Here is a 230686-nt window from a genome sequence, read left to right as displayed (position 1 = left end):
AGCGAAGTAAGCTGGTGGATATCTGCTTCGTGTAGTTCTTCATATAAATCATACGACTTTTTCGTAATTCTCTCAGCGTCTTGCAGCGTTTTTTTCAAATGAATGGATTCTTCATACAAATTTGAAAGCACAACAAGCAGCTGATCATTTTTTTGAGAGATTTGCCGTTCTCTCAGCTGCCCTTCGTAAAGCTTGATCATGCTAAACAGACATAAAACAAAGAAACTTCGAAAGACGCCTACAATAAAAATTTGCATGAACTCCGGAAACACAATATGATGGTGAACCATCACATACATACAAAGCAGTTCCATGCCACCTGAAACCGTTTCGATGATGATGCTCCATATGCCAATAATCCACGGCTTTGAATGAAAATCGTTAATCTTAAACCAAGAAAAAGCAATGGCATAAACAAGATAATAAATCCCTGCTGAGCACCGGATCTGCAAAGAATGCAGAAAATCAAATGATTCGTAATTATACCAATCAAGGTACATTCGAAAGCCCACTATAGCACTCGCAACTAAAATACCTGGTATTACAGGAGATACCTTTCTTAAAAGCAGCAGTGAAAAGAAAAAAATGGGCACAGCAAAGCTGACTCTATACGTATCATGAAAAGGATAATATTTAAGCTCTCCTGCTAGCGGCACAACAACTATCATCACCAAAATGAGTAAAACATCTTTTTTTACTACCGTATCAACTTTCATCGTTCACGTCCTGCACTTTTTGAACATAAGTATATAGTTTAGCAATCTAAAAGACAATCGCTCTTCCTATATTTTTTACACTCCCACTTCCATTTATAAATATAGCCCATATATAAACGGTTATTTATTCTCTTTCATTATTCTTTGTAGTTTTTTAGATTTTCTTGTTTTATTTTGTAATTTTTGTTGTATAGTAGAAGTACCTTTTAAAATGTGAGGCTGTATCACAACTATTCAATTATTATTACATCACCTGATAGCTACACTAAAAAGGAAAACTATTATTTTACAGGGGGAGCTTATTTTACAATGTGGATCATTACCGTTTACTCGAAAAACCAAAGTCCGACTATGTTTGAATTTGAATCAGAGGTAGAGGCGAAAAAGACATTTCAGGAGATTAAAGGGTGTAAGATCCTATCGGAAGTTATTTACTATAACGACCGAGTTCCCGCTTTAGCGTAAATCAGTTGATGTAGGAAATTTTACAAATTATCGGTTAAAAGCCACGTAAAGAGCCAAAGGATGATCCTATTCCTTTGGCTCTTTGCTGTTTGATTAGAAAAAACAAGGCTGAGACATAATGAGATGAATCTAATCTAAAGACGAACAAACGGTAGACATGAGCTGAACCGCTTGTGACACCGCAGTTGATTTCCGTGCAAGACGTCGCTTTCCGCGGGCGGCCGTTGAGCCTCCTCGTCGCTTGCGCTCCTGTGGGGTCTCACCTGTTCCGCTTTTCCCGCAGGAGTCTTCGTCTTGCCCTCCAATCAACTGCTAGAAGGGTCTACCGTTGACCCTAACAAAAAAACGAACCACTAATCAAACGTGTTGATCAATGGTTCGTTTTTCACTTCGTCTAATATACTTTTGTCTCAGCTTCGTTTTGCTTTGTGAGCATACTGACTGCCCACATTACGATAAAGTTGATAAGCAGCGCAATAAATCCGACGTTGATATCTTTCATTTGCTGAGGCAGTGACGGGAACAATGTACCAATAGTAGATCCGCTGATTGTAATATAGGCTACTACAATAATTCCGGCAACAATCCCCCACGCTGCTCCTTGTTTCGTTACAAAGTTATTTTTCTTCAAGCTGAAAAGCAGAGATGGAAACAGCTGTGTCATTAGACTATAGCCCATCAAAATAATTGTTGATAGCGTCGTTCCCCCGTTTAGCGTAAAGTAAACGGAAATGAGTGCCACAACCGGTACAAAGCTTTTCGCTAAACGAGCAATACGCGCTTCGCTTGCTTGAGGCGCAAACGGTTTGTATATGTTTTTCGCCAGCAGCGTTGACGCACTCATTAACAGCATCGATCCCGGCACAAGCGCTGTCAGCAAACCCGCTCCTCCTATAATTCCAATAAACCAAGGATCAAACGTTTGGATTGAGATCCTTAATAGCGCAAGATCCACGTCTCCTCCGCTTAAACCAGGAACTTTTAAGATAGCTGCAAATCCAACAAAAAATACAAAAAGCAGCATCAGCGTATAAAGAGGACTAATGATTGCATTTTTACGAAATACCTTTGCATTTTTCGCTGTATAGCTTGAGCTAAACACCTGCGGCCACATATAAAAACCAAGTACTAGTAAAATAACGGTCGAAATAAACCACGAGACGCTTAATCCTTGCTCAGGAAACTTTAAAAACCCGGGCTTCGCTGTATTCACAGCTTCAAACATTGGACCGTATCCTCCGTAATAATGAAAAGGTAAATAAATACCTAAAAACCCAATCACAGCAAGCATCATAATGTCTTTAATAACAGCCGTCCATGCAGAACCGTGGATACCGGATATCATCACATATAGCGTTAAACTGATAGCTCCCATCCAAATAGCTGCCGGCATTGAAATGGCGCCGTATGATGCTTGTGATACAATAATTCCCAATCCTTTTAACTGCACAACAATAACAGGAATGACCGCAATCACTCCTACAGCAGCTACAAGCACACCAAGGTAAGGGCTTTTATATTTGCTTACAAAAAAATCAGGCTGCGAGACGAGCTTATGATCTCTTGCATACTTCCAAATAACAGGAAGAAGCCAGTATGATAAGACATATGATAAGCTAATATAAATTAAGACATAAAGTGCAGGAGCTCCTTTTCCATAAGCCCATCCGCTTCCGCCTAGAAACGAAAACGTTGTATAGATTTCTCCGGCCATCAGCACAAACACTAAAATAGCCCCGAAACCGCGTCCGCCTACCGTCCACTGCTCCAAGTTCATATCCTTGCCTTTGGTTGATCGTATGCCAAGAAAAATAGCTGCCACTAAAAATAGTAAAATAATAATAAGTGCACTATTCATTCTTCTTCCCCTTCCCGATTTCTGGGATCAAGCTTATACATAACCCCTAAAATAATGGACGTAAGCACCACCCATATCACCATCCAAAACATATTGAACGGCATACCGAGAACAAACGGAGTCACTCGATTAACAAAAGGGAGAAAACCTAATATGCCTACGAACGGAAGGACAGACAAAATATAGATAAATTTCATGACTAAACTCCTCCGACTTTCTAAAACTAACTTCTTTATATTACCACATATTCTGTGTATTCAATGAAGGAATGCTTGCATATAAGCTGAAATAATCTCCAAAAGATAAAATATTCTGTACTATTTTACAAAAATACTGTTTTCATTTTTCTGAATAAATAGTATAATTTCTTCTTATAGTTCGCAGGAGGTATCGTACAGATGAAAACAATAGAGAAAATCAGTACATTTGCAGGAAAAACATTTACGCTTTGGGTTATTTTAATTTCCGTTATTGCCTATTCATTCCCGGAGCACTTTGTATGGATTGGAAAGTATATCGTTCCGCTTTTAGGAATTGTCATGTTTGGAATGGGATTAACGCTGTCAGCGTCTGATTTCAGCGAAGTATTTCGAAGACCGAAAGAAGTAGCACTAGGCGTGGTAGGACATTTTATCATTATGCCGCTTCTCGCATTCGGTTTGGCAATTGGCTTAGATTTACCAAAAGAAATAGCAGTGGGCGTTATTTTAGTAGGCTGCTGTCCAAGCGGCACATCATCAAACGTAATGGTCTTTTTGGCTCGAGGAAACGTTGCGCTTGCAGTTGCTATCGCTTCTGTTTCAACCATTTTAGCACCGATTGTTACACCGCTTCTTATTTTATTATTTGCAAGCAAGTGGGTCGATATTGATATCATGTCTCTTATTATTTCCATTATACAAGTTGTCATCATTCCGCTTGCTCTTGGATTTACGATCAAAAAGTTTTTTGGAAAAGCTGCAGAAGCGAGTTCCAAAGCTCTTCCCCTTGTTTCAGTAGTCGCAATTGTTTTGATTGTATCTGCTGTTGTGGCAGGAAGCCAAGCGCAGCTTGCTAAAACGGGTGGTATCATTTTTGCCGTAGTCGTGCTTCACAACATTCTTGGTTTCACAATCGGCTTCTTCTTTGCCCGCTTATGTGGAATGGATTTAGCCAAACAAAAAGCGGTCGCAATGGAAGTTGGCATGCAAAACTCAGGGCTCGGTGTCACTATCGCTTCCACTCACTTTTCGCCGCTAGCCGCTGTCCCAAGCGCCATCTTCAGCGTCTGGCACAACATCTCAGGCTCAGTGCTAGCCTTTATCTTCAGCAAACTAAAAGACAAAAACCAGCCATCGTCTAACAAAAAAATGGCTGGCTAATACAATAAACTTATAAGGGAAGCACAAAAAGCTCCCTTGAACCTTCCCAAAAAGGTTTTAAAAAGTTCTTAAAAGCTTTTACCTAGGAGAATTTCACCAACCCCTCAAGGGGGGTGAAGTTCTCTTAGGTATAGAAAAAAAAAGACATGGCGCTTTTTGCCATGTCTCTTTTTTCTACATCGATTCTAAACTATATTAGCCTCTTCCTGCTTGGAAAGAAGGATATTTCGTCATACCACCATCAGCAAATAATGTAATACCTGTTACATAGCTGGCTTGTGATGATGCTAAGAATGCTGCAACTGATGCTACTTCTTCTGGTTTACCGATGTAACCCATTGGAATCATGCTTTCTACGTCTGCACGTTGTACAGGATCTGCGAATTTTTCAGCGTTGATTGGTGTGTTCATCGCACCTGGTCCAATGTTATTTACGCGGATACCTTTTGGCGCATATTCAAGAGCCAATGTTTCCGTCATTAGTTTCATACCGCCTTTACTTGCTGCGTAGTGAACAAATAATGGCCAAGGAATCATTTCGTGAACGCTAGACATGTTAATAACGTTTCCTTTAATGTCGTTTTCAACGAAATATTTAATTGCTTCACGGCTTCCTAAGAATGCACCTGTTAAGTTTGTATCAATAACTTTGTTCCAGTTGTCTAAAGATAGCTCATGAGAAGGAACTGGGTTTTCAACACCAGCGTTGTTAATCATAACGTCTAACGTACCGAATTCTTTAATAGCTGTTTGAACAAGATTTACAACGTCTTCTTCTTTTGTTACGTCGCCTTGAACGATGATTGCTTGTCCGCCTGCTTCTTCTACTTCTTTTTTCGCATCTAAAGCTTCTTCTTCATTGTTGTAATAGTTAATAACAACTTTTGCTTCTTCTTGACCGAAACGAACAGCCATTGCGCGACCTAAACCTGTTGATCCACCTGTAATTACAACTACTTTATCTTTTAAATCTGTATACATAATAAAATCCTCCTAGTGTTTTCATTTATTCATACATACTATCATTAACTTTTACGTAAACGTTAACTTTTAGCCATTCCGAGGAATACGCCACCTAAAATGATGAGCACAATACCAATCGTAATTGAAATAAGCTGACGCTTTGTTTTCTTTTCTCCAAGTAAGAAGATACCGCCAAGCGTTGAAATAACGATTCCCATTTGTGATAATGAGAAGCTTGTTGCAACCCCTACTTTAGGTTGAGAGATAAATAAGAACATGTTACCAGCTGCCCAAATAAGGCCTGGAATAATGTTGCGAATTGCATATTTATTAAACGGTTTGTGTTTATAAGTAAGTATAAGTCCACCAATTAACATACCAATAGCTTGTGGGAATAGTGCCGACCAGCCGTCTACATTAAATAAACGAGCGACAACTACATACACTAAGTATCCAATTGTTGAAACAATAAGGGTAATAATCCCTTTTTTGAATTGTCCAGATTGCTCTGGGTTTTTTTCGCTTTCTAGTGATGTTAGCACGATACCAATAACAATAAAAATAAGAGCTAACACGCCTAAAATAACGGTTGTTGTTGTTGACCACTCGTGAAACACGATAACACCAAACAGTGATGTCGTCACAAGCTGCATACCAGTTGAAATTGGCATGGTTTTTGAAACACCAATATAATCAATCGTTTTCAACTGATTACTTTGCCCAACTGCCCAAAATAATCCTGAAACGATTCCGACAATAAAAATAAGCGGCGTCAACACTGGATGAACTACGAAATAAATAACGGCTGAAAAGATCAGCGCACCAATTGTAGTCCCAAGCGTTTGACTGTAAGGACCTCCGCCCAATTTAACGTTGAACAGGACAATACTTCCCCAGAAAATCGCAGGAAGAATAGCCAAAAGGATATCCATTTGATACTAACCTTCTTTCTCAAACTCTTGATGTAATTGTAAATTTAAAGTACCTTTTATTTAACTAGGTAACTTTATGTAACCAATCTTAGACCTTTTTTCTTGATACGTCAATAATAATATGTCGATTCTGTGACTTTTTTTTAAAACTTTACAATACAGCGTTTCCAAACTACTGAAAGTTTTGAAAATAAAAAAAGATAGCCTTTTCATTATCCAAATGCTAGTATATAATAACATTATAAGGGTTACTTTTAATATCCTATATACAATAAAGTAGGTGGCATGAATGAATGAATTTGATGAGTTATGTCCAAAAGTGTGGAAAACGTTTGATATAATAGGAAAAAGATGGAATGGATTAATTATTTATGTCCTGATGAGCGGTCCTAAACGCTTTAGTGAAATTCACAGCAGCATTCCCTCTTTAAGTAAACGAATGTTAACCGAACGAATGAAAGAGTTAGAAGAAGAAGGAATTGTAATCCGGCACGTTATTCCCGAACGTCCGGTTCGTATTGAATATATCTTAACTAAAAAAGGATCAGAGCTTGGTATGATCTTAGGACCCGTCAGCAAGTGGGCAAAAACATGGATAAAATAAAAAAGCCTCTTTGGAGGCTTTTTTTACGTTTGATAGAGGATATAATTATTTTTCCCTTCTCTTTTTCCTTTATATAACGCATCATCTGCATTTTTTAATAATGAAGCAGCCGATTCCCCGTCTTCTGGATAAATAGAGACGCCGATGGTAGTTGTGGTGCGCAAACAATAGCCCCGTACATTCCAGCTTTGCTGAAGAGATACGTGAATTCGCCTAGCAATTTGTTCAATTTCTCGTCCATTTGTTACGTTTAAAATAATGATAAACTCGTCTCCGCCCAAACGATAAATGCGATCACCTTTCCGTACACAGCTTTTTAATCTCTTCGTGTATGCTTTTAGAAATTCGTCGCCTATATGATGGCCATATTCATCGTTAATCTGCTTAAAATTATCACAGTCAAGAAACAAAAGCGCAAAAAACTCGTCGCTTTTTTGCTGCCCTTTTTCAATTACTTTGTTTAACTCTTTTAATAACATCGCCCGGTTGGGAAGACCTGTTAAACTATCGTGAGTGGCTTCAAAATGAAGTTTATTTTCTAGCGCTTTTTGTTCAGTAATATCATTATGAATGGATACATAATGATTAATATTTCCGTCTATATCTTTTAACGGCACAATTGTTTTCGATACCCAGTATGACTGATGATGCTTCGTCCCCATTTCAAGCTGTCCTCGCCATACTTTTCCGCTTTTTATTGTTTCAAGCAGCTCATGATGGTCATGATTAAGCCCTGCATCTCGATAATACTTCCCTACTAAATCTTCTTTTTCATAACCTGAATACTGTACATACATATCATTTACATAGGTAATAGTTCCACTTGCATTTATAATCATAACGCTAGCTGATTCATCAAGCGCATATTTTATATTTTCAAGTTCTTTCAGCGTATACGCCAGCTGTTCTTCTGCTTCTTTTTGAGGCGTAATATCGTGTAAGATTGCATAGGCGCCAACCGTTTGATTATTTACTTTAACAGGAATCGTTGTAATATACACATGTTGTATAGAATGTTGGCTTCTTCGGAATGTTATCTCTGTACTATAACTAATTTCTTCATATACATTCCAACGTTTGTAATTACAGGCTCCCAGTCTTTTAGCAATGTCTCGGTAATTTTTATGCAGCACATCGCTTGCACAAAGCTGCAGCGTTTCTAAGAATGCGCTGTTGATATTTAAAATCGTGCCTTCCAAATTCAGCATACAAACTGCGTGGTGGTGGTTTGTAAATAGCGATTTGTACCACTGTTTGCTTTTTATGAGCTCTAATTCTAATTTTTTAATAGCTGTGATATCTCGGTAAATCACTGAATAGGCGACCAGTTGATTTTGATAGTCATAAATCGGTGAACAGCTGACAGATACACACACGCCTTCGCCGCTTTTTGTGTACCTGACTGTTTCATAAGGAGACAGCGTCTTACCATTTTTTAATTCTTCGATTAATTTAAGGTTTTCTTGTTCCTCTTTCTTTGACACGATGTTCATCTCTTGACGGCTTTTTCCGATAACTTCTTCTTTTCTCCACTGAAATAGCTTTTCGAATGCTCCATTGACTGTTAAGACCTTCTCATCACAATCAGCAATTAGAATGGCGTCTACCGTATTTTCTAGAAACGCATCGAGTAAACGCGTGCTCTCTTCCTGTGTTTTTTTATAATGAATTTCTTGAGCCATGACAAGGACATGTGAAGGGGCTGTCGCTTGATTAAAAAGAGGAGTAAAAGTTACTTCATATGCATGCCGGTCGGGCTGAAAAAGCTGTATGTATTGATATTGAATCGGTTCTTTCGTGGCAATGGCTTTTTCACAAAGTGTGTAAAAAAGCAGATTTTCTTCTTTATTGATTATCTTGTCTTCCATTTTGTCAAAGAATTGCTGAGCTGCTTTGTTACATTCTTTATAATACAGCTGATGTTTTTCTTGCTGAATTAAAATAACAGGCTGCGGCATATTCATAAAATAAAATTGGAATACCCCTTCACTATACATACTAAATATCCTCCATCTGCCTTTGGAATTTCACTAAACGTCTTGTTTTGATATGCAATTCACTCATTCTCCCAAACCAACACGTCTTCTTTACCCTTTAAAATATTTTAACAATCGCACAAAATCACATAATTTTATAAAAATTCAAGGCATCTATGTTTCATATAGGTCTAATTACTCGCTTTTATATTACGATAAATTATCTATTTAGTGAAGTGTATGGTTTAAGAGTTCAGCAGCCTTTCTCGTCTGAATAAACTGCGGTACTTATTATAAGTTAAGTAGGAAGAGATCGACTGCGGCATGCCCAGCAAATAGCCTTGAGCAGCATGTAGGTTTAACGAAATCGCTGCGGCTAAATCTTTATCTCGTTCAACGCCTTCTAAAATGAGATTCGTATGCGGATAATAGTTAACAAGCAAATCAATCAGATCTTTCTTTTGCTTGCAGTCGGCTAGTCCTTCCGCATAGCTTCGATCCAGCTTCATATAGTGAGGCTCATACATGCTTACCTGTCTCATCGCCGCGGCTCCTGCTCCAAAATCATCAATCGCAATTTTGAAACCGGCCTCTTTCAAACTCATTACTCGGGCAAAAAGAGCAGGCGATTCCCATAAAATCTTTTCATGAAGCGTTTCATTTAACTCCCATACAATACGATGTTTCGCATTTTCATAGGTGTTCAACAGAAATGTTAAAAACCGTTGGAAATGCGGGTGGAGAAGAGTAGAGGGAAACACATTGATAAATAAATCCTCAGATTTCAATACCTCAAACGGAAAGTTCTTTATAGCCCCTTCAATTGCCATCGTATCAAGCTTGTACAAATAATTATGGCGTCTTGCCAGTGAAAACAACTCTTCAATTTGCCCTTTTGCGAAAGCTGTGCGCAGCAAAGCCTCAAAACCTAGCGTCTCCCACGAATCCAGCGCATAAATAGGCTGATATACAAACTGAAAGTCTTCATACGTCAGTTCCTTTAAAACATGAGCATCCATTCTTTCGTTTAATCACCTTTCGTTTTCAATATACTATTTCTTCCATAACCTAAACTTATAAAAATATATCCTAAAAACAGATAATTGTCCATTAAAAGTAAGATATTCCATTAGGCGATTTAGTATTTTGGGACTTGCTGGAGGCTTATGATAGCAACAAAGAAGTGTTTTAGAGACTTTTATGCTTTTGATAGATAGGCTGTAAAGGATGTTTCAAACAAGAGATTGAGACATAAGCAACTCAACCCCATCTAAAGATGAGCAAATTAAATAAAGGGACTAGTATAGATTGCTTGGGACACCGCGTTTGATTTCCGTGCATGGCTTCGCTTTCCGCGGGCAGCCGCTGAGCCTCCTCGTCGCTTACGCTCCTGCGGGGTCTCACCTGTTCCGCTTTTCCCGCAGGAGTCTTCGCCTTGCCCTCCAATCAACCGCTAGAAACACCTAATATGTGAAATTTACGTTTACTATATACTTAGCGCAATAACCTGTTATCGTTGGCTTGTAATCATAGACAAATTGCTCGTACTGATAAATAGACGCTCGTTGGAAAATTAACGATAATAGCCCCTATAAAGCATTACAAAAAAACATTATACCTACAGCTAATATACTAACAGCTAAGGCAAATGTTATAACTTTCTTTATTTAACTCGCTATCTCTTCTTCTCTATAAATCCCCTACTATTTCCCCTCATTAAAACGAATGTTTTTTAGCATTTTTAAAAACCATTTCTTTCTATCCATTTGATTTGTTTCTGTATTTTCCCCTACACTATCATATATTAATTTGATTACCTTATCAGAGCTTTTATCTGCTACATATGCGACATAAAGGTTGGGCGGATTTTCTTTACTGTCATGCACTATATGTTGGTTAGTACCACGAAAATATGTATAGGCATAATCATAATAAATTCTTGTATGAGAGGTTTCTAACTGTTTAGGTTTTTTACCGTCTAATTGTTCTTTAAATAAACTCTCTACATAAATTAATTCTGATTTCGTGTCATTCTCGGAAAATTCAGCCTTGATAGCGTACGTTTGTTGATCATTTTCGTAGGGTTTAATATAAGAGGCTGACCAATTTTCATATGATTCGCCATTTCTAGTGTAATCCTCGCGGTATTTATGTAAAACTTGATACTCTTCTGGAAACCACATCGTATACTGACCTGTCTTTGACTCAAACTCATAAAATCCGTCATCTACTTTTTTATCTTTGTTCAAAAACTTACGTGTAAAGTGATCATCAAAAGCTTGAACGTTGGGGTAGCGGCTTTCGTTTATTAGCCATACGGCTCCTATTAAAATAGCTGTTCCTACAATAACTGCAATAATGGTCTTGGTACGTTTTTTCATTGTTACACACTCCCTTCATTGCTTGAAATAAACCACATTTAATATTATTTGAATAGTTTTATTTAAATCTACTGCTCTGCTATGTATGCTACATACTGCTTACTCATCTATTTGTAGTTATTAAACATTTAAAAATCGCTCAAATCATTGTCTGAGCAATAGCTTCATCTCTTATGTTCATTCACTTTCATCCCTATAATCCACTGTACTCAAGCAGAGTTATTTTGTTTCTTATATCGTTACTTAATAAAGGTTTTCACTCACGACTTTTATCCTGGCTAAAATTAATACTTTTTAATATTGTCAAAAACCATAACTTCCTTTTTTCTTGGCTAGTTTCTGTACCTTCACCTATACTGTCGTATGAGAATTCTATAACCTTATTAGAATTTTTATCTGCTACATAAGCTGTATAGGTATTAGGTAAATGAACTTTACTGTTATGTACTACATGCCTTTCAGTTCCCTCGAAATATGCGTAAGCATAGTCATAATATATGCGAGTACGTGAAGTTTCTATTTCTTTAGGATTACTATCTTTTAATTGCTCTTCAAATAATCCCTTCACATAAATAGGCTCAGATTTCTTATCATTCTTTGAAAATTCAACTTTAAAATAGTAGATTGATTTATTTTCCCCATCGACCTTGCTACATGAAGCAGACCAATTTTCATATAATTTTCCATTTACAGAGTAATACTCTGAAGCATCATGCAACATTTGATACTCCTCTGGAAACCACATCGTATACTGACCTGTCTTTGACTTAAACTCATAAAAACCATCGTCCACTTTTTTATCTTTGTTCAAGAACTTACGTGTAAAGTGGTCATCAAAAGCTGGGGCATTTGGGTAGCGGCTTTCGTTTATTAGCCATATGGATCCTAGTAAAATAGCTGTTCCTGCAATAACTGCAGTAATGAGTTTTATACGCTTTTTCATCGTTATACCCTCCCTTCATTCTTTTGAAATAAACGGGACTTATTATAAATTGGATAGTATATATTTTTTTGATTCGCTCTTATTCCACAAAAAAAGATTTTAATTTCTAGTATCTTTAAAATCATTAAATTGAACACTTTTTAAGATTTTCATAATCCTCTTATCTTGCTCTCTTCCTTGCCTCTCATTTAATTCTGCTTTTACGTTATCAAAATAAAATTTAATAACTGAATTAGAATGTTTATCCGCTATATAGGCTACATATTCATTAGGTACGTAGCCCTCTTTTTCTCTATTTACTTGCTTATGAGTACCTTTAAAATAAGTATAGGCCTTATCATAATAAATACTTACATTTCTAGTTTCTATTTTATAAGGTTTATTTGAATTAAATTGCTCTTGAAACAGTCTTTCAACGTAAATAGATTCATTTTTTTTATTTTGTTTGAAAATTCAACTGTCATATATTCTAATTCATTGCTATTAGATACAGCTCTATAACGCTCATATAACTTTCCTTCTTTAACATACTGCTGTTCATTTTCATGCAACAGCTGGTACTCCTCTGGAAACCAAATTGTATACTGCCCGGTCTTCGACTTAAACTCATAAAACCCGCCGTCCACTTTTTTATCTTTATTCAAGAACTTACGCGTAAAATGGTCATCAAAAGCTGGGGCGTTGGGGTAGCGTTCTTCGTTTATCAGCCATATTCCACCTATTAGAGTAGATGACCCTACAATTGCTGCAATAACAGTCTTTTTACGTTTTTTCATCACTCCACACATCCTTTATTGCCATTGCTAGTACAAACTTTAAAATTAAGAAATTTTCTTCAGCTATTGTTTAAAACAGAATGAGTAGACCTTGTTTTTATTCTGTTTTAAAGGTAATACTCTTTAATATCTTTATAATCCATTCCTCACGTTTTTCTGCTGATTTTTCAGAAAGGTGTTCTGTACTATCAAAATAAAATTCAATTACCCGCTCAGAGTTTTTGTCCGCAATATAGCCAGCATATGTACTTGGCGTACGTTTATTAAAATCCATAATTACTCTTTTATCTGTGCCTTTAAAATAGATATACGCGCTATCGTAATAAATTCTTGTTGTATCTGTCTGTAATTTTTGAGGATCATTAATATAAAAACGTTTTTTAAATAAGCCCTCTACATATATCTTTTCTTTATTAGTTTTTTTCTCAGACAGCTCAATATCAATATATCCTTTATATCCATCGTGGCTATTGTTAGAAGCTTTCAAGAATTCATAGTATGTACCGCCTTTAACATAATCCGAAGCATCCTTATGTATAATTTGATACTCTTCTGGAAACCACATCGTATACTGACCTGTCTTCGACTTAAACTCATAAAACCCATCGTCCACTTTTTTATCTTTGTTCAAGAACTTACGGGTGAAGTGATCATTAAAAGCTGGGACATTTGGATAGCGGCTTTCGTTTATCATCCATACCCCGCCTATTAAAATAGTTATTCCTATAATGACTGCAATAATAGTTTTCGTATGCTTTTTCATCTTCTGGCATCTCCATTATTTTCTGCTTTAAAATGGATACTCTTTAACATATTTAAAACCCACGTATTCTTTTCCAAGCTACTATCTTCTATAAAATCTCCAACCTGATCCATTGATAATTGAATGACCTTTGTCGATTCCTTATCAGCCACATAGGCTACGTATGTATTTGGGACATGTTCTTTACTGTCATTTATCACATGCTTCTCGGGTCCTTTAAAATAAATGTAAGCAGATTGATAGTAAATTCTAGTATTAGAAGTTTCTATTACCTTTGGTTCACTTACATTAAAACGATTTTTCATAAGACTTTCTACGCTAAAAGATTCATCTTCTGGATCTCTTCCTTCTGAAAACTTTAAACTGATAGAATTAATTTGATGTTCCTTTTTATGCTCTTTGGTATAAGCTGCTACCCATCTTTCGTACATTTTTCCACTTACAACATAATCTTCATCATTTTCATGTATTAATTGATACTCCTCTGGAAACCACATCGCATACTGCCCAGTTTTTGACTTAAACTCATAAAAACCATCGTCTACTTTTTTATCTTTGTTCAAGAACTTACGCGTGAAGTGATCTTTAAAAGCTGGGACATTTGGATAGCGGCTTTCGTTTATTAGCCATATTGCTCCTGTTAAAATAACCGTTCCTGCAATAGTTGCAATAATAATCTTCGTACGTTTCTTCATCCTCTGACATCTCCGTTGTTTTCTGGTCTAAAATGAATACTTTTTAATATTTTTAAAAATTGCTTATTTGTTTTGTTACCTTCATTTCTTGATAAGTTATTACCTATAGAGTCATAAGATATTTCAATTGTCTTATTTGAATGTTCATCAACTACGTAGGCAACATACGTATTGGGTATGTAACTACTTTTATCTTCAATTACTTTCTCCTCCGTACCCTTGAAGTAAGTATAGGCATTATCATAGTAGATTTTTTTATCTTTCATTTCTATTACCTTTGGTTTATTAGCATGAAATCTTCTTTTAAAAGTAGCCTCTACAAACACAGCTTCATCTTTGGTGCCCCGCTCAAAAAATTTCAAGTTCAGTTGACCAATCAGATTCTCCCCTTTGTATTTTTTAGTCGATAAGGCTCTCCAATCTTCATAATTTTGTCCGTTCTTTGAATAGCCTTGACCATCGTTATTCGCTATTATAAATTCTTCCGGAAACCACATCGTATACTGTCCTGTCTTCGACTTAAACTCATAAAACCCGCCGTCCACTTTTTTATCTTTGTTCAAGAACTTACGCGTGAAGTGATCATCAAAAGCTGGCACGTTGGGGTAGCGTGTTTCGTTTATCAGCCATATTGTTCCTATTAAAATAGCGACTCCTACAATTACTCCAATAACAGTCTTCATGCGATTCTTCATAGTCGCTCATCCTTTTTTATCGTTTAGAACAAACTTCACTTTGTATATATTGAATAGTTTAGAATTGTTATATCTGTTCTTATTTCTTCGACATACCTTTTTTAAAAGTTATTGAGACTCACAAATCTCTCTGACTTCTTTTTCTTTACCAAATAAGCCTTTGTATTCAAGTTGAGCTATTTTCTTGATTAAAACGAATACTATTTAATATTTCTACAAACCACTCTCTTTTCTCAAGCCCCTTATTAGTTTGATGATTTAAACTGTCATCAAACCATAATTCAATTACCTTATTAGAATACTTATCTGCTACGTATCCTATGTATGTATTTGGAGCATATTTATTCTTATCATGGATGACATGTTGTTCTGTTCCTTTAAAATAAAGATAAGCTGCATCAAAATATATACGGGTATTAGCTGTTTCCCACTTTTCAGGATCATTTGCGCCAAACTCACCTTTAAATAGACTCTCTACATAAATAGATTCATCATCAGGATTACTCTCTGATAGTTCGACTTGTAAATAATTTAGTTGATCTCCTTTTTTATGCTTCTTGACTGATGAAGCTTTCCACCTTTCGTAAAAATCGTCACTTTTAACATATTGTTGTTCATTTTCATGTAACAACTGATACTCCTCCGGAAACTACATCGTATACTGTCCTGTCCTTGATTTAAACTCATAAAACCCATCGTCTACTTTTTTATCTTTATTCAAAAACTCACGAGTGAAATGATCTTTAAAAGCTGGAACATTTGGGTAGAGGCTTTCATTTATGATCCATATTCCGCCTATTAAAATAGTTGCCCCTGTAATTACTACGATAATAGTCTTTGTACGCTGTTTCATAGCTGCACACCCTTCTTCATTATTTGAAACAAACTTCTTTTCCTATTTGTTAAATAGTTTTTACCGAATACTATTACCCGAAATTGCTTCGTGATGTATAGCTAACTTAACCGTAAAATTGAACACTTCTTAAGATTTTCATTAACCATTTTCTCTGTTTCTCTTCCTCAAATTGTTTATTTTTAAATCCGCTCGTTTCAAAAGAAAATTCAATTACTTTGTTAGAAGCTTTATCTATAATATATGCATAAAAGCTATTGGGTTTTTGCTTAATATCTTCTACTACTTGATTCTTTTCATTTATCTCAAAATGAGCACTTGAAAAATAAATTTCAGTTTTACCTGTTTTAATAAGCTTTGGCTGTTCAGAAATTAAATGATCTTTAAAAAAGCTTTCAAGATAATCTTGGTGATTTCTCTTGCTATCTTTAGCCATCCTGACATATATAGCTCCTCTATACGCCTTGGTTTTACTTGAGGGAACAGCTTCCCATTGTTCAAAATCTTTATTATCTTTAGCGTAATCACCATTTTCACTCAGTAATGTATACTCCTCCGGAAACCACATCGTATACTGCCCTGTCTTGGACTCAAACTCATAAAACCCATCATCCACTTTTTTATCTTTGTTTAAGAATTCACACGTAAAGTGATCATCAAAAGCAGGGACGTTTGGGTAGCGGCTTTCGTTTATCATCCATATTCCTCCTATTAAAATAGCAACTCCTGTAATGATTGCGGAAAGGGTCTTCGTACGTTTTTTCATTGTCCTACACTCCCTCTATTACTCTTTTGAAATAAATAGGACTTAATGTAAATTGTTCAACATATAAAAATCCCTCAGACCACTGTCTGAGGAATAGCAGTATCCCTTATGTTAATTCACTTTCATCCATTGATTCTTTATATCGAATTTCGTACTCTCTCTTATGCATATCTTTAATAGAATGCATAAAACTCATAATATGCTGAAATGCTCCAGTATCATACTGCTGAGCCCTTAGCGTATATCCCCGCTCAGCTGCTTCTAATTTACTTTTAACCGCATCCGCAAATTCACCCGTTTGGTTTTCTAAATAGCTTTTAGCATGCCAAAGCTTTTCATTTACTTCTTGATCCTTTTTGATTAACTCTTTAATCCTTTTTGCCTGCTCGTCTTTGAAGTCATCACTATCAAATTCAAACGTGTATTTACCGCTCGTTGTTCCTGTGTGTGTAAAATCAAAATCAAACAATTAAATCCCCCCTACTACTTCTTTCATGCTTTTAATATCTGAAGCTACCGATTCGTCAGCTTCCATCATCTTCTCGAAATTTTGGAAGAACGCTTCAAGAAACTTTTGATAGTATGTAACTTCCTCTTGAATAGAAGAAATAATCTCTTCAACAGGAGTAAATACACTATCATCTAGCGGGTCAAACGTTTTGTCAAACGTCACTTTTTCAGCCACACGCTTTTGTCCAAACCATGCGAGGGTAGCGCCGTCTTTATCTGCCTTTTCCATAAATGACTGGGGAGAAGCTTCTTCTCTGGATATTTTCATTTTTAACTTTTTCTTCTTAGCTTCGAAGACTTCGTTAATTTCACTATGTAAATACTGCTTTAGTGCATTTAAGTTTGCTTCTTTGTCTTTGATGGCATTAGCACAGTAATAAACAAACTTCTTCATTTGTTCATAATCTAGCAAGATTTCTTCCTGAGATCCTGAATCAAAAACCTGATAATACGTCTTCATAGCATTAGCTTCTGTGTATTTGACAACGTAATTAATTCCGTGGAGTTTTGCTTGATTTCTTTGAGATATTCCTTTAATCCCTTGTACTAAAACTCCAGGACTTTTTATCGCCTGTTTCGTCAAGAAAAATGCACCTTCTGTTCCTAGCACAATCCCAGGAAGATGCTTAAGCGGCTTTTCCTTAACATCATCAACATATGATGGAATATTGAGAAGAACACTGTCGTCTACATGGGCGTTTGCCAAAGATAATCCTCCAATTATATTGGATACTCCAGAGTTATATCTGACTTCGTCAAGTTTTAAAAACAAGTTCCATTTGGCTAACCTTTTCAGAGGGTATTCTCCAATATTAATCATTTCTTCTGTATTCATATTTCCAAGCATGGTTACTTTATTACCTGCATACCAACTGCCAGGGAAAGATTGCGCATGCATAGGTTCACCTTTTACCCAGGTATGACTGATGGTAGCTTTCTGCTTTTTATAATAGGAGTTGGCTAAAACTACTAATTTTTTTGAAGACACTCCATTTCTTTTACCAGTTTGTTGTTCTACATAATTCGCAAACTTCCTATCTAACCTTTGCAACTGCTTGACATTAACTGGAGCATCATTTAAGCCTCTTATGTTTACAAAATTCTTAGTTATAAGTCCAAGGGTCACTATCAGATGTCCCCCTAAAGAATGACCATCCCCATACCTTTTTATTTTTGAATTTGAGCTTTTAATTTTTTTCTCAACTTCCTCATACATAACTTTTGCATCTTGAACTTGATTATTTCTCTCTCCGCTTCCAATTCCTAATGCGTCATACACCACATCTCCAAAATCTTTAGAGGGTTCCGTTCCTCTAAAGATATAATATACTTCGTTAATGTGATTTTTTTTGTCATAAAAGTGGACAGCGGCACCATCGAACCCTGAATTTTCTCCAATACCCATTTCTTTACTACTATAAATCTCAAAATTTGGAGGTTCTTTCCCTGTAGTTTCCTTGTATATTTCCTTAATTTCTTTTTCCTTACCGGCTAACCCCGTATACTCAAGTTGAGTAATCTTATTTCTTAAATTATTGTCCAACACGGGTTTTTTACTCATTTTCATTGCCCTCACGGAATCTGATATTTTTTAATATTGTTAGCAACCATTTTTTTTCTGTTACTTTATTATTTTTTTGGCCCCCTTTACTTTTATCAAACCATAATTCGATTGCATTATTGGATTTTTTATCAACTATATATGCTATATATGTGTTTGGAGCATGTTCTTTGCTGTTATGCTTTACTACTTCTTGTGTTCCTTTAAAGTATGTATAAGCTGCATCATAGTAGATCCTGGTACTAGCAGTTTCAAAATTATTAGGTTTAGTGGTATTTAGCTGTTCTTTAAACATATTTTCTACAGTAAATGATTCATTTTCAGCCTTTCTTGCATTTGAAAATGTTACTTCGATATAATCTCCCCCAGTATCTCCAGCTTTGTCATTAACATCTTTCGCTATCCACCTTTCATAAGAATTATCATTTATTACATAATCTTCCTCGTTCTCCTTTATAAGCTGATACTCCTCCGGAAACCACATCGTATACTGCCCTGTCTTCGACTTAAACTCATAAAACCCGTCATCCACTTTTTTATCTTTGTTTAAGAATTCACGCGTAAAGTGATCATCAAAAGCAGGGACGTTTGGGTATCGGCTTTCGTTTATCATCCATATTCCTCCTATTAAAATAGCAGCTCCTGCAATGACTGCAATAATGGTCTTCGTACGTTTTTTCATTGTCGCACACCCTTTTAGTTATGTTATAACCTATGTTTTATACATGTTCGATACTATCATACTTATAATGGGAGAGTCATAAGCAGAACGAATTAAAGAACCATAATTAGGAAGTGGTTATTTTTTACTATCACTTACCCTTTCTATTAAAAAAATAATCACTTCTTTTTTTATCATTGTTACCTTTATTAATGATTTCTCTCAATAAAGAAAACCCCACTTTCAACAAAGTGAGGTTGATTACATAATATAGGACGTTTACTGAATGTTTCACTCTCCTTGTGCCAGCACATCAATTTCAGCGTCAATTTTCACGCTGTGGGTTTTCCCATCAAGTCCAAGAATCACAATTTCATATTGCTTGTTAGTGAGAACAATCGATTCGATAATACCTTTATGCTGTCTTAACGCGTATGCTTTTGCACGGCTTTTCGTTAAAGGAATCGTTTTTTCTTTCAAAACACTGCCGGTTTGGGCATTAATTTTTACTTTGTGCTCTTCTCCGTTTAACGTAAGGATGTCTACTGTATAAATAGGAAGAGTGAGTATTTTACTCAGCGATATGGATTTGACAATGCCTTTATATTCTTTTAATGCGAGAAGCTTTGCTTGTTCTTTCAACAAAAGTGATTGTTTTTCAGAAATCATTTGACGCCATCCTTTCTAGTTTATAAAACGGACTGCTGTTTCAATTTCTTAACGTACCATATCCTATGTATACGTCTACTAACTAGTATAGCGGGCTTGTCTTAAATTTCTCTTAATATTACATGAAAGATAGCTGAAGAAAGCTGTTATTCACTGAAAAAACTAGACCTGGTTAGATCTAGCTTCTTATTGGTGAATGTGAATTCTACATTTTTTTCGTTTCGAATCGTTCTACGGCTCTCATTTGTTTGATTGATGGGGATTTGTGGACGCACATGCCTAGATGGACTTTTTGAAGCAAATAGGGATCAATGTAAAAACCATTTTGAAAGATGTTTTCTTTTTCCTGTTCGTCATGAAATTTGGAGCATCTTACACAGTAATACATATCATAACCTCCTTGCGTGCTATTTTATAAACCGGGATAGTTGTGAGTGGTATATTTACCTATAGCATATGGAAAAGAATAAAAGTCGTGCTTGTTTAGCGAAAATGTCCAAAAAGAAGAAGGCTTGTTCGTGGGCTAAAACACTGGATTTTAAAAATGATTATTTAGAACATAAATCAACTTAATCGTAACAAAAAAGCCTCTTTCAAAGAAAAAAGAGGCCTTTTTGTTAATTTGTTACTTTTGCGCTGTTTTGATGCCATTTCCAAGCAGATGCGATGATTTTTTCTAATGAAATTTGCGCTTTCCAGCCTAATTCTGCGTGAATTTTATCAGAAGATGCGACCAAGCGTGCCGGATCTCCAGCGCGGCGGTCTGCCATTACAACATTCGCTTTTTTACCCGTTACTTTTTCACACGTTTCGATCACTTCTTTTACAGAGTAGCCAAGGCCGTTTCCAAGATTGTACGTTGCTGTTTTCTTCGTGCCGTCTAACAGTGCCTGAAGCGCTGAAATGTGAGCATTCGCTAGGTCCGTTACGTGAATGTAGTCACGGATGCACGTTCCGTCTGCAGTATCGTAGTCTGAGCCGAATACAGAGATGTTTTCACGTTCACCAAGAAGGTGCTGAAGAATGATTGGAATTAAGTGCGTTTCAGGATCATGGCACTCACCAATTTCCGCTGTTTCGTAAGCACCCGCTGCGTTGAAGTAACGAAGCACAACATATTCCATATCGTAAGCACTTGCAAAGTCAGCTAAAATCTGTTCAATCATTAACTTTGAACGTCCGTACGGATTAATTGGGTTTGTTGCCGTATCTTCTGTAATGATATCTACAGAAGGAATCCCATATGTAGCAGCAGTAGATGAAAAAATAAACTTTTTCACATTGTGCTTCATCATCGTTTGTAAAAGGGTTAACGTCGCAGCTACGTTGTTTTGATAATATTTAAGAGGATCTGTTACTGACTCCCCTACTAAACTATTAGCAGCAAAATGCATGACAGCATCAATTTTATGATTTGTGAATACGCTTTCTAAATCTTTCTCATTACCTAGATTTCCTTCTACGAATACCGCTTTCTCATCGATTGCCCAGCGATGACCCGTTGATAGATTATCAAGTACCACAACTTCATTTGTTTTCACTAATTCTTTTACTAGGTGGCTTCCGATATAGCCTGCTCCTCCGATGACTAAAATCATACTGTCAGTCAGCTCCTTTTTATTAAGTGTCGCTACAGATATCGTACCCGTTTCTTTTCCATTTGTAAATATTTCATTTTTCAGTATATGATAACGCAGCTGTCTCTTTTAATTAGTATATCTACTAATTGTGAACTGAGTGTGAAGATATTCGTTTCTGCTCAAAAACCCGTGCGTGTAGGCAACGGGTTTTTTTCTTAGATTTGCTGAGGCACTTTCTTCATGTCTTTCACTTTATTTTTTAATGGAAGCATGCCTTCAATATGGCATTCAATACAGTCCCCGTCTTCAATAACAGCGGGTCCCGGCGTTCCGGTTAGAATGATATCACCCGGGTGCAGCGTCATGACTTTTGAGAAAAATGAAACGCAGTATGCGATGTCGTAAATCATATTAGACACGGTATTTTCATGCTGCATGTCTCCGTTTAGCAATGTGCGCACTTGAAGTGATTTCACGTTTGATATGCTTTTTTTTGTGATAAACTCTGAGCCTATACTGCAAAATGTATCAAAGCTTTTTGCTCGCATTAAGTAGCGATGATTCGCCGCATGAATATCAGCTGCGGTTACGTCAATGGCTGACGTATAGCCAGCAATTACGCTCATGGCTTCATCTGGCTCTATATCCTTACACGTTTCGCCAATTACCACCGCTAGTTCCGCTTCAGCCGTTGTTTTGTAGGACTGCTTTGGAATACGAATGCTGTCATCTGGTCCAATAATGGCGGTTGCGGGTTTTAAAAAACTAACTGGATCAATGGCACGGTCGTAGTCTTTTAGTTTTTCTTCAGAAGCTGCATAATTAAATCCAATGCCTAACAATTTTGACGGATTACTAATGATAGGAGCTGTTTTTCTGCCCTGCAAGTGCAGTGCGGGAAAAGAGCTGTTCATACCAAATTTATTATGGGCGTACCATGTTTCAAGGTGGCGAAGTTCTTTATATTGAATAAGATCCCAAATTGTTGTAGACCAGTTTGTTAAATATTTAGCATTAATATCTTCTATAAGTAGAATGCTGTCATTGTCTAAAATAGCTGCTTGTTCTTTCCCTTGCTCTATTATATTTACTAACTTCATGATACGCTCCTTACCGATGCTTGAATGATATGATCGCTGTTTTCTTTTACCCAATTTAATAATTTTTCATCTTGGTTGTATCCTGCAATAAAAGATAAGCCGATTGGCAAACCGTCTAGTTCTCCTGCAGGTATCGTAACTTGCGGAAGTCCGCTTAGTCCGGCAATACACGTCATTTGAAGCGTTCGCAATCTTCTGTTTTCTAACTCCGGTCCTTTTGCATCTTTTACAGGCGCGGGTCCTGGAGCTGTAGGAAGCACTAATATTCCGTCTTCTCCAAGCTGTGAGTACATAAAATAGCGAAGTTCACGACGCTTTTCTTCTATATAATTCATATTTAATAAGGTAAGAGTGCTCGCCCATTGAAAGCGGCTTCCGATATCGTCTCCAAACGTTGGGTTTTCTTTTTGAATCCATTCTCCGTGCGTTTGCCAAATTTCTTTTCCTTGCAGCAAACGAAAAGTTTCCATATATGTAGAAAAACCCTGGGGGGCAATTACTATTTCTTCTGTAGTAGAAAAAGACTTCATTACGTGCTTAATAGGTGGTGCAAGAGCTTGCATGCTTTGTTCATCCACAAGTTCCATAACGTCTGTTGCTACATAAAGTCTTGTAAAACCGCTAGCACGCGACGTTGAGTTCAATAAAACCGCTCCTACTTTTTGCAGAGTGTGGCCGTCTCTAGCCATTACACCAACTGTATCAAAGCTTGGAGCAAGTGGAATTAGACCGTTTGTAGAAATGCGTCCGTGAGAAGGACGATACCCAAAAATACCGCAGTAGCTTGACGGAATTCGAACCGATCCTCCCGTATCTGTTCCAATCGCAAAATCAGTTATTCCCGCTGCGACAGCAACCGCTGATCCGCTCGAAGAACCTCCCGGAATTCGATCTGCGCCTTTTGGGTTTACCGGTGTTCCATAATGCGCGTTTTCTCCATTTAGTCCGTACATAAGCTCGTCCGTGTGCGTAACTCCCTTCAGTGCAGCTCCTTCTTTTAAAAGAGCAGCTACTACATCTGCATGTTCGCTTGCAGGCTGATGCGTAGCGAGCCAATCCGGATTTCCTGCACTTGATATATGTCCTTGTACATCAAATACGTCTTTTAACGCAAAACTCAAGTTATTTAACATCCCCGTTCCCGTTGGAGGTACGTAAAGATCACTGTCTACAAATGCGTTCCACGTATCTTTCATTCAACCATCTCCTCATTTCTTATATCTGTTTAGAATATAAAATTTGGAATAAGTTGGTCAATGAATGTGTCAGGTCTGTTTACACTAATATTATGTAAGTCTCCCAACTTCTCTTTTCCTAGAGAAACTAGCCGTTTCATTTCCCTTTTAGCACGTTTGCGAGTAAAGTAGAAACATATCATTTTACGAAAAGGACTATCGCGATGGAACAATCTACTACGCTTTTCTTATTTATTTTATTAGCTTTTGTGCTAACAAGAGGCATTCCATTTATAGGTTCATTTGCTCCTAGCATTAATCAGCTGCTTCGGCATATTGGACGTTATTTTTCAAATTTAAATACGATGTTTCATGAAGATGGCCATGCGTTAATGGGGCTTATTGTCGGAAAAGGCGTCAATCGCATTGAGCTTTACACCAATAATGAAGGTGTAGCTGTGACTGCCACCTACGCGGGATCCCGTGGATGGCTGCCGCGCGTCATTATTGCCTTAGCCGGCTACCCGTTCAGCTCAGCAATGGCTTATTTGTTTTTCTACCTGCTCATTCACCATCACTACGACTGGCTTTTTTACGGGTTAGGAAGTGTTGTTGTTATTAATTTACTGCTTTGGGTACGTAACGGATACGGGATTGTTTGGCTTTTTTCTATCGGTTTGATCCTCGGTGGTATTTATTATTTACAAGACCCACAGCTTATGCGTTACAGCATGATGTTTGTTGGTGCACTGTTACTTGTAGAATCTCTATTTTCCGCCTTTATTATTTTTGTGTTAAGCATCAAATACCCAAACGATGCGGGTGACGCTACAAGTTTAAAGCAGCTTACCCATCTTTCAGCACGCTTTTGGGGCTTTTTATTTTTCGCACAGGCCGTTTATGTGGCTTATTTGATTTTTCACCTGATTTATTAAAGACAAAATTCTGTAATCCCCCGAGAAAACTTTGGGAATTTTATAATTTAAAGGAATAATTTACTTTTATACACTAAATAATGGTTTACGAGTTCCCTAAATGAGGTATATATTGGGTACTATGAAGTCGTAAAGAGGTGTGGGATACTTGTCATTATTTTTAAAGTGGAAGCAAAAGAAGCAGGAAAAAGAAGTAGAGCGTGTTCTTGAGGAATCAATCTCAAAAAGAAAAGACTACTGGAACACAATTGGACATGTAGACGGAGACGTATTAACTCATTTGTTAAATCCCATGTTTTTTGGCGGTCCTGCTTGGCCGTCTGGACGTCAAACTTTTATTCGTGTTCAAAAAACAGAGACGGTTATTTTAGCAAGCGACGGCTTGTCCGATCCGTTTCAACTACCTGAAGAAAAGAGCCAAAGACAAGGAAAGGGATTAGAATTCTATATCGAATGCGATGATGAATCTCTTCGCGGACCTTTATCGGATATCCAGGATCACTGGGCATTTGACCTTCTTTATCAAATGAGTCAAAATGCTGCCGCTCACCCTAATATGCTAGAACTATTCATGAAACATGATGTTCTTTCAATTGAATTTACGGATTTGGACGTACCGCCTCATTTTGTAAATAAAAATGGAGATATTGGTGTATTGCTAGGAGTTCAGTCTCCTTCTGTTTCAGCTAGCCTCTCTTTACCTTACGAATCTATTAAACTGATTAGCATGAAGCTTCTTACACCAAACGAATTAGACTATGTGCGCGAACAAGGAGCGCAAGGACGCAGGCAGCTCGCTGAAACATTTCAGCTGTCAAAAAGTTATCATATTACCATGACTAAAAGAGAGTCTCTTATTTAAAAGAGGTTCTTTTTTTATTTCTGCTATTGAAATAGAGCCATATAGAATATACTCCTTATTTACGTGTAACTCAAGTTCACATACTTTTTTAAAGCTGCTTTTCATATGAGCGTACTATTTTTGATTCGTGGTATATTTTGCTATAGTAAAAAAGAAGATATAAAAAAGGAGATGGACGTTAGACATGGCAGAAAAAGTGCAGATTGGAAAATCCGAATTATATGTTAATCCTATTGGACTTGGAACAAACGCTGTAGGAGGACATAACTTATATCCTAACCTAAACGAAGAAGTCGGCAAAGACCTTGTTCATAAGGCGCTAGATAATGGCATAAATTTACTTGATACAGCGTTCATTTATGGTCCTAAACGTTCTGAAGAATTAATTGGCGAAGTGCTAAAAGAACGCGGGAATCGTGAAGAAGCGGTGATCGCTACAAAAGGAGCTCATAAAATTGTTGGAGATGAAGTACTGCTAGACAATTCTCCTGCATTTTTAAAACAGTCGGTTGAAGATAGCTTAAAACGCCTTCAAACAGATTATATCGATTTATATTATATTCACTTTCCAGATAAAAACACACCTAAAGACGAAGCGGTCGGTGCGTTAAAAGAATTAAAAGATGAAGGTAAGATCCGTTCTATTGGCGTATCAAACTTCTCGTTAGATCAGTTAAAAGAAGCAAATAAAGATGGTTATGTAGACGTGGTACAAGGCCAATATAACTTAATTCAGCGAGAAGCAGAAAACGATATTTTACCTTATACGGCTGCAAATCATATTTCATTTATTCCATACTTCCCTCTAGCTGCTGGTTTACTTGCTGGGAAATATGATAAAAATACAAAGTTTAATGACCTGCGCGAAGATATGCCTCATTTTATCGGCGAAGCATTTCAGCAAAACTTAGAAAAAGTAGAGCGTCTTCGTCAAATCTCTAGCGCAAAAGGCGTAGAAGTAGCTCACCTTGTTCTGGCTTGGTACTTAACGCGCGATTCAATTGATGTATTAATTCCAGGAGCAAAACGCGCTGATCAAGTACTTGATAACTTAAAAACATTAGATGTTCAGCTCACTTCTTCTGAAATTAAAGACATTGATCATATTTTTAAATAATACAAAAAGAGCTTTGCCATAGGTAAAGCTCTTTTTTCTATACAATTCCGCTGACTAATAGAACAAAAGCCGTAAAGAAGAATCCCATCTGTACAAAGCTTGTTACGTATTCTTTTGTTTCTTGTTTATATTTCCATTCATCTATGCTTTTCAGCAAAATATTCACGACTAAAAATAGGAAAGATACGATATAAGGCTCCACAAACATAAAGACCATATCGAGTAACAGACAAAGAACAAAAGCTATCGTCACATATTTATCCCATCGTCCTAAAGCTAGACTTTCATACTCATATTTTCCCCAAAATTTGCTGCGAGGGATATCAAGGACTTTTCTTAAAATAAAGTCTGCTAAGACCGCTGCTGCTACAAGTATTATTAATATATACATTGCCATCCCCCCTTCCTTTTTATGGTATCATTTCAACTCGTTTCTGTTAAGGTCTCAGCTACAAAGTGCTTAAACTGCTTTGTTTCTTCCGTTTCACCTTTTGTTACGATATATGTATGTGAAGAAGGTCGGATAATTTTCTGCTGTGAAATGACGCTTAACGTTTGATTTTCAACTTCCTTTTTCACCATAGAAAATGGCAAATAAGATACGCCTAAACCTTCTTCAATAAAGCGCTTTGTAATTTCTACTTGCGTCACAGGAAGCAGCTGAATGCGAGGATAACAAGCCTTGATTTGAAGGAGTAAATCTTCCCAATAAACAGGATGATTATTCGTAAGCAGCCGGTAGGAAGATAACAGCTCCTGTTCCGTACGTGCCTCTGCAGAAAACGGGGCAACTAAGACTGCTTTTTCTTTATGTATTAACTCATAAAAAACGTCTGCCTGACCCGGAAGCATCCTTGTTAATCCAATATCTGACCTTCTGTCGCTGATGTCTTTTCCCACTTGAAACGAATTTGTGATATTAACCGTGACTTCAATATGGGGATATCTCTCTACAAATTGTTTGATTAGACTCGGCAAAACAGATGCTGCTATTTGAGGAGCAGCGGATATAGTCAGTTTTCGGTTATATCCTTGCTTCCATAACTCAAAATTTCCTACTCCTTCTTCATATGCCCTCACCATTTTTTGTGCATGAGGCAAAAAAAAGCGTCCTGCCTCAGTCAGCGTGATATATTTACCTTTTTTTTCAAAAAGCTCAGCACCTAGCTCTTGCTGCAGTCGCTGAATATGCTTTGATACAGCAGGCTGTGTTAAAAATAAATCTTCAGACGCTTGCCTGAAATTTTCATAAGAAGCCGCTATGATGAATGTTTTTAACCATTTGATCTCCATTTTCTTCTCTCCATCTCTTTCTATTCATAACAAACTGGAATCAATACTGCCTATTTTTGTTTATTTTCTTTTCTACCAAACTTCTATACGATATATGTATCTCAATATTACCAAATAAAGGAGCTGTAAAAATGAAAAATAACGTTAAAGAAAAATTTAATGCCCATGCTTCTCAGTATGACGAGCAGCGCCGCAAACTTATTCCTTGTTTTTTTGATTTTTATTCCATTCCCGTTTCTCTTCTTCACTTTTCAAACAAGCCGCTTCGCGTACTTGATATCGGAGCAGGTACAGGATTGTTTTCTTCTTTTGTAAAAGAAAAATACCCAAATGCTCATTTCACGTTGATTGACGTGTCAGATCAAATGCTTGAAAAAGCTAAGGAGCGCTTTAAAAACGAACAGCATATGGAATTTCTTGTATCAGATATAACAAGCTACGAATTTGAGCATTCATTCGACATTGTGATTTCTTCACTTGCTATTCATCATTTAGAAGACGAACAAAAGCAAAAGCTGTATGGGCAAATTTATAATTTGCTGCATACAGGAGGAATATTTATTAATGCCGATCAAGTATTAGGCCATTCTTCTATTATTGAAGAGTTATATAAAAAAGACTGGAGTGAAAGAATTGCCTCAAGCGGATTAACTCATGAGCAAATTGAGGCTGCTCATGAACGTACGAAGTTAGATAAAATGGCAACTTTACATGATCAGTTAAATTGGTTAACAGCAAGCGGGTTCAGCACAGTGGATTGCATCTATAAATTTTTTAATTTTGTTGTAATGTATGCTCAAAAATAACGGTTTAAAAACTACTTGTCTCTTTGCAAGTAGTTTTTTTACTCTGTCCCTCCCTATATTCGAATGAGAATATTTATCTATTTCCACAAAACCACGCATACTTCTTTTCCAGTTTCGTATATCTAATAATAGCTTCGTTCTCCTGAACTTTTAAATTTTTTGTACATAAAACCCATATAAAGTATTTTTATACTATTTTATGTCTTTTTATGGTATAAAAAATACAAATATGTTACAATATGATTACAAAACAATCCATATAGCGCTTTCATTTCTTTACACGAAAATGAAGAACTGGAAAGGATGTGCTGCTTATGTAAATATAAATCCGCTAGATTAGTAAACTTATATTCTTAAAGTTGTACAAAGCATCAAGAAAAACTCAGTTATTCTTATTATTATAAATTCCCGCTAGTAAAGTCTTTCTACTTAATGATTTCCTTATTAAGCGCGTACATACAGGTATAGAAAATGCAGCTATTCGTCTTTTATTTTATTAGTGAAGAATTTATAGCACTGCCGCACCATACGTTTTTCATTAATGCAGCCTAAGGAGGCGCAGCACATGGCAAATAGAATATCACGAACAACAATCGTACTCATAGCGGCTATTCTAGCTCTAGCCTGCTTATTTGTAGGCGTTCCAAAAACAGAAGCTGCTTCAACACCATCTCATTTAATTATCATTAACAAAGCAACAAATAAACTGGCTTATTACCAAAATGGTTCACTTGTCCGAACGTTTTCAGTCGCAACAGGACGCACGCAGTCTCTTACACCAGAAGGGCATTTCAAAGTAGTGAATAAAATTGTCAATCGCCCTTATTACTCAGGGAACATTCCTGGTGGAGACCCTAGAAATCCTCTTGGCAACCGCTGGCTGGGTCTAAATGCAAGAGGTACATACGGCACAACGTATGCTATTCATGGAAATAATAATCCTGCTTCCATTGGCAAATATGTAAGCAGCGGATGCGTTCGTATGTACGATGAAGAAGTGGCATGGTTATTTAGTAAAGTGACCGTCGGTACACCGGTTGTGATTACAACTTCTTCTAAATCATTTAATGACATTGCAGCAGCAAAGGGGTACAACGTTTCTGGAAACTCAGGTTCTACTCCAGCTCCTTCTACAGGAACTGTTTTAAAGAAAGGCAGTAAAGGAAATGCAGTTAAGGAACTTCAGAAGAAGCTAACTTCACTTGGCTATAACACAAAAGGTACGGACGGTGTGTTCGGTGCCAATACAGATTCAGCTGTGCGTAAGTTCCAAAAAGACCACGGCTTAACGGCTGACGGTATTGTCGGGCCAGCGACGTATAAAGCTTTAGGAAACCCTGGAACCAACCCGACACCAACAAATCCAACAAATCCGACAAATCCACCAGCAGATACAACAATTAACACAAAACAAACGCTTAAAAAAGGAAGCAAAGGCAGCAATGTTCAAGCTCTTCAAAAGAAATTAACGGCGCTTGGCTATGATACAAAAGGCACGGACGGTATTTTCGGCGCCAATACTGAAGCTGCTGTGCGTAAGTTTCAAAAAGACAATAAGCTAGCAGTGGACGGCATTGCCGGACCTAATACGTTAACTGCTATTTCTAAACGCTAATAGAGCCTGAAATCAGGCTCTGTTTTTTTATTTATAAACCTCTTTTTACAGGGACTCCTTAATGAACCATTACCCCGTCTTTCTTTTCTACCACATACTTAATCAATTGATAAACGGTTCTCATAAGAATTTGCTGCTGATAGATATCGTTTTTGGCAGGAATTACACTTTCTATTACCCTGCTATATTTATAAGGCTGATCGTCTTCTTTTTCTTTATAAAGAGCTAGCCAGTCCTTACGGGGATTTTTAAGCAGCTGTTCGTTAAAATAGGAATAAACGACGGTTGCGAACTCACCTGCCAACTCTTGAATAACCTGCTGTCGGTCGGTGACCGAATGATAAGTACTTGACCATCCGGACGGCTGACTTAAAAAATGCTCATACACAGATGAAATAACGGCGGACGCAATAGCTGGTACCGGTCCTTCATTCTCTCCTAAGGAAATGTTTAAACACGTTTCTCTGTCCATATAAGGAATGTTCAGCGACTCCATTGCTTCATAAAAAGCCTGCGAGACAGTCAAGTTTAAATAAATAGGATGCAGCTCTTGCTGCTTTTTTCTCGTTTCTGATACTAAAGCTGTCTTTAAGTCTTTATACAGAAAGTGACTCTCTTCGGATTCTTCGTGTACACATTCTAAAATAGACGTATTCCCTACTGTTAAATAGTAATGAAGCTGCTTTCTCATAAGAGGTGAAACGCTTTTAAGCGCACCATCTATAATTTTAGCCATGGCATGTTTTTTAGCATAACCCGTACGGCAGCTTGGAGAGGTAAGCAAATCTCCGTGTGTAACACAAACGTTTACCTTAGCACCGTGCCCATGTACGATGAGCTGCTGAAGAAATTGAATATCTAATTCTTTAAGCCCATGATGTACGTATAAAATAGAAGCTGCTTGTTTAAAAGAATCGTGGATGGTGCCCGTATATTCAACAGATGGATGCTCGCAAATCGCTACCCCTTTTTTAAAAGAAAAAGGGCCGAAAACTTCAATTCTACGAAACAATGGATAAATAAGGCGTCCGTTATTTTCTTCTTCTTCATTTGTTAGCGGATCAAAGAAAGACAGCTCTTTTGCTGTGAGACGGCAGGATATTGGCCAGTCGTCTTCTCCTATTTTCCACGTTCCTTCCTTGTATTCTCTCAACCGAGATTCAATTGCCAGAAGCATTTGCTCAGTGATCTTCCTACATTCAAGCCGCTTATGCCATACCTCTGCAAAATCTCTTCCTTCTTGATCAACAGCGTCTTTTACTATTTCACTTTCTCGTTTAATTGCATCTACAAATTGTTTGAATGAACTATTTTCGTCGCTCATTCTTAAAGGAACATCATCATTAAAATAACGGGCTTTGTATGGGATATCTCCCAAAAGAGCGCGCAGATTAAAAGAGGAATCTCCGTGTAATAATTCAAAGACCAAGTCATAATCCGTGCCTCCTTCAGCATACACTTCAGCGCTTCTTAGTAGGATTTTCTCCAATTGCCTTTGCACTTCACTTCGCGTAAAAAAAGAGACGGCAGCTTCATAGTGTTGAGAATCCTTCACCTTATACGTAGCAGAATAAGCTCCTTTACTGCCTATTCCTAGAAAGCCGCACTCCTTTTTTATACCAAGAAGCTGGCGGATTAAAGATGTTTTGCCGCTTCCTTGTTCTCCTATTACATGAATGTACTCATACTCGCTGTCAATTTGTTCGCTTGTCTTTTTTTCAATATCGTTATAAAAAGCATTCACTACTCGTTCATCATACCTTGCTTTTGCTCTTCCTTTTGCAGTACTTGTCCAAAAATCCTGGACTCTCAGCAGCTCATTCATCTCTTCAACCAACATGTCAATTTCATCGTGTTGCTCTGTATACATAAACCGTTTAACAAACGGGTGCGATCTTCCTCTTTCATCTTTTTTAAACGGATGCTGAAACATAATTGACCAGCCTTTTCGCGTAGGAGACTGACAGGCTTTTGCACGAAAAACTTTCATTCATTTCCCCTTCTTTCCCTAACATTGTCCTATTTGAAATGTATGGATTTTAAAGGGGGGATATGTCTATCATTTTCCTCTTTTTAGAAGGATTTTTCCTGCATTTATCGAAGTAATTAATTGAGGTGATGGGAGAATGTTGACAAAAATTGTGAAATGCAGCATACCGACTGATAAAAAAGCATCTTTTTCATATACGCAACAGCATTGGGCTGCTCTTGCACACGTGAATGGTTTCATTGGCCAATTAGGGGGTTGGAACGTGGAAGATGAAACAGATGCTTGTATTCTAGCTCTGTGGGAAGATGGAACAACTTATCAAGAATTCATGAAGCATACTCATGATTCTATTTTTTATAAAAGCAAGCAGGATCAAACATATACGAATTTGGACGTTTCAACATCAGATCCGTCCTACTTCATCGGAGCACGCTACAATTATTATAGAAGCAGCGCCATTGAAAGCCGTTATTTAGTAAAGACGGAAATTGAAGTCGATTTTTACGACAAAGAAGATATTCATGAGATGGTAAAAAGCTTGATAAATCCTTCTTATCGCTGTTTATCTCACGTTGTATCACCAATCGAGCATAGCAAGCTTGTCATTTTTTCATTATACGGATCTGCTTGTCCACAAAAAACAATTGATACCTTCGTTCATCCAAATGTACTGAACGCGTCTCAATACATATACCAATTAGAGAAAAATTGGAACGTTCTTTCCAATTAAAAAATAGAAGCCTAGGCCCGACGCCAAAGCTTCTATTTTTTTATGATATGAACCTCTTGATTCTGTACGGTAATGACTTCCTCCGTCATTCCTACAAACAAACCGCTTTCTACTACGCCTGGAATCATTGTAAGCTGTTTTTCCAGCAAAGCAGGATTTTCAATTTCTGAAAAATGGCAGTCTAGAATATAATTTCCGTTATCGGTGATAAACGGCGTATGATCATCTAAAAGCCTAAGCTGCGGTACACAACCTGCACTGCGAATATGCTTCGCCGTCATTTCCCAGCCAAAACGTATAACTTCAACAGGAAGAGGAAAAGCTCCTAGCGTCTTCACTATTTTCTTAGAATCCGCAATCACGATAAATCGCTTCGCTGCGTACGCAATCATTTTTTCTCGAAGCAGCGCGCCTCCTCCTCCTTTAATTAAAGAAAGCTCGCTATCCACTTCATCCGCTCCGTCAATTGCTATATCAATATATTCAACATCCGCTAAGGTAACAATAGGAATACCTAGTTTCCTTGCCAGTTCTTCTGTTTTTTGAGAAGTAGGAACCGCTTTGATGTTTAATCCATTTTTTACTCGTTCACCTAGTTTGACAATTGTATAATAAGCTGTTGAACCTGTTCCTAGCCCTACAATCATTCCATCTTCAACAAATTGTGCTGCTTTTTCACCAACTGCTTGTTTTTCAATCATACGAAGGCCTCCTTACTCATATTGTACCCGTTTACATAAAAAAGCAAAAGCATTATGAATCCTTACGAAAAAACTCAGCTGACTATTCAGCTGAGTTTTTTTGAAACTGTGTATTTAGAAGAATTTTTTCTACCCAATACTGCTGTTTTGTACTGTTTGTCTGTTCGCTGCTTTTTAGTTCAAACGTATAGTAAATATACCTGCTTGAATAATCATCATTCACATAAGCATGATAAATGCTATGCTTTCCATCTCTTGTTTGTTTTTTCACATAAATCGTTGCATTTTTACCTTTTAACATGTAATCAGGCTGAAACGCATCCATTTTTTTTTGAGCTGCTTTGCTTTTTTTCTTAGAAAATAAAGCCGTTATTTTCCCAGCATTGTATGAATCATTTTCCTTCGTTGATGCTGTCCATACTTCACTTTCATCTTCACTGCTTTTATAAGAAGATTTATGAATAACATACTGAAGCGGAAACCACATGCTATATTGATTGGTATCCGAAGTAAATAATTCAAATCCATTGTCTGTTTGTTCATGATCGACCAAAAACGTACTCGTAAACTTATCTGCCTGGGCTTCACTTTTAAATTTCCCGCTTTGAAACAGCCAAATTCCTACGGCAATGACCAATGCTCCAGCTACTGATGCGGCTTTTTTTCGATCCATTGTTTCCACACACCTTTTAATACCCCTTTAACTTTCGATAATACCATATTCATGTTTACATCGTCATAAGGAGAAATAACCAAAGGATTATCAAAGCGCACATGCTAATTTAACTAGAGAAAATAAACTTTTTTACAATAGTAAATTTGATAACAGACGCTGAGCTAACAGCCGGTTTGCTTTGCCCGGCTCTATCGTATACGTTATTAATTCCTGCTCGCAAAATGATTAGACCGAATTCACCCACATACATTGTGCAAAAAATGTACTCAACAAAAAAAGAAGTGCTGTATGCACTTCTTTTAGGGGTTAATCTTTAGTCGACTGTTCCTTTGCTTCTGCAATGGCTTTTTTTAAATGTCCGTCATGTTTAGCAAGCAACCGGTGCACTTCATCACCTTCTATAGAAGTAAGAAGCGCAAGGATAGCGGCTTTTGGCGTTTTGTATGTTTGTAAACTTTCGGCTGCCTCTTCTGATGAGACGCCTGTTAGTTCTGCAATAATATTTTTAGCACGCTGGACGAGTTTATCATTAGTCGGCTGTACGTCTACCATTAGATTGCTGTAGACTTTACCAATTTGAATCATAGAAGCCGTCGTCAGCATATTAAGAACAAGCTTTTGAGCAGTTCCGGCTTTCATTCTGGTAGAACCTGTTACAACTTCCGGGCCTGATTCTGCTACTATTGCATAGTTTGCTTCTTGTTCCATAGCTGATTGAGGAGAATTTACAACGCAGCCCGTTACTGCCCCCAGGCTGTTTGCATACGCAAGCGCTGAGAGTGTATAAGGCGTTCTTCCACTTGCAGCTATCCCTACAAGAATATCTTTATTTGATAAATTAATCGCTTTCAAATCTTCTATCGCTTGTTTCTTATTATCTTCTGCTCCTTCTAACGCGTGCCGGAGCGCCTTGTCTCCCCCGGCTATGATCCCAACTACTTGTTCGGCAGGTGTACCGAATGTTGGTACACATTCAGATGCATCTAACACGCCTAGCCGCCCGCTTGTACCTGCTCCGATATAAATCAAACGTCCGCCTTGTTTAAAAGCACTGACAATTTCATCTACTAACAAAGCAATAACAGGCAGTACCTTATTGATTGCCTGAGGCACTTGGTGATCTTCTTCATTAATTTTTTTTACAATTTCCAGGCTTGATAATTCATCAATGTTTAACGTTTGCGGATTGCGTTTTTCTGTTAAGATATGATTTAAGTTCACTGTGATCCCCTGCCTTTTCCACGATCATTTTTTCTCTATTGATACTCTTTCATGAACAGCTGATAAGCTCCTTTAGCAGATGATACTCGCTGTGTTGCCCACTGGATATGCTTTATTTCTTTTTCACATGTTTTTTTATAAACATCAAACACTTCTGGAACTTCCATTAAAATGCTGCCTTTGCATGCCAGCAAGCAGCTCCCTTCAAACCGCTGTTTCTTATACAAATGAAGAGTCATGTTTGCAAGGTTCTTTCCAGCCCGTTGAAGAATGTCACTTGCTTCTTGTTTATAATTTCTCGCTTGATTTACAACAAGCGGAGTGAGTGAAGCAACTTCTGATTTAGGAGATGAATAGACAAACTTTTTTATGTCGTGTATGGTGTCTGCTTTTACATGTTGCAAGATTGTCTGACTAAGGCTGCTGTACGGACGGTTTTGATCATGCTCTTTCGTCAGCAATATCAGTGCTTGAAGACCAATCCAATATCCGCTTCCTTCATCTCCAAGAAGGTGTCCCCACCCTCCACCGTATTCATACACTCCATCTTTTTTACCAATGCTGACAGCTCCAGTTCCTGCAATGGTTAAAATCCCTTCTTTTCCATGCAGTAGTGCTTCATGTGCAATCATGGCGTCATCATATAAATCTACTTCTACTTGATAACGATTATAAAAATATCTTTTTATTTCTTCTTTGGATAATGCTTTACTTCCAGCAAGTCCTAGTGAAATGCCTTTACATGTATGACCAGCAAGCTCAGTTTTGCACGCCATAATACATTCATCAATATGAGTAATAGCCGTGTTGTAATTAATGAGTAAATTGCCGTAACCGCTTTTTGAAGCAGCGAGCTGTTGGCCGTCTAAGCTGTACGCAACGGCTTCTGTTTTTGTTCCCCCGCCGTCAATACCAATAATATAGTCCATTTCATCACCGCTCACAAAAAGCAAATTTATCCCATGGCTGCAGTTCATTTAATAAGAAAATTTCCTCTTCCGCAATGCGGCCTACTACGTTTGTTTTACCTGAGTTCTCCATGTCTAACAGCGCAATTTGCAGCTCTCCTTTGTACTGACCGTAGAGTTCATTTTCTATTAAAATATCGCCTCTTCGAATGGAAGGAGTATGCGTAGGCTTGAATTCTTCTTTTTTATATTTTACTCGGCTTTGCGTAGAGCGAATTAAATAATCCGATACGTCTCCACGGTAAAAATGAAACTCTTCTAGCACAATTTTTTTCTCAAGCTCGGTAATCGTATCATACAGGTTCACATTAAAGGTAAAGCGCTCTTGCTGAACAACATCACGCAGCGCCTTCATTTCTTCTTCCGATGCATAAGCATTCGCAATGATTGCACAATCAATTAATCCCGTTTTAAAAAGATGCTTAGCCTGCACGTCGATCGGAAGCGTGCGATGCATTTCAAGCGTACAAAGCCCTTCAGTAACAGGCCACGGTCCAAAAGTAGCGCTTGGTGAATTAATAAACGCTGCTGTTTCAAGGTTATGTTCTTTAAACAACGCTGAACACTTCATAAAGTGATCATACGACAATCCCGCATATCGATGAGGATAGAAGTTGTGCGACCCCAATAGCTGTTTTCGATTCGGCTGGTAACTTAAAATATTATCAACATACTTTGTTGCATTACTCATATTAATTTCAATTTTTAAGCCGTATGGATTAAAGGTCATAATGGACTCTTCATTTCCCGTATAGCCTAGATCAAGACGAATAGCATAAGCCCCTAATTCGTGAAAAAAAGATAGATCATCATAAGAAATGCCGAGCGCTCCAAATACGCGAGGAGCGATATCCACTACTACTTCCATCTCTAGCTCATTGGCAAACTCAATGATTTCTTTAAAATTTGCCATTACTTTTTTCTGATCGCCTTCAACAGAAAGCAAGCACGTAAAAATGCGGGTAAATCCGTATTGATGCGCAAGTGCTATATACGCTTTATCTTTTTCCACAGTCGAATGTTCCGGATAAATCGCAATACCTAGCTTTTTCATTGATTTTCGCCTTCTTTTTTAAATTTTTTAATAAGCTTAATCATATGTTCAATTAATTTTTGCTCTGAAATAGCCGTCATTAAATGATCTTGTGCGTGAATTAAAAGCAGCGACTTTTCAATTGTTTTTCCGTTCAATTCACGTTGAATAAGCGCAGTTTGCGTTTTATGAGCATGACTGAGCTCTTCTTGAGACTGCTTTAAAAGTTCGTCAGCTTTATTAAAATCATAATCTTCAGCTGCTTCTAACGCTTCATATGCCAGTGACCTAGCATTTCCTCCGTATGCAATAAGTTCAAAAATTTCATTTTCCATATTTGCTGCTTCTGTCATTTCTTCCATCCCCTTTTTTATAGTGGTGCAGGCGTAATGTTTCCTAATATTACAGGAGACAAAGCACCGGTTGCACTTGGTACATTGCTTGGATAACCTGCAAGTGTTTCATTTGCGAGCACCGCAAAAGCTACGGCTTCTTTTGCTTCTGAAGACATCCCTATTTCTTCTTGTGTATACACACTGCAGCGCTTCCCTAGCTTGGCTTTAATCATATTCATCAGCGTATTGTTATAACTTCCGCCTCCTCCAATAATCACTTCGTCAATAGAATAGGCAGGAAAAATAAATGTTTCATAGTGATGTACAATGGATGATGCCGTGAACATGGTAATCGTAGCTAGCAAATCTTCTTTTTTATGGTTGCTATATTTCTCTAGCAGTCTCCTTGTGTACTGTGTACCGAACAGCTCTCTTCCCGTCGATTTAGGAGGAGAAAGATTCATGTAATCATGGTTCATACAGTCTTCTAAAAGCTCTGAAATAATAGTTCCTCCAGCTGCTAAACACCCATTTTCATCAAATGAAACATGAAAAAGCTGCTGACACGCTTCATCTATCATCATATTTCCCGGCCCCGTATCAAAAGCTACTACGGGTATAGGAGAGTGTTTTGGCGGAATCAACGTTACATTCCCAATACCTCCAATGTTTTGAAGCAGCCTTGTACGGTCAGCGTGGCTGTACAAAATTCGTTCGGTGTGAGGAACTAACGGAGCACCTTGCCCGCCCGCTGCCATGTCCATCACTCTGAAGTTTGCCACTACCTTCGTTTTAGTTTCATAGGCAATAACAGCGGGCTCTCCAATTTGGAGTGTAGACATCGCTGTATTTCCTGAAGCATACGGCTGATGGTAAATGGTTTGACCATGCGATCCGATGACATCTACTTGTTCAAGAGAAAACCCGGCTTTTTGGCACACTCTTTTCACTGCATCTGCAAACGCGTAGCCAAGTTTAAAATTCAAGCTGCAGATCAGCTGTACATTTGAATGTTCGAGAGAAAGCGCCTGTTCAATTTCTTTTTTTAACGGCGGTGAAAACGGCATGGTAATGAACTGAAGAAGCTTAACTTTACTTCCATAGCCGCTTCCTTCAATCTCCACAAGAGCTGCATCAATTCCGTCCAGTGACGTTCCTGACATAAGTCCAACAGCATACATACTACGCATTCACTTCCTTAAAAAAAGCGGGTAAATAGTTGCGATGAGCTTGAAGCAGTTCGTCTAACACTGACTTAGCCAGTTCGTCACTTGGAACAAGCGGATTAATGGTCAGGGCAACCAGCGCTTTTTCGTAAGATCCTGTAACCGCGGCTTCTGCTCCTACTCGTTCAAACGATTTAATTTGCTGCACAAGTCCATTCACTTCTACCGGAAGTTCACCGACAGCGAGCGGTACTGGCCCTTGCTTTTTTACTACACAGTTTACTTCAACCGCAGATTCGTTTGGGAGTGAGGAAATAGCTCCATTGTTTTTTACATTTAATGTTTGAATATCACCTTTATCGTTATAAATGGATGAAATTAAATTACATGCGGCATCGCTGTAGTAAGCACCCCCTCGTTTTTCCAACTGCGGAGGCTTCATTTCTAGATTTGGATTTTTATAGAGTTCAAAAAGCTCGGCTTCTAATACTTTGACCACTTCAGCGCGTGTGGTACCTGACTGAAAGGCCAGAAGCTCTTCTGCTAATATTTCTTTTGTTTTATAGTAGTAGCGGTGATAAGGACATAAAATCACGCCAAGAGCTTCCAAAAAGTCCGGTTGCCACGGAATAGGAGCTATGTTTTTCATTGTTACTTGAGAGTTTGGATCACTTAAACGCCGAATGACTTCTTTTGTTACTTCCTTTCCTTTTGCATACACATGCAGTCCATATACCAAGTGATTTAACCCTGCAAATTCAATGTGAACATCTTCTTTTTCTACTTGAAGCAAGCCCGCGATGGAGTTTTTCATATGTACAGGCAGGTTACAAACTCCTACTACTTTAGAATGCTTTCCGTAGCGAAGCAGCGCCTCCGTTACCATACCTGCAGGATTTGTAAAATTAATAAGCCAGGCGTTTGGACAAACTTCGTGTATTTCCTCGGCAATTTTCAACAAAACCGGTATCGTTCGTAAGCCCTTAAATAATCCTCCCGCCCCGTTTGTCTCTTGACCAATCATTCCGTACTTAAGAGGGATGCGTTCATCTTGAATACGCGCATCAAGCTGACCTACTCTAAGCTGTGTCGTTACAAAATCAGCATTTATCAACGCTTTTTGTCGATCAAGCGTTAAATGAATTTTCATATCAACACCTGCTTTTTTGACCATTCTTCTCGCAAGTGCTCCTACAATTTCAAGTTTCTCTTTTCCTTCTTCAACATCTACAAGCCATAGCTCTCGAATTGGAAGCTCATCATATCGTTTAATAAACCCTTCGACCAATTCCGGTGTATAGCTTGATCCTCCCCCAATTGTCACTACTTTCATTTTTTGCCCCTCCTTGTTAAAACACGGCTAAATATGTAACGGCTGTGCACCCTATTCCAAGCAAAACAAAGCGTATACAAACGGCGGTTTTAGATAAAGCTGCGTTTGAAAGCCGAATGGAAATAAATGTTGTAAGCAACGCCGCTGATAGGCTTGTAATGGCAAATAAACTATGCTGCGCCGATAAACCAGCATACTGCAGCAGAGGTGTAAAAATAACGTTGCAAAGAACCATGGTTAGCAGAAATAAAAACACAGTTTTATATCGAAACCGTACAAACATTGACCCTCAACTCCTACTAAAGAGATAGAAGCCAAACAAGTTGGCTTCTCTTTCTTTACATTTGAACTGAACTATCGGATGGTGCAACCGTTGCTTCATCGCTTTTTTCCATTTCGACCATCTTTCGGTCGTACATTTTAAAGAACGGAAGATAAATGACAACAGAAATAGCAATATTGATAACGACTAGCACAACCGCCCGCCAGTCTCCTCCGGTTGATAGATACGCTCCGATCGGTGCCGGTAGCGTCCAAGGAACCATTACGTAGGTTGGCGTAATAAGACCTGTCGCCGTTGCTGCGTATGAAATGATCGTTGTAATAATCGGGATGATAATAAAAGGAATAATTAAAATAGGATTTAAGACAATTGGCAAACCGAAAATAATTGGTTCGTTAATATTAAAAACCGCTGGAATAAAAGATGTCCTAGAAAGCGCTTTCGAATATTTAGATTTTGAGAAAAACAGCATTGCTAAAGCAAGGCCTAGCGTTGCTCCAGATCCTCCGATCCAAACAAACCATTGAAAGAACGTTTCGGGTGCAATATACGGGAGCGTTGAAGCTCCGTCTGCTACCGCTTCAGCATTTTTCGCTAAATATACTTCCCATACAGGCCGTGCCACTGTCCCAACAACAGAGACGCCGTGAATTCCAAATGACCAGAAAAACGTAATTAAGAAAACCGGTATTAATACTCCTGCTAAACTATCTCCTGCCTCTACAAGCGGAGCAACTAGTTTATCAACTAAATGATGAAGATCGATACCTAAAACAATTGTAATAATGGTCATAAGTACAACAACAATCGCAACTGGAATTAGCGCTTCAAAAGACCTCGATACCGAAGGTGGCACTTGCTCCGGCATTTTAATGGTGACATTTTTTGCTTTACAAAACCTGAGAATCTCGACTGATAAAATCGATACAATCATCGTCACAAATAAACCATGTCCTCCAAGGTTGGTCATTGGAAGCATAAACCCTTCTTCTTCAATCAGCTTTGGAGTCACCGTAAGAAGTAGTGCAGCAACTGCAATTTGTGCTCCTGACAGCGGATCGAGATTATAGCTTTTGGACAAGTTATACCCTATCCCAAAGGCTATATATAAAGACATAATAAACATCGTTACGCGATACGGTATTAAAATGTTGGCGCTGTTATCAGCTGCCCATTTCGCAATTGTGCTATCTTGCGGCACAGGCGGAAATGCTAAAATTAAGAAAAAACTTCCGATAATGATAAACGGCAAAGCGGAAATAACACCATCACGAATGGCTTGAAGATGCCGCTGTTCTGATAACCTGGCCATGGGTCCCGATAAATTGTTCTCTAAAAACGACACAAATTTGCTCATATACCCTTTCCCCCTCTATATTCTCCCCTTGTGTAATAAACCCCTTATTTATTTAAAAAGCAGGAAGAAACCTGCTTTCCTTAGCTAACGAGCTGTTGAACCGTTTTATAAAGCGTCGGACCTCCAAGCGGCGTATAAGCCTGCGGCGGAATGGGCCCGCATGGAACAGAAGCTTTATCCGCTTCCGCTTTCACTGCGTTAAACCGGTGACGAATCTGCGGTGCAACCATTACAACGTCCCAGCCCTTTTGAATTTCCTCTGCCACTTCATTTGTCCCAATTGCCAGCACTTCCATATCCGTTCCGTGCTTTTGTGCTTCTGTTTTTAATGCTTTCACTACAATCGCACTTGACATTCCTCCAGAACATACAAACAATACCTTCATTTTCTCGTTTCCCCCTACCTCTTAATTTTTTGAATTACATTATGTGTATCGATTATGCGCTCAAACACTTGATTGCCTTTTTGAATACATAACCGTATAAACATCGCATCTACAATGGCTAGCTGAGCAATACGAGCGCTCATCGTTCCAATTCGAATATGCTGCTCTTCTACTGAAATAGTCAGCAGAATATCAGCTAATCTAGAAGCTGGAGATGATCCGTGCTGCGTTAGCAAAATAACCGCTGCCCCTTTATCTTTGGCTATTTGCATCAGCTCCACCACTTCTTTTGTTTGACCGGAAGTCGATACTACAAACAGCACATCATCTTTTGTCATATTCGTAGCCATCACCATTTGAACGTGACTGTCTAATGAAAACAGCGCTGAAATATCGATTCGAAGCAGTTTATACTGCGCATCTAGCGCAACCACTGATGACCCTCCTGCTCCGTATAAAAACACTCGTTTCGCTCCATGAATAGCTTCCGCAGCTGCATCAATTGCAGAAGAGCTCACTAAACGACTCGTGTTCATAAGTGCGCTCATACTTTTGCTCATGACTTTTTCAAGCACAGCTTCGGTCTCGTCTTCAAAATTAACCGGAAGATTCGGCAGCTGCTCGTTATTCACCTTATGGGCATCTTTTGCTAATTCAATCTTTAATTCTTTAAAACTATTAATCCCTACACGCTGACAAAAGCGGATAATCGTAGCTTCGCTGCACTGACACTGCTTAGCTAGCTGTTTGGTCGTTAAGTTCAACGTGGTCGTAGGATTTTCTAACACGTAATCAGCTACTCTTCCTTCAGCAGGACTGTAATGATTCATTTGTGCATCGATTAAAGTAAGTACGGAAAATTGGCGCATGAATTCCTCCATCGTTAAGTAACGTATTTCTAAAATATTCTTTAAATTACCATTATTATATTTTTTCTGAAGTTTAATTTCAATATTTTTCTGATATTTTTAAAACTTTATTTTATTTTTCAGAATATTTTATTAAAATCTATTGTGAATATAACGACCGCATGCTATATTATGAAAGAAATTTTATCTCAACCAAAAAAAGAAGGAGGAACGAACATGCATATAAAAAAATGGATTGGAGGCATCTTGTTTTTGCTGCTGTTTTGTTCGAGCACATTACCTGCTAAAGCAGACGTACCTACTACGTATCAAAAACGGGAGCTTCGAGCGGCTTGGATTGCAAGCGTATACAATATTGACTGGCCTTCTCAGCCTGGTCTTCCGGTTGAGCAGCAAAAAAAAGAGTTTACCTATTTGCTAGATGAAGTACAAAAGATGGGAATGAATGCTGTGGTCGTTCAAATTAAACCTACCGCTGATTCCTTTTATCCGTCGAAATATGGCCCGTGGTCAGAATATTTAACGGGTACACAAGGTAAAGATCCCGGCTACGATCCTCTAGCTTTTATGGTGGAGGAAGCACATAAGCGCAACTTAGAATTCCACGCATGGTTTAACCCTTACCGCATTACCATGAATCATACTGATTTAAACAAACTTGCCGATAATCATCCTGCCAAACAACATCCTGATTGGGTCGTCTCCTATGGAAAACAACTCTACTACAACCCAGGTATTCCCGAAGTAAAAAACTTTATTATTGAAGAAGTGCTCGAAGTCGTAAGAAACTATGATATTGATGCTGTTCATATGGATGACTATTTTTATCCTTACAAAATTGCAGGTCAAATGTTTCCAGATCAAAAAACATATGAAACCTACGGTGCTCAAACGTTTTCGAATATTGAAGACTGGCGCCGAGACAATGTTAATCAGCTTGTTCGAGATTTAAATACGGCTATTAAAAAAACAAAATCATACGTGAAGTTTGGCATCAGTCCGTTCGGCGTGTGGAGAAACATCGCTAATGATCCAACTGGCTCTGAGACGACTGCTGGACAAACAAACTACGATGATTTGTATGCTGATACGCGTACGTGGATTCAAAATGGATATATTGATTACATCACTCCGCAAATTTATTGGAATATTGGATTTGAACCCGCTGCTTACGATACGCTGCTCAACTGGTGGAGAGATGAAGTTCGCGGAAAGCCAGTTCACCTTTATATTGGACAAGCTGCTTATAAAATTAATAACAACGCGGTGGAAGCATGGTCTGATCCCGATGAGTATCCAAGGCAAATTGCTCTGAATCATCAATTTCCAGAAGTACACGGGAGCATGCATTTTAGCCTGAAAGATTTGAACCGAAACCCGCTAGGAATAAAAGATAAGCTGCAAAACGATATTTATAAACATCCTGCTCTTATTCCGGCAATGCCTTGGCTTGATGATACGGCTCCAAAAGCACCAAAATTAAAAAACGCGGGCCCTCATACAAAAGAAGCGGCGTTTGAAATTCGAGATCATCAGCAGAATGATTCCGCCTATTATGCCATTTATCGCTTCCAAGGCAATAAACGAGGTGACATCAACAACGCAGAAAACTTACTGACAACCGTTCGGAAAACAGGAGAAACACAATTATTTGTAGATCAAAGCGCACTCAAAAATCAAACATACACATATGTTGTAACCTCTGTTGACCGTTTGCATAACGAAAGTGATGTTTCCCGTACGCTTACTGTAAAAGCACCTCATTAAAAAAGGTTCTATAACAAAATGTATGGTAGGATAAAGAAATCAAATGATGCTTTATCAAGCCATTCTGTTATAGAAAGTAGTGAAAAAAGATGGAACCAAACTATGATCGTGCCTTTGGCGTATATGGAATTTGTATGCGAGATGACAAGCTGCTTGTTATTCGAAAAAATAGAGGGCCGTATATTCATCGCTTTGATTTGCCAGGCGGACAGCTAGAGCACGGCGAAACATTAACAGATGCGATGAAAAGAGAATTTAGTGAAGAAACTGGCTTTGAAATTACTATTATTTCTCAAGCCGGTACAACGGATTTTCAGTATCCCTGTAAGTGGAAAGAATTTACCCATGTACATCACATTGCTGTTTTTTATTACGTAGACATTGCCGGCGGTGAGCTTCTTTCCAACCCCGTCCAGTTTGAAGGACAAGATTCTTTGGAAGCATTGTGGATCGCACCGCAAGATCTTAACATCGATAATGCTTCTCCTCTTGTTCTAAAAGCAGTGGAATCTTTAAGCTTATTATCATGGCCTTATGAATCTCAGATTTATGATGAGTGGGAACTTAAAACCTCCGAATGATGATAGTGACTAAACAGTACTTCTAAATATCGCAGGCTTAGCTTCTGTTTAGGCCAAAATCAGAAAATATGTTTAATTTCTTTCTAACGGTGGAATAGACAAGTAACACTACTTAATCACTAATAGAAAGGAAGATTAAAATGAGTAAAGGTTTAGGAGATAAAGTTAAAGGAAATGTATCAAAAGCTAAAGGTGAAGTAAAAGATCAAGTCGGAAATGCAACGAATAACCGCGATCTTCAGCGTGAAGGAAAAGCTGAGAAAGCAAAAGGAAATGCTCAAAAAGCAGTAGGCGAAACAAAAGATACATTTAGCAATAAATAAAAAAGGACGAGCTTAATGCTCGTTCTTTTTTTATTTAATAAGCTGATTTAAGCTTTTAATGATTACGTTTGGCTGCAACTCTTTATGCTCAGCTACATTTCCTTTTCGGTTAACCCAAGCCGTTGCGAACCCGTAGTTTTTAGCACCGGCAATATCCCATGTATTCGATGACAGAAACAATACTTCTTCTCTTTTTGCATTCATTTTATTTTTTGCATAATGATAGCTTGCCATTGTAGGCTTGTACTGTTTGATTTCGTCTATGGAAATAACGTCTTCAAATAAATGATTCATATTGTGATAAGAAACAAGCGGATCAATCATATGCTTAGGACCATTCGTAAAAATAGCCAGGCGATATCCTTTTTCTTTTAAATAGGCGAGCACCTCTTTGACCTCATCGTAGACATTCAGCTTCATGTAAGCACTCATCAGCATTTTTTCTTCATGTTCCGTTAAATCAATATCATTTGCTTCTGCTGCATATTTCAGGGATTGATTTGTTAATGTATAAAAGTCAACGTATCGTCCCATCAGCTGATATTGCATTGCATATTCAATTTGCTTCAAACGCCATAAATGGCTAATACTTTCTCCTCGTTCCGGATACAGCTTATCACACGTTTCAATAACGGTATGTACATCAAACAGTGTTCCATATGCATCAAATAAAATCGTTTTAAATTTCATCTGTGTTCGCCTCCTTCTTTCATTTTACCCACTCGTAAAAAAACATAACGTTTTTTCTGTTAAAAAAGAGGCATATTACCAGCTGAAGTATGCTCATTTCTTATGAAGATAAAAAAACAGCAGGCTCTCCTACTGTTTATAATCCCACACGACTTTCCATTCTCCTTTTTCACGAACAGCATACACTTTCTGCACCAAATCAAAGTTTCCATATTTCCCTTTATACGTTTGGATAACGGTCATTTCGTAAACAACAGGAAACGCTTTACGATCATTTTCCATCTTCCAGCTCTTTCTTTTTTCAACATCTTCAATGGAATACGTAAAAGTGTCTACTCCGAAATGATTGAGAAATACGTGTGCTCGATCTTGTATGTATGCACCTTTTGTCCACTTCTTTTTCATGGACGAATGAAAAAGGTTCCATGATTCCGAAAAGTTCCCTTCCTGTTCTAGCGTATAAAATTCTTTTACAGCAGATTTGGCTTGATGACTCGGAGAAAAGAATGTAAATTGAAACATCCAAATTCCCAGCGCAATCAAAGCAAGAAACACAGCTACTCCTAAACTTCGCTTCAAAAGCAGTGTTTTTTTTCGATACAAGTAAAAAGCCCCTTTATCAAAAATGCAGTATACAACAGCTTATTCGATATCAGGGCTTTTTAGTATTGCCGAACTAAACTTATCGGACATATCCTCAAAAAAGAGATTGAGACATAACTACACACATGAAATCTACGTTCACCTTAACCATAAAAGATCCGAACAATTCACCGTTCAGATCTTCCTTCAACTAAACTACGTTTGTCCCAGCCTCTTTCTGCGCTATACAATGTGAAAAGCCATTTGCATGGCTGCTAAAAAGCCCACGAACACAAGGCCCGTCACGAGACCCTCTTTCCAATCTGGCCGGTCTCCTCGAACAAATTTAGCAATATCATACGATAGCATGGCTGCTAAAAAAATCGTTAAAACAATATACAGCGGCTCCATCTTCTATCACCCACTATTTCTTTTCTTCAGTGTAACAACTTTTTCATAAGTATGCATGTAAAAAAAGCAGCTTAAAATTCTTGACGAATGTGTGAAATTTCTCTTTTTTATGCATAAACTACTTAAAAGCGTGAAAGGAAGATGCCCTTTGTCTGCTTTTAATCCTCAGCAATTTAGCGTCACATACCGGCAAGGAAGCACGCCCACCTTTCCTTTTATTGGGCGTCGCTATACGCTCACCCATTCTGAACAAACAGACGATTTATTTCTTTGGATCGACGAAAAGTTTGCTGTTGATCAATTAAATGAGCAGCGAAATGAGCTTTTTGCCGAATGGCTCCACAAAGACGGTGTTGATACGCTGTATGTATACGTATTTATTGGAAATGAACACACGGAAAAGTCTGTTCAAGCCATACGGTATGCTATTTTCAAACAAGAAATGCCTTACTTACTAAAAGCATTGCGCTACGGTGATGCCACGTTTTTCAACGCTCACCCTGCTTTAGATCGTTCCCCCATTTACGTACATTTTCATTCCAGTGACAAAGAATTTCATTCCATTCGATATTTTCAAACGCCTTCTCACTATGCCTAAGCATATGAGAAGGGATCTTTACTTCGTTAATCTCCTGTTTTCCAAACTCCATTTCTTCTAGGGTCTCCCGCCCCTTCCATTTGTTTATCTTGAAAATTAATGGTTAACGCTTGGATACCTCCATAAAAGACGTCGCTTTCCTTTGTTTCTATCCGAAACGCAGAAGGGATATTTTTTGTATCTAAATCAGGCTCTATATAAATAGTCGAATCGTCAAAAATAAATCGCGGTTCATTTACAGCTTCTTGAAGCGGTTCATTTCCTTCAAGATTTTTAGAAAGTACCTGAGTTAAAATTTGAGGAATCCGCGTTCCGCCAGGAGAACCTATTCCCATCGCCCACTCGCCTTTTTCTCTTATAATAGTTGGAGCTGTAAAGGTTCTTGCTCTTTTTCCTGGCTCACGATTATTCGGTTCTTTGCTTCCAAACGTATCAGCATTGTTATTAAGAAAAAAACCGTCAACTTGTTCGCCTGTACCAAAGAAGTTACTTAACGTATTGGTTGTTGATACGACGGTTCCTTCTGAATCAATAACTACAAAATGTGTTGTACTTTCGTGTTCTTCATCCCCTTCACCTGAAGAACTTGTCGGGTGATTGACCAGGTTTGTTATATAATCATCACTAACTAACTCACTTGAGTTTTGATTATGAAAGTCAGGATCGCCGATTTGTTTTAACCGGTCGGAGTAAGCTGCTTTTTTAATTCTGTTCATCGTTTCGTAATAGTCTTTGTCAGGCATTGTTTCAAGATTTTCTTTCTCTGCCATTTTTAACATTTGAATCAGTGTAATCCCGGAAAAAGGCGGAGGCGCTGAAATCACTTCCGTTCCATTGTAAGCAGAAACGACAGGCTTGGTTTCTGTCACTTGATAGGAAGATAGGTCTTTTTTAGAAATAGGCGTTGCATCAGCAAGATCTTGTGCCAAATCTCCTTTATAAAATGCAGATGCACCTTCTCGCTGAATCTTAATTAACGTTTTAGCCAACACTGGCTGGGACAGCGTTTCTCCTTCTTCGATTGCTTCTCCCTTCGGATAAAAAGCAGATAGATCATCCACATCCATCCTTCCTCTAGAATAATACAATCGCGAAGATAAAAGAGAGTCTACTTCAAACCCTTTTTCAGCGTATTCAACGGCCGGCTGAATTAAATCACTCATTGATTTTGTGCCATACTTCTGCTGAATATATTCCATGCCAGCCACAAATCCCGGCACGCCGTTTTTACCGCTCATAGAAGTTGGAGCGGTTTCCCGGTAATCGATAAAGGTAGCAGGCTGATCTTTTTTGGCAATCAGCATACCTCCACCTCCGCCAATTCCGGATCCAAAAGGTTCGACTACATTGAGGGCATACGAAATAGCAATGGCCGCATCTACTGCATTCCCGCCTTCTTTTAATACGTCCATCCCTACATTTGCTGCCAGAGAATTCGATGAACTCACACCATAAGAATGATCATTATTTTTTTTAAGCAGCTTTTTAGGACTAAGATCTGTAGATTGAGTCATAAAAAAAGCGGCTATAACCCCGATTAACAACAAAACAGCAACAATATTAAATAACAGTAATTTTTTATTCACACATTCCCCTCCATTTTTACTCATATGTATATTTTGTGAAGCGCTTTCATTTTTATCCATAAATTAAATTGCACACAAAAAAGACATCGCCCCGGACGATGCCTTTTTATTACTATATATGTTTTATTTCCCAGAAGCTGCTGCAGCATCATTTACTGCATCTGTAGCAGCAGATTTTGTTTGTTCAATCATTTTTACGTTATTTTCGATTTTTTGCTGTTCATCTGTTGAAAGAGTTGCCGGATGTTTTAAAGCTCCAAGTCCTGCTACTACTCCTGCTACAATAGCAATTGGTCCTACAATCCCTACGATACGTTTTGCGATCATTTTCTATTCCTCCAATTAAATTAGTCTGTACTTTTTTCCCATAAACCGTGGCGGCGCGGATCAGCGTCACCTTGAATTTTATTTTTCTTTAAGTCTTTCACAAGAGCTTGAACGCCTCCGTAAAACATCGCGTTATCATTGTTTTTTAAGTCATAGCCGTACGTTTTTAAACCATCTTTAGTTGACTGTTTAAGCTTAGCTTCTGAATAAAACTTATGAGAATCAAAAATCACACGCTTGTTTTCTACTGCCTTTTTAATGGAATCTTTGTCCTCAAAATAATCCCCAATTACTTGCGTTAACACTTGCGGAATACGATTTCCTCCCGGTGTGCCAATCGACATTACCCATTCATCACCTTCACGAATAATGGTAGGGGCTGTAAATGTTCTTGGACGCTTACCAGGTTCACGCTTGTTAATTCCTTGTCCAAACGTATTGAGCGTATTATTCAAAAAGAATCCATCTACATATTCACCGCTGCCGAAGAAATTACTCAGCGTATTCGTTGTCGATACAACGGTTCCGTCACCGTCCATCACAACAAAATGAGTGGTACTTTCATGTTCTTCGACGTCGCTTACTTTGGTGTGATCTGTTTCAGTATTATTTAATTTATTACGAAGTAAATGCACGTAGTGATCGTCGATCCAATCATTTGGCGTTTCTTTTATAAAAGCCGGATCGGCAATTTTCTTCAAGCGGTCTTGATAAGCTACTTTTGAAATTTGACCAAGAAAATGATAATAAAGACTAGGATGCGATTCCTTCAGCTTCCAAATATCTTCTTGATCCGTCATTTTTAACATTTGAATGAGCGTAGCACCAGCAAAAGGAGGAGGTGCTGAAATAATTTGATGACCTTTATAATTAGTTGATAGAGGTTTGCGCTCAACAGGCGCATACTTTCGCAAGTCTTTGTGACTTACTTTCGTTTCTTCTGTAATATCGTCTGCAATTTTCCCTCTATAAAAAGCATTTGGCCCTTCTTCCTTAATCTTTTGCAGCGTGTTCGCTAATTCATGCTGTTTGACAATTTCACCTGTGTTAATGGCGTCTTTATCTGGGTAAAAGCTAGGAATTTCATCTTCATTCACATTACCTTTGTATGAAACCAGCCTATCGTGCAAATCTTTGTCCACTTTGTACCCCTTCTCGGCATAGTTAATGGCCGGGTCGATTAGTTTGCTCATCGACAGAGATCCGTAGTGGTGCTGAATATAATCCATACCAGCGACGAACCCTGGTACGCCAATCTCATCTTCTTTATCATTCTTAGGTGCAATTTCTCGGTAGTCAATAAATGTTGGAGAGGCATCTGCTGGATCAATCAGCATTCCGCCGCCTCCCCCAAGTCCTGATCCGTACGGTTCCACAACACCAAGCGTGTAGGAAATGGCAATAGCTGCATCAACTGCTGTACCGCCTTGTTTAAGAATTTCCATACCTACTTTTGTGGCGCGAGGATCTGAAGTACTTACTGCATATTCTTGTTTTGGAAACATAAATTGATAAACACATACACCTACTATGAGTGAAAAGATGACAATGGAAACAATAATCGTATTACGTTTATTTATCATCTTTTACCTCCTCTGTGTATGACGGGCTATTAGTTAGCTTGTGCTTCTTTCTTTTTGCGCTCCTCTGCATGTTTTATAATGCGAGAATGATCTAAGTTTAATTCAAACTTGTTTCGTTCTTTTTCTAACAGTTCAGGGTTTGAAGAAAACTTGTTTAAATCGTTATAAATACGCTTCATGCGCCAAGGGTTATCCGTTGGAGTTGGTGTACCTGCTTTAATAACCATTGGAATAACATCAATTTTAGCTTGGCCCTGCTTGTTTAAATGATACTGAACCATCGCTGTATTTTTCGTACTTGACCACCCTTGGTCAAAGATAAAGTTTCCTAGGCTATAGAAAATAACCGAACCTTTATATACGTCATATGACTGTAGAACGTGCGGATGGTGACCGATGATAATGTCCGCACCAGCGTCTACCATCGCTTTTGCTAGTCCTTCTTGACGAGGACTTGGCTGTGCATCGTATTCTTCACCCCAGTGGGCATTTACTACAACTAAATCAGCATTTGCTTTCGCTTGCTGGATCGTGCTGAAAATAAGATCCGGATCTGCTTTTAAAATACCTGGGTTGTTTTTTCCAGCGGACATTCCGTCTGAATGTACATCCGTAAACCCTACGGTTGCAATGCGGATGCCGTCAGCATCTTTATATGAAATATGCTTTGCTTCTTCAGAGTTACGGCCAGCACCAACAAAATCTAATTTGTTTGCTTCAAAAGTCGAGATCGTATCTTCTAACCCTTTTGCACTGTAGTCCATTGAATGGTTGTTCGCTAAGTTTAATACGTCGAAACCTGCATTTTTAACGGTCGCTAGATCAGCAGGCTTACTATATAAATGAATACCTTTTTCCATTGCTTTATATGAATCTACGTCGTTTGTTAAAATCGGCGTTTCGTAGTTCCCGCTTACGTAATCCGAATTTTTAAAGAACGGCTCCACGTTGCGGAATACAAAATCTTCTCCGTAGCGTTCAGTTACTTCTCTTACATGGCGACCCATCATAATGTCTCCGACCATAGTCATCGTTAAATCATTATTGGCCTCTGGATTAGCCGTCTCAGGGTTTTCAAGAGCGTCCGAACGCTCCATCCATCCTGAAAGAGCTAAAATTACGATTAAAATTGGCGTTAAGATAAGAGCTTGCTTGCCCGTTGTAGGCTTTGTTTTCTTTATAAACATCAATACTTTTTCTTGAAAGTTTAATTTTTTCTCTTTCAACGCTTTCACCTTCCTTTACCAGCTGCGGTTTGTTTGTGTATTAAAATAAATAATAAACTTGCATAATTCCAAATGTTACACCACTTAATAAAACCGTTGTTCCAACTGTTAAAGGAAGACCTTGCTTTTGCATTGTATTTGCAATTAAGCCCGGTACAATGATACCAATTCCGCGTAATTCAAACACTTCAAACGGCAAGATCGGGAAGAAATAATCAAATGCAACTTTAATCACAATACCCGTAATTAACATCGCTGTAAATTTGCGACGTCCATATAAAATAACTACTTTTGAGATTCCGTACACGACGATAACATAAGTTAAAATACTAATTAAGAAAATCATTAAAATGGTAATTGGCTGATCAAATACAAGAGCTAAATACCCCGGTACGATAAGACCGGCTGGCAATACGCCCGTTTTTTCTGTAAAAATTAAGCTTAGTGTAACCCCTAACACAAGGGCAATATATAAATCTGATCCGAACATGAAATGGCCTCCTAGATTAAACTGCTTTTCTCATCTTTTTCATTTCAATAATAGCTTCAACAAGCGGCTCGGCTGAACCGTGGATATTTCCGACACCGTATACGATACGATCTTTTAAATAAGGCTTCATGCGCTCTAAAATTTCTTCTGTAGAAGCGCCTTCCATATCCCAGAATTCTTTTGTTGGTAATTCGCCTCTTTGGTGTGCAGCAGCGATTGGTGAGGTCGTCTGACCAATTGCAATCATTACATCCGCTTCAATGTATGGCATTACATCTTCAGCAAATTGCTCGGTGCGATCTACACGGTCCGGACGGCAGTTCATAATGACAATAGGAAGCTTTTCACTATAGTTCATTGAATCTACACGTTCCCAAATACGAAGCGTGGAAGAAGCGTCGTTGGCAGCAAATCCATTCACTAAAAATGCTGGATTTTTTTCATCGCCAAACGTTGTAATTCTCATAGCTCCTGGGTCAGGCTGGGCATTTAACATTCCTCTCATCGCTGTTTCAGCATCGATGCCAAGTGCTTCTGCTACTGCTAAACCGATGGAAGCATTATCAGGGAAAACCATATAATCAAATTCACGTAAATACGCTTCAGATACTTTATCATTGTCAGCTACAATAACCTTTGTGTTGCGCTCTGCGGCTATTTTTTTATAATATTCCAAATATGGACCTTCAATTGTAACAAGGTGACCATCATAAGGAATAGTAGCAGTGAACGCTTGAGCAACTTCATCTAGAGTTGGACCCATTACATCCATGTGATCTTCTAGTACGTTTACAATAACGCCTACCTTGGCTTGAATCAGCTGATTTTGGAATGTGATTTGATAATCAGGCTGTACCGCCATACATTCACAAATAAGAGCTTCCGCGCCAATATCGGCAACTTCATTTACCACTCGTCGCTGTTCTCCAATGTTCGGACCTTCTTTACGACGAATAATTGGTTCTTCTTCACTTGTATGCCAGTAGATCATACGTGCTTGTGTTCCTGTCGTTTTCCCTACTGTTTTGTAACCTGCTTCTTTTACAATACCTGTAATCAATCGTGTAACGGTGGATTTTCCGCGAATACCATTAACATTCACTCGTACAGGAATTGAATGCAGCTTGCGTAAATGTCTGCGATACTCCCAAACGCCATACCCTACTAAAAATAGGCAGCAGAGGATAATTAAGATCATGTTTCATTCTTCTCCTTCCAAACTTCTCCTGTTGGATACGTTATGAATGCTTTTGATTCATAATGATAGATATACGATTTCATAGTTTCACTCCCTTTATATATGTATGGGAGCTAATCAATTAACAGCGCTAGCATGCTGCTAAAACACCTGCTTTGAAAAATGGACTCGAGTACCAATTTCAACAGCTCTAAAACTATCATCTGCGCTCATTAGTGGTCAATAGCTCAAATGTTATATATTCTTACAATTCCGATTGTCTATTTACAGAATTAAAAACTCATCGTTTTATTTAAAATTTACAGAATAGGTCTAAAGTTTAATTACCTAGAAAAATCCCATCGATACCTTTTTTTACCATAACAACAGGAATATTTTATACATCACTCTTACAATTAACACACGGAAATATTACGTAATTAAAAATTTCTTAACTTTAGAAAACGTTTTGTAATATAAAGGTGGAATAAAAAATAGTTTATCCCATTAATTCCTTTTTATGGATATACCAATTGAATTTGTCTAACAACCGTACTTGTGAGGATGATAGATAGATATAAAAGTAAGAAAAATACATTTATTTATCATTTTCTGCTTACATTTAACTTACTTAAATAGAAAGGACATTAAATATTTTTTTCTAATTTTATAAGCATTTAGACTCCATATGTACCTAGTTCTTTTGTTGTTATTTTATAGATTCCCTTTATTTAATAATCAATTCAGTAAATCTAAATCTCTTGACTATGGCCTCTTTTCCTATTTTTATTTCAATATTTTCTGAATCTTTCTACCGATAAAGGCATCTTTTGTCCGTTAAGATTGCCTAGAAAAATGCATGATTTCTCACTTTTTTGGCATATGATGTTATCATAAAAAGAAGAAGTATCATCAAAAGGAGGAAAACAATGGTTGATACAATCCTTTATTTTCTATTTTCTTTTTGCTACATTGTCCTGTTTTTCTTTAGCATATATGTAGTACGAAAAAACACTTCGCCGTTTTACATGCTATTTCTTCCTTTAGTAATAGCTGGACTAATTTACGATAATGTAATGATTGGGATTGGTTCATTTATCGGTGAAGGCGATACTTTACGTTCACTCAGCATGCTTCGCTTTTGGTTTCACGCTTTATTTACCCCTACTTTGGTGCTCTTTGCGTATGGCGTAGCGAAATATTCGACGATCACATGGGCTAAAAAACCTGTTGCCAGCATTGTTTTTTTGCTGACTACGTTTGCCTTAATTAGCTATGAAATAATCGAGACGATTAGTCAGCGTATGGAAGTTGTACGTGAATATGGCATTGTTCGCTATACATTAGTGGGATCATCCGGTCCTCCTCTTATGGTTCTTATTGTGGCGATTATTTTGCTTTTTGTTGGAATTTCTTTATTTCGCAAGACCAGGTGGAGCAGCATGATGATTGGAGTAGCCGTGATGATTGTAGGAAGTGCCGTGTCAATTCCTATACCAAGCACAGCCGTAACAAATACGTTTGAGCTTATTTTTATCTTTTCTTTATTTTTAACTCAGCGTCATTTAGTAAAAATACATTAAAAAGAAGCGATTCCCTTGCTTCTTTTTTTTATATTTGATATCTTTTACCTAACGACCGTTAGTTAGATTGAGGAGGAGCTTTTTTGAGTGAATTATCAACTGTAGAAAAAATTAGAGCTGCCGCAATGGAGCTCTTTGGAGAAAAAGGCTATACAGAAACATCGCTTGCTGATATCTCATCAAAAGTAGGCATAAAAAAACCTTCCCTGTACGCTCATTTTAAGAACAAAGACGACTTATTTTTACTAACCGTGCATGATTTAATGAATTTATTTTTAACAAAGTTATCTGTTATATACGAACAGCATAAAACAAAGTCTGCTAAAGAACAGCTTCACTGCTTTGTTGTAGATTTCTGCACGATGATTGAAAAAGATTCTTTTGGCCAGATGTACCGTCGTCTTATTTTGTTTCCACCTGAGCATTTGCAGTCGGAAGTAAAAGCTATTTTCTTAAGAAGCGAACGATTGTCTGATCAAATTCTGCATGCTATTTTTACACAGGGAATGGCTGAAGGCGAAATAATTGAACGTCCGATTGATTTGTATATCAATAGCTTTTATTGTTTAACCGACGGACTGTTCATTCAGCGCTTTTACTATGAACCAGAGTATTATGATCAAAAAATCCACGATGCTTGGACAATATTTTGGGAAGGCATACGCGCTAAATAGGCCCTGTAAAAAGGGCTTATTATTATGTAAGGAGGAATTAAAATGGCTTGGATTTACCTTATTATCGCTGGTTTGCTCGAGATTGTATGGGCAATCGGCTTAAAATATTCACACGGATTTACTGAATTAACTCCAACAATCATTACGATCGTCACAATTGTCATCAGCTTTTATTTCTTTTCAAATGCCTTAAAAAAAATTGCTGTGGGAACAGCTTATGCAGTGTTCACTGGTATAGGAGCTGCTGGTACAGCGATACTCGGTATGACTGTTTTAGACGAAGGCGTAAATATTGGAAAGATTTTATTTTTAGGATTAATGATTTTTGGAATTATCGGTTTAAAGTTAATTTCTACTGAAGAAACAGAAAGAGAGGAATCGTAACATGGCCTGGATTGCATTAATAGCTGCTGGTTTCTGCGAAGTGGGATTTGTGATTTTCTTAAAACTTTCGGATGGATTTAAGCGATTGCTTCCTTCAATTGGATTTATCCTTTTCGGTGCAGGAAGTTTTTATCTTCTCTCCTTAGCGTTAAAAGAAATACCTCTTGGAACAGCTTACGGTATATGGACGGGAGTAGGCGCTGCCGGAAGTGTACTTCTTGGCATGCTTTTCTTTCGCGAAGCAAAAGATATGCGTCAAATTCTATTTATTTTTTGTATTGTAGCAGGTGTAATCGGCCTTAAAATCACTGGATAAGGGTGTACTACTTCCCCTCTTTTCGTGCTATACTAAACTTGTAAACACTTTCAAAAAATAGGAGACGATGACAATGAACCTTGGGTTTGGAGAAATTGCCTTAATTGTATTTGTCGCTCTATTGCTTTTTGGTCCAAAGAAACTGCCGGAATTAGGAAAAGCTGCTGGAAAAACGTTAAAAGAGTTTAAAAACGCTACAAAAGGAATTATGGAAGAAGACGAAAAAGAAAAAGCCCCTCCTAAATAAGAGGCTTATATCTCTTTTAAAAGCTGACTCAAACGTTTGAGTCAGCTTCTTTGTGGTGAGAATATACTGAAATTCGATTTCGACCCGTACGCTTTGCTTCATATAAAGCCAGATCTGCTTGATGAACAATTGAAATGGGCTGTATGTTTTCGGATGGAACGACTGTCATTATTCCAACGCTGATAGTGACGCACTTAAACACTTCAGAAGCTTGATGGACAATTCCACGGCCCTCCACTTGCTGTCTAATAGCTTCTGCCATTTTTATCGCTTCATATTGATTAGCTCGAGGAAGCAATATACCAAACTCTTCTCCTCCGTATCTTGCGACAAAAACCGATTCGTCAAAGACAACGCTTTTAGCGATATTCGCTACTTCTTTTAAGCATTCGTCTCCTTGAATATGGCCATAGGTATCGTTATACGCTTTAAAATAATCAATATCAAATAAAAGAAAAGAAAGCGGCTCTTTTTCTTTCCGTGCGTATTCCCACTCGATTTCCAGCTGTTTATCAAGAGATCGGCGGTTGTTCAGACCCGTTAAGCCATCTTTCATGGACAGCATTTCAAGCTTTTTATTAGCTTTGAGAAGATCACACTCAGCCTTCTTTTTCTCCGTAATATCTCGATATTCCCAATAGTGGCCAATATACACGTGACCTTCATAGATTGGAATGTAGTCACGCGCATAAATTTTACCGTTAATAAACGTAATTTCTTCATCTACTATTGACTCTTTTGAATAAACGGTGCTTTCTACCGTTTTTAAAAACCTAGCAGAATCTTTCAACATAGGAGCGTGAGATAAAAACAGCTGATTACTTTCCAGTCCAACATATTGATTAGGAGGCCCGGGTATATCAAACATGTCACAAAAAGTTTGATTAATAACGGCTACTTCGCGCTCCGGCGTTTCAATCATGGTACCTGTCTTTGCATTTTGAACCATAACCGAAAACATTTTAGACAGTTTTTTATGCTGACTTGTCGTTACGCGAGATACATATATATATCTACCTGCTAGATACACTAAACACCCCCCTATAAAGGAAGCAGGGAGTAAATAGACGATAGTCGCAGCGGCGTGCTTCATATCTTTAAAAAGAAAGGACAATGAGAAAAATACGCAAAGCAAGCTAATAGAATTCATTAATTGAAAACGAATAAATGGACGATAAGGTAAGCGAACCGTCCACCCAGACAGTAAAGCCATTACGATAATTGTAGCAGCGCCTATTATTCCGCTTTCCGTAATTCCAAATAAAAGCAAACGCATTACTCCTATAATACAAGCTGCAATGATAGCCGGTATCATTCCTGCATAAAGACAAACAATTGTCACCGCTAAAAAGCGAAGGTCAAGAATAATAGTAGAATCTATTTTAATTGTATATATCATTAAAATGCTGCCTAATAGTCCATAAGAACATCCGTAATAAATTAAGCGATACATTTTATACCGTTTTATTCCTTCTACTCTATAAATGATTTGCTCTCGAACTATACTCGCAGCAAACAAGAAAGAAATAATTAACGTGATATTAAAGAGAAGTTGACTCACTCTATTCTTCACCTCTTTCCAAAAGCTAAAACAAAAACAATAGGCTTCTTAGCTTACATATTGTTTACAGCTGCTTTTTTATAACTAGTACTGTTTGATTTATCGAACAGTACTATCATTTTTTTTCTTCATTAAATAAAACGCTTCTATACTATATTCGTTGCAGACAATCCTCTATACGGAAGAAACGACTTCCCTCTTTTTACATAAGAAATTCTACTTGTTAGTATACTACTAAACTCTATGTGTACACATCACCTTTTACCTTTTTTAAAATATTTATCCATTTTCTGTTTTTTGAGTGTTCCACTGAAATGTAAGTAGTCGAACTGCGACAAAAATAAAAAAAGAGCGTCGATAAAACGAGCGCTCTTTTTTATTTTTGATGTAAAAATTCCCAAAGACCTGGCGTTTGAGAAAAATCGAAGGTCTTAACAGCGGAAAGAATTTTAACCTTTAAATCTTGCTTTACGTCGTCTCTATCATGCAGTGAAAAGCTTTGAACAGCTTTATTTATTTTGGGTTCCAGCTTTTTTAATAAACGCCTTGACGCTTCTTCATCTCCGGCTTTCACTTTATTTACAAGCTCATATAGAGTTTCCATTTCTTCACTTCTTTCTTAAGTCAGTTGTTAATTCTTCCACTTTTTCTTCGAGTCGCTTTATATTGTTTTCTACACGCAGTAATAAATAAAAAGAAAGGACAGCGGGAAATCCTACGTTTCCAACAAGTTGAAGCCATTGAGGATCAAACATATCTATCACTCACCTTCATAATTTTTTTCAACTTGCTTAGCGCACGTTGGTAATGGTTAGAAACCGCTTGCTGAGAAATAGAAAAATAAGCAGCGATTTCTTTATGAGTCCAGCGTTCGACAATAATCAAGTGCAACATACACTGCTGCTTGGCCGTTAATTGGCGAAATGCATGATGAAGAATACGATTTTCAAGTTGATTTCCTAAAAATTCATGCTCCCATACAGCTCCGTCCTGTACTCCTAGCATATCTTCAACTGTTCGATTTCCATCTAGCGCAGCCGGCTGCTGCAGGCGAAGAGGAATATATGAACGCTCTTTTTCTTTTACACGCATAACATCTCTGGAATAATGTCTGCAAAGCTTGTTAATATAATGAAGCAATCTAACTTCACTATAAAACTGATGAAATTCTTTGTTTAGAAGTCTTTGTTCTTTTGTATCATTTTTAACAACCGCTTTTTGTAATCGCTCATAGCGTTCTGGTGTCAAAAATGTATTCATTATATGAGTCTGAAGAGTTGCGCTGTGGTTTGTAAGAAATGTATGAAAGGTACATTCTTTGTCGTGCCGCTTTTCTTGCTGCGAATAGAGCTGAGTCATTGTGCAAATCTCCTCCTTTTTTTCTTATACTTATTAAAAAGGGAGAAAAGAGTAAAATAACAACACCAAAAACGAACGTTTGTTCTTATATAAATTTAACTATATTAGGTTTTTTATGTCAATATGATGAAATGCTCATTAATAATCAAAACGACTCAGTAAAAATAAAAAAAAGAGATTGAGACATAACGAAATGGATCCAATCTAAAGACGAACAAATAGGATACATGAGCTGGACTGCTTATTACACCGCAGTTGATTTCCGTGCAAGACTTCGCTTTCCGCGGGCGGCCGCTGAGCCTCCTCGTCGCTGGCGCTCCTGCGGGGTCTCACCTGTTCCGCTTTTCCCGCAGGAGTCTTCGCCTTGCCCTCTAATCAACTGCTAGAAGGAACGAAACAGATGAAATCTACGTTCTGCATATCAAAAAAAACGAAACACTAATCAAACATGTTGATCAGTGTTTCGTTTTTCACTTCGGCTAAAATATTTTTATCCCGGCCCTTTTTATTTCTTCTTCATGTATAGATTATTCTTCTCCTAAAACGCGATTGATACGTTTGCGAAGCATTGGCATTCCATTTCCACCCGCTTGGAAATGACGAAGCTGACCTTCTTTATCAAATACATAATATGCTGGTACATATTTATTTTCAAAAGCGTCTGTTAACTTATGCTCACTGTCTACATAAATTGGCTGAGTAATATCGTGTCCCATTGCCATTGCCTCAATAACACCCATATCTAAGTCATCTTCCGAACGAGGCATATGAACCGCTACAACATTCAATTGATCATCATACTCATCACGAAGATCATTAACTTCAGGCATTGCTTCTTTACATAAATGGCAGCTTACTGACCAAAAGTGGATAAGCGTTGCTTTATCACCTACTAAATCTTCCTTTGTTACTTCGTCGTTAATCCAAGATGTTGCTCCAGTTAATTCAGGCATTTGTTCACGTAATTTCATGTTAAAATCCTCCTCATAAATAAAACTGAATATTCTGTCTTTTATAATTAGAAAACTATCTTTTCTATCTTAATGGCAGCAGTAGAGGAAGTTCTCCTCTACGCCACCGTTATTTATTAAAGTGTTTTTTGACCTGGTTTCCAGTTAGCTGGGCAAAGTCCGCCAGTTTGAAGTGCTTGAAGTACACGTAATGTTTCTTCTACGCTGCGGCCGATGTTGTTATGGTTTACAACTGCATATTGTAATTCACCTTCTGGATTAATAATGAATAATCCGCGAAGCGCTACGCCTTCTTCTTCAATTAATACGCCGTAATCACGTGCTACTGCATGAGTTGGATCTGCAGCTAATGGATAATTTAAATCTCCAAGCCCATTATCTTTACGATCTGTGTTAATCCAAGCTAAGTGAGTATGAATTGTATCTGTAGAAACACCTACCACTTCAGCATCTAGATCCTCAAACTCTTCGTAGTGATCTGATAGAGCTGTAATTTCTGTTGGACATACGAATGTAAAGTCCATTGGATAGAAGAACAATACTGTCCATTTACCGTTTTTCATATTTTCTTCTAAACTTACTTTTCCAAATTCCTTATTTGCAAGTACAGCTTCCATTTCGAAGCGTGGTGCTTGTTTTCCTACCATACGTTCTGCCATGTCAAAACCTCTCCTTGTACAATGTATTTAACAAGCCTATGCTTGTATGTATTATTTTTAATGCAATCAGCACTATTTACTATTTGATAACGATTATTAGTATCATTATAAACTAGTAATAACTATTGATTACATTCTTTATTATACACGAGCTATTATTATAGTCAATACTTTTTTATAATCATTTTAATCTAGGATTGATTATCGAATATTTCTCACTCTTTTTATTCTTTCCCTTGATCAATCCTATGTATGCAGGGGTGAATGAACATAGAAGATACTAAAAAACTTCCCTTGTTTCAACATATTTGCTTTTACAGTGTGCTGCAACAAGATTTCGAATCTCAATTATGTTCTTTATAACTACAATAAAAGAGAATGAGACATAACGATCTAAATCCAATTTAGAGACGAACATATGGTATAAATCTTCTAATAAGGGTCACTACTTGTTACTTAAAACCTGCTTTTATCCTACCCATAAAAAAATCCGAACGAGTTTGATTCTCCATCAAGAATCAAACTCGTTCGGATCTTCCTTCAACTAAACTACTTTTGTCCAGCCTCTTTTATTTATTTCTTATCATTTGGATATACAAGACCGATTTGCTCTCGCACTTTATCCATCACATGCATTGTTAGATACGAATTTTCATAAGAATTTGTGTCCGATTCCATCTTTCCTTGCTTTAACAGCTCTACGAATTCATTTATTTCATAGTACATAGCAGGGTAAGGCTGATCGACTGTTAACTCTTCTACCCGTCCGTCATTGTATCGAATTTCTACCTTTTCAGCGGTATGTATTTTGTCAATAATCATACTGCCTTTTTCTCCTTGAATTTCACTTGGTAAATGCGAATTTGTAATCTTAGAATACATGATGACCGCGTCGCGATCTTCGTACTCTAAAGCAACTGATCCTTCTCCATCTACTCCAGATTCTAGCATAAACGCCGTTGCCTTTATTTTATGAGGCCCTCCAAACAACGTAATCAGAGGATACAGACAATATACACCTAAATCCATCAGTGAACCGTTGGCAAGCTCTGGCTTAAAGGCATTAAGCACGATACCTTCTTTGTATTTATCGTAACGAGAAGAATACTGACAGTAAGATGCCACGTATTTCCGAATTGGACCAATTTTATGTAAGTTCTCTTGAATCACGTTGAAGTTAGGAAGAAGGGTTGATTTCATCGCTTCCATTAGTAACACCTTGTGATTCTTGGCTGCTTGAATCATGCGAGTTACTTCTGCTGCATTGGCTGCGAGCGGTTTTTCACACAGTACATGCTTGTTATTTTTCAAAAATAAGATAGCCTGTTCTGCATGATAAGCATTTGGAGTAGCAATATACACTGCATCAATTTCAGCACTTGCTGCCATTTCCTCTAAATCAGTAAATATATGAGGAATATCATATTTACCTGCAAATTCTTCTGCTTTTTCAATGGTTCGAGAATAAACAGCTGCAAGCTGAAAGTCGTCTACATACTGAGCTGATTCTAATAGTCGATCTGTTATCCAGTTTGTTCCTATTACACCAAAACGAATCATCTTTTCATCTCCTTTTTATCATCTATGTTGTATTGTATCGTTTTTAAAAAGAAAAACGAAGAAATAATACAAAATCTATACCATTTTCCATTGCTTTATATCTATTTTGTTCTATATAAAAAAAACAGCTCACAACAAATGTAAGCTGTTTTTTTATATGACTCAAACGTAAGCTTATGCTTTCTCACCCACTACAGCAAAACGTTCGTTTACATAGTTTTTATTCTCTAACTCATCTATTAAAGCAATCGCATAATCAGCATAGCTAATATAGCTTTCATTTTGACTATTTGTGATCACGTGATCTTTTCCTAATTGATAGGCTCCAGTGCGAACACCTTCTGGGTCAAAAAAAGCGGCTGGGCTTAAATAAGTCCAATCTATAGTTGATTTTTCTAGTTCTTTTAAACCTTTGCCCATATTTGAAGCCGTTGGATAATAAGCTGCTGGAAAACCTTCTGTGCTCATTAAAGGCATTGTTTTTTCTTCATCTACAAATAAACTTCCTGCTCCGCCCACTACTGCGAGTCGCGTTTGAACACCTTGAAATGCTTTAATAAGTGATTGTATAGACTCAACGTGCATCTGTTCACTTCCGGGAGGTGCATTAAATGCGTCTACCACAGCATCGAACTGTTCAATGTCTTTTGAAGTAATGGAAAAAATATCTTTTTCAATTACGTTTGTTTGATTTTTTAGTTTAGAAGCATTTCGAACAATGGCTGTTACTTCATGTCCTCTCTGTTTTGCTTCTTCCATAATTAATTGACCTGCTTTTCCTGTTGCTCCAATAACGCCAATTTTCATTTTTATTCTCTCCTTTTATTTTCGTTGTAACCACAATAGTTACACATTACACAAAAAATTTGAGCTTTTATAACACTGCTTTTTCTTTTCAGCTCGTTGTAACCATTATAGTTACACGTCATTCAATTTGTCAACCTCACTATTCATTTTTTTACGAGATAAAAGATTTTAGGGATCGCTAAAAAATCCACAAAACAATAGCTTATTTACTATTTCAAAATATATCCATATTTTCAACTTATTTTTATCTCAGAGTACTTTTTTATGAAAAAAGGTTTCTTTTTTATAAAAAAGTGTTATACTAGGTATATTATTTCTTGTTCGGTGTTAACAAATAGAAAGACTTTCTTTAAAGTGATTCTTATTGAAATTGAGCAGAGATAGTAATATATTCGTGGATTTTCCACACAGGAGGTACTACAATGGTACAAGGTAAAGTAAAATGGTTTAATGCAGAAAAAGGTTTTGGATTCATCGAAGTAGAAGGACAAGACGACGTATTCGTACACTTCTCAGCTATCCAAGGCGAAGGTTTCAAATCACTTGAAGAAGGTCAAGAAGTTACATTTGAAATCGAAGATGGAGCTCGTGGACCACAAGCTGCTAACGTTCAAAAGTAATTGATTAAGAAGCTGTCACTTTAGTGACAGCTTCTTTTTATGTCTATTTAACCAATTAAAATTTGATTTTCCTGCCAAAGATTAGTCAAGTTCGTATCCGCGAGCCGCTGATGCGTCTCTTTTACGCTAAGCCAGCGATGCTTGTTGAAAACAAAGCGAGTTTCAGGAAGTTCAGTCCATATTTCCTGTACAGACTGGACATTTAACAGAACAAAGTTTGCTTCGTTTCCTTCTTCCACTCCATACTTTTCTTTTCCAATCAGCCGGGCTGGTATACTTGTAATCATTCGGAGCAACTGCCGCTGATCATCTGGACTTCCCATATGTGCAGCATAGGCAGTTAGTAACCCTACTTGCAGCAAGTCTGCTTTTCCAAACGGATGAAAGGGGTCGTTCACGTTATCAGATGCAGTAGCAATTGGAATCGCTGCTTTTTGTATGTCTCGAATACGCGTTACGCCTCGTCTTATAATTCCTTTATCTTCTCTTCCCTGTAAATATAAATTAGAAGCAGGTAATGTGACAACTCCAATTTTTGCCTCTTTCAAAAGATTTAAGATTTCTTTCACTTTTGCATCAGTCATTCCTGCAAGCGAGCAAAGATGCCCCACTACCACTTTTCCTTCCATATTCAGTTCAATCGTTCTATGAGCAATATTAATTATTGTATCAACAGACGGATCATCGCTTTCATCCACATGTAAATCAAGAGGTTTATTGTAGGCTTGAGCCAGCGAAAATAGAGCATCAATCTCTTTTTCTGGATTTCTAGCTAAATGAGGACAGCCTCCAATCGCATCAATTTCAAGATTCAATGCTCGTTCAATTTTATTCATCTTATGCATATCATCAATGTCTAGGTTAGAGAATAGCGGAACAACCTGCACGTCCATATATGGGCTTAATTCATCTCTCACTTCGACAGCCGCTTGTAAACTTCGAAATAAACTATCTTCTTCCATGCTGCAGTCAAAATCAATATGCGTTCGAATCGTAGTCGTACCGTTAGCTAATGCCTGCAAAGCAGTTTTAAACATTCGCTGCTTAATTTCTTCTTCTGGAAATGTCGGCAGGCTGCTGCTGTAATTTTTAATGGCTTCTTGAAGAGTTCCAGATAAATTGGGCACTTGAGGAAGCGAATGAGCTTTGTCTAAATGCATATGCATATCTACAAATCCTGGTAATAGCACACGACCCTGTGCATCAAGTGACGTTTCTTTTCCTAACACGGCTGCGTGTAGCGGAAAAAACTCGTCACCTTCAAGATAACCGTTTTGTAAAACGATAGAAGTATACATTCCATTTGAAATTTTCACTTCAAAAAGAGCGTGATCGTGCATAATTGGCAAGCGAACATTAATTAAGTGAAGCAATATAATTCCCTCCTCAATTTTTCAACTTCTTCATTTTTCATAGACCGCTTTATCTTCTCTATTATTTATTGTTTAAAGCATTAATTCGCCAAATTTCGCAAATCACCTTCTCTTTAAAGGCCTTTATTTACAGAGAAAAAAGCGAGAACAAAAAAAGGAGCAGCGTCCCCACGCTGCTCATCAAAGAAAAAATGCTAGAAAATAGATAGAATGTACTTCCCATGGTTAAATGAGGGCTTACAGATAAAGCTTCAGTGAGTGATTTCATGCTTTACATCGCTATTCTCCCCAGAAAGCAATGCAGATACAAACAAGAAATTTTCATTACTCGCTTATACTGTAATAGACACATAAGAAAAAGCCCAAACAAAGGCAGGTCTCTCAAATACAATGAGCAAAAACCTACCCGCCTGGGCTTTTATCCCTTCGGTGTCATATCCACTTCCTTTCAAAAGTGAATATGTGAATCGCTTGGACCAAACTTTCTACTAACGTAAAAATGGGAACCTAGATTCACTTTTTACTCATAGTCCTATCATTTACGGTGATAAGGTAGAAACGTCTGAGCCATATTCTCAAACATATATGAGTGAACCGTATTTAGCTTTTTCTTGTCTACAAATATACTATAGGTCTCTCTATAAGTCAACTATAAACGAATAATATTTTAATTAAATTATATATAGTTCGTCTTTTACAAAAGTTTACTTTTTTAAAAAGTTTGTTAAACTATCTAACACAGTAGTTGCATCTTCCTATAATCCTGCTTATACTTCGAACTACTTACATTATCTATAAAGGTCTTCGCTCTGTTGAAGACAAAAAGCGATCTAGGGTTCCGTTTAACACATGTTAAAGGCTGGTCCGAGAGAGAGCGTACGGAACGGTCCGTATACACGGAAGGATAAAAGCCTGGGAGAATGACATCATTCTCCCAGGCTTTTCTTTTTTACTAGTATAAAATAGAGGAAAGAAGGGATTTATATGAACAACCAACCAGCGTTAAGTAAATCGCTAAAGGTATATCAAATTGTATTTTTGGGTCTTGCCTGGATGACTCCGATGATTTTCTTTACAGTTTACGGAGTAGCCTACGATGCGGCTGGAGGGCAAATGGTCCTTGCTTATTTAATTGCTTTTTTAGCTATCTTTTTTACCGCATATAGCTATAGCCGAATGGTAAAAGCATATCCAATAGCGGGATCTGCTTATACGTATACGAAAAAAGCTATACATCCTCGCCTTGGCTTTTTAGTAGGCTGGGCACTTCTTTTAGACTATATTTTCTCCCCTATTATCGCTATTTTAACATTTGGTATTTTTATGCATACGGAATTTCCTTCTATTCCTGTATACGTATGGGTCATTGTCATGAACATTATCTTAGCTTTAGTCAATATTGTTGGTATTAAATCTGTAGCTCGTATAAGCGGCATCTCTGTTGTAGTTCAGATTCTATTTATAAGTTTGTTTTGTTTATTTATCATCAAAGATATTGCAACAGGTCAAGCTAGTTCTTCTACTCTTTTTTCACTTCATCCTTTTTGGGCTTCAGATGTACCGTTTACGACTATCTTTTCTGGAGCTGCGCTCATTTGCTTTTGCTTTTTAGGATTTGATGCAGTTACAACAATGGCGGAAGAAACGATTCAACCGGAAAGGACAATTCCAAAAGCTATTTTTCTTATTGTTTGTATTGCAGCTGTTATGTACATCGCTATTTCGTATTTTACACAGATTGCCTATCCGAAATTCATATTTACTAATCCTGATAATGCTGCCTACACCCTTGTAAAATTAGTGGGCGGAAATCTTTTAAGCAGTCTATTTATTACGGTCTTAATTATCGCAACCTTTACTCAAGGAGTTTCTTCAGTCACAAGCGTGACTCGCTTTTTATATGCTTTAGGCCGTGAATCCGTGCTGCCTCAGAAGGTATTTTCATATATTCATCCAACGTTTAAAACGCCCGTGGTGAATATCTTGCTTGTTACCGCTTTTTCGTTTTTGGGAATGTTTATTGATTTAAACACAGCCGTTACTTTTGTCAGTTTCGGTGCCTTAACCGCTTTTACATTTGTTAATCTATCAGTCATTGCCCATTTTTATATTAAGTTAAAGAAACGATCGTTTACTGAAACAATACTTTATTTAATCTTCCCTTTGATAGGAGCGGCATTTATCGGATGGCTGCTCACACTGTTAAACAAAGACACTCTTTTGATTGGTGTCGCCTGGCTTACGGTTGGGTTTCTCTATTTTTTTGTAAAATCTCGACTACCGGCTCCTTTTGTAAAGAGAGATCATTCAAAAGTGACGGTCCCTGAAAAATAAACTGAAAAATCAGTTTTTGTGTCAGGTATTCTAACAAACTGCTTGTCAACTTATTTTCAAACATACTATACTACGATTAATCGAAAGCCACAAATGGATAAAGGTTCTTACAGATGTTAAGAACAAAAAAGCTGTCTAGGGTTCCGTTTAACATACGTTAAAGACTGGTCCGAGAGAGAGCGATATGGCGCTATGCTGTATAACACGGAAGGATAAAAGCCTGGGAGACTACTCTCCCAAGCTTTTATCCTTTTTTTATTCTAAGGAGGTTATTTTATGAGTTATATCTGGAAGCAAACCATCCCAGCGGGCGGAAAATGGTCAGGACGAATTGGGAGAGGAAAATCAGTGACGTTTACCGCACAAGAATCCGGTGCAAACGCATCCCTACTATTGTACAACGCTTATGATTTAACGGAACGATACAACATGCCTGATACCTTAAAAGCTCAGCATACTGCTCATTTAACAAAAGGACACGTTCTGATGAGTGACAACGGCAGAGCATTTGCAAGCATTACTGCTGACACCACCGGCTGGCATGATACCATTTCAGGCTACACTACGCGCAGCTTAACTCAGCAAAAATACGGTGTATCTACTTATCAAGAATCTCGAAACGAATGGAGAAGAAATGGAGAAGAAAACTTCTCAATGGAGCTTCTGCGCAACGGTTTAACAACACGGGATTTAGTCCCTAATCTTAACTTATTTTCAAAAGTATACTGCGACGAAGAAGGCAATATGAATTTTGTTTCTTCTCATTGTAAAAAAGGAGATTTTATTACGCTTAGAACAGAAATGGATTTACTTTTTCTACTGTCTAATACCCCTAACCCTTTAGACCCAAGTAAAACGTATCCTTCTGTTCCGATTGAAATAACCGTAGATGAAGCAGCTCCTGTAAGCTCAGATGACTACTGTTTAAATTTCAGACCTGAAAATAAACGAGCGTTTGAAAACACATGGTCTTATGACCTATTGCTTGGAAATAAAACATTATCAACGATTTAAAAATGAAGGAGGCTTCTATAATGGCTGTATTTAATCGAGTGGAAAGCAACAGAAACATAGAGAACTCAATTTATGATGAAACGGTACTGGCTGGGGACGGCTGGATGCACGAACTTAAAGCAGGCCAAACTCTTAGAATAATAGATGTAGAAGGCAATCAAGCAGCGGATACGTTATTCTTTGATGCAGAAAATCCAGAAGATCATTACAGTGCAGTATCGACGATTGCTAATCAAGGAAATATTTATTTATCCACCGGCACAGTGCTGCTTTCTCAATCTGGCAAAGAACTAGTCAAAATTGTAGCTGACACGTGCGGACGCCACGATACCCTAGGTGGAGCTTGTTCCGCACAAAGCAACACCGTACGTTATGCACATGACACGCTTCCGATGCATAACTGCCGAGATACATTTATGCTGCAGCTATCAAAATATGATAGCCGCTACACTAAAAGAGATTTAGCACCGAACGTAAACTTTTTTATGAATGTACCTGTGACGCCAAGCGGCGGATTAACGTTTAATGACGGAGTGTCTGCACCTGGATACTATGTAGAAATGGAAGCGATCAATCCTACACTTGTATTGATCAGCAACTGCCCTCAGCTTAATAATCCGTGCAACGATTATAACCCTACCCCTATTCGCTTAGTTATTTGGGATTCATTATAAAAAGGAGTGTTCATCTATGTTTACAAAAGTATTAATTGCGAACCGAGGAGCAATTGCCGTTAGAATTGAGCGAACATTACGACATTTTGGAGTGAAATCTGTGGCTGTTTATACAGAAGCTGATCAAGACAGCCTGCACATTGATGAAGCAGATGAAGCCATTTTAATTGGCAGCGGCCCGGTCAAAGAAAGTTATTTAAACGAAGACCTTATTCTAGATATCGCAAAGAAAACAGGAGCAGAAGCTATTCATCCAGGCTACGGTTTTTTAAGCGAAAACGCGGAATTTGCTCGTCGCTGTCGAGCTGAAGGAATTGTATTTATTGGTCCTACACCTCAGCAAATGGAAATATTCGGATTGAAACATTCAGCTCGGGAAATTGCGCAAAAAGCGGACGTGCCTTTGCTTCCTGGTACACCTCTTATTACAGATGTATCAGAAGCTGTACGTGCTGCTGAAGAGATTGGCTATCCCGTTATGTTAAAAAGTACAGCTGGCGGCGGCGGAATTGGAATGCGTGTTTGCCAGGATGAAAAAGCGCTTCAAACCGCTTTTGACTCAGTTTGCCATTTAGCACAAACAAACTTTAAAAACAGCGGTGTTTTTTTAGAGAAATACATTCAAAAAGCTCGCCATGTGGAAGTTCAAATCTTCGGGAATTCTTTTGGAGAAGTAGTGGCTTTAGGAGAACGCGACTGCTCTATTCAGCGAAGAAATCAAAAAGTAATTGAAGAAAGTCCAGCTCCAAACTTCCCTTCATATATACGGGAAAATATGCTGCAAGCAGCTACTCGACTAGCTAAAGAAGTGGGATACCGAAGTGCAGGAACAGTAGAATTTTTATATGACGCCGAAGCGGAGAAGTTTTATTTTTTAGAAGTAAATACTCGTCTTCAAGTAGAACACGGCGTTACAGAAGAAGTGTTAAACATCGATTTAGTAGAATGGATGCTTAAAGAAGCATGCGATGAGCTGGTAAACCTTCCTTCTTTGCTTCCTGTTCCTTCAGGTCACAGTATCCAAGCGCGTATTTATGCCGAAGATTGCTTAAATGATTTTCGTCCAAGCGGCGGGCAAATCGACCAAGCCATTTTCTCTAAAAGTGCTCGAGTTGAAACATGGGTGCGAGACGGCATTACTGTAACATCACTTTATGATCCTATGCTCGCTAAAATTATCGTTCATGGAAAAACACGAGAAGAAGCTCTTCTAAAATTGAGCGCTGCTTTAAAAGAGACAAGATTATACGGCGTTACTACTAATCTTCAATACTTGCAGGGACTGTTAGAAGAAAAAGCGTGTAAAACAGGCGATGTGTATACTCAAATGCTTAACTCATATACTCCGAGCGAACAAGCAATTGAAGTATTAGACGGCGGCGTTCAGTCTACTGTTCAAGATTACCCGGGACGCACCGGGCACTGGAATGTAGGAGTTCCTCCCTGCGGCCCAATGGATCCTTTTGCTTTTCGCATAGGAAACAAACTTCTCGGAAATTCACCGGATGCCCCGGGAATTGAAATGACTCTCCGAGGCGGCTCTTATAAATTTAGAGACGATGTATCTTTTTGTATTACCGGTGCTAACATGCATGCTACATTAGACGGCGCTGAAATTCCCATGTATAAAACCATTCAAGCAAAGCCGGAACAAATTCTTTCATTTGGTGAAGCAACCGAAGGAATGCGCACGTATTTACTGATTGGCGGCGGACTTGATATGCCTAAAATATTAGGCAGTTCTTCTACTTTTACACTAGGAAGTTTCGGAGGACACGGCGGAAGAGCACTTCGCACGGGAGATGTACTGCGTGTTTCTGACTACGCTCACGTTGAAAATGAACTTGCTCTTTCCTACCAGCCGACCATGTCTAAAGAATGGACAATCGGAGTGATTCCCGGCCCTCATTGTACAGAAGAGTTTTTGCAGCCAGAGTACTTGCAGCAGCTAACAGATACAAAATGGGAAGTTCATTTTAACAGCTCTAGAACAGGCGTTAGGTTAATAGGTCCCGCTCCTTTTTGGACGCGTGAAGATGGAGGAGAAGCCGGTTTGCACCCATCAAATATTCATGACAACGCCTATGCCATCGGCACCTTAGACTTAACCGGAGATATGCCTATTTTACTTGGCCCAGACGGTCCGAGCCTCGGCGGCTTTGTTTGCCCTGTTACGACTGCTTCAGCAGAGTTTTGGAAAATAGGACAGCTTCATCCCGGAGATAAAATTTCGTTTAAATTAATTGACCTTGAACAAGCTGAAAAACTCAAATGTACGCAGGAAGACTTTTTACAGCGTATCGGAACATCTGCATCACTTCCTATGCTTACAAATTCAGTAGCACAGCCGCTAAAAAGCGATTATCCGCTGCTGATTAACGAAACGGAAAATAGACGCTTCCCATTTTCCGTCCGCTGCTCAGGCGATGCAAATATACTTGTGGAGTACGGAGAAATGGAGCTGGATCTGCTGCTTCGCTTCCAAGTGCATGCTTTAATGGAAGCTATTCAAAAGCGTAAGGATTTACCAGTTCTAGATTTAACGCCTGGTATCCGTTCTCTTCAAATTCATATTGATGCAACAAAGATGTCTATTCTTGAACTTTGCCAGCACATTTCAGCTATAGATCGCGCACTTCCTCCTCTTGAAGAAATGGAAGTTCCCTCTCGTATTGTAAAACTTCCACTTTCATGGGATGATCCTGCGACTCAATTAGCTATTGAACGCTATCAGCAAAACGTTCGTCCAGATGCACCCTGGTGTCCAAGCAACCTAGAGTTTATTCGTCGAGTAAACGGTCTGGATCACCTTGAAGATGTAAAACAAATTGTATTTGACGCTAATTATCTTGTAAGGGGGCTTGGAGATGTATATTTAGGTGCGCCTGTTGCTACGCCTCTAGACCCTCGTCACCGTTTAGTGACAACGAAATATAATCCCGCTCGTACATGGACACCTGAAAATGCAGTTGGTATTGGCGGTGCGTATATGTGCGTATACGGAATGGAAGGTCCTGGGGGCTATCAATTTGTGGGACGCACGATTCAAATGTGGAACCGACTTCGTCAAACGGAAAGTTTTGAAGCAGGAAAACCGTGGCTTCTTCGTTTCTTTGATCAAATTCAATTTTACCCAGTAGAAGCAGATGAGCTTTTAAAACTGCGCGAAGATTTTCTTCGCGGGAGATTTGAAGCAGATATTACGGAGACAACGTTTAAACTTGGAGAATATTTAGATTTTCTTTCATCTATTGAAGAAAGCACGGCTGCTTTTCGTCAAACCCAGCAGGCTGCTTTTCAAACAGAACGAGAAGATTGGAAAGCACTCGGCTTAGCTGAGTACGTCTCTGAACATGAAACAGCTGAAATTACGGAACAAAAACTGCCTGAAGGTACGGAGGCCGCCCGCTGTACAATGCCGGGAAGCGTATGGAAAGTTCTTGTTGAAGAAGGACAAAAAGTTAAAAAAGGCGATACGTTAATTATCGAAGAAAGCATGAAAATGGAGTTTCCACAGCTAGCACCTATGGATGGATATATCAGTTCTATTCATGTAAAACCCGGCGATGAAGTACAGGCTGGACAGCTGATTGCCGGTATAAAAGCCTTTTCTCCAATTACTCATTAAGGACGGTGGATACAATGAAAACAGTTAGTTTGCCTAAAACATTTTCGGTTCAATGGTTACGTGATATGTATATCAAAAAAGAATTAACTCCGGAAGATGTAGTACATCAAATTCTTACGCGTGTAGAAGCTGATAAAGACATGAATATTTGGATTACCCCTCCTACACTCGGTGAGTTAAAACCTTATCTCGATCGCTTAGCTACCCTAAGCCCTGAAGCGTTACCTTTATGGGGAATTCCATTCGCCGTTAAAGATAATATCGATGTAGCCCATGTACCGACGACAGCCGGATGTAAAGAATATACGTATATACCTTCTGCACATGCTACGGTTGTTCAACGTCTTATTGATGCAGGTGCTATTCCTCTTGGAAAGACCAACTTGGACCAATTTGCTACAGGGCTGGTCGGTACACGAAGCCCTTACGGCGAAACGCACAATGCGTTAAAGTCCGAGCTCATTAGCGGCGGATCGAGCTCAGGGTCAGCTGTATCCGTAGCTCGCGGGCACGCTGCTTTTTCTTTAGGTACCGATACAGCAGGTTCAGGGCGCGTTCCAGCCGGTTTAAACCGTTTAATTGGCTATAAACCTTCTCTCGGAGCGTGGCCATCTGCAGGTGTAGTTCCGGCGTGTAAAAGCTTAGACTGCGTCACTGCTTTTGCTCATGAATGGAGTGACGTACTGCTTGTAGATTCTATTATTAGAGGGGTAGACGATCAAGATCCATGGTCACGCTCTGTTGTTCGGGCTTCTTCGGCTCTCCCTGAAAAAATTTGTATGGTAAAAGAACCGCTCTCATTTTACGGACCGTTTGCTGAGCAGTACGAGGAAGCTTGGAAGCAAGCAGTGAAAAAGATTGAAGGTTTATCTATTCCCATTGAATACATTGACGGCTCGTATTTAAGCGAAGCAGCTGCTTTATTGTATGACGGCCCATACGTAGCGGAGCGCTGGGCTGACTTAGGAGAATTTATTACTTCTCATGAAGAAACAGCATTTCCTGTAACCGAGCAAGTCCTTCGTTCAGGAGCTAAATCAGAATATGATGCTGCTGCTTTATTTCAAGCTTCACATAAGCTTCAATCCTTTAAACATAAAGCATATCATCAGCTTAAAAATGCTGTTCTTGTTATGCCGACAGCAGGCGGAACGTGGACGCGGGAACAAGTAAGAGAAAATCCAATTGAAACAAACAGTGACATGGGGCGTTTTACAAACCATTGTAACTTGCTCGACTTATGCGCTGTCTCTCTTCCATCTCAAGATGCAGATCTTGATTTACCGTTTGGCATTTCATTTTTCTCTACATTTGACGGCGAACAATTCATTTGCGGGCTTAGCGAAGTGTTTTTAAATGGTGAACGAACGGTTGATTCAAGAAAAGATACAACCTTAGTAGCTGTTTGCGGTTTGCATATGCGCGGGTTTCCACTTGAATTTCAAATGCGTGAACACGGAGCTTCATTCGTACGAAAAGACCAAACCGCTCCTTATTACCAGCTTTTTAAACTGCCTACTTCTCCAGCAAAACCGGGGCTGCTGCGAACGCATCAACAAGGAGAAAAAATTGAAGTTGAACTTTGGGAAATGCCCTTATCACTACTCGGCTCTTTTGCCGATTCTATCCCTTCTCCTCTTGGACTAGGCAAAATCACTCTCGAAGACGGCAGTGAAGTAGCGGGTTTTCTTTGTGAAGCTCATGCGACAGAAGATGCGGAGGATATTACGTCTTATAGAAGCTGGCGGGCTGTTTATAGTTGAATAAAAGAGCTGCCTCTAAGTCAGGGTTTCGACTTAGAGGCGGCTCTTTTGAGTTATAAAAACCTTACTATAAAAGCGCTCTTATTTTAAGGAATCACTTATTTGGTCCGGTCTTTTTTATGTACTTTTTCTCTTTTTCATCCACCAGCCTGCACCAACTATCACTCCGATTATAAGAATAACAAATATTAAACGGTCTACATCATGCAAATATTTTTGGATTTTTTCAATATCTCCAAGTCCTCCTACATAGAGCAAAAAAACAAACCATGGAAAAATACCTAATGTGCTGTATAAAACAAAGTCCTTAGATTTAATTTTACTAAGGCCTGCCAAATAGGTTATATAGTTTGCGATACTGATGGGCCGAGAAATCGTAATACTCCATTTTCCATACTTATGAAACCACTTTTGGGCACGCTTTATATTTTTTTCACCAAACCAGCGCTTGGTAATAGATTCAAACCTGTATCCCATCACGAACGGAATATAGTTGAATGCGATATAAATAACGGTATTGACAGCTGAAACCATAAGGATTTTCCATATTGAGAGCTGCAGAACCGAGCCAATGAGCAAAATCGATAACGTACACGGAAAAGGAATTGCCGCAGCTTCGATTGCTGTAGCAATAAAGATGCCCACTATGCCTAAGTTTTGTACAAAATCAATAAACCCTTGCACCTTTTTTCTCCTTTCAATCATACAAATTTCACGTTCTTTCATCATAACTCAAACTATTCAAAATTTCACGATTTCAAAGCAATTTTACTAGTAAAAAAAGCTTATACGCACCCGTTTGCTATATTTGATTATCTTCTATCATATGCAGTTCATAAGTGAAGTAACGCAAAAAAAGAAAATAGCAGAAAAAAAACTCTTTTATTAGTTGTAATAAAAGAGTCTTTTCTGTCCTGCTATTTATTTAACTTTAGCAATAATTTTCCCTTTCACATGGCGTTTTGAAAGCTCTTCTAATGCACTTGGCACTTCTTTTAACGAGATGATGCGCTCAATCATCGGAGCTACTTTCTTCTCTGCTACTAATGCTAAAAGCTCATCTCCCATTTTTGCTAAATCCGCTTGCGCCATCATGTCATCAATGTGGTGTGCAGCATTTAAAGCTACTTCATGATAAGAAATCACCTTTGTAAAAGGCTTTACTTTTGTATAATCAGGTGCACCAGCAATATGTGCTAAATGTCCTCTATAGGCAATCATATCTAAAGAATCCGTTGCGTTCTTTGCGCTCACCGTATCAAGCACAGCATCTACGCCGCGACCATTTGTCAGCTCCAATACTTTTTCTACGACGTTTTCCTCGCGATAATCCATTACATAATCAGCTCCTAACGACTTCACATACTCATGATTATGTGCTGAAGCTGTTGAGAAAACGGTTTTTCCAGCGTTTTTAGCAAGCTGCACGCCAAAGCCCCCTACGCCTCCAGCTCCTCCGTGAATTAAGATGGTTTGAATATGGTTCATTGGAAGTTTACGAAATAGTGCTTCATACGCCGTGTAACCTGCCGTAGGCAATGCAGCAGCTTCTTCAAATGTAACAGCATCAGGAATGCGCGAAATTGAATGAGCAGTTGTGACCGCATACTCAGCATATCCGCCTTTTTTCATAAAGTCCCCGTGATAGACAACGCGGTCTCCTTTTTTCCAGTCAACTACTCCTTCTCCAACTTCATCAATTGTCCCAGCTACATCCAAACCTAGAATGTGAGGATATGTCCAATGAGGATTTCCATTAGTAGCCGTTTTATAATCCACTGGATTAAGTCCCACTGCGTGAACTTCAACTACTACTTCTCCTTTATTTGGAAGAGGTTTTTCTATTTCTTCTACTTTCATTTCTGTCCATTTATTTTTATCTTGCAATAATAATGCTTTCACAGTCTAACTCTCCTTTTTAAATCATTTGCTTAGCGTTACTTTTATTATTTTATCTAAAAATGATTTGCTTACTATTTTTATTTTAAAGAGAGCTTGTCTATAATACAAATTAGAAAATAAATAGATATCCATAAATAAATTTATAAGAAAGGATAGCATAAATGATTGATTTTGAATGGTATCGCAGCTTTATTAGCATTTACAAATATCGATCCGTTTCTGAAGCAGCCAGAGCGAGGATCTTAACGCAGCCGGCCATGAGTCAGCACTTAGCTGCTTTAGAAGCTGAAATAGGCGAAGGTTTATTTATCCGTGCACCAAGAAAGATGATTCCAACAGAAAAAGGTAAAGAACTGTACACGCGTATTGTCCCGTTAATTGAAAGTCTAGAAGCTGCTTCAATTGAATTAAAAATGACCGCTTCATCTCCCGACGCGCTGCCGGTCGTAAAAATTGGTTCTCCCGTAGAGTATTTTACCGAACAAGCTTTAGAAAGAATAAAAGATGCAGGTATCCGCTGCTACAGCCAGTTTGGTATTGCTTCTGTTTTACTTGAAAAGATACAAAGCGACGAAATTGATATTGCGATTACAACCCAAAGATTGCAAATACCAGGAGTCGAATATACGGTCATTGAAGAAGAAGAGTTTGTCTTAACCGTCCCTCCTTCTTTTGAAATGACACCCAATGAAGACATAGAGGATTTTTTATACAATCAGCGGTGGATTAGCTATGGCCTTGAACTTCCTATTATCAGGCGTTTTTGGCGACAGCATTTTAAAAAACGGCCTGAAATTCAGCCTCATCATGTGATTCCAAATCTTCAAACGGTGTTAAAAGCCATTCAGCATCACATGGGAATCAGCCTGCTTCCCCGCTATTTGATTCAAGAAGCGCTCCAAGAAAAAAAGGTGAAAATCGAACTTGAACATTTAGCGGTAAAAAATCAGATCTTTCTTGCTTATAAACTTAAGCATCGAGATCATCCAGTCATTCAAAAAACGATACGCTCGTTAAAAAAAGAAACGAACCACTAATCAAACATCTTGATTAATGGTTCGTTTTTCACCTCGTCTAAAATCATTTTGTCCCAGTCTCTTCTTTTTTTGACAGCTGCTGTGCTGAATCTACTCCTACGAGATCTAAAAAGAAAATAAAAATAGGAATACCAAGAATCAGCCCCCATACGCCCAAGAAATGTTCACCAAATACTAAAATGATAAACGTAATGAACGTTGGCAAGTTTGTTTTAGATGACATAAGCTTTGGATTTAATACATAGCTTTCAAGTGCGTGAAGTACTACCACCATAATTAACACAGATAGTACTTTTACACCGCCTCCTAAACTGTAAGCGATTGTACAAAGCGGAATGAGTGAAACAAATACCCCAAGAACCGGCACTAGCCCTAGTAGAAAGACCATAACGCCAAGCGCAAGCAAATTAGGAAACCCTAACACCCACAGGGCAATAACGGATAAAATGCTGTTCACAAAAGCGATAATAAACTGAACTTCTATTACCTTGCCGAAGGAATTAACAAATTTTCTCCCTAAATAGCCAGCTTCTTTGAAAAACCAGCCCAGCCTAGATTGTTCCAGTTGGACAAATAATCGGTGAATCCGCGACTTTTCAAGTAAAAAGAATAGGCTTAACAAAAGTGCTAAGAAAACTTGTGCACTTACTTTTCCAATATTAGATAAATAGCTGTATACTAAATCAATATTCTGCTGAATATTTTCTGGTGATTTAAATCTCTTTAGATTATCGATAATATAGGTGACGAATGTATTATCAGGGGGGTGCTTGTAAAAATACATCAGCTTCTGTACAAGCTCAGTAACTTGCGTCATAATAACCGGGATATATACATATCCTACAATACCGAGAGCACCAATCAGTGCGATATAGATGACGATGAGTATAAGCGTTGAATTAAGCGGAAGCTTTCTTCTTAACGTTTGTTGAAGACGACCAATTAAAAAGGTAAAAATAAACGTAAATAACAGCAGCTGAAGCATACTTCTAATGCTGACAAGTAAAACTGTAATAATAATAAGCGTAATGATGCGAACAGTAAGTTTGTTGTGAAGCCAACTTCTTGCAATATTCATGAAACCTTCAATTCTCCTATCTCTCTTTTTCCCAAGTCATTTGTATACATATAAATAAAACGGATACGCTAGACGCTCATATCCGCTTTCGCTATATATAGTGTATCATTTAATATTCAAATTTTACTATATTTCGGCGCTTTTTAGTATGTCTTTATTTTCTCTCCGCTATTCTTTTTCATTTTCCCATACATTATGATAAATTAGCTTGTCTAAATCCCTTCTTTTTTCCCAGTTAGCTTGTTCTAAGATTGGTTTCTCAGGGTATTTATCTGTATAGCCAATTGACATGAGCGCTACAGGATCAATATGAGGAGGAATATGTAAAATGTCACGTACATCATTTTTTTTATAAAAACTTACCCATCCCATTGCCAGTCCTTCTGCATATGAAGCAAGCCACATATTTTGAATCGCACACGCAGTTGACATCATATCAGTTTCTGGAATTGAGTTTCTTCCGAGAACATGAGAGCCCCCTCTTGTTGGATCACACGTTACGCAAATAGTTAACGGCGCTTCTTTTAATCCTTGAATCTTTAGCTCTAAAAAATCTTCTTTCTTTTCACCTTCATAATGAATAGCCAGTGCTCTTCTCTCTTTATCTGCTGCCCAGGCAAGTTTATTTTTCACTTCTGTATCAGATACTAATATAAAATTCCAAGGCTGCATAAACCCGACGGAAGGTCCGCTGTGAGCAGCCTGTAGAATGTTATAAACCGTTTCATTCGGAATCTCATCAGACAAAAATGTGCGTACATCTCTTCTTCCGTAAATCGCTTTGTATACCGCTTGCTTTTCGTCGTTTGTAAACGAATTCATCTTTTTTAACCTCCATTAAACTCTTTTTTTAACTATTTTTCTAAAAAAACATTAAAAAAATGTGATCCAAACTTTATGTTTTCTCGTATTACTATATGAATCTATCATAAAGGAGGTTGCAAACATGTTCAACGACGTTTTAATGAACTTATTTAACGCGGTAAGCAGCATCATTAACACAATTGGATAATTTGATTGTACATATTGAGTAAGAGAGGAGGCATATTACATGCTAAACGAGGTACTTATGAACTTTTTTAACGCAGTAAGCAGCATCATCAACACAATCGGATAAAAAAAGCACAAAGAAAAGGGTAACTGCCATTACCACCGTCTTTATGCTTGACTAGTTCAAAATCATATATTTTACAATAAAAAGAACTCTTTGATTAGGAGTTCTTTTTACTTATCCTAACATGTTCCTTTTTATTTGTATATATGCCTTGCTATTTCAACAGATTCACTTATATGTTGCAAGCATACACGTAGGTCTGCAGCTCGTAGTGCAGTTCTTTTAAGTCTTCAGCTGCTTGAGTCAATAACTTCTTTCGCTGAGCTGTATACACATCTAGAATCGCTCTTTCTACTTTTACCTTTTCTTCATATAAAATATCTAACTTATCTTCATTTCCTTCAAGGGAAATAGGCTTTAACATAGCAAATTGATAAATGGGTTGTCCATAATCCAATTTTGTTAAAATAGAACCTACTAATACATCCTGCGAGCATTCATATACGAAGTTTAACAGCGTACTTAATTCTTCTAGACGAGAAATATCCAGCTCTGCATTTTCATTGATCACAGTCCCTATATATTGAAAGCACTCTTCTTCTAACTCATTGTAAATAGTTGTGATGCGGTGCAGTACTTCATTCAACTTCATAAAGTTCCCCCTTCACACACGCTTCTTGATACAACCATATGACAAAACTTGGTGTTTTATACTAACGAAAAAGCGAGGAATATAAACCTCGCTTTTCCTTTTTATCGATACATACTGGCAATGTCTTCAATAAACATAAGCGGTTCTTCTTCTGTTAGTTGTTTAATTGGAGAATAATCCTCTCCACCAAAACTTTGATCTATGTCTTCAATAAACGAAGAAACTTCTTCTGAATCTTCACGATTAGCCGGCACTTCGTATTTCTGTAATTCTGTACGGTGCACGACGGATAAAATATGGCGAGGAAATTGCTGCTTCGTTTTTCCAAAACAGTATACCGGCTTGTGTTTCAAAAAGCGCTCTACTTCCTCTTGCCGGTTATAAATGCTTCCATGATCACCCCAAGCTACCACAACTAGTTCAGCATCTTCCACAGCCTTTTGAATATATTCACCTGTTCTTGTTCCAACAGCTTCTTCTTTTGAAAGCATGCGTAAAAACGAAACATGATCGGTTTGATAGCTGAATAAATAAACGATTTCTAAAACTCCAAATCCCCACTTTTGCGCCAGTTCTATGCATTTGGATACAGCTGTATCATCGCTGTATTCATACGTATTTTCTGGAAAGGACAAGATAAACGTAAGTTTACGTTCGTTTACTTCACTCCATTTGCATAATAGAGAATATTTGTATGTGCCTGTTTCATCAAAAATAACTTCTTTTTTCACTGCTTCCATCCCCCTGCCTTCTTACAATCTTGTTACTTATCTATTGCAAATGAGCTAAGCAGTAATCGTAACCTTGACTGTTAAAAGTTTTATTTTATATGTATTTCAAAATCATGCCTTCATGACAACTTTTCTGCCATTTTTTCAAAAAGCATTTTTTTCTTCTATACATGCTTTTTACAGCTAGTGAATATTCACATATATATCTTTCCTCTTTTCGGACCTCCAGTCAAAATAGATAAAATCAAAAGAATGGTCTATAATAAAGAAATAACCAATGAACTTTTCACTCATGTTTTTGACCGTTACGGATTTTTTCTCAGCAGGTATGTTCAAAACTGATCCTCTGAGAAAATAGAAGATAAATTTGTGTAAAGAAAGGATTTTGTAAATGGCTACTACACACACATTTACAAGAGGAGAAGAAATTGCAAATGCGATTACACACGGCGTTGGAGCCGTACTCAGCATTGTGGGATTAACGCTTTTAATCGTACTTTCTTCGTTAGAAGGAACGCCTTGGCATGTTATCAGTTTTACTATTTACGGAGTAACCATGCTGCTTCTCTATGTCTCCTCTACGCTTGTCCATAGCTTTCCGGAAGGTAAGGTAAAAGATCTTTTTGAGATATTTGACCACTCTTCTATTTATTTGTTTATTGCCGGTACGTACACTCCATTTTTATTTATCGCAGTAAAAGGAACCACCGGCTGGACACTTTTTGGAATTGTATGGGGCATCGCTCTTGCAGGAATTGTATTCAAAGCTTTTTTTGTGAAGAAATTCCTTTTTATTTCCACCATTCTTTACGTATTTATGGGATGGATGATTGTGTTTGCGTGGGATTCGTTAACTCAAAACATTGCCCATCAAGGAATTGTCCTTCTTGTAGTTGGAGGGGTGTTGTATACAATCGGAGCCGTTTTTTACGTATGGCGAGGATTTCGTTTTCACCATATGATTTGGCATATGTTTGTTCTTGGCGGAACCGTACTTCACTTTTTAGCAATCATTTTATATGTATTGCCTATAACCAATTAAAAAAGGGCCAGAAGGCCCTTTTTTAATTGGTTATAGAATTTCTTACCACAGTTTTGCCATTTGAGTCACAAGCGTATAGACTCCTAGCACAGCCATAATAACGACCACAAAACTGCCAAAAACGGTAAGCCAAGTCGGATGCTTGTAATCCCCTACTATCTTCTTTTTATACGCCGCTATAAGCATTGTACCGAGTGTAATAGGTAAGATTAACCCATTTAATGCTCCAGCTAAAATGAGCAGCGTGACCGGCTGACCAATAGTTAAGAAAACCAGGGTTGAAATCGTAATAAATGCAATGATAATCCAGTTTTCATATTTCTCAATCTTTTTGCTGAAGGATTTAATAAAGGAAACCGATGTATATGCCGAACCAATAACTGAAGTGATAGCCGCTGCTGCCATGACGACACCGAATAATTTATAGCCAATATCTCCTGCGGCTAACTGAAAAACAGAGGCTGGTGGATTATCGGGATTCAGTTTTAACCCTTGACTCAACACACCTAATGTCGCCAAAAATAGAAAAATTCGAATGATCGAAGCGATCGTAATGCCGGATACTGCTCCTCTTGTTACTTCCGGAATCGCGGCTTTTCCTTTGATTCCTGCATCTAATAAACGGTGACCTCCTGCAAATGTAATATATCCTCCTACCGTTCCTCCTACAAGAGTAACAATCGCCATTACGTCAATGTGATCCGGCCAAAATGTTTTAGATACCGCTTCTCCTACTGGCGGAGCGGAAGAAACCGCAACATACACCATTAAAATAATTAATATTCCGCCCATTAATTGAGCAAAACGATCCATTAATTTTCCGGCTTCTTTGACTAAAAAGATGGCAATAGAAACAATGGCTGTAATGACTGCACCAACTTTAGGAGAAATACCAAATAGCGCATTGAAGCCAAGACCCGCTCCTCCTACATTTCCAATATTAAATGCTAAGCCTCCGATTACAATTAAAATAGCAATAAATAAACCGAGACCTGGGAAAACACTGTTAGCAATATCCTGTGCTCTTTTTTCTGAGACGGCAATAATACGCCATACGTTTAGCTGAACGCCAATGTCTAATAAAATCGACAGTAAAATGACAAAACCAAAACTTGCGGCGAGAGCTTGTGTAAAGACCGTTGTTTGAGTTAAAAAACCTGGACCCACTGCTGAAGTAGCCATTAAAAATGCTGCTCCGAGGAGCACGCTCCAGTTGCGTTCTTGTTTCATGATGTCACCTCATTGTGGTTGAATAATGATTTGTTCTTCTTTTAGCTTGTCACAAATAGCTTTGGCAAATTCAATAGCATGTGCACCGTCTCCATGAATACAGACGGTATCTGCCTGAATCGGAATCTCTTCATTTTGCACAGTGAATACTTTCTTTTCTTTGACCATTTTAATTACTTGAGAAATAGCTGCTTTCTCATCTTGAATCACGGCGTTTTCAACGTTTCTCGGCGTCAGCATGCCGTTCTGTTGATAGGTTCGATCTGCAAATACTTCCTGAGACGTACGCAAGCCGATTTCGTTTCCAGCTTTAATCGATTCACTTCCAGCAAGACCATATAGAATAGCTTCCTCACTAACATTATAAACAGCTTCAGCAATAGCTTTAGCTATGTCTCGATCCCCTGCAGCCATATTATATAAAGCACCATGAGGTTTCACATGATGAAGGGCCCCTCCTTCTGCACGTATAAAAGCTGAAAGAGCCCCCATTTGATACACCATCAAATCATAAGCTTCTCGAGGCGTAATTTTCATATATCTACGTCCAAATCCAGCTAAATCTTGCAATCCGGGGTGCGCGCCGATCGCCACATTTTCACTCAAAGCCAGCTTTACTGTTTCTCTCATAACCGAAGGATCTCCGGCATGAAAGCCACAAGCAATGTTTGCTGACGTTACATAGCGTAAAATTTCTTTATCATTTCCTAATCTATAGTTCCCAAAGCTCTCCCCTAAGTCACAGTTCAAATCAACGGTAGCCATTTTCTTCCCCCTTATATTTTCATTCGAAGTGCTCTTTTAATATGATTGATTTTCTTTTCCTGCTCCATATATAAATGCTGCGCTTCATCCAGTGAAACGAATTGAAAAGAAACCTTTTGCCCTGGAGAAACTTGTGCCAGCGCCGAAAAATCGGCAGTTGCTACCTGCCCAATTCTAGGGTATCCTCCTGTCGTTTGATGATCTGCTAATAAAACAATGGGCTGTCCTTCTTTTGGTACTTGAATTGTACCAAACGTCACAGCGCTAGAAAGCAGCTCCTTTTCCTGCTGAAGGACTAGTTTCTTCCCTTTTAGTCTATAGCCCATTCGGTCAGATTGCGGCGTAACGTCAAATTCTTGATTAAAGAAATGCTGTTGACTTTCTTTCATAAACCAATCAAATTCCGCACCTTTCATCGTGCGGATAATAGGCGTCTCGTATGAAGGAAGAAGTTTAGGATGAATGGTCCAAAAAGCCTGCTGAAAAGAGCGGTCCGTTTGCTTTTTCACCAGTTTCTTTATAATTGCTTCCCCTATTTCTGTAGGAGGATGGCTTAATACTTCGTCTCCTGACTGTAATGCTTTACCGTGCAGCCCTCCTATCCGAGCGCGAAGCGAAGTAGATGTACTTCCCATAACTGCAGGAACGTTAAAGGCACCGGAAACCGATAAATAAGAACGGCAACCTAAAGTCGGAACACCAAACTGCAGCACGCTCCCTTTTTTCACATATAAAGGCCGCCACATCTTTACGGCTTCATCATTAACAGTTGGCGATAAATCCCCTCCTGTCAGGGCAATTAAAGCATCTTGCTGAAATTCAATTTTTGGTCCCATTAACGTAATTTCAATAACCGGCTGATTTTCTTGATTTCCTACTAATAAGTTGGCAATCCTTAAAGCAACTTTGTCCATTGCCCCGCTGACAATCATGCCGTCCTTTTGATATCCATGTCTGCCGATATCTTGAATCGTTGTTAATAAACCAGGACGCATCACTTTAATACTCATCTTCATCCACCTCCTTTTGTGCTTCATATTCCGTTTCAGAAATGGAAACAAATCGGATACGATCACCTGCTTGAAGTAAGCTTGGCGAGTCTTTTTCTGGGTTAAATAGTGTAAGAGGAGTACGCCCGATTAACTGCCATCCTCCAGGTGTTTCAATTGGGTACACGCCGGTTTGCATTCCTGCGATGCCAACTGACCCTTTTGGGATGCTGTTTCTCGGTGATTCTTTCCTTGGAGTCGCAATTTTTTCACTCATCCCTCCTAAGTAAGGAAAACCAGGAGCAAAGCCTATCATATACACCAAATATTCTCCGTTTGTATGAATGGAGATAACTTCATCAGGCGTTAATGAATGAAAAGCAGCTACTCTCTCTAAGTCCGGGCCGTACTTTCCTCCGTAACACACCGGAATGTCAATTTGTCTAGCGACCGCTTCAGATTTTTCTTCCTGGTGGAAAAGCAGTTCTTCAATATATGTAGATATTGCTGTGTAAGGATTTATTCTTCCTTTTTCACTCATTATCCAAGGATCATAATAGATTGTAACCGTCGTAAAAGCCGGCACATATTCAATCATTCCCTTACATAATGATTGCTCTAGCACCTCAGTAAATTGCTGAATACGTTTATGTATACCGAAATTAATTTCGTCTCCAAATGAAACGACAATGCCGCTATCACCAAGAGGATAAAGTCGATAATCGTTACTCATTCCGTCTCCTCCTTTTTACTTAGTATTGTTTGAGCAGCTCCCTTTAATGCTGTAGTTAGACAGATTCATTAGAATTACTAATGAAGTTATCATTTTCAAATAACATTTTCTTATATATCTAATAAAAAAAAGATCAATAAATCTGTATACCGTATGAATAACATTATACAAATATAAAATAATCTTATGTTCTACTAAAACAAACTCTAAATAAAAATTCAACCTTTTTAGAATTTTATCGTCAAAAGGATCACGTTTTTTCAGTTTTCCTCATAAGAAAACTGCTTTGTTTTTTATACCAAAGCAGTTTTTTGTAAACATCTACAAAAAGGAAAAACTCATGGGCAGTGAACCATTATATACCTCTGCGAGCAAAATCCACAAAACGAAACTTATCAAGACGATGACGTGATTCCGTATACTGAAAAAGGCTTGCATCTTCTAGATACACATAGTTTCTTACTACCACAATATGTTCATAGTCTTTCAAATCTAAGTAACATTTATCTTCGTCCGTCAGCTCGTCAACAGAAATTTCTTTTTTAGCAAAGCTGATTTTCAGCCCAAGATCTTTTTCTAAGTATTCATAAATAGAGCCTTTGCATATGTCTTTTGTGAGGTGAGGAACATATTTTTTATGAAAAAAATCTTTATCTAAAATAATTTTTTCTCCATCGATTTCACGTGCTCGAACTACTTTCCATATGAGATCTTTTTTCGTTGCGCCAAGCTGTGTGCACAAATCTTGATCAGCCTTGATTAATTCAAACTCTTTTACAATAGTAGTCGACGTATGTCCTAGCTTTTCCGCGACTTCTTTGAAGCTAACAAGTCCTGATACTGGAAAATCAAAGCGTGATACGTCTAATACAAAAGAACCTTTTCCTTTCATTTTTTGAATGTACCCATTTTGTGAGAGTAAATTTAACGCTTTCCGTATCGTTTCACGAGACGTTTGATACTGTTCAACAAGCTCATTTTCGGAAGGAAGTTTTGTATTAGGACGCCAGTCACCGCGTTTAATTTTATCGACTAACTGTTCGTAAATGCTGATAAATTTATTTTCTTTCAATTGCCATCACCTATTTTACTTTCTATATATACCCAATTGTATAAAAAGAACGATAGATTGTCACCCATCGTTCTTTTCACTTTTTCTCTATTTTTTTAAATGATACACGATTGATTCATACGGCCGAAGTAAGACTCGCTTGAATTCCTTTGGTGAATCTTCGTAGTTAGACAGCAATATTTCACTATGATATCCTTCAAAAGTTAGATTTTCTGGCAGTTCAAAGGCTGTTTCGCTGCCGTAGAAATTGTTTATCACGAGCAGCTTTTCATCTGCTCCATTTCGGATATAAGCGAAAATCTGCTCGTCTTCTCCAAGAATCAATTCATAGTTTCCATAGGTGATAATCTCGTACTGCTTGCGCAGTGCAATAAGCTTTTGATAAAAATAAAAGATTGAATCTTTATCCTCTAACGCTTTTTCTACATTAATTTTACGGTAGTTATCGGCCGGATTAATCCATGGCTTTCCTTTTGTAAAACCTGCATTCGGCTTATCGTTCCATTGCACCGGTGTACGGGAATTATCTCTTGATTTATGTTTTAAAATTTCCAAAATTTCATTTTCGTCCATTCCTTGTGCACGTTTTATTTCATACACATTTAATGACTCCACATCTCTATATTCATCAATAGAGGAAAACTTCGGGTTTGTCATACCTATTTCTTCGCCTTGATAGATATAAGGCGTTCCCTGCATCAAATGAATCGTTGTAGCGAGCATTTTAGCAGACTTATTATGATAGAGTTCGTCGTCTCCATAGCGTGAAACAACGCGAGGCTGATCATGGTTGCACCAAAATAATGCATTCCATCCCCCACCTTTATTCATTTCCGTTTGCCAAGTTGATAGAATCTCTTTTAATTTAATAAAATCAAAATCTGCTAGGGCCCACTTTTCTCCATTCGGGTAATCGACTTTCAAATGATGAAAATTAAACGTCATACTAAGCTCGCGTCGGTCCGGATGAGAGTACTGAATACAGTGGTCAACGGTTGTGGACGACATTTCTCCAACGGTCATACTATCATATTTTGAAAAAACTTCTTGATTCATTTCCCGCATATATTCGTGCACGCGAGGACCGTCGGTGTAGAATTTCCGGCCATCTCCTGGTGCAATGGAACCATCATCATCTAAAAAACGCTGATCTTTTGAAATTAAATTAATAACATCCAGACGAAATCCATCTACTCCTTTTTCAAACCAAAACGTCATCATATCATACACGCTGCGGCGCACACGCTCGTTTTCCCAGTTCAAATCCGCTTGCGTAACATCAAACAAATGCAGATACGATTGTTCTGTGAGGTTATCATGCTCCCACGCGGATCCCCCAAATTTTGAAACCCAATTCGTCGGAGCACTTCCATCTTCTTTTTGATCTTTCCAAATATAAAAATCTCTGTACGGGTTATCTTTCGATTTTTTAGCTTCTTGAAACCATTCATGTTCAGTTGATGTATGATTAACGACAATATCCATGATGACTTTAAGACCCCGCTTATGCGCTTCTGTTACTAAAAGATCAAAATCCTCCATTGTTCCGTATTCTTCTTGAATAACAAAATAATCACTTATATCATATCCATTATCCCGCTGTGGTGATTTATAAATTGGCGTTAGCCACAGAACATCTACCCCGAGCTTTTTCAAATAATCTAACTTTTCAATAATGCCAGCTATATCACCCACGCCGTTTCCAGTCGTGTCATAAAAACTTTTTGGATAAATTTGATAAACAACCGATTTTTTCCACCAAGGTTCTTGCATCTTTAACACCACCATTTAATTCTTAGAATTATGTTGAAATGAGTCTGTACCCACAACCGTTGATGTAACGGTTGATTTTTTCTGAAGCTTTCCGAGCGTTAACGTTAAAAGAAACGGCACAACGATTACGATAACCATTCCAATAATAAAAGGCGGCCAGCTCTGTGGAACAATTGATAACGGAGCTGGTATACCCCCAATTCCTACCGACGCTGCTTTCACTCCGGCTACAGATATGACAACACCGGCAATAGCTGAACCAATCACTGCAGAAATAAAAGCAAATCTAAAACGCAAATTCACACCAAACATTGCAGGTTCCGTAATGCCAAGCCACGCTGAAACCCCTGACGTTAAAGATAATCCTTTTAATTTCTCATCATCTTTTGAAAGAACCATTACCGCGAAAGCCGCAGAGCCCTGTGCAATATTCGATAATGCTACCATTGGCCATAAGAACGTACTCCCTACGCTTCCAATCAGCTGTAAATCTACGGCCAAAAATGTATGGTGCATCCCTGTAATAACAAGAGGAGCGTATAAACCTCCATATACAAGCCCTCCAATAAATGGAGCCGTTTTAAACAGCCATACAACTGCATCTGTAATAACATTTCCTATTGCAAATGTAATTGGACCAATTACAATAAAAGCGAGAAACCCTGTTACTAAAAGAGCTACAGGTGCTACAATCAAAAGTTGAAATCCATCCGGTATGCGTTTTCGTAAGAATAATTCGATTTTTGCCAAGACGAATGAAGCAACTAACACGGGTAAAACCTGTCCTTGATAGCCTACTTTCTCAACATGCAGGCCAAATAAATTCCACGTATCAATACTTCCTTTTTTTAATGCTTCTCCGTAAGACCAAGCATTTAGCAAGTCAGGATGTACAAGCATGAGCCCGAGGACAATTCCAAATAAAGGACTTCCTCCAAAACGCGTAACAGCTGACCACCCAATAAGAGCTGGCAAAAAGGCAAAAGCCGTATTCGCAATTAAACTAATCATGCTTGCGAAGTCTTTCCACTGTGTATGAACATCTACGATTGATTTATCATCGTAAAAAATTCCGGCTCCTGTTAGTACATTATTGATTCCCATCAATAAACCCGCGGTTACGATGGCCGGTAAAATAGGAATAAAAATGTCAGCTAATGTTTTTATTGCGCGCTGCAGCGGATTTAAGTTTTTAGCCGCTTCGTTTTTCACTTCTTCTTTTGATAGCTCGCCTATACCTGTAAGCGCCACCATTTCTTTATATACTTTATCCACCGTGCCTTGACCAATGACAACTTGAAACTGGCCGTTTGTAGAAAAAGATCCTTTTACTAATTCGTGCTCATCTAGCATACGTTGATTGACTTTACCTTCATCTTTTAAAACAAGTCGAAGGCGCGTTACACAGTGCGTTGCAGCAGAGATATTTTCTTTTCCGCCAACGGCTTCTACAATGCGTTCAACAGATTCTCGATTCATGTCTTTTCCCCCTTGTTTCCGCTTTCATTTCACTCCTGTATCTCCCATCCCCCATATAAATCTCACCACAAACCTGTATATACAAGTTTTATGTTTTTATTCTAACCTGTATATACAAGTTCGTCAACAAAAATAAAATTACTTCTTTTTCATTTCATGATATAGTCAAAAAGCAAAGTGTATGGAAGGAGACATTACAATGCTGCAAGTAAGATTAATGGGAACACAAGAAGAAATTAATGAAGTAATCAAACAATTTGAACAGAACTACCATATAGAACATCAGTCAAAAGAATATACGCGAAGCGCTAATCCAAAATATGAGCACAAAAAAGATACTCGGGTGTATCTTTCTATGCATCCTAAAAAATAATTTCTGCTTTATTTCAGAGAAGAATAGTAGCTTTTACAAACTAAAGGATTTATATTATAATTTCAGTATTTACTATAACATCCGATTTGTATTTAAAAATCAGAAAGAGGCTTAAAAATGGCATATAACGACATATCTCTTAGAGAGAAAAGTATTGTGTTTATCGGCTTTATGGGGGTAGGAAAAACAACTATTGGAGAAATGGTTGCCAAAAAATTGTATAGAGATTTTGTTGATATAGATCAAGAAATCGAAAAAGAATTTAATATGCCTACTTCTCAGATTTTTAAAGAGCACGGTGAAACTTTCTTCAGACAAAAAGAAAAAGAAGTAATAAGTCGACTTTCACAGCAGCGCTTAAAAATCATTTCTTTAGGGGGAGGCGCTTTTTTACAAGAAGAAATTCAAGAGATTTGTTTATCCAACTGCATCGTATTCTTTTTAGATTTGTCTTGGGATTCTTGGAAAGAACGCATTAGTTTGATCATTGATAGCCGTCCTGTTTTACAAGGAAGAAGCTTAGAAGATATTGAAAAGCTATTTTACGACCGTCAAGCTATCTACTCAAACCACCATTCAAAAGTTGAAACTGATAATTTGGATATCGAAGAAGTAGCTAACTATATCGTTGATTCATTAAAAACAGCTTGGGATATTTATCAACCTTAATGAAATAAAGGTTTGTTCCCTTAACAAGCCTTTACAAAAAAAGACGTAGCTTAATGCTACGTCTTTTTTCATTCCTAATGGGAACTCATATAAAAATTGATAAAAAAGGCAATGGTGATTACATACATCATCCAATGAATTTCGCGATGGCGTCCTGTAAACAGTTTAATCGCTGTGTATGAAATGAAGCCGAATGCTAACCCTTCTGCAATGCTGTAGGTTAACGGCATCATGACAATTGTTAAGAAAGCGGGAACAACTTCAGTGAAATCGTCGAAGTTAACGTTTCGAATGTCACTTAGCATAAGCGAACCAATAATAATGAGTGCTGGAGCAGTAGCAACGCTTGGGATAAATTGAATAAGCGGTGCAAAAAACAAGGTAAATATAAATAAGATGGCAACCGTTAATGCCTTTAAGCCGGTACGCCCTCCTTCTGCAATACCTGTTGCATTTTCAATATACGTATTTAACGCAGTGCTTCCAAAAATAGCACTCGCCATTGTACCAATTGAATCTGCTGCAAGCGCGCGATTTAAACCTGGAATTTTACCGTTTTTATCTACTAAGTTTGCTTTTTTAGATAGTCCAATCAATGTCGCTAGCGTATCAAATAATTCTACGATGGTGAAAGAAAATACAACTGAAAAAATGCCGTAGGCAACTGCACCCTTTAAATCCATTTGAAAGAATGTTTCTCCAACGCTTGGCGGCGTAGCTGAAAAGACGTCTTTCAGAGAATGAGGAACTGCTTGTACTCCTACAATCATTGCTAATATTGTCGTAGCAAAAATACTTATAATAAGAGCACCTTTTACATTTTTAGCCATCAGTACAGCTGCTAATATCAGCCCAAAAATAGCAAGTAACGGGCCTTTATCCATGACATTTCCGAGCCCTACAAAAGTAGACTCGTTTGCCACAACTAATCCAGCGTTTTTCAAACCGATAAACGCAACAAAAAGACCAATTCCAACTGCTATTGAAGACTTTAATACGTTCGGAATGGCATCAATAATCTTTCCGCGTATTCCTGTTACCGTTAAAACAAAAAATAAGACCCCGGATATAAAAACTGCTCCAAGTGCCGTTTGCCATGACAATCCTTGTCCTAATACTACTGAATACGTAAAAAACGCATTTAAACCCATCCCTGGACCGGTTACAATCGGGAAGTTTGCCCATAGAGCCATCAGTAACGTACTAAATACAATGGCATAAATGGTAGCTGCAAGAGCCGCTTCTCGAGGGATACCCGCGTCAGACATGATAATGGGATTGACGATTACCATATAACTGACCGTCATAAAAGTTGTAAGTCCTGCTAGTATTTCTTGTTTTGGTGTTGTGTTGCGCTCTGATAGTTTAAACAAGCGCTCTAATATTCCGTTACGCTCCAACACGCGCGCCTCCCTACTTCTAAAAAAAATAAAAAATCCTACCTATTCAAATGTCCTAAAAAGGACACGATTTAGGAGGATTTTACGTTTCAAAGTAAAATCTTTTGTCCTATTATAGTCTTAATTTGTAGATATGCAAAGGTGGAAAACGCTATCATTATAAAAATTTTTATCTTCCGTTAGTTTGGAATTTTGAAAATTTATTTCTCTTATCTTTTTAGTCTGTTGCAAGAGTACTCTTTTTACTCATTTATACAAAAAAGAGATTGAGACATAACTAAATAAATCCATTCTAAAGACAAATAAATGGAATAATCGCAGGAATCTACGCCTTGTCCTTCAATCAACAGCTAGAAGCAACTAAACAGATGAAACCTACGTTCACCTTGACAACAAAAAACTCAAATTATTAATCAATAACTCCGATTAATAATTCGAGTTTTACTTTTGTTAAAATACTTTTATCCCAGCCTCTTCTTCGTTTTACATCTTACGAAATTAAAAGTGGAATTCTTTTTAAAAGACGATCTATCGAATGATTTGCCTCTTTCAGCACAATTCCTTGGTCAATGGTTTTTAACTGGCGATTCTCCATCACAATTTCACCGTCAACCATTGTTAGTTCTACATCTCCTCGCGTTGCTGAATACACAACTCTGGAAATAGGGTCTACGCCGTAAGATGGAAAAGTATGAAACTGATTTAAATTTAAAATGGCAAGATCCGCTTTTTTCCCAACCTCTAAACTTCCAATTTCTTTTTCAAGCCCAACTGCTTTCGCTCCTCCGATTGTAGCCATTTCGAGCACGTGTTTTGCATTCATGGCTGTTGGTCCGTAAGAGGGTTTATGAATCGTAGCGGCCAGCCTCATTTCGTTGAACATATCCAAATTATTATTACAAGGAGCACCATCAGCGCCAAGGCTTAAAAATACACCTTGCTCTAATAAACTGGGCACATCTGCGATTCCCGATGCAAGTTTTAAGTTTGAGCCTGGGCAATGACTGACTTTTACTCCTTGATTCTTAATAATTTGCTTTTCTTGATCGTTTAGCCACACACAGTGCGCTAAAATAAGGCGCTCATTGGCTAATCCTAAATGGTCTAAGTACATGATATTTCTCATACCCGTTTCAGCTTCTACAATGCGAATTTCTTCTTGATTCTCAGAAGCATGAGTATGGACATGAACATTATAGGCAGCTGATAAGTGGCTCACTTCACGCAGCAAATCTTCCGTACACGACAGCACAAATCTTGGGGAGAATGCGTATCGAATACGACCGTTATTTGAATTATGCCATTTTTCAAGCAGCTCTACGCTTTCTTTAATCGAGTCAGCCGTTGTCTCCTGCAGAGCTTTTGGCAGATCGTCGCCTTTTTTATCCATCATTACTTTTCCTGCAAGAGCTCGGATTCCACTCTTAGATATAGCTTGAAAAGCAGAGTCCGTATGATGAACAGTTTCCATATCGACAATTGTTGTAGTCCCGCTTTGAATGAGTTCACCGATCCCTAACAGTGCTGAATAATAGATAGATTCTTCATCATGCGAAGCTTCAAGCGGCCATATTTTCTTCTTTAGCCAGTCTAGCAGCTCTAAATCATCTGCTTGCCCTCTAAAAAGCGTTTGACATAAATGAATATGAGTATGTATAAAGCCCGGCACAATCGTTTTATTTGCTGCGTCAATGACTTTATCTACCTTTTCCGGATGCAGATTTTTCCCGATGGCTGCAATACGATTTCCAACAATATAAAGGTCACCGTAAATAATATCATTCTTCTCATTCATCGTAATAATCTCTGCATTTTTAATTAATGTGTGCGTCATACCTTCTTTCCCCTCTTTCGTAACATCTATCTATTTCTAGCTCAAACCGAACACTAACATCTTCAAGCAATCTTTCTTACACTGGTCTTAAATATATATGGTGCATGCTCTGAGTTGAATAAGTGCAGGTAACCTCATGGGCGATAGAGACTTTGGGTAAAAAAAATTCCTAGCTGATTATACAGCTAGGAGGTTGGATTTATGATAAAATCCCAAGTCCCTTTTTCAAGAGGTTATACGAAATCGCAGGAGAATAATGTGATCTTGTATTTATAATATGGTGTTTTCAGTCTATATACCAGCTTTTTGTCAGAAGTTCTAACATTGTTTTTTTATTCTTTTTCACTATGTGACTTTTCTTGACACCCTTAATTTTCATGTTATGCAATTTATTCTCGTTTCTTCTATGTAATATTTACTAAAAATAAAGAATCTATCTTCTGTTTCTATACAAAACAGAAAAGTTATTTTATGATTTGTATGATTAAAAAACTACAAATCTATATTTTAGGGGTGATTAACTTGGAAAAAATAAATGTTGGCTGTCGTTTTACGCTTTCCGTTATGAGCGATAACTTCATCGATATTATTTTAAGCGCACTAAACGAAGTGGATATGTCTAAAGTTCAGCGAAAAACGGACCGTGTTAGTACGTTTATTGAAGGAACTGCCAAAGACGTATTTGAAGTTGTACAGGCCATTTATAAAAGTGCTGGAAAATCAGAAAAGCATATTGTGCTGAATGCCACGTTTTCAACAGGGCGTCACGAAGAATATTTCGAAGAAAGAAAAATAAACTCAAAAGAAAACATGCCTTTAAACCAACAGCTTTGTGCTTCGTTCCCTGTATCCACTCAATTTTCTTTGTATCCATTAGATACGCCGCATTATGTAGACATCATCAAAAGCGGAATTGGCGCAGTTAAACAACAGGGAGTATTTGCCGAAACCGTGCCTTTTGCAACAGCTTTAGAAGGAGATGTGGACAAAGTATTCGCTTCTCTATACGAATGCTTTATGAAATCTGTACAGCAAGCTCGTGTCGTGATGACAGTTAATATGTCAGCACACAGCCCTTCTTCAAAACGATAAATTACTTCTTATCTATTTATAAAGATAGAGTACTAGAAAGGATTTATATGAATATGGCTACAAAAAAAACGTTTTTTTCTTTTTCCCTGATAGGTGCATTATTATGTCTATTAGTCGTACCAAACTCTGTTCAGGCTAGTGAAAAACCTGCTCATTTAACGGTTGCTTCTTACACGCAGTTCTTGAAAGGGCAAGGTGATAAAAGTTCACTGTATGAATTTTCAAAACTGTCGCGTCAACAAAAACAAAAAGTTGTACAATCACTAAGGGATCCATCTCTGTTCAAAATGGATATTGAAGAGAGCAGCGGCACGGTCGAAGCTGCAAGTACAGCAGCATACGGAGCAAAAACGGCTTCACCTTTATTCAAAACAGCAGCTTATACGGCTTCTTATAAAGCGGCTGGATTTACAACAACAAAACTAACGGTGTATGTAGATTATTACACAAAAAGCTCCTCAGTAACTTCAGTCAAAAGTGTACGAGGTGTGGTCACAAAAAACGTAAACCCCCTTGTGTCTATTTCAAAAAAGAGCTCAAAATCTTGGGTACAAAATAATCGAGCCTACGGACGAATTGACTGGCAGTGGAAAGTTGCAGCTAAAAATGCTGGAATCAAAAGACAAACCGCTTATGGTACGGCTTCCGGCGCTTCTGGCGGATCTACAGCTACAGTCAATTGATAATGAGGAATAAACGATGAAAAAAATGATGTGGTGGATTATTGGTATTACGGCCGGGGTGCTTTTACTAGGAATTCTGGTAGGTTATTTATCATTTTACAGCATATAAAAACAGCAGGTAATTTCACCTGCTGTTTTTTATCTAAATGTCATATTCTTGTCATAAAATTAAAACCTCCACTTACAGTGTCTAAGTGCCTGTAAGAAGAGGTTGGGATCACAATTGTTAGTAAGCCTGGTCTCTTCTCATCTTTCAAGCACTGCTTGTGGGAGTTGGCACGGTTCTATAAAGTCCGTTGCCGAGGTTTCACAGGGCCTATCCCTCCGCCTCTCTTGATAAGAAGTTTGTCGAATTTTGTTGATAATTGTTGATAAGATAAATATTATGTTACATGCTGCACAAACAGATGTCAACTACTTTTCAGAAAATTGTTTTCCCTCTAAAACTATGATATCGCTACCATTACTATGACAACTAGGTTACAAATATATAAATTTTTTATATTTTTTTATTACGCTTTTACAGCTGACTTTTTCTCAAAAGAAGTAATAGCCTCATCTAGCATACGAATGCCGTCATCTATCTGTTCTTTTGTCACAGTAAGCGGAGGTACCATGCGAATAACTTCACTTGCATTTCCGCAAAAATAAAATAACACGCCTTTTTCTAAAGCTAAGTCCAAAATCTCGAATAAAGCGTCTCCATCTCCTTCTCCCGTATGCGGATTAACAATTTCAATTCCAACCATAAGTCCTAAACCACGGATATCTCCAATAACTGAATGTTTTTCCTTTAAAAGATGCAGCTTTTCTAATGCATAAGCGCCCATTTTTTTCGTGTTATCCAGCAGCTGTTCTTCTTTCATCACTTCAAGAGTTGCAAGAGCTGCTGAACATCCGATAGGATTCCCTCCAAATGTTGTACTATGTGTGCCAAGAGGCCACTGCTTCATTAATTCTTGAGAAGCGACCGTTGCGCTAAGCGGAATTCCAGAAGCAATTCCTTTTGCTATAGCCATAATATCTGGTACAACATCAAACGTTTGGCCAGCAAACCATTCACCGGTACGGCCAAACCCTGTTTGCACTTCATCGAAAATAAGTAATATTCCGTGACGATCACAAATCTCTCTTAACTTCTTCATCCAACTTTTCGGAGGGATAATATAGCCGCCTTCGCCTAATACTGGTTCCAAAATAACGGCCGCCACTTCTTCAGGCGTGACTTGGTGCTTAAACAGTATTTCAAAATCTTTTTCAAGCTTTTCAGTAAAGTATACATCGCTGTCTAGCTCCGCAGGGCACTCTTTTGGATTGGCATATGGAATTTGATATGTCAGTCCCGAAGGCTGCTGAAATTGTCTATATTTGCTTTTCGATGTTGTAACACTTAAAGCTCCCATCGAGCGGCCATGAAAACACCCTAAAAAAGAAATAACATACGGACGCTTTGTAACATGCCTCGCTAATTTCAAGGCTCCTTCAATTGCTTCGGTGCCACTATTTCCAAAGAAAAAGCAGTCTAAATTGCCCGGCGTTACTTTTCCTAACTCATCGGCTAACTTTAATATCGATTCGTACATAATGACACCTGAGGGACCGTGCAATAATTGATCTGCTCCGTCTTTGATTGCTTTTACTACTTTCGGATGTCTGTGTCCTACATTTGTCGTAGCGATTCCGGAAGTAAAATCGAGATATTCTTTACCATCCAATCCATAATAATAGCATCCTTCTTCTTTCACAACGGGCAAATTCGGATGATCTTTAGCCATTGTGGGTGCTAGCAATTCAGGCATTCTTTCAAATAAGTGACTCCAATCTTTAGACATACTACATCCTCCTTGAAATTATACAAATCAATTAATCTTATTCCGAAATATAGTTACTTATTAAACAATATTAGGAAATCCAGTTATACTAAACGCTTTAATAGAATAGTAATAAAACTTATTTTACTATGCATTTTTATTAAAATCAATTGTATAAATATTTATATATATAATTAATATGCGGAGTCTCATCCCTTCCGCTTTTCCCATAGGAGTCTTCGCCTTTCCCTCCAATCAACAGCCAGAAGTACTTACATATATGAAACCTGCGTTCACCATAACCATAAAAAAATCCGAACGATTAATCGTTCGGATCCTTCCTCAACTAAAATACTACTGTCACAGCCTCTTTAAGTATATTTATTCAAGATGTTTGGCATCATTGATTGTTTCAAGACGCCATTTTCCACTTTCATAAGCAAAAGTTGTAATCGATGTATTTTGTAAAATAGTAGTCCCTGTTCCTTGTTCTCCGCTTGTTACATGATGAATGAATGTATTAATTGCCGCCCCGTGACTAACAACTGCTACTTTCTTTCCAATAGACTCCTTCATGATTTCCGTTAAACGCCGAACCATCCGTTCTTGAGCGGCTTCGAGTGTTTCAATATTATATAAAGGTTCTTCTCCCCAATTTGTCGCATAGTTTGGCACAAGATCATGCAGAACTTCTACGTTCTTTGATTCTAATTCTCCAAAAGAGCGCTCGCGCAGCTGCTCACAAACCTCGACTTTCTCTACTTTAGCGACTGCGGCAATTTTCCTAGCCGTCTCCTGCGCACGAAGCAAATCGCTTGTGTAGACTACATCAATATGGATATCTTTAAAACGTTCCGCTACGCGTTTGGCTTGTTGCTTTCCTGTTTCGTTGAGCGGAATATCAGCATGCCCTTGAATAAGTTTGTTTTTATTCCAATCTGTTTGGCCGTGTCTAATTAAGTAAAGCATCGTAATCCCCCTTTAATCTCGTTTTAAAAATTGATAAACAGCTTTATCAACCTCTGAGCTTTCATGTAAATCCGAATGTGCTTCATGAAACGTTTGGAGATGAATGTGTTCGGTAAACTCTTGCAGTCCGTATGCACTTTCTACTGTTACCACTCCATCTGTCTTATCTCCCACATCTCCTGCTCCTGAAAAAACGTCGATCTCTTTTGAGAAATCTTGACGACTTTCGTATAGCTTGTTTAACGCTATAGAGTGAAAAGCTAAATCACGAGCCCCCATAGATTCAATATGATTACGTGCATGAGGATACATCTCCATTAATTCCTGATAATCTAATCCTTGAATTGGCGATCCTAACGTAACTAACTTTTGAATATATTGAGGGTTAGCCAAACTAACTGCTGCTGCTGTTACTCCTCCCATACTATGTCCAACTAAATCAACAGAAGATGCTTTATATGTATCACGTACATCTTGCATAATAGCTTCAATCCATTTTTGCTGCTGTGCAATACTGGCATCTGGCTTTTTAAAGACGATATGAATAAGCGGGAGTTTTCCCTCTTTTGCTTTCATAATGTGCTTCCACTGAATAGCTCCATCTTTTTGAACGACGCAGTAACCTACTTTAGTTCCCCATCCGTTTTGTTCAAATCGTTTAATCATTTTCCCTAAGCTTTTTTGACTGCCTAAATAGCCATGAATAAATAAAACCGGCACATTTTTCGATTGGGCGCCTCGTTTTATTTGTGGGGCAAAAATATAAAAACAAAGCGAAATAAATAATATGATACTAATCAATAAAATTAACAGCCGCAAGTTCTCACCCTCCGATCGTCTCGTCTATTACACTCATTAATAAAAAAATTTGGAGTAAATTTTATTCTGATACGTCCTGTAAGCTGCAGAACTTGTCATCTTTTTCTTGTCAACGAGCTGCTCAAAGCGCAAACGCTTTTCCGTAAGCATCTCTGTTAGCCTTTGTTCTTCATTAGCATCCGTGCATATAGAAATCAATTCTTCTATTGTAGCCATATCTCGTTTTAGCTCTTGTTCATCACTTATCATATTTGCATTTTTCAACATCCTATACACTTGGCGCAGTTCTTCAGGTATATGTGATAAATCTTCTAACTTTAATGGTTTTCCTTCCCCAGGCAGCTTATCAAAGTCACCGTCTTTTATTGCTTGTCTAATTCTTTCTTCAGCAATTATATACGCAATATCCAAGGAAAGACCTCCTTTAAGAAAATATAAAATTCAATCTTACCTTCTATATAAAAGATGTATAAAAAACACAGCTTTTATAACCGTATTTTTTATTATACTATGATTATAAAAATTGAACTACCTTCACTTCTTGGAGAGACTATCCTCCCTTTGTGAAATCGTTTCTAGAGCTTCACTCCTTTCACTATCAAACTTTCTTGAGCAGTTTGTTAACGAGCTGAAAGTCAATAAACGATTCTGCATGAGGTTTTGTTATCTTATCTTACTATATTTATACAAAAAAGCCTCCTTACGCATGTAAGGAGGTGGAAAAAGGTAATTCTAAGGTCATCATGTTATGCCTACTTTCTATAAAACCACATTTTGATAGCGTTTTCAATGTTTTTTTATTACTTTACTAATTTTCTTTTCGTTTAATGAGACTCCGTACATATAACGAAGCCTCACCAAATTTCTACTCTTCTTTATCTGATGGAATCATAATTTCTCCTTCATGCTCTTGTTTTTTCAAAAGCAGCTGGAGAATGGTTTTAGATAATTTACTAGGCTGATAGGGTTTAATCAGAAACTCACACACTCCAAGCTCTAATCCTTTGCTTCTTTCGTCTAAAGCAGATGAGATTAAGATAGGAATTTTTTCTGTCTCTGTATTTTCTTTGAGATGTCTTAAAACATCCCATCCGTCTAACTTATTTTCTCCTAGCATAATATCTAGAACAACCACTTCAGGCTTTTGCTGATGAATAGAATTTAATGCGTCTTCTCCGTTGTTAAAATACCGAACGTGAAAACCGCTTTCTTTTAATTCTACCTGTAAAAGCGTCGCTAAACTTTTATCATCTTCTACAATCACTACGCTTTTACGGTTATCATTCGTACTTATCATCTCTTCATCGTACTGAACTTCATATAGAAGCGGGAGAACAACCGTGAATGTTGTTCCTTTTTTCCATTCCGATTGTACAGTAATGTCTCCACCATGAGCTTTTACAATTTCTTTTACAATTGCTAATCCTAGACCCGTTCCGCCAATTTTGCGCATATCGGAGTTATCTACTCTGTAGAATTTGGTAAACAATTGACCTAGCGCTTCACTTGGTATACCAATTCCTTCATCTTGAATATCAATATAAACAGCGTGTTCCTTTTGATACACTTTAACTGTAACGTTCCCTCCATCGGGCGAATATTTTACTGCATTGCTAATTACATTATTAAACAATTGCAGAAGCTTATCTTTATCTCCCATTACTGTAAAATGCTCTTGATCGGAAATCATATCAAATTCATGCTTACTTGTTTGTATGTTCTGGACCTCAATCACCTGCTTAATAAGTGGCAGAATGTCTTGATACTTTTTATCGTAGGTTTGTTTCCCCGCTTCCATTCTTTGGACATCCAAAAAATCGTTGATTAAAGAAGTTAACCGCTGTGCTTCCTGATAAATAGTAGTTAAATACTTCTTCTGTCTTTCTTCTTTTAATGTTTTGTTTAGCATAAGCTCAGTGAACCCTAATACACTTGCTAAAGGTGTGCGCAGCTCGTGACTCACAGTGCTTACAAATTCCGACTTCATCTGATCAACTTCAAATTCTTTCGTAATATCACGATGAACGAACAATACGCCAAACATCTGACGGTTTCGATATACGTATTCGCTATAAACTTTTATAACTTTTCGCTTACCTTCCGTGTGCAGATAATAAACAAAAGACTTTTCTACTTGCTCTCCCTTACAAATGGCTTTAACGTATTGTCTTAGCTCCTCTATATTTTCGACTTTTTGAGAGAGAGCATCTAGCCATTGATCGCGAGAAAGCTGAAGAAGCCCGCTTTGATGCTCATATTGAAACAATTCGCTAGTCTTCGTATTCACTTGTAGAATCGTACCGCTTGTATCTACAAGCTGCATTCCTTCTTGAATCGAATTTAAAATATCTTGAGATAGCAGTCTGTCATGCTCAGACTCTTCGTAAATATAAATTTTTTCAAGAGCAATCGTAATTTGTTTGGCCAATATTTCAAATGTCTGTAATTCATGTTCTGTGTATTCATCCGCGTAGCGGCTGTAAAACATATAGGCTAGCATATCTCCCTGTGAAGACAGCACCGGTACGATAACATCATACAAATAAAACGTTTGCCGATGATATAGGCGCTCATGTTCTATACACTCTCTTTTTACTACCATACATTTTTTCGTCTTTTGCACATGATCAATGTAATTATTATGAAGGTTTTCCATCATCTGTTTAACACTTGATGAAGATAGACCAAATGAAGCATGTGTCTTTTCATCGGTTAGCATAATAAAACCGTGATCAGCTTTCATCACCCGGCTCATGTTTGTGACAGCACTCGTGAGAACTTCTTGCTTGTGAAGAGAATTTGTTAGTCCATGCACAAATAAATTGCGCAATTCTAACTCGCCTTCTCGTTCCTTTGTCAATTCCAATGCGTGCTGAAGTTCATCTTGCTGACTGTGCAACTCATCTTGCTGTGCAATCAGCTCTTCATTTTGAGCCGTTAACTCCTGTTCGTTATTTTGCAAAGTCGATACCATTTTGTAAAAGGCCTGAGATAGCATACCGATTTCATCTCTTCTATGTTCATCGAATGTCATAGGCATTTCTTTTCCCGCAGCAATTTCGCTTGCCGTATATGCTAGCTGACTCAGCGGCTTTACAAACTTATTTAGCAATACCCGTGTAAGCAATAATAAAATGACCACTGTAAACGCTAAAAATAAAATAAAGAACGTTTGACTTTTCTGCATGTCACTCGACGTGTCATCGTACTGTGTATTTAAGTCTTTAGTTAATTCATTTTGGTAGTCATCAAGTTCTTTTTGCATTTGTTCTATTGATTTAGAAGCAGCCTTCCGCTCAGGACTAGAGCGGACTCCTTCAATGCCTTTTTTGTCGTAAATATCTTTAAAATAAGGAAGCGTTTGATTAAAATACGTGTTTAGCATCACCGTCGCTTCATTTACAAACGTACGTTCACGTCTATCTGCCGCTAGACCTGAAAGTCGATCAAGATTTTCTTCGATACTTTTTTGCTGACTTGCAGCCTCGTTATACATATCCTCTGAATCAAATGCAATAAACCCACGAGCCTGCAAAAAAGCTCTGTTCATTGATTTATCAATTGTAGATAGCAGCTGTGCCTTTTCCCGTACTTGTGCCCTGTACTGGGCATAATCAGCTGTAATTTCTTTTTGCCGTACAACAAGTACAGTTGAACCCGCCGCAAAAGCAAGTAAAAGGATACTTGCTAAGAAGATGAACTGGGTTGAGATACTTTTTCGTTTTAGTTTATTGTTCATCTAAAATTTCCTCAACACGTTCGGCTAGCAATAGGGGACTAAACGGTTTAGACATAAAATACGCAGCCCCTGCTTCTAACACCCGGCTTTGATCAGCAGCTTGATTCTTAGCTGAAAGCATCAATACTTTTGTATGGCGCTTATCTTTCATTTCTTTCAGCTGCTGAATGACTTCAAGCCCGGTGAACACGGGCATCATATAATCCAAAATAATTAAGTCAAAATCACGTTCTTTAATAAATGCCAACGCTTCTTCGCCGTTTTCTGCTTCCGTCACTTCATGTCCTTCATCTTCAAGCGTATCTACCACTAACATACGAAGCACTTCTTCATCTTCCGCTAATAAAATTTTTGCCATTGTTATTCCTCCGCTTGTAGTCGTCCATACGTTTTTTGCAATATGAAGTAGGACGGCTTTATTCGTTCGTGAAAAGTTGGATACTCCCAATTTTTCCACTTGTATAAGTAAAAATCTTTTAATAAAAGTTCTCCTTTTTTCTGAGTCGGAAACGTATCTTCCACGTCATTGCTCTTCTTATTAACAGCTACGACTCCCACTTGAATTCCTTTCATTTTCTCGCTGGATTCTAATCCTTTTTTGGACCAAATATCTCCCATTATTTCTTTTTGACTCGGGTCTTTTACATTTAAAAGCGCCCAAGGAATGCGAAGTTCAGCAATTCCATTTGATTCATTCACTTTAAAATCTGCTAGCGAATCAAATGAAGAAGAGTTAGGATCGCTGTTTCCTTCTTGGAGCTTCCCAGTTTCATAGGCGTCAAAAGGAATGGTTCTCTTGTTTTTCCCCTCTCCAATCGCTAACTCTTTGTTAAGGGCGAGCCTGATTGGATTAAACATGCCGTTATCTTTTGTATCGGTTCCTTTTACAGATGGAATCATTTGAAGCTGATGGGCATACGAAAAATAATACGTATCGTAATAGCTGTCTATCCACAAGTGACTGTCTTCTTTCCCGTTTAATTCTGCTACAAAATCAATTCCTTTTGTTTTTAAAGAAGGAATTTGAGGAATCTTTGACTGTCCCTGATTGTTAATTGTGTTAAACAAGAAATAAAGCTTTTGATCTTCCAGCTCTTTTGCACTCACGCGTAGATATAGATAACCTTCATCACTTGTAATGTTCAATGCTTTTAACTTCTTAGACGGCTTATATACCGACTTGCTGTTCAGCTTTTTCCAATCATCTGATTTGCCGTCTACTTTGACTTTCAGCTTTGTTCCTGGATCAAAACTCAACAGGCCAAAATGCTGTTCTCCCGTTTGCAAATTCGTCCAAAATGGCCTGCGGTTCGGATTGTCGTACTCCATCGTATTCCACGTTCGCTTAAACCATTCATCTTGCCATGTAAAGACCATACCGCCAGCCATTTTTTCTTCAACAATATCTTCGTACAAGCGTGACAGAATCTTTCCTTGTTCTTGTTCCGTATGAAAGCCTTGATCCCATCCGTATACGTTTCTATGGGTGAGTCCTCGCGAAGCTGGAATGCCAAATTCAGCAACAAGCACGGGCATATGATGAACTTCTTTCATATTTTGCAAATAACCTGCGTAGTTATTTTTCTCTCCTCGATGATCGCGATAAGCGAGATAACGAGGTTCATAGTTTAAGAAATCAGGATAGTAAGGATAAATATGATAAGAAGCAAATAATCCCGGCTCAAATTTTTTAGTTGTGTGAATTAAATTAGGATTAACAGACACTTTATCTTCGTCTTCAGAAGGCTCATATGGATGAGTCAATAAATCCGTCGTCACCCAGTTCGTAAAGCTCATAGGCCGCTGCCAATCATATTTATCCTGCTCATAGGAAATTGTTTTTTCCATAAGCTGCGCAAGCCAAATTTCAAAGGGATTGCCTTTTTCAGTATAGATGTACTTCCCTTTAAAATCTTTCATTCCTTTATGTTTTTCATTTGTCGAAAGGGCTACCGTGGGATCCCATTCAACTCCTATAATCCAGCCTAAAACATAAGGAGACACGTCTGCTGTATACGTTCCGCTTGCATGTCCCGTCCGTTTTGGCAGTGTTGCATTTCCATGAATAACGTTTACAATCCTTTTCATTTCAGCTTCAAATTCTTTTGTATTTTCCTTTGCAAAAGCATCTTGTGAATCATAGAAAACTTCTTCATTCACCCATACTCCATGAAAAAGATAAATGGGTTCTTTGGCTTTTTGGTTATACTCAGCAAGCGCTTCATAAAAGCCGGGAGGGTGAATGGTGTATACGCGGATTGAGTTTGCATTCATCTTGCCAATTTCTTTAAACCAGCGCAAATATTCTTCTTTCGAAATAGCGGTCTCACCAGGGAAATGGCCTGGCTTACTAATGCCCATATTTACTCCTTTAATCAGCAAATCTTTCCACTTGCCGTTTTGATAAACTTGCAAATAATCTTTTCCTACTTTCCCTGCTACTTTACGGTCAGCATCTTCATAGATTTCCATATTTTCATTAAAAGTAACAGAAGCAGGCTGCGATGCATTTTGCTGTTGATCTATAATCTTATTCATAAGAGGCAGATAAACAGTCCAGTAAAAAGAAGACTCATCTTCTTTTCCGATTTTCTCTGTCCATTTCTTCCACACCGGGTAAAAAGAGGTTTGATAAATGGAAGGTACTTCTCCTTGATCTGCAAAATCTCCTGCAAAGTAATAAGTATCATATCGCTCTTTATTATGATGAACGACTGCTGGTATGGACAAAGGAATACCATTTTCCTTTAGCTTGTTTTTTCCTTCAGAATCCAAGTGAAAGACAAACTGAGCCTGCACATCACTTTTTTGCTGGGGTGTAATTACGTCAAACCAATATTGATAAGCAGATTCATCCTGTAAATTCAATGTTTTTTTTCCTTGTTTTGTATATTGAAACCATACTGGATTTTCTTTTAATTCTTTTTCCGTTATAATAACGAGCTTATTGGATTCATTAACAAACAGTAAGCCTTTGCCCGTAAGGTTCCACTCTTTGTTGTACTGCTTTTTGTAAGCACTTTTCACCCAAGCAGGAACTTCTTCACTGCCGAATTCATCAAAATAGCGACCAATCCAGCCGGACCACGTAACATTGTACAATTCATACAGTTCTTTGCGAACGTCTAGAGAAGTAGGACTTCCAAATGTATTAAACTCTCCAATCAGCGTTTTTGTACGTCCATTCAGTGCTTTCTTAACGTAGCTCACATCTTCAGAAGTCATGCCGCCATACACCAGCTGAGAACGATCTCCTCTTTTAGCTTTTACGCCTAAATCTTCTTTGTATACGCCATACGTGTCCGTGATATAAATCATATCTGCAGAGTTTGTTTTTGGCAGAGATTTAATGCTGTATGTTTTATCTCCATTCGGATAAAACCCTGCATAATCTTTTGAGATTTCATAAGGCTTCCCGTCTTTGCGTACTTTCGCTTGATTCAGCATCCACATTAAGCCCTGATGCTCTCGAAACGTTTGATCTGGCACTGTTTTATCAATGACAAGCATATTCAAATCAGTTGGTTTCTTTAGCTGCCAAATAAGAAATGGCGAAGCCGTTACTGCCATAACCAAAATAATGCCGCCGATTAATAACCATTTTTTCATTGTGAAACTCCTTTTCGCTGCATGTCTCCCCAGCCTTTTTTATTGCGAATAACGTCCAACAATCCATGACAGCGCCATATAACAGTTAGAGGGCGATACCAAAAGGATTCAGTCAGGGAAAAGACAAACAGCTTAGCGATATCAGATACTTTTGGATATTTGCGAAGGCTCCACTCTTCTAGCAAAACAGCCGCCATCGAATAAAGAGAACCATATACAACCATTAAGAGAAAAAGCAAATACGCAAATTCCACATAAATCCCGCCTACAACTAGAGAAATAACAATAAACAAATAGCCTAACATTTCCATGACCGGCCCGATTAGTTCAATAAACACAAAATAAGGCATAGAAATCATTCCGATACTTCCGTATTTCGGATTAAACAGCATCTCTTTATGCTTCCAAAGACTATCAAATAAACCGCGGTGCCAGCGGTTTCGCTGTCTTCGCAAATATTTGATTTCATCAGGTGCCTCTGTCCAGCATACAGGATCTGGAATATAAACAATTTGATTGTTGGCTTTTTTCTGTTTAATCAGTCGGTGGAGGCGAACAACAAGCTCCATGTCTTCGCCGACTGTATGAGAATAACCCCCAGCTTCAATCACCCAGCGTTTAGAAAATACGCCAAATGCTCCTGACACAATAAGTAATAAATTATGGCGACTGAGACCAATGCGCCCCATAAGAAAGGCACGTAAATATTCAATAATCTGCATCACAACAAGCGGCTGCGTATCAAGTCCAATCGATACGACCGCACCGTTTTCGATTTTACATCCGTTTGCAATTCGAATACTTCCTCCTGAAGCAATTACTTCTCCGTCTGAATCAATAATTGGCTTCATAACTTTTAAAAAAGCGTCTCTTTCCAACACTGAATCACCATCGATCGAACAAAAATAAGGATAGTTGGATAAATTAATTCCTGCATTTAATGCATCTGACTTTCCTCCATTTTGTTTATCGACTACATATAAATAATCGTATAATTTAGAACGATATACAGCTTTTACTTCTTTCGTCTCCACTTGCTTTCTCACAACTCGATTCATTTTCACAAGAGAAAACTCTTCGATGAGCTTTTCTAACGTATCATCTGAAGATCCGTCATTTACTACAATTACTTCATATTCCGGATATTCAATTCCAAGCAGCGAACGCACGCTTCCAATAATCCCGACAGATTCGTTATAAGCGGGAACTAATATAGATAACGGCGTTGTATAGCTAACCGCAAGCAAATCTTCATAAGGTTCTTCATCATTTAATTGATATTGCTTTCGCAGTTGAAAAGCAGAAATGATAAACATCATAAAATAAAAACAAAGCACAAAAATCATATAAGCAAATACAGCCCATCCGCAAACGGACAAAAAAAGATGCCAAACACTATTCCACAACCGTAATTCCTCCCTTTTCAAGCCATTCTGCTGCCATATCTTTCGAAAACTTGTCATCAGTCGTTTCATATACATGAACTAAGTATTCTGTACCCGTTGGGATTTTCATCATTGACTGAGCAGCATTCGAACGCACAAGAAAATGAGAATCTTTCAGCGACTGCTCGAGAAGTAACAATCCCTTCTCATCTCTCGTTTTGCCTACTAGTTTGGTAGCCATCATTCTCTCTTGCCACATATCTGATTGAAGATGTTTCGTGAGCTCCTCTACTTTTAATGGAAAAGATAAAGCGTTAAGTGATTTCAACGAACGAATTCGCAGTTCTTCTGATGAACTTTTCATGTGCATTTTTAAGAAATCGATATACTCTAACTTATGATTGATACCGATCATATCGATAAGTGGCAGCTGAATTTCTTCTTGCAGGTCTTCAAATTTATTAATAAATTGCTGAAACTGCTCACTGTTCATATTTCCAAACAAAGAGCGGTACATAAATTCAGACAGCGGTTTAGAGGCATTCGTCATGTATATAACAAACTCAGGACGGTTTAGCTTAACTAAAATCTTTAAAATTTGATTTTTTTCAGCCGCTGTACTATTTTTTTTCTCATACATTTCTACTAATTGGTCTGTTAGCGTAGTAAGACCAAAATCTTCAATAGCATAAAGAGCATTCATTCTGACACTCCACCTAGAATGATGCAGCTCTTTTTTATATTTGGGTGTAAAAACCTTCTCCGCATAGAGCATGATGTTATTTCGAATGTCATCACCTTGCACAGCTGCAGAAAAACCGCTCAATAGTTCCTCTACACCCGCCAGCTCTATTTTATTTTTAGGCTCTATCCGATGTTCTTCATCTTTTCTGTATAAATAAATAAAAAGAGATTCTTTTATACTATCTTTATAGGATTCTACTTTTGCCCGGAAAGCGTTTAAACGCGCTTTTTGAATAAGTAAATAACTTAGAAAACAAACCAACAGCAATAGCAATCCGCCAAATAAGGCATATACCACTTGAATTGACATCCCCATTTATTTCACCTTCTTCATTAAATGACGTACGCGCGCTTCAAGCTCCATTAACTTAAATGGCTTTGTCATGTAATCGTCTGCCCCAAGTTCTAATGCTCTTTGAATATCTTGTTCGCTGTTTCGTGATGTAAGCATAATAACCGTGTACTGATCGTGACGTTTCTGCTGCCTTAATTTTTGCAGCACTTCCAAGCCATCCATCTTAGGCATCATTCCATCTAAAATAACAAAGTAGTGATCGCTAGAGTGAATCCATTGGGACTCAAAAAACTCGATGCCGTCTTTAAACACTTCTATTTTCACTTCATAACGATCTCCTACATCAATCTTACTTAAAAGCTCTTTCAGCATCGTTCGAATGATAGAATCATCATCAATAATAGCCATACGAAGCGTTCGCTTTTTAACCAGCTTGCTTTGAGAAGAAGCTACAATTTTTTGACGTCCTGATTCCTTCGCTATATATAATGCTTCATCAGCTTGATGAAGCGCTTTTTCTAACGGCCATTCATTGTTATGAACTTCTACAACTCCGCCGGAAAAGCTGCAATAAAACGAATTGCTTTGATGTGTGAACACTTTTTTCACAAAGGAATCCAACAGTCTATTTAATACTGTTTCTGCCTCTTTTATATTGGTTTTTGGCAGTAAAAGAATAAATTCTTCGCCTCCATATCTAAAAATGTGATCTGTTGGACGAATTTCATGCTTCATATACTCTACAAATGCTTGCAGCACGCGGTCTCCCATAAGATGTCCATACTGATCATTTATTCTTTTAAAGAAATCTAAATCTAAAATCGCTAAACAAAAAGGATCTTTTAAGCGGTCGTAGCTGGATAGCTGCTGACTGTAGATTTCTTTTAAATACGTTCGGTTATAGGCTCCTGTTAATTCATCAAACATTAAATAGGAGTTAAACATTTGCTTTCGTTCAATATGGTGACCAATTCGAAGTAGACTTTCTTCCAGATCGAAAGGTTTAACAAGGAAGTCATCGGCCCCTAATTTAAAAGCCTTCAAACGCGTCTCTCTTTGATTATCAACGCTCATCATGACAATCGGGACGAACAGTTGCTTTGTTTTATCACGTAAAAATGAAAGAATGTCAAAGCCTGTACAGTCTTTCATATGTACATCAACAACAAAACAATCCGGCTTTAATTCGTAAAAAGCCGTAATGGCTTTTTCTTTAGATGCAGTTGCTAATACGTACCATCCCTGCTTTTCAAACTGTTCTTTTAAATACATCAGCATTGAAAGATCGTCGTCCACAAGTAAAATGCTAGCTGTTTGTTCACTGATTTCTATCGGTTTATTTATATCTTCTGCGGATTGAATTTCATCTTGATAACAAATTTTAATAATATCTAATAAAAAAGTATTCAACTCCGCGTAATCCCAGATTTTTTTCTGTTTTTTTTCAACAGCTTCCATTAACGCGCGGGAACAATCTCCTAAATAATGCAGTCCAATAGTCGCAGACGTTCCAGAAATTGAATGCAAAAAGCGGTACACCTCTTCATGAGGTATTTCTTTATTTTGATCAGTCCACTCTTGCAGCTGCTTACGCACATTAGCTAATAATGCAATTTGATATTTATCCATCTTATACACCCTTTGTTCGATATAGTTAACACTTACCCCATATTACTCCATCCATTTTTCTATAATATTTTGTAAGTAAATGAAATATTTTCTTACTTTTATTTTAAGTATGTTTTTTCCAAATGAAAAGCAATTCCTTTTTAACCATACTTTTCCTCCAATGATTTTACTTTAAAATGATTCTTTTTTCACTCATTATTTTTCTTTCCAGATAAGTAAAATGTCCTGTTATCTTCTTTACAAATAGACCTGCAACCTTATTGACAAAATTAATGAGTCTTTGTTACCCTTATACACGTTGTAAAAAATTTAAAAGTGAATGTTAAGGAAAGCAGCCGTTTTGATGAACGATCAATCAAATCAGGTTCTTTCCTTTTTATATTTTTACTAAGGCAGATACTTTGCTAAATAAAGTTTCGCTTTATACACCGTGTCCTCTTTGTCATAGGCGCACTTAGACCGAAAACAGACGGAAAGGAGTATAAAATGTTTACTCAGCTTACAGAAAAAAACCAGAATGCAGAAGAACTAAAAGAAACACTTGATGATTTAGAGTTTCAGCTATTTCGCATGCAGGATAATTTAAAAGAAATTGCTAAAAAGTACGAAGTTATCGGTGTCGATCAGCCTGAAGATAATCAGTTAGTTATTGTATCGGCACAAAATGACGGAAACGCATGTAAAATTATGCTAAATGAATGCACAAAAGCCTATAGAGGGGCTTGGGATTTTGCCATCGATGGCGTATATGAAGATAATCACACGATTTTTATTGGTGATATTAAAGGTCCCGCTAATAAGGGATATGGCTCTGTATGTATGAATTATTTAAAAGAAGTAGCGGTTGATCAAAATGTTCATGTCATTAAAGGAGATATCGCTGAGCGCGACTGGGATCATCTCGAAAGATTAATTCATTTTTATGAAAAACATAACTTTGAAGTAAATATTGATTATACGAATAAGTGCGGAGAAATTGAATGGACTCCAGCTTATCAATAAAAAACGAACAGACAGCGTCTGTTCGTTTTTTTTATTTGATATATGCTAAGCTTTTTTTAATACTGCTAAGAGGACTTTCTATGCACTGATCTTGTTCAACGATCCACCATTTTACGCCTGCTTTATTGCCTTCTTTCATGACAGCCTTTACATCTACTCCTCCGGTACCAAGAGGAGCAAAGAATTGCTCGCCGTCTGTTGTCATATCTTTTAAATGGATAAAAGGCGTACGATTTCGATAGTGCTTCATCCACTCAACTGGATCTTCGCCTGCTTTAGTGAGCCAATAAATGTCCAGCTCTACATTTCCCCCAGTTTCTTCTAGAATCGTTTGAAGAGCTGACTTTCCAGTTGACAATTTTTTTAGCTCAAAATCATGATGGTGATAGCTAAATGACATGCCTTCTTTTTTACAATAAGCATCAATGTAATTTAAAGAATCAATAAGTTCGAAATATCCTTTTTCAGTTTGTCGTTCAGGCATTAAATAAGGACAAACAATATGTGAATTTCCAACTTGCTGCTCAAAGTGAATCACTTGCTCTAAATTTGCTTCTAATTGTTCAAGCGGCACGTGACTAGAAGCTGCCTTCAGCTGTAAATCCGTTAACCATGCTCTTACTTCTTGCGCTGTATATCCTTCGTACCCTGCAAACTCTACCCCTTGATATCCTAAAGCAGCTACTTTTTGAAGAGTTCCTTTAAAGTCTTTTTTCGTTTCTTCACGCAGCGTATAAAGCTGTACTCCTACAGGTATTTCTCCCATCTTCTCTCCCCCTGTTCATTAAGAAAGTGATTGAACTATGGCTAAATCAACCCAATCTAAAGACGAACAAATTGAACTAGTATGAATTACTTGTTACACAGCTGTTGATTTCCTTGCAAGACTTCGCTTTCCGCGGGCGGCCGGTGAGCCTCCTCGTCGCTTACGCTCCTGCGGGGTCTCACCTGTTCCGCTTTTCCCGCAGGAGTCTTCGTCTTGCCCTCCAATCAACACCTAGAAGCAATTAACTACAATTAAATCTACGTTCATCCTAGAAAGGAAAAAATCCGAACGAATTTGATTCTCGATCAACAATCAGATTCTTTCGGATCCTCCTTTAACTAACATACTTTTTTCTCAACATCTGCTGCTTTTTATTTTACTGCACTTCCAAGCATTCCTGAAATAAAATGACGCTGAAGCGCTAGGAAGAAGACAATGATTGGAATGGTTGCAATCGTTACCCCCATCATTACTTGACCGTAATCAATAATCGATAATCCAATTAAGCTTGAAAGAGCAACTGGCAATGTAGCCATTTCGTTTGATGTAGTCGCAACTAAAGGCCACATAAAGTTATTCCACTGTGTCATAAATAAGAAAATAGCTGCTGCAGCCATCGCAGGCTTCATAGAAGGAAGCACAATGGTTAAAAAGATTCTCATCTCTCCAGCACCGTCCAAACGTGCTGCTTCAATCAGTTCCGTTGGAAAAGCTAAAAAGTTCTGACGTAATAAAAAGATAGCGAACGGAAAGCACAGCTGCGGAACAATAAGAGCAAAATACGTATCAAGCAAATTAAAATTCGACATCAGCTGAAAAAGCGGAATGAGCGTTGCTTGATATGGAATCATCATGGACAATAAAAGCGTTGTAAAAATTGCGTTTCGTCCTTTAAATTCAAATTTAGATAGCGCATATGCAGCTGTAGAACAAACCATTAAAGCTACAATCACATACACTACTGAAACAAATACTGAGTTAAAAAAGACGCGCCCTAAATCAATTGAAGCATTTAAATTTTGTAGATTTGTCATAAATTGATCGCCAGGCTTCAGCGTTGGAGGGTTTGTAAACATTTTTCCTGATTCATTCGTAGCGCCGATAATCATCCAGTAAAACGGAAAAATAGAGATAATCGTGAACAGCCCAAGCATGCTGTATAATCCTATTTTACGCATGATGTTGCTTTTCTTTTTAACCTTAGGCACGGTAGCTACTGCGGTTGCTTCTACTCTCTCTAATACACTCATGATTTATCACCCGTAAACTTAAATTGGAAGAACGTTAAAATACCGACTAATAATACAACAACGTACGCAATGGCTGAAGCATATCCAAAATCAAAATATTTAAAGCCATTTTGATAAATATATAAGCCTAGCGTCATCGTGGAATCAGCAGGGCCGCCTTTTGTTAAGTTAAAAGGTTCGTCAAACAATTGAAGCGTGCCAATTGTTGATAAAATAGTAGCAAACAAGATAACGGGTTTTAATTGTGGAACGGTTACGTGGAAAAACTTTTGAATACGATTTGCCCCGTCTAAATCAGCTGCTTCGTAAACTTCATGAGATAAACTTTGAAGAGCTGCTAGAAAAATAACCATATTATAACCTGTCCATCTCCAAGTCATCGCAACGATGATTGAGACTTTAGCCCAGAAAGGATCTCCCAGCCACTGAATGGCGTTGATACCGAAAAACCCTAAAATAGTATTCATAATTCCTTCATCTTGAAGAATGATTGAAAACAAAATAGAATAGGCAACTAGCGACGTTACTGCGGGCAAGAAAAATGAAACTCGGAAAAAACCTTTTAGTCTTAAAAGCTGACTGTTTAACGCGTTAGCTAGTACAAGCGCTAATAAAATCATGACGGGTACTTGAACGATTAAAATAATCCCCGTATTTCCAAGCGCTTTCCAGAAAATATCATCTCCGAGCAAACGTGTATAGTTTGATAAACCGGTAAATACATACTTTCCGCCTTCCATACTCTGAAAGCTTAGAATAAACGATGAAAAAATAGGATAGATGGTAAACAGCGCGAACAGCAAAAGTGCTGGAGCAATAAATAAGTAAGGCAATGATTTATTTGTCTTCATGATGACCTCCTAGTACCGCAAGAAGAAGAGATAGAAGGCAATTTTCTAGAAATCACCTTCTATGCTTCTTGATTATTTTTGAATTCGGTTTTCTAAGCGTTTTTGAGCTGCTTCAAGCGAGTCTGTAACGCCCTTACCATTTGTTACCTCTGACACAGCTTTGACTGCTTCACTGTTTGCAACTGAGTAATTGCCTGTAAAATTAACCGGCTTAATATCTTTCATTTCATCTGCGAATGTTTTCCAAATCGTCTGATTGTTAAAGTACTCATCTTGTGCAGTGAATAATTTTGAAGAATATACGGTATTTAATGATGGGAATAATCCGCCCTTCATCGCTTCTTCTTGAACTTTATCTGTTGTTGAGAAATATTCCATAAATTTGTACGCTTCATCTGCTTTTTGGCTATTTGCTGAAATCACATAGTTGCTTCCGCCTAAGTTAGAAGCACGGTTGCCTCCTTCTTCAAACGAAGGTAATAAAAATACTCCCCATTTTCCTTTTAAATCTGGAGCCTGCTGCGTAATAGAACCAGATAGCCAAGCACCAGATGGTGAACTTGCTACTTTACCTTCTGCTAAAGCACTGATTGAAGCATCCCAGCCCACTGTATTTTTAACAATGCCTGCTTCTTTTAACTTCTTATTTAACTCCATCGCTTTTTTCGCTTCTTTAGAAGTTAAATTGAGCTTACCTTTGTTATTAAAATAGAACGTACCTTGCTGCGTTAGTGCCATTCGGAATAAGCCATCGTCATTATTAAAATCTAAACCTAGTAAATCAACGCCAACTTTTTCTTTAATTTTCTTACCAGCCGCAATATAATCATCCCATGTTTTGATACTGTTTGGATCTACGCCTGCTTTTTCAAAGTAATCTGTGCGGTAGAAAACGCCTGTCGGACCTGCATCAAACGGGAAGCCGTACATGTCCCCATCCTTTGATAAAAGAGCTTTCTTAAACTCTGGAAATTTATCTTCTTGCTTATCGAATCCTTTTTTAGATAGGTTTAAAAATGCATTTGGAAATGCATCCAAATATCCTTGGAAACGATCGTCTTCTACTAATACAATATCAGGAAGACCTTTTCCGCCAGCCTGCAATCCTGTTGTTAGTTTTGAATAAACGTCTTCACGTCCCATATCCACTACTTTTAATTTAAATCCTGGATTCTCTTTTTGATATTCTGCTGCTGCTTTCTTCAATACCGGTACGTTAATATTCCAAGCCCATGCAACAACTTCTTTTCCACCGCTACCACTTGTTTCATTAGCGGACTTTCCTCCGCATCCTGCAAGTACTAGGGTTAAAATGAGTGCAAAACTGATTAAACTAAACCAACGTTTCAATGAATACCCCTCCTATGATCTCGTCTCCTAGTGTGGCAAGTTTTTTTGTAAACGCTCACGTCTCTTTCTATACAGAATTATTGAAAAATAATTCTGTATATTGAAAGCGTATACAATTTACTTAATCTAAATTATATGAATGAATACCCTTTTCCTCAATGGTAAATATAAAAGGCAAAAACCTTACATTTTTGCCTTTTTGTAAATTGATTTTGTTATTATGGTTTCTATTAACTTTTTCGTTCATAAAAAAAAGCGAATGTACTGTTATTGTTGAAACAGAACACAATCGCTTATTTAAAAAAATCCAATGTATACTATTTTTTTGCTACATAAGTAACACTTTCTTGCTTATTTGGGACGTTCTAAGGAAAATAATTGCCCCAATTTACTATAGTTAGAACCCGCAAGTCGACTGACCGGCTTCACACGTTCTGCAGAAACGCGATCGTTTTCTATCACTTTTTCACTAATATGAAACATCACAACTTCACCGATAAACAAATCTGAGCTGTATGCCTCATCCGTTCCTAATGGAACAATTTGGTGAAGCTTACATTCCATCCGAATGCTGGCTTCTTGAATTCCGGGAACCTGCACTTTTTTGCTCGGTGCTAGTGTTAACCCTGTTTCTTCGACTTCACTCACGGAAGAAGGATAAGAAGATGCCGCTTGATTCACCTGTTCCACTAAGTTTTCGTCTACAAGATGAACTACAAATTCTTTAGATGCACTAATATTTTTGGCCGTATCTTTCGTCATTTGACCTTCACTTCTCGAAACCGAAACAGCAATCAGCGGAGGCTCTGCCGCAACTACATTAAAAAAACTAAACGGCGCGGCATTCACTACACCGTCATCATTTTGACTTGTAATAAACGCAATCGGCCGGGGAATGACGACACCTGTTAGCAAATGATAATTGTCTTTTGCACTTTGTACCGCTGGATCCACGATCTTCATTTTACCCACTCCTTTTCTTCCATTTACTTTATTGTATGGTAACGAAAAGAGCATAGATTAGCTAGCAACTTGCTCACCAAACATGCAAAGAAGAGGCTGAGACATAGCTGCATCCATCTCATCTGAAAACCAACAAAATGAAAAAATCCGAACGATAAATCGTTCGGATCTTCTCTTTAGTTTAGCACCGTTACTTTCACTGTACGACGTCCAAATGCTTTTGCAGCTGACTCAGAAGGTACTAATACGTCAATTCGATATCCTTTAATCGCACCGCCCGTATCACCTGCTGTTGCCACTCCGTATCCTTCTACATATACTTTCGAACCTAATGGAATAACGGATGGATCTACCGCAATAATTTTATGAGTGCCTGAACTTACATTTTGTCCAGTGGCTGTTACGCCGCTGCAGCCTGCACAATTAGCTGTATAAGCTGTTGCTTCTACATACATTTCTTTTCCAGAATGCTTTTGTGTGCTTTCTTCTTTTTTCGTTTCTTTTGCTTCTGAAGAAACGGCCGCTTTCTTCTCTGTAGCCGCAGCTGTTTTTACTTCTTGTTTCGGCTCTGTTTTTACTTCTTTTTTAGCTGTTGCTAATTCAGCTTGACGCTTTGCTTCTGCATCAGCCTCAGCCTTTTCAGCCGCCTGCTGTTTTGCCACTTGCTCAGCTTGCTTTTGAGCTGCTTCTTTTTCTTTTGCAATCTTATCTTGAATGCCTGTTAGTTCAGACTGAAGATTTGCTTTTTCTGAAGAAGCTGCATCAATTTCATTTACGACCGTACTGTATTTTTCTTGCATAGTTGTTAACGTTGCTGTTTGTTTCGCAACGTTTTTATCTAATTCAGCTTGTTTAGCCGCTAGGCTACTTTTTGCTGCTTCTAATACTTTTTCTTGCTTATCAATTTCTTTTTTATCTTTTTCAATTTGATCTAAGTCATTTTGATGCTGCTTTAAAATATCATTATCTGCTGACAATAAAGTTGTGACCGCACCCATACGTGCAACAAAATCTCCAAAGTTATCAGCATTCATTAATGTATCAATAACAACGCTTGTTTTATCGTCCTGCTGTAAAGCAACTAATCGATTTTCAATAATATCTTTACGACTTAACACTTTTTCCTGAAGCAAAACGATCTCTTTTTTCTTTTTCTCAATCATTTTGTTCGCTTCTGAAATCTGCTTTTCAGTCGATGCTAACTCTTTTTTATTGCTAGAGATTACTGTATGTAATGAATTTAATTGTGACTGTATGTTTTGAACATCTGAATTGATAGACTGTTTCTCTTTCTCTTTTTGTTGAACAGCCTTTTCTGTTTCTTTAATTTTATTTTCAGTAGTCTGGAGCGCTTCTTCATTCGATTGGGCGTGAGTCTCTGTAATGCCGGTCATGAAGAAAATTCCTGTGACTGCTGCAAGAGTCATACGCTTAAAAATTTTCATAAAGTAATAGTCCCCTTTCCTCATAGACATAGTTATACCATAAAAAACTAGCTGTTTATGTTACAATACAGTTAAAAGTTTCCCATAATCTGTATAACCAAGAATCTCTTTCTGGGAATTTACCACCAAAATCCCTTGATAGAGAGGTTTACTGTTTATTAAAAAAGATATATTTTTGTCACAAAGGGGGCAAAATTACTCTTTGAAAACCAAAATAAACGCTTATTATTACAGCTATATTACAAATTTTTCACAGAAAATTATGTGTTTTACCGCCTTTTTTCTGTGTTTTTTACTTTTTATTACATAAATTCCACCTACATAATTCCTACACTATTTATAAAGTTGTGACTTTTTCACTTCTTTTTTACACTTTATATATATAAAAAGACGCCCATAAATCAAATGAGCGTCTTTTTTCTTCACACGTATAAAGCCATTATTTTTCAGAGGTTACTAGTTTTAAAGGCACTGGAATTTGCTTATCTACTTTTTTGCCTTGAAGAACATTTTTAGCAGACTTTACAGCAAGTTTACCAATTAAAACAGGCTGCTGGGCTACAGTTGCTCCTAGTTTCCCTTCTTTTACTGATTTAATTGCATCGTCGTTTCCATCAAACCCTACTACTAATACATCTTTTCCTGAGCTGTTAATCGCTTGAATAGCTCCTAATGCCATTTCATCATTGTGAGCAAATACGGCTTTGATACCAGGGTTTCCTTGAAGAACGTTCTCCATAACGTTTAAGCCTTTTGTACGGTCAAAATCAGCTGACTGTTTAGCCGTAATATCTAGCTTTTGATCTGCAACGTTGTGGAACCCTTTTCCTCGTTCACGAGTTGCTGAAGCTCCGGGCACGCCTTCAAGTTCTGCTACCTGAGCTTTTTCACCTACTTTTTTTACAATGTAATCAGCAGCCATTTGACCACCTTTTACATTATCTGAAGCTACCAGTGTTTCCACTTTTCCTTTTTCTGCTGAACGATCTAGCGTAATAACTGGAATCCCTACATTATTAGCCGATTGTACAGCTGTTGAAATAGCGGCTGAATCCGTTGGGTTAATAAGCAGAATGTTAACACCTTGCTGCATTAAATCTTCTACATCGTTAATTTGTTTGGCTGAATCATTTTGAGCATCTACTACAACTACTTCCATGCCCAGTTTTTTTGCTTCTTTTTGTACTCCTTCTTTTAGGGAAACAAAGAACGGATTGTTTAATGTAGACACGGATAAACCAATTTTAATATCTTTTAAATTTTTACTTTCAGATGGTTTCGCCCACTCAGGAGGCTGAAGTGAACAAGCCCCTAACAGTAATAATGAAAATGATAATAGCACGAGCCAAATTTTCTTCATGTTTTTCCCTCCTAAGCTGACTTTTTGCGATCAATTAATACCGCAATTAAAATAACAATTCCTTTTACGACCATTTGGTAAAACGACGAAACGCCGAGTAAGTTCAAACCGTTGTTTAATGTTCCGATAATCAGCGCACCAATTAACGTTCCAACAATGCGTCCACGTCCTCCAGAAAGGCTTGTGCCACCCAGTACTACTGCGGCGATAGCATCTAACTCGTAAGACGTACCTGCCGTTGGCTGAGCAGAATTCAAGCGAGAAGTCAAAATCGCTCCTGATAGCGCTGCCAATAATCCTGCTAGTGAGTAAATCATAACCTTAACTTTCGGAACTTTGATTCCTGAAATAAATGCTGCTTTTTCATTTCCACCGATTGCATATGTTCTACGGCCAAACGGTGTTTTATGCAAAATCACCCATAGGACAGCAAACGCTAGTACCATCGTAATTGCTGGAACAGGAATACCTAGGAAATAGCCTCGGCCAAATAACTGGAAGTAATAGTTTTCACCTAAGCCCGTAATCGGATTTCCATCTGTATAAACAAGCGTTAACCCTCTAAAAATTGTCATAGTCGCTAGCGTCGCAATAAACGGCGCCATTTTTCCTTTTGTAATAAGTAAGCCGTTAACCATACCCATTACAGCTCCTAACACACATCCTATTAAAATAGCTAAAATAGGATCTACACCTGACACAATCATACCTGCCATTAACGCACTTGATAGAGCAAGTATAGAGCCCACGGATAAATCAATTCCCCCTGTTAAAATAACAAATGTCATACCGAATGCAATTAAAGCATTAATAGCCACTTGACGCAGCAAGTTTAAAATATTTAAAGGTTCTAAAAAGCTTGGATTTAAAATCGATACAATGACAATAAGAATAAATAAACCTAGTAACGGACCTAGCTTTTGCATCACGTTATCAACGCGATTTTCTTTTATCGCTGTGTTTGCTTTCATTTTACTGACCTCCTGTTGCAAATGTCATAATTTTTTCTTGAGTTGCTTCTTCACTTGTCAGTTCACCTGTTATCTTTCCTTCATGCACAACCAAAATGCGATCACTCATGCCGAGTACTTCCGGAAGCTCTGAAGACACCATGATAATAGCCACGCCTCTGTCTGTCAGTTCATTCATAAGCTGATAAATTTCACGCTTCGCCCCGACGTCAACTCCTCGAGTTGGTTCATCTAAAATTAGCACTTTTGGTCCAATGCCAATCCACTTGGCAATAACTACTTTTTGCTGATTTCCTCCCGATAAATTAGCCGCACTCGTCTCAGACGACTCGGTTTTGATCGTTAAACGTTTAATAAGCAAATCTACAAATTGCTGCTCGCTTTTTTGTTCAATAAAGCCTTTTGGCGAAAAGCTGAATAGACTTGGAAGTGCAATATTTTCTCGAATAGAAAAATCCAGAACGAGCCCTTCTGTTTTACGATCTTCTGTAATGAACCCGAGACCTAATTTAATGGCTTGGTCTGGCTTTGTGATACTGACCCGTTTGCCATTTAAGATAATTTCGCCTTTTTCTAACGGATCAAGCCCGAAGATAGCGCGCATAATTTCGGTTCTTCCAGCTCCCATTAGCCCCGCAACGCCGACAATTTCTCCTGATCGCACTGAAAAATGAACGTCTTGAAACACACCTTTTCTCTCCAAGCCTTTTGCTTCAAAAACAACGTCTCCCTTAGGAGATGTCCTAGCAGGAAATCGATCCGTTAGCTCTCTTCCTACCATTTTGCGAACAACATCATCGAAGCTGGTTTCTGGAATCGGCTTTTTGTCTACCGTCTGTCCGTCACGCATGACCGTAATGGAATCACAAATAGCGAAAATCTCTTCCATACGATGTGAAATATAGACAATCGATACACCTTGTTTTCGCAGCGCATTAATTACGTCAAATAACTTTTGAATTTCTCTTTCAGTAAGCGCTGCGGTCGGCTCATCCATGATAATCACTTTTGCATTCGTCATCAGCGCTTTGGCTATCTCAATCATTTGCTGCTGTCCGACAGAACAAAGTCCTGCTTCTTGATCAAGAGGAATGGTGACAGCTAATTTTTCAAACTGCTTCTTTGCTAACGCTTTCATTTCTTTTGTTTTTAAAAAACCTAAAGGTGTTTTTAATTCTTTGCCGATAAATAAGTTTTCAAGCACCGTCATTTCAGGCCAAACGTTCAGCTCTTGATGAATAAAGGTAATTCCGTTTTGTTCTGCTTCTTTTGGGTTTTGAAAATACGTCTCTTTGCCATCAATCAGAATCTGTCCTTCATCTTTTTTATGAAGGCCGGTTAAAATATTCATCAGCGTAGATTTCCCTGCTCCGTTTTCCCCCATTAGTGCGTGAACTTCACCTTCATGTAATTCAAAATCCACACCTCTTAGTACACGGTTTGCTCCAAAGGCTTTATGAATCCCTCTCATTGCGATGTGCATGTTGTTCACCTCTTTTAAAAAATAACTCCCGCTTGTAAAATGCAGTTTGCATAAGGAGTTGCTTCTCCTGTACGAATCACAACTTTTGCTTTGCTTGTTAGCATTTTTAATTGTTCATGAGATACTTCTTCTACTAAGATGTTTTGCTTCTCCATTAACTCATAAGCTTTTTGATTTCTTTCTTTCATTTCAGAAGCAATCACTATTTTTTCTGTAGCCATATCTTCTAACACAGCTACTACTACATCTTCAAAGCTAGGCACCCCTAGCTTTAAAGATAAATCAATTTTAGGCACGTCACTCGGAACAGGTAACCCTGCATCTGCAATGACAATAGTGTCTGTATGACCTAGATCTGTTAGTATTTTCGTAATATGACTGTTAATCATTCCGTGACGTTTCATTTACAGACTCTCCTCCACTTCTTTTCGAGTCGGCATGCCGCCTTGCGCACCAAATTTAGTGACGGATAGCGAAGCTGCGCGATTAGCAAACTGAATTCCTTTTTCAAAACCCATTCCTTCGGCAAGTGCCACAGCAAGCGCTGCGTTAAACGTATCTCCTGCTCCTGTCGTATCAATCGTTTCTACTTGATAAGAAGGAACCAATACTTCTTTCTCGCCGTTAAAATAGCGTACGCCTTGTTTTCCTTCTGTAATAAACAATTTATTTGGATACTGTTTTAATACTTCTTCTTTTTCTTTTCCTTCAAATAAAAGCGCTGCTTCATGTTCATTTGGAGTGATGTAAGAAACTTGTTCAATCACTTCTGCTTTTAATGGTCTTGCAGGCGCTGGATTTAATAAAAGCGGTACTTTAAGTTCCTGACAAAGCTGAGCAACATATTCAACCGTTTCTTCTGGAATTTCTTGCTGAATAAGTACGATATCCGCTTCTTTAATTTTTTCTTTTGCTTTTTCTACGTAGTCTGGAGTAATATAATCGTTTGCTCCTTTGACAACTACAATGCTGTTGTCTCCTTCAGCGAGTATAATGTGAGCTGTTCCGCTATCTGAACCTGTAACCGGTTTCACATTTTCCACAGATACACCGTTTGATTTGAAATTCTCCAGGATTGCTTTTCCGTAATGATCTTCGCCCACACATCCAATCATACTCACATCCGCTCCAAGCCGGGCTGCTGCAACAGCTTGGTTCGCTCCTTTTCCTCCCGGAACGGTTTTAAATGATTCTCCTAACACTGTTTCTCCAGCTCCAGGACGAATATTTGATGTTACTACTAAATCCATTGATGAACTTCCAATCACAGTTACTTTAGCCATGTTCCTCAACCTTTCGTGTCGTATTTCGTTCAATAAACGTAACGGGTAGTTGTACTTGCTTTTGAATTAAAGGTTCTTTCTTAATGCATTTCATTAACAGACCTGCTGCTTGCTTGCCCATTTCATAAGCAGGCTGACGAATTGTAGACAGGGCTGGAAACGAAAAGCGGCTTTGCGGAATATCATCAAAACCAATCACTTGAAGATCATCAGGCACGCTTTTCTCTAATCGAAACGCCTCATGTAAAACAGCTGTGGCTACAATGTCATTACTTGCGATAATCCCGTCTGTTTCAGGGTACTTTTGAAAGATTTCCTTTGCCCATTTCTGCGCATCGTCAAATGCTAGAGAATTTGTATTTAATACGTAAAAGTCTGCATCAGACTGACTCAAGACAGAAAGAGAGCCTTGAAAACGTTCCTGAGCAGGCTTTACATTTACTGGACCTTTGATAAGAGTAATTCTTTTACTTCCTCTTTTGATTATTTCTTCTGCAGCGATTTTCCCGCCTTCAAAACCATCAGCATAAACGGATGGATACTGATCAGAACTTCTATCTAAAAACACGACGGGAAATGTAAGACCTTCATATAGTTTCTGAGCTAAACTTGTTGTTGCCGTAATCATTCCTACTACATGATTTTGCGTAAACGTTTGGAGATATGTCAATTCTTTCTCTAACTGCTCATCACTATTGCCAAGAATTAAACGAAATCCATGGCTATGTACTTCATCTTCTATTCCTCGTGCGAGCTGAGGGAAAAAAGGGTTTGTGATGTCTGGAAGCAATAGACCAATCAAACGTGATTCACGTGTATAAAGCGAACGGGCTACTTCGTTAGGGCTGTAGTTTAATTTTTGAATTGTATTCATTACTCGCACACGCGTGTCTTCTTTTACATACCCTGTACTGTTTAAAACACGCGAAACGGTCGCAACGGACACGCCTGCTTCTTTTGCTACATCACGAATTGTTACCACTTTATTTCCCTCCCTCCATATATGTAACCGTTTACACAAATAATATCATGGAAAAGTGAAGTTGACAATCTTTTTATCAAAAAAAAATCACTCCATTAAGAAGTGATGTTTCTTTCATTAGATATTAGCGTCTAGTTTCTTAAATAATTTCAAAAATTGCTCTTGATCTTTCGGCTCATAGCAAGAAAAGAAATGAGCAATCATCTTTTGCACAATTTCATTTGCTTCTTCAATCACTTGTTCACCTTTAGCAGTTAACTCAATGTTTACCTTACGGCGATCCTCTTTAGAGTGATAGCGTGAAACTAACTCTAAGTCTATTAAACGAGTAATAACAGGAGTGATCGCACTAGGCTTTACACGCATCTCCTCTGCCAGCTTGGTTACTCCAATATGACTGCATTTACCGATAATTAATAAGATATGATATTGAAAAGGCGTAATCCCTTGTGAAAGTAACCTTTCTTTTATCTCTGTCATTACCTTTTTGTTAAGGGATATCGAAATTCTCTGGACCTCTTCAATAAATGTGAGCTGTTCCATGTTTTGACGTCCCCTTTCTTATAATCAGGGAGTCGATTCTAACATGTCAGCCCCCTGCTGCACTCCAAGCGAAACCTAACCTGGGGAGAGCGGCTGGTTTCGCGGAATGCTTATAACCTATTTTCTATCTGTTTTATTCCGTACTATTATAATAGAAGAAACTCATTCATTATCGTTTTTCTTAAACGATCTTAAAGCTTTACGAAAAGCGTCATCATTCATAACGTCACGTTCTTCTTTTGTAAAAACCGTGTCGTCTTTTTCGCCTTCTCTAAACTTTTGCAGCACTTGACGATACATATCATCGTTCATGACATCTTTTTCTCTCTTATGTCTAGATGTTCTTGTTTCCGTCTTCGCCTGCGGCTCTTTTGGCTCTTCTTTTGGTGTTTCTTTTGGTGCTGCAGGTTTTTCTTCTGCTACTTTTTTCTCTTCTACTTTTGGCTCTTTAGGAGCATTTGAAGCAGCCGCTTCTTTTTTAGGTGGAACTGTACGCTGGCGCTTAGAAGATGATGCTTTAGCATTCATTGTAATAATTAGGACAACCAGAATCACAGCTACAACGATCAGTAAAATACCTAACATACTGTCACCTACTGTCCTTGTGTCATTCGTTTAGTCACTTGAACAACACGTTCTCCTAACGCTTTACCTAGCGCTTGGTCGTTCTCTGTTAATAATTCGTCACCTTCGATTGGACAAGTAATTCCCACACCGTAATAAGTACCGTACAGCGCATTTTCTGGAATGTTACCTGGTAAGCCAGCGATAACCATTCCTTGGTGAAGCATTGGTGTAATTAAATTTAAAAGCGTTGCTTCTAAGCCACCGTGCGTTGTAGCTGTTGTACAGAACACCGCACCTACTTTATCAATTAATTTACCTTCTGCCCATAAATAACCTAATTTATCAATCCACGTTTTTAACCCTGAACTGATTGTTCCAAAATGCCCTGGGCAGCCCCAAATAATAGCATCCATTTCAGGCAGTTCACGTACATCTGCTTCTTCGACATGCTTTACATATACAGTTGCTTCTCCAGACAGCTCAGCGCCAGAAGCAATCGCTTTGGCTAATGCCTCTGTATGTCCGCCTTCACTATCATATACGATACAAATTTTCATCCTTTATCCCTCCGTTGCTTATGAGTTCATATCTTTTGGTGCCGGTAACATACGAATATCGTCTGTTGTTTCTTTTTCTGTCTCTTCTACTTCTACCACTGGATCTTTACGAACATCACGTAGGAAGAAACTTAAAATCAATCCAATAATGGCAATGATAACTGTCCAGTAAAACGCGTCGTTAATTCCTTGTACAGTTGCTTGCGCTTGAACTTTTCCAGCTAATGTTGTTAAAGCTTGTTTTTGCGCTTCTGTTTGAGAAAGGTGAAGCGTTTGAGCAATCTTTTGCACAAATACCTGGAAGTTATTCATAAAGAATGGATCAGATGTAGTCATTGAACTGCTCATTTCATTCACATGATATGTTGTGCGATTTGTAAAGATTGTAGTCATTAAACTGATACCGATTGAACCACTCACCTGACGAAGCGTGTTCGACATAGATGTACCGTGGCTGCTTAATTTTGCCGGCAGCTGATTTAAACCAGCTGTCATAATTGGCATCATTAATAATGACATACCGAATGCACGGATCATATAAATAATAACAATATGACTAAACGGTGTTTCAAGCGTTAATTTTGTAAATTCAAATGTTGTCACAACCGTAATCAACATCCCGACAATCCCTAGTGGACGCGGTCCTAATTTATCAAACAGCGTACCAGAAATCGGTGACATGACTAGCATAACAAGTGCACCAGGCAAGATTAATAAGCCTGAGTCAAACGCTGAATAGCCACGGATGTTTTGCAAATAAATCGGTAATAAGAACATACCAGCATACATGCTGATTGTAATGGCAATACTGATGATATTAGATAATGAGAAAATATTGTATTTAAATACTCTCACATCAAGTAATGGACTTTTAAGTCGAAGCTGCTGTACAACAAAGATGATTAATAAGACAATACCGCCGATCATCGTTGATAATACAACTGAATCCGTCCAGCCATCGTTTCCAGCTTCACTGAAGCCGTATAGAAGTAAAGCCATACCTGCAAGAGATGTAAACACAGAAATTAGATCTACTTTTACATTTTGAGGCGGTTTAATATCTTTTAATTTAAAAGCTGCAATAATAAGTACGAGTGCACCTAGTGGCACCATTCCCGTAAATAAAATGTGCCAGTCATAGTTTTGAATAACCCATCCTGAAAGCGTCGGTCCAATTGCCGGAGCGAACATCATGGCTAAACCAAAGATACCCATTCCTTTTCCGCGCATATGAGGAGGGAAAATAAATACGATAATGGTCATAACTAGAGGTGCTAGCACTCCGCCCCCGACTGCTTGAACCAGACGTCCAATTAGCATAATTGAGAAAGTCGGCGCGATTCCGCAGACAAGCGCTCCAATTGTAAAGCAGGCCATCGCAAATAAGAATAAGCGACGAACGCCAAAACGTTCAATTAAATAGGCTGATAATGGAATAAGTGCACCATTTACAAGCATATATCCTGTAAGCAACCACTGTGCGGTATTAGCCGTAACGCCAAACTCTGTAATCAGATGCGGAATCGCAACATTTAGCAGCGTTTGGTTTAAAATTGCTAAGAACAATCCAAGCATAAGTACGACTAGTAGCGGGATATGCTTTTTAACTGAGCTTTCCTCTGGTTGTATCGTGTTTGCTGACATCAGTTCCTTCCTCCTTTCTTCTCTTCTTAATCATGTACGTTCTTAGTTTTTAGAGATTTTAACTTCTGCGTTCATACCTGGTAGTACGTTTTCAGAGTAGTTAGAAATAGAGATTTTAACAGGAACTGTTTGTGATACTTTCGTATAGTTGCCGTCTGAATTAGAGCTTGGCATTAATGAGAAAATTGAGTTTGTTGCATAACCGATTTCTTCTACTTTTCCATCAATTGTTGTTTTAGTATCTCCGTCAACTGTTACATCAACGTCATCGCCAGCTTCAATATCTTTTAATTTGTCTTCTTTAATGTTTGCAATGATGAATAAGTTATTCATATCTACTTCGCTAGCAATTTGCTGACCAGCTTGAACCATTTGATTTTCTTTTACCTGTGTTTTGATGATTTTACCATCCTCTGGTACTGTAACTGTTTTTTCTCCATCTTCTGATTGGATTTTAGCTACCTCATCGTCTTTTGAAACATCTTTACCTTCTTCAATATTCCAGCTTGCTACTTTACCTGCCGCTGGCGCTACTACTGTATAAAGATCGCCCGACACTTTTGCATTGTCTGTGGATACATAATTAGATTTTTGAATATAATAGTATCCCCCACCAATAATTAAAGCTAATACTACAATAATTCCGATAAAGTTCATTAAAATTAAACGCCCTCTTGACATTTATTTTACCTCCTTAATATTTCATTCAGTTAAGTATTACGCTAGATAACTTTATCACAAAGATATTTAGTTGTAAATAACTTTGATTTTAATTTATTTTTAAAACTAAACATTTATGTTTCATAAAGTTTTCCCGACTGAATACTTTACTACATCTTTAACTGAAATACAACTTAAAAGTTTTGGTTTCTTTACAAGTACTTTACTTTACTTTAAAGTTAGATATATAAGCATAGGGTTATACACAAAAACAGCTCCTTTTTTCGGAACAAACTCCCTATATACATAAACCACAATAGGTAACTAGCAGCAATTGTTTAACACCTATAATGATAAAGAAAAGGTGATTATGATGGATCAGCAGTTAATAGATAAACTAGAAAAACTTGACCAAGTTAAAACCTCATTATTTGAACTCAAGCGAAAGCTCTTGGAAGATAAAATCAGTGAGCAGCCCTATAATTTGACCATTACAAAATTTTTAATTTTAAAATTCATCGGAGTCAGCTCTAAACGTATGGTAGCCGAAATTTCTTCAAATCTAAAGCTAACCTCCGGGGCTACTACCATTTTATTAAATCAATTAGAAGATGATGCACTCGTTCAGCGTGTACGTGACCAAAAAGACCGCAGAATTGTATGGATATCCTTAACGGAGGCTGGCGAAACATTAGTGAACTATGTAATTGAGCAGCGAAATTTATTTTGGCAAGACATGCTTTTTGCTCTAACTCCAGAAGAACAGGATGAGTACCTCCGCATGCTTGAGAAAATGGAAAAACGAATTAGACAAACGGTAGATCGTTAATGATAAAAAGCGTGTGTCCATTTATTTTATGGACACACGCTTTTTATGACCCGCTACCATTGAAGGGTTTAGAAACCTTTGTGTTTTCTGACTTTAAAATTCAGGGTTGTTCTTTAAAAACCCCCTCCAAGCTTGTGCTGTAGCTTTCTCAATTTCTTCTTTAGAAGCATAAAGCCTTTTAGCGCTGTCTCCATAGCCAATTTCGATTTTGCCTTTTTTCAGTTCTTCAAATATTGAATCAGCAAAGTCATCAAGCGGTGCTCCAAATGTATGAAGTCCCGGTCCTCCTAAATCCGTGTTCACGGCTGGAGGAAGAATTTCTATCACTTCGGTATTTGTTTCTTCTACTTGATGTCTTAAACTAATCGTAAACGACCTTAACGCCGCTTTTGTTGCGCTGTAAATTGGCACCCATGCTCCAGGTGTTAAAGACAGCCCCGACGTTACGTTAATAACCGCAGCACGTTCTTGTTGAACGAAATGAGGAATCAATAGCGAAGTTAAATGAATAGGAGCACTTACATTACTCATTAGTTCTTTTTCGTAATACTGCCACTCTTCGTGCATGTGTAAAAGATTTACGCGCTGCTGAATGCCTGCATTATTCACAATAACATTTAATTTTGGGAACCTTTCAGTCGCCCATTTTACCAGCTCTACTCTGCTTTCTTCTATTGATACGTCGCACACTTTTGTATGTAACGAAGGGAATCTTTCTTTTGCTTCTTGCAGCTTTGATTCCCTTCTTCCACAAATAATAACTTCATTTCCTTCCTTTAAAAAACGTTCTGCAAGCGCCAATCCAATTCCAGACGCTCCGCCCGTAATTAAAATAGTGTTTCCTGACATTTTCATTACTTTTCCTCCTTGTTCAACCATCACATTTCCTAATTAATAAACAAAGCGCTACTGCATGAATGACAATAGCGCTTTGTTTATTATTTATCTTACAAGACGTTTTAGTCTTAATTTAACATTAAAAGTCAAAGTTATCTGGATCTGGACCTACGCGATGATTTTGATTTAATGCGTTAATTTTTTCAACTTCTTCTGCATTTAATTCAAAATCAAATACGTCTGCATTTTGGATAATACGATGTTCTTTTGTTGACTTAGGAATCGTTACTACTTCGTTTTGCAAGTCCCAACGTAAGATAACTTGAGCAGTTGATTTTCCGTGCTTTTCAGCAATTTGAGTTAACACTTCGTTATCAAGCAGCTCACCTTGTGCAAGCGGTGACCATGCTTCCACTTGGATTCCTTGTTTTTTGCAGTATTCACGCACTTCTGTTTGTGTTAAAAGTGGATGAAATTCGATTTGGTTTACCATCGGCTTAACTTCTGCATCTGCAATTAAGTCTTCTAGATGATGCACTTGGAAATTCGATACGCCGATTGCACGAATCTTCCCGTCTTTATAAAGCTTTTCAAGTGCTTTCCACGTATCTTTATACTTACCTTCAACCGGCCAGTGAATTAAGTATAAATCTAAATATTCAAGACCTAGCTTGTTTAAGCTTGTTTCAAACGCTTGAAGAGTTGTGTCATATCCTTGATCTGCATTCCACACTTTTGATGTAACAAATAGTTCTTCGCGAGAAACACCTGATTCTTTGATCGCTTGTCCCACGCCTTCTTCATTTTCATAAATTTTAGCCGTATCAATGCTTTTGTATCCAGCTTTGATTGCATATTTAACTGAATCTACAACTTCTTGACCATCTTCTACTTTATAAACACCTAAACCTAACCAAGGCATTTTCACGCCGTTTGCTAAGGTCGTCGTTGACTGTAAGTTTTCCATGTTGCTGTTCATCCCCTTTTTTACTGTTGAATTATTCGTAAAGAGTAATTGCTTGTGAAATTTGTTCTGCGCACTGTTTAACAAGTGCAGCATGTTCTTCGTCTTTCTCTTCTGAAATACGAACGGATGGACCTGATAAAGCAATAGCTGCCATTATTTTTCCTTTTCTGAAAATAGGGGCTGCAATACAGCGAACGCCAGGCTCCCGTTCTTCATCATCGACAGCATATCCTCTTTCCTTACTTAAAGCTAAGTCAGCTTCCAGCTCGTCCAGCTCGGTGATCGTTCGATCTGTATAAGCTTCAAGCGAAAGTTCGTGAAGAATAGATTTTTGCACGCTGTCCTCTTGATAAGCAAGAATACACTTTCCAATAGCATTTGCATGAAGCGGCTTTTTATTTCCTACTTCGGAATGCGTACGAGTGCTATATTGCCCGTTCACCACCTGAGTTGTAACCATCTGTTTATGATGGAGAATTCCCGCGTAAATGGTCTCATTGGTCTCTTCACTCAGCTTCTGCATAGCAGGAACTGAGAGCCAATTCATTTCATAGTTCGTATGCATCGTATTTTGTACGAGTGCCAGCACCAGTTGTGGTGAAACCGTATAGCGGTTAGACGGGTTTCTTACAATAAATCCGTTTTGTTCAAGCGTGCTCACAAGACGATACATCGTACTCTTATTAAAACCGAGCGCTTCCATCATTTCCGGAATAGTCATATTCGGACGGTTTAAAAGCAAAGAGAAGATATCTAATCCTTTTTTTAAAGTTCCAACCTCGGACATGCCCTTCTTCCTCCTTTTATCCGAACAACAATTTTATTATAAAACAAAGCTCTTTATCGTATCAAATAAGGAAACTAAATCAACTTATTTTCCCTATATGAGAGAATACATAACGTAATTGTTCTTCTTAATCTATTCCACTGTTTTTTCTATTTAAACATAAAAAAAGCCGTAACAATAGAATTTTTTTACAGTTTTTTAAAATTAACTTTGCTTTTCATTCGTTAACTTCTTCAAATCGCTTCAGCTGCTCCAGCTGATTTTCCTTTTTCATAATTTCTTTCTGACGCTCGCCTAGTAAATCGAAATGAGGATAGCCGGATCGATTATCAATATACTTAGCGGGAATACCATACTTTTCTCCCCACTTAATCAGCTTATTTAAGTCACTGCAACCTACTTTTGTTACGGTAGTTGCGTGTGGAAAACGCTCATCGAGCCAGTAATGAGTTAAAAATGCGATCTCTCCTCGCTTAACAGCTGCTTTCCATGCGTTTAGTTCCGGGCGTTTGATTCCAAATGCCATTATTTCACCTTTTCTCTTTTATATAAGTAGTCACATTGTTTGTTTACTATAAAGAAAAAATATCATTCATATAGAAATCTTTCATAATATCTTGTCTATTTATAACCATCTCTAAATAATAGCGTACTTTCTTCACCTGTTTCCTATCTAACATTATTGTGTGCTTATGATTTTATCATCATCTTCTTTTATTTTTCAAAAGATCAAACAAAAAAATAACGTTTAGATAATAAAGAAAAGCCTTATATGTAAAAGAAACTAAGGGTTAATTTCAACATTTCTATTGTGAACGATTTCTCCTTTATATTGAATGTTGTTCTTTTTTTATTATGGCAGTATGCATTTAGTTTGAAGCTTTAGTATATTAAAAAACTTCCAAAGTTACCATTCTCACAAAAAGACAGAATTTACTTTTTATTCCGAAAATAATATAATTCAAGTGATATGGAGCTTTTTGCTTCATCTATTTATTATCAAAGGGGGAATTCCGCTTGGCGATGAATGAAAATTCTTTAAAGAAGGTAAACAATGCTTCTTCCTCTCCTGATTACACAGAAATTGTACAGTCTGCTTCATTTCAAAAACTTTTGAAACAAAAACGCAATTTTATTTTACCGCTCTCTCTGTTTTTTCTTGCTTTTTATTTTACCTTGCCCATCTTAACGGCTTACACAACCGTCTTAAACAAACCAGCTTTTGCTTCTATGACTTGGGCGTGGGTATTTGCTTTTGCACAGTTTGTTATGACTTGGGCCCTATGCATTTTATACACAAAAAGAGCCTCGAAATTTGATAAACTTGTTGACACGATAAAAAAAGAAGCTGCAAATTGAATAGGGGGTTAAATGAATGAACGTACTAGCTTTCTCACTTTTTTTAGCTATTGTAGGTCTTACGCTAATCATTACGTATGCGGCATCCAAGCGAACAAAAACGACCAGTGACTTTTACACAGCAGATGGAAGTTTAACCGGCTGGCAAAACGGCATGGCGATTGCCGGAGATTATATGTCTGCTGCGTCATTTTTAGGTATAGCTGGAATGGTAGCGCTTTCTGGATTTGACGGTTTTTTTTACAGCATCGGCTTTTTAGTTGCCTATCTCGTCGTGTTATACATTGTAGCTGAACCACTTCGCAACTTAGGAAAGTACACGATGGCAGATATGATAGCAGCTCGTTTTAACGAAAAGAAAGTGCGGGGAGTTGCCGCATTAAACACGATCACCATTTCCATTTTTTATATGATTGCGCAGCTTGTTGGAGCAGGAGCATTAATTCATTTATTACTTGGTCTAGATTACGTGTATTCTGTCTTGATTGTCGGCGTGTTGATGACGGTTTACGTTGTATTTGGAGGCATGACGGCGACCAGCTGGGTGCAGATTGTCAAAGCCTTGCTTCTCATGATTGGTACGTTCATTATTTCCATTATTGTATTTTCAAAATTTGATTTTAGCTTTGCTAAAATGTTTTCTGAGATGAAAACCGCAACTCCTCTTGGCGACGGATTTTTAAATCCAGGAAATAAATTCAAAAATCCGCTGGACATGATTTCGTTGAATTTAGCTCTTGTTCTTGGTACAGCAGGCCTTCCTCATATCCTTATTCGTTTCTTTACAGTAAAAGATGCCATCACCGCACGAAAGTCTGTTATTTATGCAACGTGGATCATTGGCGTTTTTTACATTATGACAATCTTTTTAGGGTTCGGTGCTGCTGCATTCGTAGGGTACGATGATATTATCAAAGCAAATGCAGCAGGAAACATGGCAGCTCCCCTGCTCGCTCAAGTTCTTGGCGGAGACTTTCTCTTTGCGTTTGTCTCAGCTGTAGCTTTTGCTACGATTTTAGCTGTTGTAGCTGGGCTGGTGCTCTCAGCAGCTTCAGCATTCGCTCACGACTTTTATAGTCATATTCTCCGTAAAGGGGCTGCAACTGAAAAAGAACAGGTAGTGGCTGCACGATGGGCTTCTATTGGGGTATCCATTCTATCTATTATTCTTGCATTATTTGCTCAAAACATGAACGTAGCATTTTTAGTTGCACTTGCATTTGCCGTAGCAGCGAGCGCTAACTTGCCAATTATTCTTCTTACTATTTTTTGGAAACGCTTTAATACAGCAGGAGCAGTCACTGGCATGCTGGTTGGACTATTCAGCTCACTGTTTTTAGTTGCCATTAGTCCAAACGTGTGGGCACCTGAGCCTGGAGCTGCTATCTTTGTAGGTGAACCGCTCATCACATTAACAAACCCTGGTATTATCTCCATTCCTCTAGGCTTCTTAGCTGCTTTTATAGGAACACTCCTTTCGTCTAAAAAAGCAGACGAAAAGAAATTTGATGAGATTTTAGTAAAAGCAAATACAGGTATGGGAATCGAAGAGCCTGTCAAACATTAATGCCAAAAAGCCTTGAAGCAGGTTGCTTCAAGGCTTTTTACTAGAATAAATCTTCTTGTAAGCCAATAGCGGCAATTTGTTCATTTCTAAACTTTACAGCTAACATATGCTCTTCTTCCCACGTACATTCAAAAAACAAACCAACTTCTCTTGTATCATGGGGTGCTTCAGGAACAAAGATTTGAATACACTCAACTAAAAAACCGATGTCTTTTCGCTTTTTTACATTCGGAACTAATAAGTCTACCACGTCTTTTTCAACTTGAGTTCTGTATTCATCTCGCACCTGTTGATAATAATCAAAAAGAGCTTTTTCCGTCCTCTTTAACAATAATTCGCTTTGAAGCCAAAATGCTTGAAAAGCCTCTTCTTGCCGTTTTTGAAATGGCTTCTCTTTATCTCCATCAATTGTCAGCAACACATGTTGTTGTTGTCCAAAGAAAGTGACCTGTTTTTCTCCAACCCAGGCCGAGTCATATAACAAAGATCCAAAAAGTGGATGATGTACTCGTAATGTTTGATTCATTGCATACCTGACCCTCTCAAAAAGTGGATTTCTGCTTGCATTGGCGTATAATAAATGGTGCTTGAAACAAACTTCTAAACTTATTCTATGTTACCATATTTTTTACAGAAAGGAGTGCCACAATGTGTGAATACAATTAAATCTTTATACCCTTACTTAAAACCTTACAAATGGCTCGCGCTGTTTGCCCCGCTATTGATGGTCATTGAAGTGTTAGCTGACCTTCTTCAGCCTACTATTATGCAGCATATCATTGATTATGGCATTGCAAACAACAATCAAACATATGTTATCACCCGAAGTATCCTTATGCTTATGTTAGCAATCATTGGCTTAGCTGCTGGTATCGTCTGCGCCATCCTTAGCACAAAAGCAGCAGTAAATTTTTCTACCGATATTCGAAAATCGCTTTTTGAAAAGATTGAAAACCTCTCAAACAGCAACAGAGATAAACTAGGGACTGGTCACTTAATCACTGTCATGACAAATGATGTAACAAGTGTTCAAAACGCATTGAATATGACGCTAAAAGTATTAGTTAGAGGACCTTTACTTTTTGCAGGAAGTATTGTGATCGTGTTATTAACCGCTCGTTCTTTGTTTCCTATTATCGTCGTGGTCGTCCCTATTTTATTTTTATGCATTTGGTTTGTGATCACGAAAGCCGGAAAACTTTTCAAAAAAGTTCAGCGAAGCGTTGATCGTGTAAACACAAAAGTCCAAGAAAATTTATCAGGGATGCGCGTAGTAAAAGCGTATGTAAGAGAATCATATGAAATCAATCAGTTTAAAGAAGCAAACAGCTCCTTGACGCAAGCTAATATGAGTGCTGTTCAGCTTATTTCGCTTTTAATGCCCGTTATTTTATTTGTAGTAAATATCGGCATGGTAGCTACTCTATGGCTGGGTGGACTTCAAGTTGAAGCAGGAAAAATTGAAGCAGGTGTGATTTTAGCTTTTATTAATTACTTAACGATTATTTTAAACGGACTTATGTCAAGCAGCATGGTGCTGATGCAAATTACACGTGCATTCCCTTCAGCTGAACGAATCGATTCTGTTTTAAAAACAAAAATAGACATTCCTCCAGCAAACTCTGCTGCTCAAATCAACAGACTTAAAGGTGATCTATCGTTTCAAAACGTTACATACAGCTACAGTAAAAATGGCGAAAACGTATTAAAAGATATTTCATTTACTGCTAAACACGGGGAAACTATTGGCATTATCGGCTCTACTGGAAGCGGAAAATCGACGCTTGCAAAACTTATTTCGCGCTTATATGATCCTGATGGCGGCGGAATTTTTGTAGATGGAAAAAATCTGACAAACTATGACGTAAAAGAGCTTCGCTCATCCATTGGGTTTATTCCTCAAAAAGCTACACTGTTTACCGGAACGATTGATATGAATATTCGAATGGGAAACAATCATGCTTCTTCCTCAGAAATTGAAGATGCTGCAGCTTTCGCATGCGCAACGGAGTTTATTGAAAAACTCCCAGAAAAATATGAGTATCCTTTAACGCGAGGAGCAACCAACTTATCAGGAGGGCAAAAGCAGCGTCTTTCAATCGCGCGTGCATTTGTTAGAAAGCCTGCTATATTGGTCATTGATGATGCAACTTCCGCGTTGGATGCTGTCTCAGAAGCGCAGGTACTAACACATTTAAAAGAAGAGTTTTCCGATGCGACCGTCATTATTATTGCGTCTAAAATTTCGTCTCTTCTTCACGCTGATCATATTATCGTCATGGATGAAGGCAAAATTGCTGAACAAGGGACTCATGAAGAATTGCTTCGTCACCACTCTCTTTATTACGACATTTATCTAGCACAAGGCGGAAAAGAGGTGTTGCCTAGTGAATAATCAAGGTAAAAATCAAATGAGCTCTATTCGCGGCCCTAGAGGCATGATGAAGGGTCCTGTAGTGAAGCCAAAGAATGCGAAAAAAACACTATATAGAATCTGGTCATATATGGGAAAACGAAAGCCTCCGCTTGTGGCTGCGATCATCTTAGTTATTGTGACTTCCCTGCTTAATTTATTAGGCCCTTATTTAATTGGGGTTATTATTGACGAGCATATTATTCCCAAAGATATCAGCGGAACGATACGAATGTCACTCACTCTTGCAGGAATTTACATTACGACATCTTTGTTAACATGGCTGCAAACCTATTTAATGGTAAACGTTTCGTTTACGACCATCGGAATGCTCCGCCAAGATTTATTTGCAAAGCTTCAAACTCTCTCTCTTCGCTTTTTTGATAAGCGAGCTCACGGAGAGTTAATGAGCCGGGTTACGAATGATATTGATAACCTGAATAACGCTCTGAGTCAAAGCGTTATTCAGGCTCTGTCCTCTATTTTATCTCTAGTCGGTATTACCATTGCGATGTTCTCGCTCAACTGGATTCTTGCCATTATCACACTGATTGTTATTCCATTAATGGTTATAATCGTTCGACAAATATTAAAACGAAGCAGTGAAAATTTTGTCAAACGCCAAAAAGACTTAGGTGAGCTAAACGGCTTTGTAGAAGAAGCAATCTCTGGAGGAGAAGTTGTTACGCTTTTTAGTAAGGAAAAAGATTTTTTAACTGTTTTTAATGAACGAAATGAACAGCTGAGAAGTTCAGCAACAAAAGCAGAAACATTTTCAGGCTTTTTAGGTCCTGTCACAAACTTTATTAACAACTTAGGCTTAGCACTAGTGATTGGAGCAGGAGCATTTATGGCTGTTCAAGGTAGCGTTACAGTTGGGATGATCGCTTCATTTGTTAACTACTCACGTCAGTTCTCTCGCCCAATCAGTCAAATGGCAAACTTAGTAAACACTATTCTTTCGGCTATTGCCGGCGCAGAGCGCGTGTTTGCGATTATGGATGAGCAGCCGGACGTCACAAACAAGCCAAACGCTCTTTCTGTTACAAAATTTGCAGGAGACGTTGCTTTTGAGAACGTATCATTTGGCTATACTGACGAAAAAATGATTTTAAAAAATGTTACACTTACAGCAAAAAAAGGTGAAATGGTTGCTTTGGTCGGTCCTACAGGTTCTGGTAAAACAACAATCATTAACTTGCTCACACGATTTTATGACATCGCAAACGGAGACATTAAAATTGACGGCCGTTCCATCAGTGACTATAACATCCATGATTTACGAAACCGAATTGGCATTGTTCTTCAGGATACCTATTTATTTTCCGGTACGATTGCGGATAACATTCGATTCGGCCGGTTAGATGCCAGCGATGAAGAAGTGAAAAGCGCAGCAAAAATGGCAAATGCTCATTCTTTTATCAAGCACCTGCCGCAGCAATACGATACCGTGATTTCAGCCGGTGGAGGAAATTTAAGTGAAGGTCAAAAGCAGCTCTTATCGATTGCCCGAGCCATGCTCTCTGACTGTGATATTTTAATTTTAGACGAAGCTACTTCCAATATTGATACAAAAACAGAAATTGATATTCAAAAAGGAATGAGTAATCTATTAAAAGGAAAAACAAGCTTTGTAATTGCCCACCGCCTCAAAACGATTGAAAATGCAAATCAAATTCTTGTCTTAAAAGACGGACAGATTATTGAAAAAGGAAATCATCACGAGCTATTAGAGAAACAAGGTTTTTACCACAAGCTCTATACGCAGCAGTTTACGATTTAAAAGAGGCTGGAACATAACTTAACCCAATCCAATCTAAAGACGAGAAAACGAACTATTGATCAATAGTTCGTTTTTTACTTCAACTAAAATACTTTTGTCTCAAGCTCTTTTTCGCTCTATCATTTATCTATCACAGCTACAATTTTCCCTTTTACTCGACGAGTCGCCAGTTCATCTAAAGCTGCCGGCACTTCGTCTAGTGAAATGACTTTTTCCACAAGAGCATTCAGCTTATTTTCTTGTAAAAGCAAAAGCATTTTATTTCCCATCTCCGCAAGTTTTTGCTGTTCTTTTACGTTGTTAGACTGATGTACGCTTCCTAATGCAACTTGATGAAACGATAGTGGATGCGCAAACGAAATCGCATCATTTACATTAGGAGGTCCTGCGATAAATGCAATTTGACCATTAAAAGCAAGAGCCTTTACCGACTCGTCTGCATTGTTACGCCCGACTGTATCCAAGACTAAATCTACACCGAGTCCATCGGTAAGCTCCAGCACTTTTTTCACAAAATCTTCTTTACGGTAGTCGATTGCATAGTCAGCACCTAAACTTTTTACAAACTCATGATTGGCAGAAGATGCGGTTGTAAGCACTGTAAGACCTGCATTTTTAGCAAGCTGAATGGCAAACCCTCCAACGCCTCCAGCACCTGCGTGAATTAAAATCGTTTGTCCTTTTGAAGCGTTCATTTTGTGAAACAATGCTTGATATGCTGTATACCCCGCACATGGAATAGCTGCAGCGTCTTCAAATGAAACTCCTTGTGGAATAAGGGAAACCGTATGAGCTGTTGTCACTCCGTACTGTGCAAACCCGCCTTTTTTTGATAAATCGCTATGATATACAACGCGGTCTCCGATTTTGACAGTTGTGACTTCTTCTCCCACTTCCTCGACAACGCCAGCGGAATCAAGTCCTAATACGTGAGGGTATGTCCAACTGGGATTACCGCCGTTTCCTGTTTTATAATCTACAGGGTTCAAGGCAGTAGCTTTAATTTTAACTAAAATTTCACCTTTAGCTGGATGCGGCTTTTGGATATTTCCGACTTTCATCTCACTTACTTTCCCTTTGCCTTCTAGCAGTAAAGCTTTCATCAAGATCTCCCCTTTTACATTTCTTCCTTCAATTAAAAGTTCTTTTTCAGTATAATAAATACATGTTGTTTACAAAAGACGGCACTTTCATGTAACCAGGTACCTTCCCGGTAACCTAGGTCTATGGATATTAAATTATTATATCCATATTTCATATCTGTTTATGAATGGAGGATTAGCGGTGAAAGCACCCCACTATAATGTACCTGTTGAAGCAACACTTGAAGTAATCGGCGGGAAATGGAAAGTCGTTATTTTATGCCTCTTAAAAGAAGGCGAAAAACGTTTTAGCGAACTTCAGCGAGCTATGCCTGCTATTACTAAAAAAATGCTGTCTCAACAGCTAAAAGAATTAGAAAAAGACGGTGTAGTTAATAGAAAAGTATACAATGAAGTTCCTCCTAAAGTAGAGTACTCACTCAGTGAAGAAGGCGAAACCTTACGAGAAATTTTAAATATGATGTGCGCATGGGGAGATAGAAGAATGGGAAACACCCCAAATTGCAGCTAAGTTCTCCTAGCAGCTTTGTTAAAATAACCGAATAGCTGCTGGGAAGAGCTATTCGGTTGTTTTATCTATTTCCCTACTCTTTCTTATGAGTCGCCCTTGTGTAAGAACATCTGACAACACTATAGAATTCTTTCGCATTTTCATATATGATGATGTCGAACGATGCAGCCAGAATTGTCGAAATAAAACTCAAGAATGATAGGTGATTCAATGATGCAATTAGGTTTAGATTTATCTCAAAAACAACTATTAAAATTGGCCATGACACCTGAATTACGTCAGTCTATCAACATTTTAAATTATTCTACGGCCGATTTAGTTCATTATCTTCATGAGCAAGTCAATGAAAATCCTGTAATTAAACTGTCTGCTGGCGATTCTCAGCAAAAAAATTCATTTAACACTCGAGAACAGCGTTCATATTCAAAAGGTCACACCGATGACGAGTATAATCCGTTTAATTATATATCCGATCAAACTGTGACATTAGAGAGCCATTTATTAGAGCAGCTGTCTATGCTAAATCATTTACACTCACAGCAAAAACACATCGTTCAATTTCTAATTGGAAACTTAAATAAAAACGGCTTTTTAGCAATTGAACCAAAATTGGCAGCCGAACTGCTTAACGTTTCAATTGACGAAGTCAACGATATGATTCACGTTTTACAAAGCTTTGATCCAATTGGAGTGGGCGCTCAAAACTTTGTCGATTCACTGCTTATTCAAATTAAGGCCAAAAAGTCAAAGCCTCCTCTTTTATATGATGTGGTGAAACACGATATTGAAGATATTGCTAACAAAAAATATCGGAACATTTCAAAAAAATACTCTATTTCAATGCGCGAAGTACAAGAAATTGTTGACTGCTTGCGGACATTGAATCCTCGTCCAGCAGGAGATTTCTATGTTCCGCTTACGAAGTACATTTCGCCTGATGTAACGGTACAAAAAATAGACGGCCGCTATCATGTTATTCTTCATAGCGAGCTGCTTCCGCCCATCGAGATTAACAGCACCTACCAAAAACTGGTTCATCGCTCTGCATGCGTAACAACCGATCGATACGTACAGGAAAAAATCCATGAAGCTACTTGGCTAATTAATAGTATTGAGCAGCGTAATGCGACGATTTACAACGTGTCTAAAGCCATTGTGGAACATCAGCAAGATTTTTTTGAAATGGGTATTTCGGGGCTAAAGCCGCTTACCTTAAAAGATATTGCTCAAAAAGTAGACTGTCACGAATCAACGGTAAGCCGTGCAACTAACGGAAAGTATATTCAAACGCCGCGCGGACTGTTTGAACTAAAATACTTTTTCACTAATTCTTTAGAGAGAACCGATGGCGAACAAAGCAATTCTACCGCCTTTATAAAAGAGAAAATTAAAACATTAATTGCCGAAGAAAATAAATTAAAACCTCTTTCAGATCAAAAGCTCATGTCTCTTCTTTCCAGCGAAGGAATTCAAATTTCAAGAAGAACAGTAGCTAAATACCGTGAAGAAGCTGGAATTGAAAGTTCTTCTAAGCGGCGACGATTTTAATATTATTTATTCTAAATTACAGCTTTATCACTACTAAAAAGAACCCGCTGAATAAAAATCAACGGGTTCTTTTTATCGGTTTCCAATAAATAAAAGCCATATGATATTGATACGTATATTCATATGTGTCATTTATTTTCTTTACATGCTGTAAAATAATCTTCTCAGTTTCTAATTTGTCAACATCTTTCGAAAGCAGCTTTGTCGAGTTCTTCTTGATGAGATCTTCGTACGTCTCATACGTTACCGTTTTGGTTATAGGAACCAGCTTACAATCTGCATAAATACCCAGTTCATATAAAATATTTAGTAAGTCAATATATTCCTTACGGCGCCATTTAATCTCGTACCCAAGTTTTCTATGTAACTCTACGTAATGAGGCTTTTCTGGACCCGCTGACATGCCAATAACCGCCAAACGATTAGCCGAATCATTCATATTTAAGAGACCATCGACAATGTTATGCATACGATAAAAGCAGTTTATTCCTACTACCACGTCATAGTTATCTGTTAGACGCTCATACTCCCATTTACCTTCTATGAACTTTAGATTAGAGCGGGCATTTGATTGTTTTTGTAAGTAGCGGATGATGCTTGGCGAACAATCCATACACGTAAGTTCTTTTACATAATCCGCAATTGAAAACGTATAATTTCCCCAGCCAGGGCCAATTTCCATGACAGAGTCACTTGGATTCAAAAAAGCAAGAAGTTCTTGCTGAAGCTGTTTCACTACAGGATCATTTTCTGAATCAAAAGACATTTTTTCTAGATATTGCTGCCAAAATTCATCTTCCGCTTTGTCATTTATCATCCGTTCCGATATTGAACCGTCCCATTCTTTCAGCCCTTCCTGCCACTTTTTCACACGATCACTTTCATACACCGCAAATTTTGTAAGCTGCATGCATTCACATTCCCCTCTTTTACACGTAAACCTATACTAACATAAAGAAAAAGAGAGTTCCTTTTTAAACTGGAACTCTCTTTTTCTATTAGTTAAATTAGGCTGCGGCCTCTTCCTCTGTGTGATGCTTCTCTTTTCTGGCATTGATATAAAACATTATCAATGAAAGAGTGATGAAGATTGCTGCAAAGATTCCAAGTACGCCAGCCTGATGCCATACATAGCCGAAATCATCACCAATTGAAATAATTTCACGGAAACCGCGAATTGCATAGGTCATAGGCAAGTATGGATTGATTGCCTGGAAGAATTCCGGCACAAGTGCTTTAGGGAATGTACCTGCACTGCCGCCAATTTGAAGCAGCAGAATAATAAAGGCTAAATACTGCCCTACTTTTCCTAACCCTGTTGTTAAGAACAAGATCAGTGTAAAGAACGTTACACCTGTAATCATGGTAAAGATATAGAAGTGCCAAATGCTTGTTACGTTTAAATGCAAGCCCCAAAGAAGAGCTGTAACAGCAATCGCTGCTTGCAGCATACCTACAATAGTGATGACACTAAACTTACTTAAGAACCACGAAATACCTGATGTCGGTCGAATTGATGGCTCTTTCATTGGGTATACTGCTGAAAACATTAATGTTCCCGCAAACAAGCCAATACATAAGATGTATGGAGCTAATCCGACACCGTACTTATCTACGTTATTTTGTTTATCTGATTTTAAATCCGTTGGATTTGAAAACATGCTGTATGTTTTATCATCTGCTTTAACATCTTTTGCATCTTTTGCACCGTCCGCTAAAGATGAATGAAGCTCGCTTGTTCCATCTGATAATTTAGATGAACCGTCATATAGTTTGGATGAACCATTTGTTAACTCTTTAGAACCATTTGCTAATTTGGTTGCCCCGTTTTCTAGCTGCGTTAAACCATTTGCTAGCGCTGCGCTTCCTTGTTCAGATTTTTTAAGTCCATCCACAAGTTGCTGCTGTCCGTCAGCAAGCTTTCCAGCTCCTGTATGAGCGTCAGCTATACCGCTGTTTAGCTCTGCAAATTTGCTGTTGAACTGCTTTTCACCGTCTGCTAGTTTAACAGCCCCGTTATATAATTGAGTTTGAGCATTATATAATTTTGTTTGGCCATTGTACAGCTGACTTTGTCCATCAGCAATTTTATTAATAGCGCTTTGAATATCTTCTCCGCCTTTAGACAGCTTTTGCAGCGCCGCAGATAACTCTTGCACTTTATCTACTTTTGCTTTTAGCTGCTCTGCTTTTTGCTGCTGTTCGTCCATAAACTGCTGAGACGTCAGCTTTTTAATTCCTGCAATCAGCGTTTGTTTTTGCTCATCGGGAATAGATTCGTTGCTGTTAATGCTGTCAATGAGAGCTTGCTGCTGCTGTTCAAACTCCGCTTTTTTTGAGTCTACCTGCTGTTTAATCTGCGTAATTTCCTGCTCTGCTTGATTAATTTGCTGCGTAACATTGCTCACTTCAGCATCTACTTGATTTAAGCCGCTTGTAAACTGAGGTAATTTCCCTTGAAGTGTCTTTGTTCCTTCATTTAGTTGCTGTGTCGCACCTTGAAGTTTTGCAGTTCCGTCTTGTAGTTGTCCTAATCCATTGCTAAGCTTTCCTGCACCTGTTTCAAGTTCTTTAGAAGCCGCGTACAGCTGCCCGCTTCCATTCTCTAGCTTCCCTAAACCGCTGTTTAGGCTGCCTAAGTTTTCATTAATTGTGTCCGCACCGTTTAGTAGCTTAGCTGCACCGGCATTTAGATCAGTTGCTCCTTTTCGTGCATCTGCTAATCCATTTGCCAATTTAGCTGTACCGTCTTCAAACGTAACCGTGCTGTCTGCTAGTTTCTTCATGTTATCTCGCAGCGTTTTCGAGCCATCTTCTAGCTCTCCTGCACCGTCACTTGCTTTTTGAAGACCGTCCGCTACTTGCTTAAAGCTGTCAAATACCGTTTCAGCATACTGCTTTGTGACTGCTTCTTTAATCTGATCATTGATTTTAGCTACTGCATTTGAGCTAATTTGAGCGCCTGAATAGTTCTTTCCGGCATTTGTATGGTAGATAAATTTCATTTTTTTAGGATTCTCATCCATTAATGTTGTTGCATTTTTAGAGAAATTCTTTGGAATTTCTAAAACTAGATAGTAGTCTTCGTTCTTTAAGCCTTCTAACGCTTTTTCTTTGTTCGTAAATTTCCAGTCAAATTTATCGTTTTTCTTTAAATCATCAACAAAATCACGACCGACATTCAATTTCTTTCCATCTAATGTAGCACCTTTATCTTCATTTACCACTGCAACTGGAATTTGATCTGTTTTTCCATATGGATCCCAGTAAGCAGATAAAAAGATGACATTATAAAGTAATGGAACAAATAACAATCCACAAATCACAACAATAGTCATTGGTTTGGAAAAGATTTTTTTCCATTCTCCTTTAATCATATTCATGTTTTTTAGCCTCCAATAATCCTTACTTCCGCCTGACTGTTTGACCGAAAAACATTTTCGGTCATGAAGTTCTGATTAATGTTACCATATTCACAAGAATAAGGTCAATCGTTATTCTGTAATTAAAAGCTGATTTTAGCAGAAAGTTTAAAATCAGCTTTTTAAGATAACGTTCACACTAAATATCAGGCTTAAATCATGAGTTTCATTCGCATCGTTCTTAATAAATGCCCGTCAAATTCATCATCAAATTCATCCACAAGCTGGAAACCTTTTGATTGATAAAATGCACGGCCTATTCCGTTTTCCCTTTCTACGTTAATGTAAACGATTTTTAATTCCTTCGAGCGCTTCATTCCTTTTTCTAACAATTGCGAACCGATTCCTTTTCCTTGATAAGCAGGCAGTATATAGATAGATCCTAGTTCTATTTCCCCTCTGTTTTGTAGTCGGAAAAAGTTAGCGTATCCTACGATTTTCTCATCAATAGTTGCTACATAAATGAACGAATTACGCAAGCGCCACAGCAGCCTTTTATTGGAGTATGCTTCTGAAAGAAACCGATTCTGAACGCTTCTAGGAATAATTCCTTCATATGTGTCATACCAACTCATCTTTGCGACGTATTGAACAGACGTAATATCTTCTTTTCTCATTTTGCGAATGATTACCTCCACTCACATCCCTCCTGACAATTTACTGCTAAAATCGTACATAATTTCACCTGAAAAATATAGTTATAAATATATATTTTTAATTGTAACGCTCTAGAAGCATTGATTGATTTTAGAACCTTATGTATAATCGAGATAGATACAAATTGAAAATGATTATCATTAACAGGAGTGCTGAATGATGAATTTAACTACCGTGAGTATTGGCGACAAAGTAAAAGTTAAAAACATTGAATTTTTAGATAGATCATTAGAACGCCGCCTTCTTTCTTTTGGAGTAAAAAAAGGCTGCGAACTATGCATGAAGCAAAAAACCATCTTAGGAGGACCTTGTATTATTGAATGTCAAGGTCAAATGATTAGCATCCGAAAACGCGATGCGGCCAAAATTGAGGTTGAGACAGCATGAGTACAATTGCACTTTTAGGAAATCCAAACACAGGAAAAACTTCTTTATTCAATATATTAACAGATTCCTATGAATACGTAGGAAACTGGAGCGGTGTAACCGTTGAAAAGAAAGTTGGATCTATTAAAAAGCAAAACAGCCAGCTGGTTGATTTGCCGGGTGTGTATGACTTTACTCCTCTTTCTTCAGATGAAGCAGTGGTAACTAACTTTTTGTTAACCGGAGAATTTAACAGTATGCTGAATATTGTAGACGCTTCTCAGTTTGAAAGAAGCATGCATCTCACTATTCAAGCATTGGAATATGGAAAGCCATTAGTAATCGGCTTAAATATGATTGATGTAGCGGAAAAACGCGGATTGACTTTTAATTTGGAGAAGCTTAGCAAATCATTACATATTCCGGTTTCAGCGATTATTGCCCGCAATGGAAAAGGAATTAATGAGCTTCTCACCACTTTGAAGCAAGATTTAAAAGCCCCTTCATTTCAATTAAATTATGGGGAAACCGCTGAACAAGCAATTCATATGATTCAAACAAAAGCGGACGTCAGCAGATGGATTGCCATTCAATTCTTAGCGGAAAATAGCGTAATCGAATCAACATTAAAAGAAAAAACGAGTTACTCAGAGCTGCTTGAGCTTCGAAAAGCCGCTGCACAAAAAATAAACAAGCCGCTTAGTGAGCATTTCTTCGACGTGCGTACAGCATTTATTGAACGCATTTCGAGCGAGTGTATCATAAAGGGCAGCGAAACACCTTTAACTTTCACGGATCGAATCGATCGAATTGTGACGCATAAGTGGCTTGGTCTCCCTATTTTTCTTGGCTTAATGTATTTGATTTTTAATATTACGTTTACGTGGATTGGCGTTCCGCTTTCTGATAAACTGGACGGCTTCTTTGGCGGAACGCTTAGTGAAGGCGCTGATTCTCTTTTAAATGCAGCTGGTGCTGCTCCATTTATTCACGATTTAATTGTGGATGGCATTATTGCAGGAGTAGGCGGCGTACTAGTATTTGTACCACAAATTTTTGTCCTGTTCTTTTTCATTTCACTGCTTGAAGATTCAGGATACATGGCTAGAATCGCTGTAGTAATGGATCGTATAATGGAATTTTTCGGTTTGAACGGAAAAGCATTTATTCCGATGATTATTAGCTTTGGATGTAACGTACCGGGGATTATGGCCGCGCGTACAATTGAACAGCGAAAAGAGCGCCTTATGACCATTTTAGTCAATCCATTTATGAGCTGCTCAGCACGTCTTCCTGTATACGCTTTGTTTGTAGGTGCTTTTTTTGTGCAAAACGGAGCAGCTGTGGTGTTTTCTATGTACTTGCTTGGCATTATTTTAGCACTTGTTGTAACGAAAATTTTATCAGTAACGCTTCTTAAAGACGAACAATCAACTTTTATTGTTGAACTTCCTCCTTACCGCGTACCTCAAGCCAAGACTCTTTGGAGAAGCACGTGGGAAAAAGGCCGAAATTTCGTCCGAAAAGCAGGTACGGTTATTTTAGCTGGCTCTGTATTTATCTGGCTATCATCTTACGCTGGCCCTGGCGGTTTTGGAGTAGATATGGAAAATAGCTTTATGGCTATTATTGGAGGTGCTATCGCTCCTCTATTTATCCCTTTAGGTTTTGCGACATGGCAAGCTGTAGCATCACTGATTACAGGCTTCCTAGCGAAAGAAGTGGTTGTTTCAACTATGAGCATCATTTATAAAGTACAAGAAGGACAGCTTGGCGACACAATGAAGACATTCTTTACACCGCTAACAGCCTATACGTTTATGGTGTTTGTTCTTCTTTATGTTCCGTGTCTAGCAACCGTCGCTGTTATTCGACGAGAAACCGGCTCATTAAAATGGACAGCATTTGCTGTGGCCTACCCTTTGGTTGTCGCTTATCTCGTAGCTTTGCTTGTACACACTATTGGAAAAGTACTTGGTTTTTCTTAAAAGGAGTGAATAACATTGATTATTAACATTTTAATTGGGGTTTTGATTTTTGGGTATGCCCTTTATCATATGACAAAATTCTTCCGCAAGAGTACTCAGGGAAAATGTGCAAGCTGCGCACAGCAATCTTCTTGTGCAACGGATGATTGCGGTATTGACTGGGATAAAACGATTCAAGAGGCTCAAAATCAATCATCTTAATACATTAAAAAAGCATCCTGATAGACGGGATGCTTTTTTAATGTTACGCAACTAGTTTTAAAATGAGATGAGAAAGGACTTCCTTTTCCTCTTCACTGCTGACTTTCCATAACTCATGAAGGACTTTTTCTTCTCGGTTTCGAGGCTCCTCATTTTTGGCTAAATAGCTAGCCACTTTTTTTGTAGCAGCTGCTAATTGTTCCTCATTTAACCCGAGCTTTTTACCGACATGAACTTTTTGAGTTAAATAATCAGTAAACGTATCAAAATTCTGCAAAATTGCTTCTTTTTTCTCCGTCCCTAAATTATCTACCGTTTCTTCAATTTTATTCATGTCTTTTGTAGTTCCTTCATTCATTTGACTCACAGTTAACATCTCCTTCTTAGTGAATAGACTGATATGTTCTTTCACGCTCAGATTCTGTTTTTTCGTCCGGCGTCATCTTTTCCTTACTTATTTCAGAAGTTGCATCTTTCACTTTTTCACCAATTTGCTGTAAATCACTTTTAGCATCTTCTACCGTTGATTTTGCATCATGCGTAACGCTTTTCACATCTTCTGCTTGCTTAAAGAAATCTTCATTTACACGCTCGTACAAATGTTTGGCATCATTAATTGCATCTTTTAAAAGATTCGATGCATTTTTCATTTGCTGCACCATTTTTTCTTTTGTTTCTTGAGGGTTCTCTTTTACTTGATTAATCATGTTTGCAGAAGAGTCCTTTAATGTAACGGCTCTTCTTTTAACAGATGAGCGAGTTTTATTATCAAGTAATGTTATACATCCACCTACAACTGCCCCGACAACAACACCTTTTACTAGCTTGCTGCTGTAGCTTTTCCCCGTGGTGCTAACAGCAGCAGTGCTATTAGCTGTCTGTGGATTGTTATTAATTCCTACATCGTTGTTGATGCCTGCGCTGTTGCTTAAAGCAGGGTTTTGTAATTCAGATCGGTTTCTTTCCATTTTTACTGCCTCCTTTAGCATCGTTATTGAGTGATTTCCCATCTTTTTTTATATTTAAACAATTGAATTCGTTAAAAATAAAAAACATGACTAAAGGCCACCTTTTATATCTCACTAGTCAAGAATAACTATATAGTAAAAAAAGCTAAATTTTTTAATGGAAAGATACAAGCCGGATTTTTGTAAAAGGATTGTCAGCACCGGTATAATAAGAAGTACTGTAAAAGAAATTTTATACTATTGGTCATAGGGGTGAAACAATTGAGCCAGCTTAATAAGGAATTTAACTGTGAAAAAGAATTAACGCTTGCTATTATCGGCGGAAAATGGAAGATGCTGATACTATGGCACTTAGGACGTGAAGGAACAAAACGGTTCGGGGAACTAAAATCGCTTATTCCTGATATTACGCCGCGCATGCTGGTTAACCAGCTGCGGGAACTGGAAGAAGATCTAATTGTTAACCGTAAAGTTTATCCTGTCGTACCACCTAAAGTCGAATACTCACTTACAAAAGAAGGAGAAAGTTTAATGCCTATTTTAACAGCCATGTACGATTGGGGTAAAAATTACCGTGATACAGTGCTGGTCAATCAAGAACAAAAGGCAGAAACGTTAATTAAATGATGGAAACGAATCCTTCTATTCCATAGTTTTTATTTTTTTATGCGGATGATATTACTCAATATCATCCGCATTTTTAATGAAAATTAAGCGGTTACAAGACTGATATGTCCATTAGTATACTTCTGTATACTATCATTCCCCACACTATTTGTGGGAAAAGTGCGTACTTTTAAGAACCTCAAACTGCGGGTACAATAACTACACCAGCTGCTTTTTATGTAAAAAGGCACAAAAGGTATCTATAGATTTCTGTAAGGAGTGGAGTAGAATGGAATTACAATTAGCATTAGATCTTGTTAATATTTCTCAAGCAAAAGAGGTAGTAAAAGAAGTTGAAGAACATATTGATATCGTGGAAATCGGTACACCTGTTGTAATCAATGAAGGGCTTCGCGCCGTTAAAGAAATTAAAGAAGCATTTCCTAATTTAAAAGTATTAGCTGACCTAAAAATCATGGATGCAGCTGGTTATGAAGTACAGCAAGCTTCTCAAGCTGGAGCAGACATCATTACCATCTTAGGTGTGGCTGAAGATATGTCAATTAAAGGTGCAGTTGAAGAAGCGAAAAAACAAGGTAAAAAAATTCTAGTCGATATGATTGGTGTAAAAGATATTAAAGGACGCGCAAAAGAGCTAGACGAATTTGGCGTTGACTATATCTGCGTACACACAGGATACGATCTTCAAGCAGTTGGTCAAAACTCTTTTGAAGATTTAGTAACAATCAAAAGCGTTGTAAAAAATGCAAAAACAGCCGTTGCTGGCGGCATTAAATTAGAATCTTTACCTGAAGTAGTAAAAGCACAGCCTGATCTTGTTATCGTTGGCGGAGGCATCACGAGCCAAGATGATAAAAAATCAGTTGCTTCTCAAATGAAAGAGCTTATTACAAATTAAGGAGCTTTCTATGCAGACGAGCGAACATTTAAAAACGGTTATGAATGAGCTTTTACAAACAACAGCTCTAATCGCTGACGATGAAGCTGAACAGCTTGTAAATGGCATCATCTCATCTAAAAAAGTGTTTGTCACAGGAGCAGGCCGTTCAGGTCTTATGGGCAAGTCGTTTGCTATGCGTATGATGCATATGGGCATTGATGCTTATGTCATTGGAGAAACCGTGACGTCCACTTTCACGCAGGATGATTTATTAATCATCGGATCAGGTTCTGGCGAAACGAAGAGCTTGATTCCTATTGCTCAAAAAGCAAAAGAACTTGGAGGAAAAGTTGGAGTAGTCACGATTTCCCCCGATTCCACGCTTGGCAAGCTGGCTGACTTCATCGTGAAGCTGCCCGGCGCTCCGAAGGACCAAGAACAAAGCAGTTATCAAACCGTACAGCCTATGGCGTCACTGTTTGAACAAACGCTTCTTCTTTTTTACGATGCGCTGATTCTTCGCTTCATGGAGAAGAAAGAACTTGATACTCATACGATGTACGGAAAGCATGCAAATTTAGAGTAGAAAAAGGTCTTGCCTAGGCAAGACCTTTTTTGTTTTGGAACTTTCTATATAACCAAATATTCACTTATCAGATAACTAAATGTACTTTATCATTATTTATTTTTTCAAAAGCCCTATTCGAATTTTGCTACATCTCCATAAAACGGCTGCTCTGCAACTTTAATCGAGTCTGTTGGACACCCTTCGTACGCTTCCATCATCTCATCTTGCTGATGTTCAGGAACTTCTTTTGTTCCTTCGTTGTTATCTAATACGGCATAAGCAAGACCTTCTGAATCATAATCATAAAGATCTGGCGCACTCCCTCCACATGCTCCGCAAGCAATACATGTTTCCTTCTCTACTATCGTAAAAGCCATAAAAAACCTCCTTGACCTTTTCACTTTCTCTTTCAGAAAGTTACGTTCAGTATAAGGAGGTTTTTTTAAATTCGTCTTAAATTATTTACTGAGATTCCCCAATATTCTCAAACATCTCATCTACATTTGGCTTTTTCTTAATTAACCCTGACTCTTTTAACCAGTTAACATTTGATTGCCATGATTCTTTCGTTTGACTGCCGAATCCTTGTTCAGACTTCATTTTTGGAAGTAAGATATTCAAACTTTTTGTTTCCACATCTTTTTCAAGCGGGAAGTTTGATTTATCTTGATTATCTAACAAAATTTGAAGTGATTCTTTTGGATGTTTCTCCGTGTATTCATACCCTTTTGTCGCGGCACGCCAAAACGCTTTAATCGTATCAGAATCTTTTGCCCACGTTTGATCCCCTGTAACGGCCACTAGCTCGTAATAAGATGGCACGCCGTAATCTGACGGATCAATGTCAACCGTTTTGTATCCTTTTTTGTGAAGCAATGGTACTTCGTGGTTAATATACGCACCTATTACAGCATCTACTTTTTTGCTAATCAGCGATGAATTTAACTCAAACCCTACGTCTACTAGTTTTACTTTATTCGGATCTCCTCCATCGCTTTTCACCATTTTCTTTAGAACAGATTCACTTAATGGTGTTCCGCTGTATCCTACTACTTTTCCTTCTAAATCTTTAGGACGCTTAATACCGCTATCTTTCAATGCCACAACCCGGTTTAGCGGAGATCTTACAATCGCTCCTACCGACTTTACCGGCACATCTTCATTTGCTCGTGCCATTGCTACATCAGGCTGATAGTAAAGGCCAAGCGTGACTTTCCCTGCAGCTGCTAAATTAAGCGAGTCTGTTGGATTAGCAGGAAATTGTACTTTTACATTCAGCCCTTCTTTTTTGAAATATCCTTTTTCTTGTGCAGCGTAAATGAAGCTGTGCACTGCATTTGGATACCAATCAAGCATAATTGTAACGTCTTTTAATTTTTTACTGTCACCAGCTTTATTTCCCTTGTCCTGACCGCAAGCAGCGAGCATCAAAACAAGCAGCAGGCTTAAGCTAATCGCAAACCATTTTTTCATTCTGTTTTCCTCCACTTTAATGAACGTTTTTCGAAACCTACTACAATAATAAAAAATAAAATACCGAGCGCGGATAAAATCACAATTGGTGCAAATACACCAGCTGCATCAAACTGTGTCATCATGCGACGACTGAAATATCCTAAGCCTGCTTGCGCACCCAACCATTCCCCAATGGCAGCACCTATTATACTAAAGGTAACCGCTACTTTGAGTCCCGAATAAAAATGAGGCAGTGCAGAAGGAATGTTCAACTTAAAGAAAATATCTTTTTTTGTTGCTCCCATCGTTAACATGAGTTCTTTTAACTCTTTGTTTGTAGAACGAAGCCCGTCAAATGTGCTAACGGTAATGGGAAAAAACGTAATTAATACGGTCACAATCACTTTGCTCCAAATGGAGTAGCCAAACCACAGCACAAATACAGGAGCAATGGCAATGGTCGGAATCATTTGTGACGCAATAATAAGCGGATAAAAAGCACGCTCAATAAGCGGACTCCAATTCATCCACACAGCCAGCAGAACCCCTAGCACAACGGATATTACAAGCCCAATTACGACAATAGATAACGTAGCTGGTAAATGCTTAAACAATAAATCCATTCGCAGCTCCCAAAGCTTCGTTAAAATACCGCTGGGCGTTGGTAAAATAAACGGATAGTTTACAATGCGTGCTCCAATTTCCCAAGCAGCCAGCAAAATGACTACTAAAATCACTGAAGCCCCGTACTTTTTCATGTGTTCACCTTCGATCTTAGCTGTTCAATTAAATAATCTTTCACATCAAGCACTCGCTGTTGATTCAGATCTTTTTGCGTTCGAGGTCTGCTAAGCGGCACTTGAATTTCTTCAAGACAACTTACTGGCTTGTCTGAAAAGATAAAAATGCGATCTGATAAAAAAAGCGCTTCATTGACGTCATGAGTGATAAATAAGATGCTATGCTTACGCTTTTGCCATTGGTCAAGCAGCCATTCCTGCATCGATAAACGTGTGATTGCATCAAGTGCACTAAAAGGCTCATCTAAAAGCAGCACGTTAGAACCGCTTAATACCGTCCGAAGAAAAGAAACGCGCTGCTTCATCCCTCCGGATAAATCACTTGGAAAACGGTTTTCATACCCTTTTAGGCCAAACTCTTCAAGCAGCTGAGACACTTGCTTATGAGCACTTGCTTTTGATACATTGTGAAGCTCAAGAGGCAGTGCTGCATTGTCTAGAATCGTACGCCACGGAAGCAGCAAATCTTGCTGCGGCATATAGCCTACTTTTCCTAGTCGCTTTTCATAAGACTTTCCGTTAATCACGATATCGCCTTCACTCTGCTGTTCAAGACCTGTAATGAGACGAAACAACGTACTTTTCCCAGAGCCGCTCGCTCCAACGATACTGACAAACTCGCCTTCTTTCACGTCTAAGTTTAATGATTTTAAAATCGCTTGATCACCGTTCTTGTACGTAAAACTGACGTTTTGAAAAGATAACACAGACCTATTCATGAATTGGCCACATCGCTTCGTTATAAGCCATATCCCAGAACATATACTCAAAACGCGTCGTATTCAAGAAAATTTCTTCAAGCTTTTCTAATTCCACTTCTGATTTATCTTCAGTAAGTGAGTCAAATAAATTGATACACCATGTCGCCAGTTCTCCAAATTCTTCTGAGCTGTACATTTCAATCCACTCACGGTAAAACTCATTGTTAGCTCCAGGCTTTTCACTAAGTTCTTTTCCTATTTCCCAGTAGCTCCACATACAAGGCAAAAGAGCGGCTACTAATTCAGCTAATGTTCCACTTTGACCAACGTGCAGCATATAGTGCGTGTATGCAAGCGTTGTAGGAGATGGCTGCGCTTTTTCTAATTCTTTTTCGCTGATTTCAAATTTCTTGGCATACTCACGGTGCAGACTCATTTCTTCGTTTAATGTAGAATCTAAAAGGGCTGCAAATTTCCCCATCGTTTGAAGATCGGTAGCTTTCATGGCTCCAATCGCAAATAATTTGGCATAATCAATTAGGTAAAGGTAATCTTGAATCATGTAGAAGCGAAACTTCTCCTTTTCAAGCGTTCCATCTCCCATCCCCTGTACGAAGGGATGATTATGATTTTGACGCCAAATAGGCTGCAGCTTTTCGTATAATCGTTCACTAAATTTCATGATGATCACTCCTTATGCGTATGCAGCCACGTATAAATGAACTGCACTATCACTTTTGTATATTGAACAAGCTGATTAATATCTAATTGTTCGTTCACAGCATGTGCATTTGCTAAATTTCCCGGACCGTAAATAGCGGCGGGAATTCCCGCATCAGCTAGCCATCCCCCGTCTGTTACGCTAGTTGACACATCAATTGGAGGCTTTTTCCCTTCCATTTGTTCATGAGTATTTGCAAGCAGCTGCACTCCTGCATGATTTTCATCAATTTCTAATGACGGAAAGATTTCTCCTCTGTCTTCAATCATTGATGTGCCTCCCCATTCAAAGGTTGGCAGATTATCTTTTAACCATGGATCTGCTTTTGCAATAGCTATAATATATTCTTCCACTTCTTTTGATACTTGGTCGTACGATTCATTAGGATAATAGTGAACGGTGATCCACAGCCTGCATTCATCTGCAATAAAAGCAGCATGTCTTCCGCCTTCGATTACTGCTGGATTAATCGTATTTGTCCCTGGCAAAAATCCTGGATAGCTCTTTGTAACAGCCCAGTGACGCTCCAATTCTTGTAGCCCTCCGATCACTTTTGCCATCTTTTCAATAGCGCTTGCGGCTAACAGCCCTCCTCCAGCATGAATCATACTTCGGCGTGTACCGTCATGATAGGTTTTACTGCTTTTTATCGTAATCCATCCCGTGATCACTCCGCCTTGACCTTGAATATGTAAATCACTTGTATCGACTACAAGCGCAAAATCAGCTGTATACCCTTTCTGACAGCATTGCAGCGTACCTGCCTCTCCTACTTCTTCTCCTACAACGGATTCAAAAATCAAGTCTCCTGGCAGCTCGATTCCTGCTTCTGTTAAAAGCTGCACAGCAAATAATGCTCCCGCCAAACCGCCTTTCATATCAGCAACTCCGCGTCCAATTATCATATTGTCTTTCACAACAGCTTCAAACGGATTGGTTTCCCAATTTTCATTTTCTTGTACCTCAGCAACATCCATATGGCCGTTAATAATCAAGCTTTGATAGTCAGCCGATTTTTGTCCTTTTAACGTTCCCACTACGATAGGGTCGTTAGAATATAAGTCCCACATATCAATGGAAAAACCGCAGTTTTTAAGAAAATCCGCTACGTACAGCTGCGCTTCATGAGAATTTCGTGCAGGAGGCGCTGGCGTTTTATACGAAACAAGCGTTGTTAATAACTGGATTAACTCTCCTTTGCGCTCCTCTACCTGTTTGACAAGCAAATCAATTGTTTCTTTCATGTATGACACCTTCCTTTACGCATAAAAAAACACTTCTTTCGCAGGAAAGAAGTGTTTTTGTTTATGTACACAAAATTATTATAACGAGTTCGTAAGGAAATCCCATACAAAACATCCATTACAATACCTCTTTCCTACGCTAGTATTACCTAGTTCAGGTTATAAGGGTTAAGACTTATCGTCTCTCTCAGCTTCGAAAGCACCCCTAGTGGTGTTGTATCTCTATGAAATTAATCTATTATCATATGTTTACCTGTAATAGTTTTATCATAGTAAAGCGTTTTATTCAATAGAAAGGTTCATGACATGGTAATGAAAATAGTTTCCTTTTTAGTAGTAAAAGAAAAAGCACACACCTTTTTCATGCAGTGTGTGCTCTTTGTTTTTGTGACATTACTAGTTAGCTATTGGCTTCTTTAAAAATACGCCATAACTAATAGCACCAATTAAAAGCAGTCCTGCTCCTAACAGGAAAACCGCCGTAAAAGTTCCCGTTGCATCTAATATAAACCCTGTTACGATAGGAGCCATTGCCGCTCCTAGAAATCCACCGAAGTTCTGAATAGCGCCGAGTGAAGCAACTTGTTCCTTTGGTGCAATATCCGCCGCTAGAGTCCAAATGACGCCTGATGGCAGCTGTGACGCGAAGTAGCCAATCGACAATAAGACAATACTTAAGGCTGCATTATCAATAAAAGGAACGGGTGCTACCGATGCTGCGGCTAAGATTGCCCCGCCTACAATTGGTATTTTTCTTGCCGTTACTGCATTAATTCCTTTTCGAATAAATCTATCTGAAATTACACCACCAAGCAACACTCCTATGATTCCTGCTAGAAACGGAATAGCAGCAATCCAGCCCGTTTGTTTTAGGCTAAAACCGCGCTCTGTTTCTAAGTAGCTAGGAAGCCAAGTTAAATAAACCCATATCGTAAACATAATTCCGAAATTCCCGATAATCATAAACCATGTGCTTTTATATTTAAACAGCTGTGACCATTTTGCTTGTGAGGTATGACTGATTTTTATTTCTTCTTTAGGGACAGCTTTCACTTTATTGGCAACATAATCCGGATCTCGGTATATCTTTAGCCAAACAAACATCACAATAAAGCCTGCTGCTCCTATAACAACAAACATTCCTCTCCAACTCATTGTTAAAAGCAGTACCGTTAGAAGTGGCGGAGCAATCGCATTAGCAATTTGAGACCCTGTATTAATAATCGAAGTAGGAAGGCCGCGCTCTTCTTTTTTAAACCATCTTTCCGTCACTTTAATTCCTGAAGTAAAAAAAGGAGACTCCGATACACCAAGAAGCATTCTCATGGCATAAAGAGCAGAATACGTGTTAGTAAATGCACTTGCTACCGTTGCCACAGACCATAGGCCTGATGCCCATGCAAACATTTTTTTCGGCCCGTATTTGTCAACCAGCCAGCCTGCTGGTAGATTTGCTAAGGCATATGGCCAGAGAAAAGCTGAAAGCAAAAGACCCATTTGTGTAGAAGACAGCCCAAACTCTTTGGCAATCGTGGTATTAGCGATGCTTAAATTAGAGCGGTCTAAATAGTTAACAACTGCTCCAATTAGCAATACAATAATAAGCCACCAGCGTATATTCGTCTTTTTTACATCTTGCTTTACAGGACCTAAATCTTTGTTAACGCTTTCATTTAATTTAGATGTAACCGCCATAGAATATCCCTCCATAACCTTAATCGTTATAGTGAATGAGCTGTTTGCTTATTATCAAACAGCCCTGTTCACTAGAAATGCATGAGTTTATTCAGAACATGAACCAATTATTAAACACTGCTCTTTGGACGAATGCTATTTAGTTTATCATCTAATTCTTTGACTTCTTCTTCTGTTAAATCTATTTGAGGAGATCTCATGCCACCAACATCAATGCCTCTCAATTTTAATGCTTCTTTAAAATAAGACATGTTGCTTCCGTTTAAAAGAGCTTCACAATATTGAATAGCAACTTTTTGCATCTTTCTCGCTTTTTCTAAATCATTCGCTTTAAAGGCATTATAAGTCTCTACAAAAGGCTCGGGATAAACACCCGATACACCGGAGACAACTCCTTCACATCCCATAGCCAGAGCTGCTAAAAATAAACGATCGGTTCCGGGAAGAACAGAAAAGTTTCCATCGTTAATATTTAAATAATCATTTACGCGTAAATAGTCAGGGTAGCTATATTTAATACCAATTACATTCTTGCATGAATCTGCCACTTTTTGAGCTACCTCTGCCGTTAAATCATTGCTTGAACACTGAGGAATATTATATAAATATACGGGAAAATCATTCGGGACACTGTTTGCTACTTTTATAAAATACGTTTCTAGTTCGTTATCGTTTGCTCCAAAGAACATAGGCGTAACTACTCCGATACCGTCGGCGCCAATTTCATAGGCATGTTTTGCAAGCTCAATTGTATCTTCTTCATTCATAGCTCCTACATGTATGAATACGGTTACACGATTAGCCGCTTGTTTCACTACTGTTTCTGCAACTTGCTTTCTTTCTTTGACAGATAGACGAAGCATCTCGCCCGTTGTACCAAGCGGATACAAGCAGTGCACTCCTTTTGAAATTAAAAACTCTGTTAAATTTACTACTTTCTCTAAATCTACTTCACCCGTTTTGGTAAACGGTGTAACCATTGCTGTTGTAACTCCGTATAAATGTTTCATTTCCTTCTCCCCTTTGTTAGTAGTGAATTACTCTATATTTAGTAAAACGTTTTAGTACAACGTTTTACTAATAAAAAAATAAAAAGCTTGCTCTTATATTTTTCTAAATCGGTCTCTTTTTAAAGAGACCTCATGAATGGCATTGCTTTTTATTTGATTCTCGTTGTATTACGATGAATAATTTCCAAATCAAATATCTGTTGGTCCACATCCCCATATGGATCAGAAATTGTTTTAACTAAAAGCTCTCCTGCACAATAGGCCATTTTTTCTACCGGCAAATTGACAGTCGAAAGTTTTGGGTTAGTAAATTTAGAGAACTCTTGGTTATCAAATCCCATCACTTCACAATCAGCTGGCACAGAGATGCCGTAGTCATTAAGAGCAGAAAGAGCTCCTAATGCAACATGATCACTCAAACAAATCACAGCGGTTGGAACTTTTCCTTGTTCAATAAGCTGTTTGATGCTGTCATACCCACCTTGTTCTGTATATGAACAGTAATGGTGACAATACGTAACATCAGTCTGTTCAATTCTATCTGTTACGCCTTTTACTCCTGCTTCTAAAGCCTGTGAAGACACGTCTGGAACTAAAATACTGATATGTTGATGATTATTACGAATAAAATGATCTGCTACCGCTTGGCCCGCTTCATAATTTTTGGATTGTATAACAGAGTATATAGATGATACACGATTAAATAAAACAATCGGAACACCAGGTTTAGATCGGTGAATATAAGCCTCATCAGCTGCCGTTGTATTCGCAATAATCGCTCCGTTAAAATATGAAGATGTTTGAAGACCTTTTACAGAGGAAATACCTTCTTCATTTTGAAACGTTTCGACTAATAATTTAATAGTAGGGCCGCTTTTTAATGAAGCTATGTAGTTTTGAATACCTGTAAGAATGCGTCCCACTAACGATACGCGCGTATCAATTGGCCAAATAAGAGCAATTGTTAGCTGCGCTGATTTGTCTTGTCCCCGCAAGTTACGCGCAGACATATTGGGGATATAGCCTAATTTTTTTGAAGCTGCAATTACACGCAGTTTAGTAGCTTCAGAAATTCTGCTTGCTCCCGGTTTGTTGTTTAAAATGAGGGAGGCAGTCGTAATTGAAACATCTGCTGCTTTTGCAATATCTTTAATTGTAACCAGATGACCATCTCCATTTTTAGTTTAACGTTTTACTAAACTCAGTATAACGCTTTCATTTTAGTTTGACAATTCTTTTTTCTTCCGCTTAAATAAAAAAATGGATTCGATGATGAATCCATTTTTCCTTTTAGACATTGATAAGCTTAAGCTTTTGTCCCGGTCTCACTAATGAAAGCAGCTCATGATCTTCTTCTATTACATACCCAATCACATTCACATTAGCATTTGCAGGCAAATTCCTTTTAGCTATTTGAACCTCTCCTCTGTAACGTCCGTAGCCATCATTGTCCATTGTAATTGCTCCGATTCCGCGCTCGACTGTATGATATGGCGGCACTGGTTCTACAGATCGTGTATCCACCAAACGCAGAACGTCTCTTGATATATCCGGACGCACGCTGTACGTTCCCTGTATATGAGGTGAACGAATGCGTAGCGGAATAATGCGGTTTTCTTGATATTGAACTAAACGTTTTAATAAACTTGAACTGGCGTATGGATCTCCAATATAAACCTCCGTTACTCCGCATCCGTATAAATCTACTGCAGAGGTAAAAGGACATTTATTACGGTCTTTTTCTCTAGTAGGAAGACCTTGATAAATAGGACCTCTTTTTTCGCCTTCTCCAGGAATATAAGCACACACTGGAACACGAAGTTCATTGAATAAATCTGTCTGCTGTTGAAAAAACGTTTCTTCAAGCCCTGTTTCAGGCCGCGGATAAAAATTATGCCAAGCAAGCAGCTGATGATGATGAAGGCCTGCAGATAACAGCGCTTCTATTTCTAGTTTTGACACTGTACTTGCATTAAGGGCAATATAAAACTCATCCGCAAGTAAAATCGTTTCTTCTACGCTAAAGCCATCGTCTAGTCTAATACCAGATACGCCAAGTGAAGATAGAGTCATAAGGCTTTCGATACCTAAATGAACCGGTGTATGCTTAGATACATCTGCATACACGCTTATTCCACAATCTCTAGCCACATGAAGCAATTCTTTTGCCCGTTCAGCCAAATCTCCTTTTTCCTCTGGAATGTGAAGTGAAGTGAATGCGCGTGTAACGCCGCATTCACTCGCTTCTACTAATCTTTGTTTGGCATCTCTATCGTTCAAATAAAACGAAATGCCAATCATTCAAACTCCCTCGCCATTTCATCGTTAAATCCAAAGAAATAGGTACAAATAAAGCCTGCTGCGTAAGCAATAACTAATCCAAGTAAATAAAGAAGAATTTGATGCGCATGAACTAAAAACGTAAGCGGCAAACCCGATACTCCCACTGCTACAGTTGCAATATGGAAGTGCGCCTGAAACGCTCCACCGATTCCAGCTCCAAGACAAGCGGTTAAAAATGGACGCCCTAAAGGAAGTGTGACTCCAAAAATAAGCGGCTCTCCGATTCCGAGCAGCCCTGAAGGAAGTGCGCCTCCAATTGCTCGCTTTAAGCGTTTTTTCTTTGTTTTGATATAAATAGCAAAAGCTGCACCAACCTGACCGGCTCCGCCCATTGCTAGTATAGGAAGAAGCGGATCATCTCCAATCGAATTAATAAGCTCTAAATGGACCGGAGTAAGACCTTGATGCAGTCCTGTAATAACGAGCGGCAAAAACGTTGCCCCTAAAACAAAGCCTGCTACAACTCCTCCAACCTCTAAAACTCCTAAAAGACCTTTTGTGATTCCATCTGAAATGAAGCCGCCGATTGGCATGAATACCACATACGTAATAATTCCTGTAATTAACACCGTAACGGTTGGTGTAATAATAATATCCAGTGACTGTGGGACAAATTTACGTACTCGTTTTTCTAACACGGCCATAAAGATTGCTGCAAGCAGCACTCCTATTAAGCCCCCACGCCCCGGCAAAAGTGCTTCACCAAAAAGTTTAATATCAGCTACGGCAGGATTAATGACTAAAATGCCCGCTAAGCCTCCTAGAGCTGGCGAACCACCAAATTCTTTTGCTGCATTAATACCTACTAAAATACCCAGATAGGCAAATAAACCGCTTCCGATAACGGTTAAAAGAATAGCAATCTGTGAATCTGCCGGAAGCCACTTCGCCTGCACAGCTGCTTTTGTCACTCCGGTAATAAGTCCAGATGCTACAAGAGCAGGTATCAACGGAATAAAAATACTTGCAATTCGGCGAAGCAACAGCTTAAACGGAGTTGCATTTTTTTCTTTCAGCTCCGATTTCCGCTGTGCTGCACGATTTTCTAAGTTAATACCGCCGGATTCATCAATTAACTTTCCAAATTCTTCTGTTACTTTGTTCACTTTTCCAGGACCAATAATGATTTGCAGCGTTTCTTCTTCCACTAATCCGAGCACGCCTTCAAGCTTTCGTATATCTGCCTTTTTTACAATTGAATCATCTTTTACAGTCACGCGCAGCCGCGTCATACAATGCGTATACGCTTCAATATTTGATGCTCCCCCAAGCATCTCCAAAATAACCTTTGCTAATTGATGATTATCTAAAGACATGTTAATCCCCCTTTGTATTTTCCTCTTAGATGGATACGGTACTGAGGAAACAGACCACAAAATCCCCTTTTTGTAATCGCTTTCTTTTTTTATTTCTTAGTTTTCAAAAACTGAATGGCATCCCTTGTTTTATCAATATACTCAATCGTCTGGTCATACTGCTGCGCTGCAATACTTAAAAATAGTACATCAATCACATAAAGCTGGGCTAAACGAGACGATGTAGCTGCGCTTCGAAACGGCGCTTCTTGAGAATAAGACGTATACAAACAGATATCAGCTAAAGACGAAACGGTAGACTGTCCGTATTTGGTTAAGCTAATCGTCTTTACTCTGCGATTTTTAGCTAAAGATAAGACGTTGCTTACTTCAGGAGTCTCCCCTGAAAAAGAGATGCCCACAACTACATCGTCTTTACTTGCATTTGCGATGAGTGTAGCTGCTAAATGGCTATCTGCAAAAGCCGTGGCATTTTTATTAATTCGAAGAAATTTTTGCTGCGCATCTATAGCAATAATATGTGAAGCACCAATTCCGAAAAAATGAATGTTTTTTGCTCCAATCAGCGCCAAAACAGCCCGCTCTACTTCTTTATAATTCACAAGCTCAGCCGTATCACTTAGACTTTGAATGCTGTTGCTTGCCGTTTTTTTGACAATAGATTGAATCGTTTCATTTGTTTCAATATCGCGGTATCCTTGCTCCGTATCTCTAGCTAAATCACCGGCTACTCTTACCTTTAATTCTTGAAACCCGCTAACCCCGATAGATTTACACAAACGAATAACAGCAGCACTGCTAGCATTCGCTAGTCTACCTAATTCTCCAGCCGTACTGTTTATCACAGTATGCGGGTTGTTTAAAATATATTCAGCAATTTTCCTCTCCGAATCAGGAAGCTTAGCCACCGTGTTTTTAATCATTGTTAATCCGCCTGTTGACATCGTTTCTCTCCTTTATACGTAATGTTCAATCGCTTTTCTCACATAACCGCCCGCATTATTCAGTAACATCTTCGCGGTGTCGTAATTTTCATTTGCTTTGATCATAACCACTGCTGTTTTTACCTCATTATTTGCTTCTTCAAGCGTTTGACTTGCTCGCTCGTAAGAAACACCTGTAATTTTACAAATAATACCTATCGCTCGTTCCTTAAGCTTTTCATTACTCACATGAACATCTATCATTAAATTTTCATATGCTTTTCCTACTTTAATCATGGCCGCGGTAGAAATCATGTTGAGAATCATTTTATGAGCGCTTGCTGCTTTTAACCTTGTGGAACCTGTTAGCACTTCTGGACCTACTACTACCTCGATGCTATGATCTGCTTCTTTTCCAATAAGTGAATTACCATTGCAAGACAGCGCCACTGTTTTAGCTTTTACAGATTTTGCATATTTCAATGCACCAATCACATAAGGCGTACGTCCGCTTGCAGCAATTCCAATGACTGTGTCTCGTTCATTTAAATGTATTTTTTGTAAATCTGCTGCTCCCAATTCTTCTTTATCTTCTGCACCTTCAACTGCTTTCACAAATGCTTTTTCTCCTCCAGCCATCAGTCCCTGTACCTGATTGGGATTGGTACTGAAAGTAGGCGGGCATTCAACAGCATCCAATACTCCCAGCCGTCCGCTTGTTCCTGCTCCGACATAAATAAGCCGCCCTTCCTTTTGAAACGATTCGCTTACAAACTCAACTGCTACCTCTACGTCTGGAAGTACCTCTTGCACAGCCAGCGCCACTTTTTGATCTTCTTTATTCATTACGTTTAAAATTTCTTTTGTACTAGCCGTATCTATCTTCATGGTCTGCTCGTTTTGAGACTCTGTTGTTAATAACGTAAGCTGTTCATTCATCTTTTCGGCCCCTTTTTCATCATGTAGTGAAGTTATGGTTATTATAATTCGTTTAAAATATAATTTCAATAATTTATTTTATTTTTGAAATTATATTTTAAAAAAACATAAAAAAAGATTTCAGGCATATAGCTGAAATCCTTTTTTATATCTATTTATGATTGTTGAGCAAATGTTAACAGATACTCATCTTGCATTAAAACTTCGTAATCTTTTTCACCATTTCTTACGACGTGTACAGGGACTGTTTTTGCCGGAAGTAATTCAACTGGCTCACGATAGCGTTTTGCTACTCCGTCAATAAGTTCGTTTACTAACTGCTCGTTACTCAGCTCACCCGCCTGATATTTTTCTGCAAGTGGTGTCATGACTTCCGCTAATACACTTGCATCGTTAAATCCTTGAATTTCGACTTGTACGACATACGCATCATCTTCAGCACTATACGCTGCATCTTTAATGGTATATTTTGTAGATGAAAGAGCTTTTAGAAAAGCGCTGCTTACTTCGTTTAACTGCTCATCGGTTATATTTGAGCTCAATGATGATAAAGCCCCTTTAAAATTCGTTTCAAAAAATTTTACAAACGAACTCTTTTGGAACTCCCCTTTTTCTTTTACCTGCTTCTTATCTTGCTGATTCGGATGTTTAACAACAAATTGATCTGTATTTTGATAAACAGTGGCTTGAATTAAAGCATCCACGTATTGGCCCGCTTCCTTGGCATAGGCAGCCTGCTTTTCTTTACTTGGCGTTTCGGTGCTGCTACCATTAGAAGCAGCAGCGGCTTTTGCTTCCACTTTTGGTTTTGTTACATTGTCTAATTGGTTATATGTATACGTATACGTTTGCTTAGACTTTGAGTTTTCTGTTTTTCCGTCTACTTTAACTGAATACGACTGATTTTTTACTACTTTCTTTATTTGCTTCGTTTCTTTATCAATTGTCACAATAAGCGAAAAATCTTTTCCTTTAATTTGGTCAAGGTCTACAGCAGTATCGCTGCCTTGATTTGTTATTTTATAATAAGCTTTAGCATCACCTGCTACAATTTTTTGCTTTTTGTCTTTGTCTCCGTTAAATGTTAATACATACTCTTTGCCTTTTTCGGTGACGTCAAATTCATTCGGAAGATTTTTATCATATTTTTGGTAGTAGCGTATTGGATTTTGTTGAAGCTCCCTAGCGTTATTAATTAAAGCCTTAACGTACTTTTTTTCTTCTCCCTGTACTTTTGTGCTTTCTTCTCCAGCCACAGCTAACGTTTCATCACCGTCATGATACATCTTCAATTCTTCGCCGTTCATTTTTGTGTTAATGTAACCTGCTTTACTTTTAAAATCAAACTCTTGTACTCCGTTGACTTTGTAATCAGACGATCCTTCTTCTTTCCCATTGACTTTCACTTGAACATTTTTCACCTTTTCTTGTGCTTCTTTCACGTCACCCGTTAATTCCTCTGAAGACGGCATCCCACATGCCGAAAGCAATAGAGCGAATGATAGTGCTAAGCCGGTATTCATTATTTTTTTCATCTAAGAAACTCCTTTTTAAATATTTTTCCAAAAATAAGAATCTATGTACTTAGTAAATACACATTTTTACCATTTGTGAAACTCAACTTTACTAAATTACCATATTTACATGTAAATGGTAACCAACAAAAGAAGGAAATTGAACAATAAAAAAGTCACGAATCCGTGACTTTTTTAACAACCTTCATAACTTATTTTTTGTTAGCGCTTTAATTTCAATCTCTTATAATTCCATTACTTGTCCCTATCAGTACTTCTTTACCTTGTTGATTTCGATACACTGATTTGATTTTCACTTTTTGAAAACCATCTGCTTTTTCTACTTCAGTTAATATGCATTCACAGGTAACTGTATCTCCTGCAAAAACTGGACGAAGAAATTCACTCACCATTTCTCTTGCAATGTAGTTTAAGTCTCCCCCTATCTTTGTCCCAATACTAGCAGTCATAAGCCCATGTACCATTAGCCGCCCTTTTTCGTCACGTTCTATATGATGTTTGCCCCGGTCTCCAGTCATCTCCGCAAACTGCATGATTTCTTCCTCTTGAAACGTTCTTTGCCACGTAAATGTATCTCCTGCTTTACATTCCATCTTATCCCTCCCCTTAAGATTATGACTTTACTTTTTAACTATATCACAAAAATGAACAGTCATTCATTTTCACATCAAAAAAATAGCAGAATAAATATATCCTGCTATTTCTGACAAGTAGGACAGTAATAAAGCCTTCTAGAAGCAGCTTGGACTTTTAGAATAGGCGTGCCGTCAATTCGACAAGCTTCTCCTTCACGGTTAAAAACCCAGTGGCGGTATGCAGAGCGCTTTTGCCCTTTCTTTTTTAACGATTCAGCAAGCTTTACATCATTTGTAATGCCACCTGTTTTATAGGACTGTTTTACAAGAGAAATGATTGCTTCAGCTGCCTTTTTAAGCTGTTCTTCCGTGCAGTCTATGGGACGAGCTGCAGGGTTAATTCCCGCTACAAATAGGATTTCACTGCGCAAGTAATTGCCAATCCCAGCTATAAAGCTTTGGTCTAGCAGCAGCGATGCCCACTTTCTACGATAAAATGGTTTAGAATAAAAACGGTCTAAAAGCTCACCTGCCGTTACTTCTTCACTTAAGATATCAGGACCAACCCTTGATACAAAAGGATGAGCTGGAACTTCTTCATCACGCAATACTTCAATATCAGAAGCGCTATAAAGCAGCGCTGATTTTTTTTCATTATGAATTGCAAGGCGCAGCTGTCTGTTTGTAGATGGATAATTGTAAGATGAACGAACATACCATTTTCCATAAAGCTGATTATGTGAGTAAATGGTATAGCCGTTGTCAAAACGAATAAGCATAGCTTTTCCTTTTGTATCTACTCTCTCAATACGAGCTCCTGTTAATACTTCTTCATAATGTTGCAAAGATGGAAAAGCAAACCATATCTCGCGAACAGGAAGACCGATAATCGCTTTTTCCACTTCGTCGGCTGCTCGTCTAATTTCTGGACCTTCTGGCATATAATGAAACTCCTTTCTTGCCTAACTTTCTTCATTTATTATTTCGGTTTTATTTCTGCTTTGCAAGAAAGAAGCGGCTGCGCACTTCTTTTGCTAAAAGAACCTTTAAATTATGCATGACGTTTACTCTTATAGTAAAATGTTGATACCTTTTTTACTTTCTATAGTGTTTATCTTACTTCCTTTGACTTATACTAGTTGGTAACCTTTTAGAAACTTGTTAATTACTTAGCATGAGGAGTTTATTATGAATAATCAATCATTTTCTCCACTATCAGCCGCTGAGATGGCTGTTATTTGGAAGCAATATATGAACGATAAAGCGATTTCTTGTATGCTCAAACAATTTCTTTGTCATGTAGACGATTTAGAGATTCAAAAAGCGATTCAAGGTACACTGCATATCACAACAAAAAACAGTGATGCGCTCACTGCTATCTTTTTAAAAGAAAATATGCCAATCCCGCTTGGTTTCGGAGAAGAAGACCTTGACGCTGAAGCTCCAAAATTATTTTCGGATTCTTTTTATTTGCTTTATTTAAAGCATATTTCAAATGTCCTTCTGCTGTCAGCAACTACGGGCGTCGATGTTGCCGCAAGAAATGATGTACGATCTTTTTTTCGCAGCTTGCTGTTAAAAGCAGAAAAGCTTAACCAAACGATTACAGATTTGTTGTTAGAAAAACAAATTTTTATAGAACTGCCTCCCATTCCTATTGCAGATGCGTCTGATATGAACGATAAAGAACTCTTCTTAGGAAGCTATTTTGATGAAAAGCGGCCGTTAACCGTCATTGAAATTTCTCATATCGTGTCAAGCATACAGACGAACTTAATTGCAAAGGATTTAATTTTAGGGTTTGCTCAAACAGCTCCTTCTCAGGACATTCAGGCTTTTTTATTAAAGGGTAGAGAGCTTGTGCAGCAGCATATTGAATCCCTGTCACAACCGCTAATGGTAGAAAACATACCGGTCACAATGAAGTGGGATTACGGAGTAGAAAAGTCTTCTGTTCCTCCATTTTCAGAAAAACTCATGATGTTTCACCTAGCTGCGATGATTACTGAAAATGTACGTGGCTACGGGCTTGCGATGTCAACAAGCCCCCATTTAGATCTCGCTTTAAACTATACAAACTTCACGACTGAAATTTTGGAATATGCCAAAGAAGTATCAAGAATAAGTATTGAACAAGGATGGCTAGAAGAGCCTCCGCATATTCCATTTCCCAAAATTCACTTGGAATAAAAATAAGCTCGCGCTAAAGCGCGAGCTTATTTTTTAGATTCTCTCCACAGTAAATAAAGAAAATACGGAGCGCCGATAATGCCAATGATTAATCCGGCCGGAATTTCAATCGGAGGAGCAATTCCTCTCCCAATCAAATCTGCTGCTAGTACAAACAAAGCTCCAAGTAAAGCGGCTGTAGGAATCAGTTGTTTATGTCTCGGTCCCACTAACCGTTTGGCCACATGAGGAATAATAAGCCCTACAAAGCCAATGGTGCCAACAACCGATACAACAGCAGCCGTCATTGCCACTGCGCTTGCTAGTAATACTAGACGAATTAACTCTACTCTAGCCCCTAGCCCCCTAGCCACTTCATCGCCTAAATGAATTAAATCTAACCGAGCAGCTAACAGCCAAATCAGCGGTACTAGTATAACGACCCACGGAAGTAAACCAATCAATTGATCCCATGTTCTTCCCCATAAGCTGCCGCTCAGCCAAATGAGTGCTGCGTTTACGTTTGGATTTGCTTTTGAAATTAACAAGTGAATACCGGATGAACAAAAAGCGCTGACCGCTACACCTATTAACGCAAATCGAATAGGTTCTACTCCTTTTTTATAAGCAAGCAAATAGACGATTACGAAGACAAAGGAGCCTCCTGCAAACGCAGCGACTGATAAAACAGACGGACTTGCTAAAGGCAGTAAAATAGTGACTGCAACAGCAGCTAACCCTGATCCGCTTGAAAGACCTAATGTATCTGGACTAGCGAGCGGATTTCTCATAATAGACTGTACGACGACTCCGGACACAGCTAGGCCGATCCCGGTTAAAATAGCCAGCAAAATACGAGGCAGGCGAAATTCTACCAAAATAGACGTCAAGTCAGGATCGCCAATGCCAATAAAAGACGTAATAATATCTAAAGGAGGTATGTTAATGTCTCCTAAGCTAAGGCTTATCACGCTTAGCGCTATAATTAAGACAGAAAGAATGATAAACAGGCCGACAGACTTGAATCGAGATGGCTGCTTTTTTGTTTTATTGACAGTCTGCATATATACTCATGCCTTCCTTTCTGTTTTTTTGCGTCTCGCTAAGTAAATAAAGTACGGTGTTCCAAGCAATGCTGTTACTGCACCTACAGGGGTCTCATACGGGTATGTAATAAATCGCGACAATACGTCTGCTAATAGCAGTAAAGATGCACCAAGCAGCGCGCTCATTGGCAAAACAACTCGGTAATCTACACCTATTAAATAGCGCACCATATGAGGAACAACAAGCCCTATAAATCCAATAGGACCCGCAATCGCCACTGAAACACCAGCTAATACAATCACAACAACTGCAGTGAACGCTCTAATGGCAAAGACTCGCTGCCCGAGTCCTCTAGCTACATCATCTCCTAAAGATAACAAAGAAGACGCTCTTCCCAGACCAAACGCAATCAGCAGACCTACAATGCTAAAAGGAAGCAACACGTGAACATGTCCCCAGTCCCGCCCAATAACTGAGCCGGTGAGCCAGAACATAACGCCTTCTGTTTTGCTTTCATTAAAAATTAGCAGCGTTTGTGTAAGAGACATAAGCATACCTTGTATAGCGACACCCGTTAAAGCAAGCTTTACATCGCTGTCTCCTCCTTTAATCAACGAACTCATGACGTAGACAATAACAGCAGCAAAGGCGCCTCCTAAAAATGCTCCAAACACCCCGCCAATCATGCTTACACCCGGCACTAAAACCGTTAAAAATACCATTGCCGCTGATGCCCCGGCATTAATACCAAAAATACCTGGAGAAGCTAATGGATTTCTAGTTAATGCTTGCATCAACGCTCCGGCGACTGCCAAGTTAGCACCAACAAATGCCGTTACCAATAGGCGAGGCAGGCGGACCGTTTGAATAATAGATTGTTCTTTTGATCCGTCAAAATCTAGTAAAGCTTGCTTAATCGTTCCAAAAGAAATATGTATAGAACCGATGGAAATAGATAAAAACATAGAAATCAGTAAAAGAATGATAACAGCAAGAAAAATAGCTATTATGCGAAGTGGAGATTTGTTTCTTTTGGATAAACCGTGAACAGCTTTCATAGTAGACTGCGCCTCCTTCCATTTGAAAGTTCAATAAAAAGAAAAAAACAACCCCGCTGGATTGTTCTTTTCTTCGTTATTATTTGCCTTCAAATAATAACTTTTCTGCTTCATCTGCAATACCATTTGCACCTTGTACACTTCGGCGAAGAGACCATTTAAATACATCAACTTCATACACTTGATTATTTTTAACCGCTTTTAGCTCTTTCCATAATGGCTGTTTTGCTAAAGGCGTATGACCTTTTTCATTTCGCATAACAATGAGTTTGTCTGGATCTGCTTTTACGAGCTGTTCCATTGTCATTTTTACACTGTACTCTTTTGTAGGATCTGTTAATGCATTTTTGAAGCCTAATTGCTCAAGAACACCCGTTGTAAAGAAATTTGAAGTTCTAGCATTAATATTACCATTTGCATCAGCGATAACAAGTACATTGCCCGGATTTTTTGGCGCTTTTGCTTTTAAATCCTTCATTTTTTGCTTATGCTCTTCTACAACTTTTTCAACTTTTGCCTTCTTGCCAACCGCTTCTCCTACTTTTAACTCCGTATTTAGTAAATCATCGTAATTAGCATTTAAATTTTTCAATTCAATTGTTGGCGCAATTTTCGATAATTCTTTATATACATTTTTATGACGTTCTGAATCAGCGATAATCAAATCTGGCTTCAACAGTTTAATCGACTCCAAGCTAGGCTGTGCTCGCGTGCCAACTGATTTGTATCCTTTAATTTCTTTTAGTACATCTTTATCAATAAGCTGTTCTGCTTTATCATCATCAGCTACTCCTACAGGTTTAATACCAGCATCTAACAATGCATCAATAAAACCTAACTCTAATACAACTACTCGCTTTGGATTTTCTTTTACTTTTGTCTCTCCAAGCTCATGTTTAACCACTCTTGTTTTTTCATTTTTTTCATCGGCTGAATTTTCCTTGTTCGTACTGCTGCAGCCGATAAGCATTCCGATTGCCAGCATTGTAATAAAAGCCAGCAGTCCTATTTTTTTCTTATTCAAATGTCATTCCTCCTGCTTGTATCTTTATGTAGATAATTGACTCTTGAAACTGATAATCGTTATCATTATATCAGTTTTATCTATTTAAACAAGCTGATTCGTTATTTTTTAATTAAAAAAGTTATACCCATTCTATAAAAAAAGAAAGGACGCAGTAGGAGCGTCCTTTCTTTTTAATCTTCAATACAAAGATACTGAATCACTTCTTTTAAACTTTTCTCTTTCATCGATTCGATATGTAAGTGATATCTTTCGAATGACAGGTGTTTAGTTAACGGATTTGGTACAATTACACAGCGCAAGCCTGCTGCCATGGCAGCTTTTGCTCCATTAGAAGAATCTTCAAATGCTAAAGCTTCAGAGGGTTCTACTCCTAGCTTTTCAATTGCATTTCGGTAAAGAGCCGGATCTGGCTTCACTTTTTCTACATCATCGCGCGTTTGAATGACTTCAAAATAGTGCAGCAAATCTAGCTCTTTTAAAAATGCCGTTACCCAGTCGCGATACGAGCTGCTTGCTAAACCAATTTTTAATCCAAGTTCTTTTGCTTCTGCCAAGTACTCTGCTACACCTTCTCGGGCTACTAATGATTTCATTTTTTCTTGATGACGTCTTAACGATTCTTGAGCCAGTTCCTCTTTCGTGAACTCATTGTTAAACTGCTGAAGCAAGTAATCGTAAAGTGCCGTAGCATCCGTTCCCACATAAGAAGCAAACGTTGCAATTGGTAGATCTACTCCCCTGTCTTCTAACATTTCGCGGTACACTTCGTACCACACTGATTCTGTATCAATAATTAACCCATCAAAATCAAATACAACTGCTTTAATCATAATTTACCTACCTTTTTCTATCTTATCGTTCTTACATAGTAACACGTTCAAAATACGTAATCCATAAATGTGGCTTCTTTAATAAGATAGGCTTAAACAGGTAGTTTCTATCCTTACTTTTCTCCGACTTTCATCAAAGGTGACATTTCTTCTGTTTCCTTAAACTCAATGGAAGACAGCTGTCTTCTAAAACCTTTCGTTGCATACACTAAATAAACTAAACCGGCAATCGCCCAGCCAATACCAAGTAAAAATGAATTGCGCTCCAAGTTAAGCCATAAAACGCCAATCGCCGCTGCTCCTAATAGTGGCATAATAATGTATGACCAAAAACCCTTAGCCGACCGGTGCTGCTTTTGATGAACAGCATAGTGCGCAATAACCGAAATATTAACAAAAGAAAACGCAATGAGTGCTCCAAAATTAATAAATGACGTAGCCGTTGCCAGACTAAAGAAAATGGCAGTTGCTGATACCACTCCGACTAATACAATATTTCGCGAAGGTGTACGCAGCTTAGGATGAACATAACCAAAAAATGACTGAGGTAAAATTCGGTCGCGTCCCATTACGTATAATAAACGCGAAACGCTTGCATGCGATGACATGCCTGATGATAATGTTCCTGCAATTCCTCCAGCTAAAAAGACAATTTGAAACAGCGTACCGCTCACATACATAGCAATTTCAGGAGCCGCAGCGTCTGGATGCTTGAATCCTTCTAACGTCGGAAAAACCGCTTGAATAAAATAAGATGTCACGGTAAACATGACTCCTCCGATTAACGCAACTAAAAAAATAGCTCGCGGAATCGTTTTTTTAGGATTGGGCGTTTCTTCTGATAACATAGCCACTGCATCAAACCCTAAATAGGAAAAACACATAAGTGTAGCTCCTGCTATTAGCCCTGATGACGTCATGTTCTGATTAAAGAAGGGCTTCATAGAAAAAAGTGTTCCTTCCCCCATTCCGCCTAGCAAGGCTTTGATTGAAACAGCAACAAACAATGCTAAAATCGTCATTTGAAATACAACAAGAAACGTATTGAAATTGGCAGTGAAATTAACGCTTCGTAAATTTAGCAGCGTAACGATAATGACGAAACTGACAACCCAAATCCACGATGGTACCGAAGGAAAAATAGATGATAAATAAATTTGAAAAATAAGTGCGTTAACCATCGGTAAAAAGAGATAATCCATTAGTGCAGACCAGCCAACTAGGAACCCTAAATGTGGATTGATTGTCTTTTGCGTATATGTATAGGCTGAGCCTGCATTTGGAAACACTTGAATCATCTTTTTGTAGCTTACTGCCGTGAGAAGCATCCCGACAAGGGCTATGATATAAGATGTGGGAACGTGTCCATTCGTCATATCAGACGCAATCCCAAACGTATCAAACACTACCATCGGAGTCATATATCCGATCCCCATTAATACAATCTGCCATAATTTCAACGACCTTTTTAATGTTACTGTTTCATGTTTCATTTATCTTCCCCCTTCACTTTATTAAGAACATTCTGACAATTTAACCCATAAATGCATATAATTTAATTTCTTTATATAAAAATGAATGACTTTCATTCATTTTTATATAAAGAGTTGTTACATTTACTATAAGCAAATATATGATTTATTTCTTTAAGTTGGTAAGGGTTGCTAACAAACTATCTTTTTCTTTTATCATATTATGAAAGCGCTTTATTTTAAATAGCTATATATTCCTAATCTCCTGCTATATCCACGCAGAAATACCCTCTGAATAAGAGGGATTTCTGCTTACAAACTGTTATTTAATCATCGTATCCAATGACTCTCTTTTCGTTTTCACTGCAACTAAACTAGCAAAATCATGAATGATTGTAGCTGCAAGCAAAGAGGTTATCTGCGTTGGATCATAAGCGGGCAGCACTTCTACCAAGTCGAATCCAACATAGTTAAATCCCGTCAGAGAACGGATCATTTGCAGCGTTTCTCTGCTGCTGAATCCGCCTACTTCAAGCGTTCCCGTTCCCGGTGCACACGAAGGGTCAACAAAATCAATATCAAATGTTAAAAAGCACGGGGTATCTCCAATCGCTGTCTTCATTTGCTCCAAAATCAATGAAAACCCTTGATGTTCAAGCTCTCTTGCCGTTACTACATGGTAACCGAGATCTTTGCTTTCTTGAACATCTCCCGGATGATTTAATGTTCCGCGAATACCAATTTGAAAAACTTTCTTCGGATCTACTAGCCCTTCTTCATATGCGCGTATAAAAGGAGATCCGTGCCAATATTTTTCATCATAATACGTATCCCACGTATCTGTATGAGAATCAAAATGAATCATAGCCACTGGGCCATATCTTTTAGCAGCAGCACGAAGGCTTGCTAAAGTAACAGAATGATCTCCTCCGATTCCAATTGGAACGATTCCTCTATCCATAAGAGCTCCTACCGCTTCTTCCATCAATTCATAGCTTCTGTGAATATTGTGCGGAATAACCGGCACATCACCAATATCAATGGCATTTGTATCATCAAATGGGTATACGTCGTGTACCGGGTGATAAGGAAACAGCGTCATGGAAGCTTGACGAATGGCTTGAGGTGCAAAGCGTGCACCTACTCTGAAAGATGCTGCCGTATCAAACGGCATTCCTACTAGCCCTACTTTTGCATTTTCTCTTTCCGCTGGCAGCCTCATAAATGAGCCCGTTGTACAAAACTCTGGTTTGACATCTGGGGACAATGGATATTTCATAATTTACTCCTCCGTTTCAATGATTTCAGTTAGTCGCTAGGCATTTCCACTACTAAAATCATTGAAAGCAATACAGGAATAAGAAACGTTTGACGACTCATATTCATTGCTCCTTGTTACATTTATTGGTGGTTCAGCTCATTTAATACTTTTTCAAATGTAGAAATGACTTGATCTACTTCTTCAGCTGCAATAGTCAACGGTGGCTCAATACGAATTGTTTTAGAGTTTACAAGCGTCCCAGCTACTAGAATTCCTTCATCAAACATTCCCTTAGAAAGCGCGTAGCCAATTTCATCTTGGTGGAACTCAATTCCAATCATTAAGCCTTGCCCTCTGATTTCAAGTACTTTATCTCCATGGTTTTCAGCAGCTTTCTTTAAACCAGCAAGGAAATATTCTCCTAGCTCTTTTGCACGGTTTGGCAGCTGTTCTTCAATCAACACGTTAATAGTTGCAATAGCCGCTGCGCAGGCAAGCGGGTTGCCTCCAAACGTTGTTGTGTGCATAAACGGATTATCAAAGAAGCTTGAAAACACTTTTTCTTTTGCTACAACCGCGCCAGCAGGCATAACTCCTCCTCCAAACGCTTTAGCAAGACATAAAATATCGGGTACAACATCGTATAATTCTGATGCAAACATTTCACCGGTACGTCCCATGCCTGTTTGAACTTCATCAAAAATTAAGATAGCGTCGTACTCATCACATAGTGCACGCACTTCTTTTAAATAATTTTCAGGAGGAAGAATAATGCCCCCTTCTCCTTGAATTGGTTCTAATAAAACAGCTGCCACATCTTCCCCTACAAGCGCGCACGTTTCAAATGTTTTGCGCATCATGTCAATATCACCAAACGGTACATGACGGAAACCTGGAATTAACGGCAGAAATGGTTTACGGAACATTCCTTTTGCCGTACCTGATAAAGAACCTAGACTTTTTCCATGAAAAGAACGTGTTGTGGAAATAAACGTTGTTCGATCACTATACATTTTCGCTAGTTTTAAAGCGGCTTCTACACTTTCTGTTCCGCTGTTTGTGAAAAAGGAATACTTCAAATCCCCCGGTGTAATATCTGCTAAAATTTTAGCAAGCATCGCACGAAGTGGATCTAATAAGTCTTGGCTATGAAGGGCTTGACGCTGAAGCTGATCTTGAACAGCTTTGACTACTTTAGGATGACGGTGTCCCACGTTATAAATTCCAAACCCGCCCAAACAATCAATGTATTTTTTACCGTTTACATCCGTAAAACAAGAACCTTCATCTGACCATTCAACAGCTGCAAACTGCGTATCCACCGTTACTGTTTTACGATATTCTAAAAAGCCTGGGTTGACATGCTCGCGAAATCCGTCTACTGTTTCTTTCGTAATCCACTGTGCTTCTTCAGCTGATACTTCACTTTTTTCAATAAGTCCCAGCACTTTGTTGATATATTCGTTTACTTCACCGTATGCTTTGTTTACCTCTTGATTTTTCGTCACTGTATTCATTTTAATATCGCTCCTTCTCTACTTTTTAATTTTTAAACCAGCCGATTGGCTCTACTTGTAAATTAATATTAATTTGTTTTACTTCTTGAAATTCTTCCAAACCAAACGTTCCTAGCCCTCGGCCAATTCCGCTCTGCTTATATCCGCCCCAAGGCGCTTCATTAAACGTAAAATGATACGTGTTTACCCAAGTGATACCCGCACGCAGCTTTTTAATCACTCGAAGAGCTTTTGCACCGTCGTTTGTAAACACGCTGCCTGCTAAACCATATTCCGTATCATTTGCAAGCTTAATAGCTTCTTTTTCATCTTTAAACGTTTGAATAACGACAACAGGCCCAAAGATTTCATCTTGCACAATTTTCATATTTGACGTAACGTTACTAAAAACCGTAGGTTCTACAAAAAAACCTTTTTCCAACCCACTGCTGGTGATTCGATTGCCTCCGCATACAAGGCGAGCGCCTTCTTGCTTTCCAATTTCGATGTACTTTAATACTTTTTTCATATGTTCTTCACTTACAAGAGGGCCCATTTCAATCTCTTGATCCATTCCATTTCCTACTTTAATTTTTTGAGCACGCTCTGCAAAACGTTCGATAAATCGCTCAGCAATGCTTTCTTCTACTAAAATACGAGAACCTGCAGCGCAAATTTGGCCGCTCCCTGCAAAAATTCCAAACAAGGCATAATCTACAGCTGTTTCAAAATCAGCGTCAGCAAATATAATGTTCGGTGACTTTCCTCCAAGTTCTAAAGAGACTTTCGTTACATTTTCTGCTGCTTGACGCATAATGTGTTTTCCAGTTACCGTTCCGCCTGTAAAAGAAATCTTATCAACACGCTTATCTTGAATAAGCGTATTTCCCACAGTATCTCCGGCTCCCATAACAAGGTTTGCCACTCCTTTTGGCAATCCTACGCTTTCTAAGATCTCAAAAAGTTTTGTAGGAGTAACTGGTGTCACTTCAGAAGGTTTAAATACAATCGTATTTCCTGCAGCTAAAGCAGGTGCAATTTTCCACACGCTCATTAATAGCGGATAATTCCAAGGTACAATCAATCCGCACACGCCGATTGGTTCTTTTATAACCATTGCTTGCATAGGTGCAGGAACGCTGTACGTTTGACCGTCTGGCTTTGTAATTAACCCAGCGTAATACCTAAAACAAGCAGCTGCATCTTCCACATCAGCCTCAGCTTCACGATAGGGCTTTCCGTTATCCATTGTTTCTAATGTTGCTAGTTCTTCTTTCGCTTCCTCAAGCTTATCGGCAATCTTGAATAAGATGGCTGCTCTGTCAGATGCAGAAGTCTCAGACCAAATTCCGTTGTCAAAGGCTTCTCGTGCTGCTTCAATTGCTGCTTTCATATCTTCTGCGCTGCCTTCTGCAGCATATCCAATCACTTCACCTGTCGCTGGATTAACAGTAGAGCGCTGCTTCTCTGCTTTTCTCCATTCTCCGTTTATGTACATATTCAAGGTTAAAGTTTTAACGGCTGTACGATCCATAAAATACCTCCTTATCGAATAACGACTGATTGTCAGTCATTTCAAACCTTAAAAAACTTATAATTCTGATAATTAATTGTATATTTTGAATGAATGTCAGTCATTTTAGTAGGTGTAATATCAGCAGTGCTAATATTACACGGATGGCACAAGAGAACGCTTTAAGAATTGAAAAAGTTCTTCCTTTGATTGCTCAAGTGTGACATCTTGCTCTCGCCCGATATAAAAAAGTTCAGCAGCATTTTCAATCAAATTAATCATCGTCTTAGCTGTCCATTTAACGTTAAGCTGCTTGATGACTTCTTCCTTTCTAACAGCCTGATTTAATACCTCTTCAAACCAGTTGTAATAAGGTAAATAAATAGCTTCCCATGTTTCTAATGAATAGTCAAAAGCGAGCCCTGAATAGCATAAAACAAGAACATCCCTATATTCATCTGTTGTTTTATACGTTTCGTCAATCATTACCTCTAATGTACTTAAAAAATCCGTTGCTGTTTTAGCTCGTTCTTTGATTTTTTCAAGTGACAAAGAAAGTAAGTTTTCTGCAATAGCCGGAACAAGAGCATTTTTAGATCTGAAATAAAGATAAAAAGTCCCTTGTGCTACGCCTGCACGCTTTACAATGTCTGAAATTGATGTTTTATCAAGTCCTTTTTCAGATATGACTTCAATCGCTGCCTGTAAAATCTTATCGTATTTTTCACTTGTGCTTGTAACCAACTTTTTCCCTCCACCTATAAAATGAATGACTTTCATTCATTTTACTATAAGAAGTTGAAATTATGCAAGATAAAATTTTCTGAATCTTTAAATTCAATCAAAAATTTATCCGTATGCTGGCTTCAAAAATATTTTTTTATTTTATCAATTTCCTCTCACGTTTCTTATATGTCTCACTGTTATCTTTCTTCCTTTTACAATTCAAGGTAAAAGCTGATGCAAAGCTCTTTAATCACCTATTCTTCCTAAAAAATAACTTTATTAAAAAGATATTTTTTCGTATCGGTTTATACGGCTCAATTGCCGAATTACTCTTGACTTGAAGTTGACGGAGTAAAAAAAAGAGTGATAACATGTAAGACTGATTCTACAGTCACTTATTTTATCCATTTATTTCCCATATTTTCTCTTAACTACGATGTACATTTTTAGCTAAAAATAACTTTATAACGCCGAAAAATCACCCACTCTATTTCACATTTTATATTTTTTATGTTTACCACCTAAAAAAACCGGGTATAAACTTCGTTGTGTTTAGCATCCGTTCTACATATCAGTCATATTGATTTAAAACTTTATAAAGGAGTTACATTGCATGAAGAAACTATTTTTAATCAGCATGATTTGTTTTCTTCTAGTTATTACTTCAGCTTGCGGCAACGGTAATGGCGCCTTTAAAGATAAAAAAACCATTACCATCGGCATGAATAACTATACTGAAAACATTGCCTACACGTACGTATGGAAACAGATTTTAGAAGATCGAGGTTATAAGGTTAGAACTGTTTTCTTAGAGAAAGCCGGTGTTTGGGTAGGAACAGCTAATAACGACATTGATATTTCGTTTGCACCATGGCTTCCTACAACAGATGCGCCTTTTTACAAAAAGTATAAAGATCAAGTAAACATTGAAGACCCTTGGCTTAAAAATGCGCGCTTAGGATTTGCGGTTCCCGCCTATATGAAAGACGTGAACACAACAGAAGACCTTGCTAAGGTTGCTTCTGATGTCGATAACAAAGTTATTGGAATTGACCCAGGCTCCAGCATTAACGGATTAGCCGAACAAGCGTTAAAAGATTATAACCTTAAAAGCTATACGCTTGTAAAATCGTCTGAGGCAGCTATGCTCAGTGAACTGCGCAAAGCCTATGAGGCAAAAAAACCAATTGTTGTTACTATGTGGAATCCTCACTGGGCTTTTGCAGACTTTGACATCAAATATTTAGAAGATCCTAAAAACTCGTTTGGAGACCCTGACAACATTTACACAATGACAAGCAAGGAATTTAAAAAGACAAATCCTCAAGTCATAAAATGGATGAATAATGCACAGATGAACGATAAATTAATCAGTCCTCTTCTGTCACAAGTTGAAAAATCTTCAAACCCTGAAGAAGCAGCACAGAAATGGGTAAAAAAACATAAAAAGTTAATCGATAGTTGGACGAAAAAGTAATGAACGTAAAAGAAAACAACAATTGAGGTGGACATATGGAACACGTAAAATTAAAAGTACAAAATATAACCAAAGTGTTTGGTAAGAATCCGTCAAAAGCGATTGATTTACTTCAAAAAGGAAAAACAAAAAAAGAAATTCTAGAAGAAACAGGAATGACAATTGGAGTTAATCAAGCAAACTTCGAAATCAAATCCGGTGAAATCTTCGTCATTATGGGCCTGTCTGGAAGCGGTAAATCCACTTTAGTTCGCATGTTTAACCGCCTTGTTGAACCAACATCTGGATCTCTTATTTTAGACGGTGACGATGTAGTAAAAATGAACAAAGAGGAACTTCGCGACATGCGCCGAAAAAAAATGAGCATGGTTTTCCAAAACTTTGCTTTATTCCCTCACCGTACGGTTCTTGATAACACAGAATACGGATTAGAAGTTCAAGGTACACCAAAAGCCGAACGCGAAAAGAAAGCAAAAGAAGCGCTTGAATTAGTAGGTTTAAAAGGATACGAAAATCAATATCCCGGTGAACTGAGCGGCGGTATGCAGCAGCGCGTCGGACTAGCTCGAGCACTTGCCAATGACCCTGACATTTTATTAATGGATGAGGCATTCAGTGCACTAGATCCGCTTATTCGTAAAGACATGCAAGATTTTTTGCTGGAGCTTCAAGAAAAAATGGAGCGAACAATCATTTTTATTACCCATGATCTTGATGAAGCTCTTCGAATCGGAGATCGCATCGTTTTAATGAAAGACGGCAGTGTTGTTCAAGTAGGAACACCTGAAGAAATTATGACAAACCCTGCCAATGATTATGTAGAGCGCTTTGTCGAAGACGTTAATGTAGCTAAAGTATACACAGCTGAAAGCGTGATGAATCGTGCCGAATCCATTACCGTAGACCGTGGTCCGCGCGTGGCTCTTAAAATTATGCAAGAAGCTGGTTATTCAAGCATCTACGTCGTAGACAAGAAAAAAACTCTTCTAGGAGTTGTAACGGCAGATGATATCAGCCGCGCCATTAAACAAGATAAACTGACAGCAGACGTATTAGATACGGATATTCCGACTGTTACGACAGATACGCTACTAGAAAACTTGTACGACAAAATGGTTATCAGCCGTTTCCCGCTACCGGTTGTAGATGAAAACCATCGTCTGCGCGGCATCATTAAAAAAGAGCGAGTGATTGAAGCACTTGCCGGTACTGATAGTAATGAGGTGAACGTAAATGAATAGTATTCCTAAAATTCCCGTTGGCAATTGGATTGACCATTTTGTCACGTTTTTAAATGATAATATCAAAGGGTTTTTTGATGTTATTTCAGCTATTGTCGATGGTATTGTAAGTTTTATTGTACTAGTGCTAACCTTTCCACCAGCATTAATTTTAATCTTAATTGTCGGAATCATTGCTTGGTTTTCAAGTAAAAAATGGTCATTTACTATTTTATCGATGATTGGTCTATTATTTATTCTTAATCTTGGCTACTGGCAAGAAACAATGGACACACTAGCCCTCGTTTTAACAAGCGTATTAATTTCAATTATAGTAGGAATCCCGCTAGGCATTTGGGCATCTCAAAGCGAAAAGACAGCTCGGATTATTACGCCAATCTTAGACTTTATGCAAACGATGCCGGCATTTGTGTATTTGATTCCAGCACTTTTCTTCTTTGGAATTGGTGTGGTGCCAGGTGTTATCTCATCTGTTATCTTTGCAATGCCTCCAACGATTCGCTTAACGAACCTAGGTATTCGTGAAGTACCCGCTGACTTAGTAGAAGCAGCAAATGCCTACGGTTCAACAACAAAACAAAAATTATTTAAAGTACAGCTTCCATTAGCTACAAAAACAATTATGGCAGGAATTAACCAAAGCATCATGCTATCTCTTTCAATGGTCGTTATTGCCTCTCTTGTAGGTGCTCCGGGACTTGGTGCAGAAGTATATCGTGCAGTTTCTCGACTTGAAGTCGGCACGGGCTTTGAAGCTGGAATTTCAATCGTTATTTTAGCAATTATTTTAGACCGTATTACGCAATATTTTGGAAATCGTTCAAACCAACGAGCATAAGTAAAAAAAGAAGCCAACTCACCGGAGTTGGCTTCTTTTTATTTATGTTTGTAGCACGCTACAAAGATTGCTTCTCCTTGAAACGATTCAATTCCCTGTTGATTCGTTTTGATTTCGAAAAACTGTTTAAATCCGCTTGGTACATTCAGCATATATTGAGTAAGCTCACGCTTTGTCTCTTGGGGAACATTCATCATCGCACACCAGTCATCAAATAAAAAGCGCTTTGGAAAAGTTGTCAGCACTTCTGTACGGAATCCTTGCATTTCAAGCATAGAAAGCCACTCTGTTTTTTTATAAGCACGATAATGGCTTGGATCTCTTGTCTTTTCAACTCGATTATAAAACTCGTCATAAGCATTCACTTCCGGTGCTACATTATCAATGAGCAAGAACTGTCCTCCTGGCTTTAACACTCGGTATACCTCTTTGATGAACTGTTTAATATTAGGAAAATGGTGCGGTGCAATTCTGCACGTTACCGTATCAAACTCGTCATCTTGAAATGGCATATCCTCAGCATCTCCTTGAACAAACGATACATTTTCATGACCATTTTCTTTAATGAAGCCTTCAGCACTTTGCAACATTTGAGGAGTTAAGTCAAAAGCCGTTACTTCTTGAAAGACAGGTGCTAGCTTATTTGCCACGTGTCCTCCTCCTGTCGCTACATCAAGCAGCTTTCCTCCTCTATTTTCTTCAGCAATTTCCGCTAAAACCGCTAAATCTTTGCCTTTTGCATGACCTTTACTTTTGACATACTTTCCGGCATTCCCCCCGAACTGACTGACCACCATTTCTTTATTACTCATCTATTCTCCCCCCATTTCCCTCTTTAAAACTCTCTCTTACTCTACCTAGTGCATTCACATATTTATTATGAAACGTGTGAATGTATTCTTTTTCTTTCTCCCCACTGATGAAACATGCGAAACAGCGGAGGCAGAAGCAGCCAAATTGTTAAAATACGAAGCACTTGGACCGCTACTACTAACGTCGAATCAGCCTGCAGTACAATGGATGTAGTCGCCATTTCTGCAATGCCTCCAGGAGCAAACGCTAAAATAGACGTGATAAGCTCAATTCCAGTTATTTTGGAAACGAATAGTGCACATACAAACATGGCGGCGATTAAACCAATTGTATTAATAAGCGCCACAACCATAATTTTTTTTACTCCAATGAACATTTCCTTATGAAAGCGAGAACCAATGCTTGAAGCAATAAAAATTTGCGATAAAATCATCACAGAATGAGGCCAGTATGCTTGAAGATTATACCCCACGTACGATGAAGCAGCTGTTTGAACAATTGCAACAGTAAGCATTCCTCCTACTAACCAAGGAGCAGGAAATTTTAGTTTTTTCCCTATATAATAGCCGACTACTGCTGTAACAATTAAAACTCCTGTCCACAACAGTGATCCCCACTCAAAAACACTCGGGGTAACGGACACTGCATGCCGTCCTGTATTACTTCCCCAATAGACTACAAATAAAGGAACAGCAAGCACAACTAAAAACACGCGCATCGTTTGAATGATGCTTACAACTGCCGTATTGGCTCCTACTTCTTCAGCCATGCCTGGCATGGCGCTCATTCCACCCGGAGTCGTACCGAAAAAGCTTGTTAATAAGTCTGTGGAACTGAACTTCCATAGCAAATAACCGGATAAAAGAGAAAAAACAACGGACAGCAAAAGCATAATCGTAATGGTGGACCAGTGAGATTGAAACGTAGTCACCACAGATAAGTTAATCTTTTGACCTAATTCAATCCCTAAAATGCACTGTCCAGCGTACAGCCAATATTTTGGAATGCCTTTTTTGCTTGTTTGAGATAAAAAACGCGGCTTTCGAAAAGCTAGAATAGCAGCTAAAATGAGAGTCCCAAGCATCCAGCCAATGGATAAGCCTGTTAACGATAAAAGAAATCCTCCCACGCTTGTTAATAGAATAAAAAATATAGATTGTAAAAAAACAACTCTTGCGTTCATACCTACTTCCTTCCTTCTACAAGGCTTTTCTTTCTTACACCGAACATTTCTCTTCTTAACTATAGTATAATTTTAGAAATAATTAAAATATCGAAATTTTATTATAAACCATTCATTTTTTTTATTCCTGGAGGGATAGTATGGACGATCGAGATTGGCTTATTCTACAAGTATTGTACCGTGAGAAAAATATTACAAAAGCAGCCAAGGAGCTATTTATATCTCAGCCTGCGCTTACGCATAGACTGCAGCAGATGGAGAAGGAATTTCATGTTCAGATTGTAAATAGAGGGCGCCGCGGAGTTCAGTTTACACCGCAGGGAGAATATTTAGTGAAGTGCGCAGAAGAAATGCTGCTTACGGTTCAAAAAATAAAAGAAAATGTGTTAAACATGGATGATCAATTAACCGGAACTTTACGTCTAGGCGTGTCTAACTTTTTCACTGACTACAAGCTCCCTGGACTATTACGTTTATTTAAAGAGCGATTTCCTGATGTTGAATTCAAAGTCACAACCGGATGGAGCAGCGACATGGCTCATCTGCTTTATAAGCACGATGTTCATATTGCGTTTGTAAAAGGTGATTATAACTGGCAAGATCAAAAAGAGCTGCTTTTTAAAGAAACAATTTGCATTGCGTCTGCACAGCCTGTCGACATAAACAATCTTCCCAATCTACCTCGAATTGATTATCATCAAGATCGTTTTTTAAAAACATCCGTTGATAACTGGTGGGCTGAAAATTACTCTCAGCCTCCCCTTGTCAGCATTGAAGTAGATAAAGCAGAAACATGTAAAAAGATGGTTGTAAACGGACTGGGCTATGCGATTTTGCCGAGTATGCTGCTTGACGATGCTGCAGAGATTTACAGATACACGTTAAAAACTAAAGATCAAGTACCTTTAACGCGCAGCACATGGATGTTTTATCATGAGGACTCCTTAAAAATTAACATTGTAAAAGCTTTTATTGAGTTCATTCAAAACTTGGATTTAAAAGATGTACACTGACAGAAAAAGGTTGAGACATACCGAAATGAATCTAATTCTAAAGACGAACAAATGGGATATATGAGCGGAACTGCTTAAGACACCGCAGTTGATTTCCGTGCAAGACTTCGCTTTCCGCGGGCGGCCGGGGAGCCTCCTCGTCGCTCACGCTCCTGTGGGGTCTCACCTGTTCCGCTTTTCCCGCAGGAGTCTTCGTCTTGCTCTCCAATCAACTGCTAGAAGGAACGAAACAAATGAAACTACACTTACCACAACAAAAAAACGAACCAAGAATTAAAAACTTTAATCAATGGTTCGTTTTTCACTCCATCTAAAATCCTTTTGTCCCAACCTTTTTCTATTGTATTTATTCATCATTTGCTCCGCCCATTAAGTCAGAATACAGCTTGCTTTGCTGCTCAAGAAAGACTTTAGCACCGCTGCTATTTTTATAAAAAGAGGTTAAATCATTATCTTTAAGAAGCTGTTCCCATTCTTTTGTATGAACCATTTCATACACGGCCTTATTCCAATATGCTACCTGTTCTTTGGTCATATTAGGCGGTCCCATTAGACCTCTCCAATGGCTAAACGTTACGTCAATTCCCGCTTCTTTCCACGTCGGTATCTCTTTTAGCTCTTCTAGCCTTTTAGGAGAAGAAACGGCGAGTATCCTTACCTGCCCTTGTTCATACTGCTTTTTTACTTCTGATAATGACATGGGTGCTACATCTAGCTGATGATGAACGAGCGCATCAATTACTTTATGACTGCTGTTATAAACGAAAAACTCAAGCTTGGAAGAGTCTACGCCTGCTTTTTTATTTAGCTGCATGAACGATAAATGATCGTCGTTTCCTAATCGAGGTGATATTCCCACTTTCATACTGGATTCACTTTGATTTAACGTGCGTATGAGCTGTTTTAAATTGTATATAGGAGAGTTAACAGGAACTACGATGACCTCCCATTCAGATGTTAAAATAGCGAGCGGAGTAAAGTCTTTATAGGTTAATTGACTTTGCCCTAGCAAATTATTTGTAATCAGCAAACTGGAATTCCCGGAAACAATATTTCCTTCTTTTCTCTGTTTAATATATTTCCATCCTTCTTCACCTTGCCCACCTATTTTATTACTAACAGAAACGGGTACCTTCACAATCTTCTTTTCCGTTAGCACTTGTTGAATGGCTCTTACTGTTGCATCTGCTCCTCCGCCTTTTGCACCGGCTGCCACAATTTCAATTTTTTCCATACTAATGCGGTCTTTTTTAGAGGGAGTAGAACAGCTAACAAGCAATGCACTTATAAACACTATCATGAGCTTTTTGATCATATATACCATCCTTCAAGGCTAATGCTACGCTAAATAGTACTTGCGCTCCGGTCTTCCAATAATCCCATAATCATATTCAACGTGACATTCACCGGTTGATACTAGATACTCTAAATATCGTCTAGCTGTCGTTCTAGATACTCCCATGTGTTGCCCCATCTCTTCGATCGTAATTCCTTTGATGCTTTTTAAAATGTCTTTTGACTTTTGTAATGTGATACCATCAATACCTGAAGGAAGAGATTTATCCGCTTTTGGCTTTGTTCTGACATGTCCAAAGTACGCATCAATAAATGATTGATCAACTTCTTCATGCGTACTAAACAGTTCCTTTTTCTCTTGATACTGTTTAATAGCATTAATGAAGGATTCCATCATAACCGGCTTAATCAAATAATTAACGACGCCGTTTCTCAAACAGATTTCTACAATGTTTTTTTCTGTTGCAGCCGTTACCACGATAACGTCAACTTGTGGAAACTGGGCTCTGATTTTTGGGAGTAAATCTGTTCCCATTTCATCTGGCATATAGATGTCTAAAAGAAGTAAATCAACTTTCTTCTCCTTTAGCATTTCAAGCGTCTCTTTTGCATTCAACGCTTTGCCTACGACTTCTACACCATCTACTTCTAATAAAAATCGCTCTTGAACTTGAGCAATTCGAAAATCGTCTTCTGCAATTGCGACTCGTAACATTTCGACTCTCCCCTTACTTCTCATGATTCAGTTTTTTGGAAGGTAAACTGAAAAAATGGCTCCTCCTTCTGGCTGATTATACACTTCAATAGATCCTCCAAGTTCATCTACCATTTTCTTTATATTTGCCAGTCCGTACCCTCTGTCTGTACCTTTGGTTGAAAACCCTTTTGTGAAAATTTGATTTAGTACTTCTTCTGATATACCGGGTCCGTTATCCATCACTTCAATAATTAAATCATGACCAATATCGGTAATAAAAAACGACACTTCTTTTTTAGACCGCTGACTCACGGCTTCAAATGCATTATCAATTAAGTTCCCAATAATGATAATGAGATGAGAAATTTCAATATGTTCTGGGAGCGTATCGAGTGTACTCTCCGAATCAACCGAAAAATGAATTTTCTTTTCAGATGCTTTTCCAATCTTCCCAAGCAATATTGCTTGAACTTTGGAATCTAATATCTGATCAAATAGAATACGATTTTGCGTTTGGTGTACGGCTGATTCTTTTTGAATAAACTCCAATGCATCTTTGTACTGCCCTAACTGCAGCAAACCCGACAAAACATACAGCTTATTCGTAAACTCATGCGTTTGAGCTCGTAAATCCTCTGAATACTTTCGTACTTCTGAAATCGTATTGATTAAGCTTTTTAATTCTGTCTTATCACGAAAACTAGCGACCACTCCTACAATTCGCTGATGTTCAATAATGGGTGTTAAGTTTAAGATAAACGTTTTTTCATTCAAAAAAATTTCTTGGTCGCTTCGGGCTATTCCCGTATCTAGCACTTCAATCATATTCGTATAAGGAAATACTTCAATGATATGATGATGTAAATATTCCGTCTGTAACCCCAGCATATTTTTAGCTGATGTATTCATCATCGTAATAAAGCCTTGATGATCAATAGCAATAATTCCTTCTTTTATCGAAAGTAAAATTGCATTTCGTTCACGGTACAAAGAAGCGATTTCATGGGGTTCAAGACCAAGAGTATCTTTTTTAATACTTTTAGCTAAAAAAATACCCCCGATCATACCAAGCAATAAAACAGCTAGTGAAAATAGGATAATTTGCTGAATACGCGTAATGAGCTGAGCGTGAACATGAGATTTTAAAAACTCAACCGTCACCACTCCCACGACTTCCGTATACTTTCCGTGACTGATGACAATAGGCGCTTTCCCCATAATAGCAGGACCTGTGGTTCCCTCTCCGTCCAGCGTATAATATCCGCCGAATAATAGTGCTCTATCGTTAACCGCCTCTTTGTTTTTCTTTCCTATCCATTTTTGATTAGAATGAGAATAGATGATTTGCTCACGGTTTTGAACCACAATACTTGCTGCTCCGATTTGTTCCCTCACTTGCTCGGCAAGCGGCTGAATATATCGACTCGGCTGTTTTTTTTGAAAAGCAGCTTTGACTTCCGGCATAAATGATATTGATTTGGCTGCTTGAAGAGCCAGCTGCTCGGCTTGCCTTTTAGATTCTACAAACTGCATGTAAGAGAAAATACTCGCTAAAAGAACAATAACAGTTATGATTAATGCTGCGGATAAACCTACGATTTTTGTTTGCAGCGATACTTGAAACCATTTTTTCATTTCATCGCACCTTTAGCCTTTACCTTATAGTTCTATTCTTCTTTTATTTTATCAAAATTTTTTGTATATCCGCTCCTTATTCCAAAAGCTTTTTAGACAAAAAAACTTATCAATCCCAAAAGCGGAATTGATAAGTTTTTAGTTTCCTGATCTTTACAGCGTAATAACTCCTGTAATAATAGCTACTAAAAGCATCACCATAGCTGTTCCAATCGTCCACTTTAAAGTAAAGCGCTGAAATTCGCCAAGCTCGACTTTTGCCATACCGACCAATAGATACGTAGAAGCAACTAAAGGACTTAGTAAGTGAACAGGTTGACCAATCAATGAAGCACGGCCAATTTCTGCAGCATCAATACCGTATGCTGAAGCTGCTTGAGCAATAATTGGTAAAATCCCATAGTAGTAAGCATCATTTGACATAAAGAATGTAAATGGCATACTTGTGATGGCAGTAATCACAGACATGTAAGGCCCTAACGCATCTGGAATTAATCCTACTAAGCTATTACCCATTGCATCTACCATTTTGGTACCTGATAAAATACCCGTGAATACGCCTGCTGCGAATACAAGAGACACAACAGCAAGTACATTACCAGCATGTGCAGTAATACGCTCTTTTTGAACTTCTAAATTTGGATAGTTAATCATGATAGCGATTGCAAATCCAATCATGAATAGAATTTGAAGCGGCATAACTGCTGTGATAAGTCCTACTAATAATAGAGCTGTTAAAGCAAAGTTTACCCATAAAAGCTTCGGACGCTTGTACTCGATTCCTTCAGCGGCTGCTGCTTCTGCAAAAGCTACTTGAGCATTTGTAACGTCTTGAATATCAATAACACCTAAGCGCTGGCGCTCTTTTTTCCCGAAATAGTAAGCCGTGAATAACAACCAAACAGCTCCGCCAATCATGGCTGGAATCAGTGGTGTAAACACCTGTGAAGCATCTAACTTCAATGCACTCATCACACGAGCAGTAGGTCCACCCCAAGGTGTTAAGTTCATAACTCCACTACCCATAATGGCGATACAGGCTAAAATCATTGGCTTCATGTTTAGCTTTTTATAAAGCGGAAGCATCGCTGAAAGCGTAATCATATATGTTGTTGTTCCGTCTCCGTCTAATGAGATAATAAGAACTAAAATAGCTGTACCAATTGTGATTTTTAGTGGATCACCTTTTACGATTTTCAAAATTCTTCCTACAACTGGATCAAACAAACCAGCATCAATCATAATCCCAAAATATAAAATAGCAAACATTAACATAACGCCTGTAGGTGCTAATTCTTTTACACCATTTAAAGCCATTTCTCCAATACCGCTTGTGAATCCCCCTATGATTGCAAACAATACTGGAATAACCATTAAAGCAATAAGCGGCGTTAATCGTTTTGTCATAATCAGAAACATAAATGTACAAACCATCAAAAACCCAAGAATAGCTAACATTATTACCCCTCCTATTTTTGAATCCGCTTTCATAACAGTGGAAGCGATTCGTTTGTATGTATGACTCGCATATGTATGCCAGTTCGTCTATACGATTACAACATCGCTTGTTCACTATTAAGTTGTACCTTAAAACTTTAAAATTTTCTGTTTTTTCTTAAAATAATCATAATTTACAGGAGGGTATAGTGTAAATAATTCGTACTATAAAAACTTTTAAAACTTTATGGGTAATTAAATCCTTTTTGTTCATTGGGAGGATAAAAGACAGGAAGAGGAAAAAGGTAGGAAAATAAAAAACGGAGAGAGAGGAACTATTCTCGTGAATTATTCAATTTGAACTCTAAGAGAGTACGCTCCAGGATGAGGAGTTTTATTCCACTGAGTAAGAGATTCCTCTAAAAATGGAATCTTTTTTAACTTCTTTGTTTGGAACTTTTCTATTTTTGAATATTTTTCTAAGGCATACGTATTAGCAAACATTTCTTGCGTTCTATTTCCTTCTTTTAAAAGCGTTCCATTTGTCATACGATCCACATGATGGCCTAATTCATGCAGAATGATAAAAGCAAATTGATGAGGCTTTTTGTTTTTTGTTGTATCGATAAAGACAATAGGACATTCCGTTACTGTATATTTAATATAGTCAATTTCAAACTGAAGTTTGCGCTTCTCTTTTGGAAGGTTATCATTAAATTGGCCATAGTACACACCTAACACATCTTTTCCTTGCACCTTTACACTGCCTAAGCAATACACACCTTTTAGCCCATCCCAGTCTTTTTCGTCTGTTACATTAGCAATTTCGTGCAGGGCCGCTTTTTGCTTCGCACTCATGACTCCATGAAACGTTACGCCATGAATTTGGATTTTTTCACTACGCTTAAACATCTTCTTGCCTCCTTTACTAAATTCCTTCTACAACATATTATTTAGCATTGAGTATATTCATTCACAATACATGGTTAAAAACATGAAGTTAATGTCAAGATTCCCGTTTTGATGTTTTTTAACCCTGCTTATATGCTGCCTCGTTTATTTTCTATTTTTACTATATTACATATGTAGCCATTAATAAAATATCATTTTTTTATGATTTATCATTACTTTTTTTTATTTCTATTTTTGCTTATCGATAACCTGGAGCCTGCGTATCATTTTTAAATTTAAAACCATTGCTATATAAAGAAACGGATAGCAAAAAAACGAGTATAGAATCTTCCATCCATTATAATAAAACACTTCCGTTTGGGTAGAAATGTACTCAAACAATGTCGTAAGAATTACCCACACTGTAATGTATAAAGCTTTTTTAGCCAAACTCTTGCTCCCAGGATAAAAATTTAAAAATACACTATTCGTCGCAGGATAAATAAAAATAAAGACTAAAAGATATTCAAAATCTACTCCTGTTTTAAAGAAGCCATAAAGATCATATTTAACATCAAGATATATATCTGCTACCGATCCTAAAAACATAACAAACAAAGAAGTTGTGTACATTTCTATCCAGCTGATACGTTTTGGCATGACTAGTACACTCAAAATAGAAATCACCGTTGTAAAGATTAAGAGCACCATGCTGAGGACCTCGTTTTCTAAAGGAGATAAAAACAGCTTTCCCATTGGATATTAAATTCATTCTGAAGGCTAAAAAACTAAGACTTCGTAAAAAAAGAGATGGAGACATAACGAAGTCAAGCCAATCTAAATACGAACAAATGAGATAAATAAGGTGAACCGCCTGTTACACCTGTGTTGATTTCCGTGCAAGACTTCGCTTTCCGCGGGCGGCCGGTGAGCCTCCTCGTCGCTTCCGCTTCTGCGGGGTCTCACCTGTTCCGCTTTTCCCGCAGGAGTCTTCGTCTCGCCCTCCAATCAACCTCTAGAAACAACGCAATACGTGAATCCTACATTCACCATCACAATAAAAAATCCGAACGAGTTGGATTCTCTATCAAGAATCTCGATTCACCGTTCGGATCTTCCTTCAACTAAACTACCTTTGTTTCAAGCTCTTTTTGTTAATGAAGGGAAACGATGCAAGAACCAAGCTCTTGCTGCCCCCATTTAAGTGAAAGATGATCCTGATGTGAAAGCGGACCTACTCCTTCAGGTGTACCTGTAAAAATAAGATCTCCTTTATCAAGACCAAAATGTTTTCCTGTAAAATCAATAATCGTTTGTAAGTCAAAAATCAAATCTTTGATATTTCCCAGCTGAACGCGTTCATTGTTTTTCACTAACGAAAAGTCTTTCTGCTTAGATGCTTCTACTCCTTCAAACGGAATAAAGTTTCCCACGACCGCTGAATGTTTGAATCCTTTTGCAAGCAGCCAAGGGTGCTTTTTTTGTTTTAATTCGCTCTGCACATCCCGAAGCGTCAAATCTAATCCAATCGTCATCTTGTCAACAAGTTCATCCACTGTTATGCCTTCTTTGTAAAGTTGTCCAATATGAAGAATCAGTTCGGTTTCAAAGTGCACCTCTCCTTGGTCGCGAGGAAGAGTGATTGGTTGTCCAGCTGCTTCAACAAGAGCGTGAGTAGGTTTGGAAAATAAAAAAGGTGATGTTGGAATATCATTATGTAATTCTTTTGCATGCAGTGCGTAGTTTCGGCCCACACAATAAATATTTTTAATATCTTTCACTTTCATCATCCCTTCTTTCGTTCAAATAAAGATTTTTCAACTTGTATTCTTTTATTTTACAAGAAAAAAGAAATTGAGACATAACAAAATAAATTCAATCTAAAGATGGAAAAAGGGAATAAATGAGCTGGACTGCTTATGACACCTCTGTGGATTTCCGTGCAAGGCTCCGCTTTCCGCGAGAGTCTTCGCCTTGCCCTCCAGCCAACAGCTAGAAGGAACTGCGCACACGAAACCTACGTTCACCATGACCATAAAAAAACACGAACTATTTATTTTTGATAGATCGTTCGTGTTTAAGGTTAGCGAAACAGCTTTTCTCACATTCTCTTTTTTCAATCCGTTATTTTCTAGCCCATTTTGTAATGCCTTTGATATCATCTGGAGTTGTGCGACAGCACCCTCCGATTAACTGAGCACCTGCTTCATACCAGCTGTGAGCGCTGCAGCCATACGTTTCGCCTGCAGATGTCCCGTTCCATGTTTTAGATTCAGCATCATAATGCTCTCCTGAATTTGGATACACAATGACTGGCTTATCCGTTTGAGATTTAATTTCTTTAATAAGTGAAGAAATATATTGAGGCGGCGTACAGTTAACTCCAATAGCTGCTACTTGCTCATAGGAATCCAGATAGCGTGCACACTCCGAGATTAATGTTCCGCTGCTAATGTGCAGGTCATCTTTTGCGCTGAACGTAATCCATGCGTACGCTCCTTCAAATTCTTCTAGCAGCCTCGCAATGGCTCTTGCTTCCATTAGATTAGGAATGGTTTCACAAGCTAACACATCTGCTCCTGCTTCAATTAATGCTTTCATACGAGGACGATGAAATTCCATTAACTCTTCTTCTGTTACGTCATACTGTCCAGTATATTCCGATCCGTTTGCTAAAAATGCTCCGTAAGGACCTACCGAAGCGGCGACAATTGGTTTTGGGCGATTAAGACAATTCTCTTCTTGCTGCCAAAATTCATCTCTTGCTTCAGCCGCAATTTTTACAGATGCTTGAATTAACTCGCGCGCCTCTGCTTCACTTAAACCACGTTTTGCAAAACCTTCAAACGTGCTTTGATAGCTTGCAGTAATTGCACAGTCAGCTCCTGCTGCAAAGTAATCTTGATGCACTCTCTTAATCAATTCCGGCTGCTCCATAAGCACTTTTGCAGACCATAAGCTGTCGTTCAAATCACAGCCATATCTCTCCAGTTCAGTTGCCATTGCACCATCTAGTACAATCACAGGAAATGTATGTAAAATTTGTTGGATAGGATTCATTGTTTAATCTAGGGTTGTCCACTAGCAGTTAGCTTCGATTACCCTATCCTCCTTTCAGATAATTTAAAATATATGCAAAAAAGTCTAAAGGACTAGGAAGCTTTTGTCAAGAAACCGAAGAAATGAGGAGAAGCTTATAACCAAGCATTTTTCAACCGCCTTATTCCTTCTTCTATTTCTTCTCTCTCCAAACTTCCAAAACCTAATAATAGATGAGTCTTTTGTTGAGGTGATTCCGTAAGCCAATAACGAGAAGTGCCGTAGACAGAGACATCTTGCTTTTGAGCTGCGTTAATTAACTGCTGTTCGTTCATATCGTTGTGCACGCGGACAAGGATATGCAAACCTGCATATTCTCCTGACACCGTGATGTTTTTGTTAAACTCCTTCTGTAAAGCTGCTAAAAGAGTACCGTGTTTGAGTTGATAAGCAGTTCTCACTCTTCTTAAATGCTTACTCCACTCTCCGTTTTTCATCATGAGTCCGAGCGTCCACTGATGAAGGGCTGGAACAGCTTGCTCGTATAAAGAAAAACGTTCATGATATTCCTTTAGAAGCACTTCCGGTAATACAAGGTAGCTGATTCTTAAAGAAGGCATAAAAGATTTTGAAAATGTCCCTGTATAAATGACGCGCCCTTTAGTATCCAAGCTTTGCAATGAAGGAATGGGACTTCCTTTATAACGAAATTCTCCGTCATAATCATCTTCAATAACAAATCCATTGCAGTCATTCGCCCATGTAAGAAGCTCTATTCTTCTTGAAACAGGCATGATCATTCCGTATGGAAACTGATGAGATGGTGTGACATAAACAGCGCGTGCTTGGCTATCATAAAGCTCTTGGATGTTTATGCCTCTGTTATTAAGTGACACAGGTTTTAAGGAGAATCCATGCTGCTTAAATACAAAGCTAGCCCCGTCATAGCAAGGATTTTCAAAGGCAATATCTCTGATGCTTGGCTTTAACATCTGCGCTAGCAAACTGAGTGATTGCTGAGTACCTGTTCCGATAATAATTTGATGTTTCGAACAAACCACTCCTCTTGACTGATAAAGGTACGTCGCAATTTCTTCTCGCAGTGATTCTTCTCCTTGAGTTTCTTGGTACGTGAACAGCGCTTCTTTATAAGTTTGAAGACTTTCATTGTATCGTTTTTTCCACTCATTCAAGGGAAACAAACGGCTATCAACTTTTCCATACCGAAAATCATAGGTACACGACTTTGTTTCTGAGTGAGGGTGTAAAAATACAGTCGGCTTTCTATCTGTTTGCAGTAAATCAAACTGTGTATTCGTTACGTACAGTCCACTTTTGGGCTTGCTTTCTACATATCCTTCAGCTAAAAGCTGCTGATAGGCCATATCTACAGTATTTCGACTTACGTTTAAGTAATCAGCAAGAGACCGGATAGAAGGCAGTTTGTCATTTACTTTCACCCTGCCGGATACAATTTCTTTTTTTATATATTCATATAGCTGGTGATATAAAGGCATATCATTCCTTCGGTTTAATAATGGTGTGAACTTCACGCTAGCTCCTTTCATCTGTCCCTATCTTATTTTTTAAATCTGGCTCTTTTAGAGGGGATACATTTCTTTTACTATAAGTGTAGATCATCTGATTAAAAAGGAGAAGATTTAATGACTACTATTACAATTCGTCAAGCTAATGCTGCTGACATGGAAGCACTCATTTCATTAATGAACGAATACATTGTTGATTTTTACAAGCGCCCTCAGCCTGCCAAAAAACAGCTGAGAAATTTAATTGATCACTTGTTTCAACGTCCCGATACTGGCGTTCAGTTTATCGCGACTCAAAATGACGAGGCAGTAGGTTTTTCAACGCTTTATTTTACATTTAGCACCACGCGTGTAAAGCCTGTAGCGATTTTAAATGACTTGTACGTTACTGAAAAAGCAAGAGGTCAAAAAATTGGGGAAAAGTTATTTTCGATTAGTCACCAGTATACAAAAGAACATCAGTATGCAGCTATGTCTTGGGAAACGGCTTATGATAATACAAGAGCTCAAACGCTTTACAGAAAAATGGGAGGAAATGTAACGAACGGTGAATGGATTCACTACGACATTTCAAACGACATCTTATAATATTTTTCCATCCATAAAGTTTTAACACGTTCTTAACACTCCTTTCATAAATGTGTTTTATGATGAATACGACAAATAAATCAGTTTCTGTATGTATTTGTCACATTCTCTGTTAAAGTTTTCACAAAGTGTTCAAACTTTCAGTGAAAACGCTTTCTATTTTTGTGTATAATAAAAATATGCAAATGAAAATGAATGTTACAGCTCGTTAATCATACACATTTTAAATATGGAAGGAGTTTTGAAAATGATTTTAAAAGCATTAAGAAAAAACGGGGCCGTTACAATTAACTATTATAAAAACGGTTTGCTTCAAACGTTTAAAGGAAAAGTACAGCGCCTAGATTTAACAGACCAAACGCTTTCATTAAAAGATGAACAGCAAAATACTTTCTCTATTCGCTTATCGGGAATTAAAGAAATTTATTGATGAATAGTTTACAGTAAAAAAGAACATGATGCTCATTCTGCTTTGCAGAAGTCATCATGTTCTTTTGATTTTAGCTTTATTTAGCTGATGTTTCTGTTTCTTCTTTCCCGTACATATATTTCGAAGGGTCGACTGTTTGGAAATCCTTTAGCTTGTGGAAACGAAGTAAGTCTCCATAAAGCACTTGATCAGATAACTCCAGTTCTTTCGCTACCTTCTGTTTATAAGCTTTCATTTGATTATTTTCTTTAAGCGCTTGACCTGTCTTAGAATCATAATACGTTCCATCCACTAGTGTATATTTCGGAGATACATAGTTGCCATTGCGGAACGCTACTACATCATCATGACCTTTAGAAAATAAATCTGTACCAAATTGGATAAACTCTTTGCTGTCAATCCCTACTAAATGAAGAAGAGTTGGCACAACATCAATTTCTCCACCGTACGTATGATTAACTCCGCCTTTTACTCCAGGAACGTGAATGAATAGAGGTACACGCTGCAGCTGAGCATTTTCATAAGGTGTAATTTCTTTTCCCATTACTTTTTCCATTGCCGCATTATGATTTTCAGAAATACCGTAGTGATCTCCATAAATCATAATCACAGAATTATCATAAAGCCCAGAAGCTTTCAGTTCTTGGAAGAAAGATTGCAATGATTCGTCTAAATAACGAGCCGTTTGGAAATAGCGGTCAACTGTCGCATCGCCCGTGTTAGCTGGCTGTATGCTTGCCTCATTGTTTCCAAGTAAAAATGGAAAATGGTTTGTTAACGTAATTAAATGCGCATAAAACGGCTGTGGTAAAGACTGCAGCATTGGAACAGATTCTTTAAAGAACGGTTTGTCTTTTAAGCCATAATTAATTTTATTTTCACCCGTCATATTGTAATAACTTGCATCAAAAAACTTATCCACACCGAACTGCTTGTAAATTTCGTTACGGTTCCAAAACGTCTTATAGTCTCCGTGCAGTACAGCGCTCGTATAGCCAGCTTTTTGATCTAAAATAGCTGGTGCTGCCTGATACGTATTGCTTCCTTTTAGTACAAAGGCAGAACCTTGAGGAAGGCCGTATAGAGAGTTGTCCATCATCAGCTCAGCATCTGATGTTTTTCCTTGTCCTGTTTGATGAAAGAAGTTATCAAAATACGTAAAGTCATTTCCATGGGCCAACGAATTTAAGAACGGTGTCACTTCCTGGCCATTTAATTTGTAATCAATTAAAAAAGACTGAAATGATTCCAAATGAATTTTAATAATATTTTTCCCTTTAGCTTTTCCGAAGTAAACGGAATTAGGCTCCGCATAGTGACTGTTTTTAAAATTAACGACGTTCGTTAAGTCATTGCTGCTTGCAAAAGCTCGCTGTTTAGAGTTTTGAGCAGTCTGAACACCGTCATACATCGTATAATTATAGGCGCCTAAATACTTTACTAGATAATTGCGGTCAAAAGTTCGAGATAGAAGCTGCGGGCGATCAATTTCTGCTAATGTTAAGTTGACAGAAAAAACCATGAATCCTAAAGAAAGAATGGTTACAGCATTCTTAACCGATACTTTTTCATTATGCCAGTCAATTTTTTTACTAAAAAAGAAAAAAAGATAAATAATAAAATCAACAAAATAAAAAACATCATGTGCTTTTAATAAATCCATAATGCTTCCGCCCATACTTCCTGCATTACTTGTCTGCAACAGTGTGGGAAGAGTTACAAAATCGTTAAAAAAACGATAATAGAGAATGTTGCTGTACAACAGCAGCGTCATAATGAAACTGCCTGCAAGAATCCAAGCTCCTGATTTCTTTCCTTTAAAAAATAAGCCGATTCCTAAAAAGATCAGCACTGAACTTACAGGGTTTATAAACAGCAGCATTTGCTGCATTACGCCACTTACGCCTAAGTTAAATTCAGTTTTATAAGCCACATACGACTTTATCCACATTAAAACAGCGGCTAATATGAAATAGTGCAGCGGCTTAGAAACGATTCGCTTCATTTTGATTTTCCTTTCTCGATTAGTTTATGAGTAGATTCACAAAGAACATATAGAAAACCTTTATCATTATACTCATAGAAAATGAAAATTAAATGAAATCCTAGCCTTCACAACTATAGATAGATTCTTTAAATTCATCTACTAGTTTACCTAATACCCACAAATAAATAAACTAAAATCACCTTTTTTATCATAAAACCCCTCCTCTCCTCATATACTGTATTCTGTTGCAACACCCGCACTGCAAACTTGTGCATTTTTTCACAATTTATCTACAAACTATTCTCATCTTGCTGTATAATAATAATTCTGCCTTGAGCATTCTCCAAATTCTTATGCTTAAGCCACAGCTTTCTTTTCATAACAGATGCACACATGAAAGGAGATGAATAAATGATTTTAAAAGCGTTAAAGAAAAACAAACATGTAACCGTGAATTATTACGAAAATGGCCTGCTTCAAACCTTCAAAGGAAAAATCCAAAATTTAAACCTAACTGACCAAACCCTCTCCCTACGAGATGAAAAACAAAACATTTTTTCCATTCGTTTGTCTGGCATTAAAGAAATTTATTAACAAAAAAGATCCTGAAGAATTCTTCTAGGATCTTTTTTGTATTTTTTATCCATTATATATTGAAAAATCATCCAATTGATGTTAAATTAACTTTACATAATGTTAAATCAACTTAACAAATTTATTAAAAAGGCAGCGGGTGATCATATTGACTCTTATTAATCACGTAAAAGAGCTTAGAGCTAAACATGGATATACGCAAGGAGATTTAGCTGAAAAAGTTGGAGCCACTCGCCAAACCATTGCAGCTATTGAAAAGGGAAATTACGTTCCTTCCCTACTACTTGGTTTAACAATTTGTGATGTCTTTCAATTAAAAATGGAAGATGTTTTTACACTTCAAAAGGAGGAGAAAAATGTTGAGTAATGTTATTAAATCTTATTTGTTGAATGTAGTGTCTCTGCTATGCGTAGGTTGGTTTTTATATGATTTTTTAAGCCTAAATATTCAATTTAGTGAAGTTATGAACCACCCTGAACCCCCGTGGGAAATTACCATGTCTATAGGCTCTTTCGCTTCTTTAATTGTGCTTTTAATCGTGTCCTTTTTTTACTACCGCGCGCGTAAAAAGACGAAGAACGTTTCGCCTTTATTATTTCCTTTTGAATTTGCAGAGGAAGATGAACGTGAAAAGATGATAACAGCAGAAGCTTGTAAAAAAGCCTTTGTTTTTCTCCTATTTTCTATTCCTATAGGCGCTATCTTAATCGCTTTTTATCCGCTGTTACCTAATTCTTTTAGCTTCTATCCCATTGCCGTTCTTTTGCTTCTTTCTCTTGTACAGTTAACGGTTTATTACGTATCGATTAGTAAGATTTATCGCTGATTAAAAAAGGGTTGTTCTAAAAAGAACAACCTTTTTTTAATCTAATAATTCGCTGAATTCCCTACGAGAATAATCCAACCTACATCTATTTCACTATTTTTTCATTTTTTCTGTCTATATTGAACTATAACAATTGAACGATGTATGTTACCTTCCACTTCAGTTTTTCTTCAGTGTTCAGTTGCAAAATAGGAAAGATAAAAGGAGCATATCAATGGCAGCTAATAAATGGACAAAATGGATGGTTGGTTTATCGAGCGTTGCTGCATTTACAACATTTGTAGGGCTTTCTCAAAAATATGATCAAACAAATTCAACATCTACAGCACTAAATAACGATACATCCGCCAATAATTCATCGCAAACTCAAACGGAAGATGAGACGGATCCATTTCCAGATTCAGGATCTGACTCCAATACGGACAATGGAACTAACGGGCAAGATCAATGGTCAAATGACAGTTCTAGCAAACAAAGTGATCAATGGTCAGACGATAATTCAAGCAGTGAAGATGATCAGTGGTCAAATGATGATTCCACAAATGGTCAGGATAATTGGGGCAACAATAATGATTCTTCTATGCAAACAAGACCTTCTTAAGGATGTGATGAAATGAGCTATTCATTTAAAGCGATGAATACCACATTTAATGTATATCAGCTTGAAACACCTGTCAGCCAAAAAGTAGAGAGCTGGTGTTATCTTGTAGAAGAAACCCTAAGCCGCTTTCTTCCAACAAGCGAGCTTTCACAGCTTAATTCGCTGAACGGAAGATTATTTCTACCGTCAAAAATGCTGTATGAAGCTGTAAAAGCAGCCTATTACTATTACAATGAGACAAACGGAATTTTCAACCCATTTCTGTATCATTCTATTCAAACTCTAGGATATGACCAAAGCTTTGAACAACTGCCTAACAATCAGCTACCTCAAGAAGTAGCAGCTTTTGATGCTGTTAACCCTATTATGATTCATAAAGGAATGAGAAGTATTCAGCTTGCTTCTAATATCGGTCTGGATTTAGGAGGAATCGCAAAAGGTTGGAGCATTCAGCAAATGGCGAATCAATTAAAGAAAAAAGGAACTTCACTTGGAGCAATCGATGGAGGCGGAGATATTGTAACGTGGGGGCCCGCTAGCAAGCACTGGTCCATTTCTCTCTCTCATCCATTTGATGCATCAAAAAATCTCACGACCATTAAAGTAAAAAGCAACAGCGGTATTGCCACAAGCAGTGTAGGCAAGCGTTCGTGGAAAGTGAACGGACACACTCACCATCATATTATTGACGGCAGAAATAGCAAGCCTAGTTCATCAGAGCTTCTGCAAGTAACGGTCGTTTCAGAAGACTTGACCATTTCTGAAGTCTATGCAAAGTGCATACTTATTCTCGGCTGGGACGCTGGATTAAGGTTAGCTAAAATGCATCACCCTTCTTTAGAAGTAATTGCGGTTACAAAAGAAGGCAACGTACTAATCGAAAAACATGTGAAAGGTCAGGTATACCATTATGGCTACTCTCCTCGCGCAATTTAGTGCTCATTTTCCCGTATGGAACACCATTCGGGCAGCCGGCTTAACTTCTTATTTACTAATGTTTGTATCGGTTGCCGCTGGCATTTCTCACAGCTTTTCGTTTTTTAAACCAAAACGAAAAAAACAGCTTTTGCTGGTTCATCAATCATCAGGGTGGTTCGGGTTATTATTTGGAATGATTCACGGACTTGTTTTATCATTTGATCAATCTATTCATTTTTCACTTTCTGACATTTTAATTCCGTTCACTTCCGATTACAAACCAATTAGCACAGGTCTTGGTACTATTTCACTCTACATTTTATTCGTACTAATTAGTACATCCGACTTTATAAAACAGCTTGGGAGAAAAACATGGAAAGCCATTCATTTTCTTGCTTTTCCAGGCTATTTGCTAGCACTGTATCACGGCATTACTTCTGGAACAGATACACAGCAGCCGCTTATTCTCGGGATGTACAGCATCACTGGCTGCATCGTTTTAATTTTGCTTTTTTTGCGAATTCAACACCAGTCAGCTCCTAAGAACCAAAAAAAAGCTCAGGAAAACTAAAAAAACGCACTCTATCATAGAGTGCGTTTTTTCTTATCCGCGTCCTGCTTGGAATGATGGGTACTGTGTCATACCGCCGTCAGCAAAGAGCGTAATTCCTGTTACATAACTCGCCTCTGAAGAAGCTAGCCATGCAGCAACTGCTGCAATTTCTTCCGGCTCTCCGATGTATCCCATTGGAATCATGCTTTCTACATCTGCACGCTGCTCAGGATCAGCAAATTTCTCAGCGTTAATCGGTGTATTAATCGCTCCCGGTCCAATGTTATTTACACGAATACCTTTTGGAGCGTATTCTAATGCCAGTGTTTCAGTCATAAGCTTCATACCGCCTTTACTTGCTGCATAATGAACAAATAATGGCCAAGGAATTTTCTCGTGAACACTCGACATGTTAATAACTGTTCCCTTAATATCATTTTCAACAAAATATTTAATCGCTTCACGACTACCTAAGAAAGCTCCCGTTAAGTTCGTATCAATTACTTTATTCCAATCGCTTAAAGACATTTCATGAGATGAAACCGGATTTTCTAGTCCTGCGTTATTAATCATAACGTCTAACTTTCCAAATTCTTTAATTGCAGATTGAACTAAATTGATTACATCAGACTCAACTGTTACGTCACCTTTAACGGCAATAGCCTCTCCGCCAACTCTTTTAATTTCTTCTAAAACGCTGTTAGCTTCGTCTTCCTTAGAACGATAATTCACAACTACTTTAGCTTTTTCTGTCGCAAAACGAATCGCCATTGATTTTCCCAAACCTGTAGATGAACCTGTTATGACCACTACTTTTCCTTCTAAATCTTTATACATTGTTAATACCCTCCTAGTTAGCTTTTGGCGAGCCCTAACATGACTCCTGCTATGATGATCAGTATAATTCCAATAATAATCCCAATCAGCTGACGCTTCGTTTTCTTCTCACCTAAAATAATGATCCCGCCTAATGTTGAAATGACGATTCCCATTTGGGAAAGCGAAAAGCTTGTCGCTACGCCTACTTTAGGTTGTGAGATGAATAAAAACATATTACCAGCGGCCCAAATAAGACCTGGGATAATGTTGCGAATTGCATATTTATTAAATGGCTTATGCTTAAACGTCAGCAATACTCCTCCAATAACCATACCAATTGCTTGAGGTAATAAAGCCGACCATCCGTCTACATTAAATAGACGGGCTACTACAACATAAACTAAATAACCAACGGTTGAAATTAATAAAATAACAATTCCTTTTTTGAAGTTTCCTTTTCCTTCTTCAGCCTCTTTCTCTTCTTTGCTTTGAAGTGATGCTAAAACAATCCCTACAATAATAAAGATAAGAGCGAGCACACCAAGAATGATTGAAGTTTTTGTAGACCACTCGTGAAACACAATTACTCCAAATAATGAAGTGGAAACTAACTGAAGCCCCGTTGAAATAGGCATCGTTTTAGAAACTCCAATTAAATCAATACTTTTCAGCTGATTACTTTGTCCAACTGCCCAAAATAACCCGGATACAACTCCAACACCAAAGATTAAAGGTGTAAGCGTAGGGTGTACAAAAATATAAATACCAATGGAGAAAATCAAAGCTCCCAATGTGGTTCCAAGCGTTTGACTATAAGGTCCTCCGCCTAGTTTCACATTGAAAAGCACAATGCTTCCCCAAAATATGGCTGGTAAGACGGCTAAAAATATGTCCATGTTTCAAAACCTTCCTGTGCTAAAATTAAATGTCAAAGTGCATATTCCCCAATTTTTCCGCCATTAATCCTTTTTCAGGGACATTTTATGAATTAATGACCGCACGAAATATTCTTTGGATAGCGAAAACTGTATACCTTAATTTGTTCTAGGAGAGAAAAAGATATACTTTCTAACGCAAAAAAACAGCTTTTCCAAATAAAAGCTGTTCTGTATGATTTAATTTATTTTTAACATATAGCGATTAATAGGTCTCCCCACTCTGCCGTATTCAACTGATAATTTCAGCTCGTTTTCCTGTTCTAAAAACTCTAAATACCTTCTTGCCGTAACACGCGCAATTCCTACGCCGTCCGCCACTTCTTCAGCAGAAATCGGATGCTTCTGTTCGGAAAGATATTGTTGTATCCTCCTTAACGTAACCGCATTTAGCCCTTTTGGAAGCAAATCGGGTTTTTCTTCGAATTGCTGAAACAGCATAGAATCTAATTCAGACTGAGTAATATGTTCTTTTTTACTTATTTTAACTTGAAAAGAACGATACTGCTCAAGCGCTTGCTTCATTCGCTCAAACTTGAACGGCTTCATAATATAATCCACCGCGCCGTACTGAAGAACTTTTCGTACGGTTTCAATATCACTTGCAGCCGTAACTGCTATCACGTCTGTTTTATAGCCATTTGCTCGAATTTGCTGTAAGGTGGTTAAGCCATCTTGACTAGGCATATACATATCAATGATTGTTAAGTCAGGCTGATGCTGTTTAATGAGCTGTATACCCTCTAAACCATTCGAAGCTGCCGCGATAACGATGAACCCTTCAACTTGTTCAATAAATTGGCGGTTCACTTCTTGTACCATAGGATCGTCTTCTATGAGAAGCACTGTCCATTCTTTTTTATTCATTTCCCACTCCCCCTATAAAAAGAATGTAATGATAAAAGTGGTTCCAACATCTAATTCTGACTCTACTTCGATCTGACCGTTTCCTTTTTCAACAATTTGTTTTACTAAATGCAAACCAATTCCTCTATTTTCCTTTGCTTTAGTTGAAAAACCTTCATCAAAGATTCTCTCTGCTTGATCCTCATTCATGCCACATCCGTTATCTTCAACTAATATAGAAAGAATGCCGTCACTTTGTTCCATACTTATATAGATCTTCCGTTCACGACGCTCCATATGCTGATACGAATCAAAAGCATTCTCAATTAAGTTACCAATAATAATTACAAAATCATGATGATCTAAGTAAGGAGGAAATGAGTGAAGCTCGCTGTGGCGATCGATAGCTAACTCAATTCCAAGTTCTTTGGCACGGCTGACTTTGCTTAACAGCAATCCCGATATACTTTCATCTTTAATATGTTTATGAAGAAACTGGGTGAGCTCTTCTTGCTGTTCAGACACTTGAAAAACGTACTGAAGAGCCTTGTCTTTATTTCCAAGTTGGATAAGCCCTGCAATGGTATGAAGTTTATTCATGTATTCATGGTTTTGAACTCTAAGAGCGCTTACAAATGATTTAACCCCTGTTAACTCTTCAGCTAATTTTTTAACTTCTGTTCTGTCTTGAAAAATAGCGACCGCACCGACTGTGTGATTATTAACCTTAATCGGCACACGATTGCTTAAAATATTTAAATTGCGAACTTGAAGCTCTCGATTATAAACAGGCTGATTAAGCTGCAGAATTTCTGGCAGTCTTGTATCTGGAATCACATCATAGATCTTTTTCCCAATTACCTCATCAGGTACATCCATCATAATTTTCGCTTTATGATTAAAAATAGTGATGTTCTCCTCTTTATCAATGGCAATGACTCCTTCATGCATGGCATTAAAAGTCTCCGTTCGTTCTACAAACAAACGAGCAATTTCATGAGGCTCAAGCTCAAACATCTCTTTTTTAATACGAGATGCAAGCGCCCACGCTCCCCATCCTCCAAAAAAAAGAGCGAGACCTGAGATGAGAAAAATTTCTTTTTTCAAACTTAAAATAACCTCTGTAAATTTCGGAAGAAGGTACCCTGAGACAACGACTCCTACTTGTTCATGCTGATCGTTTACAACGGGAACAAAAGAACGAATGACCATCCCGCCTTCTCCTTTTGCTTTATCAGTATAAGTATGTTCTGCAAACGCCTGGCCCTCGTCCTCTCCTTTAGAAATTTTCCCAATCATGCTTTGCAAAGGATGAGACAAACGTTCGTGATTCATATTCATCACCACTACATAATAAGCACCGTGAATAATGCGAATCGGCTCTACAATTTGATTAATGTTCTTGCTATCTTTTTCAATTTTTTCTCGAATTTCAGGCATTTCAGCAACTGTTCTCGAAGTGATCAAAGCCCTTTGCTCTAAATCATTTTCTTTTGACTGCACAAAATTATTAATCACGACAATACTTGCTAAAAACAACGAAAAGACCACGATAAAAAAGATTAACCCCGTCATTTTCGTTTGCATCGATAAGCGCATCATAGCGGAACACCTACTGCTGATTGAAGTTTATTTTAATTTTACCACGTTGAGAAATTGCGTGTTAGAATATTTGTAGAGAAAAATTATTGAATCGCGGGGTTGGACATTTTGAAGATGTTTATAGGGGCAAGTATCATTGTTAGCGTTTTCTTGATGATCTATGTTTTTTTGCAGTATACGGTTATAAATCAGGATAATGTGTATCATGACGATGAGCAAAAAGGATTAAATAAGCAAATTGTGATTAATTTTAGCCACGTTGTAGCTGAGAACACTCCAAAAGGCTTAGCCGCTCAAAAATTCGCTGAAATCGTTAATCAAAAATCGGATGGTAAAGTTAAAATTGAAGTATATTCAAACGGTGTGTTGTATTCAGACGACGAAGAACTTGCCGCTCTGCGCCGAAACGATGTACAAATGATTGCGCCTTCTATTTCAAAGCTAACCGACCTTTCCCCTACGTGGCAACTTTTTGATCTCCCCTTCATTTTCGATGATTACAGCGAGGCAAAACAAGTGTTTACCGGGAAAATCGGACAGGATTTGTTGAGTACGCTGCAAGAGAAAAACATTAAAGGGCTTGCTTTATGGAGCAACGGCTTTAAACAAATGACCAGCAATACAAAACCTTTGCTCCATCCAGCAGATTTTCAAGGTCAAACATTTCGCATTATGCCAAGTGAAGTAATCAAAAAACAATTCGAACTTCTTGGCGCTAAGCCTCAGGCTGTCTCGTTTAATAAAGTATATCAATCCCTTGAACGACAGGAATTTGATGGACAGGAAAATACGATTTCTAATATTTATTCAAAACGTTTGTACGAGCTGCAAAAATATATGACCATCAGCAACCATGGATACTTGGGCTATGCTGTTTTAATGGATCAAAAATATTGGGACAGCCTCCCTGAAGATGTAAAACAACTATTAAGTGATGCCATGGTAGAAACAACGAACTGGATTTGGACTCAATCAAAAATGATGAACGATGAACAGCTGCAGCAAATAAAAAATAAATCTGGCATGCGCGTTTATTACTTAAATGATACACAGAAAGCCGAATGGAAAAAGCAGTTTAACTCTCTTTATCAATCGTTTGAAGCCAATGCAACAAAACAAACGCTTGATATCATTCAGCAAATAAAAAATATCGAAAGCAAAAAGTGATGACTATATGTTCATCACTTTTTTTGACCAAAATGACCAAAAAGAACATTATCACCAGAAATATAAATAGTTAAAATTATCAGTTAATATAAGGATAAGAATAATGTAAGCGTTAACAAAAACATTCTCGAAAGGAGCATTACATATGAAATTAAGTTTTAAAAACCTAACCGTTCAAGTTGTCATTGGTATCCTTCTTGGTATTGCAATTGGCTTTATGTTTCCTGAATTTGGAGCTAAATTAAAAGTATTGGCTGATATCTTCATTAAATTAATTAAGATGGTGATTGCCCCAATTATTTTCTTAACAGTGGTCATCGGTATCGGAAGCATGGGAGATTTAAAGAAAGTGGGACGAATTGGAGGTAAAGCTCTTTTATACTTTGAGATTGTCACTACTTTTGCCTTAGCAATTGGAATTATCGTTGTAAACTTTATCAAGCCTGGGGCTGGCTTTAATATCAATGGCGCAAGCGGAGCTGATGTTACTCAATATACGCAGCAAGCAGCTGAAGCGGAGCATGGCTTTATGGAGTTTATCATGGGAATTATTCCAGACAGCGTATTTGGCGCAATGGCAAATGGTGAATTATTGCCAATCTTATTCTTTGCCGTACTATTTGGAATGGCTACAGCTACACTCGGCGAAAAAGCGGCTCCTGTCATTACATTCTTTGAACGCTGTACAGATATTTTCTTTGGCATTGTTAATATGATTATGAAACTTTCACCTATTGCGGCGTTCGGAGCGATGGCTTATACGATCGGTAACTTTGGAATAGGCTCTCTTCAAAAACTCGGTTTCTTAATGGGATCTGTTTACATTACTATGTTCTTATTTATTGTATTTGTACTTGGAACCATCGCTAAGATTTATGGATTTAATATTTTTAAATTCATTGCTTTTATTAAAGAAGAAATTCTACTTGTATTAGGTACGTCTTCTTCGGAATCTGCACTGCCAAAAATGATGGACAAAATGGAGAAGTACGGATGTTCAAAATCTGTAGTAGGACTTGTCATTCCAACTGGTTACTCATTTAACCTAGATGGAACAGCAATCTACTTATCCATGGCTGCTATCTTTATCGCTCAAGCGTATGGAGTCGACTTGTCGTTAATGCAAGAGATTACGCTACTTGGTATTTTAATGCTAACGTCTAAAGGAGCGGCCGGAGTTACTGGCTCTGGATTTATTACACTAGCAGCTACGCTTGCTGCATTCCCAATGATTCCAGTTGAAGGAATCGCGCTGTTAATCGGGGTAGACCGCTTCATGTCGGAAGCTCGTGCCATTACAAACTTAATTGGAAATGGTGTAGCAACTGTAGTTGTATCGAAAATGGAAAATGAATTTCATCCTCCTGTAGAGACGATACAAGACGTTAATTCCGCACCTCCATTAGCTAAATAATAAAAAAGAAGTTGAGACATAGCCAAATGAATCCAATCTAAAGACGAATAAATGGGATACATGAGCTGAACCGCTTATGACACCGCAGTTGATTTCCGTACAAGACTTCGCTTTCCGCGGGCGGCCGATGAGCTTCCTCGTCGCGTACGCTCCTGCGGGGTCTCATCTGTTCCGCTTTTCCCGCAGGAGTCTTCGCCTTGTCCTCCAATCAACTGCTAGAAGGATCTAAACAAATGAAGCCTACGTTCACCACAACAAAAAAACGAACCACCAATCAAAATTGATTAGTGGTTCGTTTTTCATTTCATCTTAAATACTTTTGTCCCAGCCTCTTTTTTAGGATTAATGAGTTTCTTTTTTAGAACGTCCGCTAAGTTTCCCAACAACAACAACTAAAATAGCTAACAAAATAGGAACAATTGTATGCAAATGCGGATTTAACCCTTCTAATACATGTCCTACCGCTTTGTCTTTAAAGATCATTTCACCAGCAGTATAGCCAAGAAGCGCTGCTCCGGCAATGATGATAATCGGGAATTTTTCCATGATTTTCATTAAAAGCTGACTTCCCCAAATGATTAACGGAATGCTGATAACAAGACCAAGGATAATGAGTAGAATACTGCCGTTGGCCGCACCCGCAACCGCTACTACGTTATCTAAACTCATAACAAGATCCGCTATAATAATTGTTTTAATAGCACCTGCTAGAGTTGAATTCGCTTTAATATCTCCGTCATCTTCCCCTTTTAAAAGACTAATCGCAATCCATAGAAGCAGCAGGCCTCCGATGAAATTTAAAAATGGGATTGTTAATAAATATACAGCGACAAACGTTAGCCCTACACGTAATACAACCGCTCCTAATGTACCGAAAACAACCGCTTTGTTTCGATGCTCGTCCGGAAGATTCCGACAAGCTAAAGCAATCACGACTGCGTTATCGCCACTTAGTACAATGTTAATGAGTAAAATTTCTAAAAGATTTAAAATAAAACTCTGATCCATACAAAAACTCCTTGATTGATTTTTATTAGTCTATTTCTCTATCTCTTATTTCATTACTAGAAATAGAGAACTAAAACTCTATCAATATAACCCGTTCTTACCCTTTAATGAAAAGAAGTAGTTATTTCACTAACAGTATTTTATCACTAAAAAGAAATTTGAAATAGGTATTTGTAAAGGAAAAGTCAGTTCATTACAATAAATCAAACCTTATTCTTTATCTTTCATCTGTTTTTCACCATCATTCTCTACTATTAGTAGCAGGAGAGCATTTATAAAAAATAGAGTAATTTTTATAAATAATACAAGCCTCCAATGCTTCTTCATTATTTTGTAGTTTTTCGTCAACTGCGATATAAGAAGGGAGAAAACAGGTATGATTTTAAAAGCATTAAAAACGAATAAATTACTAACTATTAACTATCAAAACAACGGTTTTGTTCAAACGGTCAAAGGTTATATTCAAAACTTAAACTTGCTCGAACAAACTCTTCTATTAAAAGATGAAAATCAGCATGTGCGATCACTGCGACTATCAAGTATTAAAAACATTTATTGATTGAAAAAAGATCCGAACGATAAATCGTTCGGATCTTTTTTCAATTAAATAAAATATTTTTGTCTTAGTCTCTTTTTATTTAACTCACTGTATAGCGTGCGATTACTTCTTTAATTGATTCATATACAATTTCAACCATTGTTTTTAATTCTTCGTCCGTCATTGAAAGAATAGGCATCATCGTAATTACAGGACCTAGCTCTCTGATAATTAAACCTTTTTGGCGAGCCGCTAAAATAATATCTCCCATCACTTTTTTATCTTCAAAAATAGACTTTGTTTGGCGGTCTTTGACAACCTCGATTCCTGCCATTAATCCTCTTTGTCTAATGTCTCCCACGTTAGGCAGTTCATAAAGCTTTAATAGATAACGTTTAAAAACTTTCGACCTTTCTTTTACACTACGGATTAACTCTCTTTCTTCTATCAGTTCAATATTTCTAAGCGCTACTGTACAGGCCAATTGATTTCCCGTATACGTATGTCCATGAAAGAACGTTTTATTTTCATCTGGATGAGCTAAAAAAGCATTAAATATCTGTTCGCTTGTTAACGTAGCAGCAAGCGGCATATATCCTCCTGTGATCCCTTTTCCTACACACATAATGTCTGGTACTACGTCTTCTTGTTCACATGCAAACATCGTTCCTGTTCGCCCGAATCCGACAGCTACTTCATCACAAATGAGCAATACCCCGTACGCTTTGCACAGACGCTCTACTTGTTTTAAAAAACCGGGAGGATGAGTAATAATACCCGCTGCTCCTTGCACAAGCGGTTCAATAATCAAGCCGGCTACTTCTTCTCCGTTGTTCTGCAAGAGCTTCTCCAGCTGGTGAATACAGTAAGCTGAAGCTTGCTCTTCGGTTTCGAACCCGTCCATACGGTAGATGTAAGGAGAAGGTGTGGGAATGCGTTCAAACAGTAAAGGCTTAAAGATGCGATGAAATAAATCCATGCCTCCTACACTGACTGCCCCGATTGTATCTCCGTGATATGCCTCATTCAATGAGATAAATTTACTTTTGTTTTTGTACTTTGCAGAGTCGAGATTTTGCCAATATTGATAGGCAATTTTCAACGCAATTTCAACAGCGGCAGAGCCTGTATCAGAATAGAATACTTTCGATAAGCTGCCAGGAGTAATTTCCGCTAGCTTTTTAGCTAACAAAATGGATGGAACGTTTGCCGATCCAAGCAGTGTAGAATGCGCTAATTTCTCCACTTGTATATGTAAAGCTGTATTTAATTCCGGATCATTATGTCCATGCACGTTCACCCATAGAGAAGCGTATCCATCTAAATATTTGTTTCCCGCTACGTCATACAAATAGCTTCCCTCTCCTCTTTCAATGATAAGGGGATTCGATTCACGGTAAGCTTTCATTTGTGTAAAGGGATGCCATACATATTCTTTATCCCATTTTTCCAGCTCAGCTTTTTGATACGACACAGTCAAACACCTCCTCAATATGTTGAATCACACTTTTTTGCCTCACCAATTTCTCAATATATGCTTCTAACTCTTCATCGATATGAGTAAATACAGGTACAGTCATTAAAGAAGAGACTTGAAGCAGCTTTTCAATCGTTCGAACATTGTCTTTATGAATGATACTGCTGTGATTAAAACGATTAAAAATGAGTCCGTTGATTTTAAGATGATGCTCACTTGCATATGAAAAGGTAGAAAGCGCATCGTGAATAGCTCCTAATTCCGTTGTTCCAACAGCAATAACCGGCATTTGTGCATCTAGGATCAAATCTTTTGTCATATAAAACGTTGTTTCCTCTTCAATTAAAGGTACGGCAAGTCCTCCCGCTCCTTCCACGAGTACTACGTCAAATGCCTTTTTTAATTCATTAATGCGCTTTAAGACGATTGAAGGCTCTACTTGCCTATTGCTCAGTTTAATAGCCAAGTGAGGAGACGTCTCTGGCTTTAACTGATAAATACCTGTATTTGCTACTCCGAGCCTTGTTTCAAACCAGTGAATATCTGGATAACCTCCGATTTCATCTTGGTAGCCGGTTTGAAACGGTTTGCAAATTGTCGTTTTTATTCCTAGACGGCTAAGTACTTTATACAAAATGCTTGTCACCAGCGTTTTACCAATATCTGTTCCAGTTCCCGTAATAAAATACGCTTTGCCCACTTTCTTTCCTCCTCTTTTTTCTATGTCTTCATTACCCCGCTTTAGCCCGCTTTGATGATAAACGGCTAAATTGAGGCTTCATTCGGTGAATCAGCACTGAACATAAAATGCACAATAAAAGATCTCCAGGCATTGGCAAAACAGCTCCAAAAAGAAGTGTATCACTCAGTGAAAGTGGCTTTTCAATTATCCATTTCATTGCTCCGTAAAGCCAAACGCACCCGAATACGTACACAATAACCAATGTAGATAAGTTGGCTAAAAAGATAGAAAAAGGTTTCTTTAAGTCATATTTTTGAATAAGGTAGCCGTTCATAAATGACCCTGCAGCATAGCCAATTAAATAGCCAAACGTTGGTTTGAAGATATACCCTAAACCTCCTCCTTCTGCAAAAACCGGAACACCGATTAACCCGATACCTATGTAGCATAGCTGACTATACAAACCTAAACGCGGTCCTAACAGCGCCCCGGCTAAATAGACAGGAACAATTTGAAGAGTAAACGGTATGTAGGGAATAGGAATTTTTATAAATGCACCAATCGCCGTTAAAGCAGCAAATAAAGAAACATACGCCATTGTTCTCGTTTTCATGTTCACCCTCCTTTCTCTGTTCGCTGCTTTAAGTTTGCAATAATCTCTTTTTATTTGTCAACTTAATTTTAATTTAAGTTTACAAATAAGATATAAAAAAAGACGCAAAAACCTGGGCTTTTGCGTCTTTTTGATTTTTATAAAATTACCTTTTTGTCGTCTTTAAGCTGCACTTCTTGACGGCTGATAGATAAATCAACTTTCTTTTTTACACGTGCATGATAATAAGCATAAAACAGCAGCGCTAGTGGAATACCGACATACAGTGCCATTCGCTGCTCTGCATCAAATGCCATGCTTCCAAGTACAATCGTATTTAATACTAATGCGATTAAAGGTAATACCGGGTAAAGAGGGACTTTGAATTTTAAATCCTCGATTTGCCCTCCTTGATTTATATATCTTTTTCTAAATGCAAGCAGTGATGCAGCGATTGTAATCCAGCCAATTTGTGCACCTAAACCCGCTGCAGAAATAAGCCATACAAATACTGTTTCTTGAGCAAAGAATCCTGAAAGCAAAGATAAAAGTGCAATGCCTAATGTTAAAAGCAAGGCGTTCATCGGCACACCGCGTTTATTTACTTTCATGAAAGCTGAACTTGCCATGTTATCTTTTGACAATGAATACAGCATACGCGTTGCTGCATAAAGACCTGAGTTAGCTACAGATAACAGTGCCGTTAGGATAACAAAGTTCATAATGTCCGCTGCGTATGGGATACCAATTTGGTCAAATACAACAACAAATGGACTTTCAACTACGCCTGCTTTTTCAAGCGGAATCATCCCCGCTAAGACAGCTACAGCTAGTACAAAAAATACAAGCGTTCTCCATACCGTTTGTTTAATGGCTCTTGGTACAGTCTTGTCTGGGTTTTCACTTTCCCCAGCAGCTACACCGATAAGCTCCGTACCTTGAAATGAGAAGTTAACTGTAATCATCGTAATCAGCACGGCACTAATTCCGTGAGGGAACACGCCGTGAGCCGTATAGTTAGAGAAAAGCGGCGCGCTGTCTCCATTGCTTAATGGAAGAAAACCAAACATAGCAGCTCCACCAAGTACGATAAATAAAATAATAGCTAACACTTTAATGCTGGCGAACCAAAACTCCGCTTCACCAAATGCTTTAGCTGACAGTGCATTTAATGAAAATAATAAAAGCGCAAATATAGCACACCAGATCCATACAGGAGAATCAGGAAACCATCTTTGCATAAGCTGACCTGCTGACAAAAATTCTAATGCAACCGTTACAGCCCAGCCCAACCAATATAACCATCCAAAAGCAAAACCAACGCCAGGGCCAATAAATTTTGTTGTATATGTCTGAAACGAACCAGAAACTGGCATTGCTACTGCAAGTTCCCCTAAGCAAAGCATTGTTAAGTACATAATGAAGCCACCTACGATAAACGAAAGGATAGCTCCAATCGCCCCTGCTTGGCTAATCGTGTATCCTGTTCCTAAAAAGAAACCTGTACCGATAACCCCGCCGAGCGAAATCATAAACAAATGTCTGCTTTTCATCGTCTTTTTTAATTCATTTGTTTGCTGTTGTCCTTCTATCATATTAACGACATTTCCTTTCAACCTATTTATTACGAGATATTACCTAGAAAAAATTAATAAACCTTTGTTTTCTATGCATATTTACTTACATATTTATGCGGTGTTCTCAATTTAAATGAAACAACCTTTTGTAATCTTAACATAATGCTCACTAGATTTAAAATGTTTTTCTGCAAAAGTAAAATGAATTTTTCTTGAATAGTGTGATTTCCTTTTACTGTTGATATTCATAAGCGTTTTTCTTCAAATGAATAGATGATACAACAAGAAAAAAGCTGTGCTTTCGAAGACGAAAGCACAGCTTTTTCACTTTTTACCAAACAAACAATCCAACAATCATAGCACTTAATAAAGAAACAGCGATACCGCTCACAAGCAGTTTCCATACGTTTTTTCCAATAATCGTTGATTTACCTTCTGATAACGTAGAATTATACGTACCATAAATCATACCCACCGTACTGAAGTTAGCAAAAGATGTTAAGAATGTTGTAGCAACTGCAATCGTATGCGGTGGAAGTGTATCTAGATTTTTCTTCAAATCCATCATCGCCACGAATTCATTTGTTGCTAGCTTGATACCCATCAGCTGAGCTACGTACATGGCATCATGTCCCGTTAGCCCTAGTAAGAATGCAAATGGACTAAAGATGTAAGAGAAAATCTTTTGTACAGTCAAGCCGTCTACAATAACGCCTAAAATACCGTTAAGCGCAGATGTAAGAGCTACATATCCAATAACCATCGCTAAAATAACAATTACCATGTTCATTCCGACTAACATACTGTTTGAAATGGTAGAGAAAAAGTCTTTTTTCTCTGACTTTGGCGGTACGTAAATCATATCTTCTTCTTTTGTAACATGAACTGGATTCAATAAGCTCACTAAAATAAGCGCGTTTAAACAGTTCAGTGGAATTGCTGTAAACACGTACGTAGCGGGAACCATCGTTAAATAAGCACCGATAATAGATCCGCTAATACTGCTCATACTCATAATTCCAAACGTAAGCAAACGGTTGTCCTTTAACACAGAAAGCTGATTACGAATAACTGCTAATGCTTCCGTATTTCCTAAGAACATCATTTGGATAGCGAAAAAGCTTTCTAATTTAGGCAAGCGAGAAACTTTCGAAATGACCCAGCCTACTTTATCAATAATCCACGTTAAAATACCAAAGTAAGATAAAATATCAAAGAACGTCACGACAAAGATGATAGGCAGTAATGCACTGAAGAAAAAGTCAACCGTTTGATTTCCCATTACGGATGGAAACGCAAAGGCAATTCCATCGTTGGCACAGGAAATCAGCCAAGTAAAGAACGAAGCAATCTTATTAATGATCCATGTTCCGATTGAAGTTCCTAACATAAACCAAGTAATGAGGACTTCAACGACTAATAGTGAAGCAATCGGACGCCACTTTATTTCTTTCTTTTTAGGAGAACATAAGAAGACGACGCCCATTACTACAAAAACGCCTAATAAATTTAATAAAAAGTACATGCAAGCCACTCCCAGGTGTGTATTTGAAAAACAAAAAAAGCTCTTACTTTTCATAAATTCTGACAATAACAGAAAGTATGAAAAGTAAGAGCTTTGAAAGAAGGCTGTATCTATGATAATACGCCCTTCTTTTTGCTGCTTATATCCAAACTTTCTTGTAGTCTAGTTTTTTACGGTTACTAGGTAGAGACTATCAGACCATATTACTGATAATATACAAGATCGTAATCTTAGCTGTATTCAATTGATATGAACAAATTCTACCCTTTATTTTTTTAATAATCAACACTTTAAAAGTTTTTCGGAATAATAAAATTGGTATGAAAATTCTATTTATTTATTACTTCTTTTGAACTACTCATCGGAAAATCACACAAAAAAAGTGAATTTAATCATTCTTTTAACTCAATTATTTTCCTGTTTTTGAAATAAAGAAATTAATTCTTTGATGAGTATGTTTAAATCTCTACTTCGCTTTTCATTTAACTCCTCACAAAAAACATTTCATTTTTACGACTTGAGACGTAGAAAAAAATAATCCTGCTGTTCGTTGAAATTAACCGGTTTTCATTTTACACTTTATGGTAGAAGAAAACAAATTTAATTATAGATAGAAAGCGGGTTATAACGTGAAAAAAATATTGGCTTTTATTTTAGTGATAGGTGGTACGGCAGTCCTCTTTTCTACTGCGTTTGCGCCTTCCTCCTGGTCGTTAAGTTCATTCAAGACGTCCAAGTCTGAAGCGGCATTATCAAGTGATATTCAGCGTATTCAAATCGACTCTCCAAGCATTAGTACAACTGTTGTTCCGCAAGATCGTCAAGATATTAAAACAAAAGTAGAAGGTAAAGGAAAAGTAGATGTAAAGCAAAATGGAGACACCCTAGTTGTCGCGTATCAAAAAAGTCCCTTTCAATGGCTTTCTATTTTTTCAAATACAAAAGTAACAATCTACATTCCTAAAGATTATCACCATAACCTTGCGCTTAACGTAGGTTCGGGGGACCTTCAAATTGCTACACATCCTGAACAAGCGCTTCAGCTGAAAGATGTTTCGATTAAAGTAGGTTCTGGAAATGCAAGCATTTCAAACTTGATGAGCACCTCTCTTCGTACGGATGTTAATTCTGGAGATTTACAGCTGAGTAATGTTGAAAGCCAAACGGCTAAATTTGCTGTAGGCTCTGGGGAAATTAAAGGAACAAACTATCAAGGAAAACTTCAGGCGCGCATTGGATCTGGTGATCTCTATATGGATTTTAAAAAGCTAGAAGAAGCCGTGTCTGTAGATGTAGGATCTGGAGATGCCGTGCTGGTTCTTCCGAAAAGCGCTGGTTTTAAAGTGAATGGAAAAGTAAGCAGCGGTGATATAAACAATGACTTTAAGTTAAGCAATGCAACCGTAACAGAAGATGTATTAAAAGGAAAGCATGGAAATGGAAAATATCCTATTGATGCAGCTGTTTCAAGCGGAGAGTTAACGTTAAAATCAAAATAAAACGAACACGGAAGTGTTCGTTTTATTTATGGTCTCACTGCAATATACCATGCTACTCCTACAATTGATCCTATGAATACGACTCCGTAAATAATAGATAAATTCACTATACTTTTCTTTTTAGATTTCCCGTAATCTTCATCTACTTTCTTTGCAGCACTGATCGTACCTGCAAGGGCAGCAACGCCGATAATAATGACAAGAAGCAATGCTAATTTCATTCATTCTCTCCTCCATATTTCGGTGATTGAATAAGATTGAATACCAAGATATTATTTATTTCATTTTAAGCAGCACGATTTAATCAGAATATGAAAGCGTTATATCTTCTCTTTCTATCATAAAGCTAAATTATGTAAAATCAACCATCCAATCGTACATTATTTTCCTCCGCCACTTTACATACATAAAAAATTCCCGAGCTTCACTGCTCAGGAATCTTTACCTAATAGACATGACATTTTAAGGTTTTAAAATGACTTTAATGCAGTTATCTTGATGATTATTAAAACTGAAAGACATGTTTTCCTACCAGTACATCTGCCATCTTTACAAAGCGCTTAATTTCTAATACGTCATGAACCCGAACTATTTGTACGCCTTGTGCAATCCCAGCATATACAGTAGCTGCGGTTCCTTCCATTCTTTCCGTAGGAGGAGCATCGACTATTTGTCCAATAAATCCTTTACGAGAAGTAGCAAGCAGCACCGGATAACCCATATTCGTCAGCTGATCTAAATGCTGAATTGCTTCTACATTATGGGCAGCCGTTTTTCCAAAACCAACGCCTGGATCTAAAATAATTTGATCATCTCGAACTCCTGCAGTCTTTGCAATGGAGATGCTTTCTTTTAAATCACTTATCATATCTGTAATCAGATTTGTATAATTGGACTCATGGCGATTATGCATTAAAATAATAGGAACATTATAGTCAGCTGCAACTTGAGCCATTTTGGGATCAGCCTTTGCGCCCCATATATCGTTAATAATATGTGCTCCTGCTTCTAGCGCATGCTTGGCCACTTCCGACTTGTATGTATCTACGGAAATCGGCACCTCTACGCGCTTAGCCACTTCAGAAATAACGGGTACAATCCGTTTAATCTCTTCTTCATCGCTAATTCTTGTATAACCAGGACGAGTTGATTCTCCTCCGATATCAATGATGTCTGCTCCGTGCTTCACCATTTCCTCAGCATGAGCAACTGCTTTATCTACATCGTAGTATTTTCCGCCATCTGAAAATGAATCCGGGTTTACGTTTAAAATCCCCATAATAAGCGTACGGTCCGCATAATTCAGTTCATACTTTCCGCATTTAATGACGGATTGAGACGTTAAAGTTGACACTATACTCAGCCCCTTCGTAATTTGCAAATTGATGTATATTTATAAATATCATGTATTTTGAGAATGTCATACCGTTCGTAATTATATCAAAAGTCACCAGTTCTATGTTATTTTTCTTGGAGTTTCTTTCTTCTATAGTGTGAGATAAACATTAAAAGCGAATACACAGATAACATTAAAAATCTTTGTAGGGCTTGTCTTTAGGGTCTTTTTTCCTCTTCTCACATCTTTTATGAGTCTTTTTATTCAAAAAGAAAGGAATCGCATAAAAAGCGTTTAATTTATAGCAATAGTTGGGAATTTATAATTAAGCAACTTCCATTTTTATGGAATTCATTTTAAGGAGGATGACTATGACTCAACAACCGTTACAAGTCAAATTAATTCCTTATACAATTGAGTCGATTATCGACTCAACAAACGAAACGCCTAAAGGAGTAAGCTTAATTCAAGCGCCGTCTATTTGGGAACAAAGCAATCAAGGGGAAGGCATTGTAATTGCAGTTATCGACACTGGTGTTGACACAAATCATCCTGACTTAAAAGATTGTATTATCGGAGGAAGAAATTTCACTTCCGATCATAATGGAGATTCTTCTATATTTGAAGACAATAATGGGCATGGTACTCACGTATCGGGTACCATTGCTGCTGCGCTCAATAATGAAGGGGTAGTAGGGGTGGCGCCCAAAGCAAAAATTTTAAGCTTAAAAGTACTTACCGGTGAAGGATTTGGAAATTACGAATGGATTATTGACGCTATTAACTACGCCGTCGAATGGCGCGGTCCTAACAATGAGCGAGCGCGAGTTATTTCCATGTCACTGGGTGGACCACAAGACGTTCCAGAACTGCACAAAGCTGTTCAAGATGCTGTTAATAAAGATGTTTCTGTCGTTGTTGCAGCTGGAAACGAAGGCGATGACCGCGAAGAAACACTTGAATATTCGTACCCAGGAAGTTACAACGAAGTGATTCAAGTAGGAGCCGTAGACAGCAACCTAGACTTAGCTCCTTTTACCAATGTTAATGAAGAAGTAGACTTGGTCGCACCTGGTGTTGACATTATCTCTACTTATTTAGAAGGTAAGTACGCTACGCTTTCAGGAACTTCTATGGCAACTCCCCACGTTGCAGGAGCTGTAGCACTATTAATTAATTTATGTGAGAAAGAATTTGGACGTTCTTTAATTGAAGCTGAAATCTATGCTCAACTTGTAAGAAGGACGCTTCCTCTTGGATATCGAAAAAGCTCCGAAGGAAATGGATTTCTCATGCTTAATCTAGTGGAAAAAATACACGATATTATCAACGTAGCCCGCATCAATATTAGTAAGTGACAAATAAGAAAAAGCGGATCATATAATGGTCCGCTTTTTCAAAAATGATTGGAAAGCTTTTCGTCAGTTTGAAATAAAAACATGCAAATGAATGTCTCTATTCATACCTTAATGCTTCAATTGGATCTAGCTTCGCCGCTTTATTTGCAGGAAGCATACCGAATACAATACCAATCGTCATGGAGAACAATACTCCTCCGAGCACTACTTGCCACGAAATTAATGATGGCCATCCAGCAAATAATGAAACAAGAGCTGCCCCGCCTGCGCCGAGGCCAATGCCAAGCAAACCACCAATAAGCGTGAGCGTAATGGATTCAATCAAAAACTGAGTTAAAATTTGTCTTTTGGATGCGCCTAGTGCTTTACGAATCCCAATTTCCCTTGTGCGTTCCGTTACAGAAACCAGCATAATGTTCATAACGCCAATTCCTCCAACAAGCAGTGAAATGCCTGCAATTGAACCAATAATTGTGGTCATAATGCGCGTTACATTTCCAATACTATCTGCTATTTCTTCTAAGTTCTGCACTTGGTAAGCATCTTCCGCATCATGCAAGTTATTTAACAAATCCGTTGCGTCATTGCCTACTTTTTTTAGCTGATCAGAGCTTTTTGCTTGAACGCTAAGGTTTGTGTAGTCAAGCTTACCGAAGCTTGATTTATACGTATTGTCTGGAATATAAATAGTTGGCATTTCAAATGCCAAAAACCCCGTTGGCTTTTTTGTCACACCAACAATTTTGATAGGCTGTCCTTGAACCCATACTACTTGTCCAAGGGCTTCTTTTTTATCAAACAGCTCTTTTTTCATATCGCTTGTGATAACACCTACTCGATTACCTGATAAAAAATCAGAGCTGTCTAACATTCTTCCTTTTGAAACTTCCAGCTGATTAACTTCAATATACCCTTCATTAATTGCATTAACAGTCGTATCTGATTCCTTGTCTCTATATCTTATTCCCATTCCCATTGAGCTAGAAGCCACCACATTCTTCACGCCGGGAATAGTCGAAAGAGCTTTAATGTCATCCTCTGTAAAGATCGGCTCCCCCATCATTGAAAGGTCATCAGCTTGCATCTCGTCTTCAGGAGGCTGATAGTATACATCAACTGTATTGCTTGCTCCTGTTATTTCTGACTTAATCATCTGTTCTCCGCCTTGACCGATAGCAACAACGATAATAACCGCCCCTACGCCAATGATAATACCAAGCATTGTCAAAATTGAGCGCATTTTATGAGCAAGAACCGAGGAAAAAGCCATACGAATATTTTCTATTAAACTCATAAGCTATCGTTCTCCTTGTCGCTATGACTTAATACCTTACCGTCACGAACGATAACTGTACGCGATGTGTACTCTGCCACTTCAGGTTCATGAGTAATAACTACAACTGTTGTACCATCTGCATTTAGCTTAGAAAATTGCTCCATAATATCAGCACTCGTGTTTGTATCTAAAGCTCCTGTGGGTTCATCAGCTAAAATAAGCGTCGGATTGTTAACAATAGAACGAGCAATAGCAACGCGCTGCTTTTGCCCTCCTGATAGCTCGCTCGGTAAATGTTTCATCCGCTCACTCAGCCCTACTTTTTCAAGCGCAGCTTCTGCTCTGGCGCGTCTTTCCTTACGAGATACGCCGGCGTATACCATTGGAAGCTCTACGTTTTCTACCGCTGTTAAACGCGGCAACAGCTGAAATTGCTGAAAAACAAAACCAATATGAATATTTCTTACTTTTGCCAGCTCCTCATCACTATAAGTGGAGATTTCTTGTTCATTTAATAAATAGGAGCCTGAAGAAGCGCGGTCTAAACATCCGATAATGTTCATTAGTGTTGATTTACCGGAGCCTGAAGGACCCATAATCGCAACAAACTCACCGTCGTAAATCTTCAAATTAATATCTTTTAAAATTGGCACTTCCTCTTTGCCCAGATGATAACTTTTATGAATATTTACAAGTTCAATCATTGAACAGTCACTTCCGCACCTTCAGTTAAGTCCTTTGAAGGATTTGTAATGACTTTGTCTTTAGAAGAAACGCCGCTTTTGATTTCAATAAATTTATTTGTTGTTTCTCCAATCTTTACTTCCTTACGAACCGCCTTTTTATTTTTCACTACGTATACATATTTTTCTCCGTCTTCATTTACAACTGCTTTTATCGGCAGTGATGAAGCTTTTTTACTGCTTGTTTCAATCTCGAGCAGCAGCTTGAATCCCGGCTTAATCATCGTAATATCCTGGTCATCTACTTTTACTTCAATTGGATATTGATTAGCCGCATCATTGCCGGCTTCTGCTGATGCCTGCTGCTGAGGTAGATAGTCAATTTGTTTTACGCTACCTGCCCATTCTTTATCAGGCAAAACATCTGATGTAATTTTGACAGCTTGACCGGTTTTAATTTTTAACGCATCGTACTCAGACAGCACACCAGTAGCCAAGTATTCATCGGTATTACCAATATGTATAAGCGGTTTTTGAACGTCACTTGTGTTATTAACCGCTTCTTTATCTACTTCTAGCACCGTCCCATTAATATCACTCGCTACGTCTAAATTACGTTCTTTTTTAGCAATTGATTTGGCTTCTAGTTTGTTTCGTTCTAAGTCAATTTTAGCCGTTTCTAAGTCGAGGTTGAGCTGCGTCCGCTCTGTTTCAATTTGATCTTTCGCTTCTTGCTTACTCATTTCTTTTTCTAATTCTTTTTGTTTTTTATTTAAATTTGAGATTTGTTTGCTTACTGAATCAATTTGCAGCTGACTCGATTTTTTTTCTAGCTTGTTTTGTTCTTGCTCTAAATCAAGCGTATCGCTTTCGTACGTTACGAGAGAAGTTCCCTGCTGTACGCGCGATCCTTCCGTTACATGAAATCGTTCAACCTCGCCTTTTTCAGCGTCAAAGTAAACGTATTGCTCATCAGCAAGCTTTAACGTACCCGGAACCATCACTGTATTTCTTAACTTTTTTTCTTTTACAGTTGTTACTTGAACATCAACTGCTTTACCACCTACACTTTGTGCACGATATACATTAATCCCAATAACCGCAACAATAACAACTGTTACGGCTGTAATAATTATTCCTTTTTTCATTTACAACCCTGCTCCTTTAAGCGCTTCTGAAGCAGCTCCTCCAACTCCTGAAATAGCAGCTCCTAAGATAAATAAAACAATTACGGTAATAATTGAAGCAGCTTTTGATAAATTCGCTACTTTTTGCAGCCCGACTGCTGTCAAAATAAGTCCCCATATAGAGAAAATTTCGATTGAAGTAAATACGCCTCCAATAGCACCTTTAGCACCAACTAGCCCATTTAACGACGTCACATTCGCTGAAGTATGCGCTAATGCAGCGACTCCCGTATTAATTAACTGACCAATTGCTGTGATGAACGTAACAAACAAATTCATGCTAAACATTTGGCGATATGTTGTTTTTCCAGTCCCTAACTTTGCAATTAAAAACAAAATTAAACTCGTGAATGCCAGTGTAGCAACTATTGCAATCACTCCTCCAACCGTTCCGCCAATCATACTGAATATAGGATTCACTTCAATCCCAGCTTCTTTTTGCTGCTGTAATGTCTCTTGCGCTTGAGGGGTATAAACAGCTAGAAGCGTTGTTGCAAGTGTTAAAACAATAACAAGTAAAAGAGGTCCCCAGATGACCGGAGTGCTTTTCATTTTCTCAAACTGTACAACCGGACTCGTAATAAAACCAAAAATAGAAGGCTTTCCTTTCTCTTGAACTTCCGAAGATACATTGACTTCTGTGCTCATAATCAAACTCCTTTTATTTTGTTTCGTTAGTAGCTCTTAAGACCCACCTTTTACTATTTTTAAAGTCTTCTAGCAAAATTGGCTCTCTAAGAAACTCTCAAACACCTAATATTCTAACATAATTATACAAATTAATTTACATTTTTCTTACATTTAATATTTTTTATGGTATTTTTAACAATTAAAGAGATGTCTTAATGCTAAATTACATTATTAATCTTTTTTATATTTTCTAAATATTCTAATTATCATTTGACATCATTCAATAGAATTCGTATATTATGATTAAAGTTTATTATTCCTATGTTTTTTATAAGTTTTATATCCAAGGAGGAGTTTCAATGTCTGCTAAGAAACCATTTCGTCCTGAAACACAAGCGATCCATTCTGGTCAACAGCTTGACCCAGCTACTTTTTCGCGTGCCGTACCTATTTATCAAACAAGCTCATTTGGATTTAAAGATACGGAGCATGCTGCGTCTTTATTTAATTTAAGTGAACAAGGCTATATCTACACTCGAATTGTAAACCCTACTACGGACGTTTTTGAACAGCGAATTGCTGAGTTAGAAGGCGGAGTTGGTGCTCTAGGAGTAGCTTCAGGTCAGTCAGCTACTACCTTTTCCATTTTGAATATCGCTTCCGCAGGAGATGAAATTGTATCAGCAAGCAGTTTATATGGGGGAACGTATAACCTCTTTTCGTCTACGCTTCCTAAACTGGGCATTACCGTCAAATTTGTAAACGCCGATAATCCAGAAAATTTTAGAAGTGCAATCACTTCCAAAACAAAGGCAATTTATGCTGAATCCGTTGGAAATCCACAGGGAAATGTGCTAGACATCGAGGCAGTTGCAGACATTGCCCACGAACATGGAATTCCTCTTATTATTGATAATACTGTTCCAAGCCCTTACCTTCTTCGCCCCATCGATTTTGGAGCAGATATTGTCGTTCATTCTGCTACTAAGTTTCTTGGAGGGCATGGAACAGCAATTGGCGGTGTTATCGTAGACAGTGGAAAATTTAATTGGGAAGCGAGCGGAAAATTTCCAGACTTAACAACTCCAGATCCAAGTTATCATGGCCTCGTATACACAGAAGCTGCCGGTGAAGCTGCTTATATTACAAAAGCTCGCGTTCAGCTTTTACGAGATATTGGAGCTGCTTTATCACCTTTTAATTCCTTTTTACTTCTTCAAGGAGTAGAAACACTCCATCTGCGATTAGAGCGTCACAGCGAAAACGCATTAAAGGTAGCGAAATTTTTAGAGCAGCATGAATTAGTAGAATGGGTAAATTATGCGGGGCTTCCTTCCCACCCTTCCTATTCTTTGGCACAAAAATATTTGCCTAAAGGACAAGGAGCCATTTTAACCTTTGGTGTCAGGGGAGGAAAAAACGCTGCGGCTAAGTTAATTGATTCGGTTCAGTTATTTTCTCATTTAGCCAATATTGGCGACTCTAAATCACTCATTATTCACCCGGCAAGCACCACTCATCAACAGCTATCTGAAGACGAACAAAAAGCTTCGGGTGTGACGCCAGAACTCATTCGTCTGTCGGTTGGAACAGAAGCAATCGACGACCTTCTTGAAGATTTAGATTATGCCTTAAAAGCCAGCCAAAAAGTGAATACAACTGTTTAAAAGCTGTGGTTTTTCACAGCTTTTTTTTATATCGCCCAATAACTTTTTATACTTTCGCTTATGCTACAATAAACAAAACGAATGAAAAAGGAGTTACTATGAACACGTTCAATTCAATACCTGCCATTACATTTACAGACGTTCATAAAACATTTAAAGATAAAGAACATAGTGTTTTAAAAGGCATATCGGGTACAGTGATGCAAGGCTCGCTCGTCATGATGGTAGGACCATCAGGATCCGGAAAAAGCACCCTTCTTTCCATGTGCAATTTACTTTCTGCACCTGATGAAGGAAGTATTGAAGTATATGGAAAAGACATTAGCAAATGGAATATTTCTGATTTACGAAAAAAAGTGGGCATTGCTTTTCAATCAGCTCCTGTTATTGATGGAACAGTACGAGAGAATATGATGCTTGTTCAAAAACTGCATGGCAAACAGGATATTATGCCTGACGAACTCTGTGCCTTAACCGGCCTTTCCCCTGACTTGTTAGAGCAGGATGCAAGAGATTTATCCGGTGGTCAAAGACAGAGGTTATCATTAGCGCGCACGCTGTCGAACGGATCGGACCTTTTACTTTTAGACGAAATCACTTCCGCTTTGGATGCCACTTCTGCTCATGAAATTGAACAGCTTATTTCTCATTTACATAAAGAACAGAATAAAACGATTATTTGGGTTACTCATAACTTAGATCAAGCCAAACGTTTAGGAGAGGAAGTCTGGCTTTTAATGAACGGAGTGATTGTAGAAAAAGCGAAGACGGAGACCTTTTTTCATGCTCCTGTAAAAGCTGAAACAAAACAATTTATTGAAGGAGCCTTTCTATGAGTTCACTTTCACTGATTTTCACCATTGTTTTCGTTTTTATTGCTCTTTTTTTATCAAAATCTTTTCGTATAGGACTCGAAAAAGATATTATCATTGCGAGTATTCGAGCAGCCGTTCAGCTGTTAGTGATAGGATATGTTTTATCTTTTATTTTTGACGCGAATCACCCAGCTTTTATGATTCTCATTTTATTCGTGATGCTGACGGTCGCTTCCCAAAATGTTGTAAAGAAAAAAAAGCAGGGATTTAAAGCTTTCTTTCGTGTATTTGTCACTCTTTTTATTGTAGAAATCCTGACCCAAAGCGTTATGCTGGGCCTACATATTATCCCTGCTACTCCGCGATATGTCATTCCTGTCAGCGGTATGATTATTGGAA

Annotated in this window: 234 protein-coding genes, 1 pseudogene and 6 riboswitches (2 of these 241 running past the window's edge); of the genes and pseudogenes, 64 read left to right on the top strand and 171 right to left on the bottom strand. The window is 38.1% G+C overall.

The genetic code is table 11. The features are described 5' to 3' along the window. The 4 genes from LJY09_RS05305 to LJY09_RS05290 form a co-directional block, all read right to left on the bottom strand. Window positions 1–716, bottom strand: the 5' portion of a protein-coding gene (locus LJY09_RS05305) for a sensor histidine kinase (RefSeq protein ID WP_108674454.1). 592 nt of this gene lie to the left of the window's left edge; the window shows 716 of its 1308 coding nt (coding positions 1–716); it begins with the start codon at window positions 714–716; the stop codon falls past the left edge of the window. Between the two features lie 594 nt (window positions 717–1310). Continuing rightward, window positions 1311–1490, bottom strand: a complete 180-nt coding sequence (locus LJY09_RS05300; RefSeq protein ID WP_108674453.1) for a hypothetical protein — start codon at window positions 1488–1490, stop codon at window positions 1311–1313. A gap of 85 nt (window positions 1491–1575) precedes the next feature. Further along, on the bottom strand, window positions 1576–3039 hold the full coding sequence (locus LJY09_RS05295; RefSeq protein ID WP_028412714.1) for a sodium:solute symporter family protein: 1464 nt from the start codon (window positions 3037–3039) through the stop codon (window positions 1576–1578). Beyond that, complete coding sequence (locus tag LJY09_RS05290; RefSeq protein WP_013055761.1) at window positions 3036–3236, bottom strand: DUF3311 domain-containing protein; 201 nt, start codon at window positions 3234–3236, stop codon at window positions 3036–3038. Before LJY09_RS05290 ends, LJY09_RS05295 begins: the two co-directional genes overlap by 4 nt. A 201-nt stretch (window positions 3237–3437) precedes the next feature. Between LJY09_RS05290 and LJY09_RS05285 the strand changes: the two genes are divergently transcribed. Continuing rightward, on the top strand, window positions 3438–4400 hold the full coding sequence (locus LJY09_RS05285) for a bile acid:sodium symporter family protein (protein WP_013055760.1): 963 nt from the start codon (window positions 3438–3440) through the stop codon (window positions 4398–4400). 195 nt (window positions 4401–4595) lie between these two features. On the opposite strand, the gene gdh (LJY09_RS05280) is transcribed toward LJY09_RS05285, so the two are convergent. Next, a complete protein-coding gene (gdh, locus tag LJY09_RS05280) occupies window positions 4596–5381 on the bottom strand; it encodes a glucose 1-dehydrogenase (protein WP_014461262.1) in 786 nt (261 codons plus the stop codon). 62 nt (window positions 5382–5443) lie between these two features. Next, a complete protein-coding gene (locus LJY09_RS05275; protein ID WP_028412283.1) occupies window positions 5444–6295 on the bottom strand; it encodes a GRP family sugar transporter in 852 nt (283 codons plus the stop codon). Window positions 6296–6584: 289 nt separating this feature from the next. Here LJY09_RS05275 and LJY09_RS05270 point away from each other — a divergent pair, with 289 nt between their 5' ends. Continuing rightward, window positions 6585–6899, top strand: a complete 315-nt coding sequence (locus LJY09_RS05270; protein WP_013055757.1) for a winged helix-turn-helix transcriptional regulator — start codon at window positions 6585–6587, stop codon at window positions 6897–6899. A 23-nt stretch (window positions 6900–6922) separates the two neighbouring features. On the opposite strand, the gene LJY09_RS05265 is transcribed toward LJY09_RS05270, so the two are convergent. From LJY09_RS05265 to LJY09_RS05175, 20 genes are all read right to left on the bottom strand, one after another. Beyond that, a complete protein-coding gene (locus LJY09_RS05265; protein WP_228307527.1) occupies window positions 6923–8896 on the bottom strand; it encodes a sensor domain-containing diguanylate cyclase in 1974 nt (657 codons plus the stop codon). 224 nt (window positions 8897–9120) lie between these two features. Next, complete coding sequence (locus LJY09_RS05260) at window positions 9121–9894, bottom strand: EAL domain-containing protein (RefSeq protein ID WP_047751527.1); 774 nt, start codon at window positions 9892–9894, stop codon at window positions 9121–9123. 266 nt (window positions 9895–10160) lie between these two features. Next, on the bottom strand, window positions 10161–10325 hold the full coding sequence (locus LJY09_RS05255; RefSeq protein WP_228307526.1) for a hypothetical protein: 165 nt from the start codon (window positions 10323–10325) through the stop codon (window positions 10161–10163). Between the two features lie 253 nt (window positions 10326–10578). Then, window positions 10579–11256: a hypothetical protein gene (locus LJY09_RS05250; RefSeq protein ID WP_228307525.1), complete on the bottom strand. Its 678-nt coding sequence runs from the start codon at window positions 11254–11256 to the stop codon at window positions 10579–10581. Window positions 11257–11512: 256 nt separating this feature from the next. Then, window positions 11513–12199 (bottom strand): hypothetical protein, encoded by a 687-nt coding sequence (locus LJY09_RS05245; protein WP_228307524.1) that lies wholly within the window; start codon window positions 12197–12199, stop codon window positions 11513–11515. A 365-nt stretch (window positions 12200–12564) separates the two neighbouring features. Continuing rightward, window positions 12565–12975, bottom strand: coding sequence for a hypothetical protein (locus LJY09_RS27775; RefSeq protein WP_323134971.1), 411 nt, complete (start codon window positions 12973–12975; stop codon window positions 12565–12567). 97 nt (window positions 12976–13072) lie between these two features. Beyond that, window positions 13073–13738: a hypothetical protein gene (locus LJY09_RS05235; RefSeq protein WP_228307523.1), complete on the bottom strand. Its 666-nt coding sequence runs from the start codon at window positions 13736–13738 to the stop codon at window positions 13073–13075. After that, window positions 13735–14433, bottom strand: a complete 699-nt coding sequence (locus tag LJY09_RS05230) for a hypothetical protein (protein ID WP_098999734.1) — start codon at window positions 14431–14433, stop codon at window positions 13735–13737. Before LJY09_RS05230 ends, LJY09_RS05235 begins: the two co-directional genes overlap by 4 nt. Beyond that, the gene (locus LJY09_RS05225) at window positions 14430–15128 is read right to left on the bottom strand and encodes a hypothetical protein (protein ID WP_228307522.1); all 699 of its coding nucleotides are present in this window, start codon (window positions 15126–15128) and stop codon (window positions 14430–14432) included. Before LJY09_RS05225 ends, LJY09_RS05230 begins: the two co-directional genes overlap by 4 nt. A 166-nt stretch (window positions 15129–15294) precedes the next feature. Next, on the bottom strand, window positions 15295–15759 hold the full coding sequence (locus LJY09_RS05220; RefSeq protein ID WP_323134970.1) for a hypothetical protein: 465 nt from the start codon (window positions 15757–15759) through the stop codon (window positions 15295–15297). An 18-nt stretch (window positions 15760–15777) separates the two neighbouring features. Then, entirely contained in the window at window positions 15778–15981 is a 204-nt protein-coding gene (locus tag LJY09_RS27770) for a hypothetical protein (protein WP_323134969.1), read from the bottom strand. A gap of 106 nt (window positions 15982–16087) precedes the next feature. Continuing rightward, window positions 16088–16747, bottom strand: a complete 660-nt coding sequence (locus tag LJY09_RS05215; RefSeq protein ID WP_228307521.1) for a hypothetical protein — start codon at window positions 16745–16747, stop codon at window positions 16088–16090. Window positions 16748–16853: 106 nt separating this feature from the next. Further along, window positions 16854–17216 carry a hypothetical protein gene (locus LJY09_RS05210; protein WP_155008407.1) on the bottom strand — a complete coding sequence of 121 codons (363 nt, stop codon included), beginning with the start codon at window positions 17214–17216 and terminating at the stop codon, window positions 16854–16856. After that, window positions 17217–18818, bottom strand: coding sequence for a DUF6792 domain-containing protein (locus LJY09_RS05205; protein ID WP_154991659.1), 1602 nt, complete (start codon window positions 18816–18818; stop codon window positions 17217–17219). Beyond that, window positions 18811–19500 carry a hypothetical protein gene (locus LJY09_RS05200; protein WP_098999739.1) on the bottom strand — a complete coding sequence of 230 codons (690 nt, stop codon included), beginning with the start codon at window positions 19498–19500 and terminating at the stop codon, window positions 18811–18813. Before LJY09_RS05200 ends, LJY09_RS05205 begins: the two co-directional genes overlap by 8 nt. 270 nt (window positions 19501–19770) lie before the next feature. After that, complete coding sequence (locus LJY09_RS05195; RefSeq protein ID WP_228307520.1) at window positions 19771–20148, bottom strand: PepSY domain-containing protein; 378 nt, start codon at window positions 20146–20148, stop codon at window positions 19771–19773. 205 nt (window positions 20149–20353) lie between these two features. Further along, on the bottom strand, window positions 20354–20536 hold the full coding sequence (locus LJY09_RS05190) for a DUF3973 domain-containing protein (protein ID WP_013055747.1): 183 nt from the start codon (window positions 20534–20536) through the stop codon (window positions 20354–20356). Window positions 20537–20765: 229 nt separating this feature from the next. After that, window positions 20766–21746 (bottom strand): UDP-glucose 4-epimerase GalE, encoded by a 981-nt coding sequence (gene galE, locus LJY09_RS05185; RefSeq protein WP_028412269.1) that lies wholly within the window; start codon window positions 21744–21746, stop codon window positions 20766–20768. 197 nt (window positions 21747–21943) lie between these two features. Beyond that, window positions 21944–22828, bottom strand: coding sequence for a fumarylacetoacetate hydrolase family protein (locus tag LJY09_RS05180; protein ID WP_228307519.1), 885 nt, complete (start codon window positions 22826–22828; stop codon window positions 21944–21946). Continuing rightward, on the bottom strand, window positions 22825–24024 hold the full coding sequence (locus LJY09_RS05175; protein ID WP_228307518.1) for an amidase: 1200 nt from the start codon (window positions 24022–24024) through the stop codon (window positions 22825–22827). Before LJY09_RS05175 ends, LJY09_RS05180 begins: the two co-directional genes overlap by 4 nt. A gap of 203 nt (window positions 24025–24227) precedes the next feature. Between LJY09_RS05175 and LJY09_RS05170 the strand changes: the two genes are divergently transcribed. The 3 genes from LJY09_RS05170 to LJY09_RS05160 all read left to right on the top strand — a co-directional run bounded on the left by LJY09_RS05170 (window position 24228) and on the right by LJY09_RS05160 (window position 26917). Further along, window positions 24228–24938: a M50 family metallopeptidase gene (locus tag LJY09_RS05170; protein ID WP_088048726.1), complete on the top strand. Its 711-nt coding sequence runs from the start codon at window positions 24228–24230 to the stop codon at window positions 24936–24938. A gap of 148 nt (window positions 24939–25086) precedes the next feature. Beyond that, window positions 25087–25800, top strand: coding sequence for a suppressor of fused domain protein (locus tag LJY09_RS05165; RefSeq protein ID WP_034269869.1), 714 nt, complete (start codon window positions 25087–25089; stop codon window positions 25798–25800). 184 nt (window positions 25801–25984) lie between these two features. After that, window positions 25985–26917, top strand: a complete 933-nt coding sequence (locus LJY09_RS05160; RefSeq protein WP_098999743.1) for an aldo/keto reductase — start codon at window positions 25985–25987, stop codon at window positions 26915–26917. Window positions 26918–26954: 37 nt separating this feature from the next. Here the strand turns inward: LJY09_RS05160 and LJY09_RS05155 are convergent, their stop codons facing one another. Continuing rightward, entirely contained in the window at window positions 26955–27308 is a 354-nt protein-coding gene (locus LJY09_RS05155; RefSeq protein ID WP_098999744.1) for a DUF4181 domain-containing protein, read from the bottom strand. A 32-nt stretch (window positions 27309–27340) separates the two neighbouring features. Beyond that, window positions 27341–28210 (bottom strand): LysR family transcriptional regulator, encoded by an 870-nt coding sequence (locus tag LJY09_RS05150; protein WP_154989474.1) that lies wholly within the window; start codon window positions 28208–28210, stop codon window positions 27341–27343. A 131-nt stretch (window positions 28211–28341) separates the two neighbouring features. Here LJY09_RS05150 and LJY09_RS05145 point away from each other — a divergent pair, with 131 nt between their 5' ends. Both LJY09_RS05145 and LJY09_RS05140 read left to right on the top strand, forming a co-directional pair. Beyond that, a complete protein-coding gene (locus LJY09_RS05145) occupies window positions 28342–29016 on the top strand; it encodes a class I SAM-dependent methyltransferase (RefSeq protein WP_154989476.1) in 675 nt (224 codons plus the stop codon). A gap of 565 nt (window positions 29017–29581) precedes the next feature. Continuing rightward, window positions 29582–30631, top strand: a complete 1050-nt coding sequence (locus tag LJY09_RS05140; RefSeq protein WP_323134968.1) for a L,D-transpeptidase family protein — start codon at window positions 29582–29584, stop codon at window positions 30629–30631. A gap of 58 nt (window positions 30632–30689) precedes the next feature. Here LJY09_RS05140 and LJY09_RS05130 read toward each other — a convergent pair whose 3' ends face one another. Next, a complete protein-coding gene (locus tag LJY09_RS05130) occupies window positions 30690–32621 on the bottom strand; it encodes a hypothetical protein (protein ID WP_228307517.1) in 1932 nt (643 codons plus the stop codon). A 136-nt stretch (window positions 32622–32757) separates the two neighbouring features. On the opposite strand from LJY09_RS05130, the gene LJY09_RS05125 reads away from it, so the two are divergent. Continuing rightward, window positions 32758–33351: a YdbC family protein gene (locus LJY09_RS05125; RefSeq protein WP_013055735.1), complete on the top strand. Its 594-nt coding sequence runs from the start codon at window positions 32758–32760 to the stop codon at window positions 33349–33351. 32 nt (window positions 33352–33383) lie between these two features. Here LJY09_RS05125 and rpiA read toward each other — a convergent pair whose 3' ends face one another. The 12 genes from rpiA to LJY09_RS05065 form a co-directional block, all read right to left on the bottom strand. Beyond that, window positions 33384–34052 (bottom strand): ribose-5-phosphate isomerase RpiA, encoded by a 669-nt coding sequence (rpiA, locus tag LJY09_RS05120; protein WP_033578214.1) that lies wholly within the window; start codon window positions 34050–34052, stop codon window positions 33384–33386. An 82-nt stretch (window positions 34053–34134) separates the two neighbouring features. After that, window positions 34135–34725 carry a hypothetical protein gene (locus LJY09_RS05115; RefSeq protein ID WP_098113749.1) on the bottom strand — a complete coding sequence of 197 codons (591 nt, stop codon included), beginning with the start codon at window positions 34723–34725 and terminating at the stop codon, window positions 34135–34137. A 309-nt stretch (window positions 34726–35034) separates the two neighbouring features. Beyond that, a complete protein-coding gene (murQ, locus tag LJY09_RS05110; protein WP_049163109.1) occupies window positions 35035–35949 on the bottom strand; it encodes an N-acetylmuramic acid 6-phosphate etherase in 915 nt (304 codons plus the stop codon). Between the two features lie 35 nt (window positions 35950–35984). Continuing rightward, window positions 35985–36878 carry a BadF/BadG/BcrA/BcrD ATPase family protein gene (locus LJY09_RS05105; protein WP_049166334.1) on the bottom strand — a complete coding sequence of 298 codons (894 nt, stop codon included), beginning with the start codon at window positions 36876–36878 and terminating at the stop codon, window positions 35985–35987. 4 nt (window positions 36879–36882) lie between these two features. Continuing rightward, on the bottom strand, window positions 36883–37971 hold the full coding sequence (locus tag LJY09_RS05100; protein ID WP_228307516.1) for a DUF871 domain-containing protein: 1089 nt from the start codon (window positions 37969–37971) through the stop codon (window positions 36883–36885). Continuing rightward, complete coding sequence (locus LJY09_RS05095; RefSeq protein ID WP_013055725.1) at window positions 37968–38303, bottom strand: PTS lactose/cellobiose transporter subunit IIA; 336 nt, start codon at window positions 38301–38303, stop codon at window positions 37968–37970. Before LJY09_RS05095 ends, LJY09_RS05100 begins: the two co-directional genes overlap by 4 nt. Window positions 38304–38320: 17 nt before the next feature. After that, window positions 38321–39466 (bottom strand): anhydro-N-acetylmuramic acid kinase AnmK, encoded by a 1146-nt coding sequence (anmK, locus tag LJY09_RS05090; protein ID WP_228307515.1) that lies wholly within the window; start codon window positions 39464–39466, stop codon window positions 38321–38323. Between the two features lies 1 nt (window position 39467). Beyond that, the gene (locus tag LJY09_RS05085; protein ID WP_228307514.1) at window positions 39468–40784 is read right to left on the bottom strand and encodes a 6-phospho-beta-glucosidase; all 1317 of its coding nucleotides are present in this window, start codon (window positions 40782–40784) and stop codon (window positions 39468–39470) included. 16 nt (window positions 40785–40800) lie between these two features. Further along, complete coding sequence (locus LJY09_RS05080; RefSeq protein ID WP_013082025.1) at window positions 40801–41067, bottom strand: hypothetical protein; 267 nt, start codon at window positions 41065–41067, stop codon at window positions 40801–40803. Between the two features lie 55 nt (window positions 41068–41122). Continuing rightward, window positions 41123–42424, bottom strand: coding sequence for a PTS sugar transporter subunit IIC (locus LJY09_RS05075; RefSeq protein ID WP_013082024.1), 1302 nt, complete (start codon window positions 42422–42424; stop codon window positions 41123–41125). 80 nt (window positions 42425–42504) lie between these two features. Beyond that, entirely contained in the window at window positions 42505–42810 is a 306-nt protein-coding gene (locus LJY09_RS05070; RefSeq protein ID WP_028412249.1) for a PTS sugar transporter subunit IIB, read from the bottom strand. A 14-nt stretch (window positions 42811–42824) separates the two neighbouring features. Further along, window positions 42825–43679, bottom strand: a complete 855-nt coding sequence (locus tag LJY09_RS05065) for a MurR/RpiR family transcriptional regulator (RefSeq protein ID WP_028412248.1) — start codon at window positions 43677–43679, stop codon at window positions 42825–42827. A 216-nt stretch (window positions 43680–43895) separates the two neighbouring features. Here LJY09_RS05065 and LJY09_RS05060 point away from each other — a divergent pair, with 216 nt between their 5' ends. The 3 genes from LJY09_RS05060 (at window position 43896) to LJY09_RS05050 (ending at window position 46350) form a co-directional block, all read left to right on the top strand. Then, window positions 43896–45446, top strand: a complete 1551-nt coding sequence (locus tag LJY09_RS05060) for a glycoside hydrolase family 10-like protein (protein ID WP_028412247.1) — start codon at window positions 43896–43898, stop codon at window positions 45444–45446. An 89-nt stretch (window positions 45447–45535) separates the two neighbouring features. Next, entirely contained in the window at window positions 45536–46027 is a 492-nt protein-coding gene (locus LJY09_RS05055) for an NUDIX hydrolase (RefSeq protein ID WP_028412246.1), read from the top strand. 140 nt (window positions 46028–46167) lie between these two features. Further along, window positions 46168–46350 (top strand): CsbD family protein, encoded by a 183-nt coding sequence (locus tag LJY09_RS05050; protein WP_014461302.1) that lies wholly within the window; start codon window positions 46168–46170, stop codon window positions 46348–46350. A gap of 30 nt (window positions 46351–46380) precedes the next feature. Here LJY09_RS05050 and LJY09_RS05045 read toward each other — a convergent pair whose 3' ends face one another. The 3 genes from LJY09_RS05045 to LJY09_RS05035 form a co-directional block, all read right to left on the bottom strand. Then, window positions 46381–47040 carry a haloacid dehalogenase type II gene (locus tag LJY09_RS05045; protein ID WP_028412245.1) on the bottom strand — a complete coding sequence of 220 codons (660 nt, stop codon included), beginning with the start codon at window positions 47038–47040 and terminating at the stop codon, window positions 46381–46383. A gap of 129 nt (window positions 47041–47169) precedes the next feature. Continuing rightward, the gene (locus LJY09_RS05040) at window positions 47170–47643 is read right to left on the bottom strand and encodes a hypothetical protein (RefSeq protein WP_028412244.1); all 474 of its coding nucleotides are present in this window, start codon (window positions 47641–47643) and stop codon (window positions 47170–47172) included. Between the two features lie 222 nt (window positions 47644–47865). Next, entirely contained in the window at window positions 47866–48033 is a 168-nt protein-coding gene (locus LJY09_RS05035) for a hypothetical protein (RefSeq protein WP_014461305.1), read from the bottom strand. A gap of 148 nt (window positions 48034–48181) precedes the next feature. Between LJY09_RS05035 and LJY09_RS05030 the strand changes: the two genes are divergently transcribed. Further along, entirely contained in the window at window positions 48182–48631 is a 450-nt protein-coding gene (locus LJY09_RS05030) for a staygreen family protein (protein ID WP_028412243.1), read from the top strand. Window positions 48632–48657: 26 nt separating this feature from the next. On the opposite strand, the gene LJY09_RS05025 is transcribed toward LJY09_RS05030, so the two are convergent. The 6 genes from LJY09_RS05025 to pgsB form a co-directional block, all read right to left on the bottom strand. After that, window positions 48658–50217, bottom strand: a complete 1560-nt coding sequence (locus LJY09_RS05025; protein ID WP_154973452.1) for a gamma-glutamyltransferase family protein — start codon at window positions 50215–50217, stop codon at window positions 48658–48660. 123 nt (window positions 50218–50340) lie between these two features. Beyond that, on the bottom strand, window positions 50341–50544 hold the full coding sequence (locus tag LJY09_RS05020; RefSeq protein ID WP_014461308.1) for a CapE family protein: 204 nt from the start codon (window positions 50542–50544) through the stop codon (window positions 50341–50343). Window positions 50545–50564: 20 nt separating this feature from the next. Beyond that, entirely contained in the window at window positions 50565–52127 is a 1563-nt protein-coding gene (locus tag LJY09_RS05015; RefSeq protein WP_028412241.1) for a gamma-glutamyltransferase family protein, read from the bottom strand. Between the two features lie 29 nt (window positions 52128–52156). After that, window positions 52157–53353, bottom strand: coding sequence for a CapA family protein (locus LJY09_RS05010; protein ID WP_028412240.1), 1197 nt, complete (start codon window positions 53351–53353; stop codon window positions 52157–52159). Between the two features lie 40 nt (window positions 53354–53393). Next, on the bottom strand, window positions 53394–53843 hold the full coding sequence (gene pgsC / locus LJY09_RS05005) for a poly-gamma-glutamate biosynthesis protein PgsC (protein ID WP_013055707.1): 450 nt from the start codon (window positions 53841–53843) through the stop codon (window positions 53394–53396). A gap of 16 nt (window positions 53844–53859) precedes the next feature. Next, window positions 53860–55041, bottom strand: coding sequence for a poly-gamma-glutamate synthase PgsB (pgsB, locus tag LJY09_RS05000; RefSeq protein ID WP_014461310.1), 1182 nt, complete (start codon window positions 55039–55041; stop codon window positions 53860–53862). A 908-nt stretch (window positions 55042–55949) separates the two neighbouring features. Here pgsB and LJY09_RS04995 point away from each other — a divergent pair. From LJY09_RS04995 to LJY09_RS04975, 5 genes are all read left to right on the top strand, one after another. Further along, a complete protein-coding gene (locus LJY09_RS04995; RefSeq protein ID WP_098999758.1) occupies window positions 55950–56603 on the top strand; it encodes a hypothetical protein in 654 nt (217 codons plus the stop codon). Window positions 56604–56686: 83 nt separating this feature from the next. Beyond that, window positions 56687–57277, top strand: a complete 591-nt coding sequence (locus LJY09_RS04990; RefSeq protein WP_014461312.1) for a TetR/AcrR family transcriptional regulator — start codon at window positions 56687–56689, stop codon at window positions 57275–57277. 42 nt (window positions 57278–57319) lie between these two features. Then, a complete protein-coding gene (gene sugE, locus LJY09_RS04985) occupies window positions 57320–57661 on the top strand; it encodes a quaternary ammonium compound efflux SMR transporter SugE (RefSeq protein WP_028412237.1) in 342 nt (113 codons plus the stop codon). Window position 57662: 1 nt separating this feature from the next. After that, a complete protein-coding gene (locus LJY09_RS04980; RefSeq protein ID WP_098999759.1) occupies window positions 57663–57977 on the top strand; it encodes a DMT family transporter in 315 nt (104 codons plus the stop codon). Window positions 57978–58050: 73 nt separating this feature from the next. Next, the gene (locus tag LJY09_RS04975) at window positions 58051–58224 is read left to right on the top strand and encodes a twin-arginine translocase TatA/TatE family subunit (protein ID WP_013055701.1); all 174 of its coding nucleotides are present in this window, start codon (window positions 58051–58053) and stop codon (window positions 58222–58224) included. A 28-nt stretch (window positions 58225–58252) separates the two neighbouring features. On the opposite strand, the gene LJY09_RS04970 is transcribed toward LJY09_RS04975, so the two are convergent. The 9 genes from LJY09_RS04970 to LJY09_RS04935 all read right to left on the bottom strand — a co-directional run bounded on the left by LJY09_RS04970 (window position 58253) and on the right by LJY09_RS04935 (window position 65141). Beyond that, complete coding sequence (locus LJY09_RS04970; RefSeq protein WP_228307513.1) at window positions 58253–59785, bottom strand: diguanylate cyclase domain-containing protein; 1533 nt, start codon at window positions 59783–59785, stop codon at window positions 58253–58255. A 376-nt stretch (window positions 59786–60161) separates the two neighbouring features. Beyond that, complete coding sequence (locus LJY09_RS04965) at window positions 60162–60389, bottom strand: helix-turn-helix domain-containing protein (protein ID WP_014461317.1); 228 nt, start codon at window positions 60387–60389, stop codon at window positions 60162–60164. Between the two features lie 4 nt (window positions 60390–60393). Then, entirely contained in the window at window positions 60394–60540 is a 147-nt protein-coding gene (locus tag LJY09_RS04960; RefSeq protein WP_013055696.1) for a YvrJ family protein, read from the bottom strand. Continuing rightward, complete coding sequence (locus LJY09_RS04955) at window positions 60533–61144, bottom strand: sigma-70 family RNA polymerase sigma factor (RefSeq protein ID WP_048020133.1); 612 nt, start codon at window positions 61142–61144, stop codon at window positions 60533–60535. The genes LJY09_RS04960 and LJY09_RS04955 overlap by 8 nt, the downstream gene beginning before the upstream one ends. Before the next feature lie 244 nt (window positions 61145–61388). Beyond that, on the bottom strand, window positions 61389–61523 hold the full coding sequence (locus LJY09_RS27590; RefSeq protein ID WP_255293446.1) for a hypothetical protein: 135 nt from the start codon (window positions 61521–61523) through the stop codon (window positions 61389–61391). 148 nt (window positions 61524–61671) lie between these two features. Next, entirely contained in the window at window positions 61672–62115 is a 444-nt protein-coding gene (locus tag LJY09_RS04950) for a TlpA family protein disulfide reductase (RefSeq protein ID WP_013055693.1), read from the bottom strand. A 116-nt stretch (window positions 62116–62231) separates the two neighbouring features. Then, complete coding sequence (locus LJY09_RS04945) at window positions 62232–62774, bottom strand: peroxiredoxin (RefSeq protein ID WP_014461319.1); 543 nt, start codon at window positions 62772–62774, stop codon at window positions 62232–62234. Window positions 62775–63347: 573 nt separating this feature from the next. Then, the gene (locus LJY09_RS04940; RefSeq protein WP_028412234.1) at window positions 63348–64334 is read right to left on the bottom strand and encodes a Gfo/Idh/MocA family protein; all 987 of its coding nucleotides are present in this window, start codon (window positions 64332–64334) and stop codon (window positions 63348–63350) included. 174 nt (window positions 64335–64508) lie between these two features. Then, a complete protein-coding gene (locus LJY09_RS04935) occupies window positions 64509–65141 on the bottom strand; it encodes an NAD(P)-dependent oxidoreductase (RefSeq protein ID WP_108674428.1) in 633 nt (210 codons plus the stop codon). A 422-nt stretch (window positions 65142–65563) separates the two neighbouring features. On the opposite strand from LJY09_RS04935, the gene LJY09_RS04930 reads away from it, so the two are divergent. Beyond that, a complete protein-coding gene (locus LJY09_RS04930; protein ID WP_013055689.1) occupies window positions 65564–65761 on the top strand; it encodes a cold-shock protein in 198 nt (65 codons plus the stop codon). Window positions 65762–65808: 47 nt separating this feature from the next. Here LJY09_RS04930 and LJY09_RS04925 read toward each other — a convergent pair whose 3' ends face one another. Next, a complete protein-coding gene (locus LJY09_RS04925; protein ID WP_224979867.1) occupies window positions 65809–67134 on the bottom strand; it encodes an amidohydrolase family protein in 1326 nt (441 codons plus the stop codon). Between the two features lie 507 nt (window positions 67135–67641). Next, window positions 67642–67743, bottom strand: a riboswitch (purine riboswitch). A gap of 210 nt (window positions 67744–67953) precedes the next feature. Beyond that, window positions 67954–68055, top strand: a riboswitch (guanidine-I (ykkC/yxkD leader). Between the two features lie 63 nt (window positions 68056–68118). On the opposite strand from LJY09_RS04925, the gene LJY09_RS04920 reads away from it, so the two are divergent. The 5 genes from LJY09_RS04920 (at window position 68119) to atzF (ending at window position 76547) form a co-directional block, all read left to right on the top strand. Continuing rightward, the gene (locus tag LJY09_RS04920; RefSeq protein ID WP_108674425.1) at window positions 68119–69468 is read left to right on the top strand and encodes an APC family permease; all 1350 of its coding nucleotides are present in this window, start codon (window positions 68119–68121) and stop codon (window positions 69466–69468) included. 124 nt (window positions 69469–69592) lie between these two features. Beyond that, a riboswitch (guanidine-I (ykkC/yxkD leader) is annotated at window positions 69593–69697 on the top strand. A gap of 47 nt (window positions 69698–69744) precedes the next feature. Further along, entirely contained in the window at window positions 69745–70482 is a 738-nt protein-coding gene (locus LJY09_RS04915; RefSeq protein WP_228307512.1) for an urea amidolyase associated protein UAAP1, read from the top strand. A gap of 20 nt (window positions 70483–70502) precedes the next feature. Further along, entirely contained in the window at window positions 70503–71156 is a 654-nt protein-coding gene (locus tag LJY09_RS04910; protein ID WP_228307511.1) for an urea amidolyase associated protein UAAP2, read from the top strand. A 16-nt stretch (window positions 71157–71172) separates the two neighbouring features. Then, a complete protein-coding gene (uca, locus tag LJY09_RS04905; protein ID WP_228307510.1) occupies window positions 71173–74784 on the top strand; it encodes an urea carboxylase in 3612 nt (1203 codons plus the stop codon). Window positions 74785–74798: 14 nt separating this feature from the next. Beyond that, complete coding sequence (gene atzF, locus LJY09_RS04900) at window positions 74799–76547, top strand: allophanate hydrolase (RefSeq protein WP_155008425.1); 1749 nt, start codon at window positions 74799–74801, stop codon at window positions 76545–76547. A 117-nt stretch (window positions 76548–76664) separates the two neighbouring features. On the opposite strand, the gene LJY09_RS04895 is transcribed toward atzF, so the two are convergent. Further along, window positions 76665–77231 (bottom strand): DedA family protein, encoded by a 567-nt coding sequence (locus LJY09_RS04895; RefSeq protein WP_223546326.1) that lies wholly within the window; start codon window positions 77229–77231, stop codon window positions 76665–76667. Between the two features lie 237 nt (window positions 77232–77468). Then, complete coding sequence (locus tag LJY09_RS04890) at window positions 77469–78449, bottom strand: zinc-binding dehydrogenase (protein ID WP_154989500.1); 981 nt, start codon at window positions 78447–78449, stop codon at window positions 77469–77471. A 161-nt stretch (window positions 78450–78610) separates the two neighbouring features. On the opposite strand from LJY09_RS04890, the gene LJY09_RS04885 reads away from it, so the two are divergent. Next, window positions 78611–79486 (top strand): LysR family transcriptional regulator, encoded by an 876-nt coding sequence (locus LJY09_RS04885; protein ID WP_028412217.1) that lies wholly within the window; start codon window positions 78611–78613, stop codon window positions 79484–79486. A 43-nt stretch (window positions 79487–79529) separates the two neighbouring features. Here the strand turns inward: LJY09_RS04885 and LJY09_RS04880 are convergent, their stop codons facing one another. The 4 genes from LJY09_RS04880 to LJY09_RS04865 form a co-directional block, all read right to left on the bottom strand. After that, window positions 79530–80564, bottom strand: a complete 1035-nt coding sequence (locus LJY09_RS04880; protein ID WP_028412216.1) for an AI-2E family transporter — start codon at window positions 80562–80564, stop codon at window positions 79530–79532. A 168-nt stretch (window positions 80565–80732) separates the two neighbouring features. Next, the gene (bluB, locus tag LJY09_RS04875; RefSeq protein ID WP_013055676.1) at window positions 80733–81386 is read right to left on the bottom strand and encodes a 5,6-dimethylbenzimidazole synthase; all 654 of its coding nucleotides are present in this window, start codon (window positions 81384–81386) and stop codon (window positions 80733–80735) included. Between the two features lie 464 nt (window positions 81387–81850). Continuing rightward, window positions 81851–82270, bottom strand: a complete 420-nt coding sequence (locus tag LJY09_RS04870) for a hypothetical protein (protein ID WP_016763238.1) — start codon at window positions 82268–82270, stop codon at window positions 81851–81853. 101 nt (window positions 82271–82371) lie between these two features. Further along, the gene (locus LJY09_RS04865; protein ID WP_228307509.1) at window positions 82372–83010 is read right to left on the bottom strand and encodes a DUF1643 domain-containing protein; all 639 of its coding nucleotides are present in this window, start codon (window positions 83008–83010) and stop codon (window positions 82372–82374) included. 382 nt (window positions 83011–83392) lie between these two features. Here LJY09_RS04865 and trhA point away from each other — a divergent pair, with 382 nt between their 5' ends. After that, window positions 83393–84043, top strand: a complete 651-nt coding sequence (trhA, locus tag LJY09_RS04860) for a PAQR family membrane homeostasis protein TrhA (RefSeq protein WP_013055671.1) — start codon at window positions 83393–83395, stop codon at window positions 84041–84043. A gap of 42 nt (window positions 84044–84085) precedes the next feature. On the opposite strand, the gene LJY09_RS04855 is transcribed toward trhA, so the two are convergent. From LJY09_RS04855 to treP, 7 genes are all read right to left on the bottom strand, one after another. Further along, on the bottom strand, window positions 84086–85273 hold the full coding sequence (locus LJY09_RS04855; protein WP_154973466.1) for an NRAMP family divalent metal transporter: 1188 nt from the start codon (window positions 85271–85273) through the stop codon (window positions 84086–84088). Window positions 85274–85282: 9 nt separating this feature from the next. Then, window positions 85283–86038: a LamB/YcsF family protein gene (locus LJY09_RS04850; protein ID WP_154973467.1), complete on the bottom strand. Its 756-nt coding sequence runs from the start codon at window positions 86036–86038 to the stop codon at window positions 85283–85285. A gap of 11 nt (window positions 86039–86049) precedes the next feature. Further along, the gene (locus tag LJY09_RS04845; protein ID WP_154973469.1) at window positions 86050–87048 is read right to left on the bottom strand and encodes a 5-oxoprolinase subunit C family protein; all 999 of its coding nucleotides are present in this window, start codon (window positions 87046–87048) and stop codon (window positions 86050–86052) included. Continuing rightward, window positions 87038–87760 (bottom strand): 5-oxoprolinase subunit PxpB, encoded by a 723-nt coding sequence (gene pxpB / locus LJY09_RS04840; protein ID WP_154973477.1) that lies wholly within the window; start codon window positions 87758–87760, stop codon window positions 87038–87040. Before pxpB ends, LJY09_RS04845 begins: the two co-directional genes overlap by 11 nt. A gap of 355 nt (window positions 87761–88115) precedes the next feature. Next, window positions 88116–88832, bottom strand: a complete 717-nt coding sequence (gene treR, locus LJY09_RS04835) for a trehalose operon repressor (RefSeq protein ID WP_028412210.1) — start codon at window positions 88830–88832, stop codon at window positions 88116–88118. Between the two features lie 87 nt (window positions 88833–88919). After that, window positions 88920–90605, bottom strand: coding sequence for an alpha,alpha-phosphotrehalase (gene treC / locus LJY09_RS04830; protein ID WP_155010409.1), 1686 nt, complete (start codon window positions 90603–90605; stop codon window positions 88920–88922). Between the two features lie 15 nt (window positions 90606–90620). Continuing rightward, a complete protein-coding gene (gene treP, locus LJY09_RS04825) occupies window positions 90621–92084 on the bottom strand; it encodes a PTS system trehalose-specific EIIBC component (protein ID WP_154973481.1) in 1464 nt (487 codons plus the stop codon). Window positions 92085–92283: 199 nt separating this feature from the next. Between treP and LJY09_RS04820 the strand changes: the two genes are divergently transcribed. Both LJY09_RS04820 and LJY09_RS04815 read left to right on the top strand, forming a co-directional pair. Then, a complete protein-coding gene (locus LJY09_RS04820) occupies window positions 92284–92457 on the top strand; it encodes a YvzF family protein (protein ID WP_080963424.1) in 174 nt (57 codons plus the stop codon). 117 nt (window positions 92458–92574) lie between these two features. Then, complete coding sequence (locus LJY09_RS04815; protein WP_033578182.1) at window positions 92575–93126, top strand: shikimate kinase; 552 nt, start codon at window positions 92575–92577, stop codon at window positions 93124–93126. Between the two features lie 74 nt (window positions 93127–93200). Here the strand turns inward: LJY09_RS04815 and LJY09_RS04810 are convergent, their stop codons facing one another. Then, a complete protein-coding gene (locus LJY09_RS04810; protein ID WP_016763224.1) occupies window positions 93201–94526 on the bottom strand; it encodes an NCS2 family permease in 1326 nt (441 codons plus the stop codon). Between the two features lie 490 nt (window positions 94527–95016). Further along, window positions 95017–96360: a 5'-deoxyadenosine deaminase gene (locus LJY09_RS04805; RefSeq protein WP_098999775.1), complete on the bottom strand. Its 1344-nt coding sequence runs from the start codon at window positions 96358–96360 to the stop codon at window positions 95017–95019. A gap of 522 nt (window positions 96361–96882) precedes the next feature. On the opposite strand from LJY09_RS04805, the gene LJY09_RS04800 reads away from it, so the two are divergent. Both LJY09_RS04800 and LJY09_RS04795 read left to right on the top strand, forming a co-directional pair. Further along, entirely contained in the window at window positions 96883–97452 is a 570-nt protein-coding gene (locus LJY09_RS04800) for a YkoF family thiamine/hydroxymethylpyrimidine-binding protein (protein ID WP_028412201.1), read from the top strand. A 53-nt stretch (window positions 97453–97505) separates the two neighbouring features. Beyond that, window positions 97506–98135: a hypothetical protein gene (locus LJY09_RS04795; RefSeq protein WP_154973483.1), complete on the top strand. Its 630-nt coding sequence runs from the start codon at window positions 97506–97508 to the stop codon at window positions 98133–98135. A 243-nt stretch (window positions 98136–98378) separates the two neighbouring features. Beyond that, window positions 98379–98478, bottom strand: a riboswitch (SAM riboswitch). A 169-nt stretch (window positions 98479–98647) separates the two neighbouring features. On the opposite strand, the gene LJY09_RS04790 is transcribed toward LJY09_RS04795, so the two are convergent. From LJY09_RS04790 to LJY09_RS04745, 10 genes are all read right to left on the bottom strand, one after another. Then, window positions 98648–99967 carry an aspartate aminotransferase family protein gene (locus tag LJY09_RS04790; RefSeq protein WP_228307508.1) on the bottom strand — a complete coding sequence of 440 codons (1320 nt, stop codon included), beginning with the start codon at window positions 99965–99967 and terminating at the stop codon, window positions 98648–98650. A gap of 360 nt (window positions 99968–100327) precedes the next feature. Beyond that, window positions 100328–100915, bottom strand: coding sequence for a histidine phosphatase family protein (locus LJY09_RS04785; RefSeq protein WP_034269720.1), 588 nt, complete (start codon window positions 100913–100915; stop codon window positions 100328–100330). A gap of 12 nt (window positions 100916–100927) precedes the next feature. Next, window positions 100928–101734 carry an alpha/beta fold hydrolase gene (locus LJY09_RS04780; protein WP_047751572.1) on the bottom strand — a complete coding sequence of 269 codons (807 nt, stop codon included), beginning with the start codon at window positions 101732–101734 and terminating at the stop codon, window positions 100928–100930. Between the two features lie 36 nt (window positions 101735–101770). After that, window positions 101771–102145 (bottom strand): DnaJ family domain-containing protein, encoded by a 375-nt coding sequence (locus LJY09_RS04775; RefSeq protein ID WP_154973487.1) that lies wholly within the window; start codon window positions 102143–102145, stop codon window positions 101771–101773. A gap of 454 nt (window positions 102146–102599) precedes the next feature. Beyond that, window positions 102600–105473, bottom strand: coding sequence for an ATP-binding protein (locus tag LJY09_RS04770; protein ID WP_154973489.1), 2874 nt, complete (start codon window positions 105471–105473; stop codon window positions 102600–102602). Then, window positions 105463–105831 (bottom strand): response regulator transcription factor, encoded by a 369-nt coding sequence (locus LJY09_RS04765; RefSeq protein ID WP_154973491.1) that lies wholly within the window; start codon window positions 105829–105831, stop codon window positions 105463–105465. The genes LJY09_RS04770 and LJY09_RS04765 overlap by 11 nt, the downstream gene beginning before the upstream one ends. Window positions 105832–105833: 2 nt before the next feature. After that, window positions 105834–109082, bottom strand: coding sequence for a hypothetical protein (locus LJY09_RS04760; protein WP_228307507.1), 3249 nt, complete (start codon window positions 109080–109082; stop codon window positions 105834–105836). Next, window positions 109079–110488, bottom strand: coding sequence for a glycosyltransferase family 2 protein (locus tag LJY09_RS04755; RefSeq protein ID WP_033578173.1), 1410 nt, complete (start codon window positions 110486–110488; stop codon window positions 109079–109081). Before LJY09_RS04755 ends, LJY09_RS04760 begins: the two co-directional genes overlap by 4 nt. Continuing rightward, window positions 110478–111527: a HEAT repeat domain-containing protein gene (locus LJY09_RS04750; protein WP_228307506.1), complete on the bottom strand. Its 1050-nt coding sequence runs from the start codon at window positions 111525–111527 to the stop codon at window positions 110478–110480. Before LJY09_RS04750 ends, LJY09_RS04755 begins: the two co-directional genes overlap by 11 nt. Next, on the bottom strand, window positions 111528–113135 hold the full coding sequence (locus tag LJY09_RS04745) for a GGDEF domain-containing response regulator (protein ID WP_228307505.1): 1608 nt from the start codon (window positions 113133–113135) through the stop codon (window positions 111528–111530). Window positions 113136–113621: 486 nt separating this feature from the next. Between LJY09_RS04745 and LJY09_RS04740 the strand changes: the two genes are divergently transcribed. Beyond that, window positions 113622–114137, top strand: coding sequence for a GNAT family protein (locus LJY09_RS04740; protein WP_013055642.1), 516 nt, complete (start codon window positions 113622–113624; stop codon window positions 114135–114137). A gap of 31 nt (window positions 114138–114168) precedes the next feature. On the opposite strand, the gene LJY09_RS04735 is transcribed toward LJY09_RS04740, so the two are convergent. The 18 genes from LJY09_RS04735 to LJY09_RS04655 form a co-directional block, all read right to left on the bottom strand. After that, on the bottom strand, window positions 114169–114903 hold the full coding sequence (locus tag LJY09_RS04735) for a sugar phosphate isomerase/epimerase family protein (RefSeq protein WP_228307504.1): 735 nt from the start codon (window positions 114901–114903) through the stop codon (window positions 114169–114171). A gap of 93 nt (window positions 114904–114996) precedes the next feature. Continuing rightward, window positions 114997–115131, bottom strand: coding sequence for a hypothetical protein (locus LJY09_RS27585; protein WP_255293447.1), 135 nt, complete (start codon window positions 115129–115131; stop codon window positions 114997–114999). 143 nt (window positions 115132–115274) lie between these two features. After that, window positions 115275–116081 carry a carbohydrate ABC transporter permease gene (locus LJY09_RS04730; RefSeq protein ID WP_013055640.1) on the bottom strand — a complete coding sequence of 269 codons (807 nt, stop codon included), beginning with the start codon at window positions 116079–116081 and terminating at the stop codon, window positions 115275–115277. Between the two features lie 68 nt (window positions 116082–116149). Continuing rightward, window positions 116150–117004 carry a carbohydrate ABC transporter permease gene (locus tag LJY09_RS04725; RefSeq protein WP_034269685.1) on the bottom strand — a complete coding sequence of 285 codons (855 nt, stop codon included), beginning with the start codon at window positions 117002–117004 and terminating at the stop codon, window positions 116150–116152. Window positions 117005–117076: 72 nt separating this feature from the next. Next, complete coding sequence (locus LJY09_RS04720; RefSeq protein ID WP_228307503.1) at window positions 117077–118354, bottom strand: ABC transporter substrate-binding protein; 1278 nt, start codon at window positions 118352–118354, stop codon at window positions 117077–117079. A gap of 351 nt (window positions 118355–118705) precedes the next feature. After that, the gene (locus LJY09_RS04715; RefSeq protein WP_014461374.1) at window positions 118706–119317 is read right to left on the bottom strand and encodes a flavin reductase family protein; all 612 of its coding nucleotides are present in this window, start codon (window positions 119315–119317) and stop codon (window positions 118706–118708) included. 176 nt (window positions 119318–119493) lie between these two features. Continuing rightward, window positions 119494–120762, bottom strand: a complete 1269-nt coding sequence (locus LJY09_RS04710; protein WP_034269680.1) for a 3D domain-containing protein — start codon at window positions 120760–120762, stop codon at window positions 119494–119496. 439 nt (window positions 120763–121201) lie between these two features. Next, a complete protein-coding gene (gene rbsB / locus LJY09_RS04705; protein WP_228307502.1) occupies window positions 121202–122122 on the bottom strand; it encodes a ribose ABC transporter substrate-binding protein RbsB in 921 nt (306 codons plus the stop codon). Window positions 122123–122133: 11 nt separating this feature from the next. After that, the gene (gene rbsC / locus LJY09_RS04700) at window positions 122134–123093 is read right to left on the bottom strand and encodes a ribose ABC transporter permease RbsC (protein ID WP_033578167.1); all 960 of its coding nucleotides are present in this window, start codon (window positions 123091–123093) and stop codon (window positions 122134–122136) included. A gap of 1 nt (window position 123094) precedes the next feature. Beyond that, on the bottom strand, window positions 123095–124576 hold the full coding sequence (locus tag LJY09_RS04695; protein ID WP_028412185.1) for a sugar ABC transporter ATP-binding protein: 1482 nt from the start codon (window positions 124574–124576) through the stop codon (window positions 123095–123097). 14 nt (window positions 124577–124590) lie between these two features. Next, window positions 124591–124980, bottom strand: a complete 390-nt coding sequence (gene rbsD / locus LJY09_RS04690; RefSeq protein WP_013055631.1) for a D-ribose pyranase — start codon at window positions 124978–124980, stop codon at window positions 124591–124593. After that, complete coding sequence (gene rbsK, locus LJY09_RS04685) at window positions 124981–125859, bottom strand: ribokinase (RefSeq protein ID WP_154973498.1); 879 nt, start codon at window positions 125857–125859, stop codon at window positions 124981–124983. Beyond that, window positions 125852–126841 (bottom strand): LacI family DNA-binding transcriptional regulator, encoded by a 990-nt coding sequence (locus LJY09_RS04680; protein ID WP_049163042.1) that lies wholly within the window; start codon window positions 126839–126841, stop codon window positions 125852–125854. The genes rbsK and LJY09_RS04680 overlap by 8 nt, the downstream gene beginning before the upstream one ends. A gap of 117 nt (window positions 126842–126958) precedes the next feature. Continuing rightward, window positions 126959–127384: a MarR family winged helix-turn-helix transcriptional regulator gene (locus LJY09_RS04675; RefSeq protein ID WP_028412182.1), complete on the bottom strand. Its 426-nt coding sequence runs from the start codon at window positions 127382–127384 to the stop codon at window positions 126959–126961. A gap of 162 nt (window positions 127385–127546) precedes the next feature. Continuing rightward, entirely contained in the window at window positions 127547–127969 is a 423-nt protein-coding gene (locus LJY09_RS04670; protein WP_071276653.1) for a hypothetical protein, read from the bottom strand. A gap of 8 nt (window positions 127970–127977) precedes the next feature. Further along, window positions 127978–128508, bottom strand: a complete 531-nt coding sequence (locus LJY09_RS04665) for an NAD(P)H-dependent oxidoreductase (RefSeq protein WP_014461382.1) — start codon at window positions 128506–128508, stop codon at window positions 127978–127980. Between the two features lie 18 nt (window positions 128509–128526). Continuing rightward, a complete protein-coding gene (locus tag LJY09_RS04660) occupies window positions 128527–130152 on the bottom strand; it encodes a DHA2 family efflux MFS transporter permease subunit (protein WP_028412180.1) in 1626 nt (541 codons plus the stop codon). A gap of 42 nt (window positions 130153–130194) precedes the next feature. Next, window positions 130195–130833, bottom strand: coding sequence for a biotin/lipoyl-containing protein (locus LJY09_RS04655; RefSeq protein WP_028412179.1), 639 nt, complete (start codon window positions 130831–130833; stop codon window positions 130195–130197). A gap of 352 nt (window positions 130834–131185) precedes the next feature. Between LJY09_RS04655 and LJY09_RS04650 the strand changes: the two genes are divergently transcribed. Then, window positions 131186–131641, top strand: coding sequence for a MarR family winged helix-turn-helix transcriptional regulator (locus tag LJY09_RS04650; protein ID WP_228307501.1), 456 nt, complete (start codon window positions 131186–131188; stop codon window positions 131639–131641). Window positions 131642–131734: 93 nt separating this feature from the next. On the opposite strand, the gene LJY09_RS04645 is transcribed toward LJY09_RS04650, so the two are convergent. From LJY09_RS04645 to LJY09_RS04630, 4 genes are all read right to left on the bottom strand, one after another. Then, window positions 131735–132496: an SDR family oxidoreductase gene (locus tag LJY09_RS04645; RefSeq protein ID WP_154973502.1), complete on the bottom strand. Its 762-nt coding sequence runs from the start codon at window positions 132494–132496 to the stop codon at window positions 131735–131737. Between the two features lie 121 nt (window positions 132497–132617). Continuing rightward, the gene (locus tag LJY09_RS04640) at window positions 132618–133445 is read right to left on the bottom strand and encodes an aldo/keto reductase (protein ID WP_028412173.1); all 828 of its coding nucleotides are present in this window, start codon (window positions 133443–133445) and stop codon (window positions 132618–132620) included. Between the two features lie 31 nt (window positions 133446–133476). Further along, the gene (locus LJY09_RS04635) at window positions 133477–134232 is read right to left on the bottom strand and encodes an IclR family transcriptional regulator (protein ID WP_028412172.1); all 756 of its coding nucleotides are present in this window, start codon (window positions 134230–134232) and stop codon (window positions 133477–133479) included. 217 nt (window positions 134233–134449) lie between these two features. Beyond that, window positions 134450–134758, bottom strand: a complete 309-nt coding sequence (locus LJY09_RS04630) for a hypothetical protein (protein WP_034269656.1) — start codon at window positions 134756–134758, stop codon at window positions 134450–134452. Between the two features lie 497 nt (window positions 134759–135255). Between LJY09_RS04630 and LJY09_RS04625 the strand changes: the two genes are divergently transcribed. Then, a complete protein-coding gene (locus tag LJY09_RS04625) occupies window positions 135256–135591 on the top strand; it encodes a DUF485 domain-containing protein (RefSeq protein ID WP_372456112.1) in 336 nt (111 codons plus the stop codon). Window positions 135592–135607: 16 nt separating this feature from the next. Next, the gene (locus LJY09_RS04620; RefSeq protein WP_028412169.1) at window positions 135608–137158 is read left to right on the top strand and encodes a solute symporter family protein; all 1551 of its coding nucleotides are present in this window, start codon (window positions 135608–135610) and stop codon (window positions 137156–137158) included. Window positions 137159–137198: 40 nt separating this feature from the next. Here LJY09_RS04620 and LJY09_RS04615 read toward each other — a convergent pair whose 3' ends face one another. Beyond that, on the bottom strand, window positions 137199–137684 hold the full coding sequence (locus LJY09_RS04615; RefSeq protein WP_028412168.1) for a DUF6985 domain-containing protein: 486 nt from the start codon (window positions 137682–137684) through the stop codon (window positions 137199–137201). A gap of 126 nt (window positions 137685–137810) precedes the next feature. Between LJY09_RS04615 and LJY09_RS04610 the strand changes: the two genes are divergently transcribed. Together LJY09_RS04610 and LJY09_RS04605 are read left to right on the top strand one after the other, a co-directional pair. Further along, a complete protein-coding gene (locus LJY09_RS04610; RefSeq protein ID WP_098999783.1) occupies window positions 137811–139553 on the top strand; it encodes an ABC transporter ATP-binding protein in 1743 nt (580 codons plus the stop codon). A 16-nt stretch (window positions 139554–139569) separates the two neighbouring features. After that, complete coding sequence (locus tag LJY09_RS04605; protein ID WP_028412166.1) at window positions 139570–141354, top strand: ABC transporter ATP-binding protein; 1785 nt, start codon at window positions 139570–139572, stop codon at window positions 141352–141354. A 119-nt stretch (window positions 141355–141473) separates the two neighbouring features. On the opposite strand, the gene LJY09_RS04600 is transcribed toward LJY09_RS04605, so the two are convergent. Further along, window positions 141474–142457 (bottom strand): zinc-binding dehydrogenase, encoded by a 984-nt coding sequence (locus LJY09_RS04600; protein WP_033578159.1) that lies wholly within the window; start codon window positions 142455–142457, stop codon window positions 141474–141476. 163 nt (window positions 142458–142620) lie between these two features. Between LJY09_RS04600 and LJY09_RS04595 the strand changes: the two genes are divergently transcribed. Then, a complete protein-coding gene (locus LJY09_RS04595; protein ID WP_014461394.1) occupies window positions 142621–142968 on the top strand; it encodes a winged helix-turn-helix transcriptional regulator in 348 nt (115 codons plus the stop codon). Window positions 142969–143181: 213 nt separating this feature from the next. After that, window positions 143182–144516: an RNA polymerase factor sigma-54 gene (gene rpoN / locus LJY09_RS04590; RefSeq protein ID WP_028412164.1), complete on the top strand. Its 1335-nt coding sequence runs from the start codon at window positions 143182–143184 to the stop codon at window positions 144514–144516. 58 nt (window positions 144517–144574) lie between these two features. On the opposite strand, the gene LJY09_RS04585 is transcribed toward rpoN, so the two are convergent. The 3 genes from LJY09_RS04585 to LJY09_RS04575 all read right to left on the bottom strand — a co-directional run bounded on the left by LJY09_RS04585 (window position 144575) and on the right by LJY09_RS04575 (window position 148576). Next, window positions 144575–145426 carry a class I SAM-dependent methyltransferase gene (locus LJY09_RS04585; protein WP_028412163.1) on the bottom strand — a complete coding sequence of 284 codons (852 nt, stop codon included), beginning with the start codon at window positions 145424–145426 and terminating at the stop codon, window positions 144575–144577. A gap of 97 nt (window positions 145427–145523) precedes the next feature. Further along, window positions 145524–147899 (bottom strand): YhgE/Pip domain-containing protein, encoded by a 2376-nt coding sequence (locus tag LJY09_RS04580; RefSeq protein ID WP_098113720.1) that lies wholly within the window; start codon window positions 147897–147899, stop codon window positions 145524–145526. A gap of 191 nt (window positions 147900–148090) precedes the next feature. Further along, window positions 148091–148576 carry a GNAT family N-acetyltransferase gene (locus tag LJY09_RS04575; protein WP_013081920.1) on the bottom strand — a complete coding sequence of 162 codons (486 nt, stop codon included), beginning with the start codon at window positions 148574–148576 and terminating at the stop codon, window positions 148091–148093. Window positions 148577–148751: 175 nt separating this feature from the next. Here LJY09_RS04575 and LJY09_RS04570 point away from each other — a divergent pair, with 175 nt between their 5' ends. The 3 genes from LJY09_RS04570 to LJY09_RS04560 are packed head-to-tail and all read left to right on the top strand — an operon-like array spanning window position 148752 to window position 151150. Further along, the gene (locus LJY09_RS04570; RefSeq protein ID WP_013055605.1) at window positions 148752–148982 is read left to right on the top strand and encodes a FeoA family protein; all 231 of its coding nucleotides are present in this window, start codon (window positions 148752–148754) and stop codon (window positions 148980–148982) included. Continuing rightward, complete coding sequence (gene feoB / locus LJY09_RS04565) at window positions 148979–150949, top strand: ferrous iron transport protein B (protein WP_228307500.1); 1971 nt, start codon at window positions 148979–148981, stop codon at window positions 150947–150949. The genes LJY09_RS04570 and feoB overlap by 4 nt, the downstream gene beginning before the upstream one ends. A 15-nt stretch (window positions 150950–150964) precedes the next feature. After that, window positions 150965–151150 (top strand): FeoB-associated Cys-rich membrane protein, encoded by a 186-nt coding sequence (locus tag LJY09_RS04560; RefSeq protein ID WP_013081918.1) that lies wholly within the window; start codon window positions 150965–150967, stop codon window positions 151148–151150. Between the two features lie 43 nt (window positions 151151–151193). On the opposite strand, the gene LJY09_RS04555 is transcribed toward LJY09_RS04560, so the two are convergent. Continuing rightward, entirely contained in the window at window positions 151194–151517 is a 324-nt protein-coding gene (locus LJY09_RS04555) for a DUF3243 domain-containing protein (protein ID WP_013081917.1), read from the bottom strand. A 16-nt stretch (window positions 151518–151533) separates the two neighbouring features. Further along, the gene (locus tag LJY09_RS04550) at window positions 151534–152118 is read right to left on the bottom strand and encodes a hypothetical protein (protein ID WP_228307499.1); all 585 of its coding nucleotides are present in this window, start codon (window positions 152116–152118) and stop codon (window positions 151534–151536) included. Window positions 152119–152379: 261 nt separating this feature from the next. On the opposite strand from LJY09_RS04550, the gene LJY09_RS04545 reads away from it, so the two are divergent. From LJY09_RS04545 to hxlB, 3 genes are all read left to right on the top strand, one after another. Further along, complete coding sequence (locus LJY09_RS04545; RefSeq protein ID WP_028412158.1) at window positions 152380–152745, top strand: transcriptional activator HxlR; 366 nt, start codon at window positions 152380–152382, stop codon at window positions 152743–152745. Between the two features lie 268 nt (window positions 152746–153013). Then, window positions 153014–153643, top strand: coding sequence for a 3-hexulose-6-phosphate synthase (gene hxlA / locus LJY09_RS04540; protein WP_013055599.1), 630 nt, complete (start codon window positions 153014–153016; stop codon window positions 153641–153643). 10 nt (window positions 153644–153653) lie between these two features. Then, window positions 153654–154211 (top strand): 6-phospho-3-hexuloisomerase, encoded by a 558-nt coding sequence (gene hxlB / locus LJY09_RS04535; RefSeq protein WP_013055598.1) that lies wholly within the window; start codon window positions 153654–153656, stop codon window positions 154209–154211. Between the two features lie 113 nt (window positions 154212–154324). Here the strand turns inward: hxlB and LJY09_RS04530 are convergent, their stop codons facing one another. The 17 genes and pseudogenes from LJY09_RS04530 to nei all read right to left on the bottom strand — a co-directional run bounded on the left by LJY09_RS04530 (window position 154325) and on the right by nei (window position 170391). Next, window positions 154325–154570: a ferredoxin gene (locus tag LJY09_RS04530; RefSeq protein ID WP_228307498.1), complete on the bottom strand. Its 246-nt coding sequence runs from the start codon at window positions 154568–154570 to the stop codon at window positions 154325–154327. 85 nt (window positions 154571–154655) lie between these two features. Continuing rightward, window positions 154656–155666: an ABC transporter substrate-binding protein gene (locus LJY09_RS04525; RefSeq protein WP_228307497.1), complete on the bottom strand. Its 1011-nt coding sequence runs from the start codon at window positions 155664–155666 to the stop codon at window positions 154656–154658. Further along, entirely contained in the window at window positions 155663–156406 is a 744-nt protein-coding gene (locus tag LJY09_RS04520) for an ABC transporter permease (protein WP_028412155.1), read from the bottom strand. The genes LJY09_RS04525 and LJY09_RS04520 overlap by 4 nt, the downstream gene beginning before the upstream one ends. Then, window positions 156403–157167 carry an ABC transporter ATP-binding protein gene (locus LJY09_RS04515; RefSeq protein ID WP_028412154.1) on the bottom strand — a complete coding sequence of 255 codons (765 nt, stop codon included), beginning with the start codon at window positions 157165–157167 and terminating at the stop codon, window positions 156403–156405. The genes LJY09_RS04520 and LJY09_RS04515 overlap by 4 nt, the downstream gene beginning before the upstream one ends. Next, window positions 157160–157831, bottom strand: a complete 672-nt coding sequence (gene tenA / locus LJY09_RS04510; RefSeq protein WP_028412153.1) for a thiaminase II — start codon at window positions 157829–157831, stop codon at window positions 157160–157162. The genes LJY09_RS04515 and tenA overlap by 8 nt, the downstream gene beginning before the upstream one ends. Before the next feature lie 5 nt (window positions 157832–157836). Next, window positions 157837–159114: an acetylornithine deacetylase gene (locus LJY09_RS04505; protein WP_028412152.1), complete on the bottom strand. Its 1278-nt coding sequence runs from the start codon at window positions 159112–159114 to the stop codon at window positions 157837–157839. 114 nt (window positions 159115–159228) lie between these two features. Continuing rightward, window positions 159229–159331: riboswitch (TPP riboswitch) on the bottom strand. A 179-nt stretch (window positions 159332–159510) separates the two neighbouring features. Then, window positions 159511–160809: an MFS transporter gene (locus tag LJY09_RS04500; protein WP_028412151.1), complete on the bottom strand. Its 1299-nt coding sequence runs from the start codon at window positions 160807–160809 to the stop codon at window positions 159511–159513. A gap of 110 nt (window positions 160810–160919) precedes the next feature. Continuing rightward, on the bottom strand, window positions 160920–161819 hold the full coding sequence (locus LJY09_RS04495) for a dihydrodipicolinate synthase family protein (RefSeq protein WP_028412150.1): 900 nt from the start codon (window positions 161817–161819) through the stop codon (window positions 160920–160922). Window positions 161820–161968: 149 nt separating this feature from the next. Beyond that, on the bottom strand, window positions 161969–162829 hold the full coding sequence (locus LJY09_RS04490; protein ID WP_028412149.1) for a LacI family DNA-binding transcriptional regulator: 861 nt from the start codon (window positions 162827–162829) through the stop codon (window positions 161969–161971). Window positions 162830–162841: 12 nt separating this feature from the next. Further along, a pseudogene (locus tag LJY09_RS27810) lies at window positions 162842–162964 on the bottom strand (LacI family DNA-binding transcriptional regulator); the annotation flags it as partial. Between the two features lie 145 nt (window positions 162965–163109). After that, the gene (locus tag LJY09_RS04485) at window positions 163110–164120 is read right to left on the bottom strand and encodes a MupG family TIM beta-alpha barrel fold protein (RefSeq protein ID WP_028412148.1); all 1011 of its coding nucleotides are present in this window, start codon (window positions 164118–164120) and stop codon (window positions 163110–163112) included. Beyond that, on the bottom strand, window positions 164117–165478 hold the full coding sequence (locus LJY09_RS04480; RefSeq protein ID WP_028412147.1) for a PTS transporter subunit EIIC: 1362 nt from the start codon (window positions 165476–165478) through the stop codon (window positions 164117–164119). The genes LJY09_RS04485 and LJY09_RS04480 overlap by 4 nt, the downstream gene beginning before the upstream one ends. A gap of 89 nt (window positions 165479–165567) precedes the next feature. Further along, on the bottom strand, window positions 165568–166422 hold the full coding sequence (locus LJY09_RS04475) for a MurR/RpiR family transcriptional regulator (protein ID WP_028412146.1): 855 nt from the start codon (window positions 166420–166422) through the stop codon (window positions 165568–165570). A gap of 12 nt (window positions 166423–166434) precedes the next feature. Then, window positions 166435–167340: an N-acetylmuramic acid 6-phosphate etherase gene (murQ, locus tag LJY09_RS04470; RefSeq protein ID WP_228307496.1), complete on the bottom strand. Its 906-nt coding sequence runs from the start codon at window positions 167338–167340 to the stop codon at window positions 166435–166437. Between the two features lie 155 nt (window positions 167341–167495). Beyond that, window positions 167496–168875 (bottom strand): DUF6612 family protein, encoded by a 1380-nt coding sequence (locus LJY09_RS04465; RefSeq protein WP_154973510.1) that lies wholly within the window; start codon window positions 168873–168875, stop codon window positions 167496–167498. A gap of 215 nt (window positions 168876–169090) precedes the next feature. After that, the gene (locus LJY09_RS04460) at window positions 169091–169468 is read right to left on the bottom strand and encodes an FAS1-like dehydratase domain-containing protein (RefSeq protein ID WP_013055587.1); all 378 of its coding nucleotides are present in this window, start codon (window positions 169466–169468) and stop codon (window positions 169091–169093) included. A gap of 104 nt (window positions 169469–169572) precedes the next feature. Beyond that, window positions 169573–170391, bottom strand: coding sequence for an endonuclease VIII (gene nei, locus LJY09_RS04455; RefSeq protein ID WP_154973512.1), 819 nt, complete (start codon window positions 170389–170391; stop codon window positions 169573–169575). Window positions 170392–170638: 247 nt separating this feature from the next. Between nei and LJY09_RS04450 the strand changes: the two genes are divergently transcribed. Then, window positions 170639–171640, top strand: coding sequence for a DUF3231 family protein (locus LJY09_RS04450; protein ID WP_228307495.1), 1002 nt, complete (start codon window positions 170639–170641; stop codon window positions 171638–171640). Window positions 171641–171666: 26 nt separating this feature from the next. Here LJY09_RS04450 and LJY09_RS04445 read toward each other — a convergent pair whose 3' ends face one another. The 9 genes from LJY09_RS04445 to LJY09_RS04405 all read right to left on the bottom strand — a co-directional run bounded on the left by LJY09_RS04445 (window position 171667) and on the right by LJY09_RS04405 (window position 182067). Further along, entirely contained in the window at window positions 171667–172683 is a 1017-nt protein-coding gene (locus LJY09_RS04445) for a FecCD family ABC transporter permease (RefSeq protein WP_028412140.1), read from the bottom strand. Between the two features lie 6 nt (window positions 172684–172689). Continuing rightward, window positions 172690–173724, bottom strand: coding sequence for a FecCD family ABC transporter permease (locus tag LJY09_RS04440; protein ID WP_154973513.1), 1035 nt, complete (start codon window positions 173722–173724; stop codon window positions 172690–172692). Window positions 173725–173803: 79 nt separating this feature from the next. Then, window positions 173804–174748, bottom strand: a complete 945-nt coding sequence (locus LJY09_RS04435) for an ABC transporter substrate-binding protein (protein ID WP_028412138.1) — start codon at window positions 174746–174748, stop codon at window positions 173804–173806. Window positions 174749–174921: 173 nt separating this feature from the next. Next, window positions 174922–175581, bottom strand: a complete 660-nt coding sequence (locus LJY09_RS04430) for an HAD family hydrolase (RefSeq protein WP_014461428.1) — start codon at window positions 175579–175581, stop codon at window positions 174922–174924. Window positions 175582–175694: 113 nt separating this feature from the next. Then, entirely contained in the window at window positions 175695–177074 is a 1380-nt protein-coding gene (locus tag LJY09_RS04425; protein ID WP_154973515.1) for an APC family permease, read from the bottom strand. A 301-nt stretch (window positions 177075–177375) separates the two neighbouring features. Then, window positions 177376–178332, bottom strand: a complete 957-nt coding sequence (gene speB, locus LJY09_RS04420; RefSeq protein ID WP_033578139.1) for an agmatinase — start codon at window positions 178330–178332, stop codon at window positions 177376–177378. 122 nt (window positions 178333–178454) lie between these two features. After that, window positions 178455–179831, bottom strand: a complete 1377-nt coding sequence (locus LJY09_RS04415) for a putrescine aminotransferase (protein WP_033578138.1) — start codon at window positions 179829–179831, stop codon at window positions 178455–178457. Window positions 179832–179856: 25 nt separating this feature from the next. Further along, window positions 179857–181344 (bottom strand): aldehyde dehydrogenase family protein, encoded by a 1488-nt coding sequence (locus LJY09_RS04410; protein WP_028412133.1) that lies wholly within the window; start codon window positions 181342–181344, stop codon window positions 179857–179859. A 135-nt stretch (window positions 181345–181479) separates the two neighbouring features. Then, on the bottom strand, window positions 181480–182067 hold the full coding sequence (locus LJY09_RS04405; protein WP_028412132.1) for a TetR/AcrR family transcriptional regulator: 588 nt from the start codon (window positions 182065–182067) through the stop codon (window positions 181480–181482). Window positions 182068–182662: 595 nt separating this feature from the next. On the opposite strand from LJY09_RS04405, the gene LJY09_RS04400 reads away from it, so the two are divergent. From LJY09_RS04400 to LJY09_RS04390, 3 genes are read left to right on the top strand one after another with little or no spacing between them, the layout of a single operon-like run. Continuing rightward, window positions 182663–183526: a glycine betaine ABC transporter substrate-binding protein gene (locus LJY09_RS04400; protein ID WP_028412131.1), complete on the top strand. Its 864-nt coding sequence runs from the start codon at window positions 182663–182665 to the stop codon at window positions 183524–183526. 35 nt (window positions 183527–183561) lie between these two features. Continuing rightward, window positions 183562–184767: a quaternary amine ABC transporter ATP-binding protein gene (locus tag LJY09_RS04395; RefSeq protein ID WP_013081886.1), complete on the top strand. Its 1206-nt coding sequence runs from the start codon at window positions 183562–183564 to the stop codon at window positions 184765–184767. Beyond that, complete coding sequence (locus LJY09_RS04390; protein WP_013081885.1) at window positions 184760–185605, top strand: ABC transporter permease; 846 nt, start codon at window positions 184760–184762, stop codon at window positions 185603–185605. Before LJY09_RS04395 ends, LJY09_RS04390 begins: the two co-directional genes overlap by 8 nt. Before the next feature lie 38 nt (window positions 185606–185643). Here LJY09_RS04390 and LJY09_RS04385 read toward each other — a convergent pair whose 3' ends face one another. Together LJY09_RS04385 and LJY09_RS04380 are read right to left on the bottom strand one after the other, a co-directional pair. Further along, entirely contained in the window at window positions 185644–186417 is a 774-nt protein-coding gene (locus tag LJY09_RS04385; RefSeq protein WP_028412130.1) for a class I SAM-dependent methyltransferase, read from the bottom strand. Between the two features lie 65 nt (window positions 186418–186482). Beyond that, a complete protein-coding gene (locus tag LJY09_RS04380) occupies window positions 186483–187601 on the bottom strand; it encodes an AbrB family transcriptional regulator (protein WP_028412129.1) in 1119 nt (372 codons plus the stop codon). 140 nt (window positions 187602–187741) lie between these two features. Here LJY09_RS04380 and LJY09_RS04375 point away from each other — a divergent pair, with 140 nt between their 5' ends. Further along, window positions 187742–188614 carry a LysR family transcriptional regulator gene (locus tag LJY09_RS04375; protein ID WP_028412128.1) on the top strand — a complete coding sequence of 291 codons (873 nt, stop codon included), beginning with the start codon at window positions 187742–187744 and terminating at the stop codon, window positions 188612–188614. 74 nt (window positions 188615–188688) lie between these two features. On the opposite strand, the gene LJY09_RS04370 is transcribed toward LJY09_RS04375, so the two are convergent. The 11 genes from LJY09_RS04370 to LJY09_RS04325 all read right to left on the bottom strand — a co-directional run bounded on the left by LJY09_RS04370 (window position 188689) and on the right by LJY09_RS04325 (window position 199162). Continuing rightward, window positions 188689–188826 carry a hypothetical protein gene (locus LJY09_RS04370; RefSeq protein ID WP_165573233.1) on the bottom strand — a complete coding sequence of 46 codons (138 nt, stop codon included), beginning with the start codon at window positions 188824–188826 and terminating at the stop codon, window positions 188689–188691. Window positions 188827–188960: 134 nt separating this feature from the next. Next, on the bottom strand, window positions 188961–189929 hold the full coding sequence (locus LJY09_RS04365) for a tripartite tricarboxylate transporter substrate binding protein (protein WP_028412127.1): 969 nt from the start codon (window positions 189927–189929) through the stop codon (window positions 188961–188963). 24 nt (window positions 189930–189953) lie between these two features. After that, window positions 189954–190625: a response regulator gene (locus LJY09_RS04360; protein WP_028412126.1), complete on the bottom strand. Its 672-nt coding sequence runs from the start codon at window positions 190623–190625 to the stop codon at window positions 189954–189956. Window positions 190626–190652: 27 nt separating this feature from the next. Continuing rightward, on the bottom strand, window positions 190653–192242 hold the full coding sequence (locus LJY09_RS04355) for an ATP-binding protein (protein ID WP_028412125.1): 1590 nt from the start codon (window positions 192240–192242) through the stop codon (window positions 190653–190655). Window positions 192243–192395: 153 nt separating this feature from the next. Beyond that, entirely contained in the window at window positions 192396–193700 is a 1305-nt protein-coding gene (locus LJY09_RS04350) for a CitMHS family transporter (protein ID WP_028412124.1), read from the bottom strand. 327 nt (window positions 193701–194027) lie between these two features. Next, window positions 194028–194591: an ImmA/IrrE family metallo-endopeptidase gene (locus tag LJY09_RS04345; RefSeq protein WP_028412123.1), complete on the bottom strand. Its 564-nt coding sequence runs from the start codon at window positions 194589–194591 to the stop codon at window positions 194028–194030. Between the two features lie 228 nt (window positions 194592–194819). Beyond that, window positions 194820–195281 carry a CBO0543 family protein gene (locus LJY09_RS04340; RefSeq protein WP_028412122.1) on the bottom strand — a complete coding sequence of 154 codons (462 nt, stop codon included), beginning with the start codon at window positions 195279–195281 and terminating at the stop codon, window positions 194820–194822. Between the two features lie 166 nt (window positions 195282–195447). Further along, complete coding sequence (locus LJY09_RS27580; RefSeq protein ID WP_261763700.1) at window positions 195448–195582, bottom strand: hypothetical protein; 135 nt, start codon at window positions 195580–195582, stop codon at window positions 195448–195450. Between the two features lie 142 nt (window positions 195583–195724). After that, a complete protein-coding gene (locus LJY09_RS04335) occupies window positions 195725–196357 on the bottom strand; it encodes a fumarylacetoacetate hydrolase family protein (RefSeq protein ID WP_034327341.1) in 633 nt (210 codons plus the stop codon). A gap of 337 nt (window positions 196358–196694) precedes the next feature. Continuing rightward, window positions 196695–197630 carry a homocysteine S-methyltransferase gene (gene mmuM / locus LJY09_RS04330; protein ID WP_028412120.1) on the bottom strand — a complete coding sequence of 312 codons (936 nt, stop codon included), beginning with the start codon at window positions 197628–197630 and terminating at the stop codon, window positions 196695–196697. A gap of 134 nt (window positions 197631–197764) precedes the next feature. After that, window positions 197765–199162, bottom strand: coding sequence for a MocR-like pyridoxine biosynthesis transcription factor PdxR (locus LJY09_RS04325; protein ID WP_028412119.1), 1398 nt, complete (start codon window positions 199160–199162; stop codon window positions 197765–197767). A 111-nt stretch (window positions 199163–199273) separates the two neighbouring features. On the opposite strand from LJY09_RS04325, the gene LJY09_RS04320 reads away from it, so the two are divergent. After that, window positions 199274–199744, top strand: a complete 471-nt coding sequence (locus LJY09_RS04320) for a GNAT family N-acetyltransferase (protein WP_028412118.1) — start codon at window positions 199274–199276, stop codon at window positions 199742–199744. A 229-nt stretch (window positions 199745–199973) separates the two neighbouring features. After that, entirely contained in the window at window positions 199974–200174 is a 201-nt protein-coding gene (locus LJY09_RS04315) for a YolD-like family protein (RefSeq protein WP_074893948.1), read from the top strand. Between the two features lie 76 nt (window positions 200175–200250). Here LJY09_RS04315 and LJY09_RS04310 read toward each other — a convergent pair whose 3' ends face one another. Next, the gene (locus LJY09_RS04310; RefSeq protein ID WP_028412117.1) at window positions 200251–202179 is read right to left on the bottom strand and encodes a lipoteichoic acid synthase; all 1929 of its coding nucleotides are present in this window, start codon (window positions 202177–202179) and stop codon (window positions 200251–200253) included. Between the two features lie 393 nt (window positions 202180–202572). On the opposite strand from LJY09_RS04310, the gene LJY09_RS04305 reads away from it, so the two are divergent. The 6 genes from LJY09_RS04305 to LJY09_RS04280 all read left to right on the top strand — a co-directional run bounded on the left by LJY09_RS04305 (window position 202573) and on the right by LJY09_RS04280 (window position 205672). Beyond that, complete coding sequence (locus tag LJY09_RS04305; protein ID WP_013081871.1) at window positions 202573–202755, top strand: YolD-like family protein; 183 nt, start codon at window positions 202573–202575, stop codon at window positions 202753–202755. 148 nt (window positions 202756–202903) lie between these two features. Further along, entirely contained in the window at window positions 202904–203122 is a 219-nt protein-coding gene (locus LJY09_RS04300; RefSeq protein ID WP_013081870.1) for a helix-turn-helix transcriptional regulator, read from the top strand. After that, a complete protein-coding gene (locus LJY09_RS04295; RefSeq protein WP_033578130.1) occupies window positions 203112–203582 on the top strand; it encodes a DUF2178 domain-containing protein in 471 nt (156 codons plus the stop codon). Before LJY09_RS04300 ends, LJY09_RS04295 begins: the two co-directional genes overlap by 11 nt. A gap of 214 nt (window positions 203583–203796) precedes the next feature. Next, window positions 203797–204183 (top strand): hypothetical protein, encoded by a 387-nt coding sequence (locus tag LJY09_RS04290; RefSeq protein WP_154973519.1) that lies wholly within the window; start codon window positions 203797–203799, stop codon window positions 204181–204183. A 12-nt stretch (window positions 204184–204195) separates the two neighbouring features. Then, window positions 204196–205119, top strand: a complete 924-nt coding sequence (locus tag LJY09_RS04285; protein WP_098113704.1) for an FAD:protein FMN transferase — start codon at window positions 204196–204198, stop codon at window positions 205117–205119. Next, complete coding sequence (locus tag LJY09_RS04280) at window positions 205094–205672, top strand: ferric reductase-like transmembrane domain-containing protein (RefSeq protein ID WP_098113703.1); 579 nt, start codon at window positions 205094–205096, stop codon at window positions 205670–205672. The genes LJY09_RS04285 and LJY09_RS04280 overlap by 26 nt, the downstream gene beginning before the upstream one ends. A 33-nt stretch (window positions 205673–205705) precedes the next feature. Here the strand turns inward: LJY09_RS04280 and gdh (LJY09_RS04275) are convergent, their stop codons facing one another. The 4 genes from gdh (LJY09_RS04275) to LJY09_RS04260 all read right to left on the bottom strand — a co-directional run bounded on the left by gdh (LJY09_RS04275) (window position 205706) and on the right by LJY09_RS04260 (window position 209856). Continuing rightward, complete coding sequence (gene gdh, locus LJY09_RS04275; protein WP_028412112.1) at window positions 205706–206491, bottom strand: glucose 1-dehydrogenase; 786 nt, start codon at window positions 206489–206491, stop codon at window positions 205706–205708. Window positions 206492–206508: 17 nt separating this feature from the next. Then, window positions 206509–207369 (bottom strand): RhaT/GlcU family sugar-proton symporter, encoded by an 861-nt coding sequence (locus tag LJY09_RS04270; protein WP_028412111.1) that lies wholly within the window; start codon window positions 207367–207369, stop codon window positions 206509–206511. Window positions 207370–207588: 219 nt separating this feature from the next. Then, window positions 207589–208275, bottom strand: a complete 687-nt coding sequence (locus tag LJY09_RS04265) for a response regulator (protein ID WP_028412110.1) — start codon at window positions 208273–208275, stop codon at window positions 207589–207591. 12 nt (window positions 208276–208287) lie between these two features. Beyond that, the gene (locus tag LJY09_RS04260) at window positions 208288–209856 is read right to left on the bottom strand and encodes an ATP-binding protein (protein WP_028412109.1); all 1569 of its coding nucleotides are present in this window, start codon (window positions 209854–209856) and stop codon (window positions 208288–208290) included. Window positions 209857–209964: 108 nt separating this feature from the next. Here LJY09_RS04260 and LJY09_RS04255 point away from each other — a divergent pair, with 108 nt between their 5' ends. After that, window positions 209965–211023 (top strand): DctP family TRAP transporter solute-binding subunit, encoded by a 1059-nt coding sequence (locus LJY09_RS04255; RefSeq protein WP_033578117.1) that lies wholly within the window; start codon window positions 209965–209967, stop codon window positions 211021–211023. Between the two features lie 145 nt (window positions 211024–211168). Next, a complete protein-coding gene (locus tag LJY09_RS04250) occupies window positions 211169–212437 on the top strand; it encodes a dicarboxylate/amino acid:cation symporter (protein WP_013055541.1) in 1269 nt (422 codons plus the stop codon). Between the two features lie 74 nt (window positions 212438–212511). Here LJY09_RS04250 and LJY09_RS04245 read toward each other — a convergent pair whose 3' ends face one another. Both LJY09_RS04245 and LJY09_RS04240 read right to left on the bottom strand, forming a co-directional pair. Further along, the gene (locus LJY09_RS04245; RefSeq protein WP_165573229.1) at window positions 212512–212649 is read right to left on the bottom strand and encodes a hypothetical protein; all 138 of its coding nucleotides are present in this window, start codon (window positions 212647–212649) and stop codon (window positions 212512–212514) included. 130 nt (window positions 212650–212779) lie between these two features. Then, window positions 212780–213445 carry a TerC family protein gene (locus LJY09_RS04240; RefSeq protein ID WP_028412106.1) on the bottom strand — a complete coding sequence of 222 codons (666 nt, stop codon included), beginning with the start codon at window positions 213443–213445 and terminating at the stop codon, window positions 212780–212782. 376 nt (window positions 213446–213821) lie between these two features. Between LJY09_RS04240 and LJY09_RS04235 the strand changes: the two genes are divergently transcribed. After that, window positions 213822–214004: a YolD-like family protein gene (locus tag LJY09_RS04235; RefSeq protein ID WP_013081858.1), complete on the top strand. Its 183-nt coding sequence runs from the start codon at window positions 213822–213824 to the stop codon at window positions 214002–214004. Window positions 214005–214083: 79 nt separating this feature from the next. Here the strand turns inward: LJY09_RS04235 and bioA are convergent, their stop codons facing one another. The 5 genes from bioA to LJY09_RS04210 all read right to left on the bottom strand — a co-directional run bounded on the left by bioA (window position 214084) and on the right by LJY09_RS04210 (window position 219836). Beyond that, entirely contained in the window at window positions 214084–215457 is a 1374-nt protein-coding gene (gene bioA / locus LJY09_RS04230) for an adenosylmethionine--8-amino-7-oxononanoate transaminase (protein ID WP_028412105.1), read from the bottom strand. Beyond that, on the bottom strand, window positions 215438–216160 hold the full coding sequence (gene bioD, locus LJY09_RS04225; RefSeq protein WP_047751605.1) for a dethiobiotin synthase: 723 nt from the start codon (window positions 216158–216160) through the stop codon (window positions 215438–215440). The genes bioA and bioD overlap by 20 nt, the downstream gene beginning before the upstream one ends. 31 nt (window positions 216161–216191) lie before the next feature. Continuing rightward, window positions 216192–216755: a biotin transporter BioY gene (locus LJY09_RS04220; protein WP_033578115.1), complete on the bottom strand. Its 564-nt coding sequence runs from the start codon at window positions 216753–216755 to the stop codon at window positions 216192–216194. Window positions 216756–216892: 137 nt separating this feature from the next. Continuing rightward, the gene (locus LJY09_RS04215) at window positions 216893–218329 is read right to left on the bottom strand and encodes an amino acid permease (protein ID WP_013055535.1); all 1437 of its coding nucleotides are present in this window, start codon (window positions 218327–218329) and stop codon (window positions 216893–216895) included. Window positions 218330–218642: 313 nt separating this feature from the next. After that, window positions 218643–219836 carry a NupC/NupG family nucleoside CNT transporter gene (locus LJY09_RS04210; RefSeq protein ID WP_028412102.1) on the bottom strand — a complete coding sequence of 398 codons (1194 nt, stop codon included), beginning with the start codon at window positions 219834–219836 and terminating at the stop codon, window positions 218643–218645. Window positions 219837–219974: 138 nt separating this feature from the next. Further along, window positions 219975–220076: riboswitch (purine riboswitch) on the bottom strand. Window positions 220077–220465: 389 nt separating this feature from the next. Here LJY09_RS04210 and LJY09_RS04205 point away from each other — a divergent pair. Further along, complete coding sequence (locus LJY09_RS04205; RefSeq protein ID WP_098113698.1) at window positions 220466–221335, top strand: LiaG family protein; 870 nt, start codon at window positions 220466–220468, stop codon at window positions 221333–221335. Window positions 221336–221361: 26 nt separating this feature from the next. On the opposite strand, the gene LJY09_RS04200 is transcribed toward LJY09_RS04205, so the two are convergent. Together LJY09_RS04200 and folP are read right to left on the bottom strand one after the other, a co-directional pair. After that, window positions 221362–221556, bottom strand: a complete 195-nt coding sequence (locus LJY09_RS04200; RefSeq protein ID WP_013055532.1) for a hypothetical protein — start codon at window positions 221554–221556, stop codon at window positions 221362–221364. A 284-nt stretch (window positions 221557–221840) separates the two neighbouring features. Further along, on the bottom strand, window positions 221841–222689 hold the full coding sequence (gene folP / locus LJY09_RS04195; RefSeq protein ID WP_098113697.1) for a dihydropteroate synthase: 849 nt from the start codon (window positions 222687–222689) through the stop codon (window positions 221841–221843). 353 nt (window positions 222690–223042) lie between these two features. Here folP and LJY09_RS04190 point away from each other — a divergent pair, with 353 nt between their 5' ends. Then, the gene (locus tag LJY09_RS04190) at window positions 223043–224029 is read left to right on the top strand and encodes a S8 family peptidase (protein ID WP_228307494.1); all 987 of its coding nucleotides are present in this window, start codon (window positions 223043–223045) and stop codon (window positions 224027–224029) included. Between the two features lie 97 nt (window positions 224030–224126). On the opposite strand, the gene LJY09_RS04185 is transcribed toward LJY09_RS04190, so the two are convergent. The 4 genes from LJY09_RS04185 to LJY09_RS04170 are packed head-to-tail and all read right to left on the bottom strand — an operon-like array spanning window position 224127 to window position 227823. Continuing rightward, complete coding sequence (locus tag LJY09_RS04185; RefSeq protein WP_228307493.1) at window positions 224127–225323, bottom strand: ABC transporter permease; 1197 nt, start codon at window positions 225321–225323, stop codon at window positions 224127–224129. Further along, window positions 225320–226009: an ABC transporter ATP-binding protein gene (locus tag LJY09_RS04180; protein ID WP_228307492.1), complete on the bottom strand. Its 690-nt coding sequence runs from the start codon at window positions 226007–226009 to the stop codon at window positions 225320–225322. Before LJY09_RS04180 ends, LJY09_RS04185 begins: the two co-directional genes overlap by 4 nt. Next, a complete protein-coding gene (locus LJY09_RS04175; RefSeq protein WP_228307491.1) occupies window positions 226006–227136 on the bottom strand; it encodes an efflux RND transporter periplasmic adaptor subunit in 1131 nt (376 codons plus the stop codon). The genes LJY09_RS04180 and LJY09_RS04175 overlap by 4 nt, the downstream gene beginning before the upstream one ends. Further along, on the bottom strand, window positions 227137–227823 hold the full coding sequence (locus LJY09_RS04170) for a YknW family membrane protein (protein WP_028412096.1): 687 nt from the start codon (window positions 227821–227823) through the stop codon (window positions 227137–227139). A gap of 341 nt (window positions 227824–228164) precedes the next feature. On the opposite strand from LJY09_RS04170, the gene LJY09_RS04165 reads away from it, so the two are divergent. From LJY09_RS04165 to LJY09_RS04155, 3 genes are all read left to right on the top strand, one after another. Next, on the top strand, window positions 228165–229472 hold the full coding sequence (locus LJY09_RS04165; RefSeq protein ID WP_028412095.1) for a homocysteine synthase: 1308 nt from the start codon (window positions 228165–228167) through the stop codon (window positions 229470–229472). 98 nt (window positions 229473–229570) lie between these two features. Next, on the top strand, window positions 229571–230308 hold the full coding sequence (locus tag LJY09_RS04160; RefSeq protein ID WP_014461476.1) for an ABC transporter ATP-binding protein: 738 nt from the start codon (window positions 229571–229573) through the stop codon (window positions 230306–230308). Then, window positions 230305–230686, top strand: the 5' portion of a protein-coding gene (locus LJY09_RS04155) for an ABC transporter permease (RefSeq protein WP_228307490.1). 374 nt of this gene lie beyond the right edge of the window; only the first 382 of its 756 coding nucleotides appear in the window; the start codon lies at window positions 230305–230307; its stop codon lies off the right edge, out of view. The genes LJY09_RS04160 and LJY09_RS04155 overlap by 4 nt, the downstream gene beginning before the upstream one ends.

The sequence above is a fragment of the Priestia sp. J2 genome (genome assembly GCF_020790095.1).
Classification (GTDB): domain Bacteria; phylum Bacillota; class Bacilli; order Bacillales; family Bacillaceae_H; genus Priestia; species Priestia zanthoxyli.
The sequence above is the reverse complement of the archived record's forward strand: the minus strand, read 5'-3'. Positions and strand labels throughout refer to the sequence as shown.

What these genes read in the sequence shown, in the direction of transcription:
- LJY09_RS04490 (WP_028412149.1), bottom strand. Translation starts at nt 162,829, where the DNA reads ATGTCTGCGCGTAACTTGCGGGGACAAGACAAATCAGCGCAGCTAACA.
- tenA (WP_028412153.1), bottom strand. Translation starts at nt 157,831, where the DNA reads ATGAAATTTAGTGAACGATTATACGAAAAGCTGCAGCCTATTTGGCGT.
- LJY09_RS04170 (WP_028412096.1), bottom strand. Translation starts at nt 227,823, where the DNA reads ATGAGCACAGAAGTCAATGTATCTTCGGAAGTTCAAGAGAAAGGAAAG.
- pgsC (WP_013055707.1), bottom strand. Translation starts at nt 53,843, where the DNA reads ATGTTCGGATCAGATTTATATATTGCCCTTGTGTTAGGGGTTACACTA.
- LJY09_RS04500 (WP_028412151.1), bottom strand. Translation starts at nt 160,809, where the DNA reads ATGGCGGTTACATCTAAATTAAATGAAAGCGTTAACAAAGATTTAGGT.
- LJY09_RS04930 (WP_013055689.1), top strand. Translation starts at nt 65,564, where the DNA reads ATGGTACAAGGTAAAGTAAAATGGTTTAATGCAGAAAAAGGTTTTGGA.
- rbsC (WP_033578167.1), bottom strand. Translation starts at nt 123,093, where the DNA reads ATGAAAGCAAACACAGCGATAAAAGAAAATCGCGTTGATAACGTGATG.
- LJY09_RS04950 (WP_013055693.1), bottom strand. Translation starts at nt 62,115, where the DNA reads ATGAAATTACGTGAACAAATGCCTGAATTAACTGGAGCAACATCTTGG.
- pgsB (WP_014461310.1), bottom strand. Translation starts at nt 55,041, where the DNA reads ATGATCTTAATTATCCTCTGCTGCCTATTTTTAGTAGGGTATGGCGTT.
- LJY09_RS04400 (WP_028412131.1), top strand. Translation starts at nt 182,663, where the DNA reads ATGAAGAAACTATTTTTAATCAGCATGATTTGTTTTCTTCTAGTTATT.
- LJY09_RS05080 (WP_013082025.1), bottom strand. Translation starts at nt 41,067, where the DNA reads ATGTTTGTACGGTTTCGATATAAAACTGTGTTTTTATTTCTGCTAACC.
- LJY09_RS04605 (WP_028412166.1), top strand. Translation starts at nt 139,570, where the DNA reads ATGAGCTCTATTCGCGGCCCTAGAGGCATGATGAAGGGTCCTGTAGTG.
- LJY09_RS04845 (WP_154973469.1), bottom strand. Translation starts at nt 87,048, where the DNA reads ATGAGTATTAAAGTGATGCGTCCTGGTTTATTAACAACGATTCAAGAT.
- speB (WP_033578139.1), bottom strand. Translation starts at nt 178,332, where the DNA reads ATGAAATATCCATTGTCCCCAGATGTCAAACCAGAGTTTTGTACAACG.
- galE (WP_028412269.1), bottom strand. Translation starts at nt 21,746, where the DNA reads ATGATTTTAGTCATCGGAGGAGCAGGCTATATCGGAAGCCACCTAGTA.
- LJY09_RS05215 (WP_228307521.1), bottom strand. Translation starts at nt 16,747, where the DNA reads ATGAAAAAACGTACGAAGACCCTTTCCGCAATCATTACAGGAGTTGCT.
- LJY09_RS04395 (WP_013081886.1), top strand. Translation starts at nt 183,562, where the DNA reads ATGGAACACGTAAAATTAAAAGTACAAAATATAACCAAAGTGTTTGGT.
- LJY09_RS04375 (WP_028412128.1), top strand. Translation starts at nt 187,742, where the DNA reads ATGGACGATCGAGATTGGCTTATTCTACAAGTATTGTACCGTGAGAAA.
- LJY09_RS04945 (WP_014461319.1), bottom strand. Translation starts at nt 62,774, where the DNA reads ATGGCAGAACGTATGGTAGGAAAACAAGCACCACGCTTCGAAATGGAA.
- LJY09_RS05200 (WP_098999739.1), bottom strand. Translation starts at nt 19,500, where the DNA reads ATGAAAAAACGTACGAAGACCATTATTGCAGTCATTGCAGGAGCTGCT.
- LJY09_RS04675 (WP_028412182.1), bottom strand. Translation starts at nt 127,384, where the DNA reads ATGGAACAGCTCACATTTATTGAAGAGGTCCAGAGAATTTCGATATCC.
- LJY09_RS04200 (WP_013055532.1), bottom strand. Translation starts at nt 221,556, where the DNA reads ATGAAATTAGCATTGCTTCTTGTCATTATTATCGGCGTTGCTGCCCTT.
- LJY09_RS04855 (WP_154973466.1), bottom strand. Translation starts at nt 85,273, where the DNA reads ATGAAACAAGAACGCAACTGGAGCGTGCTCCTCGGAGCAGCATTTTTA.
- LJY09_RS04465 (WP_154973510.1), bottom strand. Translation starts at nt 168,875, where the DNA reads ATGAAAAAAATAATGAATACCGGCTTAGCACTATCATTCGCTCTATTG.
- LJY09_RS05045 (WP_028412245.1), bottom strand. Translation starts at nt 47,040, where the DNA reads ATGAAATTTAAAACGATTTTATTTGATGCATATGGAACACTGTTTGAT.
- LJY09_RS05290 (WP_013055761.1), bottom strand. Translation starts at nt 3,236, where the DNA reads ATGAAATTTATCTATATTTTGTCTGTCCTTCCGTTCGTAGGCATATTA.
- LJY09_RS05160 (WP_098999743.1), top strand. Translation starts at nt 25,985, where the DNA reads ATGGCAGAAAAAGTGCAGATTGGAAAATCCGAATTATATGTTAATCCT.
- LJY09_RS04870 (WP_016763238.1), bottom strand. Translation starts at nt 82,270, where the DNA reads ATGAAGTTGAATGAAGTACTGCACCGCATCACAACTATTTACAATGAG.
- LJY09_RS04290 (WP_154973519.1), top strand. Translation starts at nt 203,797, where the DNA reads ATGGCAGCTAATAAATGGACAAAATGGATGGTTGGTTTATCGAGCGTT.
- LJY09_RS04785 (WP_034269720.1), bottom strand. Translation starts at nt 100,915, where the DNA reads ATGCTTTACTTAATTAGACACGGCCAAACAGATTGGAATAAAAACAAA.
- LJY09_RS04160 (WP_014461476.1), top strand. Translation starts at nt 229,571, where the DNA reads ATGAACACGTTCAATTCAATACCTGCCATTACATTTACAGACGTTCAT.
- LJY09_RS05150 (WP_154989474.1), bottom strand. Translation starts at nt 28,210, where the DNA reads ATGGAGATCAAATGGTTAAAAACATTCATCATAGCGGCTTCTTATGAA.
- LJY09_RS04580 (WP_098113720.1), bottom strand. Translation starts at nt 147,899, where the DNA reads ATGAATATGATTAAAGGAGAATGGAAAAAAATCTTTTCCAAACCAATG.
- treP (WP_154973481.1), bottom strand. Translation starts at nt 92,084, where the DNA reads ATGAATCGAGAATCTGTTGAACGCATTGTAGAAGCCGTTGGCGGAAAA.
- LJY09_RS05075 (WP_013082024.1), bottom strand. Translation starts at nt 42,424, where the DNA reads ATGAGCAAATTTGTGTCGTTTTTAGAGAACAATTTATCGGGACCCATG.
- LJY09_RS04910 (WP_228307511.1), top strand. Translation starts at nt 70,503, where the DNA reads ATGGCTGTATTTAATCGAGTGGAAAGCAACAGAAACATAGAGAACTCA.
- LJY09_RS05140 (WP_323134968.1), top strand. Translation starts at nt 29,582, where the DNA reads ATGGCAAATAGAATATCACGAACAACAATCGTACTCATAGCGGCTATT.
- treC (WP_155010409.1), bottom strand. Translation starts at nt 90,605, where the DNA reads ATGCAAGAACCTTGGTGGAAAAAATCGGTTGTTTATCAAATTTATCCA.
- LJY09_RS04640 (WP_028412173.1), bottom strand. Translation starts at nt 133,445, where the DNA reads ATGGAAAACTTACAGTCAACGACGACCTTAGCAAACGGCGTGAAAATG.
- LJY09_RS04630 (WP_034269656.1), bottom strand. Translation starts at nt 134,758, where the DNA reads ATGGCATTTGGAATCAAACGCCCGGAACTAAACGCATGGAAAGCAGCT.
- LJY09_RS04865 (WP_228307509.1), bottom strand. Translation starts at nt 83,010, where the DNA reads ATGGAAGCAGTGAAAAAAGAAGTTATTTTTGATGAAACAGGCACATAC.
- LJY09_RS04940 (WP_028412234.1), bottom strand. Translation starts at nt 64,334, where the DNA reads ATGATTCGTTTTGGTGTAATAGGAACAAACTGGATAACAGATCGACTA.
- LJY09_RS05205 (WP_154991659.1), bottom strand. Translation starts at nt 18,818, where the DNA reads ATGAGTAAAAAACCCGTGTTGGACAATAATTTAAGAAATAAGATTACT.
- LJY09_RS04285 (WP_098113704.1), top strand. Translation starts at nt 204,196, where the DNA reads ATGAGCTATTCATTTAAAGCGATGAATACCACATTTAATGTATATCAG.
- LJY09_RS04625 (WP_372456112.1), top strand. Translation starts at nt 135,256, where the DNA reads ATGAATGAAAATTCTTTAAAGAAGGTAAACAATGCTTCTTCCTCTCCT.
- LJY09_RS04550 (WP_228307499.1), bottom strand. Translation starts at nt 152,118, where the DNA reads ATGGAAAGAAACCGATCTGAATTACAAAACCCTGCTTTAAGCAACAGC.
- LJY09_RS04350 (WP_028412124.1), bottom strand. Translation starts at nt 193,700, where the DNA reads ATGTTAGCTATTCTTGGGTTTTTGATGGTTTGTACATTTATGTTTCTG.
- LJY09_RS05095 (WP_013055725.1), bottom strand. Translation starts at nt 38,303, where the DNA reads ATGACAGAAGCAGCAAATATGGAAAATGAAATTTTTGAACTTATTGCA.
- mmuM (WP_028412120.1), bottom strand. Translation starts at nt 197,630, where the DNA reads ATGAATCCTATCCAACAAATTTTACATACATTTCCTGTGATTGTACTA.
- anmK (WP_228307515.1), bottom strand. Translation starts at nt 39,466, where the DNA reads ATGTATGCTGTTGGACTTATGTCAGGAACGTCACTGGACGGAATTGAT.
- LJY09_RS04915 (WP_228307512.1), top strand. Translation starts at nt 69,745, where the DNA reads ATGAGTTATATCTGGAAGCAAACCATCCCAGCGGGCGGAAAATGGTCA.
- LJY09_RS04615 (WP_028412168.1), bottom strand. Translation starts at nt 137,684, where the DNA reads ATGAATCAAACATTACGAGTACATCATCCACTTTTTGGATCTTTGTTA.
- nei (WP_154973512.1), bottom strand. Translation starts at nt 170,391, where the DNA reads ATGCCAGAAGGTCCAGAAATTAGACGAGCAGCCGACGAAGTGGAAAAA.
- LJY09_RS05145 (WP_154989476.1), top strand. Translation starts at nt 28,342, where the DNA reads ATGAAAAATAACGTTAAAGAAAAATTTAATGCCCATGCTTCTCAGTAT.
- LJY09_RS05265 (WP_228307527.1), bottom strand. Translation starts at nt 8,896, where the DNA reads ATGTATAGTGAAGGGGTATTCCAATTTTATTTTATGAATATGCCGCAG.
- LJY09_RS05295 (WP_028412714.1), bottom strand. Translation starts at nt 3,039, where the DNA reads ATGAATAGTGCACTTATTATTATTTTACTATTTTTAGTGGCAGCTATT.
- LJY09_RS05190 (WP_013055747.1), bottom strand. Translation starts at nt 20,536, where the DNA reads ATGTATTACTGTGTAAGATGCTCCAAATTTCATGACGAACAGGAAAAA.
- LJY09_RS04975 (WP_013055701.1), top strand. Translation starts at nt 58,051, where the DNA reads ATGAACCTTGGGTTTGGAGAAATTGCCTTAATTGTATTTGTCGCTCTA.
- LJY09_RS04585 (WP_028412163.1), bottom strand. Translation starts at nt 145,426, where the DNA reads ATGCAGCTTACAAAATTTGCGGTGTATGAAAGTGATCGTGTGAAAAAG.
- LJY09_RS05245 (WP_228307524.1), bottom strand. Translation starts at nt 12,199, where the DNA reads ATGAAAAAGCGTATAAAACTCATTACTGCAGTTATTGCAGGAACAGCT.
- LJY09_RS04665 (WP_014461382.1), bottom strand. Translation starts at nt 128,508, where the DNA reads ATGAAAATTTGTATCGTATATGATAGTGAAGGCGGACATACAGAGGCA.
- LJY09_RS04525 (WP_228307497.1), bottom strand. Translation starts at nt 155,666, where the DNA reads ATGAAAAAATGGTTTGCGATTAGCTTAAGCCTGCTGCTTGTTTTGATG.
- LJY09_RS05260 (WP_047751527.1), bottom strand. Translation starts at nt 9,894, where the DNA reads ATGGATGCTCATGTTTTAAAGGAACTGACGTATGAAGACTTTCAGTTT.
- LJY09_RS05250 (WP_228307525.1), bottom strand. Translation starts at nt 11,256, where the DNA reads ATGAAAAAACGTACCAAGACCATTATTGCAGTTATTGTAGGAACAGCT.
- LJY09_RS04655 (WP_028412179.1), bottom strand. Translation starts at nt 130,833, where the DNA reads ATGTCAAGAGGGCGTTTAATTTTAATGAACTTTATCGGAATTATTGTA.
- LJY09_RS04955 (WP_048020133.1), bottom strand. Translation starts at nt 61,144, where the DNA reads ATGACTCAGCTCTATTCGCAGCAAGAAAAGCGGCACGACAAAGAATGT.
- LJY09_RS04995 (WP_098999758.1), top strand. Translation starts at nt 55,950, where the DNA reads ATGGTTGATACAATCCTTTATTTTCTATTTTCTTTTTGCTACATTGTC.
- LJY09_RS04710 (WP_034269680.1), bottom strand. Translation starts at nt 120,762, where the DNA reads ATGAAAATTTTTAAGCGTATGACTCTTGCAGCAGTCACAGGAATTTTC.
- LJY09_RS05050 (WP_014461302.1), top strand. Translation starts at nt 46,168, where the DNA reads ATGAGTAAAGGTTTAGGAGATAAAGTTAAAGGAAATGTATCAAAAGCT.
- LJY09_RS05180 (WP_228307519.1), bottom strand. Translation starts at nt 22,828, where the DNA reads ATGAAGTTAGTAAATATAATAGAGCAAGGGAAAGAACAAGCAGCTATT.
- LJY09_RS04380 (WP_028412129.1), bottom strand. Translation starts at nt 187,601, where the DNA reads ATGAACGCAAGAGTTGTTTTTTTACAATCTATATTTTTTATTCTATTA.
- LJY09_RS04600 (WP_033578159.1), bottom strand. Translation starts at nt 142,457, where the DNA reads ATGAAAGCTTTACTGCTAGAAGGCAAAGGGAAAGTAAGTGAGATGAAA.
- LJY09_RS04250 (WP_013055541.1), top strand. Translation starts at nt 211,169, where the DNA reads ATGAAATTAAGTTTTAAAAACCTAACCGTTCAAGTTGTCATTGGTATC.
- LJY09_RS04520 (WP_028412155.1), bottom strand. Translation starts at nt 156,406, where the DNA reads ATGAAAAAGTACGGGGCTTCAGTGATTTTAGTAGTCATTTTGCTGGCT.
- LJY09_RS04210 (WP_028412102.1), bottom strand. Translation starts at nt 219,836, where the DNA reads ATGTACTTTTTATTAAATTTATTAGGCGTTTTTGTAGTAATGGGCGTC.
- LJY09_RS04805 (WP_098999775.1), bottom strand. Translation starts at nt 96,360, where the DNA reads ATGACGCACACATTAATTAAAAATGCAGAGATTATTACGATGAATGAG.
- LJY09_RS05195 (WP_228307520.1), bottom strand. Translation starts at nt 20,148, where the DNA reads ATGATTTCTGAAAAACAATCACTTTTGTTGAAAGAACAAGCAAAGCTT.
- LJY09_RS04770 (WP_154973489.1), bottom strand. Translation starts at nt 105,473, where the DNA reads ATGAACAATAAACTAAAACGAAAAAGTATCTCAACCCAGTTCATCTTC.
- LJY09_RS04505 (WP_028412152.1), bottom strand. Translation starts at nt 159,114, where the DNA reads ATGAAAGAAACAATTGATTTGCTTGTCAAACAGGTAGAGGAGCGCAAA.
- LJY09_RS04965 (WP_014461317.1), bottom strand. Translation starts at nt 60,389, where the DNA reads ATGGAAACTCTATATGAGCTTGTAAATAAAGTGAAAGCCGGAGATGAA.
- bluB (WP_013055676.1), bottom strand. Translation starts at nt 81,386, where the DNA reads ATGAATTCGTTTACAAACGACGAAAAGCAAGCGGTATACAAAGCGATT.
- LJY09_RS05015 (WP_028412241.1), bottom strand. Translation starts at nt 52,127, where the DNA reads ATGATAAATAAACGTAATACGATTATTGTTTCCATTGTCATCTTTTCA.
- LJY09_RS04920 (WP_108674425.1), top strand. Translation starts at nt 68,119, where the DNA reads ATGAACAACCAACCAGCGTTAAGTAAATCGCTAAAGGTATATCAAATT.
- trhA (WP_013055671.1), top strand. Translation starts at nt 83,393, where the DNA reads ATGGCTACTACACACACATTTACAAGAGGAGAAGAAATTGCAAATGCG.
- LJY09_RS04795 (WP_154973483.1), top strand. Translation starts at nt 97,506, where the DNA reads ATGGCTACAAAAAAAACGTTTTTTTCTTTTTCCCTGATAGGTGCATTA.
- LJY09_RS04180 (WP_228307492.1), bottom strand. Translation starts at nt 226,009, where the DNA reads ATGATTGAACTTGTAAATATTCATAAAAGTTATCATCTGGGCAAAGAG.
- LJY09_RS05230 (WP_098999734.1), bottom strand. Translation starts at nt 14,433, where the DNA reads ATGAAGAAACGTACGAAGATTATTATTGCAACTATTGCAGGAACGGTT.
- rbsD (WP_013055631.1), bottom strand. Translation starts at nt 124,980, where the DNA reads ATGAAACGTCACGGAATGATTAACAGTCATATTACGAAAATACTAACA.
- LJY09_RS05275 (WP_028412283.1), bottom strand. Translation starts at nt 6,295, where the DNA reads ATGGATATCCTTTTGGCTATTCTTCCTGCGATTTTCTGGGGAAGTATT.
- LJY09_RS04270 (WP_028412111.1), bottom strand. Translation starts at nt 207,369, where the DNA reads ATGGACATATTTTTAGCCGTCTTACCAGCCATATTTTGGGGAAGCATT.
- hxlA (WP_013055599.1), top strand. Translation starts at nt 153,014, where the DNA reads ATGGAATTACAATTAGCATTAGATCTTGTTAATATTTCTCAAGCAAAA.
- LJY09_RS04165 (WP_028412095.1), top strand. Translation starts at nt 228,165, where the DNA reads ATGTCTGCTAAGAAACCATTTCGTCCTGAAACACAAGCGATCCATTCT.
- LJY09_RS04715 (WP_014461374.1), bottom strand. Translation starts at nt 119,317, where the DNA reads ATGAAGATCGTGGATCCAGCGGTACAAAGTGCAAAAGACAATTATCAT.
- LJY09_RS04305 (WP_013081871.1), top strand. Translation starts at nt 202,573, where the DNA reads ATGATTTTAAAAGCGTTAAAGAAAAACAAACATGTAACCGTGAATTAT.
- sugE (WP_028412237.1), top strand. Translation starts at nt 57,320, where the DNA reads ATGGCTTGGATTTACCTTATTATCGCTGGTTTGCTCGAGATTGTATGG.
- LJY09_RS04660 (WP_028412180.1), bottom strand. Translation starts at nt 130,152, where the DNA reads ATGTCAGCAAACACGATACAACCAGAGGAAAGCTCAGTTAAAAAGCAT.
- LJY09_RS04475 (WP_028412146.1), bottom strand. Translation starts at nt 166,422, where the DNA reads ATGTCAACAGGCGGATTAACAATGATTAAAAACACGGTGGCTAAGCTT.
- LJY09_RS04570 (WP_013055605.1), top strand. Translation starts at nt 148,752, where the DNA reads ATGATGAATTTAACTACCGTGAGTATTGGCGACAAAGTAAAAGTTAAA.
- rpiA (WP_033578214.1), bottom strand. Translation starts at nt 34,052, where the DNA reads ATGATTGAAAAACAAGCAGTTGGTGAAAAAGCAGCACAATTTGTTGAA.
- LJY09_RS04460 (WP_013055587.1), bottom strand. Translation starts at nt 169,468, where the DNA reads ATGGAATGTAAAGCAGGAGATACATTTACGTGGCAAAGAACGTTTCAA.
- LJY09_RS04635 (WP_028412172.1), bottom strand. Translation starts at nt 134,232, where the DNA reads ATGTCCGAGGTTGGAACTTTAAAAAAAGGATTAGATATCTTCTCTTTG.
- LJY09_RS04280 (WP_098113703.1), top strand. Translation starts at nt 205,094, where the DNA reads ATGGCTACTCTCCTCGCGCAATTTAGTGCTCATTTTCCCGTATGGAAC.
- LJY09_RS04760 (WP_228307507.1), bottom strand. Translation starts at nt 109,082, where the DNA reads ATGAAAAAATGGTTATTAATCGGCGGCATTATTTTGGTTATGGCAGTA.
- LJY09_RS04295 (WP_033578130.1), top strand. Translation starts at nt 203,112, where the DNA reads ATGTTGAGTAATGTTATTAAATCTTATTTGTTGAATGTAGTGTCTCTG.
- LJY09_RS05060 (WP_028412247.1), top strand. Translation starts at nt 43,896, where the DNA reads ATGCATATAAAAAAATGGATTGGAGGCATCTTGTTTTTGCTGCTGTTT.
- LJY09_RS04765 (WP_154973491.1), bottom strand. Translation starts at nt 105,831, where the DNA reads ATGGCAAAAATTTTATTAGCGGAAGATGAAGAAGTGCTTCGTATGTTA.
- rbsK (WP_154973498.1), bottom strand. Translation starts at nt 125,859, where the DNA reads ATGGCTAAAGTAACTGTGATTGGAAGTTCATCAATGGATTTAGTAGTA.
- uca (WP_228307510.1), top strand. Translation starts at nt 71,173, where the DNA reads ATGTTTACAAAAGTATTAATTGCGAACCGAGGAGCAATTGCCGTTAGA.
- pxpB (WP_154973477.1), bottom strand. Translation starts at nt 87,760, where the DNA reads ATGAGTAACGATTATCGACTTTATCCTCTTGGTGATAGCGGCATTGTC.
- LJY09_RS04480 (WP_028412147.1), bottom strand. Translation starts at nt 165,478, where the DNA reads ATGTCTTTAGATAATCATCAATTAGCAAAGGTTATTTTGGAGATGCTT.
- LJY09_RS05125 (WP_013055735.1), top strand. Translation starts at nt 32,758, where the DNA reads ATGTTGACAAAAATTGTGAAATGCAGCATACCGACTGATAAAAAAGCA.
- LJY09_RS05235 (WP_228307523.1), bottom strand. Translation starts at nt 13,738, where the DNA reads ATGAAAAAGCATACGAAAACTATTATTGCAGTCATTATAGGAATAACT.
- LJY09_RS04365 (WP_028412127.1), bottom strand. Translation starts at nt 189,929, where the DNA reads ATGATCAAAAAGCTCATGATAGTGTTTATAAGTGCATTGCTTGTTAGC.
- LJY09_RS04750 (WP_228307506.1), bottom strand. Translation starts at nt 111,527, where the DNA reads ATGGGGATGTCAATTCAAGTGGTATATGCCTTATTTGGCGGATTGCTA.
- LJY09_RS04960 (WP_013055696.1), bottom strand. Translation starts at nt 60,540, where the DNA reads ATGTTTGATCCTCAATGGCTTCAACTTGTTGGAAACGTAGGATTTCCC.
- LJY09_RS04450 (WP_228307495.1), top strand. Translation starts at nt 170,639, where the DNA reads ATGAATAATCAATCATTTTCTCCACTATCAGCCGCTGAGATGGCTGTT.
- LJY09_RS05115 (WP_098113749.1), bottom strand. Translation starts at nt 34,725, where the DNA reads ATGGATCGAAAAAAAGCCGCATCAGTAGCTGGAGCATTGGTCATTGCC.
- LJY09_RS05035 (WP_014461305.1), bottom strand. Translation starts at nt 48,033, where the DNA reads ATGGAGCCGCTGTATATTGTTTTAACGATTTTTTTAGCAGCCATGCTA.
- LJY09_RS04315 (WP_074893948.1), top strand. Translation starts at nt 199,974, where the DNA reads ATGGAAGGAGTTTTGAAAATGATTTTAAAAGCATTAAGAAAAAACGGG.
- LJY09_RS04935 (WP_108674428.1), bottom strand. Translation starts at nt 65,141, where the DNA reads ATGAAAATTGGCGTTATTGGAGCAACAGGAAAAGCAGGTCAATTAATT.
- LJY09_RS04430 (WP_014461428.1), bottom strand. Translation starts at nt 175,581, where the DNA reads ATGATTAAAGCAGTTGTATTTGATTTTGATGGGTTAATTATTGATACA.
- LJY09_RS05175 (WP_228307518.1), bottom strand. Translation starts at nt 24,024, where the DNA reads ATGAAAGATACGTGGAACGCATTTGTAGACAGTGATCTTTACGTACCT.
- LJY09_RS04730 (WP_013055640.1), bottom strand. Translation starts at nt 116,081, where the DNA reads ATGCGTAAAATAGGATTATACAGCATGCTTGGGCTGTTCACGATTATC.
- LJY09_RS05270 (WP_013055757.1), top strand. Translation starts at nt 6,585, where the DNA reads ATGAATGAATTTGATGAGTTATGTCCAAAAGTGTGGAAAACGTTTGAT.
- LJY09_RS05225 (WP_228307522.1), bottom strand. Translation starts at nt 15,128, where the DNA reads ATGAAGAATCGCATGAAGACTGTTATTGGAGTAATTGTAGGAGTCGCT.
- LJY09_RS04645 (WP_154973502.1), bottom strand. Translation starts at nt 132,496, where the DNA reads ATGAAAATGTCAGGAAACACTATTTTAATTACGGGCGGAGCGTCTGGA.
- LJY09_RS04185 (WP_228307493.1), bottom strand. Translation starts at nt 225,323, where the DNA reads ATGAGTTTAATAGAAAATATTCGTATGGCTTTTTCCTCGGTTCTTGCT.
- LJY09_RS04415 (WP_033578138.1), bottom strand. Translation starts at nt 179,831, where the DNA reads ATGAATACAGTGACGAAAAATCAAGAGGTAAACAAAGCATACGGTGAA.
- hxlB (WP_013055598.1), top strand. Translation starts at nt 153,654, where the DNA reads ATGCAGACGAGCGAACATTTAAAAACGGTTATGAATGAGCTTTTACAA.
- LJY09_RS04695 (WP_028412185.1), bottom strand. Translation starts at nt 124,576, where the DNA reads ATGCACATCGCAATGAGAGGGATTCATAAAGCCTTTGGAGCAAACCGT.
- LJY09_RS04735 (WP_228307504.1), bottom strand. Translation starts at nt 114,903, where the DNA reads ATGGGAGAAATACCTGTAGGAGTACAGCTTTATACGCTGCGTGAAGAA.
- LJY09_RS04885 (WP_028412217.1), top strand. Translation starts at nt 78,611, where the DNA reads ATGATTGATTTTGAATGGTATCGCAGCTTTATTAGCATTTACAAATAT.
- LJY09_RS04595 (WP_014461394.1), top strand. Translation starts at nt 142,621, where the DNA reads ATGAATGGAGGATTAGCGGTGAAAGCACCCCACTATAATGTACCTGTT.
- LJY09_RS05105 (WP_049166334.1), bottom strand. Translation starts at nt 36,878, where the DNA reads ATGGACTATATTATTGGTATTGACGGCGGGGGAACAAAAACAGAAGCC.
- LJY09_RS04530 (WP_228307498.1), bottom strand. Translation starts at nt 154,570, where the DNA reads ATGGCTTTTACGATAGTAGAGAAGGAAACATGTATTGCTTGCGGAGCA.
- LJY09_RS04265 (WP_028412110.1), bottom strand. Translation starts at nt 208,275, where the DNA reads ATGAATAAAAAAGAATGGACAGTGCTTCTCATAGAAGACGATCCTATG.
- LJY09_RS04740 (WP_013055642.1), top strand. Translation starts at nt 113,622, where the DNA reads ATGTTTACTCAGCTTACAGAAAAAAACCAGAATGCAGAAGAACTAAAA.
- LJY09_RS05020 (WP_014461308.1), bottom strand. Translation starts at nt 50,544, where the DNA reads ATGATCGCAAAACGTATCGTAGGGATTGTAGGACCAATTGCTATTGTA.
- LJY09_RS04390 (WP_013081885.1), top strand. Translation starts at nt 184,760, where the DNA reads ATGAATAGTATTCCTAAAATTCCCGTTGGCAATTGGATTGACCATTTT.
- LJY09_RS04745 (WP_228307505.1), bottom strand. Translation starts at nt 113,135, where the DNA reads ATGGATAAATATCAAATTGCATTATTAGCTAATGTGCGTAAGCAGCTG.
- LJY09_RS04880 (WP_028412216.1), bottom strand. Translation starts at nt 80,564, where the DNA reads ATGAATATTGCAAGAAGTTGGCTTCACAACAAACTTACTGTTCGCATC.
- LJY09_RS04445 (WP_028412140.1), bottom strand. Translation starts at nt 172,683, where the DNA reads ATGCAGACTGTCAATAAAACAAAAAAGCAGCCATCTCGATTCAAGTCT.
- LJY09_RS04485 (WP_028412148.1), bottom strand. Translation starts at nt 164,120, where the DNA reads ATGATTGGCATTTCGTTTTATTTGAACGATAGAGATGCCAAACAAAGA.
- LJY09_RS04335 (WP_034327341.1), bottom strand. Translation starts at nt 196,357, where the DNA reads ATGAAAGTGAAAGATATTAAAAATATTTATTGTGTGGGCCGAAACTAC.
- LJY09_RS04850 (WP_154973467.1), bottom strand. Translation starts at nt 86,038, where the DNA reads ATGGCTACCGTTGATTTGAACTGTGACTTAGGGGAGAGCTTTGGGAAC.
- rbsB (WP_228307502.1), bottom strand. Translation starts at nt 122,122, where the DNA reads ATGAAGAAAATTTGGCTCGTGCTATTATCATTTTCATTATTACTGTTA.
- LJY09_RS05285 (WP_013055760.1), top strand. Translation starts at nt 3,438, where the DNA reads ATGAAAACAATAGAGAAAATCAGTACATTTGCAGGAAAAACATTTACG.
- LJY09_RS04260 (WP_028412109.1), bottom strand. Translation starts at nt 209,856, where the DNA reads ATGATGCGCTTATCGATGCAAACGAAAATGACGGGGTTAATCTTTTTT.
- LJY09_RS04725 (WP_034269685.1), bottom strand. Translation starts at nt 117,004, where the DNA reads ATGAAGACAAATAAATCATTGCCTTACTTATTTATTGCTCCAGCACTT.
- LJY09_RS05100 (WP_228307516.1), bottom strand. Translation starts at nt 37,971, where the DNA reads ATGAAAAAGCTAGGTATTGCGATTTATCCGGAACATTCGACTGTGGAA.
- LJY09_RS05155 (WP_098999744.1), bottom strand. Translation starts at nt 27,308, where the DNA reads ATGTATATATTAATAATACTTGTAGCAGCAGCGGTCTTAGCAGACTTT.
- LJY09_RS04515 (WP_028412154.1), bottom strand. Translation starts at nt 157,167, where the DNA reads ATGAATAGGTCTGTGTTATCTTTTCAAAACGTCAGTTTTACGTACAAG.
- LJY09_RS04815 (WP_033578182.1), top strand. Translation starts at nt 92,575, where the DNA reads ATGGCATATAACGACATATCTCTTAGAGAGAAAAGTATTGTGTTTATC.
- feoB (WP_228307500.1), top strand. Translation starts at nt 148,979, where the DNA reads ATGAGTACAATTGCACTTTTAGGAAATCCAAACACAGGAAAAACTTCT.
- atzF (WP_155008425.1), top strand. Translation starts at nt 74,799, where the DNA reads ATGAAAACAGTTAGTTTGCCTAAAACATTTTCGGTTCAATGGTTACGT.
- LJY09_RS04345 (WP_028412123.1), bottom strand. Translation starts at nt 194,591, where the DNA reads ATGTTTAAGCGTAGTGAAAAAATCCAAATTCATGGCGTAACGTTTCAT.
- murQ (WP_228307496.1), bottom strand. Translation starts at nt 167,340, where the DNA reads ATGAATGAACAGCTTACGTTATTAACAACAGAGTCTCAAAACGAGCAG.
- LJY09_RS04670 (WP_071276653.1), bottom strand. Translation starts at nt 127,969, where the DNA reads ATGTTAGGTATTTTACTGATCGTTGTAGCTGTGATTCTGGTTGTCCTA.
- LJY09_RS27775 (WP_323134971.1), bottom strand. Translation starts at nt 12,975, where the DNA reads ATGAAAAAACGTAAAAAGACTGTTATTGCAGCAATTGTAGGGTCATCT.
- gdh (WP_014461262.1), bottom strand. Translation starts at nt 5,381, where the DNA reads ATGTATACAGATTTAAAAGATAAAGTAGTTGTAATTACAGGTGGATCA.
- LJY09_RS04190 (WP_228307494.1), top strand. Translation starts at nt 223,043, where the DNA reads ATGACTCAACAACCGTTACAAGTCAAATTAATTCCTTATACAATTGAG.
- LJY09_RS04425 (WP_154973515.1), bottom strand. Translation starts at nt 177,074, where the DNA reads ATGAAACATGAAACAGTAACATTAAAAAGGTCGTTGAAATTATGGCAG.
- LJY09_RS04820 (WP_080963424.1), top strand. Translation starts at nt 92,284, where the DNA reads ATGCTGCAAGTAAGATTAATGGGAACACAAGAAGAAATTAATGAAGTA.
- LJY09_RS04410 (WP_028412133.1), bottom strand. Translation starts at nt 181,344, where the DNA reads ATGGATCGTACAGCCGTTAAAACTTTAACCTTGAATATGTACATAAAC.
- LJY09_RS04495 (WP_028412150.1), bottom strand. Translation starts at nt 161,819, where the DNA reads ATGAAACATTTATACGGAGTTACAACAGCAATGGTTACACCGTTTACC.
- LJY09_RS04360 (WP_028412126.1), bottom strand. Translation starts at nt 190,625, where the DNA reads ATGTTACGAGTCGCAATTGCAGAAGACGATTTTCGAATTGCTCAAGTT.
- LJY09_RS04650 (WP_228307501.1), top strand. Translation starts at nt 131,186, where the DNA reads ATGGATCAGCAGTTAATAGATAAACTAGAAAAACTTGACCAAGTTAAA.
- LJY09_RS04235 (WP_013081858.1), top strand. Translation starts at nt 213,822, where the DNA reads ATGATTTTAAAAGCATTAAAAACGAATAAATTACTAACTATTAACTAT.
- LJY09_RS04220 (WP_033578115.1), bottom strand. Translation starts at nt 216,755, where the DNA reads ATGAAAACGAGAACAATGGCGTATGTTTCTTTATTTGCTGCTTTAACG.
- LJY09_RS05055 (WP_028412246.1), top strand. Translation starts at nt 45,536, where the DNA reads ATGGAACCAAACTATGATCGTGCCTTTGGCGTATATGGAATTTGTATG.
- LJY09_RS05070 (WP_028412249.1), bottom strand. Translation starts at nt 42,810, where the DNA reads ATGAAGGTATTGTTTGTATGTTCTGGAGGAATGTCAAGTGCGATTGTA.
- gdh (WP_028412112.1), bottom strand. Translation starts at nt 206,491, where the DNA reads ATGTATAAAGATTTAGAAGGAAAAGTAGTGGTCATAACAGGTTCATCT.
- LJY09_RS04320 (WP_028412118.1), top strand. Translation starts at nt 199,274, where the DNA reads ATGACTACTATTACAATTCGTCAAGCTAATGCTGCTGACATGGAAGCA.
- LJY09_RS04215 (WP_013055535.1), bottom strand. Translation starts at nt 218,329, where the DNA reads ATGATAGAAGGACAACAGCAAACAAATGAATTAAAAAAGACGATGAAA.
- LJY09_RS27770 (WP_323134969.1), bottom strand. Translation starts at nt 15,981, where the DNA reads ATGAAACAGCGTACAAAGACTATTATCGTAGTAATTACAGGGGCAACT.
- LJY09_RS05130 (WP_228307517.1), bottom strand. Translation starts at nt 32,621, where the DNA reads ATGAAAGTTTTTCGTGCAAAAGCCTGTCAGTCTCCTACGCGAAAAGGC.
- LJY09_RS04385 (WP_028412130.1), bottom strand. Translation starts at nt 186,417, where the DNA reads ATGAGTAATAAAGAAATGGTGGTCAGTCAGTTCGGGGGGAATGCCGGA.
- LJY09_RS04340 (WP_028412122.1), bottom strand. Translation starts at nt 195,281, where the DNA reads ATGGTGCTCTTAATCTTTACAACGGTGATTTCTATTTTGAGTGTACTA.
- LJY09_RS04310 (WP_028412117.1), bottom strand. Translation starts at nt 202,179, where the DNA reads ATGAAGCGAATCGTTTCTAAGCCGCTGCACTATTTCATATTAGCCGCT.
- LJY09_RS04620 (WP_028412169.1), top strand. Translation starts at nt 135,608, where the DNA reads ATGAACGTACTAGCTTTCTCACTTTTTTTAGCTATTGTAGGTCTTACG.
- LJY09_RS04790 (WP_228307508.1), bottom strand. Translation starts at nt 99,967, where the DNA reads ATGTCTAAAGATTGGAGTCACTTATTTGAAAGAATGCCTGAATTGCTA.
- LJY09_RS04240 (WP_028412106.1), bottom strand. Translation starts at nt 213,445, where the DNA reads ATGGATCAGAGTTTTATTTTAAATCTTTTAGAAATTTTACTCATTAAC.
- LJY09_RS05170 (WP_088048726.1), top strand. Translation starts at nt 24,228, where the DNA reads ATGGAACAATCTACTACGCTTTTCTTATTTATTTTATTAGCTTTTGTG.
- LJY09_RS05065 (WP_028412248.1), bottom strand. Translation starts at nt 43,679, where the DNA reads ATGCGCCAATTTTCCGTACTTACTTTAATCGATGCACAAATGAATCAT.
- LJY09_RS04440 (WP_154973513.1), bottom strand. Translation starts at nt 173,724, where the DNA reads ATGAAAGCTGTTCACGGTTTATCCAAAAGAAACAAATCTCCACTTCGC.
- rpoN (WP_028412164.1), top strand. Translation starts at nt 143,182, where the DNA reads ATGCAATTAGGTTTAGATTTATCTCAAAAACAACTATTAAAATTGGCC.
- LJY09_RS05085 (WP_228307514.1), bottom strand. Translation starts at nt 40,784, where the DNA reads ATGAAAGTAGTGACAATTGGGGGAGGATCAAGCTATACACCGGAATTG.
- LJY09_RS04355 (WP_028412125.1), bottom strand. Translation starts at nt 192,242, where the DNA reads ATGAAAAAATGGTTTCAAGTATCGCTGCAAACAAAAATCGTAGGTTTA.
- LJY09_RS04175 (WP_228307491.1), bottom strand. Translation starts at nt 227,136, where the DNA reads ATGAAAAAAGGAATAATTATTACAGCCGTAACAGTTGTTATTGTTGCG.
- LJY09_RS04980 (WP_098999759.1), top strand. Translation starts at nt 57,663, where the DNA reads ATGGCCTGGATTGCATTAATAGCTGCTGGTTTCTGCGAAGTGGGATTT.